The following is a 219,907-nucleotide window of genomic DNA, read 5'->3' as shown; positions in this document are numbered from 1 at the left end:
TTCACCGCACCGGCGAACTCGCCGTCGATGAGGATGATGCGCTTGTCGCCGTGCTTCACCTCGGGGATGAAGCGCTGCACCACCCATTGCTCGCGGAAGGTGGTCGCGAAGAAATCGTAGAGCGAGCCGAAATTGAGGTCGTCGCGGGTCAGGCGGAACACCGCCGCGCCGCCATTGCCGTAGAGCGGCTTGACCACGATGTCGCCGAACTCGTCGCGGAACGCCTTGATCTCCGCGAGGTCGCGGGTGATCAGCGTCGGCGGCATCAGGTCGGGGAACTCGGTGACGAAGATCTTCTCCGGCGCGTTGCGCACATGGGCGGGATCGTTCACCACCAGCGTCTTCGGGTGGATGCGCTCGAGCAGGTGCGTCGCGGTGACGTACTGCATGTCGAAGGGCGGATCCTGCCGCATCAGGATCACGTCGAAGCTGTCGAGCCGCACCCGCCGGGGCTCGGCGAGGGCGAAATGATCGCCCTTCACGTCGCGCACCTCCAGCGGCTGCACCGCCGCGAACAGCTCGCCGTCGCGCAGCGCCATGCGGTCGACCGTGTAATAGGCGAGCGAATGCCCGCGCGCCTGCGCTTCCAGCAACAGGGCGAAGGTCGAATCGCCGGCGATGTTGATGCGGTCGATCGGGTCCATCTGGACGGCGACGGAGAGGGTCATGGCAGGGCACTCGGGAGGATGGGGCGGCGCGGGCAGGGCGACGACTGTAGTGCCGTTCGCGGCGCGGCGGAATCGCCCCGTCGGCGGGAAAACGTCGCGCGCTCGCGCGAAAGGCGCAGGTCTGCCGTGTCGGATGGGCGCAGAGCGGGCGGCACGCGCCCCGTCGCGGCCGCCGCGTCATCCGGCACCCGCGCCGCGCTCCGCCGCGGGCTTCCGCTCCGCGGTCCGTGCTTCTAACCTCCGGGGGATCGAACCGGAGCCCGCCCGCCCATGGCCTTCACCTGCGACATTCCCGCCGTCCCGACGCTTCAGCTCGACGACGAGGTGGTCCGCATCACCCGCTGGGATTTCGCCCCGGGGGCGGTGACCGGCTGGCACAGCCATGGCTGGCCCTATTTCATCATCATGCTGGAGGCCGGCACGCTGCGCGTCGACAATGGCGGCGCGGTCACCGAGGTGCCGCTCGCGCGGGGCGAGGCCTATCGCCGTCCCGCCGGCATCGAGCACGACGTGATGAACGCCTCGCCGCACCCGATCGCCTTCGTCGAGATCGAACTGAAGCGGCCGGAGGCACCGGCGGCGCTCGGGCTGGTCTGAGCCCTAATCGGCCTCGAAGGCGCCCGGCAGGTGCTGAGGCGCCCGCCCCGGTGCGGCCAGCACCACGTCGAAGCGCAGGTCGAGGCCGGCCAGCTCGGGATGGGCGGCGAGCCAGATCTCCGCCGCCCCGGCGATGCGCCGGCGCTGGCGGGCGCCGATCGATTCGGCGGCGTAGTCGATGCGGGCCCGCGCCTTCACCTCGACGAAGACGACCAGCCCCGCACGCCGGGCGATCAGGTCGATTTCGCCGCGCGGCGTACGCACGCGCCGGGCCAGCACGGTGAAGCCCTGCCGTTCCAGCAGCGTGGCGGCGGCGGCCTCCGCCGCGAGCCCGCGCGCGAAGGCGGCGGTGCGGGCGGGGGCGGGCGACTCAGCCATGACCGGCGCGGGCGAGGACCAGCGCGCGGGCATAGATGTCGCGCTTCGGCCGGCCGGTCGCGGCGGCGACGGCGCTCGCCGCATCCTTCACCGAGAGCGTCTCCAGCGCCGCGCGCAGCGCCGTCTCGACATCCTCGTCGCTCGCCGCGCGTTTCAGCGGCGGCCCGATGACGACGACGATCTCTCCCTTCGGCGCGCCGGCTTCGGCGTAATGGGCGACGAGGGCGTCGAGCGGGGCGCGGCGCACTTCCTCGAAAGTCTTGGTGAGTTCGCGGCAGACCGCGGCCGGGCGCGGGCCCAGCACGGCGGCGAGATCGGCGAGGCTGTCCGGCAGGCGGGGCCCGCTTTCATAGATCACCAGCGTCGCCGGGATGGCGGCCAGTTCGCCGAGGCGGGTACGGCGGGCGCCCTGCTTCGGCGGCAGGAAGCCCTCGAAGAAGAAGCGGTCGGTCGGCAGGCCGGCCGCCACCAGCGCGGCGAGGCTCGCGGAGGCGCCCGGCAGCGGCACCACCGGATGCCCGGCGCCGATCGCCGCCTCGACCAGCTTGTAGCCGGGATCGGACACCAGCGGCGTGCCGGCGTCCGAGATCAGCGCCACCGTACCGCCGTCCGCCAGCCGGGCGAGCAGGCGCGGGCGCACCGCCTCGGCATTGTGATCGTGATAGGCGACGAGCGGCGTCTCGATGCCGTAGCGCTCCATCAGCCGACGACTGACGCGGGTGTCCTCGCAGGCGATCAGGTCGGCCCCCGCCAGCGTTTCGAGCGCCCGCAGCGTGATGTCGCCGAGATTGCCGATGGGCGTCGCCACGACATGGAGGCCGGGCGCAAGGCGGGGGGCGGAAATGATCTGGCCGGCGAGCCGGAACTGCCGGGGGCGGTCGGGACTGTGCATGGCGGCATTCTAGAGCATTTCCCGATCCGATGGCTTCATCTGATCGACGAGGAATGGCGCCAGCTGTCTGGATCGAGGGCACGTCCTGATCGTTCGGGATGTTCCATCCGAACGGGAACGGTTCCAGAGCGGTTCCCGCGGCGACGGAATGCCGGGCGGTGCCGGGGCACGGCATCGGGCCTCGATCGAGGATCACCCTCTGCCGCGCACGCTCAAAACGATTTCAATTTTGTCGATTCCTGCTCTAGATGACGGGATGGATCCTGCTGCGGAGAGGCGATGCCCCTGCCACCTGCCCCGCCGACCGCTCGCCACGCGCGGATGCTGAGCCGTCGCGCCCTCCTGCTCGGCGGCGGCTGTGCCTTCCTCTCCGCCTGTGGCGGCACGGCGATCGATCCCGGCCCCGTCGCGGCCCTGCCGCCGCCGGTGGCGCCGGAGATGCCGGCCGCGCCTGCCGACGCCATCGGCACGGGCAGCGTGCGGATCGGGCTGATCCTGCCGCTCGGGGCCAGCGGAAATGCCGCCATCGCGGCGAAATCACTGCGCAATGCGGCCGAGATGGCGCTGACCGACTTCGCCGGCGCCGACATCCAGATCCTGGTGAAGGACGACAAGGGCACCGCCCAGGGCGCGCAGGCCGCCGCGCAGGCGGCGATCGACGAGGGCGCGCGGGCGATCATCGGCCCGCTCTTCGCCCATGCCGTGGCCGCCGCGGGGCAGGTGAGCCGGGCGCGCGGCGTGCCGCTCGTCGGCTTCTCCACCGATACCAACGTCGCGACGCGCGGCGTCTTCCTGCTCAGCTTCCTGCCGCAGAACGATGTCGACCGCGTGGTGCGCTATGCCAGCGCGCGCGGCCGGCGGGGATTCGCGGCGATGCTGCCCGAGAACGCCTACGGCTCCGTCGTCGAGGCGGCGTTTCAGGAGGCGGTGCCGGCGGCGGGCGGGCGCGTCATCGCCATGGAGCGCTTCGCTACCGGCGGCGCCAACATCGCCGAGGTGGCGCGCCGGTTCGCGGGCTCGGCCGGCCAGGCGGACGCGCTGTTCATCCCGGATTCGCCCGGGCAGATCGCCCAGCAGCTCAGCGGAGCGGGCGTCGACGTGAAGCGGCTGCAATTGCTCGGCACCGGCCTGTGGGACGATTCGCGCATCTTCGCCGATGCGGCCCTCGCGGGCGGGCTTTATGCGGCGCCCGATCCCGCCGGCTGGCGGGCCTTCGTCGAGCGCTACCGCGCCCGCTTCGGCGCGGACCCCGTGCGCACCGCGACGCTCGCCCATGACGCGGTGTCGCTGATGGCGGCGATCGTGCGCACGCGCGGGCCGATGGGCATCAACGACAATTCCCTGCTCAGCCCGTCGGGCTTCAACGGCATCGACGGCGTGTTCCGCTTCCGCGCCGACGGCACCAACGAACGCGGCCTCGCGGTGATGCAGGTCGGCCCCGGCGGCGCCCAGATCGTCGACCCGGCGCCGCGGAGCTTCGGCGGCGCGGCGCTGTAGGGGGTTAACCCGCTACATTTAGTGGTCGGCAAGGACCCCACTGCGACATATTGACTCGCGTGCCGCTTAGTTGCACCGTCTTTTCGGAATGTAGGATTCGCTGATCAACGGGGCACACAATGCTGTCCACTATCGTCGAGGCTATTCGTAATAAGGAAATCTTGGACATTGGATATGAGCCTGGAGCACGGTTGATCGAGCCGCATTGCTTGGGCCATAGCGCTGATGGCAATATATTATTGCGAGCATACCAGATCAGCGGCGCCTCAGCTTCAGGCGAACCATCTGAATGGAAACTTTTTCGGCTCGATCGGATGTTTCGCGCTACTTCATTCGGGCAAAAATTTCGAGGTCCGAGAACTGGTTACAATCCAAACGATCCTGCAATGAAGCGACGGATTATTGCTCGCCTTTGAGGCACAAGTATCGAATCAAGTGGACGATACACTGACGATCTAGTTTCCCGATCCCCGCCTACGCCGCCAGATCCGCCACGATCGCGTCCAGCACCGGGAAGCCCTGCGGGGTGACGCGGATGCGGCCGTCGGGGAGTTCCTCGACCATGCCCTCGGCGATCAGCACGGTGAGCCGGGCCGGCTCGAAATCGCGGCCGGAAAGACGCGCGAAGCGGTGGCGGTCGATGCCTTCCTTGAGGCGCAGCCCCATCAGCAGGTACTCGTCAGCCTGCTCCATGCGCGAGAGGGCTTCCTCGTCCACCGTGCCGTGTCCCTCGGCCTCGACCCGTTCCAGCCAGGCTTCCGGGCCACGCTCGATGGCGGTGGCGACGCGGCCCTCGGGCGTGTCGAGGCGGCCATGCGCGCCCGGCCCGATGCCGGCATATTCGCCATAGCGCCAATAGACCAGATTATGCCGGCTCTCGGCGCCGGGACGGGCGTGGTTAGAGATTTCATAAGCCGGCAAACCAGCCGCGGCCGTGGTCTCCTGCGTCGCGTCCCACAGCGCGCGGGCGAGCTCGCCCTCGGGCAGCACCAGCTTGCCCGCGCGATGCAGCGCGGCGAAGGGGGTGCCGTCCTCGATGGTGAGCTGGTAGAGCGAGAGGTGCTCGCAGCCCTCGCGAATCGCGCGGGCGAGCTCGGCGGCCCATTGTTCCGGGGTCTGGCCGGGGCGGGCATAGATCAGGTCGAAGGAGACGCGCTCGAACGCCCGGCGCGCCACCTCCACCGCCGCCAGCGCCTCCGAGGCGCTGTGCATGCGTCCCAGCCCCTTCAGCGCGGTGTCGTCCAGCGCCTGCACGCCCAGCGAGACACGGTTGACGCCGGCCGCCCGATAGCCGGCAAAGCGTCCGGCTTCCACGCTGGTCGGGTTGGCTTCCAGCGTCACCTCGGCGCGCGCGTCCAGCGGCCAGGCCGCGTCGATGGCCTCGAGGATGGCGCCCACCGTGGCGGGCTCCATCAGCGAGGGCGTGCCGCCGCCGAAGAAGACGCTCTGGGTGCGGCGCTGGCCGTTGCGGGCGCGGAAATGGGCGATCTCGGCGCGGAACGCCTTGACGAAGCGCTCCTGGTCGGGCGGGGCATGCCGCACATGGCTGTTGAAGTCGCAATAGGGGCACTTCGCCAGGCAGAACGGCCAATGGACATAGACGCCGAAGCCGGGATCGGCCGGGATCGGGGGGGCGATGTCGGTGCGCTCCAGCGTCATGAGCCCCATGCCGGCCTCAGTCGAACTTCGCGCCGAGGCAGGCTTCCGCCAGCGCGATGAAGGCGCGCGCGCGGTGCGACAGGCCGCGGCCCGCCGGCGGCAGCCCGTGCTTCTCGACGCCCGACATCTCGCCGAAGGTGCGGCTGTGACCGTCCGGCAGGAACATCGGGTCGTAGCCGAAGCCGGCCGGTCCGCGCGGCGGCCAGACCAGCGTGCCCTCGACCACGCCCTCGAAATCCTCGGTGTGCCCGTCCGGCCAGGCGATGCAGAGCGCCGAGACGAAGCTCGCCTTGCGCTGCGCCGGCTCGGTGGCGTCGGCCTCGCGCAGGCCCTCCTCCACCTTGGCCATGGCCATGGCGAAGTCCTTCTCCGGCCCCGCCCAGCGGGCGGTGAGCAGCCCTGGCGCGCCACCGAGCGCCTCGACGCAGAGCCCCGAATCGTCGGCGAAGGCCGGCAGGCCGGTCAGCTCGGCGGCCGAGCGCGCCTTGATGCGGGCGTTCTCGGCGAAGGTGAGGCCGGTCTCGTCCGGCTCGGGCAGGCCGAGCTCGCCGGCGGAGGTCGCCTCGACGCCATAGGGCTGCAGCAGGAAGGCCATCTCCTCCAGCTTGCCGGCATTGTGGGTGGCGATGACCACCCTGCCGTCGAGCCGGCGGTGCGGGCGGAGATCGGACTCCATCACGCCACCGCCAGCTTCTGCAGGTCGACGAGGCGGGTGATGCCCTTGCGGGCGAGATCCATCAGCGCCGCGAACTCGTCCTCGGAGAACGGCGTCTTCTCCGCAGTGCCCTGCACCTCGACGAGGCCGCCGGTGCCGGTCATGACGAAATTGACGTCCGCGTCCGCGTCCGAATCCTCGGCATAGTCGAGATCGAGCCGGGGCTCGCCCTTGACGATGCCGCAGGAGACCGCCGCCACGTGGTCGCGCAGCGGCATTGCCGAGAACATGCCGCGCGCCTTCATCCAGGCGAGGCAATCGTGCAGCGCGATCCAGGCGCCGGTGACGGAGGCGGTGCGGGTGCCGCCGTCCGCCTGGATGACGTCGCAGTCGACGGTGATCTGGCGCTCCCCCATCTTCTCGAGGTCGACCACCGCGCGCAGCGAGCGGCCGATCAGGCGCTGGATCTCCTGGGTGCGGCCGGAGGGCTTGCCGGCGGTGACCTCGCGGCGGGTGCGCTCATGGGTGGCGCGCGGCAGCATGCCGTATTCGGCGGTCACCCAGCCGCGGCCCTGCCCCTTCAGCCAGGGCGGCAGGCGCTCCTCCAGCGTGGCGGTGACAAGCACATGGGTATCGCCGAACTTGACGAGGCAGGACCCCTCGGCATGACGCAGCACGCCGCGCTCGAAGCTGACGGCGCGCATCTCGTCGACGGCGCGGCGGGACGGGCGCATGGTGATTTCCTTTCTCGATCCGGCAGCCCTTTTACGTGCGTCGCGCCCCGGCCGGCAAGGGGCGCTCCGGCGGGGCTCCCCCGCGCCGCGCGCGGAAAGCGTGATGGCGACTTGAACCGGCCGTGCCGCTCATCAGTATAATAGAGGCCGCGCCCCGCCGGGACGCGCCGCCAAACGCCATCGGAACCGACGCCGACATGCCGCTCGACCCGCTGCTCGCCTCCCGCGCTCCCGAACTCGCCCGGCTCGACGAGCGTTCCCGCGAGATCTTCCGGCAGATCGTCGAGACCTATCTCGCCACGGGCGAGCCGGCCGGCTCGCGGAACATCTCGCGGCTCATCCCGATGACGCTGTCGCCCGCCTCGGTGCGCAACGTGATGGCGGATCTGGAAGCCGCCGGCCTCATCTTCGCGCCGCACACCAGCGCCGGGCGGCTGCCGACCGACCGGGGGCTGCGCTTCTTCGTCGACGCGCTGCTGGAGATCGGCGACGTCGCCGAGGAGGAGCGCAACGCCATCGAGACACAGGTGCGCGCCGCCGCCCGCGGGCGCACGCTCGACGGCGTACTGGCGGAGGCCTCGACGCTGCTTTCCGGCCTCTCGCACGGCGCCGGCATCGTCACCGCCACCAAGAACGACGCGCGGCTGAAGCACATCGAGTTCGTGGCGCTGGAGCCGAGCCGGGCGCTGCTCATCCTCGTCGCCGAGGACGGCGAGGTGGAGAACCGGCTGGTGACGCTGCCGCCGGGCCTGCCCGCCTCGGCCCTGGTCGAGGCCACCAATTTCCTCAATGCCCGCGCCCGCGGGCGCACCATCGGCGAATTGCGTGCCGAGGTGCAGAAGGCGCTGCAGGCGCGCCAGGCCGAGCTCGACGAAATCACCGCGCGGGTGGTGGCCGACGGCCTCGCCAGCTGGTCGGGCGGGGAGAAGAACGAGCGCCGGCTGATCGTGCGCGGCCAGGCCCGGCTGCTGCAGGACCTCAAGGCGATCGAGGACCTCGAGCGGGTGCGGCTGCTGTTCGACGATCTCGAGGCGAAGCAGGAAGTGGTCGACCTGCTGGGCCGCGCGGAGGAGGCGCAGGGGCTGCGCATCTTCATCGGCGCCGAGAACAAGCTGTTCTCGATGTCCGGCTCCTCCACCATCGTCGCCCCCTATCGCGACGGGCAGGGGCGGGTGGTCGGCGTGCTGGGCGTGATCGGGCCGACCCGGCTGAACTATGCCCGCATCGTGCCGATGGTCGACTTCACCGCCCGCGTGGTCAGCCGCATACTGGGCGGGCCGGGGGCGGATGCGGCTTGATTTTTCGGCCCCGCGACCCGATATGGCGGGCGATTGGCGGGCTCGCGTGACAGGGCCCGGAAGAGGATTGCATGACTGCTGACAACCACAACCCGGCGGATGCGCCCGACGCAGCGGCGTCCGGCGCCGCCGACGCGACCGGCACCCCGGGCGCGGAAGCCACCATCGCCGCCCTCGTCGCCGAGAAAGAACGCCTCGACGCCGAGGTGGCGGGCCTCAAGGACAAGTTCCTGCGCGCCTTCGCCGAGGCCGACAATATCCGCCGGCGGGCCGAGCGCGAGGTCGCCGACGCCAAGACCTACGGCATCGCCTCCTTCGCGCGCGACATGCTCACCGTGGCGGATGATTTCGGCCGTGCGCTGGGCGCCATCGACGCCGAGGCGCGGGCCAAGGCCGAGGGCACGCTGAAGACGCTGCTCGACGGTATCGAACTCACCGAGCGGGCGCTGGCGCAGACGCTGACCAAGCACGGCGTCGCGCGGATCGAGGCGGAAGGGGCGAAGTTCGACCCCAATCTGCATCAGGCGATGTTCGAGGTGCCGAACCCCGCCGTGCCCTCGGGCACGGTGGTTCAGGTGATCCAGCCCGGCTACACGATCGGCGGGCGGGTGCTGCGCCCGGCCATGGTCGGCGTCGCCCGCGGCGGCCCCAAGCCCGCCGCGCAGCCCGATGCCCCGGCCTCCGAAGGGCCTCAGACCGGCGCCTGATCCCACCGGACGGGATGTTCGCACGACGGCCGGGCTCAGCCCGGCCGCTTTCGTTCAGCGCAGCGTGACGCCGTCGCGCAGGCCGCGCATCTCGGTGAAGGCGGTGTCGAAGCCGTCGGCGCGCGCCACCCCGACCATGCGGATATAGGCGCTCTTCCCGAAGCGGAGCCACTGCGCCACCTTCACCGGCGCGCCGGTCTTGGCATCCTCCGCGCTGGCGACGATCTCGAAGCCGGGCTGGCCGCCGATGCGCAGCGGGCCACCGCGCTCGGGCTTGATGTTCTTGACGCCCGGCACGGAAGCGATGGCGCGCCGGGAGAAGCTGTCGCGGTCCTCCTCGCGGATGTCGCCCTGCGCCGCGGCGACGATGAAGACCGGCTGCTGGAAGCCCTCGATCTGGTCGGCCGGCCCCTTGGCCATCATCACCGCCGCATTGCCGAGCACCTTGAGCGGGCGGTAGCCGTCGATCGCCGGCACGGCGAAGGGCAGGCGGGCGACCAGTTCGTCCGTGGTCGGCGGCGCGCGGAACACGACGCTGCGCAGCGCCGCCTCGATCGCCGTGTCGGGATAGGTGGCGGCGGCGGCATCGGGATATTGCGCGGTGACGAGGGCGGTCGTGCTCTTGCCCCCGCCCAGCAGCACCCATTTGCGCAGGCTGAGCCCGCCGACCTGCTGGCGGCCGCGCAGCAGCAAGGCCTTGCTGCCATCGCCGAGCGTGAGGTCCTCGCGATGCTCGACCACGACCCCCTTGGTGGCGAGCGCATCGGTGTCGAAGCCGGAGAGGATTTCGCCGAAGGCGCTGGGCGGCATCTCGACGATCAGGATCGAGGCCTTCGCCGCCCGGTCCTCGAAACCGTGGACGCCCGACGCCGGCACCATGCCGGCCGGCGGCACCAGGCCGACCGTGCCCTCGCCGGCGAAGACGGCGTCGGCCGCCGCGAGCGGCCCGGCCGAGGCGGCGAGCATGAAACCGGCGACGATCCCGGCGAAAAGCCTGCGCATATGTGCGATCCCGATGGTCATGGCGCGGGTGTGGCGACCCATCGCGGCAGGAAAGTGACGGAGCGTATGCCCCGGCTTCAACCGCGCGTGACGCGGCGCAGGGTCAGATTGAGCCGTCCGGGCGTGCCGAGCAAGGTCGACGTGCCCGGCAGGATGCGATCGATGCCGTGGAAGGCCAGCCGGCTCGCCCCGGCCAGCAGCAGCGCATCGCCCGAGGCGAGCCGGATCGAGCGGGTCGGATCGCGCCGCGCGGTGCCACCGATGCGGAAGACCGCGCTGTCGCCGAGCGACAGCGAGAGCACCGGCGTGTCGAGGTCGTCCTCGTCGCGGTCCTGATGCAGGCCCATACGGGCGCCCTCGCCATACCAGTTGATCAGGCAGGCCTCCGGCGCCGGCGCGCCGCCCGCGAGCGCGGCCCACGCCGCGACCAGCGCCGGCGGCATGTCCGGCCACGGCCGGCCGGTGGCCGGGTGCAGCGGCTGGTAGCGATAGCCCTCGACATCCGACACCCAGCCGAGCGGGCCGCAATTCGACATGCGCACGGAGAAGGGCTTGCCGGTGCGCGGCATCGCGGGCGTGAACAGCGGCGCCTCGACGAGCACGGCGCGGATCGCGTCGCGCAGCGCCTCCTGCGCCGGCCGGTCGAGGAACCCCGGCCACCAGCGACAGCCCGGCGCGATGTCGAGGGGGGCGGGGGTATTCATGGCCGCTCAGAGCTTCCGGAGCGCCACCGCCTCGACCTCGTGGTCGCCGCCCTTGCGCAGGATCAGGTCGGCGCGTTCGCGGGTCGGCAGGATGTTCTCGCGCAGGTTGAGCAGGTTGATCGAGCGCCAGATCGAGCGGGCGATGGTGTCGGCCTCGCCGTCGGTGGTGTGGGCGTAGCGGTGGAAATAGGCGCCGGGATCGCGGAAGGCGGTCTCGCGCAGGCGCATGAAGCGTTCGATGTACCAGCGCTCGAGGATCGCCTCGTCGGCGTCGATATAGACCTTGAAGTCGAAGAAGTCGGAGACGAAGGGGATGCCCTTGCCGTCCTTGGGCGGGCGCGAGGTCTGCAGCACGTTCAGGCCCTCGACGATGAGGATGTCGGGGCGGTCGACCTCCACCGTCTCGTTGGGCAGCACGTCGTAGCTGAAATGACTGTAGATCGGCGCGCGCACCGGACGGCGTCCCGCCTTCACGTCGGTGAGGAAGCGGCGCAGCGCCGGCAGGTCGTAGCTCTCGGGGAAGCCCTTGCGGCCCATCAGCCCTTCGCGCTCCAGCACGGCGTTGGGCAGCAGGAAGCCGTCCGTCGTGATGAGGGCGACCTTCGGCGTGTTCGGCCAGCGGGTCAGCAGCGCCTGGAGGACGCGCGAGGTGGTCGACTTGCCCACCGCCACCGATCCGGCGACGCCGATGATGTACGGCATCTTGCCGCCTTCCTCGGGACCGACGAACTTCTGGATCTGGCGGTAGAGCTTCTGAGTGGCGCCGACATAGATCGAGAGCAGCCGCGACAGCGGCAGATAGATCTCCTCGATCTCGGCCATGTGCAGCCGGTCGTTGAGGCCCTGCAGGCGGGTGATCTCGTCGGGCTTGAGCGGCTGCGGCATGTCGGCGCGCAGCGCGGCCCATTCGGGGCGCGTGAAGTGCCGGTAGGGCGACAGATGCGCCGCGTCGATCCGATGTTCCATGCCCCGCTCCCGAGCCGCCGGCATTATCCTGCCGGTCGTCGTTCCGTCATACAGCATAAGGCCGCGCTTGCGCAGCCGGCGCGGTCAGTCCCGCGGCCGGGAGGCCTTCTCCTCCAGGCCCGAGCGCACGGTGCGACGCGCCAGCTCGGCATAGACGTCGTCGAGCGGGATGCCGCGCGCGGCGAGCAGCACGAGCAGATGGTAGAGGAGATCGGCGGTCTCGGCGACGACGGCTTTGGTATCACCGGCCACCGCCGCCAGCGCCGTCTCCACCGCTTCCTCGCCGAGCTTCTGGGCGCATTTGGCGACGCCCTTGGCGATCAGCGTGCGGGTATAGGAGGGGGCGTCCTCGCCGGCCGCCGCGCGGGCCGCGACGATGTCGGCGAGGTCGTCGAGGGTCAGGCGTCCGTCCTGTGCGCTCATCGCACCTCCTCCCCGCCGGCGGCGGCGCGCACCGGCAGGCCGGCGGCCGCGAGCCGCTGCTTGGCTTCGCCGACGGTGAACGTGCCGAAATGGAAGATCGAGGCGGCCAGCACCGCCGAGGCGCCGCCCTCCCGGATGCCCGCCACCAGGTGATCGAGCGTGCCGACCCCGCCCGAGGCGATCACCGGCACGCCGACGGCGTTTGAAATCGCGCGGGTGAGGGCGAGGTCGAAGCCCTCGCCGGTGCCGTCGCGGTCCATGGAGGTGAGCAGGATCTCGCCCGCCCCGCGCGCGGCCACCTCGCGGGCATAGTCGATCGCGTCGATGCCGGTGCGCTTGCGCCCGCCATGGGTGAAGATCTCCCAGCGCGGCGGCTCGCAATCCGTCGTCACCTTCTTGGCGTCGATGGCGACGACGATGCACTGCTCGCCGAACTTGTCGGCGGCGCGGCGCACGAAGTCGCGGTCGAACACGGCGGCGGTGTTGATCGAGACCTTGTCGGCACCGGCGTTGAGCAGCGCGCGGATGTCCTCCACCGCGCGCACGCCCCCGCCCACGGTGAGCGGCATGAAGCACTGTTCGGCGGTTCGGCTGACCACGTCGATCAGCGTGCCGCGGGCCTCGACGCTGGCGGTGATGTCGAGGAAGCAGAGCTCGTCGGCGCCGGCGGCGTCATAGGCGCGCGCCGCTTCGACCGGATCGCCGGCATCGCGCAGGTCGACGAACTTCACGCCCTTGACGACCCGCCCGTCCTTCACGTCGAGGCAGGGGATGACGCGGACCTTCAGTCCCGAGGGCTGCGGCCCCGGGGCCGCGGCGGCGCGGCTCTCGGCGGGCGCGCTCACAGCGGCAGCCCGGCGAGCAGCGAGAGCGCCTGGCGCGGGTCGAGCCGCCCGTCATAGAGCGCGCGGCCGGTGATGGCGCCTTCCAGCACGGCGGCGCGGGGCTCCATCAGCGCCCGCACGTCGTCGAGCGAGGCGAGCCCGCCGGAAGCGATGACCGGGATCGAGATGCCCTCGGCCAGCGCGATGGTGGCCTCGAGGTTGAGGCCCTTCAGCAGGCCGTCGCGCGCGATGTCGGTATAGATGATCGCCGCGACGCCGGCGTCCTCGAAGCGGCGGGCGATGTCGAGGGCGTCGAGCTGTGAGGTCTCGGCCCAGCCCTCCACCGCCACACGGCCGTCGCGCGCATCGAGGCCGACGGCGACGCGGCCGGGAAAGCGGCGGGCGGCTTCCTTGACCAGCGCCGGATCGCGCACCGCCGCGGTGCCGAGGATGACGCGCGTCACCCCCTTGGCCAGCCAGCTCTCGACGGTCGCGACATCGCGGATACCGCCGCCGAGCTGCACCGGCATGGCGACCGTCTCGAGGATGCGCTCCACCGCCGGGGCGTTCACCGGCTTGCCGGCGAAGGCGCCGTCGAGGTCGACGACGTGGAGGTAGCGGAAGCCCTGCGCCTCGAACTGCGCGGCCTGCTGGGCCGGGTCGTGGTTGAACACGGTGGCCCGGGCCATGTCGCCCTGCTGCAGGCGCACGCACAGGCCACCCTTGAGGTCGATGGCGGGAAAGAGGATCACGGCGCCCATTTCAGGAAGTTGGCGAGAAGGGCGAGGCCGAGGCGCTGGCTCTTCTCGGGGTGGAACTGCGTGCCGGCGACATTGTCGCGGGCGACCATGGCGGTGACGGCCTGGCCATAGGGCGTGGTCGCCACCACGTCGTCCGGCGCCGCGGCCTCGAGGTGGTAGGAATGCACGAAATAGGCGTCGAGCCCGCCGGCGCCGGTCGGGATGCCCTCCAGCAGCGGGTGCGGGCGCACCATGTCGAGCCCGTTCCAGCCCATATGGGGGATCTTCAGCCGCGCATCGTCCGGGACGAGCTTGACGACGTCGCCGGGGATCCAGCCGAGCCCTTGCGTGACGCCGTGTTCCAGCCCGCGGCTCGCCATCAGCTGGAGACCGACGCAGATGCCGAGGAAGGGGCGGCCGCGCTCGCGCACCGCCTCGGTGAGCGCCTCGACCAGCCCGGGCACGCCGTCGAGCCCGGCCCGGCAGTCGGCATAGGCGCCGACGCCCGGCAGCACGATGCGCCCGGCCCGGCGCACCACGTCCGGATCCGACGTCACCACCACCGGGGCGCCCGCGCCTGTTTCACGTGAAGCACGCTCCAGCGCCTTGCCGGCGGAGTGGAGATTGCCGGAGCCGTAGTCGATCAGCACCGTTTCGGCGGCGGAGGCGTTCATCGCCGCGGCACCTGCGGGAACAGGCCGAGCACCGGGCTGGCCGGCGAGGTCGCCGGCCAGCCGTCGCGCTCGTCGGCGCGCAGCGCGGCGCGGGAGGGCGGCAGCCAGCCGTCGAAGAAGCGCCGCTCGGCGTCCTCCTCGGTCGGCGCCACGACGGTGCCGACCTCGTCGTAGAAATTCCGGGTGAGCTTCATCCGCCGCAGCAGCGGCAGCTCGAAGGCGAGGATCAGGTTCGGGATCAGATGGGCGAGCCCGGCTTCCTCGGTGATATCGTACCAGGCGAGCACGCCGCCGATCAGGCTCTGCGCCAGCAGATAGACGAACAGCGCCAGCCACAGCCGGTGCCAGATCAGCACCAGCGGCGCGAACAGCAGCGCGCTCCAGGAGAACTTCTCGCGCACGAAGACGATGCCGTCGACCTGGCTGCGCAGGGACTGCGAGGGCGCGGCGCCGGGGCGCTCGTCGTCCGGTTCGAACACGGTCCAGATGCCCATGGCTGCCGTCCTCCGCGCGCCTTCAGCCCCCGAGGGTGCCCTTGGTGGAGGGAATCTCGCCCGCCGCCGCCGGATCGATCGCCACGGCCGCGCGAAGGGCCCGCGCGAGGCCCTTGAAGCAGCTCTCGGCGATGTGGTGGGCGTTCAGCCCGTACAGCGTCTCGACATGCAGCGTCACCCCGGCATTGATGGCGAAGCCCTGGAAGAACTCGCGCACCAGCTCGGTGTCGAAGTCGCCGACCTTCGCCGCCGGGAACTCGGTGCGGAAGACCAGGAACGGCCGGCCGGAAATGTCGAGGGCGACGCGGGTCAGCGTCTCGTCCATCGGCATAGTGAGGCTGGCATAGCGGGTGATGCCGCGCATGTCGCCGAGCGCGGTCTTCACCGCCTGTCCGAGCGCGATGCCGACATCCTCGACCGTGTGGTGGAAATCGATATGGGTATCGCCGGTCGCCTCGACGGTGAGGTCGATGCGCGCATGGCGCGCCAGCAAATCGAGCATATGGTCGAAGAAACCGACGCCGGTCGCGATCTTTGCCTTGCCGGTGCCGTCGAGGTCGACGGACAGGCGGATCTGCGTTTCCTTGGTGGCGCGGGTGATGTCGGCCGTGCGCATGCGGGGCTCCCGGGAGAGCGCGCGTCTTAGCAGCTAAGTTCCGCTGATGCCAGTTGCGGTTCGCCGCGCCCCGGGCGCTGGCGCGGCGCCCCGCGAGACGCGATGATGGCGGCCCCCGCCGCTCCCGGTTTCCGGATTCCGCCGATGGACCTCGCCACGCTGCGCGCCCGCGCCCCGCTGTTCCTGGCGGTGTTCATCGACATCTTCTCGTTCGGGCTGATGTACCCGCTCATCGTCGCGCTGTTCGAGAGCGGATGGGTGGCCGCCGCCTATCCGGAGGCGACCCGCAACACGCTGCTCTCGCTCGCCTTCTCGCTGTTTCCGATCGGCATGTTCTTCGGCTCCTCGCTGCTCGGCGACCTCTCCGACGCGCTCGGGCGGCGGCGCACGCTGATGATCTGCATGGCCGGGCTGGCGGCGAGCTACGCGCTGATGTGGGCGGCGCTCGAACTCCAGCAGCTGTGGCTGTTCTTCCTCGGCCGCCTCGCCTCGGGGCTGATGGCCGGCACCGCGCCGATCGCGCAGGCCTCCGTGGTCGACGCCGCGCCGGAAGACCAGCGCAGCGCCGCCATGGCGCAGGTGGTCTTCGTCAATACGCTGGGCATGGTGGCAGGGCCGGCCATCGGCGGCGTGCTCGGCGGCTGGGAATTGCGGCTGCCGCTCGCGGTGGCGCTGGCGCTGTGCCTCGTCACGCTGGCGAGCCTCTCGAGCGCGCATTTCGCCCGCGACGAGGCCCACCGGGCGCTGAACCTCGACTGGAAGCAGCCCTTCCGGCTGCTGGCGCGGATCGGCGCACGGCCGGCGATCATCGTGCCGGCCGCGGCCTTCTTCCTGTTCCAGCTGGGTTTCCTGATCTACTACACCTTCATCCTGATCGAGATGCAGCGCTCCTACGGCTTCACCACCGGCGAGCTCGGCTTCTTCTCGATGGTGATGGGGCTCGGCTGCGCCTTCTCCTCGGCCATCGGCTTCCGCATCGCGCGCGCGGAACTCGGCTCCGACAAGCGCACGACGCTGGCCGGGCTCGGTCTGTGCGGGCTGTTCCTGATCGCCAGCGCCCTGCCGCTGCCCTCGATCGGCCAGATCGCCCTGGCCTTCCTCGCCACCGCCAGCAACATCCTCGCCTTCATCACCCTGCTCGCCGCCATCTCCTCGGCGGTGGACGAGACCGAGCGCGGCTGGGCGCTGGGCATCGCCAATGCCGGCGTGGCGCTTTCCGTTCTGGCGGCGGGGCTGCTGACCAGCCTGCTCACCCTCGCCGCGCCCGACCTGTTCCTCGCCGCCGGCGGCGTCATCGTTCTGCTGGCGCTGGTGCCGGCGTTGCGGCTCAACGAGACGGCGGCGGCCCCCGCCGCGGCAGGGCGGTAACGGCACGAGTTGCGCGGGCGCGCCGAGGGCTTAAGTAAAGGCTCACCACCGGAGCCCGTCATGTCCTATCCGACCACCCACGCCCCCGACACCATCTACGGCACCACCATCGTCTCCGTGCGCGCCGGGGGACGCGTCGCGGTCGGCGGCGACGGGCAGGTCACGCTCGGCAACACGGTGATGAAGTCGAACGCCCGCAAGGTGCGCCGGCTCGGGCGCGGCGACGTCATCGGCGGCTTCGCCGGCGCCACCGCCGACGCCTTCACTTTGTTCGAGCGGCTGGAAGCGAAGCTCGAGCAGTATCCCGGCCAGCTCCAGCGCGCCGCGGTCGAGCTCGCCAAGGACTGGCGCACCGACCGTTATCTGCGCCGGCTGGAGGCGATGATGATCGTCGCCGACGCCGCGACAACGCTGGTGCTCACCGGCACCGGCGACGTACTGGAGCCGGAGAACGGCATCGCCGCGATCGGCTCGGGCGGCGGGTTCGCGCTCGCCGCGGCGCGGGCGCTGGCCGATTCGGGGCAGGACCCGGAGGCGATCGTGCGCAAGAGCCTCTCGATCGCCGCCGACATCTGCATCTACACCAACCAGAACGTGGTGGTGGAGACGATCGGGTGAGGAGCACCGAGGAGACGCTGGCGACGGCCCTCGCGCGCGGCCTCATCACGCCCGAGCAGCGCGACGGCCTCCGCGCCATCGCCGCCGAGCCGGCGGCGGCCCTCGACGCCGTGGCCTTCCCGCCGCCGCCGCAGGACGACGAGAAGCTGCGCTTCATCACCGGCTTCGGCGACATCTTCGTCACCATCGGGCTCGGACTGTTCCTGAGTTCGCTGGCCTATTTCGCCAGCGGGCTCGAACTCGTGGGCATGACGGCGGTGCTGGCGCTGGCTTCCTGGCTGCTGGCGGAGTTCTTCACCCGCCGCCAGCGCATGGCGCTGCCGAGCATCGTGCTGCTGGTCGTCTACGCGCTCACGGTGTTCCTGGGGCTGTCGGCGGCGGTCGCGCAGACCAACGACTTCTTCCTGCTGCGGGAGGGCGACCATCCGCTCGCCATGGCGCTCGCCGGCCTGCTGACTTTTGCCGCCGTCGGGCTGCACTACTGGCGTTTCCGCGTGCCGATCACCCTGGCGGCCGGCGCGGCGGCGCTGGTGGCGAGCGTGCTCGCGCTCGCCACGGCCCTGTCGCCCGATACGCTCGCCCTCGCCCTCGACCCGCTTCTGGTCGGCTGCGGGCTCGCGGTCTTCGCCCTCGCCATGTGGTTCGACCTGTCCGATCCGCTGCGGCAGACGCGCCGCACCGACATCGCCTTCTGGCTGCACCTGCTGGCCGCGCCGCTGATCGTGCATCCCCTGCTCGGCCGCTTCGTCGCCGAGGCGCGGATCGAGGGCGGCGAGATCGCGGCATGGCCGATCCTCGCCGTCTTCGCCGCCCTCGGGGTGGTCGCGGTGCTGGTCGACCGCCGGGCGCTGCTGGTCTCCGGTCTCGTCTATGCCGGCATCGCCTTCGGCTCGCTGATGAGCGGTGCCGGCGTCGCCGGCTCGGTGCCGCTCACCGTGCTGGCGCTCGGCGCCTTCGTGCTGCTGCTCAGCGCCGCCTGGCACCCGCTGCGCCGGGCCATCCTCTCCCTGCTGCCGCGCGCGCTCGCCGCGCGGCTGCCCAACCCGAGCATTGCCGCCCCCTCATGACCAGCTTCTCCCCCCGCGAAATCGTCTCCGAGCTCGACCGCTACATCGTCGGCCAGCACAAGGCCAAGCGCGCGGTCGCCATCGCCCTGCGCAACCGCTGGCGCCGCCAGCAGCTTACCGGGCAATTGCGCGAGGAGGTGCTGCCGAAGAACATCCTGATGATCGGCCCCACCGGCGTCGGCAAGACCGAGATCTCGCGCCGCCTCGCGCGGCTCGCGGGGGCGCCCTTCCTCAAGGTCGAGGCGACCAAGTTCACCGAGGTCGGCTATGTCGGGCGCGACGTCGAGCAGATCGTGCGCGACCTCGTCGAGATCGGCATCGGGCTGGTCCGCGAGGGCAAGCGCAAGGACGTCGAGGCCAAGGCGCATCTCGCGGCGGAGGAGCGCGTGCTCGACGCCCTCGTCGGACCGGGCGCCTCGCCCGGCACCCGCGAAAGCTTCCGCCGCAAGCTGCGCGACGGCATCCTCGACGACAAGGAGGTCGAGATCGAGGTCGCCGCGCCGGCGCAGGGCATGCCGATGTTCGAGATCCCCGGCATGCCGGGCGCGCAGATGGGCGCGATCAACCTCGGCGACATGTTCGGCAAGGCGTTCGGCGGGCGCTCCAAGCCGCGCCGCGTCACCGTCAAGGACGCCCATCCGATGCTGCTGTCGGAAGAGGCCGACAAGCTGATCGACCAGGACGCCATCGTGCAGGAGGCGATCAAGGCGGTGGAGGAGAACGGCATCGTCTTCCTCGACGAGATCGACAAGATCGCCGGCTCCGAGCGGCGCGGCGGCGCCGATGTCTCCCGCGAGGGCGTGCAGCGCGACCTGCTGCCGCTCATCGAGGGCACCACCGTCTCGACCAAGCACGGGCCGGTGAAGACCGACCACGTGCTGTTCATCGCCTCGGGCGCCTTCCATGTCTCGAAGCCCTCGGACCTTTTGCCCGAGCTGCAGGGCCGGCTGCCGATCCGGGTCGAGCTGGAGCCGCTCACCCGCGAGGATTTCAAGCGCATCCTCACCGAGACCGAGGCGAGCCTGGTCAAGCAGCAGGTGGCGCTGATGGACACCGAGGGCGTGGCGCTCACCTTCACCGAGGATGCGGTGGAGGCGATCGCCGACATCGCGGTGGAGGTGAACGCCAGCGTCGAGAACATCGGCGCCCGCCGGCTGCAGACGGTGATCGAGCGGGTGCTGGACGAGCTCTCCTTCTCCGCCCCCGACCGCTCCGGCGAACAGGTGACGGTGGACGGCGCCTATGTGCGCGAGAAGGTGGCCGACCTCGCAAGGAACACGGATCTGAGCCGGTTCATTCTGTGAGGCGACCGCCGGGCGGCGGCCGCGGATATCACCCCGGCCGGCGCAGGATCTTCAGGCGGCCGAGCAGCTCGGCGACGGCGTCGGGCGGCAGGGTGGCGATCTCGCGGGCGAGCAGGTTGGCGAGTTCGGTCGCCTCCGGCGAGAGACCGGCGGTGTCGACGACGACGCGCGGGTCGGACATCTCGGCCAGCAGCCGCAGTTCCTCGGCCTCGTCCCAGATCACGTTGAAATAGGCGATGATGCGCTGGAGCATCATGAAGGTCGGCTGGCCGCGCTTGCCGTGCTCCAGCGCGGACAGATAGGCGGCGGAAACGCCCACCGCCTCGGCCATCTGCTGCAGCGTCGCCCCGCGCGCGGCGCGCAGTTCCCTTATGCGGCGGCCGAACGGGGTCACGGCTACACGCCCCGCCGGCGGCGGATGCGCACATAGAGCGCGCCCTCGCCGCCATGGCCGCGCGCGGCGGTCTCGAAGCCGATCACCAGCGCGCGCAGTTCCGGCGCGGCCAGCCATTGCGGCACCAGCCGGCGCAGCACGCCGCGCCCGCCCTCGCCGGCGAGCATCCGCGTCTCCGGGTCACCTTTACCGGTGATCACCAGCACCAGCGAATGGCCGGACCCCTGGGCGCCGTGCAGGAAGGCGCGCAGCCGGTGATGCGCCACCGCCTGGGTGAGGCCGTGCAGGTCGAGCCGGGCGTCGACCGCCTCGCCCCGCGCGAGGCGCCGGCGCGCCTTCGGTTCCAGCGGCGCCAGCGGGGGCGGGCGGGGCGGCGACGGCGGTTTCGCCGGGACGGCCGAGCGCACCGGCACCGCTTTCGCCGGCACCGCCGGCGCGGGTTCCGGTTCGACCGCAGCCGCCGGGAGCTGAACGACGGGCTCCGGCCGCAGGCGCCGCACCGAGCGTGTCACATGCTGCCACAGCGCGCGTTCCTCGCCGTCGAGGCTGCGACGGCGCCGGCCGGGCCGTACGGCGCGCTCGTCGTCCCCGGTCATGGTGCGGGCGCCGGGGTCGGGGTCGGGGTCGGGACACGAGCAGGAACCGGGGCCGGCGGGGTGTCCGCCGCCGGCGCCTGCGGGGCGATCTCGGCCGGCGCATCGGCGGCGACCGGCACCGCCTTGGGCGCGTCCGCGGGGCGGGCGACCGGGCGGGGGGCATGACGGCGGGCCGGATCGAGCGCGCGCGGCAGCAGCAGGGTGAAGCGGCCGGGCTGGCGGATGCGCCCCGCCACCGAGCCCGCCGCCGCGCCGGCCCCGAAGAAGAGGTCCGCCCGCGCCGGGCCGATGATGGCCGAGCCGGTATCCTGCGCGATCATCAGCCGGCGGAAGTGCTCGCTGACGGCATTGGCGCCGGTCGGCAGGTCGGCCTCGATGTAGAACGGCGTGCCATAGACATGCAGGCCCCGGTCGACGGCGATGGAGCGACCCGCCGTCAGCGGCAGGCCCTGCGCCCCCACCGCGCCGTCGCCCGGCTTCAGGCCGTCGACGCGGCGGAAGAAGACATAGGATCTGTTCTGCCGCATCAGCTCGCGCCCCTTTTCCGCATCGGCGGAGATATAGGCGCGGATCGCATCCATCGAGACTTTTTCGCGCGGCAGGATGCCCTGCTCCACCAGCACCCGGCCGACCGGCGTGTAGGGCTGGCCGTTATGGCCGTCATAATTGAGCCGGAGCACGCCGCCATCGGGCAGCTTCACCCGCACCGAGCCCTGGATATGGGCGAAGAAGGCGTCGGCGGGATCCTTGATCCAGGCGATCTCCAGGCCCTTGCCGGCGAGCGCCCCGTCCATGATGGCGCCGCGGTCGTAATAAGGCACCTTCTCGCCGTTTTCCAGGCGGAAGGCCTGGCCGCGATTGGCGGGCGGCGAGCCCTTGGGCGGCGGCTCGGCGATGAGATCGGGCGGGCGGCGGTAGAGCGGCACGGCGTAGTCGGCGGACGGCTCGCGCGCCCCGGCCACCTCCGGCTCGTAATAGCCGGTGAGGAAGCCGAGCTCGCTGTCGAGCGGGGCGATGCGCAGGGCCACGAATTCATGCTCGAAGAAGGCGCGGGCGCGGGCCTCGCCCACCGGGCGGTGCAGCGCCTCGGCGCGGGCGCAGATCGGGCGCAGCGCGAGGAAGACAGGGCGCGGCCCGCCCGCCGCCGCGGCGCCGGGGTCTCCCCTGGAGCGGATGGCGGCGCAGCTTTTCAGGAAGGTCGCGAAGGCGCTGGCGTGATCGTCCCCCGCCCAGCCGTCGAGATCGGCGAAGGCGACCGGCTCCAGCATGGCGGGCGCGAGCGAGAAAGGCTCGGCAGCGGGAGGGGCGGGACGGTGATGATGGCTCGCCGCGGCAGCCGGTCCGGCCGGAGCGAGCCCCGCGAGCAGGGTCGCGATCGATGCGGCGACGAGGGCGCGCCCCGCGCCGGCGCGGCGGCGGCCGGCGGTCGGGTGAGCGCGCGCCGCCGGCATGGACGGCTCAGGAAGCGGCTTCGGTGGCGACCAGCTTCCAGTTCGGATCGCGCGCGCCGAGGTCGCGGGCGAAGGTCCAGACATCGGTGACGTCCGCCACCGTCTCGGGATCGCCGTCGGTCACCTCGCCGGCGGCGTTGCGGGTCACCGAGACGAGCTGGGAGACGAAGCGGATGGTGATCTGGCCGGTCTTGCCCTTCACCTGCGCGTCGATCACGTCGGCCTTGCTGATGGCGACGAAGCGGGTCTCCATGGTCTCGCCATGGGCCTCGCGCTCGGAGATGGCGGCGGAGAAGCCGTCATAGACGTCCTTGGCGAGCAGGTCCTTCAGCGCCCGGCGGTCGCCATTGGCGAAGGCGGTCACGATCATCTCATAGGCCGAGCGGGCGCCGGCGAGGAAGTGCTGGATATCGAAGCCGCGTTCCTGCGCGGCGATGGCGTCGAGCCCGTTGGCCACCGCCGAGCCGATCTCGGCGACGCCGGCCCAGCGCGGCGCGCCCGGCTCCACCTCGGTCGGGGCGGGTTCGGCCGGGGCGTTGGGTTCCGCCGCACCGGGGAAGCTCACCACCTTGCCCTCGGCGCCGTTGCGCGCCTTGGCCGTGTCGGGACGCGAATAGGGATCGTAGGGCGGCCGTTCGCGGCCGGTGCGCTGGCCCAGCACGCTGCGCAGCCGCATGAAGATGAACACGGCGAGCGCCAGGAAGATGATCGTATAAATATCGAACACGTCGTTCATCGCCGTGGTTCGCCCCCGGCAGCGCGCCGGAGGACAGTGGTGAGGACGATGGCCCGCGCCCGGCACATCGGCCGTACACGTCCCATCCGGGTCTATGTACGCACTTCCGGCGATTTCGCCAGCCCGCACTCTGCCGCAACGTCACGAAGCTGGACGAGGAGAATGGCGCGGGCATGGCCGGTGCCGGAAAATCCGCCCCGGCGCCGGAACCGCCGCAGTGGATCGGGCGAGAGTAGAACAACGCGCCCGTGCCTGCCAATGGCGCCGGCCCGGCAACCTTGTTCGCGTCACGCAGTCATGTTAGCGACACCCGCCCTCGGGGATAGCGCGATGCCGGGGCGGCGCGCCCGCCGGCGGACCACGGAGAACGAAATGACCAATACCGACACCGATGCGCCGATGCCGACGCTCCATGTGGTCGCGCAGTACACGAAGGACCTCTCCTTCGAGAATCCGGGCGCGCCGGGCTCGCTCGCTCCCAAGGCGCAGCCGCAGATCCAGATCCAGATCGGCGTGAACGCCAAGCCGGTCGGCGGCCCCGATTTCGAGGTCGAGCTGAAGATCGAGGCGAAGGCCGAGTCCGAGGGCAAGCTGCTGTTCGCGGTGGAGCTGGTCTATGGCGGCGTGTTCAAGATCCAGAACATCGCCCAGGAGACGGTGCGCCCCTTCGTGATGATCGAATGCCCGCGCATGCTGTTCCCGTTCGCGCGGCAGATCATCTCCGACACGGTGCGCAATGGCGGTTTCCCGCCGCTGATGATCGACCCGGTCGATTTCGTCAGCCTCTACCGCCAGCAGCTGGCGGCCTCTCAGCCGGGCGGCGTGCTCGCCTCCTGAGCGGGGTCGGGCGGCAGGTAGTCCGCCCAGATCAGCGGCTGCGTCAGCGTCGCGATGAAGGCGGCGTGGCCGGCGATCTCCTCCGGCGTGAGGCGCGGGGGCAGCGGCACCGGCCGCGCCCGCGCCGTGCGCGAGCGCCCGCCGCGGGCCGAGGACAGCGAGCCGAAGGCGATGGCCGTCTGCCGGCCGCCGGCCAGTTCGGCATAGACCTCCGCCAGCAGCTCCGAATCCAGCAGCGCGCCGTGCTTGGTGCGGCGCGAGGCGTCGATGCCGTAGCGCGCCATCAGGTCGTCGAGCCGGTTGGAGCCGCCCGGATGGCGCCGCCGCGCCAGCGCGAGCGTATCCACCACCCGTTCGAAGCCGAGCGCCGGCCGGCCGATCCGCGCCAGTTCCGCGTTCAGGAAGCCCATGTCGAACTGGGCGTTGTGGATCACCAGCGGATCCTCGCGGATGAAGCCCAGGAACTCGTCGACCACCGCCGCGAAGAGCGGCTTGTCCGAGAGGAACTCGGCCGAGAGCCCGTGCACGTTGAACGCCTCGACCGGCATGTCGCGCTCGGGATTGATGTAGACGTGGTAGCTCTGCCCGGTCGGGATGCGGTTCAGCAGCTCGACGCAGCCGATCTCGACCAGCCGGTCGCCGCGCGCGGGATCGAGCCCCGTGGTTTCCGTGTCGAGCACGATCTCGCGCATGCCGTCCTTATTCCCCCTGATCCGCCAGCCGGGCGAGCAGCGCCCGCACCGCTTCCCGTGCCGCCTCGATGCCCTGGCCGGTGTCGATGACGTGGTCAGCGCGCCGGCGCTTCTCGGCATCGGGCATCTGGCGGGCGAGAATCGCCTCGAACTTCTCCCGCGTCATCCCCGGACGGGCAAGAACCCGCTGCTCCTGCACAGATTTCGGCGCGGACACGACGAGGACCGCGTCGACGCGCCCTTCCGCCCCGGTCTCGAAGAGCAGGGGGATGTCGAGCACGGCGATGCGCGCGCCGGCGCGGGCGGCGGCGTCGAGGAAGGCGGCTTCCCGCGCACGCACCAGCGGGTGGACGATGGCCTCGAGCCGCTTCATCGCGGCGTCGTCACCCAGCACCCTGGCGCCGAGCCGGGCGCGGTCGATGCGGCCCTCGACCGCCACGCCCGGAAAGGCGGCCTCGACCGGGGCGACGCCCTCCTGCGCATAGATCGCATGCACCGCCGCATCGGCGTCGTGCACCGGCACGCCGGCGTCGCGGAACAGCGCCGCGGTGGTGGACTTGCCCATGCCGATCGAGCCGGTGAGGCCGAGCCGGAAAGGGCGGGCGGGCGCCGCCATCAGGTCAGCTGGCCCTTGGCGGCGAGATCGGCGACGGCGAGGTCGCGCAGCTCGGTCGTGACCTCGGGCCGGATGCCGAACCAGCGCTCGAAGCCGGGCACCGCCTGGTGCAGCAGCATGCCGAGGCCGTCGACGGTGGCGAGCCCCCGCGCCCGCGCCGCCCGGATCAGCGGCGTCTCCAGCGGCACGTAGACGGCATCCGACACCACCGCATCGGCGGGCAGCGGCGAGAGGTCGATGTCGAGCGGCGGCTGACCCTTCATGCCGAGCGAGGTGGTGTTGACCAGCAGGCCCGCCCCGGCAAGGAGCTGCGGCAGATCATCCCACCCGGCCGGCTCCACGCCCGAACCGAAGCGCGCGCGCAGCGCCTGCGCCCGTTCCGGCGTGCGGTTGACCACCGCGACCCGCGCGATCCCCCGGGCCAGCAGGCCATGCACGATGGCCCGGGCGGCGCCACCCGCGCCCAGCACCACGGCGGCCGTCGCGCGCGTGTCCCAGCCCGGCGCGCCGGCGTCGAGATTGGCGAGGAAGCCGTGCTGGTCGGTATTGGCGCCGACCAGCCGGCCATTTTCCAGCCACAGCGTGTTCACCGCGCCGAGCGCCTGCGCCACGTCATCGGCCGCGGCCACCGCCGCGAAGGCGGCCTCCTTGTGCGGCACGGTGACATTGGCGCCGACATAACCCGACGCCGCGAAGCCGGTCAGGAAGTCGCCGATCCGCTCGGGCGGCACATCCTCGCGTCCATACGATCCATCGATGCCGTAATGACGCAGCCAGTAGCCGTGCAGCAGCGGCGAGCGGGAATGGGCGACGGGATGGCCGATGATGCAGACGCGCCGGGTCACGACGAACTCCCTTACGACTCCGCCGCCTTATAGCAGATCGCCCTGCGCGCGCAGGAAAGCCAGCAGCGGCAGCAGCGGCAGGCCGAGAATGGTGGAATGATCGCCCTCCACCGCCTCGAACAGGTGGATGCCGAGCCCTTCGAGCTGGTAGCCGCCGACGCTGCCGAGCACCGCGGCACCGGCCGCGTCGAGATAGGCCTCGATGGCGGCCGCGTCGAGCGGGCGCATGGCGAGCCGGGCGGAGGCCACCGTCTCGAACAGCACCTGCCCGTCGCGCGCCACCGCGATGGCGGCGTGCAGCATGTGCGTGCGCCCGGCGAGGCGCGCGATCTGGTTGAAGGCGGCGGCGCGGTCGGCCGGCTTGTGCAGCGCCTCCTCGCCCAGCGCCAGGGTCTGGTCGGCGCCGATGACGAGGCGACCGGGATGATCGGCGGCGACCGCCAGCGCCTTGGCGGCGGCGAGGCGGCGGGCGACCTCGACCGGCCCGCCACCGGCCGCGCGCGTCTCGTCCTCGAGGGCACGCTCGTCGACATCGGCCACCGCGCTGTCGAAGGGGAGGGCGGCGGCGGCGAGAAGCGCCCGGCGCGCGGTGCTTTTCGACGCCAGCACCAGGGGCATGGCGCCCCGCCACAGCGGGTTGTCGACCGCGCTCACGACTGATGCGCCTCGGCCCGCTTGCGGCGGTGCTCGCCGAGAAGCGCGATGATCGCGGCGGCGGTCTCCTCGATCGACCGGCGGGTGACGTCGATCACCGGCCATCCCGCCTGCGCGCACAGCCGGCGCGAGGCGGCGATCTCCTCGGCCACCGCCTCGCGGTCGATGTAGGAATCGGCGTTGTAGGTCGCCGCGTTCAGGCCGAGCAGGCGGTTGCGGCGGATCTCGACCACCCGCTCGGGGCTCGCCACCAGCCCGACCACCAGCGGACGCTTCAGCGCCCGCACCTGCGGCGGCACCGGAATATGCGGCACCAGCGGGATATTGGCGGTCTTGATGCCGCGATTGGCGAGATAGATGCTGGTCGGCGTCTTGGACGAGCGGGATATGCCGAGCAGCACCACGTCGGCCGCCTCCAGCCCGTCCACATGCTGGCCGTCATCGTGCATGACGGTGAAGTTCATCGCGTCGATGCGGCGGAAATACTCGCCGTCGAGCTGGTGCTGGCCGCCGACGCGCGGGGTCGGCGCGTTGCCGAGATAGGCCTGCAGCAGCCGCACCACGGGGGCGAGCACGGAGAGCACCGGCACGCTGTTCTGCTCGCAATAGGTCTTCAGCCGCGCGCGCAGTTCGAGCTCGGTGAGGGTGTAGAGCACGATGCCGGGGTGCTCCTCGATCTCGCCGATCACCTTGTCGAGCTGCTTGTGGCTGCGCACCAGCGGGTAGATGTGCTCGATCGGGCGGACGTGGGAATATTGCGCGGCGGCCGCACGACCGACGCTGATCAGCGTCTCGCCGGTGGAGTCGGAAACGAGGTGCAGGTGGAAATAGCTCTCGGTGGTCACGCCCGCTCCGATCCGTCCACAGGCCTGTGCATATCCTTGGAAAAAGGCACGGGTCGGCGGGGCTGGCAAGGGCGGCCTGGGGATGACGTCCGGATTCCTCCACAGGCGTCCTCCTGTGGGTACGATAGAGCGGCCTGCTGTGGATTGCGCGGATCGATCGAAAAAGCGAATCGCAAGTCCCGGGGAGGACAGCGAGATTCCCCTACGCTAACCGGGCCCGGAAGTCCCGCCGTAACGGGGACAGGTTGTCGACGGCGGCGAACCCGTCTAATCCCCTGCCTAAACAACTACGAAGATTCATCCATAAGGATTTAAGGAAGTATGAAGGGGACGGTGGACGCGTGGAAAACCTCCTCCCGCATGCTGGCGGTGCTGGACGGGCATGTCCCGGACCGGCCGCCGGTCTGGATGATGCGGCAGGCCGGGCGCTACCTTCCCGAATATCGGGCCCTGCGGGAGAAGGCCGGCAGTTTCCTCGATCTCTGCTACACGCCGGAATTCGCCGTCGAGGTAACGCTCCAGCCTATTCGCCGGTTCGGCTTCGATGCGGCGATTTTGTTCTCCGACATTCTCGTCATTCCCCACGCGCTGGGGCGCACCCTCACCTTCGAGGCCGGCGAGGGGCCGCGGCTCGATCCGGTGACCGATGCGGCGGGGCTCGCGAGCCTGCGGGAGGAACTCGATCCGGCCAAGGTCGATCGCGTCTATGAGGCGGTGGCGGGCATCCGCGCCGCGCTGCCGACTGACATCGCGCTGCTCGGCTTCTGCGGCGCGCCCTGGACGGTGGCGACCTACATGATCGCCGGCCAGGGCACCGACGACCAGGCCCCTGCCCGGCTCGCCGGCCTTGCCGATCCCGCCTTCCTCGACGCGTTGATCGACCGGCTCGTCACCGCTTCGATCACCTATCTGGTGGGGCAATTGCGGGCCGGCGCCGATGCGGTGCAGATCTTTGACACCTGGTCGGGCGTGCTGGGGCCGGACGAATATGAGCGCTGGTGCGCCGCCCCGCTCGCCCGCATCGTCGCCGGCGTGCGGGCCGAGGTGCCGGGCGCGCGGATCATCGCCTTCCCCAAGGGCGCGACACTGACGGCGCTGAAGGCGACGGTGGCGGCGAGCTTGGTCAACGCCGTCGGTCTCGACTGGACGGTCGACCGCCGCGCCGTACGCGAGGCGCTGGCCGGGCGTTGCGCGCTGCAGGGCAATCTCGATCCGCTGCGGCTCATCGCCGGCGGGCGGGCGCTGGACGAAGGGATCGAGGCGATCCTCGCCGACTTCCATGGCGCGCCGCACATCTTCAACCTCGGCCACGGCATCCGCCCGCAGACGCCGATCGCCCATGTCGAGCGGATGCTGAAACGGGTGCGGGGCTTCTGACACCCGCGGCGCCACGAGGCTTTGCGCGATGCTCTACGACTGGATCAAGGCGCTGCACATCCTCGCCGTCATCTCGTGGATGGCGGGCATGCTCTATCTGCCGCGGCTAATGGTCTATCACTGCGATGCGGAACCCGGATCGAAACAGTCCGAGACCTTCAAGGTGATGGAACGGCGCCTCTTGCGCGCCATCATCAACCCGGCGATGGCCGTCACCTGGCTGGCCGGGCTGTGGCTGGCGTGGGAGGGCGGCTGGTACCGGGCGCCGTGGTTCCATGCCAAGTTCGCGCTGGTGCTGGCGATGAGTGCCGTGCACGGCGTGCTCGCCCGGCGCATGCGCGAGTTCGCGCAGGACCGCAACACCCGCCCGGCCCGCTATTACCGCATCCTCAACGAGGTGCCGACGCTGCTGATGATCGGCATCGTGATCCTCGTCGTGGTCAAGCCGTTCTGAATCGCGTTGCGCTGCACTTGCGTGGAATCGCGGCTTTGCCTATGGTGCGCACGCTTTCCGCAAGCTGACTGATGCCCCAGTGATTCCGATGTCGCCTTCCTGACGTTGGACGGGGTGTCGGGTTTCGGTCCGGCCTGTGTCCGGTCCGTTCCGCAGATCAGCGTCCTCCCTCCTTCGAAGCGTCCGGGCCGCCTTTCCCAAGGCTCCATTCGCCCCCGCTCACCCAACGACCAAAGGCCTTTTCCCATGCGGGAAATGAAGCTCCAGGACCTCAAGTCCAAGACCCCCGCCGAACTCCTCGTCTTCGCCGAGGAATGCGAGGTCGAGAACGCCAGCACGCTGCGCAAGCAGGAGCTGATGTTCGCCATCCTCAAGCAGCTCGCCGCCCGCGAGACCGAGATCATCGGCGAGGGCGTGGTCGAGATCCTCTCCGACGGTTTCGGCTTCCTGCGCTCGCCGGACGCCAATTATCTCCCCGGCCCCGACGACATCTACGTCTCGCCCTCGCAGATCCGCCGCTTCGGCCTCAGGACCGGCGACACGGTCGAGGGCCAGATCCGCAGCCCGAAGGACGGCGAACGCTACTTCGCGCTGCTGAAGGTCAACACCATCAATTTCGAGGACCCGGACAAGATCCGGCACAAGATCAACTTCGACAACCTCACCCCGCTCTACCCGGACGAACGGCTGAAGCTGGAGATCGAGGATCCCACCCGCAAGGATTTCTCGGCCCGGATCATCGATATCGTCGCCCCGATCGGCAAGGGCCAGCGCGGTCTCATCGTGGCGCCGCCGCGCACCGGCAAGACGGTGCTGCTGCAGAACATCGCGCAGTCCATCACCACCAACCACCCCGAGTGCTATCTCATCGTGCTGCTCATCGACGAGCGCCCCGAGGAAGTCACCGACATGCAGCGCTCGGTGAAGGGCGAGGTGGTCTCCTCCACTTTCGACGAGCCGGCGCAGCGCCACGTGCAGGTCGCCGAAATGGTGATCGAGAAGGCCAAGCGCCTTGTCGAGCACAAGCGCGACGTCGTCATCCTGCTCGATTCGATCACCCGCCTCGGGCGCGCCTACAACACGGTGGTGCCGTCCTCCGGCAAGGTGCTGACCGGCGGCGTCGACGCCAACGCGCTGCAGCGGCCCAAGCGCTTCTTCGGCGCGGCGCGCAACATCGAGGAAGGCGGCTCGCTGACCATCATCGCCACGGCGCTGATCGAGACCGGCTCGCGCATGGACGAGGTGATCTTCGAGGAGTTCAAGGGCACGGGTAACTCCGAAGTCATCCTCGACCGCAAGGTGTCGGACAAGCGCGTCTTCCCGGCCATCGATATCACCCGCTCGGGCACGCGCAAGGAAGAGCTGCTGGTGCCGAACGACGTGCTCAAGAAGATGTACGTCCTGCGCCGCATCCTCAACCCGATGGGCACGGTCGACGCCATCGAGTTCCTGCTCGACAAGCTGCGCCAGACCAAGACCAATGGCGACTTCTTCGATTCGATGAACACGTGAGGCGAGCGGCGCGAGGGGGCTGAATGTCCGAAACCGCCTCGCGTCTTTCCCGAACCATCTACGAGGAGACGAAGGCTCTATACGAGCGCGTTGCCGAGGATATGGGATGCCATGCCCTCGGGTATCGCATTCTCTATGGCCCTCCGATCGAGGGCGCCAAGATTTTGTTCCTCGGCCATCAGCCCGGCGGCGCGTCGCAGACGGCGGGAGCCTTCTGCCCGGGTGGCGAGCATCTCGTCTGGCCCGAGACGAGTGACTATGCCTGCGCTTCGTGGAGATTGGCGAAGTGCTTGCAGTCTATATGGCCGAAGGAGCTTCTCGCCGAGTGCACGGGCACGAACATCAACTTCTTTCGAGCACCGTCGATAGCCAGATGGCGAAGCCTGAAGAGCGACGTCCGCCGTGAGCTGGAGAGTTTCAGTCGTTCCCGCTGCGAGGCGCTTGTCCGCGCCCTCGGGCCAGAACGAATCATCGTCATCGGGATGGCTACGTTCGACAGCATCGCCGATGGGTCGCCATGTCTCGTCGGAGATAAGAACCGAGTTCTGGCCAGGGCAGGCCAATTATGGGATGTGCCTGCCATTGGCGTGGTGCATCTGAGCGGCGCGCGGATCAGTCGGGTCGACAGGATGCGACTGACCGCTTTCCTGAATCCTGCCCGTTCTTGCTGAAAGATGATGTGCGGCGCCGAGGGTCGGGCGGCCTCTACGGCTCGCGCGTTCCGGCACGACAGGATCGTGCTGCGCTGCATCACATGCGCGTGTTTGAGCCGCGATGCTTCTGTGGCACATTATGCGCGTGAGCGGCACACATCGATGCCGCCGCCAATCGATTCGGCTCCGATGCGACGCTTTCTCCTCTCCGCATTCCTCCTGGCCGGCGTCGTGACGCCGGCTTTCGCCTCGGCGGCCGATCACGAGCCCGCCCGCGGCGCGCTGCTGCTCGGGCTGATCTTCGTGGCGGCGCTGAGCTGGGTGCTCGCCTGTCGCCGCTGGTGGCTGCCGCTGGTGGCCTGGACGCCGCTGGCGCTGGGTGCGGCGGTCTATGTCGCCCATCTCATCGATCCGGCGGTGAGCGCCGCCATCCGCGAGGAGATCGGCGCCGACTACCTGCTGGAAGCCGACCTGTTCGCCGCGCTTGCCATTGTCGCGCCGCTGATGATCGTGCAGTCGCGCCTCAACCGCTTCGGCGAGTGACGGGTCGCGCGCGCTCGCGGCGGCTGTCCGGGCCCTGCGGCCCGTGGCCGGCGAGGGCGTCATAGGTCGTGTCGGTCGACAGCCCGGCGACCGGCGCCGGCAGCGGGGCGGGCAGAGCCTTGCTCGCATGTCTTCGCGTGTGACGGGCCAGCTCTCAGGTGATGGCCGAGCTTCCGACACGATCCCCGAACCCGGTCGGCTCCCGGCGGTAGACCTCGCCGGTCCCACCAGCGTCTCTCTTCTCGGTTTCGTCCGCTGGTCGGTGGCCCTCGTGCTCCTGCCGCTGTCGTCTCGTGTCGGGAGAAGCTGATCACGGAACGTGCGATGTCCGACATCGCCTCGGCGATCCGGGCCGAAGCGGGGGTGGCCTATCTTTGGCAGGTATGGGCTGCCGCCGGTCTGGAGATCGCCCTGTCGGTCCTCGCCGCGCGCTGGCAGGCCCGCCGGCGCGCGAACATGAGCGGACGGGCGCCGTCTGCAACCCGCACGAGTCATTTCGATTGATACACCTGCGAAATGATCATCCCCACAATTGACTCAGGACGGCAGTTTCAGCGACCGGACGATGTTTCGTACCCGGAAGTGTCCTTGCCTGTCCTGGGGCCGTTTGCGGCCTATAGAGCGCCGGTGCGGTTCTCAGGCCGATTTTTCCCCAGGCTTGTCCACAAGCAGGGCACCCAACCGAGCCGGATCCGTGACGGGCAGAGAGCACGTGGCGCCGGCGCAGACGAAGGCGGTGGGGACGCTCGCCTCGGCGGCTTTGGCGCGGGCGGGATGGTCGGCCGGCAGCGCGGCGCCGTCGCCGACACGAAGGATGGTCGCGTCCACACGCGGCGCGCGGCCCGCCACCGCGGCCAGCGCGTCGGCCTCGGCGCCATCCCGGCCGACGATGACGATTTCGGGCGCGCGCAGCCGCGTGTCGAGAGCGTTGAGCAGGCCGGCATGGCCGAAGAGGGCAGGGGCGATCCGCGGCAGCAGGCCGTCAAAGTGGCGATCGAGTCGGCTGCGGTATGACCCATCGCCCGTCACCACGGCGAGCCGGGCGAGATTGCGCGCGGCGATGGCGTTGGGATTGGTGACCGCCTCGTCGGTGGTGGCGTCGGGGCGCAGAATCAGGCCCTCGGCATCATCGGCGGTGAGGTACCAGCCGCCGTCCTCATGGGCGTGATGGCGGTCCAGCGCCGTCATCCACGCGACCGCCCGCTCGCGATAGGCCGGATCGCCCGTGGCCTGGAACAAGGCGAGCGCCGCCCGCGCCATCGCCGCGTAGTCCGACGACAGCCCCGGCGCCACCAGACGACCCGCCCGCCAGCTATGGCCGAGCCGATCGCCGATGGTCATCGATTCGGCTATGAAACGGAAGGCGTGCGCGGCGGCGGCGATCCATTCCGGATGGTCGAAGCGCTGGCCGGCATCCGTGAGCGCGGCGATCATCAGGCCGTTCCAGTCGGCCAGCACCTTGTCGTCGCGGCCGGGGCGGACGCGCTTCTCGCGGATTGTCAGCAGCTTCGCGCGCAGCGCGGCGAGACGCGGCTCATCATACCGATCGGCCTGATCGTCCGCCTGACCGGCCTGATCATCCACCCCGCGCGCGAGCCGATTGGGGATCGAAACGCCTTCCCAGTTGCCGTGCGGGGAAATGTCATAGGCGCGCGCGAAGACCTCGGCGTCGGCCGGTCCGAGGGCCTCGAGCAGCTGCTTCAGGGTCCACACATAGAAGCGCCCCTCATGCCCTTCCGAATCGGCGTCGAGGCTGGCGGCGAAGGCGCCTTCGTCGGTCACCATCTCGCGCAGCAGCCAGCCGACCGTCTCTCCCGCCCGCTCCCGGAACAGGGTGTCGCCGGTGGCGCTATAGGCGAGGCCGAGCAGCTCCAGAATCTGCGCGTTGTCGTAGAGCATCTTCTCGAAATGCGGCACCAGCCAGCGGTCGTCGACCGAGTAGCGGGCATAGCCGCCGCCGATATGGTCGTAGATGCCGCCCTCGCTCATGCGCTCGAGCGCATGCAGGAAGGCCTTGAGGAAGCGTTCCTTTCCGGTCCGCTCCCAGGCCCGCCAGACGAGTTCGAGATAGGGCGTGTTGGGGAATTTCGGCGCGCCCTTCAGCCCGCCATTCACGGGATCCATGATGGTGAGGATGCGGCCGGCGACATCGTCGAGCTCGGCAAGCCCGATGGTGACCTGCCCCGCCGGCCGGGCGCGATGGGCGAGGCGCTGCAGGATCGCCTCGCGGTTATTGGCGACGCGGGCCGTGTCGGTGTGGTAGGCGCGGGCCATGGTGGCGAGCACGTCGCGGAAGGCGGGCTGGCCGTAGCGTGCCTCCTTCGGGAAATAGGTGCCGCCCCAGAACGGGTTGCCCTCGGTGTCGAGGAACATGGTCAGCGGCCAGCCGCCCTGCACGCCGAGATGCTGGAGCGCGGCCATGTAGATCTGGTCGACCTCGGGGCGCTCCTCGCGATCCACCTTGATGTTCACGAAAAGCTCGTTCATCAGCTCCGCCGTGGCGGCATCCTCGAAGCTTTCATGAGCCATCACGTGGCACCAGTGGCAGGCGGCGTAGCCGATCGAGAGCAGCACCGGGCGGTTGCCGGCGCGGGCTTCGGCGAAGGCCTCGGGACCCCATTCCCACCAGGCGACCGGGTTGTCCTTGTGCTGGAGCAGATAGGGGCTGGCAGCGTCGGCAAGGCGGTTCCGGGCGGTCCGGTTCGGGGGCGGGTCATGGTCCGGCACGGGAATCTCCTGAAGGCGTCGGGGCGGCGATGATAGGGATTAAGCGGGCGGGCGGCAGGAGGAAAATGCAGTGAGCACGGATACGATCGCCGCGGTCTCCAGCGGTTCGGGCCGCGCGGCGGTGGCGGTCATCCGGCTGTCCGGGCCGCAGGCAGGCGCCGCCATGGAAGCGCTCGCGGGGGGCCTGCCGCCGCCGCGCCGGGCGAGCCTGAGGTCGTTGGTGGATCCGGCCGATGGCGATGTGCTCGACCGGGCGCTGGTGCTCTGGCTGCCCGGGCCGGGCAGCGCCACCGGCGAGGACATGGCCGAATTCCAGGTGCATGGCGGGCGGGCCGTGGTGGCGGCGGTGCTGGAGGCGCTGCGGCGGGTGCCGGGCCTACGGCTCGCCGAGGCCGGCGAATTCACCCGCCGGGCCTTCCGCAACGGGCGCATGGACCTGACCGAGGTCGAAGGTCTCGCTGATCTCCTGGCTGCCGATACCGAGGGGCAGCGGCGGCTGGCGCTGGCGCATGCCTTCGGCCATCTCGGCCAGAGGGTGGAGCGCTGGCGGGGGCGCCTGGTCCGGGCCATGGCGCTGCTGGAGGCCGGGATCGATTTTGCCGACGAGGACGACGTGCCGGCGGAAACGCGCGCCGCCGCGCGGCCGGAGATCGCGGCGTTGCGGGCCGAGCTCGGCGCCGCGCTGGACGATCCACGGGGCGCCGCGGTGCGCGCCGGATTCACGGTGGCGCTGGCCGGCCTGCCCAATGCGGGCAAGTCCTCGCTCATCAACGCGCTGACGGCCCGCGATGTGGCGATCGTCTCGGAGGAGCCGGGCACGACCCGCGATGCGCTGGAAGTCGCGCTCGATCTCGGCGGCCAGAAGGTCACGCTGGTCGACACGGCGGGCCTGCGGGAGGCCGAGAGCCGGATCGAGGCGGAAGGCATCCGCCGCGCCCGGGCGCGGATCGGTGCGGCCGATCTGGTTCTGTGGGTCCATGACAGCGGGGAGGGCGCGCCGCCCCGCGAAGCGCCGGCAAACGGGGGGAGCGCGGAGGCGCCGTTCTGGCTGCTGTCGAACAAGAGCGATGTGACCGAGCCGCTGACGGGGCCGAACCCGGCCTGGGCGGCGGCAGCGTTTCGCGTTTCCGCGGCGCGGGGAGACGGGATCGACGCCCTGCTCGCGGCGCTGTCGGCCTGGGCTGCGGACCGGGGCGGACGGGGCGAGCATCCGGCGCTGGTGCGCGCCCGCCACCGCGAGGCCGTCGCGGCCGTCGCGGCGGGGCTCGACGGGGTGCTCGCGCAGTGGGACGACCTGCCCGACGAGCTGCTGGCCGAGGAGCTTCGCGCTGCCGCTGCCGGGCTCGGCCGGGTCACCGGGCGCATCGGCGTGGAAGATCTGCTCGATGTGGTGTTCCGCGAGTTCTGCATCGGCAAGTGACGGCCGGGCGGCGATCGCCCTCGCGGCGTTTCACGTGAAACCGAGCGACTAGCGGCGTTCCCCGCCGGCGATGTTTCACGTGAATCATGCCCGCGCTTGACGCGGCGGGCGCAGGCTGTAGCAACGGGCCGCGGGATGGCGCGTAAGGAAGTCCACCATGACGAACAGCGATACCGGCTACGACGTCATCGTCGTCGGTGGCGGCCATGCCGGAACTGAGGCGGCGGCGGCCGCCGCTCGCTATGGCGCGCGCACGGCGCTGGTCACCCATAGCGCCGGCACCATCGGCACCATGTCCTGCAACCCGGCCATCGGGGGGCTCGGCAAGGGGCATCTCGTCCGCGAGGTCGACGCGCTCGACGGCCTGATGGGGCGTGTCGCCGATCGTGGCGGCATCCAGTTCCGCGTGCTGAACCGGCGCAAGGGGCCGGCGGTGCGCGGTCCCCGCGCCCAGGCGGACCGCCGGCTGTACGCCGAGGCGATGCAGGCGGCGATCGGCGCGCAGGACAATCTCGCCGTCGTCGAGGGCGAGGTCGAAGACCTGATCGTGATCGATGGCGCGGCGCGCGGCGTGCGCCTGGCGGATGGCCGCGACTTGAAGGCCGGCGCGGTGGTGCTGACGACGGGCACGTTCCTCAACGGGCTGATCCATATCGGCGAGCGGCAGATGCCGGCGGGGCGGATGGGAGAGAAGCCGGCGCTCGGCCTGTCGCCGCGGCTCGCCGCGCTGGGGCTGCGGCTGGGTCGTCTCAAGACCGGGACGCCGCCCCGGCTCGACGGGCGCACCATCGACTGGGCGAGCCTCGAGATGCAGGCGGGCGATGAGCCGCCCGAGCCGTTCTCGACGCTGACGAGGGCCATCACCACGCCGCAGGTGGCGTGCGGCATCACCCGGACGACGCCGGCGACCCATGCGGTGATCCGCGCCAACATCGGCCGCTCGGCGATGTATTCGGGGAATATCAGCAGCATCGGCCCGCGCTACTGCCCGTCGATCGAGGACAAGATCGTGCGGTTCGGCGAGCGCGACGGCCATCAGATCTTCCTGGAGCCGGAGGGGCTCGACGATCCGACGGTGTATCCCAACGGCATCTCGACCTCGCTGCCGGAAGAGGTGCAGGTCGCGCTGCTGGCCACCATTCCCGGTCTCGCGCGCGTGCGGATGACCCGGCCGGGCTACGCCATCGAGTATGACCACGTCGATCCGCGCGATCTCGATCCGACCCTGGAGGTCCAGCGCGTGCCGGGGCTGTTCCTCGCCGGCCAGATCACCGGCACGACGGGCTATGAGGAAGCGGCCGCGCAGGGCCTCGTCGCCGGGCTCAACGCCGCGCGCCGCGCGGGTGGCGCCGATGCCGCGACCATCGATCGGGCCGAGGCCTATATCGGGGTGATGATCGACGATCTCGTGACCCGCGGCGTCAGCGAGCCCTACCGCATGTTCACCTCGCGGGCGGAGTACCGCCTGTCGCTGCGCGCCGACAATGCCGACCAGCGGCTGACGGAGAGGGGCCTTGGGCTCGGCTGCGTGGGTACGGCACGGGCGGCGGCCTTTGCCGGCAAGCAGGCGGCGATCGCGGCGGTGCGGGACTGGGCCCGGTCGGTGGCCATCACGCCGAGCCAGGGCGCTCGATTCGGCCTCGTTCTGAACCAGGACGGGCAGCGCCGTACCGCCTTCGACCTGCTGGCCTATCCCAGCATCGGCTGGACCGAACTGCGGCGGATCTGGCCGGAGGCCGCCGATTTCGACGATGCCATCGCGGCCCAGGTGGAGATCGACGCGAAGTACGCCGTCTACCTTCACCGGCAGACGGCGGACATCCAGTCCTATCGGCGCGAGGAAGAACTCGAACTGCCGGCGGGCATCGATTTCGCCGCCCTGCCGGGCCTGTCGCGGGAACTTGGGGGGAAGCTCGATTCGATTCGGCCCCGTACCGTTGGCCAGGCCGGTCGCATCGACGGGATGACACCTGCCGCACTGGCGCTTCTGGCGGTGCACGCACGGCGGGCTCGGCGGTAGCGATAAGGGGATTCGCGAGCCTGCACGCGGGCGCTATAAGGGCGCCATGGCTGACGGGATTGATTCGGACCGGCGGGACGCGCTGGCGCTGACCCCTGTTTCACGTGAAACAGAGGATCGGCTGGCGACGATCGTGGCGCTGCTGCGAAAATGGCAGGCGACCATCAACCTCGTCGCCCCTTCGACCCTTCCGCAGGTCTGGCGGCGGCATGTGGCGGATTCTCTGCAGCTGGTGCCGCTGGCCGGAGCCGCCCGCCGCTGGGTCGACCTCGGCTCGGGGGCCGGCTTCCCCGGGCTGGTGGTGGCGGCGGCGCTCGCCGACGATCCGGCGGCCGATATCACGCTCGTCGAAAGCGACACCCGCAAGGCGGCTTTCCTGCGCGAGGCGGCGCGGATCGCCGAATTGCCGGTAACGGTCCTGCCCAATCGGATCGAGCAAGTTGCCGCGGCGATCGCGCCGGGGGTCGAGATCGTCTCGGCGCGGGCGCTGGCGCCGTTGCCCCGCCTGCTCGATCTGGCCGCGCCGCTGCTGGCGCAGGGGGCGACGGGTCTGTTTCTCAAGGGCCAAGATGTTGATAACGAATTGACCGAATCCTCTAAATCTTGGATTCTGGATGTCGATATCGAACACAGCCGCACCGACCCGCACGGGCGCGTTGTGATCATCCGCGGGGCCGAGCGGCGGCCGGCGACACCGTGATCCGCGAAACGCAGGGGCACACACGCATGACCGAGCGTCCCGAACTTCGGCCTGAAGCTCCGCGCGTGCTCGCCCTCGCCAACCAGAAGGGCGGGGTGGGCAAGACGACGACCGCCATCAACCTGGGCACGGCCCTGGCCGCTATCGGCGAGCGGGTGCTGATCATCGATCTCGATCCGCAGGGCAACGCCTCCACCGGCCTCGGCATCGATCAGCGCAGCCGGGCGGTGTCGTCCTACGACGTGCTGATCGGGGAGGCGAGCCTGCGCGCTGCGGTACGCGAGACGGTGGTGCCCCGCCTCGATATCGTGCCCTCGACGATGGATCTGTCGGGTCTCGAGCTTGAGATCGCCAGCGCGCGGGATCGGCCGTTCAGGCTGCGGAACGCCATTGCGGAGCTGAATGGCCCGCAGTCGGGCGCGCGCTACGGCTATGTGCTGATCGACTGCCCGCCCTCGCTCAATCTCATCACCATCAACGCCATGGCGGCCGCCAATGCCATCCTGGTGCCGCTGCAATGCGAGTTCTTCGCGCTCGAGGGTTTGTCGCAGCTGCTGAAGACGGTGGAGCAGGTGCGCTCGACGCTGAATCCGGCCCTGACCATCCACGGCATCGTGCTGACCATGTATGACGCCCGCAACAATCTTTCGAGCCAAGTCGTGGCCGATGTGCGCCAGTTCATGGGTGACAAGGTGTATGAGACCATTATCCCGCGCAATGTCCGCGTGTCCGAGGCGCCGTCCTATGGCAAGCCGGTGCTGCTCTACGATCTGAAGTGCGTGGGATCGCAGGCGTATATTCGACTCGCATCCGAAATAATCCAGCGCGAACGCGATTTGCGCGCGGCGTGAGGCAGGAGGCTCAGTCATGGCTTTGACCGATGAGGGTGGGCGTTCACGGCTCGGGCGGGGTCTGGCCGCGCTGATCGGCGATGTACGGGACCAGCCTGTGGCCGTGGAGACGCCGCGTCCGGGTCAGCGGCGGGTGCCGGTTGCCTTTCTGCGCGCAAATCCCCGCAATCCGCGCCGCAGCTTCGGCGAGGAGGAACTCGGCGAACTGGCGGACTCCATCCGCGAGCGAGGCCTGATCCAGCCCATCGTGGTACGGGCCGTGCCGGCAACCAGCGACGCTTTCGAGATCGTCGCCGGCGAGCGCCGCTGGCGGGCGGCGCAGCGGGCGGGTCTCCATGACGTTCCGATCGTCGTGGTGGAGGTCGGCGACCGCGAGGCGCTGGAGATCGCCATCATCGAGAACGTACAGCGCCAGGATCTCAATCCGCTGGAGGAGGCGGGGGGCTATCAGGCGCTGGCGGACGAGTTCGGCTATTCGCAGCAGGAAGTTGCGCGGGTGGTCGGCAAGAGCCGCAGCCACGTCGCCAACACGATGCGGCTGCTGAAGCTGCCCGATCCGGTGAAGGCGTATCTCGCCGACGGGCGGCTGTCGGCCGGCCATGCGCGGGCGCTGCTTACGCAGGAGAATCCGGAGGCGATTGCCCAGGCGATCGTCGAGCGGGGACTGAATGTCCGGGCCGTCGAAGCGTTGGCGCAGGAACTTTCCGCCGCGCGTGAAGCGGGTGCGGGCAAGTCGGCGCGGCGGCCGCGGGAGGTCGACGCCGATACGCGGGCGCTGGAACGACGCCTGTCCGACGCGCTGGGCCTCGAGGTGGCGTTGCGGCATGATGGCGACCATGGCGAGCTGCGCATCCGCTACGGCTCGCTCGAGCAGCTCGACGAGGTGTGCCGGCGGCTGGTGTCCGGCTGAGGCGGGTGTTCCGACGCTGACGAGCGGGATGCCCGGATTAATTTTTCATTCCGGACCCGTTTCGTATTGTTAAGCTCTCCCTTTCCCGGTTTGGGAAGCGAGTTTCGGCTGTCTGACTCCCCGTCGCGGCCGCGGGCGAGTCCGTCCCGCTGTAGCGTTGGAACCGGAGCTGCTTCGCGCCGGCGACGAGGGGTAGGTCGATCCGCCGCGCGGCAGAGGTGCGGGCCGCTAGCCGCGCCGCGCGGCCATGGCCAGCTGGATGAGCGCACGCTCGCCGATCGCCGGCGCGAGGGCGGCATTGCGGCGGGCCGCCAGCAGGGAATCGTCGAGCGCGATCAACGCCGTCGCCAGGCGCGACCCCGTCCAGGCGCGCAGGGCGCGCTCGACCAGGGGCTTGCGCCGGAAGTGGATGGCGGGGCGGGCGCTCTCGATCGCCCGCTCGACGGTTCCTCCGGTCTCGACTGCCGTTCGCATCGCATGCAGGGGGAACCCCGCCCGTGCGACGGCGCCGAGCACCACGTCGGCGCGCATACCTTCGCCCATCGCCTTGCCGTACGCCGCGATCGATTCGTCGACGATGCCGGCGAGGGCGTTGTCGGAAATCGCGTCGAGCGCCAGGGCGGAAGCATCGCCGACGATGGCCCGCACATGGGCGGCGGTCACCCGCCGCTCGCCGGCCGCGTAGAGCAGCAGCTTGGCGATCTCGCCGCGCGTCGCCAGACGATCGCCGCCGAGCAGCGGAATCAGTTCGTCGCGCGCCTCGCGATCGATGGATAGGCCGGCCTCCGCGACCATCGCCTCGACCAGTCGCACGATGTCGCGTTCGCCATCGGCATAGCAGGCGACGGCCAGCGCGCGCGGCGACGATTCGCAGGCGGAACGAAGCGGCGCGTTGCGCTTCAGGTCGCCGGCTTCGATGACGATGGCGGCTTCCGGCGGCGGCCCGGCGAGGAGAGTCTCGACCGCCGGGGCGATGTTGCGCGGGCCGGCCCTCACCCAGACGACGCGCCGGCCGCCGAACAGGGCGATGCTGCCGGCTTCGTCGACGAGCCGGGCGGGATCGCCCGCGATCTCGTCGCCGTCCAGCCGGACGAGACCGAACGGATCATCGCTGCCTTTGCGCGCGCGGGCGACGAAGGTCGCGGCCCGTTCCCGGACGAGGCCGGCATCCGGCCCGAACAGCAGGACGAGCGGCCGCAGCGGGTCGATGCGGGAGAGCACCGTGTCGGCGTCGGCCGCCTTGACTGCGACCATCGCGCGGTCAGCTCTTGGGCGCGCGCGTCAGCAGATAGGACGCGAGTTGCCCGCGGATCTGGTCGGCGACCACGGTGGCGGCCCGGTTCTGCGCGTCGCGTATGGCGCGGGCGCGGGCGAAGCGCTGGAAGCCGCTGTCGAGCGACGCCTTGCCGAAGGCGGTCCCCTGCGTGATCGGCTTCTTGCCGTCCACCGGCATGACGCGCTGGCCGCGCGGCACGGCGGGCAGGTCCTCGGCGTTGAAGAGCTGCCAGCTGGCATCGACGGTGACGAGCTCGACCTCCGGCAGGCCGGAAACGGGATCGATGATGGCCGACGCCGTATTGTCGCTGACCCGCAGCAGCAGCTTGTAGGGCACGCCGGTGGGATTTCCGTCGCCGCCGGTGAGCTGGAAGATCAGGTCGTTGCGGACCTCGTTGGCGATGCGCCCCTCGATGAAGACGATCTCGATATCGGCCATGCGCTCGCGCAGGCCGGGACCGCCGCCGGGCGTGCTCTCGGCATACATGGGCTGAAAGCAGCCCGCGGTCGACGCGGCGAGGAGGCCCGCGGCGGCGAGCCCGATGAAGCGGCGGCGGCTGGGCGTCCGGTCAGGCGACGACATTCACGATCCTCTTGGGAACCACGATGATACGCTTCGGAGGGCGTCCGTCGAGTGCCTTCGCGACCGCATCGAGCGCGAGCACCGCCGCTTCCACCTCGGCAGGGGAGGCGGCGAGGGGCACAGTGATGTCGGCGCGCCGCTTGCCGTTGATTTGAATCGGCAGCGTAACGGTGTCCTCGACCAGTAGCGCCGGCTCGACGAGCGGCCAGCGCGCCTCGCTGACCAGGCCCTCGCCGCCGATCGCGGTCCAGCATTCCTCGGCGAGATGGGGCACCATCGGGGCGATGACCTGCGCGAGGAAACCCGCCGCCTCGCGCAGGGCGTAGGCGACGTCGGGCTCGCCCGCCCGGTCCTTCAGCGCGACGAGCGCATCGCCGAAGCTATTGGCGAAGCTGTGCACGCGCGAGACCGCCACATTGAAGTGGAGATTGTCGATCTCCTCCTCGACCTGCGCGGCGAGCTTATGCGTCGCCCGGCGCAGGGCCGTCGATTCGGCACCGAAAGCATCCGGCCGGGCGGGAGCGGGACCGGGAACCAGCGCCATCGCGTCATTGACCAGGCGCCAGATGCGCTGCTGGAAGCGCCAGGCGCCGGCGATGCCCTCGCTGGTCCACTCCCGATCGCGTTCGGGCGGGGTGTCGGAGAGCATGAACCAGCGGGCGCAGTCGACGCCATAGGTATCGGCGACCACTTCCGGCGGCACCACGTTCTTCTTCGACTTCGACATCTTCTCGGGCGGGCCGACCGTGACCGGCTCGTTCGTGCCGACCCGGACCGCGGTGCCGTCGGGACGCTTGTCGACCTCCTCGGGGAACAGCCACTTGCCGCTCGCGTCCTTGTAGGTCTCGTGGACGATCATGCCTTGCGTGAACAGGCCGGCGAAGGGCTCCTCGACCGAGACGCGGCCGATCTTCTTCAGCGTGCGGGTGAAGAAGCGCGAGTAAAGCAGGTGCAGGATCGCGTGCTCGATGCCGCCGATATACTGGTCGACCGGCAGCCAGTGATCGGCGGCGGCGCTCGACAGCGGCGCGGTGCCGGGCTCGGCCGCGAAGCGGGCGAAATACCAGGACGAATCGACGAAGGTGTCCATCGTGTCCGTCTCGCGCGTCGCCGGCTCGTTGCAGTGCGGGCAGGCGACGTGCTTCCAGGTCGGATGGCGGTCGAGCGGGTTGCCGGGCGCGTCGAAGGTGACGTCCTCGGGCAGGCGCACGGGGAGCTGCTCCTCCGGCACCGGCACCGGGCCGCAGCTCGGGCAGTGGATCACCGGGATCGGGCAGCCCCAGTAGCGCTGGCGCGAGATGCCCCAGTCGCGCAGGCGGAAATTCACCGCGCGTTCGCCCACCGGCTCGCCGGCGAGGCGCTCGCGTTCCAGTCGGGCCGCGACCTGTTCCTTGGCGTCCGGCACGGCGAGGCCATCGAGGAAGCGGGAATTGAACAGCGTGCCGTCGCCGTCATAGGCGGCGCCGTCGAGCGTGAAGGTCGAGGGCTCGGCGCCGTCGGGCAGCACGACCGGCACGATGGGCAGCCCGTATTTCGAGGCGAAGTCGTAGTCGCGCTGGTCGTGCGCGGGGCAGCCGAAGATGGCGCCGGTGCCGTAGTCCATCAGCACGAAATTGGCGACGTAGACCGGCACGGGATCGCCGCCGAGCGGGTGGCGCACGGTGAGGCCGGTGTCGAAGCCCATCTTCTCCTGGGTCTCGATCTCGGCGGTGGAGGTGCCGCCGCGCCGGCATTCCTCGACGAAGGCGGCGAGTTCGGGCCGCCGCGCCGCCAGCGCCTCGGTGAGCGGGTGCCCGGGCGACAGCGCGATGAAGGAGGCGCCGAACAGCGTGTCGGGGCGGGTGGTGTAGACCTTGATCTCGGCGGGGAGGTGCTCCGGCGGGTTCTCGATGCCGAAGCGGACATAGAGGCCCTCGGAGCGGCCGATCCAGTTGCGCTGCATCAGGCGCACCTTGTCCGGCCAGCGCTCCAGCGTGTCGAGGCCGTCCAGCAGCTCCTGCGCGGCGGCGGAGATGCGGAAGAACCACTGCGCCAGCTTGCGCCGCTCGACCAGCGCCCCCGAGCGCCAGCCGCGCCCGTCGATCACCTGCTCGTTGGCGAGCACGGTGTTGTCGACCGGGTCCCAGTTGACCTCGCTCTCCTTGCGATAGACAAAGCCGCCCTTCAGGAACTCGAGGAAGATGCGCTGCTGCTCGCCGTAATATTCCGGGTCGCAGGTGGCGATCTCGCGCGACCAGTCGAGCGACAGGCCGAGCAGCTTGAGCTGCTCCCGCATGGTGGCGATGTTCTCGTAGGTCCACACGCCGGGATGGGTGTTGCGTTCGATGGCGGCGTTCTCGGCCGGCAGGCCGAAGGCGTCCCAGCCCATCGGGTGAAGGACGTTGAAGCCCTTCATGCGCTTGAAGCGCGCCACCACGTCGCCCATTACATAGTTGCGGCCATGGCCGATGTGGATGCGCCCCGACGGATAGGGGAACATCTCCAGGACGTAGTATTTCGGGCGCGGATCATCGTTGCGCGTGCGGAAGATGCCGCGCTCGTTCCAGATGGTCTGCCAGCGGGGCTCGGCCTCGCGGGCATTGTAGCGTTCGGTACTCATGCTGTTCGTGACGCGCCATGTCTCATGCGGCGCCCGTGCGGCCGGACGCCAAGGTCGGCGGGACTAGGCCATGAAGACAGGGGCGGGGTCAACCGGCTCGTCCGCCGGAACCGCCCGCGGTCCGGCGCAGCAGCAGCGAATCCGCGCGCAGGGCGCCGGCGCGGCAGGTGTTGCGCCCCGCACGCTTGGCCTCGTAGAGCGCGCCGTCGGCGGCGGCGAGCAGGTCGGAGGGCTCGCTGCTGCGACCCGACTGGCAGGCGGCATAGCCGACGGAGACCGTCACCCGCCCGCCCGGCGTGCCGGCGTGACGGATGTCGAGGCTCTCGACCATGGTGCGCAGGCGGTTGGCGACATCGCTGGCGGTCGCCAGGTCGCTGTCCGGCATGAGCAGGGCGAATTCCTCGCCGCCCAGCCGGGCGATGAGATCGCTGCCGCGCACCGAGGCGCCGAGCGCGGCGGCGATGCGGCGCAGGCAGGCGTCGCCCTCGCCGTGGCCGTACATGTCGTTATACGCCTTGAACTGATCGACATCGATCATCAGCATCGCCACGGTCCGGCTGGGGCCCTGCCAGAGCGCCGCCATCGCCCGGTCGAAGGCGCGGCGGTTGGCGAGGCCGGTCAGCGGATCGAGGCTGGCCAGCGACAGGAGCTGCTGGTTGGCCTGACGCAGCGCGTTCTCACGCTGGGTCAGCTGCCGGGCCATGGCGCCGAAGGCGGTGATCAGCGGTTCCAGCTCGGCGATGCGACCGGTGTCCGGCGGCGCGAGCGCATCCTCGCCGCGCCCGAAGCTCGCCAGCCGGGCGGCGAGGAGCTGAACCGGCTGCACGACCAGCTTTTCCCCCGCCAGCCACAAGCCGGCAAAGACGAGGAGGCAGGCGGTGGCGAAAATGGCGACGGCGCGGAAGGCCGCGGCCTCGATCGGGGCCATGACGCTGGCCGCGCTGAGCCCGATGGCGAGGCGCATATTGGTGCCGGGAAGCCGCTCGAAGCCGTAGACCCGCGCGATGCCGTCGGGCCCGCTCGAGGTGATGGTGCCGTGGGACCGGGGCAGGATGGCGGTGACGAGTTCGGTGTTCTTCAGGTTCTGGCCGAGCCATCGCGTGGCGTCCGGATAGGCGCTGATGACGATTCCCTCGGGATCGATCAGCAGGGCGACGGCGCTGACGTCGAGATCGGCGATGATCGAGATCGGAATGAGGTCGTCCAGCGCGAACTGGCCGACCAGAACCGCGATGATGTCGCCGCTATCGCCGATAACGGGCTGGGAGGCGACCACCAGCGGCCGGCGGGAGACATAGTTCTGGCCGACGCTGCTCACGTTGAAGGTGCCGGTCATGGCGACCCGGAAATAATCGCGGCGGGACACGTCGATGCCGGCGACGCCCGGCGCGGTCGAACAGGTGGCGATCCCCTGCGCGTCGATGATCGACATGGACTGCATGCCGTGCGTGGCGTCGACCACCCGCGGGAGGCTGTCACAGAAGCCCGGCGTGGTAACCTCCTGCTGGAGGTCGAGCGCCAGCGCCTGCAGGGCGCCGCGGCTCATGGCAACCGTCTCGCGAAACACGGAGACGCCCCGATCGGTGAGGTCGAGAACCTGCCGGTTGACGGCGTCGAGGCGCTCGGATCGCTCGGACAGGATGCTGAAGATGCGCTCGCCCATCAGCAGAGCGAGGATCAGTGCGGTAAGGGCTCCCAGCCGCCGGCGGATACTCGGTACATGACGGCGGGACGAGGGCCCGCCGCCCTGTGCCGTCCCCGCCCGGTTCAGCTCGGCCATGACCCCCGACTATGACTCCCGCTCGCCGCCCGGCACCCATCTGCGCTCAGTATCACCCGATCATACTAAACGCATGCTAGCGCGGGTGGTGCGCGAAGGCCGTTACAGGCCGCATCGGCCTCTCACTTCGCAGCACGGTTAACCACTCATGAAGATGCCGGCGCCGCGGAGGCGACGGCATCGTAGCCGCGTGCCGTGAACTCGATCAGGCAGAAGCCGTGGCCGAAGGGATCGGCGCAGACCGCGATCGAGCCCCAGGCCTCGTCGCGGCGCGGGGATTCGAGGATGGCGCCGGCGGACAGCGCGCGGTCGAGCGCCTGGTCGAGGTCCGCCACCACCACGTCGAGATGAACCGGGGTCCAGTGGCGGGCATAGTCGCGGGCGAGGGCCGTGCCGCGCACCGCGGTCGACCCCGGCGGGTGGGCGAGGAGATAGATCGGCGCCGTCGCCCCGACCATCTCCACCCCGCCGGCGCCGAAGCGGCGGGCTGCGACGAGGCCGAACGCCGCGGCGTAGAAGGCCTCGGCCGCCCCGAGATCGGGCACGTCGATATTGACAAGCAGCTGCATGGCTTTCACTCCCTCGACGCTTACCCCTTGAAGCCGGGATCGACCGATGACCGCGACCGCTGCCGACCGTCTCGCCGAGGTGCGCGCCCGCATCCTCGCCGCCTGCCGCGATGCCGGTCGCGATCCGGCCGGGGTCGGGCTCGTCGCCGTCTCCAAGACCTTCGGCGCGGAGGATATCATCCCTGCGCTCGACGCCGGGCAGCGTGTCTTCGGCGAGAACCGCGTGCAGGAGGCGGCCGGCAAGTGGCCCGGGCTGCGCGCGCGTTACCCCGACGTCGAGCTGCACCTGATCGGGCCGCTGCAGACCAACAAGGTGCGGGACGCGCTCGCCCTGTTCGACGTCATCCATACGCTCGACCGGCCCTCGCTCGCCGTGGCGCTCGCCAAAGAGCTGGCGCGCCCGGGGGCGCCCGCGACGCCCCGCCTGCTGGTGCAGGTCAATACCGGCGAGGAGCCGCAGAAGGCCGGCGTCGCGCCGCTGGAGGCGGATGCGTTCATCGCCGAGTGCCGCGATGTCCATGGCCTCGCCATCGAGGGGCTGATGTGCATTCCGCCCGCGGACGAGGCGCCGGCGCCGCATTTCGCGCTGCTCGCCAGCATCGCCCGCCGCAACGGGCTGGCGACGCTGTCCATGGGCATGAGCGCGGATTATCCGGTGGCGATCGGGCTGGGCGCGACGCTGGTGCGGGTGGGCAGCGCCATTTTCGGCCATCGCTGAAACGATCAACCGATCCGCAGGCGCGTGCCGGGCCGCAAATGCGGCAGCAGCCGGCGCAGGTCGGCCGGGCGGAAGGCGACGCAGCCGGCGGTGGGGCCGCCGTCCGGCCGTTCCAGATGCAGGAACACCGCCGAGCCGCCGCGCGCCTTGCGCGGGCGCTGGTTGTGGTCGAGCACGATGACGAGGTCGTAGAGGCGGTCCGCGCGCCACATCTCCTCATGCGAGGCCCGCAGCGGCAGGCGGACCGGCCGGTTGTAGCGGCGATCGGCGGGATCGTCGCACCAGCCATCGTCGCGCCGGATCGGCCGGATCGGCAGACGGGTGACGGGACGGGCGCCCCGGTCCGCCCGCCAGCGCAGTTCGACCAGCCGCCAGATGCCGGCGGGCGTGGCGCCGTCGCCCTCCTTCTTGGCGTGGCGGATGCCCGCGCGGCCGAGCGCCACGGGGATACGGCTGCCGCGCCAGAGCAGGACGCCGCGCTGCTTGTGCCCCGGCTGCGTCACGACGCGCAACGCCGGCGCCACCGGTCCCTGAGCCGATCCCGATCTGCGACGATCCACGCCCGTTCCACCTTCACGATCACGTCAGCTCGGCCCGTAAAGCCGGCTTTGCCCGATCCGGCAACCGCTGTTGCGCTTGCCGGCTCCCCATCCGTCAGCCTACTTCCGCAGCGCGCGGCGCCGGTGCATCCTATACGAGATCGGCGGGAGCGATTCACGCGGCGTGAACACAGCGGCGCCTGTCCTCATGAGTGGGACGGGCGGGTCACGGGAAAAATCAGATGGCGAATGCCCAGCGAATTCTGGTGGTCGACGACGACATCGAGCTTCGCGATGCGCTGGTGGAACAGCTCGGCCTGCTCGACGAGTTCGAGACCGTCACGGCCGGAACAGCGCAGGAGGCGATGGCGGAAGTCGAGGCGAGCCGCATCGATCTCGTGCTGATGGATGTGGGCCTGCCGGACATGGACGGGCGTGATGCCGTGCGCGCCATGCGCCGCAAGGGGTTCAAGGCCCCGGTCATCATGCTGACCGGCCACGACACCGAGAGCGACACCATCATGGGGCTCGAGGCGGGCGCCAACGACTATGTCGTCAAGCCGTTCCGCTTCGCCGTGCTGCTGGCCCGCATCCGGGCGCAGGTGCGCTCGCACGAGGCGAGCGAGGACGCCGTCTTCACCATCGGCCCCTATACGTTCCGGCCCGGCGCGAAGCTGCTCGTCACCGAGCGGAACTCGAAGATCCGCCTGACCGAGAAGGAGACGGCGATCCTGCGCTACCTCTACCGCGCCGGAAAGAAGCCGGTGGCGCGCGAGATCCTGCTGCAGGAAGTGTGGGGCTACAATTCCGGCGTGACCACGCACACGCTGGAAACCCACATCTACCGCCTGCGCCAGAAGATCGAGAAGGATCCCTCCCACCCGAACCTGCTGGCGACCGAGGCGGGCGGCTACAAGCTGCTGCCCTGACCGGAACGCGCCGCCGGCCGACCACGCGTCCGGTGTTCCCGCGCCGAGCGCCGGGCGATGCGCCCGCGGGTCGGCCGCGGCGCGGGGCGATTTGTCCTAGGCTCTGCCGGGAAAGTGTGATTCGCTCGGCAGAACCGCGTCGCGACGCGACCGGCGCCCGCCGAATCCGCTTGCCCTTGCCCTCCTGCCCCTGGCCGCCTGCCGCATGTCCATCGACGACGATATTGCGCTGCTCGACCGGATACCGACCTTCCAGATGCTCGGGCGGGACGCGCTGCGAATCATCGCCATCGGTGCCGAGAGCCGGATCGTGCGGGGCGGCGACATCCTGTTCCGCGAGGGGCAGTCGGGTGATTCGGGCTATGTCGTCGTCAGCGGCACCTTCGCCCTGACGCAGGAGCGGCGCAGCCGGCGCCGGGACGGGCCGCAGACCGTCGGCCCGGGCACGCTGATGGGCGAACTCGCCCTGCTCACCGACTGCAAGCGCCCGGCGACCGCGACCGCCACCGAGCTGTCCACGGTGCTGCGCATCCCCCGCAGCATCTTCCTGCGCACGCTCGAGAGCTATCCCGACGCGGCCGCCCGCGTCGCCCGCATGATCCGCGACCGCATCGCCGGCACGCTGACCGATCTCGATGCCGTCCGCCAGCGCCTCGAGGCGATCGAGCCGCCCCCGCGTGCGCCCGGCCGTCCGCTCGGGCGCTGAGCGGGGCAGCCGCCATGATCCCGGTTACCGCGACCATCGCCCTCGACGAGGCGGAGATCGAGGAGAGCTTCGTGCGCGCCTCGGGACCGGGCGGGCAGAACGTCAACAAGCTCTCCACCGCCGTGCAGCTGCGCTTCGACGCGCGCGGCTCGCCCAGCCTGCCGGAGGGCGTCAAGGAACGGCTCACGACCCTGGCCGGGCGGCGCATGACCCGCGAGGGGGTGATCGTGATCATCGCCCAGCGCTTCCGCACCCAGGAGCGCAACCGCGAGGACGCGCTGGAACGGCTGCTGGAGCTCATCCGCGCGGCGAGCGTGGTGCCGGTCAAGCGCCGCCCGACACGGCCGACGCTCGGCTCGAAGGTGCGGCGGCTCGACAGCAAGGCGAAGCGCGGCGAGGTGAAGTCGCTGCGCCAGTCGCGACCCAAGCACGAGGACTGACGCCGGCGGCGGAACCTTGCCGCCCCGCTCAGAAATCGGAGGCGATGCCCTTCACTTCCCAGTCGCCGTAGCGCACCGGCTCGGGGCCGTCGCGGCCGTTGATCTCGGCCGGGGCGGGCTGGGCGTCGGCGTCGCGGGCCGCGCGCCGGGCCGCGGCCTCCTCCAGCGCGCGGCGCGCGGCCGGGGTGAGGGGGCGTCCGGGCGCGGCGGCGGCCGGCAGGGGGGGCGGCGTTTCGGGTTCGCTCATGGCGCGCTAGCATCAATCTCCCGGGGGCGGCGTCAAGGGTCGGCGCCCGCTCTGCCCTTGCGGAAGCGAGCCGCCGTTCCCATCCTAGTTCAGCCGTTTTCCGCATCCTTGATGAGGCGGGCGGCGGTGGAGGAGGACCATGAACTATCTGCGCACGGCGATCCTGCTCGCGGGCATGACGGCCCTGTTCATGGCCGTCGGCTTCCTGCTGGGCGGGCGCGGCGGCATGATGATCGCGTTCGTCGTCGCCGCGGGCATGAACATCTTCAGCTACTGGAACTCGGACAAGATGGTGCTGTCGATGTACGGCGCCCGCCGGGTCGACCGCTCGAGCGCGCCGGAATATGTCGGCATGGTCGAGGAGCTGGCGCGGCGGGCGAACCTGCCGATGCCGGCGGTCTACATCATGGACAACCCCCAGCCGAATGCCTTCGCGACCGGGCGCAACCCGCAGAACGCCGCGGTGGCGGCGACCACGGGGCTGCTCAACTCGCTGTCGCGCGAGGAAGTCGCCGGCGTGATGGCGCACGAACTCGCGCACATCAAGAATCACGACACGCTGACCATGACGATCACCGCCACGCTGGCGGGCGCCATCTCGATGCTGGCGAATTTCGGCATGTTCTTCGGCGGCGACCGCGACCGGCCGTTCGGCGCCATCGGCACGATACTGATGATGATCCTCGCCCCGATGGCGGCGATGGTGGTGCAGATGGCGATCTCCCGCTCGCGCGAATACGAGGCCGACAAGCTCGGCGCTGAAATGTGCGGCCAGCCGATGTGGCTCGCCTCGGCGCTGGCGCGCATCTCCAATGCCGCGCACCAGGTGCCGAACATGGAGGCCGAGCACAACCCGGCGACCGCGCACATGTTCATCATCAATCCGCTGTCGGGCGCGCGTATGGACAATCTGTTCTCCACCCACCCGGCGACCGAAAACCGCATCGCGGCGCTGCGGGCGCTGGCCGAGCGCATGGGTGGCGGCGGGTCGGGCTTTGCGTCGGCGACGCCCCGGGGCGGGTCCGTGGCGACGGGCTCCTCCGGCGCCTGGGGGCGCGGTGCGGCGCCCGACACCCCCCGGCGGGGGCCGTGGGGCTGACCCTCCCGGCGCGGCGTCCGCCGCCGTCCCCTCGGCACGATGACCCACGCTTGAAATGACGCGCCGTCGAGGTTACAGAGAGCGCCGTTGCCGCTTTAGCTCAGCTGGTAGAGCATCGCATTCGTAATGCGGGGGTCACAGGTTCGAATCCTGTAAGCGGCACCACTTCCCCGCCCGTCGGCGCCGTCCAACTAACCGGGCGACTTCCCATCATCCTGCCCTCTGCCGGAATTCGTGCACGCACCCTTTCGGTGCGGGCGCGTCGATTCCCCCGATCTCGCCCGGCCGCTTCCGCGCGGTCTCGACGGCGGACCGACGGGTGCGCCTCGGCAAGGTGCGGCCCGGCGCCGATCGTCGCGGCGCGTGGCGCAACCATAGCTCCGCCGCAATCCGCGACTGAGCTTGACGCCGTTGTCGCGGTTCACCGAAAGGTCGGGCGATGGATGCGGCGATCCGGACGTTGGGCGAAAAGCTCCTGATGCATGGCGCGAGCTCTCTGTCGGAGCGCGACCGGCGGCTGCTTCACCGACTGGCCCGGCGGATCGAGACCAGCCAGCACCGGCTCGCGACGGTGCCCTTCCACGAACGGCTCGCCGAAAAGCTCTCGATGTGGGCGGGGTCCTGGGTCTTCATCGGCTGTTTCCTGGGGCTGCTGGTGTTCTGGCTGGAAATGAACTCGCACCGGCACGTACCGTTCGACCCGTTTCCCTACCCGGCCCTCAACCTGTTTCTGTCCATCCTGGCGCCGACGCAGGCGCTGCTCATCCTGATGGCGCAGAACCGGCAGACCCGCCGCAGCCGGGCCCACGCCGCAAAGGAATATGCCATCACCCTGCGCATGGCGGTGGAGGTCGCCACTCTGCGCGACATCGCCGCCGCACGCCCGTCCGGCGCCGAGGGTCGCCTGCGCGCGGTCGAGGAGGCGCTCGGACGGATCGAGCAGCGCCTCGCGCAACCGACCTTCGTGCCCGAGGGTAACGGCGCGCACCCCTCCGCCGTCCATCCGCTGGCACCGATGGGCGGCCTGCATCCGGCCGGCGGCACGGGGCGCGACGTGCGGCTGCGCGACTGAAGGGCCCGGCGCGCCCAGCAAGGCGTGCTGAAATATGCGGCAGACGGCGGTATCGCGCTGCAACAGCAACCGGGAAATGGGTGGGGTGATTCTGAACCCCGCGGAGGCCAACCGGGGCCGGATCCGACGTGTTCCGCTCGTGCGTCCTGTGCGCGGCGTCGCTGTCAGCCGGGGCGCTGCGGCAGGTAACGGAGATTACTCGATCGGCACGCGGACGGCGCGAGCGGTGGAGCGGATGCGGGGGCCGTCGCCGCCGACGAAAAAGGGCCGACGCGGTGACGTCGGCCCTTTCAGATCACGTAATCGACTGAATCAAAACCAGTTTCGGGCATGGCGCCGGGTCAGCGCTTGGTGTTCTGGGTCGATTCCTTGACCGCTTCGTCATGATACCAGCTGCCGCTGTAGTCGAACTTGGGCAGCCAGCGCGGGTCGATCTCGTCGCGGCGGGGCTCGGCGTCGCGCTGGCCATGAAGGCCGGCACGACCTCCCTTCGGGAAGGCGTATATCTTGGCGCCGAGGCCAGGACTGGAACGTTGCATTGTCTTGTCTCCAGATTTTGCAGCGCGATGCAGCGCCGCTCGGGAAAACCTTATAGCACATCTTGGCCAGATGTTGCGCAGAATGCCTGTTATGAAATCACCGAATGGCTAAAAAATCAGCACGCGCCAATCGTGCTTGCGCCTCCGGCAACGCGCCCGGGCCCGCACCGGTTCCGTGCCGCCGCGGCGTCAGGTTCCGCCCCGCCCGTATGCCCATGGCGCCACAGGGGTGGCGGGCGATGGCCGGTTAGTGCTGTGGAATCAACCCGCTCCGTCCGCGATCCGGGCCGCCGCGCTGATCGGTCCCCACCCGCGCGATCGTGCGCCCGGCGCGGTGGGCACCACCGCCGGCCGCAATTGGCACGGGAAATGCTTCGAATTTAGCAGCCGCTGGCTGGGCCACCCGGATCCGCCGGGGCGTGCCTCGTCATTCCACGAGAGACCCGACATGACAAAGTACAAGCTCGAGTACATCTGGCTCGACGGCTACAAGCCGACCCCGAACCTGCGCGGCAAGACCCAGATCAAGGAATTCGATCACTTCCCGACGCTGGACGATCTCCCGCTCTGGGGCTTCGACGGTTCCTCGACGCAGCAGGCCGAAGGCCACAGCTCGGACTGCATCCTGAAGCCCGTCGCGGTCTATCCGGACCCGGCCCGCAAGAACGGCGTGCTCGTCATGTCCGAAGTGCTGCTGCCCGACGGCACGCCGCACCCGACCAATGCCCGCGCCACCATCCTGGACGATGAGGGCGCCTGGTTCGGCTTCGAGCAGGAATACTTCTTTTACAAGGACGGCCGTCCGCTCGGCTTCCCCGAGCACGGCTACCCCGCCCCGCAGGGCCCGTACTACACCGGCGTCGGCTTCAAGAATGTCGGCGACGTCGCGCGCCAGATCGTCGAGGAGCATCTCGAGCTCTGCCTCGAGGCCGGCATCAACCACGAAGGCATCAACGCGGAAGTCGCGAAGGGCCAGTGGGAATTCCAGATCTTCGGCAAGGGCTCCAAGAAGGCCGCCGACGAGGTGTGGATCGCCCGCTACCTGCTGCTCCGTCTCACCGAGAAGTACGGCGTGGACATCGAGTTCCACTGCAAGCCGCTCGGCGACACCGACTGGAACGGCTCGGGCATGCACTGCAACTTCTCGACCGAGTATATGCGCACCATCGGCGGCAAGGAGTATTTCGAAGCCCTGATGGCCGCCTTCGGCAAGAACTGGAAGGAGCACATCGAGGTCTACGGCCCGGACAACGACAAGCGTCTGACCGGCAAGCACGAGACGGCGCCCTGGAACAAGTTCTCCTACGGCGTGGCCGATCGCGGCGCCTCGATCCGCGTGCCGCACTCCTTCGTGAAGAACGACTACAAGGGCTATCTCGAGGATCGCCGCCCGAACTCCCAGGGCGACCCCTATGCGATCGCCTCGCGCGTGCTGTCGACCATTGCCGAGGTTCCGACCAAGGTGTCGGCCGCGGCCTGATCGCCAGCTCCGGCGCCGCGCGCACCGGTCCGATCGAACCAACCGCGCCGGGGGCTCCCTCCCGGCGCGGTTTGCGTTTTCGGTGAATGCCGCCGCAGCGGGCGGAACGCGTGCCGATGCGGTGCGGTCGGGCGCCGTCTTCGGCCGCGGTGGCGTCCGGGACACTGCGTATAGCGCCGGGACGGGTGGCGCGCCCGCACTGTATTTTCGTCGTGAATATTTACCGATTCCGGGGAATGAAACTGTTTCCGGTGCATCTTCGTTGTCAGGACCGAGGGGAAATCCTAGCTTGCAGCGGGGCGATTTTTCCTCCCTCAACAAAAGGATAACTGGAGGCGCCGATGTCCGAACCCCCGCACAGCCGCCGAACCCCCTACAAGTCACCCTTCTGGGCCGGCAGTCTCTCCCGCATTGCGATCGCCGCCGTGTTCGGCTGGACGACGACCGTCTACCCGGTCCTCGCGCAGACGCCGCCCGTTCCCGCCGAGCCGCCCGCCTCCGCGCAGCCGACGCCGCCCGAGGCGCCGCCCCCGGCGGCGGCCGCCCAGCCCGAGGTGCCCGCGCCGGCGGCCACGCCCGCGCCGCCGCCCGGCCTGCCGCAGGCGCCCAACGCCGCCGCTCCGGCGGCACCGGCCTATACGGTCGCGGACCTGCAATATCTGCTCGGTCCGATCGCGCTCTACCCGGATCCGCTGCTGGCGCTCATCCTGCCGGCGAGCATGTTCCCGCAGCAGGTGATCGACGCCGACGCCTGGCTCACCGCCAACGAAGCGGCGGCGACGCGCGGCGATTTCGCGGCCGCCGAGGCGAAGGGCTGGGATGCGTCGGTGCAGGCGCTGCTGCGCTTTCCCGACGTGATCGAGATGCTGGCCGAACATCCCGACTGGATGGAATCGCTGGGCATCGCCTTCGCCACCCAGCCGGGCGACGTCTCGACCGTGGTGCAGATGCTGCGCGCCCAGGCGGCCAGCAAGGGCAATCTCAAGAGCACGCCGCAGCAGAACGTCGTCACCCGCCAGGAAGGCGGCCAGCAGGTCATCTACATCCAGCCGGCCAATCCCGAGCGCATCTATGTGCCGACCTACGATTCCTCGGCGGTCTTCAACACCGCGGTGACCGGCGCCCTGCTGTTCGGCACGGGCGTGCTGGTGGGTTCGGCGTGGAACAATAACTGGGGCTGGAACAACCGGCGCTGGAACACGGTGTGGGTGCATCCCCCCGGCTGGCACCGCCCGCCGCACTGGAACCGTCCGCCCGGCTGGCGTCCGCCGCCGCCCGGTCGTCCCGGCCGTCCACCCGGGCAGTGGCGTCCCGACCGTCCCGGCAGTGCCTGGCCGGATCGCCCGGGCCGTCCCGACCGGCCGATCGTTCGGCCCGATGGTCCCGGCGTGCGTCCCGACCGGCCGGTCCGCCCGGAACGTCCCGGCGTCCGCCCGGAGCGGCCCGACCGTCCCGGTGCGCGTCCTGATCGTCCCGGCGCCCGCCCCGACCGTCCCGGTGCGCGTCCTGATCGTCCCGGCGCCCGTCCCGAGCGTCCGGGTGCGCGACCCGAACGTCCGGGTGCCCGTCCCGAGCGTCCGAACGCGCGACCGGGTGAGAATGCGCGTCCGCGTCCGCCGCAGAACGCCCGTCCGGGCCAGAATGCGCGCCCGCGCCCGCCGCAGAACGCCCGACCCGGCCAGAATGCGCGCCCGCGCCCGCCGCAGAACGCCCGTCCCGGCCAGAATGCGCGTCCGCGTCCGCCGCAGAACGCCCGGCCGCGGCCGCAGCAGCGCCCGTCCAATGCCCGGCCGGCCCCGCGCCGTCCGCCGCAGGGACCGGGACGCAACTGACGCCGGCATTCCAGGCCGTCCTCGAGGGGCCGGAGGCGACACCGTCTCCGGCCTCCTGCGGCACCGGCGCCACCGGTGCGGTGCGGCCACACGAATGACATATCGCCGGTTTCCTCTCCCCGGCGATGGCGTCACATCTTCTCACACGATCGATTCCGCCCGTCCTGGCGGCCCTCGCTCTGGCGGGGCTTGCGGCCATGCCCGCCGCCCAGGCGAAGACACGACCGCGCACGGGCACGAGCAAGACCAGCCGCGCCACCCGTGCCGCCACGCCCGCCGGCACCGCCGAGACGGCGCTCAGCGACAAGACGTTGATGTCGCTCGATCCGGCGGCGCGCATCGAGCAGCGCTGCAATGCCCGCGGCATGGGCGAGGTCGGCCGGCAGCGCAGCGACCTCCATCCCGACGAACTGGTCGCCTATGCGTTTGCCGACACGCAGGCCGGGCCGGACAGCCTGAAGGCGCCGGGCGCGGCGGTGCGCAGCGGCAATGTCTGGTACCACATGTCCTATTCCTGCCAGACCAGCGCCGAGGGTACCGACATCCGCGCCTTCAGCTTCAAGCTCGGCGACGCGATTCCCGAATCGGAGTGGGCGCAGCATTATCTGGTGCCGCCATAGGCCGTCGACGAGCGTCGACCGGTACCCGGCCCTTGTCGCGGCGGCGCGAATCGTGGCACCCATAAAGACGTCCCGAATCAACGGGTTGGTCCGTGTTCGACGGGAGCAGACGCCAGCTGCGCGCCAGCCGGCGTCGGATCGGCCGGCGTCTCCCGCTTTCAAAACCCTGTCTTCCGGAACCCCTGATGAAGTCCGATAGAACCGATCCGCGCAGCCGTGCCGAAGCGCTGTTCGCCGCCACCCAGAAGGCCCCGGCCGCCGCTCCCGCGACGGGGCTGACGCCGCAGCAGGCCGAGGAGCTGGCCCTGCGCGAGAAGACGTTGCGTCTCAAGGCCTTGCGCGAAGAGCGGGAAAAGGCGGCGGCCGATCTGCGCGGCGCCGTCCGGCACGCCGCCCGCCTCGCCCGGGCCAAGCGCTGAGCCGCCCGGCTCGCGGCCGGTCGACCCGCGCGAGCGCGACCGCTCCGCAACTTGCCCGATAGGCGGGCCCGCCAAACGCCGCTAGCGTCCCGCGGATGACACCCCCGCGCGATACCGGTGCCGATACCGTCTTTGCCGCCGCCCGCATGCCGGCGACGCTGCCGGGATTCGTGCTGCGCTTCGGCTTTGCCCATCAGGTCGCACTCTCGGTGCTGTCGGTGGCGGTGTTCCTTCTGGAGATGGTGCCGCTCGAGATCCAGCGGCGGATCGTCAACGACGCCTTCAAGGGCGGCGAATACCGTACCATCCTGGTGCTGGCGCTGATCTATGCCGGCGTCGCGTTCGGGCAGGGCCTGATCAAGCTCGCCATGAACATCTATCGCAACTGGCTCGGCGAGAAGGCCGTGCGCAGCCTGCGGCTCACCGTGGAGACGCTCGCCCGCCGGGCGCCGGCGGATGGCAGCGGGGCGCGGGCGGTCGGCATCGAGACCTCGCTGATGCTGGCCGAGGCCGAGCCGATCGGCGGCTTCGTCGGCTCCTTCCTGTCGGAGCCGCTGGTGCAGGGCGGCATCCTCGTCAGCATCTTCGGCTACATGGTCTATCTGCAGCCGGCCATGGCGCTGGTGGCGCTGCTCGTCTTCATCCCGCAGATCGTGTTCGTGCCGATCATGCAGGCGGCGATCAACCGGCGGGTCGCCAGCCGCATCGCCACGCTGCGCGAGGTGAGCGGGGGCATGGTGGCGGAGGTGGCCGACACCGAGGGCACGCCGGGCCGGCTGCAGCGGCGACGCATCGACACCGTCTTCGCGCTCGACATGGGCATCTTCAAGCTGAAGTTCTCGATGAACTTCCTGATGAACCTTCTCAACCACATCGCCGTCGCCGGTGTCCTCGCGGTGGGCGGCTGGTTCGTGGTGAACGGGCAGACCGAGGTCGGCACCGTGGTCGCCTTCCTCTCCGGCCTGTCGCGGGTGAACGATCCGTGGGGCGGGCTGGTCGACTGGTTCCGCGACCTCGCGGTGACGCTGACCAAATACCGGCTGGTGGCGAGCGCGGTACGGGACATCGATGCCGAGTTGCGCACGCAGGCGGGTCGGGCGTTCAGCCCGCCGGGTTCGGTGCCGGCGCCGTCGCCGTCGCGATGAACAGGGCGCGGGCTTCCTGGGCCCGTGCGGCGATGAAGCGCTCCACCTCGCGGATCCGCCGCAATTCGTGCACATCCGCGTGGGTCACCAGCCAGTAGGTACGGCGGAAGGCGAGATCGGGCAGCAGCGGCACCAGTTCGGGATGCGCCCGCGCCGCGTAGTCGTGCAGGATGCCGACACCGCCGCCCGCCCGCACCGCCTCCATCTGGCCGACCACGCTGGCGCAGGCGAGCCGGCGGGCCTCGATGTCGCGGAACGCCTCGAAATAATCGAGCGCCGGGCTGTAGAGCAGGTCCGGCACATAGGTGACGAGCGTGCGCCCGGCGAGATCGGCAAGGCTCGCGATCGGGCCGGTGCGCGCGAGATAGGCGCGCGCGGCGTAGACGCCGAGCGTGTAGTCGGTGAGCTTGCGCGCGACGAGCCGCCCCTCCTCCGGGCGCTGCAGCGTGACGGCGATGTCGACCTCGCGCCGGGGCAGCGAGAAGCTGCGCGGCAGCGGCACCAGCTGGAGTTCGAGGCGCGGATGGGTTTCCGCCAGCGCGCCGAGGCGGGGGGCGAGGAAATAGCTGCCGAACCCGTCGGGCGCGCCGATCCGCACCGGACCGGAGACGGCGAGATCGAAATCGCCGAGCGCGGACTGCGCCTTCAGCGTCTCGGTCTCGATGCGCTCGGCATGGACGAGCAGCCGCTCGCCCGCCGGGGTCAACTCGCAGCCCGAGGTGCGCCGCTCGACCAGCCGCGCGCCGAGGCGCGTCTCCAGCGCGCCGAGCCGGCGCCCGACCGTGGCGTGATCGAGGCCGAGCTGGCGCGCCGCCGCCAGCATCTGGCCGGCGCGGGCGACGGCGAGGAAGACGCGCAGGTGATCCCAATCCATGCTCTGCCCATTTCCGCACAATGGATGCGGAATCATATGCGTTGAAGTGCCAAGCATCGGCAAGCATCAAGGGCCATGCCTCTCTGCGCGCGCCGCGCGGACGGCATCTGTCGCAACAAGGGAGACGGGCATGGCGATCGTCGGGCATTTCATCAACGGCAAGACGGTCACGCCCGCCGGCGGTCGGCTGGCACCGGTGTTCGATCCCTCGACCGGCGCGACCGCGACCGAGGTGGCACTGGCCAGCGCCGCGACGGTGGGCGAGGCGGTGGCCGCCGCGGCGAAGGCGCTGCCGGCCTGGGCCGAGACGCCGCCGCTGACCCGCGCCCGCATCATGTTCAAGTTCAAGGCGCTGCTCGACCGCGACATCGACGCGCTCGCGAGCGCCATCACCCGCGAGCACGGCAAGACCTTCGAGGACGCCAAGGGCGAGGTGACCCGCGGCATCGAGGTGGTGGAATTCGCCTGCGGCATCCCGCATCTGCTGCGCGGCGACTTCACCGAGCAGGTGGCGCGCGGCGTCGACGTGTTCTCGGCCCGCCATCCGGTCGGGGTGTGCGCCGGCATCACCCCGTTCAACTTCCCGGCGATGGTGCCGATGTGGATGTTCCCGGTGGCGATCGCCTGCGGCAACACCTTCGTGCTGAAGCCCTCCGAGAAGGATCCGACCCCCTCGCTGATGCTGGCCGAGCTGCTCGCCGAGGCCGGGCTGCCGGCCGGCGTGTTCAACGTCGTGCAGGGCGACAAGGAGGCGGTGGACACCCTGCTGACGCATCCCGACGTCGCCGCCGTGAGCTTCGTCGGCTCCACCGCCATCGGCGAGTATGTCTACCGCACCGCCTGCGCGCACGGGAAGCGGGCGCAGGCGCTGTGCGGGGCCAAGAACCACCTCGTGGTGATGCCCGACGCCGACCTCGACAAGACCGTCGACGCGCTGATGGGCGCGGGCTACGGCTCGGCCGGCGAGCGCTGCATGGCGGTGTCGGTCGCGGTGGCGGTCGGGGGCGTGGGCGACGCGCTGCTCGACAGGCTGGTGCCGAAGGTGCGGGCGCTCAAGGTCGGCCCCGGCATGGACCCGGACAGCGAGATGGGCCCGCTGGTGACGAAGGAGCACCTCGCCAAGGTGCGCGGCTATATCGACGACGGCGTCGCGGCCGGCGCCAAGCTCGTCGTCGACGGGCGCGGGCTGAAGCTGCAGGGCTATGAGAACGGCTATTTCCTCGGCGGCACGCTGTTCGACGACGTGACGCCGGACATGAAGATCTACAAGGAGGAGATCTTCGGGCCGGTGCTCTCGGTGGTCCGCGTCGACCGCTACGACGAGGCGCTCAAGCTGGTGAACGACCACGAATACGGCAACGGCGCCGCCATCTTCACCCGCGACGGCGATGCCGCCCGCGCCTTCGACCGCGACGCGAAGGCCGGCATGATCGGCATCAACGTGCCGATACCCGTGCCGGTGGCGTTCCACTCCTTCGGCGGCTGGAAGCGCTCGATCTTCGGCGATCGCAACGTCTACGGCATGGAAGGCGTCGGTTTCTACACCAAGATGAAGACCACCACCGCCCGCTGGCCCACCGGCATCCGCGAAGGCGCCCAGTTCGTCATGCCGACGACGGGGTGAGGGCTTTCGAAGGGTTCCTGTCTACCGACGGTTGCGGTAAGGATGGTGCAGTCACCCTCTGCAACCGTCGGAAGCCGATGAAACGTACGCTCGTCGTGTTATCGCTTGTCGCGGGATGCATGATGGGCGGCATCAACCCGATACTTGCCGCCTGGAAATGCGGCAGCGCCTCGTTTCGCAGTGAAGTGACGTCGCTCTCCGCTCAATTGCGGGAGCTCGGCTATTCTTCCGAGGAAGGGCGCTATCTTCTGGGTGTCGCGGCCCGGCGGGCCTCGTCCTGGGGGCTCGGGGATTTGAACGATGCTGGGCGTGCCTGCGGCACGGCTGGTGTCGGCGCCATGATGATTGGATGCACCAAGGCGACGCTGGCGAAGACGCTCCGATCCACGGCCGGTGATGCCGCTGAACAAGTTGCTGCTCCGATTAGCCTTGCCGGCATCGGTTGGGAGCGCAAGCGATACTCACGCCGGGAGCTGGCGTTTATCGGGACGTTTCAGGGCTGCTACGTGGCCGCGGGCGGGGTTTTTCTTCGCTGAAGGGTCTCGGGGCCCGTCCACATTGGTCCGCAAAATCGTTGCCCTTGAACAGGCGCTGCGCTGCGCCTTCGGCTCCGCTGGTCCGGGGCACGCACCGAAGACGTGACCGTCGTCACGCCGCCTCCACATCCGTCCCGGCAAACCTCCCGCCCGCCGACAGCACCGGCACGCGGTAGGCCTTGGCGCAGGCGTAGGTCAGGCACCCGGCGAGGCTGAGGCCTTTGGGGCGCTCGGGCGACCGGCCGTAAGAGGCAAAGGCCGCGACCGCGCGCTTCGTCACGGCGGCGTTGATCGGCACCAGCGCGATGCCGGCGGTGTCGAGCAGCGCCTGCACCGCCGCTTCCACCTTCACCGGGTCGATGTCGAGCCGCACCGACAGAAGGGCGGCGGCCTCCAGCACCGCCGGCCCGGAGGTGAAGCGCGCCGTCGCGCCGGCGATCCTTTCCGCCAGCGCGGTAGCCTCCGGCGCGCCGGCGAGCAGGGCGACGATGACCGAGGCGTCGATGAACATCAGCGGCGCGCCGGCACGAGAGCGGGAGCCATCTCAACGGCCCCACAGGGCGTCGATGTCGTCCGGGCCCGGTGCCCGCCGGTTCGGCCCGGCCTGCGTCGCGAGCAGCTGCGCGATCCGCGCGATGCGCTCGGCAAGCGGCTGCTTCTCGGCCTCGCGGCGCAGCTCGGCCTCCAGCGACTGGATGACGGCCTCGGTCATGGTGATCCTGCGCGCTTTCGCCAGCTTCGAGGCGAGCTTGCGGGCGCGGTCGTCCCGTATCTGAAGGGTCATCGCAGACAAATCCGGCATGGAGAGCGTATGGACGACCTACCATCGCGTCCATACGCTGTCATGTCACGCAGAGGCTAGCGCGACGTCGTTCGGACGATGCTTCACGCCACTGCGAAGATGGTCGCGCCCTCGTCCGCGGTGCCGACCGCCGCGCGGAAGGGGGCGAAGAGTTCGCGCCCGACGCCGCTGTGGAAATGCGACAGGTCGGCGCTCACCGCCTCGCGCGCGGCCCATTCGGCGGGGTCGACCTTCACCGTGATGGTGCCGGCCACCGCATCGACGCGCACGATATCGCCTTCGCGGATCCTGGCGATCGGCCCGCCATCGGCGGCCTCGGGTGTCACGTGGATGGCGGCGGGCACCTTGCCGGAGGCGCCGGAGAGGCGCCCGTCCGTCACCAGCGCCACCTTCTGCCCGCGATCCTGCAGCACGCCGAGCGGCGGCATCAGCTTGTGCAACTCGGGCATGCCGTTGGCCTTCGGCCCCTGGAAGCGCACCACGGCGACGAAATCGCCCTTCAGCGCGCCGGCCTTGAACGCCGCCTGCAATTCCTCCTGCGCGTGGAAGATGCGGGCGGGGCCCTCGATGATGTGGCGCTCGGGCGCGACGGCGGAGGTCTTGATCACCGCGCGGCCGATGTCGCCGGCGAGCAGCTTGAGCCCGCCGGTGGCCTGGAACGGCGCGTTCGCGCCGCGCAGCACCGCCTCGTCGCCGCTCGCGGTGGCGCCGTCGCGCCAGCCGAGCGCGCCGTCGGCGGTCAGCACCGGCTCGACCGTGTAGGCGTCGAGCCCGCCGCCCCACACCGTCTCGACGTCACGGTGCAGCAGACCCTCGCCGAGCAGCGAGCGGATGACGAAGCCCATGCCGCCGGCGGCGTGGAAATGGTTCACGTCGGCCTTGCCGTTCGGGTAGACGCGGCAGAGCAGGGGCACGACGTCGGCGAGGTCGGAGAAATCGTCCCAGGAGAGCTTGATGCCCGCCGCCGCCGCCATGGCGACGATGTGCAGCGTGTGGTTGGTCGAGCCGCCGGTGGCGTGCAGGCCGACCACGCCGTTGACGAAGGCCTTCTCGTCCAGCATCCGCCCGATCGGCACATAGTCGTTGCCCAGCGCCGTCATCGCCATGGCGCGCTCGGCGGCGGCGGTGGTCAGCGCGTCGCGCAGCGGCGTGTTGGGGTTGACGAAGGAGGCGCCGGGCAGATGCAGGCCCATGATCTCCATCATCATCTGGTTGGTGTTGGCGGTGCCGTAGAAGGTGCAGGTGCCCGGCCCGTGATAGGAGAGCGACTCCGCCTCCAGCAGCGCGTCGCGGCCGACCTTGCCCTCGGCGAAGAGCTGGCGGATCTTGGCCTTCTCGTCGTTCGGCAGCCCCGACGTCATCGGTCCCGCCGGGATGAACACCGCCGGCAGGTGGCCGAAGGCGAGCGCGCCGATGACGAGGCCGGGCACGATCTTGTCGCAGATGCCGAGGAACACGGCGGCGTCGAAGGTCTGGTGCGACAGCGCCACCGCGGTGGCGAGCGCGATCACCTCGCGCGAAAACAGCGAGAGCTCCATGCCCGCCTCGCCCTGGGTCACACCATCGCACATGGCCGGCACGCCGCCCGCCACCTGCGCGACGCCGCCGGCCGCGCGGGCCGCCGCGCGGATCAGGTCGGGATAGCGCTCATAGGGCTGGTGGGCCGAGAGCATGTCGTTATAGGCGGTGACGATGGCGAGGTTGGCGCCGGTGCCCGAGCGCAGCATCGCCTTGTCGCCCGGCGAGCAGGCGGCGAACCCGTGCGCCTGGTTGGCGCAGCCGAGGCCCTGACGGCGCGGCTCCTTGGCCGCCGCCGCGGCGATCTTGTCCAGATAGCGCGCCCGGCTGTCGCGCGAGCGCGCGGCGATGCGCTCGGTCACCTCACCGATACGGGCGTTCACGGACGAGGCGGGGCTTGCTTGGACGGCCATGCGGACCTCCTGGCTGAGGGGTGGCGGGCGCCGGAGACGAAAGCCTCACGGGCACCAGAAAATCGCGGGCGGGTTCGGGGCGCGCAGCACCGCGCGTACGGGCATCTCGGCGACCGGGCCCTCGCCGAGCGCGGCGTCGAGCACCGGACGCTTGGCGTCCCCTTCGATATGGAGGGCGAGGCGATCGGCCGCCAGCAGTACCGGCAGGGTGAGGGTGAGGCGCGGCTCGCCCGCGCCCGGCGCGCGCATCGGCATCAGGCCGACCATGCCGTCGGGGTCGAGCGCCTCATCGAGCCGGTCGCCGCCGGGGAAGAAGGAGGCGGTGTGCCCGTCCTCGCCCATGCCGAGCACGGCGCAGGCGAGGGGAAAGGTAAGAAGCTCCAGCGCCTCGTCGACGGCGAAGAGCCCCTCCTCCGGGGTCGGCGCGTCATTGGCGAGCGGCACGAAACGCGCGGCGGCGGCGCGCCCGGCCAGCAGGTGCGCGCGCACCAGCCGGGCGTTGGAGCGCTCCGAGGTCTCGCGCACCCAGCGCTCGTCGACGAGGGTGATGCCGACCCGCGCCCAGTCGAGGTCGCGCGCGGCCAGCGCCTCGAAGAAGCGCACCGGCGTGCGGCCGCCCGAGACGGCGAGGCTCGCCGAGCCCTGGCGGGCGATGCGGGCGGAAAGCGCCTCCGCGACGAAATCGGCCAGCGCCTCCGCCAGCGCGGCCCCGTCGGGGAAGGCGTGGAACGGCGGGCGCGCGCGGTCCGGTCCGCTCATGCGCCGTCCTCCGGCCACGGGCGCCACGTCATGCGCCGTCCTCGAGCCAGGTGCGGCCGTCGCGCTCGATCAGGGCGATGGCGGCGGAGGGGCCCCAGGTGCCGGCGGTGTAGGGCCGCGGCGGCTCCTTCACGTTGCGCCAGGCCTGCAGGATCGGATCGACCCAGCGCCAGGCCGCCTCGACCTCGTCGCGGCGCATGAACAGGGTCTGGTTGCCGCGCACCACGTCGAGGATCAGCCGCTCATAGGCGTCGGGGTTCCGCACCTTGAACGCCTCGGCGAAGCTCATGTCGAGCGGCACGTGGGAGAGACGGATGCCGCCCGGGCCGGGATCCTTGATCATCAGCCACAGCTTCACGCCCTCGTCGGGCTGCAGGCGGATGACCAGCCGGTTCGGGCTGATCGGCCCGACCGCCTCGCCGAATACCGAATGGGGCACCGGGCGGAAGCCGATGACGATCTCCGAGACGCGCGAGGCGAGGCGCTTGCCGGTGCGCAGGTAGAAGGGCACGCCGGCCCAGCGCCAGTTCTCGACCTCCGCCTTCACGGCGACGAAGGTCTCGGTCTGGCTGCGGTTGGAACCGAGCTCCTCGAGATAGCCGGGCACGGCCCCGCCCGAGGAGGCGCCGGCGCGGTACTGGCCGCGCACGGTGACCGCCGCCACATTGTGCTCGTCGACCGGCTTCAGCGCGCGCAGCACCTTGAGCTTCTCGTCGCGCACCGAATCGGCGTCGAGCGAGGAGGGCGGCTCCATGGCGACGAGGCAGAGCAGCTGCAGGATGTGGTTCTGCACCATGTCGCGCAGGGCGCCGGCGGTGTCGTAATAGCCGGCGCGCTCGGCGACGCCGAGGCTCTCGGCGACGGTGATCTGCACGTGGTCGATATGGGCGTTGTTCCAGAGCGGCTCGAACAGGGCGTTGGCGAAGCGCAGCGCCATCAGGTTCTGCACCGTTTCCTTTCCGAGATAGTGGTCGATCCGGTAGACGCGGTCCTCGGGGAAGATGCGGCCGATCTCGGCATTGAGCGCCAGCGCCGATTCGAGGTCCTTGCCGATCGGCTTCTCGATGACGACGCGCGCGTCGTTCTCGGCGAGGCCGTATTTGCCCAGCTTCTCGCAGATCGGGCCGAACAGCTGCGGCGCGGTGGCGAGGTAATAGACCCGGATGCGTTCCGGCTCGCGGGCGATGTGGTCGGCCAGATCCGGCCAGCCGCCCTCCCCTTCGGCATCGACGGTGACATAGCGCAGGCGGGCGAGGAAGCGTCCGACCTCCGGTCCCTCGAGCTCGGCCGCGGGGACGTGATCGGCCAGCGCCTGATGGGCGAAGCCGCGGAAGGCGTCGTCGTCCATCTCCCGCCGGGACGCCCCGATGATGGTGGCGGCATCGGGAAGCTGGCCGGCGAGATCGCGGTGGAACAGTGCCGGGATCAGCTTGCGCCGGGCGAGGTCGCCGGTGGCGCCGAACACGGTCAGGACGAAGGGTGCGACCGGGATCACGCGGCTGGTCATGCGGTAGGGTCTCCTGTGGGCGCGCTGTCCGGAAGCGCCTGCCGGTGTTCTAGCAGGAAGGGGTGGCTTGGGCACGGGGTCTCTCGGGTCTCCCGCCCGGCCAAGCAAGAACGATTCCGGGCCTTGCGGCTGCGGGCTCGAGGCGCTTTCGGACGAGCGGGCGCACCGACTTCGAAAATAATTTAATGCTGCATTGCACGAAATTCGCGCGCAACGGCATCTCCCCGCCGCGCCCGCGGGCGCATCCGCGGGCCGCCGCCCCCGTATCTTCCGTTACGGTAATCAAGGGCCTGCCGCCTGCGGCCGGCTGACGCATCGGCTATCGGCGGCGGAGCCCCCGGATGGCGATCCCGCCTGTCGTCGGGGAAAGGCACGGCCCGGCAAGGGTTTGCTGCATAACTCATAAGGTATCATCCATCAATTATTATGTATTCGATATTTGGTATTCCAGATGCCAAATTCATAATAATTGGGCATGTTTGCTTACCTTGCGGCGCACCATGCTACTTTAGAATTACCCCTTGGCAGCGCGATCGTCTTGGTACACCTTATTCTGCATAACAGCCGATGGGGCACGCCGAGGCGGCCCCGAGGCTCGGAAGGTCGCCCGGTACCGCCCGACGACCTGCCAAAAGCCGACGAGACAGATCGGCACGACGGCCAGAACCCTTGGGAAGGAAACGCCATATGAAACATTGCCTCCACGCTTTCGGAGTCGGCGCTGTCGCGGCGCTCGGCTTCACGTTCGCCGCCGCTCTCCCGGCCTCGGCGGCCTGGCAGCCGACCAAGCCGGTCGAGTTCGTCGTGCCGGCGGGTACCGGCGGCGGCGCCGACCAGATGGCCCGCACGCTGCAGGGCATCATCGCCAAGCACAACCTGATGCCGACCCAGCTCATCGTCATCAACAAGTCGGGCGGCGCCGGCGGCGAAGGCTTCCTCGACGTCAAGAATTCGAAGGGCAACCCGCACAAGATCGTCATCTCGCTCTCGAACCTGTTCACCACCCCGCTCGCCACCGGCATTCCCTTCAACTGGAAGGACCTGACCCCGGTCGGGATGCTGGCGCTCGACGAGTTCATCCTGTGGGTGAATTCCGAGAAGCCCTACAAGACCGCGCAGGACTACGAGGCGGCGATCAAGGCGGCGCCGGACGGCACCTTCAAGATGGGCGGCACCGGCTCCAAGCAGGAAGACCAGATCATCACGGTCGCGCTCGAGAAGGCGATCGGCAAGAAGCTGACCTACATCCCGTACAAGGGCGGCGGCGAGGTCGCGGTGCAGCTGGTCGGCGGTCACGTCGATTCCACCGTGAACAACCCGATCGAGGCGGTGTCCCAGTGGCGCGGCGACAAGGTCCGCCCGCTCTGCGTCTTCGACGACGAGAAGATGCCCTACAACGACAAGATCGTGAACAACATGTCCTGGTCGGACGTGCCCACCTGCAAGTCGGCCGGCATCGACCTCGAATATCTGATGCTGCGCGGCATCTTCATGCCCCCGGGCGTCACCGACGAGCAGGTCGCCTACTATGTCGACCTCTTCAAGAAGGTGCGCGAGACCCCTGAGTGGCAGCAGCTCATGAAGGACGGCGCGTTCAACCAGACCAACATGTCGGGCCCCGAATTCGTGACCTGGCTGACCGAAGCCGAGAAGAACCACAAGACGCTGATGCAGGAAGCCGGCTTCATCGCCGCGGGCAACTGATCCGCCGCATCCGGACCTGACTGCGGGCGGCGCGTTCCGCCCGCTGCCTTCGCCGGTCCCGCGCCCCTCGTCGGCGCGGGGTTCGCGGCGCGGGGCACCGCCGGCCCTCGCGCCCGCAGCCCCCTCATTCGAACGAGCCTCAAAACGTAAGCGTGAACGGCCTGCCTCCCGGCGGGACGGGTCGGTTTTGCGCGGCCTTGCGGAGATGTAACATGGCAGACGCTCACCACGCGGGCGCCGAATCCGGCCCCTCCCAACGCGGCGTCGAGATCGGCACCGCCATCGCCACCCTGCTATTCGGCGCCATCGTCGTCTATGGCAGCGCCCAGGTCGGCTACGGCTGGTCGTCCGACGGCCCGGCGGCGGGATTCTTCCCCTTCTATGTCGGCCTGATCATCATCGGCTGCAGCCTGATCAACCTCTACAACGGCACCCGCGAGGATCCGAGCCGCCTGTTCGCGGAATGGGGCCAGATGGGGCAGGTGCTGAAGGTGCTGGTGCCGACCACGGTCTACTGCCTCCTGGTCGAGCCGCTCGGCATCTACATCACCTCCTTCGCGCTGATCGCCGTGTTCATGAAGTGGCTCGGCAAGTATGGCTGGCCGCTCACCCTCGCCATCGCCGCCGGCGTGCCGGCTGCCTTCTACGTCGTCTTCGAGAAGTGGTTCCTCATTCCGCTTCCGAAGGGTCCGGTCGAAGCCCTGCTCGGGCTGTGACGTCACCATAAGTCCGGGACAGGACGCGGCCAGCGTCCGAGGGGGAATCGCCCATGATCGACAATTTCATCAATCTCTGGCACGGCTTCTACATAGCCGGCGACCCGTTCAACATCCTGCTGATGGTCGTGGGCATCCTGCTCGGCGTCATCATCGGCGTGCTGCCGGGCCTCGGCGGCGCCAACGGCGTCGCGATCCTGCTGCCGCTCACCTTCTCCATGTCGCCGACCTCGGCGATCATCCTGCTGTCGTGCATCTACTGGGGCGCGCTGTTCGGCGGCGCCATCACCTCGGTGCTGTTCAACATCCCGGGCGAACCCTGGTCGGTGGCCACCACCTTTGACGGCCATCCGATGGCCCGTCAGGGCAAGGCCGGCGAGGCGCTCACGGCGGCGTTCACCTCCTCCTTCGTCGGCGCCTTCGTCGCGATCATCATGATCACGCTGATCGCCCCGCTGGTCGCCGCCTTCGCGCTGCGCTTCGGCCCGGCCGAGAAGTTCGCGGTGTACTTCCTCGCCTTCGCGTCCTTCGTCGGCATGAGCAAGGAGCCGCCGGCCAAGACCATCGTGTCGATGATGATCGGCTTCGCGCTCGCCTGCGTCGGCCTCGACATGGTCACCGGCCAGCTGCGCCTGACCTTCGGCATCGGCGAACTGCTCAACGGCTTCGACTTCCTCATCGCGGTCATCGGCCTGTTCGGCATCGGCGAAATCCTGCTGACCATGGAAGAGGGGCTCGAGTTCCGCGGCAAGGCGGCCAAGATCGATCCCAAGATCGTGCTGAAGACCTGGGCCAGCCTGCCGAAGTACTGGGCGACCTCGCTGCGCTCCTGCGTCATCGGCTGCTGGATGGGCATCACCCCGGCGGGCGCCACCCCGGCCTCGTTCATGGCCTACGGCATCGCCAAGCGCGTGTCGAAGAACGGCAAGAACTTCGGCAATGGCGAGATCGAGGGCGTCATCGCTCCCGAGACCGCCGCGCACGCCGCCGGCACCTCCGCCCTGCTGCCGATGCTGGCGCTGGGCGTGCCCGGCTCGCCGACCGCCGCGGTTCTGCTCGGCGGCCTGCTGATCTGGGGCCTGCAGCCCGGCCCGATGCTCTTCGTCGAGCAGAAGGAGTTCGTGTGGGGCCTCATCGCCTCCATGTATCTCGGCAACATCGTCGGCCTGATCGTGGTGCTCACCACCGTGCCGATGTTCGCCGCGATCCTGCGCATCCCCTTCTCGATCATCGCCCCGGTGATCCTGGTGATCTGCGCGATCGGTGCCTACACGGTGAACAACAACGTCTTCGACGTGGTGATGATGCTGGTGTTCGGCATCCTCGGCTACGTGCTCAAGAAGACCAACTACCCGCTGGCGCCGCTGGTGCTCGCCATCGTGCTCGGCCGCAGCGCCGAGGAAGCCTTCCGGCAGTCGCTGCTGGGTTCGGGCGGCTCGATCTCGGTGTTCTGGTCCAACGCGCTGGTCTCGACGATCATGGGCCTGGGTCTCATCGCCGGCTTCTGGACGCTGATCTCCTCGATCATCGCCAAGTTCCGCGGCGGCGCCCACCAGCCGGCGTGATCGCAGCGATCGCCATCAACCGCCCGCCGCGCCGCAATGGTGCGGCGGGCACTGCGCTCCGAAGGGAACGAAGGGTCCCGGGAGCGATGCCCGGACCCGGGCGAGACGTCCCGGGCCGGAGAGGAAACGCCAATGCCGACGACTGACCGCCGCGCTTCCGCCGACCGGCCCGCGCGCCGCACCGACGAGGGGGTTCGCCATGAGCTTTGAACCCGGTCCCGGCGTAAGGCGGGGGCCCCCGGTCGCCGCCCGCCTCTCGGTGGCGCCGCTCGAGGATACCTCGACCTTCAAGAACCGCGCCTACGCCGCCCTCAAGGAAGTCATCGTCTCGCTCAATATCTACGACCAGGCGCACGAGGTCCGGCTCGACGAGCGCCAGCTCGCCCAGTCGCTCGGCGTCAGCCGCACGCCGGTGCGCGAGGCGATGGCCCAGCTCGAGCGCGAGGGCTTCGTCCATTCCGTGCCGCGGCGGGGCATCTATGTGGTGCGCAAGACCCGGCGCGAGGTGATCGAGATGATCCAGGTCTGGGCGGCGCTGGAGAGCCTGTCCGCCCGGCTGATCACCCAGCGGGCCGAGGATGCCGAGATCGCCTCGCTGCGCTCCATGTTCGCCACCTTCGAGGACGGTACGCCGCACGCCAAGCTCGACGAATATTCCGAGGTGAACATCCAGTTCCACCAGTCCATCATCGCCATGGGCGGCAACCAGATCCTGATCGGGCTGGCGGAGAACCTGTTCACCCACATGCGGATGATCCGGCGCAAGACGATCGGCGAGGACGACCGCGCCGACCGCTCCATCCAGGATCATCTCGCCATCATCCAGGCGCTCGAGGCGCGGGATGCCGAGCGGGTCGAGGTTCTGGTGCGCAACCATGCGCTGGGCCTCGCCGATCACATCGCCAAGCACGCCAACTATCTCGACTGAGGGCCGCGCGGCCATTGGCGCATCGGCGCAACGGTGCGCCCAAAAAAGCCGGCGGGGCCTTGCGCGCGCAGCCTGTTTCGTCTCCGATCCGGTAGGTAGATTTCCAGACAGGATCGGACTTCATGCTGCGCGCCCTGACCGACTTCATCGCCGAGATCGCCGGCGGGCAGCGCGACGCGGCATTCGCCGAGAACGACTACCGCCTCGCGGCGGCGGCGCTGCTGGTGCATGTCGTCACCATCGACGGCGTGCTCGGCGAGGCCGAGAGCGAGCACCTGCGCCGCATCCTCGCCTTCCGCTTCGACCTCACCGCCGACGAGGCGGACGAGCTGGTGGCGACCGCGGTCACCCGGGATGCGGAGGCGGTCGACCTCTATGCCTTCACCAGCGTGCTCAACCGGGCGCTGGACGAGGAAGGCCGCAAGCGCATCGTCGAGATGATGTTCGAGGTGGGCTATGCCGATGGCGGGCTCACCGAGTTCGAGGACAATCTGGTCTGGCGGGCGGCGGAACTGCTCAACATCTCCTCCCGCGACCGGGTGCAGATCCGCAAGGATGTGCGCGACGCGCAGGAGCGCGAATCCTGACGCGTCGGGCCGCCGCGCGGCCGCACTTGTAACCACGCACCATCCGTGTAGTTTGAATGGTGCGTTGCGGTAAGTCGTGATTCCCTGCCGAGCGGGCCGGAGATGGCGTCGTCTGTTTTGATCGTGCTCCATCAGGAGCGTTCCTCGCCGGGGCGGATCGGTCACCATCTGGTGCGGCGCGGCTTCCATCTCGACATCAGGCGGCCCTGCCTCGGCGATCCCCTGCCCGCGAGCCTGCGCGACCATGCCGGGGCCATCATCTTCGGCGGCCCGCAGAGCGCCAATGACGATCATGACTATGTGCGGGCGGAGATCGACTGGATCGGCGTGCCGCTGGCGGAGGGCAAGCCCTATCTCGGCATCTGCCTCGGGGCGCAGATGCTCGCCCGTCATCTCGGCGCCCGGGTCGAGCGGCACCCGGAGGGCCTGGTCGAGATCGGCTACTACCCGCTGTGGCCGACCGATGCGGGCGCGCGGCTGTTCGGCGCCGGCGGCGGTCCCGAGGAACTCTGGCCCGACCACGTCTATCACTGGCACAAGGAAGGCTTCGAGCTGCCTTCCGGCGCGGACCTGCTGGCCGAAGGCGAGGCCTTCCCGAACCAGGCCTTCAGCTTTGGCGGGCGGGCCTTCGGCATCCAGTTCCATCCCGAAGTGACGCATCACATGATGTGCCGCTGGACGGTGCGCGGGGCGGAGCGCTTCGCGTTGCCGGGCGCCCGGCCGGGGCAGGATCATTTCCACGACCGGCTGCGCCACGACCCCAAGGTGCGGCGCTGGCTCGATGTCTTCATCGACCACTGGCTGGCGCCGGCCGCGCCGCCGGTGCTGGCCTAGACCCGGCGATCCACGGCATTTTCATTGAATTGACGGCGCTGCGGTGGCGGTTCGTCAACACCGTTTCGCAACCTCAATGAAACCGATTGCGCCTAGCGTTGCCGGCGTGGCGCGGGCTGGTCCGCCGCCGCGACGGGACGGGTGCGATGCAGGTGCGGGCGCAGGCGATCAGGGCGGAGGCGGCGGTGGCGACGGCCGCGTCGACGGGCAGTCCGCTGTTCGACACCGCGGCGATCATCCAGGCGCTCGCCACCAACGCCATCGAACCCTACTACCAGCCGACCATCGACCTTGCGAGCGGTCGCATCGACGGCTTCGAGGCGCTGGCGCGCTGGCACCATCCCGAGCGCGGCCTGGTCGAGCCGCGCGCCTTCGCCGCCGCCTTCGAATCCCCCGACCTCGCCATCCTGATCGGCCGGCACATGCTCGGCCGGGCGGGGCGCGATTTCCTCGCCTGGAGCCGGGCGGGGCTCGCCATCGCCCGCATCGCCGTCAATGTCGCCGACAGCGAGCTGCGGCAGGGCGATTATGCCGCCTCGCTGCAGGCGCAGGCCCGCAGCACCGGCCTGCCGCTCGACCGGCTGACTTTGGAGCTGACCGGCAACGTCAATCTCACCGGCGCCGCCGACCAGCTCGGCGCGCAGCTGCGCAGCCTGCACAAGCTCGGCGTCACCATCGCGCTCGATGATTTCGGCGCCGGGCTCGCCTCGCTGCGGCACCTGACCCGGCTGCCGATCGACCGCATCAAGATCGACCGCAGCTTCGTCGCCCGCATCGAGGAGGACCCGGACGAGGCGGCGATCGTCGCCGCGCTGATCGGGCTCGCCCGCCGGCTCGGCATCCGCACGGTGGCGGCCGGCGTCGAGACGCCGGCGCAGCTCGCCTTCCTGCGCGCGGAAGGCTGCGACCTCGCCCAGGGCTACATGCTGGGCCGGCCGATGCCGGCGGCGGCGGTGCCGCATTTCATGGCCGGCGTCGGCGGCTGAGCCCCCGTCTCAGGGGCGCGCGGGGATGTCGAGCCCGCGCTGCACGGCGGGGCGGGCGAGGCCGCGCTCCAGCCAGGCGGGCACGTGCTTCAGCGTGTCGAAGGCGACGAGATCGCGCGCGCCGTAGAAGCCTATCAGGTTCCGCACCCAGCCCAGATGCGCGATGTCGGCGATGGTGTACTCCTCGCCCATGATCCAGTCGCGCCCCGCCAGCCGCGCGTCGAGCACGCCGAGCAGGCGCTGCGATTCGGCGCGGTAGCGCTCCAGCGGGCGCTTGTCCTCGATCTCGCGGCCGGCGAATTTGTGGAAGAAGCCGAGCTGGCCGAAGATCGGGCCGACATTGCCCATCTGGAACATCACCCACTGCACGGTCTCCCAACGCCGCGCGGGGTCGGCCGGGATCAGCTTTCCGGTCTTCTCGGCGAGGTAGAGCAGGATCGCGCCCGATTCGAACAGGGCGAGCGGCCGGCCGCCCGGCCCGTCCGGGTCGAGAATGGCGGGGATCTTGCCGTTCGGGTTCAGCGACAGGAATTCCGGCGTCCAGCTCTCGTTGGCGCCGATGTTCACGGCATGCGCCTCATAGGGCAGGCCCAGTTCCTCGAGCGCGATCGAGACCTTCACCCCGTTGGGCGTCGGGAAGGAATAGAGCTGCAGCCGGTCGGGATGGGTGGCGGGCCAGCGGGCGGTGATGGGGAAGGCGGTGAGGTCGGCCATGCGCGGACTCCGGAAGGACGGGAACAACCGCCCCTAGATGGGGACGGGCGGGCGCGAGGGAACGCCGGCGGCCCGGTTTTTCCGCCGCGCTCTAGCCCGGCCCGCGGTGGCGTTCGGCGAAATAGGCCTGGGCGTGGTCGGCGAACCGGCGCAGCAGCGGGCCGTGATGGGCGCCCTCGCGCGCGGCGAGCACGAGGCGCAGCGGCCGCACGTCGTCGCGGATCGGCAGCGTCTTCACCCGACGCCCGTCATAGCTCACCGGCGAGGGCGGGCGCATCACCAGCAGCGTGAAGCCGAAGCCCGCCGCCACGGCGCTGCGCACCGTCTCCAGCGAGGTGGAGACATAGGCGATGCGCGGGCGCATGCCGAGCTCGGCGAGCAGGCCCTCGAAATAGGCGCGGCTGCCCGGGCCGTCGAGCATGACATAGGGTTCGCCCGCGAGATCGGCGAGATCGAGGGCGCGGCGGCCGGCGAGCGGGTGGTCGGCGGCGAGAACCACCATCGGGCGCAGCGCGGCGAGTTCGACGAAGGAAAGGCCCTCGGGATCGCCGCCGCGGTCATAGGTCAAGGCGAGGTCGATCCGCCCCTCGCGCAGGCCGTCGGCGAGATCGGCCAGCGACATCTCCTGCTGCTGCACGCTGACGCCGGGCGCGAGCTGCTCGAAGCCGCGGATGAGGCCGGGGGCATAGAAGGGCGACAGTGTCCAGAACACGCCGAGCCGGATCTCGCCCGCCGCCTCCGCCGCCAGCGCCGCCGCCTCGCGCTCCACCTGCTGCGCCTGCTGCTCCAGCCCGCTGGCGTGTCGGAGGAAGATGCGACCCTGCAGGGTCAGCGTGAGGCCGCGGGCGTGGTGCCGCTCGAAAAGGGTCAGCCCGGTCACGTCCTCCAGCTTGTCGAGGGCCTGGGCGATGGAGGGCTGGGAGATGTTCAGCGCGCGCGCGGCCGGCGCGATGCCGCCCTGCTCGGCGACGGCGCGGAAATAGGTGAGCTGGCGCAGCGTGTAGCGAACCATACTTTGCCTAGTTCAAAGCTCGGATATTCGAGTTTTCACTTATTTTAGGATTGATACAACCTGTCCATCACGCGGGCCCCTCGCCGCCCTTCCGGGCCGGCCGCCGCGTCCCGCGCCCTTGCAGACAGGATCACCGCCATGACCGTCGCACAGCCCCTTCCCGTCGCACCGCCCGAGGCCGAGCTTCTCGCCGCCGCCGGCCGCCCCTTCCCGGATGCGCGGGCGATGCCGCCGAGCGTCTATACCAGCCCGGATTTCCTCGCCCGGGAGCTGGAGGGCATCTTCGCGCGCGAATGGATCTGCGTCGGGCGCACCAGCACCCTGCCCAATCCCGGCGACTACCTGACCTATGATCTGGCGGGGCAGCCGGTGATCGTGCTGCGCGACCGCGAAGGCCAGCTGCGGGCCTTCTCCAATGTCTGCCTGCACCGCATGTCGACGCTGCTGGAAGGCTGCGGCAACCGGCGCACCATCGTGTGCCCCTACCACGCCTGGACCTACGGCCTCGACGGCAAGCTGCGCGGGGCGCCGTTCATGACCGAGACCACCGGCTTCTGCAAGGACGACTACGCGCTGCCGGCCATACGCTGCGAGGAGTGGCTCGGCTGGGTCTACATCACCCTCGACAATGAGCGCCCGAGCGTGCGCGAGGGGCTGCGCGAGCTGGAGGGCATGATCGCGCCCTACCAGATGGAGAACTATGTCGAGTGCTTCCGCGAGACCCATGTCTGGGACACCAACTGGAAGGTGCTCGCCGAGAACTTCATGGAGAGCTACCACCTGCCGGTGTGCCATGCCGACACGGTCGGGGGGCACTCGAAGCTCGAGGAGATGGATTGCCCGCCGGGCCTGCCGACCTTCAACTACCACTGGATCACCAAGGAAGCCTCGCTGGCGATCGGCAACGCGCACCCCTCCAATACCCGCCTCGAAGGCCATTGGCGGCGGACCACGGCGCTGCTCTCGATCTATCCGAGCCACCTCATCACGCTGACGCCCGGTTATTTCTGGTACCTCTCGCTGCACCCCAAGGGCACCGACCAGGTCTCGCTGCAGTTCGGTGGCGGGCTGTCGCCGGAATTCATGGCCGATCCCCGCGCGGACGAATATGTCGCGACCCTCAAGGGCCTGCTCGACGAGGTGAACGAGGAGGACCGCGGCTGCACCGAGAAGGTGTTCCGCGGCATGAAGGCCGCCCGCGCCCGCGCCGGCCACCTCTCCTATCTGGAGCGCCCGATCTACGACTTCATGGGCTACATCGCCGAGCGCACCGCCGGCTTCGAACGTTCCTTCGCCCTGGCGGCGGAGTGAGGCGATGCCGAACCCCGCCGATATCGCCGCCATGAACGAGACGTTGCGGGCGGTGGCCGCGCTGCCCGAGCATGCGGCTCAATGCCTGCCCGGCCGGTTCTACACCGATCCCGACTATTTCCGGTTCGAGGTCGAGACCTTCCTGTCGAAGGAGTGGCACTGCCTCGGCCGGGCCGACGAGATCCCGAAGCCGGGCGATTATTTCGTCACCCGGCTGTTCGACGAGCCGCTTCTCGTCGTGCGGGGCGATGACGGCGCGGTGCGCGTGCTGTCCAATCTGTGCCGCCATCGCGGCATGCCGCTCGCCGAGAATTCCGGCTCGACGCGGCGCTTCGTCTGCTCGTACCACGCCTGGAGCTACGGCCGCGCGGGCGAGCTGATCAACGCGCCGCGCATGCGCGACAAGGGCGTCACGGAAGAGAATTGCAGCCTCCCCGTCTTCCGCAGCGAGATCTGGAACGGCTTCATCTACGCCAATCTCGACGCCGACGCGGCCCCGCTCGCCCCCCGGCTCGGCCAGCTCGGCCAGTTGCTCGCCAATTACGAGACGGCGGGCATGCGGATCGTGCGCACCTTCGAGGAGGAGTGGCAGACCAACTGGAAGTGCCTCGTCGAGAACTTCATGGAGGCCTATCACCTCTCGGTGGTGCACCCCGAGACGCTGCACCCCTACACCCCGACCGGCCTCAGCCGGAAATCGATGTCCGACGACGCCTTCACCTCCTACTGCGCCAATTATCCCGATACCGCGGCCTCGCGCGGCATGGGCGCGCCGGGGCTGAGCGAGGAGGAGCGCCGGCGCTCCACGCTGTTCTGCCTGTTCCCGACCCAGATCGCCAGCCAGGCGGCGACGCTGCTGGTGTCGCTGTCGATCCAGCCGCTGGCGGTCGACCGCATCCGGGTGCGCTGGACCCTGTCGACCCATGGCGACGAGCTGACCCAGGACGAGCTGGAGACCCGCATCGCGCTCTGGCACGAGGTCAATCGCGAGGACCGCGAGAAGCTGGAGAAGATGCAGCGCGCGCTCGCCTCGCGCTTCGCGCCCTCCGGCCCCCTCGCCCCGCGCGACTATGAGGGCACGATCTGGGACTTCTACCGCTATCTCGGGCGGCAGCTCCCGGTGGACGCCCCGCAGCGCGAGCGCCCGCCGCTTAGAGCACGCGCCGATCAGCTTGCGTAGCAAGCCGATCGGATCACGCGTTCTCTATCAATATGTTAGAGGGCGATCTGCCGATCAGATTGATTCAATCTGATCGGATCGCGCTCTAGCCTCGCCAGCGGCTGACGACCGCGGCGGATTCCCCGTCGATCCACCCGTCCTCCTCCATCTCACGCGTCGGCCGACGCTGGCGCGGATGCGCCGTCGCGTCCCGCGCCCCGGCTGCAGGGAGCCTCATCATGCCGCTCATCATCTGGCGCGACTGCGCGGGCGCGCAGACCAGCGCCGACGTCCCCCTCGGCACCAGCCTGATGGAGGCGGCACTGGCCGCCGGGGTGCGCGGCATCCACGGCGATTGCGGCGGAGCGCTGGCCTGCGCCACCTGCCATGTCGTGCCGGAGGCGCCGTGGGCGGAGCGGCTCGGCCCGCCCGGCGCGCTCGAAGCCGACATGCTCGACCTCGTCGAGGGCGAGCGCCACCCGACCAGCCGGCTGAGCTGCCAGATCCGCATGCGGGAGACGCTCGCCGGGCTGGTGTTGCGGGTGCCGCAGCCATGATGGCGGGCCGTCTGGTCATCATCGGCGCCGGCGAGGCGGCGCTGTCGGCGCTCGCGAGCCTGCGCGCGGCCGATGCGCCCTGTGCCGTGACGCTGGTCGGCGACGAGCCGCACCTGCCCTATCGGCGCCCGCCCCTCTCCAAGGCCTGCCTCGCCGGGGACGTCCCGGCGGACGCGCTGGCGCTGCGCCCGCGCGACTGGTTCGCGGGCGTCGAGCTGCGGCTCGGGCGCCGCGCTGCGGCGATCGATCGTAGCCGGCGGGAGGTGCGGCTCGACGACGGCGCGGCCCTCCCCTATGACGCGCTGCTGCTGTGCACCGGCACCCGCGCGCGGGCGCTGCCCGCCGCGCTCTGCGGCGATCGCCTCGGCATCCACACGCTGCGGAGCCTCGACGACGCGGCGCGGCTGAAGCGCGAGCTGGAGCCGGGGCGCCGCCTGCTCGTCGTCGGCGGCGGCTATGTCGGGCTCGAGGTCGCCGCCGCGGCGCGGATGGCCGGGCTCGCGGTGACGCTGGTCGAGACGGGGCCGCGGATCCTCGGCCGCGTCGCCTGTGCCGCCACCGCCGATCACCTGCGGGCGCTGCACCGGGCGCGCGGCGTCGACATCCGCGAGGGCGTCGGCCTTGCCGCGCTGTCCGGCCGCGGCCGGGTGGAGGCTGCGCGGCTCACCGACGGCACGGAGCTGCCGGTCGATCTCGTCGTCGCCGGCATCGGCGCCATCCCCAACCAGGAGCTGGCGGAAGCCGCAGGGCTCGCGGTCGCCAACGGCATCGCCGTCGACGCCTTCTGCCGTACCAGCGACCCGGCCATCCTCGCGGCCGGCGACTGCGCCAGCTTCCCTCACGAGGGCGCACGGCGCCGGCTCGAATCGGTGCAGAACGCCACCGACCAGGGCGCGGCGGCGGCGGCGACGCTGCTCGGCGCGGAAAAGCCCTACCGGCCGCTGCCGTGGTTCTGGTCGGACCAGTACGACACCAAGCTGCAGATCGCCGGCCTCGGCGAGGGCCATGACCGCATCATCGTCCGCGAGGGGCGGCGGCCGCAGGCGCGTTCCTTCTGGTATCTCGCTGGCGGGCGGCTGCTGGCGGTCGACGCCATCGACGATCCCGCCGCCTACATGACCGCGCGGCGCCTGCTGGCGGCGGGCATCAGCCCCGATCCGGCGCTGATCGCCGATGGCGGCGCGGCGCTGGGCGAGCTGGTGCGGGAGCGGGCGTGAGCGCTCGCCTCATCCGACCGGGAAGGGGTGCTCGGGCACCCTGCCGGCACGGCGATTGGACGGCGCGCGGAAAAAGGCAGAATGTCGGATTCATAGCCCAAGCGGGCGCCCGCGTAATTTCGGTTTTTCTGAAGCGAAGCTGCGGAAAAATCATCTTCTCACCATCGCTCGCGCGCGACACAGTTCGATGATGTGCCGTTTGCCGCGGGGCGCCGCCTGCCCCTCGGGATCCGTTCGAACCTCGCGCGAGCGACCAGATAGGCCAGCACGATGACCGCGACCGGCGAGCCATTGGTCGTCTTCTCGGACGTCCACAAGACCTATGACGGGCGCGTCTTCGTCGCCAGCGATCTCAATTTCGAGATCCGCGACGGCGAGTTCCTGTCGCTGCTCGGCCCCTCCGGCTCGGGCAAGACGACGACGCTGATGATGCTGGCCGGCTTCGAGGCGCCGAGCCGCGGCACCATCATGCTCGGCACCAAGCGCCTCGACGACCTGCCGCCGCACCGGCGCGACATCGGCATGGTGTTCCAGAACTACGCGCTGTTCCCGCATATGAGCGTCGCCGAGAACATCGCCTTCCCGCTGTCCGTGCGCGGCATGTCGCGCGCCGAGCAGGCCGAGCGGGTCGCCCGCTCGCTCGCCATGATCGAGCTCTCCCACGCCGGCGACCGCAAGCCGGCGCAGCTCTCCGGCGGCCAGCAGCAGCGCGTCGCGCTCGCCCGCGCGCTGGTGTTCGAGCCGCGCATCGTGCTGATGGACGAGCCGCTGGGCGCGCTGGACAAGAACCTGCGCGAGACCATGCAGTACGAGATCAAGCGGCTGCACGACCGGCTCGGCATCACCATCGTCTACGTCACCCACGACCAGTCCGAGGCGCTGACCATGTCGGACCGGGTGGCGGTGTTCCACCAGGGCCATATCCAGCAGATCGCGCCGCCCAAGGAGCTGTACGAGGATCCCAGCAACGGCTTCGTGGCCAATTTCATCGGCGAGAACAACGGCCTCGCCGGCCGCGTCACCAGCATCGCCAACGGCTACGCGACGCTGGCGGTGGCCTCGGGCGTCGAGGTGTGCGGGCGGGTCGGGCCCGGGGTTACGCCCGGCGACACCGCGGTGCTGGCGCTGCGGCCGGAGAACGTCACCTTCGACGAGGTGCCCGGCGCCGCGGGCCGCAACCACCTCGCCGGCACCATCGACGAGGTCATCTATTGCGGCGACCACTGGCGCCTGCACCTCGCCGTGGCCGGCTGCGAGGGGTTCATCATGCGCGTGCCGAACCGCACCGCGCTGCCCGCGCCCGAGGCGCGGCAGAAGGTGGCGATCTCCTGGAGCTTCGATGATTGCAAGATCATCGCCAATGACGGTGGCTGAACGACCGCCGACGTAACGCAATAACAAACAGAGGGTACTGCGATGACGATGAAGGTTCGGAAGGCCGGCCAGGCTTTGCTGGTGGCGGCAGGTGTGCTGGGGCTCGCCGCCCCGTCCCATGCGGCGGATTCGCTGACGATCGTCACCTTCGGCGGGGCGTTCGAGAATGCCGTGAACAAGGCGTTCTTCGAACCCTTCACCGCCAAGACCGGCATTGCGATCGTCAAGGAGCAGTATGATGGCGGTCTCGCCAAGCTGCGCGGCATGGTCGAGGCGAAGAATACGACCTGGGACGTGATCGACCTCGAGTCGAACGACGCCATCGCCGGCTGCGACGAGGGCCTGCTGCAGAAGCTCGATCCCAAGCTGCTCGGCGACGTCAACGACTTCATCCCCGGCGCGGTGCTGCCCTGCGCCGTCGCCTCGATGGTGTGGTCGACGGTCTATGCCTACGACACCACCCGCATGCCGACCGCGCCGACCACCATGGCGGACTTCTTCGACCTGCAGAAGTTCCCGGGCAAGCGCGGCCTGCGCAAGAGCCCGAAGGGCGCGCTGGAATGGTCGCTGATCGCCGACGGCGTGCCGGTGGCCGAGGTCTACAAGACGCTGGGGACGCCGGAAGGGGTCGAGCGCGCCTTCAAGAAGCTCTCCACCATCAAGAAGGACATCGTCTGGTGGGAGGCCGGCGCGCAGCCGCCGCAGCTGCTCGCCGACGGCGCGGTGGCGATGACCATGGCCTATAACGGCCGCATCCGCGTCGCCCAGCTCGAGGCCAAGCGTCCCTTCGCGATCGTGTGGGACGGGCAGGTCTATGACTATGAGTGGTGGGGCATCCCCACGGGCGCCAAGAACGTGAAGGCCTCGCAGGACTTCGTCTCCTACGCCTCGCAGGCCGACAACATCTGGAAGCTGTCCAACTACATTCCCTATGCGCCGCCCCGCAAGTCGGCGGTTGCCAAGGTCGACCCGCAGGTGCTGCCGCATCTGCCGACCGCGCCGGACAACTTCAAGAACGCGCTGCAGATCAACGCCGAGTTCTGGGCGGACAATTTCGACAGCCTGAACAGCCGCTTCCTGACCTGGCTGAGCCAGTAGGCAGCCTCGTGCCCGGAGTACCCCGCCCGCGTTCCGCGCGGGTGGGCCGCCGGCGGCCGCGTTGGTGCGCGATCGCCGGCAATCGCTCTTGGAAAATGAGGATCGGCGCGTGACTATGGCGCACATGGAGAGCATCGCCCTGACGCGGGATCGCAGCCGGGACGCCGACACGCAGGCGGGCTACCGGGCCGCGCGGCGGCGCGAGTCGCTGCGCGCCTTCCTGCTGGCCGTGCCGCTGCTGGTGTTTCTCGCCGCGACCTTCATCTACCCGATCGTGCAGCTCCTCCTGATGAGCGTGCGCAGCGACGAGGTGGCCGCCGTCATGCCCGCCACGGCGGAAGTGCTGGCGGAATGGCCGGGCCCGCCCGGCCTGCCGCCGGCCGCGGCGTTCGACCGGCTGGCCGGCGAACTGCGCGCCGCCTCCGACCAGGGCACGCTCGCCACCGCCGGGCGCCGGCTCAACACCTATGAGCCCGGCTTCCGCAGCCTCTTGCTGAAGACCGCGCGCCAGCTTCCCGCCGCGAACCCGGAGCGTCCCTACAGCGACGTGCTGGTCGGGATCGACCCGCGCTGGGGCGAGCCGGAGATCTGGCGGCTGCTGAAGCGCGCCTCGAGCGCCGTCACGCCCGACTTCCTGCTCACCGCGCTGGACCGGAAGGTCGGCAGCGACGGCTCGGTGGTCGGCGTCGAGCCCTCGCAGGCGATCTATGTCACGGCGTTCCTGCGTACCTTCGCCATCAGCGCCTCGGTGACGCTGATCTGCCTCGTGCTCGGCTACCCGGTCGCCTACCTGCTCGCCATGCTGCCGGCGCGGCAGAGCAACCTGCTGATGCTGCTGGTGATCGTGCCGTTCTGGACCTCGCTGCTGGTGCGCACCACGGCCTGGTACGTGCTGCTGCAGCCGAACGGGGTGGTCAACGGGCTGCTCATGCGCAGCGGCCTGATCGAGGGGCCGCTGGCGCTGATGTTCAACCGGACGGGCGTGCTGATCGGCATGACCCATATCCTGCTGCCGTTCATGATCCTCGCCAATTACGCCGTGATGCGCGGCATCTCCCCGGTCTACCAGCGCGCGGCGATCTCGCTCGGGGCGCACCCGGCGGTGGCCTTCCTGCGGGTCTATGTGCCGCAGACCCTGCCCGGCATCGGCACCGGCACCTTCCTCGTCTTCGTGCTGTCGCTCGGCTACTACATCACCCCGGCGCTGCTGGGCGGGGCGGGCGACGAGATGATCAGCCAGCTGGTGGCGCTGCAGATGGACCGCCAGCTCAACTGGGGGCTCGCCGCCGCGCTCTCGGTCTACCTCGTCTTCTTCACGCTGGCGGTCTACTTCGTGTTCAACAAGCTGGTCGGCATCGACCGGCTGCGGCTCGGCTGAGCGGGGAGGGTGGCGATGAGCGCCGATGCGACCACCGTGCTCTCCCAGCGCATCGCCCGGCGCGCGCTCTGGCTGTTCGCCGCGCTGGTGCTGGCCTTCCTGATCGCGCCGGTGCTGATCGTCATCCCGCTGTCCTTCAACGACAGCACCTATTTCTCCTACCCGATGAGCGGCTTCACCTGGCGCTGGTACGAGGACATCTTCACCTCGCCCGACTGGCGCGCGACCATCATGAACAGCTTCGTCATCGGCCTCGCCTCCACCGCCATCGCCACCGTGCTGGGCACGCTGGCGGCGATGGGCATCAGCCGGCCGGCCTTCCCGTTCCGCGGCATCATCGTGCCGCTGATGATCTCGCCGATGATCATCCCGATCGTGGTGGTGGCGGTCAGCCTCTACCTCGTCTTCGCCCCGTTCGGGCTCATCAACACGCATCTGGGCGTGATCCTCGCCCATGCCGCGCTCGGCACGCCCTTCGTGGTGATCACGGTGACGGCGCGGCTGATGGCCTATGACCAGAGCCTGTCGCGGGCGGCGGCGAGCCTCGGCGCCTCGCCCCTCACCGCGTTCCGGCGGGTGATGCTGCCGCAGATCCTGCCGGGCGTCGCCACGGGCGGCATCTTCGCCTTCGCCACCTCCTTCGACGAGGTGGTGGTGATCCTGTTCATCGGCGGCACCGAGCAGCGCACCATTCCGCGCCAGATGTGGGCGGGCATCCGCGACCAGATCAACCCCACCATCCTCGCCATGGCCGGGCTGCTCACCGTCTTCGCGGTGGTGCTGATGCTGACGATGAACTGGCTGCAGGGGCGCAGCGTCGCCCGCGGCTGAGGGGAACCTTTAGGTCCAGCTTAATCACGGCCACGCCAAATCATAATTTTCCCGGGCCCCGCGCTCCCGCACTCTCCCGCCATGATCGCCGCCACGGGCGGGCCAGAAAGGGAAGCGGGACATGGTGGAGACGGTGGATACGCTCGTCATCGGCGCCGGCCAGGCGGGCGTGGCGATGAGCGAGCATCTGGGCAAGGCGGGCCTCTCCCATCTCGTGCTCGAGCGCAGCCGCATCGCCGAGCGCTGGCGCTCCGAGCGCTGGGATTCGCTGGTCGCCAACGGCCCCGCCTGGCACGACCGCTTCCCGGGCCTCGAATTCCCCGACACCGATCCCGACGCCTTCGTCGCCAAGGAGAAGGTGGCCGACTATTTCGTCGCCTATGCCAAGATGATCGACGCGCCGATCCGCTGCGGCGTCGAGGTGACGCGCGTCGCCCGGCTCGATGGGCGGCCGGGCTTCCGGGTCGAGACCTCGGCGGGCGTCGTCGAGGCGCAGAACGTCGTCGCCGCCACCGGGCCGTTCCAGACGCCGATCATTCCCGCCCTGGTGCCGCGCGAGGCGGGGCCCCTCCAGATCCATTCGAGCGCCTACCGCAATCCCGCCCAGCTGCCCGACGGCGCGGTGCTGGTGATCGGCGCGGGCTCGTCGGGCGTGCAGATCGCCGACGAATTGCTGCGCGCCGGGCGGCGCGTCTATCTCTCCGTCGGCCCGCACGACCGCCCGCCCCGCGCCTATCGCGGCCGCGATTTCTGCTGGTGGCTCGGCGTGCTCGGCAAGTGGGACGCGGCGACGCCGGCGGCCGGGGCGGAGCACGTCACCATCGCGGTGAGCGGCGCCTATGGCGGGCGCACCATCGATTTCCGCCAGCTCGCCGCGCGCGGCATGACCCTGGTCGGCCGCACCGACGGTTACGAGGCGGGCACGCTGGTCTTCGCGCCGGACCTCGCCGACAACCTCGCCCGCGGCGACGCCAGCCTCAAGGCGCTGCTGGACGAGGCCGACGCCTATGTCGCGCGCAACGGCCTCGACCTGCCCGAGGAGCCCGAGGCGCGCAAGGTGGAGCCGACGCCGCACTGCGTCAGCCACCCGCTGCGCACGCTGAACCTCGCGGAAGCCGGCATCGGCACGATCATCTGGGCGACCGGCTTTGCCGCCGACTACAGCTGGATCGAGGCCGACATCTTCGAACCGAACGGCAAGCCGCGCCACCAGCGGGGCGTCTCCAGCGAGCCGGGCCTCTATTTCCTCGGCCTGCCCTGGCAGTCGCGGCGCGGCTCCAGCTTCATCTGGGGCGTGTGGCACGACGCCAAGTACCTCGCCGACCACATCGCCACCCGCAACACCTACCGCGCCTATACCCCGCCGGAGCGGCGCGGCGCCGAGGTCGCCTGAGCCGGCGCGGACCTTTCGCCGCCCGCCCGCGGCACGTACATTGCCTGCGATCGGCCCGCACCACGCACCGGTGCGGTCCGCGAACCGGCAAGGGAACGATGCCTCTCCGCTTCACCCTGAGACAGCTCGAATATTTCGTCGCGGTGGGCGAGGCGGGCAGCATCACCAAGGCGGCCGAGCGGGTGAACGTCTCGCCGCCCTCGATTTCCGCCTCCATCGTGCAGCTGGAGGCCGAGTTCGGCATCAGCCTGTTCGTGCGCAAGCACTCGCACCGGCTGGCGCTCACCGCCGCCGGGCGCATCTTCCTGAAGGAGGCGACCCGCCTCCTCAACGATGCCGACGCGCTGCACGACATCGCCGTCGATCTCTCCAAGAAGGTGCGCGGACCGCTCGCGGTCGGCTGCCTGCTCACCTTCGCCCAGATCGTGCTGCCCTCGCTGCGGCGCAGCTTCGAGGTGGCGCACCCCGACGTGCGGTTCCGCCAGTTCGAGGGCAATCAGGGCCAATTGCTCGACATGCTGCAGCGGGCCGAGATCGACATGGCCATCACCTATGACCTCGAGATCTCGCAGGACATCGCCTTCGAGCCGCTGATGTCGCTGCCGGCCTATGTGATGCTGCCCGCCCACCACCCGCTGACGGCGAAGGCCTCCGTGACGCCGGAGGATCTGGCGGACGAGCCGATGGTGCTGCTCGACCTGCCCTACAGCCGCAACTATTTCCTCTCCGCCTTCCAGCAGAAGGGGATCCGGCCGAACATCGCCGAGCGCACCTGCGACATCGCCATGATGCGCTCCATGGTCGCCAACGGCTTCGGCTACGGCATCGCCAATATGCGCCCGCTGAACACCATCTCGCCGGACGGCAAGCCGCTGGCCTTCGTGGTGCTGGACGGCGACATCCGGCCGCTGACCATGGGCATCGCCCTGCCCAATGCCGAGCATCGCAGCCACACCATCCAGGCCTTCATCGACCATTGCCGCGCCTTCGTCGGCGAGCAGGGGGTGTTCAGCCTGGGGCAGGCACCGGAGCGCGAGGGCGCCGCGTGAAAGACTGGTCGGCTCGGGGCCCCGTCCTCCCGGCCGGAGCCGCAGGCGAAGAGCCGGGATCGCGCATCTGGACGGCAACGCGATCGCGGAAACGGCCTCCGACCGTTCCGGGATGACCCGTGTGGCGGACGCTCCAGGCGGATGGCGAGCCCCGTCTAGGGGGTCGGCGCGCCGCCGGCGAGATGGGCGAGCAGGGCGTCGAGCATCTTCTCGCAACGCTGGATCTGGTCGCGGCTGACATATTCGTCGGGCTTGTGGCCCTGCGCCATCGAGCCGGGACCGCAGATGACGGTCGGCACGGCGAGCGCCTCGTCGAACAGGCCGCCCTCGGTGCCGAACGCCACCTTGATGGTGCCGTTCGCCCCGGTCAGCGCCTTCACGAAGGCGACCGCCTGCGAGGTGGCCGGCGTGTCGAGCCCGGGATAGGCATTCACCACCTCGATGGCGATGGACGCTTCCGGGGCGATGGCCGCGGCCCTTTCGACGATCGCCGCGGCGGCGGCCTCGATCCGGGCGAGGATGGCGGCGGGATCGTCGGCGGCGATGTTGCGGATCTCGAAATCGAGCGTGCAGAGGTTCGGCACGATGTTCAGCGCGACGCCGCCGTTCAGCAGGCCGACATGGACGGTGGAATAGGGGATGTCGTAGTCGCCGTCGCGCGCGCCTTCGGTGGCGAGTCGCTCCTGCTCGGCGCGCAGCGCGCCCACAAAGTCGCAGCCCAGATGCAGCGCGTTGAGCGCGAGCGGCGCCAGCGCCGAATGGCCGGCCCGGCCGGTGCAGGTGACATGGGCGGCGAGCTTGCCCTTGTGCCCGGTCGCAACCGCCATGCCGGTGGGTTCGCCGACGATGCACAGGGCCGGGCGCACCGGCGCGGCGCGCATCATCTCGATCAGGCTGCGCACGCCGAGGCACCCCACCTCCTCGTCATAGGAGAGCGCGAGGTGGAGGGGCGTCGCGAGGTCCCTATGCGCGGCGCGGCGCATCGCCGCCACCGCGCAGGCGACGAAGCCCTTCATGTCGGCGGTGCCGCGGCCATAGAGCCGGCCGTCGCGCTCGGTCAGGGCGAAGGGCGGCACGGTCCAGTCCTGCCCGTCGACCGGCACCACGTCGGTATGGCCGGACAGCAGCACGCCCGGCCGGTCCGCCGGGCCGGTGGTGGCGAAGAGGTTGGCCTTGCCGTGATGGGCGTCGTGGATGAGCCGGACGGCAATGCCCTCGCCCTCCAGCAGGGCCGCGACATGGCCGATCAGGTCGAGATTGCCGTCGCGGCTGACCGTCGGAAAGGCGATCAGGTCATGCAGAATGCCGATGCTGTCCATGTCCGATCGACCTTTCGCCGCCCTCGCGCCCACCGGCGCTCCCTCTAGCATCGTCGCGCGTGGTGCCCGAATCGGATTTGCGTCATCGCCGCTTCGGGTGCGGCTAAGCCACCGCGCCGCTCGAGGAGCACGTCTTGTCGCCCGCCAGCAAAACGGCGCCTTGCCGCCGGCGGCGACTGTGCACCATCTTTTGAAGATGTAACGAAACCTTCTCGAATCTATTGTCTGTTGACCGTTCGCCGTCATTCGGGGAATCGATTCGGGCGGGACGGAACCGGCGCGGGGTGGGCGCCGCGCGGACTGGGGAGAGAACAATGACGGGGATATCCCGTCGCGGGCTTCTGCGCGCGGGCGCGGCGGCCTTGGCGACACCGGCGGTGCTGCGGGCCCATGATGCGCTCGCATCCTCCGGCACGGTCAATGTCTATGCCTGGGAAGACTACTTCGCGAACAACACGCTGCTGGCGGATTTCAACAACGCCACCGGCATCGACGTGAAGCTCGCCACCTACGGCTCGAACGCCGAGGCGGAGGCGCGGCTGCGCTCGGCCGGCGGCAAGGGCATCGACGTGTTCTTCCCGTCCGTCGACACCGGCCCCAACTATTACCGCGACGGGCTGCTGCAGCCGATCGACGAGCGCCGCTTCGATGCCTCGCGCGTCGTCACCCCGATCTACCGCAGTTCGCAGGCGCTCGGCGCCCTCGACAAGGGCCGGCGCTATCTCGTGCCGTTCGACTGGGGCACCGAGGGGCTGACCTGGGATTCGACCAAGATCGACAAGGTCGCCGGCCAGATCTCCTATGGCGACATGTGGAAGGCGGGGCTGACCAAGCAGGTGGTGGTCCGCCCGGTCTCGGTCTTCAACGGCGTCGCTCTCTACCTCGACGCCACCGGCGTGCTGCCCTCCAACCGCGGTCTCGATCTCTACAAGTCGGAGGCCGATTCCCGGCGGGTGTTCGAGGGGTGCCTCGCCTTCATCAATGCGCATCGGAGCAATATCGGCGCGTTCTGGACCGATGCCACCGAGGCGCGGGCGGCCTTCGTCAGCGGCGGCTGCACCATCGGCCAGACCTGGGATTCGACCGGCATCCTGCTCGGCCGCTCCTCCGGGCCGAACTGGAAATACGGCATGCCGAAGGAAGGCGGCCTCGGCTGGACCGACACCTTCGCTATCCCGGCGGGGGCGGCGAATGCGGCGCAGGCCTATGAGCTGATGAACTTCCTCTACCAGCCCGAGAACGGGGCGCTGTTCACCAACACCACCGGCTACAACAGCTGCGTTTCCGGATCGGAGAATTACCTCTCCGCCGGCGCCCACGCCGCCTTCCGCGCGGCCTATCCGCCGGGCAGCTTCGACAAGATGTTCTGGTGGCCGATCCAGACGGATTTCTACGCGCGGCTGCGCGCCGAATATGCCGCCAAGCTGACCCAAGGCTGAGCGGGGCGCGCGCCGGCACCGAATCGGGGTGCCGTGGCGGGAGTGAGCCGTCGCGTTCAGCCGTCGCACAGCCGGAAATGAGGTGACGCCTCATTTTGCACCTCATTGCACCGGGGCGCTGGACGCACTGCACCAGAACGGGCGATCTGTCGCCGGTCTCACTGCACTGATCGTACCGGAATCGGTGCCGAGGTATGGAAAATGCCGGTCGCACCGCACTGATCATCCACCGCATCGAACCGGATTTATGCGCGTGCAGCGCAGCGTCAATTTCTGAGTTGCGTACCTCAATATGTGCTTGTGCCGACGCCCATTCACAGGCAGCATCATCGGGGGGCAATGACCCCTGCCGGGAGGGCCCGGCACGGCGCACCGGCGGCAAGACCGGGCGGAAAATGTCAGGGAGGTATGCGTGGCGAGCACCGTCAAGGGGCCGGCGATCTTTCTCGCCCAGTTTGCGGGTGATGCCGCGCCGTTCAACTCATGGGATGCGATCTGCGCCTGGGCGGCCGGTCTCGGCTACACCGGCGTGCAGGTGCCGTCCTGGGATGCCCGCCTGTTCGATCTGGCCAAGGCGGCGACGTCCAAGACCTATTGCGACGAGTTTGCCGGCGTCGCCGCCGGGCACGGGCTCACCATCACCGAGCTGTCGACCCATCTGCAGGGCCAGCTGGTGGCGGTCCATCCCGCCTTCAACGAAGCCTTCGACGCCTTCGCCCCCGCCGACGTGCACGGCAATCCGGTCGCGCGCCAGCACTGGGCGGTGGGGCAGATGAAGGCGGCGGCGAAGGCCTCGCGCCATCTCGGGCTGTCCGGCCATGTGTCGTTCACCGGTGCGCTGGCCTGGCCCTTCGTCTACCCCTGGCCGCAGCGCCCGCCCGGGCTGATCGAGACCGCATTCGCCGAACTCGGCCGGCGCTGGCGCCCGATCCTCGACTGCTTCGAGGAGGCGGGCGTCGATGTCGGCTTCGAAATCCATCCCGGCGAGGACGTGTTCGACGGCGCGACCTTCGAGATGTTCCTCGACGCGGTCGGCAACCACCCGCGCTGCGGCATCAATTACGACCCCTCGCATTTCGTGCTGCAACAGCTCGATTATCTCTATTTCATCGATATTTACCACGAGCGGATCACCGCCTTCCACGTGAAGGACGCCGAGTTCAACCCGACGGGCCGGCAGGGCGTCTATTCGGGCTATGCGCCGTGGGTGGAGCGGGCCGGGCGGTTCCGCTCGCTCGGCGACGGGCAGGTCGATTTCGGCGCGATCTTCTCCAAGATGGCGCAGTACGGCTATGATCGCTGGGCCGTGCTCGAATGGGAATGCGCGCTGAAGCATCCCGAGGACGGCGCGCGCGAAGGCGCGGAATTCATCCGCTCGCATCTCATCCGGGTGACCGAGAAGGCCTTCGACGACTTCGCCGGCGGCGCGGTCGACGAAGCCAAGGTGAAGCGCATGCTGGGGCTGGGGTGACGGGTCGCGCATGATGGGGCGCGGCGTCGGCCGGCGGCCGGCAGCATCGTCGTCCCGGGTAGCTTCTACAGCCGCTGTCATCCCGGACGGCCTTAGGCTGATCCGGGACCGACTTCCGCATTAAGTGACTGAATTTGCAAGAGATACCGGCTCTGCGCCTTCGGCTCCGGCCGGGATGACATCGACGGCGACGGACATAAGGGAGTTGTTCCATGCCCATCGAGGGACGCGGCGACGGGGTCGGCGAGCGCATCCGGCTCGGCATGGTCGGCGGCGGCGAGGGCGCCTTCATCGGCGCGGTGCACCGCATCGCCGCCCGGCTCGACGACCAGTATGCGCTCATCGCCGGCGCGCTCTCGGCGAGCCCGGAGAAGGCGCGGCGCTCGGGGGCGGCGCTGGGGCTCGACCCGTCCCGCGTCTATGACGACTTCCGCGCCATGGCCAAGGCGGAGGCCGCGCGCGCCGACGGCATCGAGGCGGTCGCCATCGTGACCCCCAATCACATGCACGCGCCGGTCGCCACCGCCTTCCTCGAGGCCGGCATCCACGTCATCTGCGACAAGCCGCTGAGCGTCGACCGGGATTCGGCGCTGGCGCTCAAGTCGTTGACCGAAAAGAGTAAACGTATCTTCGCGGTGACCCACAACTACACCGGCTACCCGATGGTGCGCCAGGCCCGCGCCATGGTGGCGGCGGGGGAGCTGGGCGCCATCCGGGTGGTGCAGGTGCAGTATGCGCAGGACTGGCTGACCACGCGGCTCGAGGATAGCGGCCACAAGCAGGCGGGGTGGCGGGTCGATCCGGCGCAGGCGGGCGCGGGCGGCTGCATCGGCGATATCGGCACCCACGCCTACAACCTCGCCGACTTCATCACCGGCATCCCGGTCACCGAGCTCTGCGCCGAGCTCACCACTTTCGTGGAGGGGCGCCGGCTGGACGACAATGTCCAGATCCTGCTGCGCTATGCCAATGGCGCCAAAGGGTTTTTATGGGCGAGCCAGGTGGCGCCGGGCAATGAGAACAACCTCGCCATCAAGGTCTATGGCGACAAGGGCGGGCTGGAATGGCGGCAGGAGGAGCCGAACCGGCTGCAGTTCGCCCCGTTCGGCGAGCCGGTGCGCACCATCACCCGCGCCGGCGCCGGGGCGGGCGCGGAGGCCGGCCGGGTGACGCGGACCCCGGCGGGGCACCCGGAGGGCTATCTGGAAGGTTTCGCAACGCTCTACACCGAGGTCGCCGCGGCGATCCGGGCGGCGCGCGCGGGCGCTCCGCTCGATCCGGCGGTGAACTTCCCGACCGTCGAGGACGGGGTGAAGGGCGTCGCCTTCATCGCTGCGGCGGTCGCGTCTTCCGCCCGCGGGGCGGTGTGGGTACCCCTCGGCACGGACTGACCGGTCGGTGCGGTGAGGTGGACGATGGGTGCGAAAAATGACCGGTCCGTGCAGTCCGTGCGAACCGTCCGGCGGGTGGCGAAAGGGATCCGCGGCGGGAGCTGACGTTAGGTGATATTGTGAGGTCCGCACCTCACGCCATCGCGAAAAGTTTAGCTTGCGATGTTTAGTAAAGTGAGTTCTACTAAACTTCATCCGCAGCCGTAAAATAATACCAACGGCGCGGGAGGAAACGCCAAACCCGTCCCTGTCCGTCCTCCGCATCCATCCTTCTGGCGATGCGGAATCCGAGCCTCCGATCGACCGCCGGCCCTGCCTGCGCGGACCCTTTCGGTTGTCTCCGGCGGCCTGCGGGACAACCGGAGGAGAATGACCCATGAGGAAGCTTCTGGCGGCCGCTGCGGCGTTCGCCGCTCTCAGTGTCGCCGCGTCCGCGCCCGCCCATGCTCAGGGCAAGCCGCTCACCTTGTGCTGGGCGGCCTGGGACCCGGCCAACGCGCTGGTGGAGCTGTCGAAGGACTTCACCACGAAGTCCGGCATACCGATGAAATTCGAGTTCGTGCCGTGGACCAGCTTCGCCGACCGCTTCCTCAACGAGCTGAACTCGAAGGGCAAGCTGTGCGACCTCTTGATCGGCGACAGCCAGTGGCTCGGCGGCTCGGCCGAGAACGGCCATTACGTCAAGCTGAACGACTTCTTCGCCAAGGAAGGCATCCAGATGGCCTCCTTCCTGCCGGCGGCGGTGGAAGGCTATTCGACCTGGCCGAAGGGCTCCGACAATTACTGGGCGCTGCCGGCGATGGGCGACGCGCTCGGCTGGACCTACCGCAAGGACTGGTTCGCCCGCCCCGAGCTGCAGGCCGAGTTCAAGAAGAAGCACGGCCGCGACCTCGCCGCGCCGAAGACCTGGGATGAGCTGAAGCAGGTCGCCGAGTTCTTCCAGGGCCGCGAGATCGACGGCAAGAAGGTCTATGGCGCCGCCATCTTCACCGAGCGCGGCTCGGAAGGCATCACCATGGGCTCGACGGCGGCCCTCTACCCCTACGGCTTCGAATACCAGAACCCGAAGAAGCCCTACGACATGGAGGGCTACGTCAATTCACCGGATTCGGTGAAGGGTCTCGAAGCCTATAAGGCGCTGTTCAAGTGCTGCACGCCGCCCGGCTATACCGACGCCTACATGCAGGAGGGCCTCGACGCCTTCAAGTCCGGGCAGGTCGCGATGATGATGAACTGGTTCGCCTTCTTCCCCGGCCTCTACAAGGACGAGAAGGTGGGGGGCGATCGCATCGGCTTCTTCGTCAACCCGAAGGAGAAGGTGGCGGCGTCCCCGCTCGGCGGGCAGGGCATCTCGGTGGTGTCCTATTCGGACAACAAGGATGCCGCGCTCCAGTACATCAAGTGGTTCGCCCAGCCGGACGTGCAGGCGAAGTGGTGGTCGCTGGGCGGCTATTCGGTCGCGAAATCCGTGCTCGAAGCCCCGAACTTCGCCCAGTCCGCGCCGTTCGCGGCCGACTTCCTGGTCGCGATGGGCCAGGTGAAGGACTTCTGGCAGGAGCCGACCTATGCCGAGCTGATGCAGGCGATGCAGAAGCGCGTGCATGACTATGTCGTCGCCGACAAGGGCACGGCCAAGGAAGCGCTCGATCTGCTGATCAAGGATTGGCAGAAGACCTTCAAGGAAGACGGGCGGATGTGATCCGCCCGGCACGGGAGGACGGGCCGCGCCAAGCCGCCCGTCTGCCCGGCGCGCCGTCCGGGCCGATGCCGGGGTGCTGCCGCACCCGGCCGGGTCCCCGACACCCGATGCGCACGAGCCGAATGCCTCGACGATCCCGGACCGGCCGCCACGGCCGCCCGGGATGACGGGAAAGCCACGCCCGCCGCGACGCCCTCGCGGTCCGGCCGGACCTCAGAGCCCGCCAGTCTGGAGCCGCCATGACCGAAACCTCGACGGTGAGCCATCTCGCCCGCAACGCCGCCAAGGCGACGCCGGAACCGCTGGCGCGGCGGGTGCGCGGGCTCTCGGACCGGGCCATCGCCTGGCTGTTCATCGCCCCGACCATCCTCCTCCTGCTGGCGATCAACATCTTCCCGCTGATCTGGACGATCCAGCTCTCCTTCACCAACTACCGCGCCAACCGGCCGAACGCGGCGGTGACCAGCGTCGGCGTCGAGCACTATTCCAACATCCTGTCCGATCCGGATGTGTGGCACTCGATGCAGGTGACGGCGCATTTCGTGCTCTGGACGATCCTCATCCAGACCGTGCTCGGCTTCGCGCTCGCCTATCTGATCGACCGCAAGTTCCGCGGCCACGGCTTCTGGACCACGGTGATCCTGATCCCGATGATGCTGTCGCCGGCGGTGGTGGGGAATTTCTGGAAGTTCCTGTACCAGCCGCAGATCGGGCTGTTCAACTACATCGTCGGCTTCTTCACCGGCATGGAGCCGTCCTCGTTCCAGATGATCGGCGACGTGCGGCTGGCGCCGTGGTCGATCATCATCGTCGATACCTGGATGTGGACGCCCTATGTGATGCTGATCTGCCTCGCCGGGCTGCGTTCCATTCCCGATTACATCTACGAGGCGGCGGAAGTCGACCGTGCCTCCGCCTTCCGGCAGTTCTGGTCGATCACCCTGCCGATGGCGATGCCGTTCATCATGCTGGCGGTGCTGTTCCGCGGCATCGAGAACTTCAAGATGTTCGACATGGTTAACCTGCTCACCTCCGGCGGGCCGGGCTCCACCACCGAGGTCGCCTCGATCACGCTGAAGCGCGAGGCGTTCGAGAAATGGCGCACGGGATATTCCTCCGCCTTCGCCATCATCCTGTTCGTCACCGTGTTCGGCCTCGCCAACATCTATGTGAAGGCGCTCAACCGGGTGAAGAGCCGATGAGCCTCGTTTCCTTGCATCACGTCATCCTGAGGTGCCGGCCGCAGGCCGGCCTCGAAGGATGCTTCAGGCGGCTCGATGAACATCCTTCGAGGCTCGCTGCGCTCGCGCCTCAGGATGACGTCGCGGCTGCGGCGACGAAGGGAGCCCGCTGATGCCCGGCCTGTCCACCGCCCACTCCGTCGTCGAGCCCTCGAGCCTGTCGAAGCGCATCGCGATGGGCGTCGTCATCCTCTACGCGCTGATCGCCATGATCCCGCTGGTGTGGATCCTGCTCACCGGCTTCAAGACGCCGCCCGATTCGATTTCCTACCCGCCGAAGCTGGTGTTCCAGCCCTCGCTGGAGGGCTACTGCAACCTGTTCACCACCCGCTCGCGGCAGACCCCGGACTACATCGCCTCGCTGCCGCCTGCGGAGGGGATGTGCGACCAGATCGCGCGCAACCGCAACATGGTGGTGGCGGGCCCGTCCAAATTCGCGCCGCGCTTCCTCAACTCGCTGATCATCGCCTTTTCCTCGACGCTGCTGGCGGTCACGCTCGGCACGCTGGCCGCCTACGGCTTCTCCCGCTTCAAGGTGCCGCTGGCGGACGACCTGCTGTTCTTCATCCTGTCGACCCGCATGATGCCGCCGATCGCGGTCGCCATCCCGATCTACCTGATGTACCGCGAGCTCGGCCTGTCCGACACCAAGCTCGGCATGATCCTGCTCTACACGGCGGTGAACGTGTCGCTGGCGGTGTGGCTGCTGAAGGGGTTCATCGACGAGATCCCGCGCGAATACGAGGAAGCCGCGATGATCGACGGCTATACGCGCCTCCAGGCCTTCGTGAAGGTGGTGCTGCCGCAGGCGACCACGGGCATCGCGGCGACCGCGATCTTCTGCCTGATCTTCGCCTGGAACGAATACGCCTTCGCCGTGCTGCTCACCTCGGGCGAAGCGCAGACGACGCCGCCCTTCATCCCCTTCATCATCGGCGAGGGTGGTCAGGACTGGCCGGCGGTGGCCGCCGCCACCACGCTGTTCGTGATCCCCATCTTCGTCTTCACCATCCTGCTCAGGAAGAACCTCCTGCGCGGCATCACCTTCGGAGCGGTGCGGAAATGAGCGCCATGGACCCGCACGCCCCGCCGCCCGCCAGGCCCTTCCGGCTGTTCCGCCGCAAGCCATGGGAGCGGTTCGCCATTGGCCTCATCGCCTGCGGCGTGGTGATGCTGATGCAGCCCTTCTCGATCACGCTCTATGGCTGGTCGTTCGCCACCACGCTCGCGGGCACGGCGATGTTCATCGTCGTGTCGAAGTTCCCGGAGTAGCGCCATGGCCACCATCCGGGTCGAGAACCTCAACAAGACCTTCGCCGAGTTCGTCGCGGTGCGGGATTCCACCTTCACGGTCGAGGATGGCGAGTTCTTCTGCCTGCTGGGACCCTCCGGCTGCGGCAAGACCACGACGCTGCGCATGATCGCCGGATTGGAGTTGCCCACCTCCGGCACCATCACGCTGGGCGGGCAGGACGTGACCACCAAGCGCGCCGGCGAGCGCGACATCGCCATGGTGTTCCAGCTCTTCGCGCTCTACCCGCACATGAATGTGCGCCAGAACATCGGCTTCCCGCTGAAATGCATGGGGCTGCCGCGCGCGGAGATCACGCGCAAGGTGGAGGAGGCGGCGCGGATATTGCGCATCTCGCATCTGCTCGATTCCCGCGTCTCCGGGCTCTCGGGCGGCGACCGCCAGCGCATCGCGCTGGGCCGGGCGATCGTGCGCGAGCCGGCCGCCTTCATGATGGACGAGCCGCTGGGCGCGCTCGACGCCGAGTTCCGCCACCTCATGTGCGGCGAGCTGCGGGCGCTGCACGACCGGCTGAAGGCGACCACGGTCTATGTGACCCACGACCAGATGGAAGCCATGGCGATGGCCGACAAGATCGCGGTGATGAATCGCGGCGTGATCGAGCAGTTCGCCGGGCCGCAGGAGATTTATGACCGGCCGGCGAGCCTGTTCGTCGCCGACTTCATCGGCTCGCCCGCCATGAACCTGATCGGCTTTGCCGGCTCGCTGGCGCTGGGCGCGCGCTTCGTCACCATCGAGGGCGCGCCGGTGGAGGTGCCGGTGGTGCGCGAGGCGGTGGCCGAGCAGGCGCTGGTGCTGGGCGTGCGGCCCGAGCATGTGCGCTTTTCCGACGCCTCGGCGCTGCGCGGCGAGGTCTACGGCACCGAATATCTCGGCACCACGCAGATCGTCACCGTCACCACCGCCTCCGGGCCGGTGCGGGCGCGCCTGCCCTCGACCGTGAAGGTGTCGACCGGCGAGCAGGTGGGGCTGGCGCTGCGCGCCGATCGCCTCTCGCTGTTCGAAAAAGCGGGCGGGCGGGCGATCCGCACCGCCTGGCAGGACGGCGAGCGGGTCGAGGGCGAGGCGGCACCCGCCTCGGCGGCCCGCGCCCGCCGCGAGAATGCGGGGCAGCCGCGCGCCGGACAGGAGCACGCGGGACAGGAGCAGGTTCATGGCTGACGTTTCGATCAACGCCGTGACCAAGCGCTTCGGCGACGTCACCGCCATCGCCGACCTCTCGCTGGCCATTGCCGACGGCGAATTCGTCGTGCTGCTCGGCCCCACGGGCGCCGGCAAGACCACGACGCTGCGGCTGGTGGCCGGGCTGGAGACGCCGGACCAGGGCAGCGTCTTCATCGGCGGCCATGACGTGACCCGGACCAATCCGGCGGCGCGCGACGTCGCCTTCGTGTTCCAGCAGTATTCGCTCTATCCGCATCTGTCGGTCTATGACAACCTCGCCTTCCCCCTGCGCTCGCCGACGCGGCGGGTGCCGCCGGCCGAGATCCGTCGCAAGGTGGAGGCGATCGCCGGCCTGCTGCGCATCGAGGACAAGCTCGCCAACAAGGCGACGCAGCTTTCGGGCGGGCAGATGCAGCGCGTCGCCATCGGCCGGGCGCTGGTGCGCGACCCATCCATCTACCTGATGGACGAGCCGCTCTCCTCGCTCGACGCCAAGCTGCGCGGCGAGCTGCGCCTCGAGCTGAAGCGCATCCAGCAGGAGCTCGGCGCCACCATTCTCTATGTCACCCACGACCAGATCGAGGCGATGACGATGGCGAGCCGGATCGGGGTGATCGACAATGGCCGCCTCGCCCAGCTCGGCACGCCGCGCGAGATCTACGAGAACCCGGTGAACCTGCATGTCGCCCAGCGGCTCGGCCAGCCGGGCATCAACCTGATGCCGCGGGCGCTGTTCCCCGATCTCGCCGCCCCGCCGGCGGCGCAGACCATCGGCGCGCGCACCGAGCATCTCCACCTCGCCCGGCTCGACGGCAGGGCCAGCGGCGGGCCGGCCGGCGAGGTGCGCTGGATCGAACGGCTCGGCGACCAGAACCACCTGCATGTGCGCTTCGCCGACCGCGAGCTCGTCACCCTCGGCGATCCCGATTCCGATCTCGATATCGGCGACAAGGTGGCGGTGGAACTGGTGCGGCCGCTCTATTTCGATGCGGCGGGACAGAGGATTGCGTCATGACCGACGTGAGCGAAGGCGTACGCCTCGATGCGGCGCGCAAGGCGCGGCTGATCGCGGCGATGGCGGATGTGGTGATCGCCCATGCCGACGAACTGACCGATCTCGACCAGGCGATCGGCGACGGCGACCACGGGCTCAACATGAAGCGCGGCTTCGAGGCGGTGCGCGCGGATGCGGCGGCGCTTGCCGACAAGCCGCTGCCGGACGCGCTGAAGGCGATCGGCACGGCGCTGGTGATGAAGGTGGGCGGCGCCTCCGGGCCGATCTACGGCACCTTCCTGATGACGCTCGGCAAGGCGCTGCCGGCGGAACCCTCGGCGGCCGACCTCGCCAGCGCCTTCGGCCAGGCGCTTGAGGCGACCAAGGCGCGCGGCAAGTCCGAGCCCGGGCAGAAGACCCTGCTCGACGTGCTGGCGCCGGTGCTGGAGGAGCTTCAGGCAGGCGGCCCCGGTCTCGCCGCGCGGGTGCGCGAACGGGCGGGCGCCGCGGCTGAGGCGACGGTGCCGATGCGGGCGGTGCGCGGTCGTGCCTCCTTCCTCGGCGACCGCTCGATCGGCCATATGGATCCGGGCGCGCGCTCCGCCTCGCTCATCATCGCCGCGGTCTGCGACGCGCTGGAAGGCTGAACATGTCCAATGTGGGAATCGTGATCGTGTCGCATTCCGCCAAGGTCGCCGAGGGCGCGGCCGAGATGGTGCGGCAGATGGTGGGGGATGCGGTGCCGGTCGCCTTCGCCGGGGGCAACCCCGAGGGCGGGCTCGGCACCGATGTCGGCGCCATCATGGGCGCGATCGAGGCGGCGTGGTCGGAGGCCGGCGTCGCCGTGCTGGTCGATCTCGGCGGCGCCGAGACCAACAGCGAGATGGCCATCGAGATGCTCGACGAGGAACGTCGCGACCGCGTCGTGGTCTGCAACGCGCCGATCGTCGAGGGGGCGGTGATCGCCGCCGCCGAAGCCTCGGGCGGCTCGCCGCTCGATCTCGTCAAACGCACCGCCGAAGAGCTGTCGCCGAACTGAGGCCGGAACCCATGTCGAACGAAACCGCCACGTCCGAGCCCGTCACCGGCAAGGCCACGCTCACCAATGCCGTCGGCCTCCACGCGCGCCCCTCGGTGAAGCTCACCCAGCTCGCCAAGTCCTTTCCCGGCACGGTCGAGGTGGCGCTCGCGCCCGAGGGGCCGTGGGTGGACGCCAAGAGCCCTGTGAAGATCATGCGGGTGAAGGCGGCGACCGGCGCCGTGCTGCACTTCCGGGCGCTGGGCGCCGAGGCGGCGGCCGCCATCGCGGCGCTGGTCGATCTGGTCGAGCGGCGCTTCGACGAGGAGCAGTCCGGCGAGAGCCTCGACGAGACCATTGCGCGCGGGGCGGGCCATGGCTGAGCTCCGGCTGCGCGGGCGCCCGGCCTCGCCGGGCTTTGCGGCCGGCCCCGTCGTCGTGCTGGCGGCGGCGGCGACGAGCGCGCGCCGTATCGCCGGCGACCCGGCGCGGGAGGCGAGCGCGCTGCGGGCGGCGCTCGGTGCCGCCGCGGCGGAGCTCGCCGCGCTGGCGCAGACGGCGCAGGCCGAGGCCGCCGACATGCTCGGCTTCCAGATCGCACTGATCGAGGACGATGCCCTCACCGAGGGCGCCTTCGCGGCGATCGAGGCCGGCACGGCGGCGGACAGCGCCTGGGAAGAGGCGCTCGACACCGAGATCCGCGGCTATGAGGCGGTCGAGGACGATTATTTCCGCGCCCGCGCCACCGATCTCGCCGACCTGCGCGACCGGGTGCTGCTGCATCTGGCGGGTGGTGGCGGGCCGGGCACCGTGCTGCCGCGGGGCCCGATCCTCGCCGCGCACGACCTGCCGCCCTCGCGCTTCCTCGGCATCGACTGGTCGGCCGGCGGGGCGATCCTGCTGACCGCGGGCAGTCCCTCAAGCCATGTGGCGATGCTCGCGCGCTCGCGCGGCGTGCCGATGATCGTCGGCCTCGGGTCCGAGCCCGGCGCGCTGGCCGGCGATGCGCTGGTCGACGCTGTGAGCGGGGAGGTGGTGATCGACCCCGCCCCCGAGACCCGGCCCGGCTTCGAGGCGCGGCGCGCCGCCGCCGCGCAGGCGGGCGCCGCGGCGCAGGGCCGGCTGGCCGAGCCGGCGGTGACGCTCGACGGCACCCGCATCCGCGTCCACATCAACATCGCCGGACCGGACGAACTCGGCGCGCTCGATCCCGCCATCTGCGACGGCATCGGACTGGTGCGCACCGAGTTCCTGTTCGACGCCGCCGGCCGGCTGCCCGACGAGGAAACGCAATACGCCGCCTATCGCCGCATGCTGGAATGGGCCGGCGAGCGCCCCGTGACCATCCGCACGCTCGATGCCGGCGGCGACAAACCGATCCGCGGCCTCACCCTCGACGGCGAGAGCAACCCGTTCCTCGGCGTCCGCGGCATCCGCCTCAGCCTGCGGCGGCCGGAGGTGTTCCGCGTGCAGGTGCGGGCGCTGCTGCGGGCGGCCGTGCACGGTGCGCTCAAGGTGATGCTGCCGATGGTGACCGTGCCGGCCGAGGTCGAGGCGGCGCGCCTCCTGATGCAGGAGGAACTGGCCGCGCTCGATGCGGCCGGGGTGGCGGCGCGCTGGCCCGCGCTCGGCATCATGGTCGAGGTGCCGGCCGTGGCGCTGGCTCTGGATCGGTTCGCGGTCGACTTCGTCTCGATCGGCTCCAACGACCTCACCCAATACGCCACGGCGGCCGGCCGCGACATCGGCGATGTCGCCGATCTCGCCGATCCGCTGCATCCCGGCGTGCTCGCCCTGATCGCCGAGGTCGCCCGTGCCGGCGCGGCGGGCGGCTATGAGGTGAGCCTTTGCGGGGATGCCGGAGCCGATCCCGCGGCGATCCCGGCGCTGCTCGCGGCCGGGCTGCGCAGCGTCTCGGTGGCGCCGGCGCAGCTCGCGGGCGCGAAGGCGGCGATCGCCGCGCTCGATCTCGGAGCGCGGTGATGGATGACGATACGGCGATCCGCGAACTCGCCCGTGCCGAGGGAGTGGCGGCCTACAAGCTGCTGCTGAAGCGCGTGCTCGACAACCGCCCCTCCGGCACGCGCCAGCGCCTCGCCCAGGCGCTCGGCAAGAACCGCTCCTTCGTCTCGCAGATCGCCAATCCGGCGCTGGCCGTGCCGATTCCCGCCCAGCACATCGAGGCGATCTTCGAGGTCTGCCATTTCGCGGTGGAGGAACGGCGCGCCTTTCTCGACGCCTATCGCCGCGCCCATCCCAGCCGGCGCCAGCACGGCACCGAGCTGCCGCGGCACCGCACCCTCACCGTCACCGTCCCCGACCTCGTCGACCCGCGCAAGAACAAGGCGGTCGACGACATGGTCGCCGATTTCGCCCGCCGCATCGCCCGCCTGACGGAGGACCTCTCGTAGCGCACCGGCGGAACGCCTTTCGCGGCGTGCGCCGACGCGCCGACGCCCAGCAACGATGCGCCGCCGGGAAGCACGGCCGGCGCAGGGGAGAACGCCATGAAGAAGCTGATCAATTCGCCCGACACCGTGCTCGCCGAAAGCCTCCGCGGCTTCGCGCGCGCCCATGCCGACCTCGTCACCCTCGACCCCGATCTGCGCTTCGTCGCGCGGCGCGCGCCGGTGCCGGGCAAGGTGGCGCTGGTGTCGGGCGGCGGCTCGGGGCACGAGCCGCTGCATGCCGGCTTCGTCGGCCACGGCATGCTCGATGCCGCTTGCCCGGGGCAGGTGTTCACCTCGCCGACGCCGGACCAGATCGTGGCGGCGGCCGAGGCGGTCGACACCGGCGCCGGCGTGCTGTTCATCGTCAAGAACTACGAAGGCGACGTGATGAACTTCGAGATGGCCGCGGAGATCGCCGAGCGGACCATCCTCACCGTCGTCACCGACGACGATGTCGCGGTCGAGCGCTCGACCTGGTCGACCGGGCGGCGCGGCGTCGCCGGCACGATGGTAGTGGAGAAGATCGTCGGCGCCGCCGCCGAGCGGGGTGCCACGCTGATGGACCTCGAAATGCTCGGCAAGCGGGTCAATGCGCGCACCCGCTCGATGGGCGTCGCGCTCTCGCCCTGCACCGTGCCGGCGGCCGGCAAGCCCACCTTCACCCTCACGGACGACGAGATGGAAATGGGCGTCGGCATCCATGGCGAGCCGGGCCGGCGGCGGGTGAGGCTGGCGCGCGCCGATGAAATCGCCGAGGAGATGCTCGCCGCCATCGTCGACGACCTCGCCCCGCCGGCGGGGGCGGAATGCCTGCTGCTGGTCAACGGCTTCGGCGCGACGCCGCTGATGGAGCTCTATTTGATGGTCGAGGCCGCGCATAAGGTGCTGGACGGGCGCGGCATCAAGGTCGTGCGCCATCTCACCGGCTCCTACGTCACCTCGCTCGACATGGCCGGCTGCTCGCTCACGCTCACCCATCTCGACGACCAACTGGCGGGCCTGTGGGACGCGTCGGTGCACACGCCGGCGCTGCGCTGGGGCATGTGAGGGCGCGGGGGAATGTGAGGCGGGGCCGGCGGTGGCGGCCGGCCGGCGCGCGCGCCGGCGTCAGCTGTCCTCCGCCTCGGGCGGCACCTCGGCCGGCGGCTTCCGGCCGGCACCCTTGCGGGGCTTGCGCGCGGCGGACTTCGCCTTGCCCTTCTTCTTGGCGGGAGCGAGGGTGGGCGGCCCGGCGTCGTGCTCTGCCTCGAGCGCCTCGCTCTTGGCGGGTCGCTTCTTCGCCCGGGACTTGCGGGTTCGTCGTTTCGTCTCGCCGGGTGCCTCGGGAGCGCCCGGCACGGCCGCGGTGATGGAGACGGGCTCGTCCGTCGGCCCCGCCGTGCCGCCAGGGGCGGTCTCGGCCTCGGCCGCATCCCGCCGGGCAGTCTTGGCCTTGGCGGCTTTCGCCTTGGTTGTCTTGGTCTTGGTTGTTTTGGTCTTGGCTATCTTGGGCTTCGCCGCCGCGGATGTGGAAGCGGCGGCCGGCGTTGCCGTCTTCTTCGCCGCTTTTCCCTTCGGCGTTTTCGGACGAACCGCTTCCGGCACGTCGGCGTCGCCGGGCGGCACGCTGCCGGGCACGGCCTCGTCGGCGTCCGGGGCCATGTCGGGCGGCGGGCGCTCCGGATCGGGGAAGCCGGCGGCGAAGAGGCGGATGAGCTCGCCGAGATCCGGTTCGTCCACCAGCAGCGCGGCGTCGGCCGGCGGCAGCCAGCGCTGGGCGCGCTCGTGCCGCTCCGGCCATTCGGCGAGCTGGCGCTTGACCCGCATCGGATAGACCGCCACCTCGACGAGGGCGAAGAATCCGTCCATGCGCTTCCAATAGCGATACTGGCCGATGCGCCGGCGGGCGATCTCGCCGAGGACGCCGGCCTCCTGCCGCGCCTCGATCTGCGCGCTCTTCCAGGCCTTGCGCCCCTTCATGGGCCAGCCCTTGGGAATGACGAAGCGCCGCGTCTCGCGCGAACTCATCATCAGGAATTCGATGCCGCCATCGGCCGCGATCCGATAGGCGAGCGCGGCGATCTGCCGAAGCGCACGGCCGTTCGAGGCGGTCTTCAGCCGTTTGCGGCCCTTGGCGGTGCCCGTCTTCTTCGCCCTTGAAACGATGGCGTCGCGCTCCCACTGGTGCTGCCACCGTCTGCGCGGGGTCTGTCGGTACAATACAGCGGCACCGGCGCGGTGCAATTGCCAGCCGCCGGCCGGATGTCAGGAATTCATCATGAAAATCGCAATATTGAGCGCCGAGGCATAGCTGACCCAGCCGAGATAGGGCACGAGCAGCCACGCCGCCGGCCGGTCGACCCGGGCGGCGGCCCAGATGGCGGCGGCGATGGCGAGCCAGAGCGCCAGGATGATCGCCACGCCCCAGCCGATCGCCTCGAGCCCGAAGAACACCGGCGTCCAGATGAAGTTCAGCGCGAGCTGCAGGGCGAAGAGGCGGATGGCGGTGGCGCGCGCCGGGCCCGGCGGATGGCGGTCCCACAGCCGCCAGAGCGCCACCGCCATCATGACGTAGAGCAGCGTCCAGACGACGGGAAAGACGAAATCCGGCGGCGTCCAGCCCGGCTTGGCGAGGCCGGCATACCAGGTCGGGATCTGCGGCGCGGTGGCGAGCGAGCCGATCGCCCCGACGGCCAGGCAGAGGCCGAGGGCGAGGACGAGGCGGAACAGCGACAGGGTCTTCATCGAACCTCCTTCCGGGGCGCCGGCCGGTACGGCCTGCCGGGGCAGGCGAGACCTGCGGACCCTTCTTCATAGAATACGGACGGGCCGGCGCGCCAGTTCAGGGCACCGGGGCCGGGCGGTGGCCGGCGGCGGCGTTAACGCCTGCTTAACCACCGGGCGGGGGTTTTCTCGACGCGCCGGGGTCCCGCACCTACCCTTGCGGCGACAAGCGGACCCTGCCGCCCCTGGCGCGGCACGCTGTCGCCACCCCGGTTCCACCAACGCGAAGGCTGCCCGTGTCCAATACTACGCCGCAGGAACAGCTGATGCTGGAGCTCATCAACCGGGGCCGCATGGACCCGGCCGGTGAGGCCGCCCGCTTCGGGATCGCGCTCAACCAGGGCATCACCGGCACGCAGATCACCAGCACGCCCAAGCAGGTGCTGGCCGGCAGCGACCTGCTGAACCTTGCCGCCGACCGCCACAGCACGTGGATGCTGAACTACGACGTGTTCTCGCACCAGGAAGCGTCGCGCCAGCCGAACAGCTATTACGGCGTCAACCCGATCGACCGCATGCGCGCGGCGGGTTACGCGTTCTCGGGCAGCTATGCCGCCGGCGAGAACATCTCGATGCTGTCCTCGACCGGTACGGTCGATCTCACCAAGGCCGTCGCCGCCCAGTATGAGAGCCTGTTCCGCAGCCCCGGCCACCGGCAGAACATGCTCAACGGCGACTTCCGCGAGGTCGGCATCGGCCAGATCAGCGGCGTCTATACGACGTCCGGCGTCAACTACAACACCTCGATGATCACCCAGAACTTCGCCAAGTCCGGCACCGGGGTGTTCATCACCGGCGTGGTCTACAACGACACCAAGGTGAATGACGATTTCTTCAGCGTTGGCGAGCAGGTGACCAATGTCGCGGTCTCCTCGACCGGGGCGACCACCGATCCGACCGGCGCCGGCGGCGGCTATGAGCTGATGTTCAGCGGCACCGGCGCCAAGACCGTCAGCTTCGCGCTGTCGACCGGCACGGTGAGCGTGCAGACGACGCTCGGCAGCAGCAACATCAAGATCGACCTCGTCAACGGCAACGAGATCTGGGCCAATGCCTCGGTCACCGCGGTGACCACCAACATCAAGGAACTGCACGCCCTCGGCATCGAGGCGATTTCCCTGACCGGGAGCAGCGCCGCCGAATCGCTCTATGGCAACAAGGCCGGCAACGTGCTGAACGGCATGGGCGGCAACGACACGCTGATCGGCAATGGCGGTAATGACACGCTGATCGGCGGCGCCGGCAAGGACACCATGACCGGCGGCGCGGGTGACGACCGCTTCGTCTTCAACCTGATGAGCGATTCGGCGGTGGGCACCAACCGCGACGTCATCGTCGACTTCCAGGACAGCGGCGCCGACCTCATCGATCTCACCAGCCTCTACAGCGGCACGCTCGGCTACAGCGGCACCGCGACGCCCGGCGCCTATTCGGTCGGCGTCAAGGCGTCGGGAACGGACGTGATCGTGATGGTCAACCTCGATGCGGATGCCGCCATCGAGATGGAAATCCTGCTCAAGGGCACCAAGACCAGCGAGATGAGCAAGGCCGACTTCCTGCTCTGAGGCGGTCCGACCGGGACCGGCCGGCGCCGTGCGGGACGGTCAGGGCGCCTCGCCCTCCAGCACCAGAAGATCCTCGCGGGCGAACAGGATGGTCGCGGTCTCGCCCTTCTTCGGCGGGCTGACGCTCGACGAGTTGAAGGTGTCGAGCGAGATGGCGTTCTCGCCGAGCCGCACCTTGATGCGCACCACCGAGCCGAGGAAGCCGACCTCCTCGATGGTGCCCTTCAGCGCGTTCTTCACCCCGTCCGGCTCGCCGAGCGCCACCGCTTCCGGGCGCAGCGCCACCGAGCGGTGGCTGCCCGCCGCGCTGCCCTCGAGCGCGCGGGTGGTGATCACTTCCTGGCCGTCGATCGCGAGCCGTCCGGTGGCGGCATCGAGCACCTGCGCCTTCAGGATGTTCAGCGTGCCGACGAAGCCCGCCACGAAGCGCGTCGAGGGGTAGTTGTAGATCTCGTAGGGGTTGCCGACCTGCTCCATCCGCCCCTCGCTCATCACGACGATGCGGTCGGACATGGAGAGAGCTTCCTCCTGGTCGTGCGTCACGAAGATGGTGGTGATGCCGAGCGCCTTCTGCAGCGCGCGGATCTCCTCGCGCAGCGAGACGCGGATCTTGGCGTCGAGGGCGGAGAGCGGCTCGTCGAGCAGCAGCACCTGCGGCTTGTTGGCGATGGCGCGGGCGAGCGCGACGCGCTGCTGCTGGCCGCCCGAGAGCTGGTAGGGGTAGCGCTCGGCGAGATGGGGCAGCTTGATCAGCTCCAGCATCTCCTTCACCCGCGGGCCGATCTCATGGGCGGGCTTCTTCGCCACCTTGAGGCCGAAGCCGATATTCTCGGCCACGGTCATGTTCGGGAACAGCGCATAGGCCTGGAACACCATGCCGATGCTGCGCTTGTTGGGCGGCAGGTGGGTGACGTCGCGGCCGTCGATCCGGATGGTGCCCACCGTCGGCTGCTCGAAGCCCGCCACCATGCGCAGCGTCGTCGTCTTGCCGCAGCCGGACGGGCCGAGGAAGGAGACGAATTCGCCGCGCTGGATGCCGAGATTGAACTCGCGCACCACGGCATTCTGCCCGTAGACCTTGCGGACACCTGAAATGTCGAGAAACGCCATTACCTGCCTCTCCGGCGCGTTGCCTGCCGCGCGATCATCGGTTGCCGGCGTTCGAGCCGCGCGCGCCGCGGCCAAACAGTTGGATGAGACCCATGCACGCCCAGGTGACGGCGAAGGCGATCACCGCCAGCGCCGAGGGCTCGTAGGCGCTGTTGGCGCCGACATTCTGCAGATAGGGGCCGAAGGCGGGCCGGTTCAGCAGGCTCGCCATGGTGAATTCGCCGATCACGATGGCGAAGGTCAGGAACGCCCCCGACAGCACCGCCACCCGCACATTGGGCAGGATGACGCTGATCAGGATGGTCCACCAGCTCGCGCCGAGGCTCTCGGCGGCCTCGGTGAGCGTGTTGACGTCGATCGCCCGGAGCCCGGTGTCGACCGCCCGGTACATATAGGGCATCGCCAGCACGACATAGGCGAACACCAGCAGCAGGTCGGTGGAGCGGGTGGTGGCGGTCATCGGCAGGAAGGAGGAGGAATTGTACAGCCGCAGATAGCCGAACACGATGACGATGGCCGGGATCACCAGCGGCAGCAGCGTGATGAACTCGACAATCGGCCGCAGCCGCGGCATGCGCAGGCGGATGACATAGGCGGTCGGCACCACCAGGATCACGCCGACGACGATGGTGATCAGCGCGATCAGCGTCGAATAGCCGAAGCTCTCGATGAAGCGCGTATCGGCGAACACCGCGCGATAGGCGTCGAACGAATACTCGCCGCGGCGCTTGCGCAGCGAGAACTCGAAGGTGGCGATCAGCGGCACGACGAAATAGAGCGTGCCGAGAACCATCGCCAGCCAGGGGCCGAAGCGTCCACTCTTCATCGCAGCCACCGGTCGGCGCGCGCGCGCAGCCAGATATAGGTGATGTTGGATACGGCGGTGATGAGGATCATCCCCAGCGCCAGCGCGTAGCCGAGGTTCGGGTCGTGCAGCACGTCGCCGCGGATCTGCGCGTAGAGCAGGATCGGCACGATGTTGAGCGACGAGCCGGTCAGCGCATAGGCGGTGGCGATGGCGCCGAAGGCGTTGGCGAACAGCAGCATGGTGGCGCCGAGCAGGCTCGGCCACAGCACCGGGAAGGCGACGTGCCGCCAGAACTGGAACCGCGTCGCCCCGAGGATCGCGGCCGCCTCGCCCCATTCCTTCTTCAGCCCGTCCAGCGCCGGCATCAGGATCAGCACCATCAGCGGGATCTGGAAATAGAGATAGGTGATGGTGAGGCCCCAGAAGCTCAGCAGGTTGAAGCCGCTGCGGTAGAGGCTGAAGCCGAAATAGGTCTGCAGCAGCGTCGTCACCAGCCCCGCGCGCCCGAGCGTGGCGATGAAGGCGAAGGCCAGCGGCACGCCGGCGAAGTTCGAGGCGACGCCGGAGAAGGTGGTGAGCGTGGGACGGAACCAGTCGGGCAGGCGCCCCATCACCGCGGCATGGGCGAGGAAGAAGCCGAACAGCGCGCCGAGCGCGGCGGAGGCGAACGAGACCTGGATCGAGATCCAGTAGGCCGACAGGATGCTCGGCTGGTTGAGATTGGCGATGTTCTGGAAGGTGAACGAGCCGTCCGGCGTCTGGAACGCGCCGACCATCAGGTCGACGGTGGGCAGGATCAGGAACAGCAGCGCGAAGACGAAGAACGGTGTGACGCCGAGCCATGAGAGCGACATCCGCTTGCGCGGCGCCGGAGCAGCGGCACCGCCGGCGGCGGTGGTGGTGGCGATATCGACCATCGTGACCCGATCGGCGTCAGGAGGATTGCGCGGCGGAGAAATGCACGGCACCGGCCCGCGCCTCCCGCTCCGTTAGAACCGGCGGGACGCTCAGGCATCAGAAGGCAGGATATTGGGAAGGACGCCACCGTCCAGAGGGCAGCCGGCGGCATCAACCGAATATGCGTCGTGACGACAGGCATCGCGTCTGTCGGCGAAGGCCGCCGCCGGCACGGGCGGCCGGCGGCGCGGGTCTCAGACCCCGTCGCGGCGGGGAGGCGGAGCGCGGCGGATGCCGCGGCTCACTTCACGTTGGTGCCGACGACCTTGTCCCACTGGCCGGCGATCGCACCCTTGGCCGCAGCCTGTTCGGCGAGCGTCGGGAACACGGCCTTGGCGTAGGCTTCGGCCGGCGGCAGCTTGTCGAGCAGATCCTTCGGGATCTTGCCCTTGGCGGCGAGATCGTTGAAGCGGATCGGGTGGCAGTAGCCCTTCAGCCAGGCGATCTGGCCCTCGTCGGAATAGAGGTGCTCCATCCACAGCTTGGCCGCGTTCGGGTGGGGCGCGTAGGCGCTGATCGCCTGCACGTAGACGCCGGCGACGACGCCGGTCTTGGGCACCACGACCTCGAGCGGCGGGTTGCCGGCGAGCTTGTCGCGGTCGGCCAGCGCGTTGTAGTCCCAGCGGATCACGATCGGGGTCGAGCCCTGCGCCACCGAGGCCGCCTTGCCGATGACCGGCACGAAGTTGCCCGCGGCGTTCAGCTTCTTGAAGAAGTCGAGACCGGCGAGACCGGCGGCCTCACCCGGCGCGGCGCCGGTGGAGAGGCCGGCGGCATAGACGCCCTGGATGGCCTGGTTGGCGGTGCGCGGGTCGCCGGCGAGCGCGACCGAATTGGCGTATTCCGGCTTCAGCAGGTCGGCCCAGTCGGCCGGCGCGTTCTTGACGAGGTCCTTGTTCACCTCGAAGGCGAGCACGCCGTAATAGTCGCCGTACCAGTAGCCGTCCTTGTCCTTGGCGGCGTCGGGGATGCTGTCCCAGGTCGAGACCTTGTAGGGCTGGATCAGGCCGTCATTCTTGGCGGTCGGTCCGAAGGACAGGCCGACGTCGATCACGTCGGGGGCCTGCGGGCCCTTGTTGCCCTTGTTGGCCTTGATCGCCTCGATCTCGTCGCCGGAGCCCGCATCAGGGTTCAGCTCGTTGATCTTGATGCCGTATTTCTTGGTGAAGGTTTCGAGAAGCTCGCCGTAGTTGCACCAGTCGTGCGGCAGCGCGATGGTGGTGAGCTGGCCCTCGGCCTTGGCATCGGCGATCAGCTTGTCCAGCGACTGGCCGAAGGCGACGCCGGTGGATGCGCAGATGGCCAGAACGGAGACTGAAATCGCCCGTCCCAATGTGTTCGTCATGTTGCTCGCCTCTCCAGAATGTCCAAGCCTTAGCGGCGGAAGGAGCCGTGCGCCTGAGCCACGCGCTGTCCACCGTCCCGCTTATCGTGCGGTGGTAGAAAGCATGCCCTCATGACGGCTCCGTGTCACTTTCCTTGTCATAATGAAGTCGACAATCTGGCAGAACCGATGCGACTTCAAGGCGCTAGTCGCGCCGGCGGGGTTGCCGGGGCGGGAAATCGGCGCATAGCGTGCCGCTCACGGAGATACGACCCGCATCGGCCGGTCGCGACCTCCCCTGTCACCCGCGTTCCCCGCGATGCCGGGCGGCCGCCGCCCGTCCCCGGGCGTCCCCGGCCGTGCCGCTCCGGCGCGGAACCCGGCGGAAAGGGTGCCGCATGAGCTTTCCCGTCAGTCTGGTCGATCTCGCCGGCTACATCGCCCTGCTGCTGTGGGGCACGCACATGGTGCAGACCGGCGTGCAGCGCGCCTTCGGCTCCGGCCTGAAGGCGACGCTGGACAGCGCCCTGCGCAACCGGTTCCGCGCCTTCCTCGCCGGCATGGGCGTCACCGCCCTGCTGCAGAGCAGCACGGCGACCGGGCTGATGGTGACGGGATTCGCCGCGGGCGGGCTGGTGGGCCTGGTGCCGGCGCTGGCCGTCATGCTGGGCGCCAATGTCGGCACGACGCTGATCGTGCAGCTGCTGTCCTTCGACGTCGCGGTGGTGGCGCCGGCGCTGATCCTGGTCGGCGTCGTCCTGTTCCGGCGCGAGTCGGCCACGCGCGGGCACGATCTCGGGCGCGTGCTGATCGGGCTCGGCCTGATGCTGCTCGCGCTGCACCAGCTGCTCGAGGTGCTGCGGGACTACGAGGACGCGCCGAGCCTGCGGCTGCTGCTCGGGGCGATCTCGACCATGCCGGTGCTCGACGTGCTGCTGGCGGCGGGGATCACCTGGGCGGCGCATTCGAGCGTCGCGGTAGTGCTGCTGGTGATGTCGCTGGCGGCGAACGGGGTGGTGCCGCCCAACGCCGCCTTCGCGCTGGTGCTGGGCGCCAATCTCGGCACCGCCATCAATCCGCTGGTCGAGGGGCCGCCGGGCGATGATCCCGCTGCGCGCCGGCTGCCGGTGGGCAACCTCGTCACCCGTGTGGTCGGCGTCGTCATCGCGCTCGCCCTGCTGCAGCCGATCGGCCGGCTGATGGTGACGCTGCAGCCCGACAATGCCCGCGCCGTGGCGGATTTCCACACGCTGTTCAACATCGCGGTGGCGCTGCTGTTCTTCCCGCTGCTGACGCCGTTCGCCGGCCTGCTGCGCCGGCTGCTGCCCGAGCGGGTCGATCCGGCGGATCCCTCGCGCCCGCTCTATCTCGACCCGGCGGCGCGGGAGACGCCGATCGTCGCGCTGGGCGGGGCGGCGCGGGAGACGCTGCGTCTCGCCGACGTGCTCGAATCCATGCTGGCGGACGCCCGCGATGCGCTCGCCGGCGGCGACCGGCGGCTGATCGCGCAGACCCGGCGGCGCGACGATGTGCTCGACCGCCTCAACACCGCGATCAAGGCCTATCTGACCTCGATCGATCCGGACGAGCTCGGCCCGCAGGACCACCGCCGGCTCAACGAGATCCTGCTGTTCGCGATGAATCTCGAGCAGGCCGGCGACGTCATCGACCGCAACCTGCTGCCGCACGCCTCCAAGGGGCTGAAGCGCGGCCTCGCCTTCTCGCCGGCCGGGCGGAAGGAACTGAGCGACCTGATGAACCGGCTCGTCGCCAATCTGCGCACCGCGGCCTCGCTGTTCATGACCGAGGATCCGCGCGCGGCGCGCCTGCTCGCCGACGAGAAGGTGGCGTTCCGCGACGCGGAGGCGCAGGCGACCACCGCCCATTTCGACCGGCTGCGCGACGGCCAGCTCGCCAGCGCGCAGGCCAGCGCGCTGCATCTCGACCTCCTGCGCGACATGAAGCTGATCAACAGCCACATCGTCGCGGCGGCGGCCTATCCGGTGCTGGAGCGGACCGGCGAATTGCTGCCGAGCCGGCGGGCGGGCGGGGCCTGAGACCCGGGCGCGGGCGCCCGGGCGGCAGGGCGGGCCGGCGAAGCGGCTGGTGCCGAGCGGCCGGGTCTGGTTTGCTGGGGCGATTCCCTTCACGCGAATGGAGACCGCGCCCATGACCGAGCGCCCGCCGCTGCCCGCCCTCGACGCCAAGACCTTCTGGCGCACGCTCGGCGAGCGCGCCACCGGGATGACGGTGGTGACCGCGCAGAGCGACGAGGGGCCGGTCGGCTTCCTCGGCCTGTCGGCGAGCCACGTCACCGCCGATCCCGCGACCCTGCTGGTCTCGATCGGCCGCTCCACCGGGGCGCTGGCCGGCGTGCTGTCGCGGCGGCATTTCGCGGTGAATTTCCTGCCCGCCGACGCCGCTTCCGTCGCCGACGCGTTCGCCGGCAAGGCCGGGCTGTCGGGCGCGGCCCGTTTCGCGGCGGGCGAGTGGGGCGAACTGGCGACCGGCGCGCCGGTGCTGAACCGGGCGCTCGGCGCGTTCGACTGCCGGCTCGACGAGGTGATCGAGCGGGGCGATGTGGTTATCGCCATCGGCACGGTGGTGGCGGCGCGGGCGAGCGGGGCGGGCGAGCCGCTGATCTTCTTCCGCGGCAGGACGATCGCCGGGCTGGCGCCCGCCTGAGCGGACGCCGGCCGCGCGGCGTGGGCGTCACTCGGCGGGCAGGGCCGCCGCGATGTCGGAGACGTCTTCCGGCAGCCGGCCGGCCAGCGCCGCCTTGAGCTGCGCCTCGTCGAGTTCGCCTTCCCAGCGGGCGACGACGATGGTGGCGACGGCATTGCCGATGAAATTGGTCACCGCCCGGCATTCCGACATGAAGCGGTCGATGCCGAGGATCAGCGCCATGCCGGCGACGGGAACGGCGGGCACGACGGAGAGCGTCGCCGCCAGGGTGATGAAGCCGGCGCCGGTGATGCCGGCCGCGCCCTTCGAGCTCAGCATGGCAACGAGCAGCAGCAGCACCTGGTCGGCCAGCGACAGCTGGATGTCCATCGCCTGGGCGATGAACAGGGCGGCCAGCGTCATGTAGATGTTGGTGCCGTCGAGGTTGAAGGAATAGCCGGTGGGCACCACCAGCCCGACCACCGAGCGCTTGCAGCCGGCGGCCTCCAGCTTCTCCATCAGGCTCGGCAGCGCCGCTTCCGAGGAGGAGGTGCCGACGACGAGGAGGATCTCCTCCTTGATGTAGCGGATCAGCGAGAGGATCGAGAAGCCGTTGTAGCGGCACACCGCGCCGAGCACGAGCAGGATGAACACGCCCGCGGTCAGGTAGAAGGTGGCGATCAGGAAGGCGAGGTTGGCGACCGAGCCGATGCCGTATTTGCCGATGGTGAAGGCCATCGCGCCGAAGGCGCCGATCGGGGCCGCCTTCATCAGCACGGCGACCAGCTTGAACACCGGGCTGGACAGGGCCTGCAGGAAGTCGAGCACCGGCTTGCCGCGCTCGCCCACCATCGACAGCGACAGCCCGAACAGCACCGAGAAGAACAGCACCTGCAGGATGTCGCCGGAGGCGAAGGCGCCGACCACGGTGTCCGGGATGATGTTCTGCAGGAAGCCGACCACGGTCGTATCGTGCGCCTTGGTGGCGTAGTTGGCGACCGACTTGGCGTCGAGGCTAGCGGGATCGATGTGGAGCCCCGTGCCCGGCTGCACCAAATTGCCGATGATCAGCCCGACGATGAGGGCCAGCGTCGAGAAGGTGAGGAAATAGAGCATCGCCTTGCCGGCGACCCGCCCGACCTTCTGCATGTCGCTCATGCCGGCGATGCCGGTGGCGACGGTGAGGAAGATGACGGGGGCGATGATCATCTTCACCAGCTTGATGAAGGCATCGCCCAGCGGCTTCAGCGAGGCGCCGAAATCGGGCCAGAAATGGCCGATGGTGATGCCGAGCGCGATGGCGATCAGCACCTGGACGTAAAGCTGCTGGTAGAAGCGGCGGGGCCGCGCCGGCGCGGCGGCGACGGGAGCGCGATCGAGGGCAAGGGCCATGGTTTCCTCCGTGGGGTGACGTTCTTGTTGTTTTTGGCAGGGTTGCAGCCTCTGTTTCGCAAGCCGTGTGCCAGCCTCCCGACCTGGAAATAACTCTAATCATATCAATGCATTGATGTGATCCTCGTGAATCTCTCGCCGAGCTGTCGTGCGACGATCCGCACAGAAGCCTCTTGCCCCGTGCGAAAATCCGCACATGATGGCGCATGGCTGATGCCGCACCTTCCGCCTCGCCGGACGCTGCCGCGGGACTGTCGTCGCGACGGCAATGGATCGTCTTTGCCGCCGGCCTCGCGCTGATCGTCGCCGCGGTCTTCCTCGCCGTCGCCGGCGTTGCGCGCGGGCGCGCGATCGAGGCGGCACAGGCGCGGGCGCGCGACGCGTCGACGCTCGCCATCGCCATCCTGCGCGCCGAACTCGAGAAGCAGCGGGCACTGCCCCTCATCCTCGCCCGCGATCCCGATGTCGCCGCCGCGCTGGCGGGGGGCGACGTGCACGCGCTCGACGTCAAGCTCGCCGATATCGCCCGCGAGACCCGCAGCGCGGTGATCTACCTGCTGGACGCGCGCGGCACCGCCATCGCCGCCAGCAACTGGAACGAGAGCACCAGCTTCGTCGGCAGCGACTATGCCTTCCGCGACTATTTCATCGCGGCCGTCGCCGACGGTGCCGCCGAACAGTTCGCGCTCGGCACGGTGAGCCACCGGCCGGGGCTCTACATCACCCGCCGCGTGGAGGTGCCGGGGGCGCGGCCGGGCGTGATCGTGGTCAAGGTCGAGTTCGATCGGGTGGAGGCGGACTGGCGCGCGCTCGGCGGGCAGACCTATGTCGCGGACGCGCGCGGCGTGGTGCTGCTGGCGACCGAGCCGTCCTGGCGCTTCGCGGTGGAGGCGGCGCTGCCGCCGGAGGCGGTCGCCGATATCCGCCGCTCGCTGCAGTTCGGCGACGCCCCGCTCACGCCGCTGCCGCTGGAGGCGGACGGCGACCTGCTGCAGGGACGGCCGCCCTTCGGGGGTACCCATGTGAGCTTGCGCACGCCGGTGCCGACGACGGCCTGGCATCTCGACGTGCTGTTGCCGGTCGGCCGGGCGATCGGGCTCGCTCAGGCGCAGATGCAGGGCTATGCGGCGCTGCTGCTGATGCCCGGCGGCGCCCTCGCCGCGCTGGTGCTGTGGCGCCGGCAGCGGGCGGTCGCGCGCCGCCGCGGCGAGGAACGGATCAAGGCGGAGCTGGAACAGCGCGTCGCCGAGCGCACCGCGGCGCTGGCCGACAGCAATGCCCGCCTCGTTGCCGAGATCACGGAGCGCGCCCGCACGCAGGAACGCCTCTCCGATGTGCGGGAGGAACTCGCCAAGGCGAACCGCCTCGCCACGCTCGGCCAGGTGACGGCCGGCGTCGCCCACGAGATCAACCAGCCGCTCGCGGCGATCCGCACCTATGCCGAGAACGCCCGCGCCTTCCTCACCCGCCGCGAGGCCGGCGGGGCGGAGGGCGCGCTCGACAAGGTGGTGGCGCTGACCGGGCGGATCGGCGCCATTACCGAGACCCTGCGCGGCTTTGCCCGGCGCGGCAACGCCCCGCCCGAGCCGGTGGCGCTGGCCGAGGCCATCGAGGGCGCGCTGATGATCCTCGACGCGCCCCTGCGCCAGTCGGCGATCGTGCCGGTGGTGGACCGGGTGCCGCCGGAGCTGCGCGTGCTGGCGCGGCCGGTCGAGCTGGAACAGGTGCTGGTCAATCTGCTGCGCAATGCCATCGAGGCGATCGGCCCGGATCCGCGCGAAGGCGATGATCCCCCGCTCGCGATCGGGCTTGCCGTTGCACCCGAGAGCGTCGCCCTGACCGTGCGCGATCGCGGGCCGGGGCTCGACGCGGACGAGCTGGCGGCGCTGTTCACGCCGTTCCGCAGCACCAAGCCGCGCGGGCTCGGGCTCGGCCTCGTCATCTCGCACGACCTCGTCGCCGGCTTCGGCGGCACGCTCAAGGCCGACGGCCACCCCGGCGAGGGCTGCCGCTTCACCGTCACGCTGCGGAGGGCGGCATGAGCGCTTCCGCCGGCGCGCCGGGCGCGATCGACATTGCGTTCGTCGACGATGACGACGACCTGCGCGATGCCAATGTCCAGGCGTTGCAGCTCGCGGGGTTGCGCGCCCTGCCCTTCGCCTCGGCCCCGGCCGCGCTGGCGGCGATCGGTGCGGACTTCGCCGGCGCCGTCGTCACCGATGTGCGCATGCCCGGCATGGACGGTATCGAGCTGTTCCGGCGCCTCAAGGCGCTCGATGCCGATATCCCGGTCGTGCTCATCTCCGGCCATGCCGACATCGCCATGGCGGTGGAAGCGATGCAGGAGGGCGCCTACGACTTCATCGCCAAGCCCTATGCCGGCGCCCGCCTGGTCGAGACGCTGCGCCGGGCGCTCGAAAAGCGCACGCTGGTGCTCGAGAACCGGCGGCTGCGGGCGCTCGGTGCCGGCGCGGCGGAGGAGGGCGTGCTGATCGGCGAGACGCCGGCCATGGTGCGGCTGCGCCAGACCTTGCGCGATCTCGCCGATGTCGATGTCGACGTTCTCGTGCTCGGCGAGACCGGCACGGGCAAGGAGGTGGTGGCGAGCCTGCTGCACCGGTTGGGCCGCCGCCGCGCCCGGCCGTTCGTCGCACTGAATTGCGGCGCGCTGCCCGATACGGTGATCGAGAGCGAATTGTTCGGCTACGAGCCCGGCGCCTTCACCGGCGCGCAGAAGAAGCGCATCGGCCGTATCGAGCATGCGAGCGGGGGCACGCTGTTCCTCGACGAGCTGGAGAGCATGCCGCTCGATGCGCAGGTGAAGCTGCTGCGCGTGCTGGAGACGCGCGAGATCGCCCCGCTCGGCTCCAACGAGCTGCGCCGGGTCGACCTGCGCGTGGTGGCGGCGACCAAGGTGGATCTGGCCGAGGCGGCGCGGGGACGCCGCTTCCGCGAGGACCTGTTCTACCGGCTGAACGTGGTGACGCTGCGCATCCCGCCGCTGCGCGAGCGCCGGCGCGACGTGCCCCTGCTGTTTGCCCAGTTCCTCGCCCGTGCGGCGCGCAAGCACGGGCGCGAGCCGCCGCGGCTTCCCCGGGCGGTGGAGCGGCATCTGGTGGAGAACGACTGGCCGGGCAATGTGCGCGAATTGCTGCACTTCGCCGAACGGGTGGCGCTGGGCCTCGCCGACGATCTCCCCGCCATGCCCGCCAGCCCCGGCCGCCCCGCCGCCAGCCTGCCGGAGCGGCTGGGAGCGATCGAGGCGAACCTCATTCGCGAGACGCTGGAGGCGAATAACGGCGACGTTCGCGCCACGCTGCTGGCGCTCGGCATTCCGCGCAAGACCTTCTACGACAAGCTGGCCCGCTACGGCATCGAGCGGGCGGCCTATGAGCCGGAGAAATAGCGGGCCGAAGGGCGGCCTGGGGGGAGCGGCCGGTGCGCCGAGCGGGGCGGGGGCGACCCCCGCACAAGAGGCCGGCGGGTGGCATCGCGCAAGCAAACATGGTGCGGGCGGTCGGACTCGAACCGACATATCCGTGAGGACGGCGGATTTTGAGTCCGCTGCGTCTACCAGTTCCGCCACGCCCGCAGCGCCTCCGCTTATATCGCCTCCGCGAGGGCGCGCAACCGGCGTCAACGGTCCCGACAGGCACGAATGTTGCAGCGATCCCCCGTCCGTGGGGGGCTCTTCGGTTCGGGAGGGTGCAATGGCGTCACGCGAGCTTCGCAAAAGGCAGTTCGTAGACACGACGTTCCAGCTGCTGTCCGGAACGCTGGAGGCCTCGCGTCTGGTCTATTATTCGGTGGACCCCGACCAGAATCTCTACGACTTCATCTGCGCGCGGGTCCCGGCCGATCTCATCCGCACCTATGTCCGCGAGATGCACGCGGTCGATCCGCTGCATGTGCGGCGCATCCATTCGCCGGAGGAGCGCGTCGTGCGGATGGACGAGGCGAGCCGGCGTGAGCCACCGCATGAGGTGATGGAATATACCAGCTTCCTCAAGCGCTTCGACGTGGTCGACCAGATCGACCTGATCTTCCGCCACGACAATGAGATCCGCGCCGGGCTCACGGTGATGTGGACCGGCCGCGACCGCCGGCCGACCGCGCCGCTGTTCCGGCTGGCGGAGGAACTGCACCGCTACATCGAATTCAACCTCGCCGACCATATCGCGCCGCGCCGGGACGACCAGGCCGGGCGCTCCATGCGCCTGTTCCACTTCACCAAGCGCGAGGCGGAGGTGGCTCGGCTGCTGTGCTGCGGGCGCACCAATGCCGACATCGCCGCCTGCCTCGGCATCGGGCTGGCGACCGTGAAGACCCATCTCATCCATATCTTCGAGAAGACCGGGGTCGAGAACCGCTCCGGCCTCGTCGCGCGGCTCGCCGCGCCGCACTGAGGCGGCGCCGGCCGGGCGGCCGCTCCACCGAACGGTGGATTGTTCGCGCCCGGCCCCCGGCCGAAGCTCGGAACGGGGGGCATGTCGGCCGCCCCGGCATCTTCCGACGCGGAGGCGAGGGATGGGCGAGCGCTGCGCGGATCGCGTGCCTGCTCATGCGGCGATCATGCCCAATATTGAGGCCGCTGTGCCCGGTTCGGGATGGCTCCCCGGGATCGGGGGCCGGGCGCTGGTGCTGCTGCCGCCGCTCGCCGTGGTCGGATTCGGCTGGGCAGTGATCGCCCGCGGCCACCCCTCGCCCACGGCCGAATTCCTCGCTGCCTACGGCGCCGGTGGATTTATGACAGAGGCCGATCCGCTGCTGCGGGCGCTGGCGCTGTCGCTGTGCCGGTCGGAGGCGGGCTCCTTCGGGCAGGCCTTCGCGGCGGCGCTCGGCATGTGGCTGGCCATGGTGGCGGCGATGATGCTGCCCTGCGCCCTGCCGGCATGGCGCAGCCTGCTCGATCGCCGTGACTGGCGGGCGGGATACGGTTTCCTGCTCGGCTATGGCGCGAGCTGGCTGCCGCTGGGCGCCGGCGCGGCGATGCTCGAGCTCGCCCTCGGCCGGCTGTGGCCGCTCGGCCTCGACGCACCGGCGGCGGCCCTGCTGCTCGGGCTGGCGGGGCTCGGCCGGATGCTGGCCGCGCCTCTCGCGCCGGGGGAGGTGGAGGGCCGGCCGGTGCCCGGCGTCCGCGCGTCGCTGCGCGGCGGATTCGGGCACGGCCGGCGCTCCCTGCTGCGCGACGGCCTGCCCATGCTGGCGATGACCGCCAGCGGCGCGATGGCGCTGCCGGCGATGGGGCTGCTGGCGGCGGCGATGCTGGCCGCGCGCCTCGCTCCCGCCCGCCCTTTCTCCAGCCGCCCCGTCTGCGGCCGGGCGGTGGACCCGGTGGCGCTGGCGCTTCTCGCGCTCGGCCTGCTGGCGCTCGCGGCCGGCTGAGGGCCGGCCCGGAGAGCGGCGCATCCACCGTTCGGTTGATTGCTGCCCTGCAGCAAAGCCGGATGATGTCCTTGATTTAGATCAACCAGCGGAGCGGAAGCGGCATCCCTCGCACCGGAGGAAGCCGGCTGCCCCCGCGTACCGGACCGAGGAGTTCCAACACGCCATGCTGAGCATCGTCGAGACCGGCGTTCAGGCCGAGCAGACCGGATTCGAGCATCCGCTCGACCCGATGAGCGTGGAGGAGATCATCAAGGCGGCGGACGTGCTGCGCGCGCATTTCCCCTTCGGCGAGGATCTGCGCATCGAGACGCTGGAGCTTGACGAGCCGGCAAAGGACGTCGTGCGCAGCTTCGAGCCGGGCATGCCGATCGCGCGCGGCGCGCGGTTCAACGTCTACCGGCGCGGCGAGACCGGCGTCTACACCGGCAAGATCGACATCCTCGCCGGGGTGGTGACGGCCGAGACCTTCCTGCCGGACGTCAAGCCGATGATATCGCCGGAGGAATTCCTGCTGATCGAGGCCGCGGCGAAGGCCGACCCCCGCTTCAAGGCGGCCATCGAGCGGCGCGGCATCGAGCGCTACGACCTCGTCTGCGTCGATCCCTGGACGGCCGGCCCGTTCGAGGGGCCCGGTGAAGCGGGCCGTCGTATCGCCCACACCTTCGTGTGGATGCGCATGTTCGACCTCGACAATTACTATGCCCACCCGGTCGAGGGCATCAATGTCGTGGTCGATGTCGACACCATGGAGGTGATCCGCGTCGACGATCATTTCGAGGCGAGCGGCGACTATGTGCCGGTGCCGGAGGCGCCGCTGAACTACGACGCGGCGCTGCTGACCGAGTTCCGCAAGCCGTCCTCCGCGCTCGACGTGATCCAGCCGAACGGGCCGAGCTTCGTCGTCGAGGGCAACAAGATCACCTGGGAGAACTGGGACCTGCGCGTCGGCTTCAACGGCCGCGAGGGGCTCACGCTCAACACCGTCGGCTATACGGTGGGCGGCACGCGGCGTCCGATCCTGTATCGCGGCTCGCTCGCCGAGATGGTGGTGCCCTATGGCACGCCGGAAGGCTCGCACTACCGCAAGAACGTGTTCGACAGCGGCGAATACGGCTTCGGCAAGCTGGCCAATTCGCTGTCGCTCGGCTGCGACTGCCTCGGCCACATCCATTATTTCGATGTCGTGCTGCCGGACCTGTTCGGCAATCCGCGCACCATCGAGAACTGCATCTGCCTGCACGAGGAGGATGCGGGCCTCGCCTGGAAGCATTTCGACTTCCGCAGCGAGCGCACCGAGGTGCGGCGGCTGCGCCGGCTGGTTGTGTCCTCGATCACCACGGTGGGGAACTACGAATACGCCTCCTACTGGTATCTCTACCAGAACGGCACGATCGAATTCGAGATGAAGGCCTCCGGCATCATCAATACCGCCGCCTGCAAGCCCGGCACGCCGCAGAAATACGGCACCGAGGTCGCCCCCGGCGTGGTCGGCCACATCCACCAGCACGTTTTCTCCGCCCGCCTCGACATGGAGGTCGACGGGCCGGGCAACACGGTGGTCGAGTGCGACACCGTCGCCCCGCCGATGGGGCCGGAGAACCCGCTGGGCAATGCCTTCTTCGTTGAGGAGCGGGCGCTGAAGACCGAGCTCGAGGCGCAGCGCTGCGTCGATTTCGGCAAGATGCGCTACTGGAAGATCATCAACCCCAACGTCACCAACTGGGTCGGCAAGCCGACCGCCTACAAGCTGGAGACCGGCTCGGCGGTGCAGTTCTACACCCAGCCGGACAGCGTCTCCGGCAACCGCGCGGGCTTCGCCTACAAGCACCTGTGGGTGACGCCCTTCGCGCCCGACGAGCGCTTCCCCGCCGGTGATTTCGTGAACCTCGCCAAGGGCGGCGACGGCCTGCCGGCCTGGACCGCGCAGGACCGCCCGGTGGAGAACACCGACCTCGTGATCTGGCACAGCTTCGGCCTGCATCACCTGCCGCGCCCCGAGGACCACCCGGTGCAGCCCTGCGTGCTGTGCGGCTTCAAGCTGATGCCGGTCGGCTTCTTCGACCAGAATCCGATCATCGACCTGCCGGCTGGCAAGAATCATGCAAGCAAATCCACGGCGGGCGGCGGCGGCAGCTGCTGCCACAGCTGAGGCGAGGCCGCCGACGTCCGGCGCGACGCAGACTTGACGGCGCGGGCCCACCCCGCGCCGCCGCGAAAGGCACCATCCGCGCGGGCCCGCAACACCCGCGCCCATAAAACCAGAGGGACGAGCTTATGAAGCGGAAGAATCTGCTGCAGTCGTTCAGCCAGTCGCGTCGCGAGTTCCTGCAGCAGTCGGCGGCGATCGCCGCGAGCATCGCTGCGGCCTCGACCATGTCGAGCAAGGCCTGGGCGGCGCGCGAGAACGAGATGAACATCTACTGCTGGGAGGGCTACAACTCCGACAAGGTGCTGGATCCCTTCCGCAAGGAATTCAAGACCAACGTCAAGGCGCAGGGCCTGATCTCCGATCCCGACGCGGTGAACCAGCTGCGCGCCGGCGAGACCAAGATCTGGGACCTGATCAACCTCAACAATTCGTGGGGCCGCCGCCAGCTCTACCCCGAGAAACTCATCGTTCCGCTGGAGGAGGCCCGCTTCAAGCCGCTCTGGGACATGGTGCTGCCGGAGTTCAAGTGGCCCTATTACTGGTCGATGGACGATTCCGGCACCAAGCTGCTCGGCATGGTGCAGCGCTTCGGACCGTCCGGCATCAACGTCAATACCGACAAGATCTCCAAGGCGACGGTCGAGGACGGCGGCTACGACATCTTCCTCGCCGACGACTTCAAGGGCAAATACGCCGTCCTGATGTATGACGACTGGGCCATCATGCACACCGCCATGGCGGCCGGCATGAACCCCTTCAAGAACCTCTCCGACGACCAGATCGCCACCTTCGAGAAGGTGATGCGCAAGATCATCAACAACGCCGCCTTCCTCAGCGACGACATGAACGCGATCGCGCTGGGCATGATCAACGGTTCGATCATCGGTTCCTTCCCGGGCAGCGTGTACACGGTCTCGGCGGCCCGCTTCGACGGCAACCCGAACCTGCGCTGCGTGATCCCGAAGAAGGGCGGCGGCGACGTCGGCATGAAGCCCGGCGTGTGCTGGATGGAGCTGACCTCCACGGTCAACAACCCGCAGCTCTCGCCGCGCGCGGCCGACTTCCTCGAATATTGCTACCGGCCCGAGACCTGCAAGAACGTGTCCTTCGCCGAGGGCACCTACAACCCGGTGACGCAGATGGGCGACAAGCGGGTGATGGCGCTCTACTCGAAGGAAGAGCTCGACGCGATCCAGTTCGACACGCTGGAGGAGGACATGTCGCGCTGCGCGGACTTCGACGTGATTCCGAACTACCCGAAGCTGCACGAGATCTTCGCCAACGCGGTGCGCGAGCGAAAGGCGTGACGCGTGACTGAGCGGCGCGGCGTGGCGGTGCTGCCGCGCCGCCTTCCCCTCCACCGGAGAGCCCCATCGACATGGCAGTGACCGCCGAACCCTCCGAACCGCCCGAACCGGGGCCCCAGCCGATCCTGCAACTGCGCGGCGTCGACCGCATCTTCGACGACTTCGCCGCGGTCGACCGCATCACGCTCGACATCTACGAGCGCGAGTTCTTCACCATCGTCGGGCCCTCCGGCAGCGGCAAGACGACGATGGTGCGCATGCTGGTCGGCATGGACAAGCCGACCAATGGCGACATCCTGCTGCGCGGCCGGCGCATCAACGATGTGCCGGCTAACAAGCGCCCCACCTGCATGGTGTTCCAGTCGCTGGCGCTCTTCCCCCACCGCACCGTCGGGCAGAACATCGAGTTCCCGCTCAAGATGCGCGGCGTCGAGGCGGATGTGCGCAGGAAGCGTGCGCTGGAGCTGCTCGACCAGCTCCGCCTGCCGCAGAACTACTATTCCAAGATGATCACCCAGTGCTCGGGCGGCGAGCGCCAGCGCGTGGCGCTGGCGCGGGCGCTGGCGTTCGATCCGGAGATCCTGTTCTTCGACGAGCCGCTCTCGGCGCTCGACTACCGGCTGCGCAAACTGCTGGAGAAGGAGCTCAAGGACATCCACCGCGAGACCGGAAAGACCTTCGTCTACATCACCCATTCGCTGGAGGAGGCGATGGTGATGTCCGACCGCATCGGGGTGATGAACAAGGGTCGCTTCGTGCAGGTCGGCACGCCGCGCGAGATCTATGGCAGCCCGCGCACCCGCTTCGTCTCCGAGTTCATGGGCGAGGTGAACGTGGTCGAGGTGAAGCCCGGCGCCGACGGGGCGATCGTCGACGCGGCGAGCGGCCAGGCCTACCGCACGCCGGTCGTCGCCGGCGGCTTCGAGGGCGGCAGCTTGGTCGTGCGGCCCGAGGATATCCGCTTCGTCGGCCCCGGCGAGAGCGCCGACAACCGGGTCGAGGGCACCATCTACAACGAATATCTGCTCGGCTCGCGGGTGCAGTACCAGGTGCGCGTCGGCGAGCAGATCTTCCTGGTCGAGAAGCTGCGCGACCAGACGCCGGAAGGCGGGCCGGACGGCGCGGTGACGATCGGCTGGGACGCCCGGGACACGATGGTGTTTCCGGCGGGGCGGATGTAACGACCCGGGCCGGCGCGGACATCCCGGATGCAGGAACAACGACGGGGACGGCGATGAGCTCTGCAGGCGAGACACTGGTCGAGGCGCGCGCGACGACGGGCGCCGCACGGGCGCCGGCGTGGCTGCGCCGGCTCGGGCGCTGGCTGGCGCAGCCCGGCGTGCTGGCGGCGGCGCCGATCAGCCTGCTGCTGCTCGCCGGCTTCCTCGCCCCGCTCGGGCTGGTGGCGATCTTCTCGGTGATGCCGGGGCAGACCTTCTCGCTGATGCAGTGGCCGACGCTGACCAACTATGTCGAGATCGTGCAGGAGACCTATTACCTCTCCTTCCTCGCCTCGCTCTACCTCGCCGCGCTGACGGTCGTGATCCTGCTGGTGATCTGCTACCCGATCGCCTTCGCCATGGTGCGGGTGTTCGGCAAGCAGGGCAGCATCCTGACGCTGCTGATCTCGGCGCCGCTCTTCGTCGCCGACAATCTGCGGCTGATGGGCTGGATGCTGTTCCTGGTGAAGGGCGGCGTCGTGTCCGGCTCGCTGCAGACATGGTTCGGCATCGAGGTCGATTCGATGCTCTACACCACCGGCGCCACGCTGTTCGGCCTCGTCTACATCTACCTGCCCTTCATGCTGTTCCCGATGATCCTCGGCATCTCCATGGTGCCGCTGCAGATGCGCGAGGCGGCGTTCGATCTCGGCGCCTCGCGCTGGCAGGTGCTGCGCGAGGTGGACGTGCCGCTCGCCATGCCGGGCATCCTGATCGGCGCGCTGATGTGCTTCATCCTCACCGCCGGCGCGCTGACCGAGGCGAAGATCATGGGCGGGCAGGCGGTGGTCACCATCGCCATGGACATCCAGAAGGAATTCGGCTTCGCGCAGAACTGGCCGAAGGGCTCGGCGCTCTGCATGTTGATGATCCTGCTCGCCGGGGCGCTGGCCATCGGCCTGCTCAAGCGCATCGACCTCGACACCATCTTCGGACGGAAGTGAGCCCATGAACGAGTATGGACGGGGCGTGCGCTTTCTCTACGGCAGCCTGATCGCGGCGCTGATACTGCTGATGTACCTGCCGATGATCACCATCGCGCTGGCCTCCTTCTCCAAGTCCAAGTATTTCCGCTTCCCGATCCCCGCCTGGTCGACCAACTGGTATGCGGAAGTGTTCGAATCGCTGTCGATCCGCAGCTTCTTCTGGACCTCGCTGGCGCTGGCGCTGCTGGTGGGGCTGCTGTCGACCTTCTTCGCCTTCTTCGGGGCGCTGGCCTTCGCGCGCTACCGCTGGACCGGGCGCAAGCTGTTCCAGAAGATCATCATCCTGCCGATCCTGTTCCCGCAGGCGGTGCTCGGGCTCGCCCTGCTGCTGTGGTTCACGGCGGTCGGCATCACGCCGTCCTGGCAGGCGGCGATCTTCGCCCATCTCGTCTGGATCGCGCCGATCGCGACGCTGGTCATCGCCATCCAGGTCTATGCTTTCGACCCGGCGGTGGAGGAGGCGGCGTTCGATCTCGGTGCCTCGCGCTGGCAGGTGATGCGCGAGATCACGCTGCCGATCCTGGCCCCGGGCATCTTCTCCGGCTTCATCTTCTCCTTCCTGCTGTCCTGGGCCAATTTCCCGCTGTCGATGTTCTCGACGGGGGCCGACCAGACCATCCCCGAATGGATCAGCGCCAAGGTGCAGTCCGGCTACACGCCGCAGGTGCCGGCGGTGGGTACGCTGACCATGCTCGCCGCGGCGGTGGTTCTCGCGCTCGGCTACGCGCTGATGGTCTGGCAGCAGAAGCGCCGCGACCGGGCACAGGCGGCGTGAGGTCGCCGCGCTATCCCGCGCCGGCGATCGCGGATGGCGCGGATCGGTTCTGCTTGAGCCGGGTCGCGGCAGCGGCATAGCCGCCATCGGCGCCGTCGACGAAGTGGACATGGTCGCGGCCGACGACTGAGGGCATGAAGCAGGTGACCTGCGCGGTCTCCTGCCGGTGCAGGCCGTAATCGGCGACGCCTTCCCGCCGGGCGCCTTCGAGCCGTGCCTCGAGGCGCGCGACGAGGCGAGGTGTGGCATCCAGCGTCATTCGCAGGCCGTCGTCATATTTGCGGAAATCGGCGTTCTCGGCGATCTCGCGGCGGTAGCGGGCGCCGTCGAAGCCGCCGATGCGCAGGCCGAGGCCGATGGTCAGGGCGCCCGCCGTCCAGCGTGCGGCCGTGGCCAGCCAGTGGAGAGGGCGCGGCGTGCGCCCGGCCGGCACGAGGCGCGCTTCGATGTCGATGCCCTCGCGTGCCCAGCGAAGGCCGGGACCTTCGTCGGGGATCGGGCGGGCGGCCTCGGCGCGGTCGGCGGCCAGGGCGAGGATGTCGGTGATCAGCGCGCGATAGGCGCCCTCGCGCTCGTCGCGCAGCGGAACCACGATGAGCGAGACGATGTGGCCGCGCCGCGCGGTGATCTGCTCCCACCGGCAGGACAACCCGGACAGATCCGGCCGATTGCCCGGTTCGGCGGCGGGCACCGCATACTCGCCGCGCTTCAGCGCGGCTTCGGCCAGCGCGATACCCCCGCCGGCGAACATCGCATATTCGGCATGCGGCGAGGTGGCGAAGCGGGCGATGCGCACGTCGCGTCCCGTGTCCCGCAGGGCGGCGACGGGGATCAGCGCGGCACGCAGCGGCAGGTCGAAATCGTCGCGCGAAAAGGCGGCGGTCGCGGCGAGAACGGAGCGGGCCAGGGACTCGTCGGCGGGCGCAATCGCGAAACTCGCGCCGTCGCCGCCGAAGGTGAAGGGAAACGGCTGGTTGCCGAGCGCATTGGCCATGGCGGCGATGATCGAGGCGCCGACCGTGTTGACGATCTTGTAGCGTCCCTCGGCGATAGCCGCGCTGGAGGCGACGACATCGGTCATGCCGATCCACCAGCCGTCCGGCAGCGGCACGTAATGGGCGGGGTCGAGCAGGCTGTCGAATCGGTTGAACACCGGAACGCGCGCATAGAAGTCGGCCGTGTCGGTCATCTCGCCCTGCGCCGGTGGTTTCCGGTGGGCAGTCTATACAGGAGTCGTGCCGGCGCGCCGGGCAAAAAGCGGGCAGCGGGCGCGGTTCAGCGCTGCCGCGCCGCGGCGGCGACCGGAAGATGCTTGTAGACGGTGGTGCGGGAGATGCCGAGCTGGCGTGCCGCCGCCTGGATGTTGCCGTCGCACCGCGCATAGGCCTCGCGGATCTCGCGGCACTTGCTGCGGGTGAGGCGGGTGCCGGCGCAATGCGCGCAGACCTCCTGATCCGGCAAACCCTCGCCCGGTTCGCCGGCCTGCATCTCCAACGCCTCGTCCTCGCCGATGATGGCGAGACGCCAGAGCGCCGCGGCGAGTTCGCGGATATTGCCGTGCCAGCTGCGGCGGCTCAGCCGCGCGATGGTGGCCTCGGAGAGCGCGGGGGCGCCCGGCTGCCGGGCCAGCAGGTGGCGGACGATGTCGGCGAAATCGGCACGCTCGCGCAGGGGCGGGAGTTCGATCGGGAAGCTGTTCAGGCGGAACAGCAGGTCGGCCCGGAACTGGCCATTGGCGACCGCCTTGGCAAGATTGCGGTTGGTGGCCGAGACGATCTGGACATCGACCTTGACCGCCCGGGCACCGCCGACGGCGCGCACCTCCATCGAATCGAGGAAGCGCAGCAGCGCGGTCTGGGCGGGCAGCGGGATATCGGCGACCTCGTCGAGGAACAGCGTGCCCCCGTCCGCCTGCCGCACGAGGCCCGCCGCCCCCTCGTTGCGGGCGCTGGTATAGGCGCCGCGCTCGTGGCCGAACAGTTCGGCGATGAACAGGGATTCCGGCAGCGCGCCGCAATTCACCGCGACGAAGGCGCCGGAGCGCCCGCTCAACGCATGGACGTGCCGGGCCATCAACTCCTTGCCGGTGCCGGTCTCGCCATGGATGTGCACGGCGAGACGGTTGCGGGCGGCGACATCGAGCCCTTTCATGCGCCGCCCAAGGACCGGGTCCGAACAGATGAAGTCCGCGCTCGTTTCCGGCAGACGCGCCGCGACGGGCGGCGTGACGGCCGGCACCGGGGTTTTGTCGACGGCGGGCCGTAACGGCCGGGCGGCGAGGCGGCGGCACATCAGATAGACCATGCTGCCGGCGCGATCGCGGATCCGGGCGATGCCGCTCGCCGCGAGTTCATCCATGACCGCGCCGAAGGAAGCCTCGAACAGCGCGCCGAAAGCCCGGCCCGGCGCGGTGTCGAGCCCGGCCAGCAGGGCGCGGGCGGGGCGGTTGAGCGCCACCACGGCGCCGTCGGCGTCGAGTGCCGCGAGACCGGCCGAGAGCGTGTCGAGATACTCCGCGCGCGGGTGCAGGGCGAGCAGCAGCAGATCGGGCCGATCCTGCGTCATCAGCCCGTTCTCGATCGCCGCCGCCGCCATGCGCACCAGCGCGAGCGTGTGCTGCTGGCGCGTCTCGTTCGGGCTCGAGGCATCGAGCAGGCCGGCCAGTCGGTCGGACGGATCGAACACCGGCACCGCCATGCAGCTGAGATGGCCGTGGCAGCAGAAGAAATGCTCGCGGCCATAGATGGCGACCGGCGCCTGTTCGACCAGGGCCAGGCCGAGCGCATTCGTGCCGCGTCCCTCCTCGCGCCAGACGCTGCCGGGCAGGATGGTGCGGCCCGCCTCGCTCTCGCTGAAGCGGTGATCGCACCGCGTGTCCAGCACGACGCCCTCGGCATCGGCGAAGGCGACCATGAAATCCGAGCCGGCGATCTGTTCGTGCAGGAGTTGCATCTGCGCGAGAGCGAGACGCCGCAGCAGGGCGGCCTGCTCGCGCCGCGCCTTCACGTCGGAAAACGCCACGACGACGTTGCGGGGCCGATCGCCGGGATCGAGCCCGGCCGCCAGGCAGCGTTCCCAGCTCCGCGCGACCTCGGGTGCGAGGCTGCTGGCGGGGACGGCTCCGCCCGCCTCCAGCATGGCGCGCGCATGCTCCAGTCCCGCTGGCGTCGGCATTGGCCTGCCTCCCGTTCCGTTTCCCGGCAGGGTCCGGCCAAAGGCGCCGGATGGCAATATACAGAAACTGGACACTCATCGTGTTCACTGTCCAGCGGGTCGACGGCGAAAAACCTGCTGCGTTGCGGCAAGTATCTGTAGCGAAATACGAACCGCCGTCGGCACGGATACTGCCTCAGGACGTCCAACCGCGGCGACGTTTGCCGACAAAAGGGAGGACGCCATGAAGGCGCAGGTACTGAGGACCTATGACGAGCGTCTCGTCGCCGATCGATGGGTGAGCGAGGAGAATGTCCCGGACCCCACGATCACGAAATCGACCGACGTCATCGTGCGCATCGGCGGCGCCGGCGTCTGCCGCACCGATCTCCACATCATCGAGGGCGTGTGGAAGCCGCACATGGACCCGAACGGCGACGCCCTGCTGCCGCTGATCATGGGCCATGAGAACGCCGGCTGGGTCGAGGAGGTCGGCAAGGAGGTCGAGGGTCTCAAGAAGGGCGATCCGGTGATCGTCCATCCGAAGATCACCGGCGGCACCTGCCTCGCCTGCCGGCGCGGCTTCGACATGCACGGGCCCGGCAAGTTCCCGGGCCTCGATTGCGACGGCGGCTATGCCGAGTTCATCTGCACCTCCGAGCGCAACATCGTGCCGCTGCCGAAGACGCTGGCGCCCAAGGAGGTCGCTCCCTATGCCGATGCCGGCCTGACCGCCTATCGCGCGGTGAAGAAGGCGACACGGCATCTCCTGCCCGGGGAAAGCTGCGTGGTGATCGGCGCCGGCGGGCTCGGCCATATCGGCATCCAGTGCCTGAAGGCCATGTGCGCGGCCGATGTCATCGTCGTCGACAAGTCCGATGCCTCGCTGGCGCTGGCGGCCAAGAGCGGCGCCGACAAGACGGTGAAGGCCGACGGCAACGAGGTGGAGGCGGTTCTGGCGCTGACCGGCGGGGTCGGAGCGGAGGCGGTGATCGATTTCGTCGGCGAGAAGGGCACCACGGCCAAGGGCCTGGCCATGACCCGGCCGATGGGCAGCTACTACATCGTCGGCTATGGCGAGGACATCCGCATCCCTGCGGTGGACCTGATCATCTCGGAACGCAACATCATCGGCAATCTGGTGGGGACCTGGGCCGAGCTCACCGAGCTGATGGCGCTCGCCGACCGCGGGCTCGTTCATCTCGCCACCGCCGAATACAAGCTCGCGGATGCCAACCAGGCCCTGCACGACCTCAATGCCGGCAAGATTCATGGCCGCGCGGTGCTGATTCCGTGACCATCGCCGCGTGCTGCCGGTAGTGCGCGACGGTGATGCAGCATTGCCGTCGAAAAGTAAGTAAACATTCCCTAATCATTCTGCACCGCAGCATATTCGCAGAATGAAACAGCCGAGACTCATCGAGTCGCAAAACGCTTCAATGAAGTCACAGGGGAATACTACACGAACTGGGAAGTCGTTCAAATACCTACTGCGACCAAATGGCACGACCTTTGCCTTACTCACATTAGAACAATGATGACTGGTCCCACGGGACGAGCCACGACAAGAACGAAGGGAAGAAGCCCAGGGGTGCTGCCGAGCCGGCCCTGGCCGGCCGGTGGCGGCGGTTGAGAGCCTTGACCGACTGCGCCGGCCACGCGCGGCAGCCATTCCTGGACGTCAGAGACCTTTGCCACGGGGCAGACCGCACGTCGTATGCGACGGGCGCGGGACTGCTCATGCCTGAAACCCGATCCGGCGATCGCGCCCGTGATGTGGCGCCGCCGGCGGGGAGGAAACCGACCGTGGACGCTGATTCCATCAGGAGGATGGCAGTAATGACAAGCACACTGACCCTTAACAAGATCACGGCGCAGCGCGGCATTCCCGTCGGGGAGGCCGCCAAGAAGATCGCCGATCTCGGCTGGAATCCCTCCTATGTCCAGGAGGCGATGACGTTCCCGACTGACTACAAGATCACCAAGGCGCCGAAGGACCCGATGAAGCAGGTCCTGCGTTCCTACTTCCCGATGCAGGAAGAGAAGGACAACCGCGTCTATGGCGCGCTCGATGCGGCGCTGCGCGGCGACATGTTCCGCAATGTCGAGCCGCGCTGGGTGGAATGGATGAAGCTGTTCCTGGCGATCATCCCCTTCCCGGAGATCTCGGCCGCCCGCTCCATGGCCATGGTCGGGCGTCTCGCGCCGGGCGAGGACCTGCGCACCGGCTTCACCATGCAGATGGTCGACGAGTTCCGCCATTCCACCATTCAGATGAACCTGAAGAAGTGGTACATGGAGAACTACATCGACCCCGCCGGCTTCGACATCACCGAGGAAGCCTTCGGCAAGTGCTACGCGACGACCATCGGCCGCCAGTTCGGTGAGGGCTTCATCACCGGCGATGCCATCACCTCCGCCAACATCTACCTGACCGTCGTGGCCGAGACCGCGTTCACCAACACGCTGTTCGTCGCCATGCCCTCCGAAGCCGCCCGCAACGGCGACTACGCGCTGCCGACCGTGTTCCTGTCGGTGCAGTCCGACGAGAGCCGCCACATCGGCAATGGCCATTCGATGCTGATGTCGATGCTCAAGGAGCCGGAGAACCACCTGCTGCTCGAGCGCGACATGCGCTACGCCTTCTGGCAGAACCACGCCATCGTCGATGCGGCGATCGGCACCTTCATCGAGTACGGCACCACCAACCGCGACAAGAACAAGGAATCCTACGCGGAGATGTGGCACCGCTGGATCTTCGAGGATTACTACCGCACCTACATGCTGCCCCTCGAGAAGTACGGCATCAAGATCCACCACGACGACGTACAGACCGCCTGGAAGCGCATCACCGAGAAGAGCTACGTCCACAAGATCGCGCAGTTCTTCTCGGTCGGCTGGCCGGTGAACTTCTGGCGCATCGAGGCGCAGACGGACAAGGATTTCGAGTGGTTCGAGGCCAAGTACCCGGGCTGGTACGCCCAGTTCGGCGAGTACTGGAAGTGGTACGCCAAGCTCTCGCACCGCGGCCAGACCAACATGCTGTTCAACACCGACACGGGCTATGTCTACCCGCACCGGTGCTGGAGCTCGATGGTGCCCTGCGTGATCCGCGAGGACATCGTCACTGACACCATCGACGGCAAGCTGCACACCTTCGCGCATGAACTCGACCGCTGGACCGCGGTGGAAGCCTTCGCGAGCGAGTACCAGGGCCGTCCGACCCCGGCGATGGGCCGCTTCAGCGGCCGGCGCGAGTGGGAGAGCTGCTACCACGACTGGGACCTGGCCGACGCCATCCAGGACCTTGGCTTCGTCCGCACCGACGGCAAGACCCTGATCCCGCAGCCGCATCTGCGCTTCGAGGAGAAGGAGATGTGGACGCTCGACGACGTGCGCGGCAACATCATCAAGAGCCCGCTCATCACCCTGCGCGAAATGGACCCGGCCCAGCGCGAGAAGCATCTCGCCGAGTACCGCGCCGGCTTCACCATCCATCCCTGCAACTGAGGCCCGGCGGGGTCGGCGCGCGCCGGCCCCGCTCCCTGCGCCCGGCCGCCGGCGCGTGCCGCCGGCGTTCCGCATCCCTTACTGGAGGAGTCGCGCGATGGGCGACGTCTATACCGTCCGCTTGAACCCGGTCGGCGTCGAATTCGAGGTCGAGGAAGGCGAAACCGTTCTCGATGCCGCCTTCCGGCAGGGCATCGCCTTGCCGCATGGCTGCAAGGAAGGGCGCTGCGCGGCGTGCAAATGCGTCCTCAACGAGGGCGAGGTCGAGCTGAAGCCCTATTCCACCTTCGCGCTCAACGAGATGGAGAGGGACCAGAACCACATCCTGCTCTGCCGTAGCCTCGTCTACACGGACATCGACGTGGATCTCCTCAACTATGACGAGGAACTCTTGTCCAAGTCGATCCCCGTGCGGAGCCTCGAGGCCGAGGTCACCCGGGTCGTCGCGCTCACGCCCGACATCCGGCGCCTCGAAATCACGCTCGACCAGCCTCTCAAATTCTGGGCGGGCCAATATGTCGACATCACGCTCCCCGGGCCAGAGGCGGTTACGCGCTCGTTTTCCATGGCAAATACGCCGCTCGAAGGCAAAGAACTCGCGTTCATCATCAAGAAATACCCCAACGGACGCTTCTCCTCCCGCCTCGACGGCGACCTCGCCCCCGGAACCCGGATCGCCGTCCGGGGCCCCTTCGGCACATGCTTCCGGCGTGAAAACCGGGGAGGAGCCCTGATCCTGGTCGGGGGTGGCTCCGGCATGTCGCCGCTGTGGTCGATCCTCAACGACCATCTGGAAAGCGGCGAGCAGCGCGACGTCTATTTCTTCTACGGCGCGCGGACCCGGGGCGACCTGTTCTATCTCGACGAGTTCGCCGCGATCGCCGCCCGCGACCCGCGGGTGCGCTTCATCCCCGCGCTCTCCCACGCCGATGACGACGGCGACTGGCAGGGCGAACGCGGCTTCGTGCACGAGGTGCTGAACGCGCATCTGCGCGCGCTCGATCTCGGCGAGGACGCCGACGTCTATGCCTGCGGACCCGAGCCGATGATCGAGGCGCTGGTTCCCGTCCTGCAGATGAACTCGATCGCCTCGGAACGGATCTACTTCGACAAGTTCACGCCGGCGTCCAGCGCCGCCGACCATCTCGTGCATGCCTGAGCCGGCTCAATAGCCGGACGACAACATCTGGAGAAACGCCCATGACCGCAACCCAGCCGGCCCCGGTGAAGTCGGGTGCCGCCGGATCCGCCATCTTCGCGGACTCCGACAGCCGCAAGTACCGCTACTTCGAGCCGCGCGGCAAGCGCGCGACCCATTACGAGGACGTCACCGTCGACGTCCAGCCCGACCCCGAGCGCTACCTGCTGCAGGACTGGATCATCTCCTTCCCGGACGGGCGCGGCGCCTATTCCAAGGACAACACCGCGGCGCTGTCGTCGAATTGGCACCTGTTCCGCGCGCCCGACCAGGAATGGGAGCGCACCCACTACCAGCGCCAGTCGAAGATCGAGGCGATGGTGCAGGCGGTCATCGCCAATGGCCGCAAGTCCGGCGCGCCCAAGGCCTTCGACAAGGCCTGGCTGAAGGTGCTGCAGGCCCATCTCGGCGCCTGGAAGCACGCGGAGTTCGGCCTCGGCACGTCGCTGATGCACGCGCAGCGCTACGGCTACACGCAGATGATCAACAACGCGACGCTGACCAACTCGTCGTACAAGCTGCGTCTTTCCCAGGACATCACGCTCTATCTCGCCGAGATCGCGATGGATGTGCCCGGCTTCGACGACGAGGCCGGCAAGCGCGCCTGGCTGGACGACAGCATCTGGCAGGGCACGCGCCACGCGGTCGAGGCCATCATGGGCGCGACCGATTATCTCGAGCAGTACTTCGCCATCAACATCGTGTTCGAGCCGCTGGTGGGCGAATTGTTCCGCTCGGGCTTCCTGATGCAGGTGGCCTCGCCGAACGGCGACTTCATCACCCCGCCGGTGATTTCCGCCGCCGAAGCCGACTACGAGCGCAACCTCGCCAACGCCATCGACCTGTTCCACCTGCTGGCGCATGACGAGCAGCACGGCGCGCATAATAAGCGTCTGTTCCAGAGCTGGCTGGTGAAGCATGTCGGCCTGGCCAACGCGGCCTCCGCCGGGCTGCAGCCGATCTGGTCGCAGCCCCATTCCAAGCCCGTCCAGTATGCCGATGCGCGCGCGCAGTCGGTCGAGCGCGTCCAGAAGATCCTGGGTGAGCTCGGTCTCGAACTTCCCAAGGAGTGAGAACCATGTCGACTGTCTCGCGAGCCGCCACCCACCAGAACATCTTCCGCAAGATGGACGACATCGTCTTCGAGCAGACGATCTCGCACCAGTGCGGCGTGACCATGAACGACAGCGTCGAGGCCCGTGCCATCGCCGAGTTCATGAGCCAGAAGCCCAATGTCACCGTGACCTATCAGCCGGCGCTGATCCGCATCGACGGTGAAGGCAAGCTGGTCTTCAAGATGGACGAGATCGGCGAAATTCTCGGCAAGGAGATGAACGCCGAGATCTTCGAGGTCAACACGTCCACGCATTACGGCCGCATGATTCGCGTCGACGACAACACGGTGACGCTGTTCGGCGACATGGACGCCATCCGCGAATACATCGAGTAGCCAGACGCGCGCGGGGCGGAGGGACGCGCGTCCTTCCGCCGCCGCGCGGGTCAACGCGGCCATCACACGCGACATCCAGGGAGAGGGACGATGTTCAGGACACCGGACGGGGAAGAGGTCTTCGTCATCGACGGCCACACGCATTTCTGGGACGGCAGCCCGGAGAACCAGGCCAATATCCACGGCAAGCAGTTCATCGACTGCTTCTATGCCTATCACAACGCGCTGAGCCCCAAGGAGCAGCTCTGGGCGAAGGACAAGTTCGAGAAATACAGCGCCGAGCAGATGTACAACGACCTGTTCGTCGACGGTCCCGACGACATGGCCATCGTCCAGTCGACCTATCTCAACGAGTTCTACAAGAACGGCTTCAACACCATCGAGCGCAATATCGAGATGGCGAAGGCGTATAAGGACCGCTTCATCGTCAACGGTGCCTTCGACCCGCGCGACGGCGAGCGGGCGCTCGACTATATCCATTACATGAAGGAAACCTTCGGCATAAAGGGCGTGAAGCTCTACACCGCCGAATGGAAGGGCGAGTCGCGCGGCTGGAAGCTGACCGACCCCAACGCCTACCGGTGCCTCGAGCTGTGCCAGAAGCTCGGCATCACCAATATCCACATCCACAAGGGCCCGACCATCATCCCGCTCGACAAGGATGCCTTCGACGTCCACGACGTCGATCATGTCGCGACCGATTTCCAGGGGCTCAACTTCATCATCGAGCATTGCGGCCTGCCGCGCCTCGACGATTTCTGCTGGATCGCGGTGCAAGAGACCAATGTCTATGGCGGCCTCGCCGTCGCGCTGCCGTTCATCCATTCACGGCCGCGCTACTTCGCCGAGGTGATCAGCGAATTGCTGTTCTGGGTCGGCGAGGACAAGCTGCTGTTCGGCTCCGACTACGCGATCTGGACGCCGCGCTGGCTGGTCGAGAAGTTCTGGAACTTCGAGATCCCCGAGGACATCAAGCAGGAGCACGGGGTCGACCTGACCCGCGAGGCCAAGCGCAAGATCCTCGGCCTCAACGCGGCCCGTCTCTACGGCGTCGATGTCGAGACGCAGAAGCTGAAGCTGCGGGACGCGTCCCTGGCGGTCGCGGCGGAGTAGGCGCCATGAGCCGCCCCCACGCTTCGCATCGTTCCGGTCGCCGCATCGACGAGGTCTGGGAGCGGCTGGCCGAGGTGATGGACCCGGAGCTCGACGAATCGATCGTCGATCTGGGCTTCGTCGAGGATGTCGCCATCGATCCCGAGGGCGGGGTCGATGTCGGCTTCCGGCTGCCGACCTACTGGTGCTCGCCGAACTTCGCCTTCCTGATGGCCGACGATATCGGACGGGAATTGCGGGCTCTGCCCTGGGTCCGGGCGGCGCGGCCACGGCTCGAGGATCATCTGTGCGCCGCGGAGGTCAATCGCGGCGCGCAGCTCGGCCTCGGTTTCGCCGAGGCGTTCCGCGACTACGAGGTCGACGGCTCGCTGGAGGAGCTGCGCGAGACCTTCCAGCGCAAGGCGTTCCAGCGCCGGCAGGAGGCCGTGCTGCTGGCGCTGCGGCGGGCCGGGTGGAGCGACGAGCGGCTGGTGGCGATGGACCTCGCCACCTTCGACCGCCTCGTGATCGCCGAGCCGGAGGGGGCGCGGCAGAAGCCGCGCTACCGCGCGCTGCTGCTCGAGCGCTGGCTGGCGGCCAAGCCGGACGACCGCGCCTTCGTGACGCTCGACGGCGAGCCGATCGCGGCCGAGGCGCTGCCCGCGCATCTGCGCACGCTCAGGGCGGTGCGGATCAACATGGAGGCGAGCGGCGCGCTGTGCCGCGATCTCGCCGGCGCGCGCTACCGGGAAACGCCGGGCGAGCGGTCCGGCGCCTGCGGCGGCGGGGGCGCCGGTTGCGGGGGCTGTTCGCTCGGCGCCCCGGGCGCTGCTCCGCTTCGGACAACGGCGGCGCCGGCCTGACACCGGCCGCGCGCTACCGACGACAGACAAAAACGAGAACTGGAGGAAGACGCCATGGCCAAACATATCCTGCATGACGGCGACGCCCGCCGCGCCCTCTCGCGCGGCATCGGCAAGCTCGCCGCTGCCGTCGAATCGACGCTCGGCCCCAAGGGCATGAACGCCATGGTCGACCGGCCGCTCGGCACGCCGATCGTCTCGCGCGACGGCGTCACCATCGCCTCCGAGATCGAACTGCCCGACCGCTTCGAGAACATGGGCGCGCAGGTGGTGCGCGAGGTCTCCATGCAGACCAACGAGGTGGCGGGCGATGGCACCACCACCGCCATGGTGCTCGCCAACGGGCTGATCCAGAACGGCGTCGCGGCGCTGGAGCGAGGCGCCAAGCCGGTCGACCTGTGCCGCGGCATCGACAAGGCGGTCGATCTCGTCGTCGAGACCCTGAAGGGCCGGGCGCGGCCGATCAAGGGCGACCGGCGCATGCTGGAGGCGGTCGCGACCATCGCCGCGACCGATCCGCATCTGGGCAGCCTCGTCGCCGAGGCGCTCGACCAGGTCGGGCTCGACGGCATCGTCTCCTCGGATTACGGCCTCACCATCGAGACCACGCTCGATGTCTCCGAGGGCATGTCGTTCGACCGCGGCTACATCTCCCACCACATGGTCACCGACGTGGAGAAGATGGAGGTGGTGCTCAACGAGCCCTACATCCTCTTGACCGACCTGAAGATCCGCGCTCCCGAGGAAATCGCCGGCATCCGCGCCGCCGTCTCGGCCGCCGGCCGCTCGCTGGTTATCGTCGCGGAGGAAATCTCGCCCGACGTCGTGGTCACGCTGCTCGGCGACGGCAATCGCGGGCGCGTGCTGGTGGTGAACCCGCCCGACTATGGCCACTGGCGCAAGGCGATGATGGACGATCTCGCCATTCTCACCGGCGGCAAAGTCATCGCGCGCGACCTCGGCGGGCGGCTGGACGAGGTGGGGATCGAGGACCTTGGCTCCGCCCGCCAGGTGCGCGCCAGCGCCCGCGAGACGGTGATCGTGCGGGGCGGCGGCGACCCGCAGGCCATCGCCGCCCGGCGGGCCCAGGTCGCCCGCCAGCACGACCTCGCCCCGCCCAATATCGAGCAGGACAAGCTCAAGGAGCGCCTCGCCAAGCTCTCCGGCGGTACCGCGGTGATCTATGCCGGCGGTGTCACGCCGGTCGAGCAGAAGCGCACCATCCAGCTCATCGACGATGCGCTCAGCGCGGCGCGGGCGGCGGCGGAGGAAGGCATCGTCGCGGGCGGGGGCACCGCACTGCTGCAATGCGCGCCGGTGGTGGCGGCCAAGCTCGGCAATCTCAACGGCGATGTCGGCGAGGGTATCCGGCTGGTGCGCGAGACGCTGGCGCGGCCGGCCGCCTTCATCGCCCGCAACGCGGGCTATGACCCCGACGGCATCGTCGGCAAGCTGATGGCCGCTCCCGATGGCGTCGGTTTCGACGCGGCATCGGGCGAGATGACCGACATGATCTCGGCCGGCATCGTCGATCCGGTTCGCGTTACCTACACGGCGCTGCGCAACGCGGCCTCGGTGGCGACGCTGGTGCTGACCACCAACACGCTGGTCGCCGACATTCCCGACCATGTCGATCCGACAGCCGGGCCGGCGCTGGGCGGCGGTGCTGAAAAGCTGGGACGCGCCTGATCCTCGCGTGCCGCCGGCCGGACCCGCCGGCGGCACACACCCCATCCACGCCGGCGCGGTGCGCCGGTGCGCTTGCCCATGATCGGCGACCCGTCAGTCCCGGTATCAGGAGTTCACGTCATGCGAAAATACGTCGCCGAATTCATCGGAACCTTCACCCTCGTCTTCTTCGGCTGCGCGGCGGTCATCTTCATGCGCGAGGAAGTCGGCCTGCTCGGCGTCGCCTTCGCCTTCGGCCTCTCGGTCGTCGCCATGGCCTATGCGATCGGCCCGATCTCGGGCGCGCATCTCAACCCGGCGGTCAGCCTCGGCGCCGTCGTCGCCGGGCGGCTGCCGGCCTCGGATCTCCCCGGCTACGTCATCGCGCAGTTCCTGGGCGGCATGGCCGCCGCCGGCGTGCTCTACGTCATCGCCTCCGGCCGAGTCGGAGGCTTCGACGCGGCGGCGAACGGCTTCGCGCAGAACGGCTGGGACAAATACGGCATGGTCTCCGCCTTCATCTTCGAGGCGACGGCGACCTTCCTGTTCCTCACCGTCATCCTCGGCGCGACGCAGCAGGGCGCCGCGGCGATCTATGCCGGCCTCGTCATCGGCCTCACCCTTGTCGCCATTCATCTCGCCGGCATCGCGGTCTCCGGGGCGTCGGTCAACCCGGCGCGCTCCTTCGGGCCCGCCCTGTTCGCCGGTGGCACAGCGTTGTCGCAGGTCTGGCTCTACTTCCTCGCGCCCTGCCTCGGGGCCGTGCTGGCGGGTCTCGTCTTCCGGGCCGGGATCACGCGGCAGGCGGTGCCGGCGTAAGGTGCGCCGCCGCTCCGGATGACGCTGCCACGTCTACGTGTTAGCCTGAATAGACAAATAAATCCGACCGCGTGAACGCCGACAGCCAAGCTCACAAGGCTGAATTCACGCGGGCGGCATAAAAATAACGGAGGAAACGGTGGTTTACATCATCACCAAGGACGACGGGCCTCGAAAAGAGGACGTCGCCGCCCGAAGACTGATCGAGGGCAATCGACAGACCATCCACCAGCTCGCCAACCACCTCACCGGCGGGCGCTGGCAGGAGATCCGCCATGCCCGGGCGGCGCAGGCCGCCCTCCCGGAGCCCGAGCGACGCACGGTCGCCGGCTACGCCCGACCGTCCGACAGTAGCGCGAAGCAGCCCTATGTGCGCATCAGCCCCAATGACCGGGTGGTCGTGGTGGATGCCGAGACCAGCCGTCAGCTGCTGTTTCTCGGGGAGTTGCGGCGCGAGGGGCAGGGCTATCGCTTCCGTCTGGCGACGCGCGGAAACGGCTTCTTCGATCCACTGACCGGCGAGGCGCTCGACCTGCTGAGCGACCTCGACGGAATCGCCCTGCACGGGGACGAGGCGCTCGATCCGTTCCGCCACGAACTCGGCCGCCGGCTCGGCATCGCAGCGGCCTGACCGCCGCGCGCGCCGGCAAGCTCTGATCTGCGACCGCAAGACGGGATTGTTCGCATGCAGGTGGAAGCGCCCATGGTGAAGCGGCCCTCCCCGTTCGATGCCGGCGCCCCGCCCCCGGATGGGCAGGACGAGGGCGCGGACGCCGCCGCCCCCGTGGCCTATGACGCCAGCGCCACGATGCGGGCGTGGGAGCGCTTCGTGGGGGCCCATCGGGAGCCGGCGGCCGGCGGGCTGGTGCGAGGCCTCATCGAGCGATCCTGGCAGCGCAGCGCGCGGTTGGGGGTCGATGCGCGGGGGCGCGGCAGCGCCGTGGTGGCGGGTGCCGACGAAATCAGTGGTCTGCGCCGCCGGCACCGGGAGATGGTGTCGGCAGCGGGCAAGACCTTCGAGCGCATCGCGGCGGTGCTTCAGGATACCGCCACCATGGTGGTCATCACCGACGAGCGTGGTGTGATCATCGAAACGGGAGGCGACCCGCGCACCATCGATTCCGGCCACGACATCCGGCTCGAACTGGGCGCCAACTGGGGCGAGAACGTCACCGGCACCAACGGCATCGGCACGGCGCTGGTGACGGGGCAGCCGGTCTATGTGCGCGCCGCCGAGCACTTCTGCGAGGGGGTGAAGGCCTGGACCTGCATCGGCACGCCGATCCGCAGCCCGCTCACCGGCGCCATCATCGGCGTCATCGATTTCTCCGGACCGCAGGACATCTTCCACCGTCACAATGTCGCGCTCGGCCTGATGGCGGCGAGCCATATCGAACTGGCGCTGGCGGAGGAGATGCGGATCGAGCACGCGCGCCTGCTCGACCTGTGCCTCGCCCGGCTGCGGGGCGGGGAGCGCGGCGACGGCTTCGTCGTGCTCGACCGCTTCGGCCGGCTGATCCACCGCAGCCCCGGCGCGGCCGATCGCCTGCGCCTGCCGAACGGGGAGGGCGAACTGCGCATCGGCGAGCAGATCGTGGATTTCCGTTCCGATCCCGGCGCCGATGACCCCCTCAATGACGGCTGGCGGGGCCGGCTCGTCGACGAGGCGATCGAGGGCCTCGCGCCGGAGCGGATCGAACCTCTGGTCATCGACGGGGATTTCGCCGGCGCGATGCTGATGCTGGGGGCCCCGCCGCGCCGTACCGGTGCGGCCGGCCGGCCGACCGGCCGCGAGGCGCAGCGCGCGCTCGACGCCGCCCGGGCGGCCATCATCGGCGACAGCGAGGTGCTGCGCGAGGCGGTGGACCGCGCCGAGCGGGCCGCGCGGGGGCGCACCTCCATCCTGCTCGAGGGCGAGACCGGGGTCGGCAAGGAGCTCTTCGCGCAGCTCATCCACGCGGCGGGGATGACCAGCGGCAAGGAGCCCTTCGTCGCCTTCAACTGCGGCGCTGTCTCGCGCGAGCTGCTGGGCAGCGAGTTGTTCGGCCACGCGCCGGGCGCCTTCACCGGGGCGACGCGGGAAGGGCGGGCGGGTCGGTTCGAGGTCGCCCATGGCGGCGTGCTCAGCCTCGACGAGATCGGCGAGATGCCGCTCGACCTGCAGCCCTATCTTCTTCGCGTGCTTGAGGAAAAAGCCGTCTACCGGATCGGCGACAGCAAGGCGCGGCCGATCGACGTGCGCCTCGTCGCCTCGACCAACCGCAACCTCAAGCAGGAGGCCGCGGAGGGCCGGTTCCGCAAGGATCTCTACTTCCGGCTCGGTGCGGTCCGCATCACCATCCCGGCGCTGCGCCAGCGGCCGGGCGACATCGGCCTGCTGATCGACCACTTCAACCACGCCTATGCGAGCAGCTATGGCGTCGACGCCCTGCGGTTCCGGCCGGAGGCCATCGAGGTGCTGGAACGCTATTCGTGGCCGGGCAATGTGCGCGAGCTGCGCAATCTCGTCGACAGCCTCAGCCTCATGTCGACCGGCCGGCTCATCGGCGTCCGTGACCTTCCGGAAGACGTCTTGGACGAGGCGGCAGCGCTGGAGGCGGGCATCGTCGCGCAGGTCGCCGAGGCGGACGAGGAGCCTATCACCCGCATCGACGCGACCGAGCGGCGGCTGATCGAGAAGGCGCTCGCCGCGTGCAACGGCAATACCTCGCTTGCCGCCGCCCAGCTGGGAATCTCGCGCAGCACGCTCTACCGCAAGCTGCAGCACTACCGCGATGCCGACGGGCAGGCGCAGGGCGGCGACGGGTCGGACGGAGGCAAGCCATGACGATTCCCGGCTTTTCCGGCGAGGGGGCGAGTCCCGGCAGTCTGGTCGCCACCGCCATTCTCGCCAATGCCGACCGCGATATCGCCTTCATCCTCCGCCTCACCGGCGCCAGCCTCGAGGTGCTGACGCGGCATTTCCAATCGTTCATCGAGGCGGAGTTGCAGCGCTGCGGCGTGGTCTATGGCGACCATCCGCTGCTGCGGCTGTTCGTCGAGACACATGCGCGGGAGTTGAGCGACTTCGTCGTCAGCGGTATCGGGCTGACGCACCAGTTCGGGCTGCAGGCCTTCGAGCGGCTGGGCGGCGACCGCCTGCGGCTGCTCCGCGCGGATCTGTGGGACACGCTGCGCAGCCACATCGAATCGGCCGAGCGGCACTTCGTCTCGGGCCTCGGCGGCTTGCGCGACATCCTCGCCGAGGTCGAGGCGCTGCGGCGCGGGGCGGCGGCGCCCGGGGGCGGCGATGGACGATAACGTGCTGAGAGATCTACTGATTCAGCGCCTTGCGCTGGTCGGCGACATGGCCCGGCTGAACGCCGCGCAATTGCAGATCCGCCAGCTCCTGGGCGGTCGCGAACTCGCGCTCGCCCTGGCGGAACGGGACGGCGGCGAGGGCGCGGACGCCGCGCTCGCGCTCGCCCGCGACGCGGTGGCGGAGGTGGCGGCGCGGCTGGCGGCAGGGGAGGCGGAACTGGACGGGCTGGGCGCGCGGCTCGACGCCATCGACGCCCGGATCGCCGTTCTCAACGCCCCGTCGGGCGGTGACCGATCAGTGCAGTCAGGCGGACGATGAGTGCGATCGGGTGACCGATCCGTGCAGTGAGGGTGAACGATGAGTGCAATGGAAGCAACCGCCTCGGCCGTGTTCGCGCTGCTGGCGCGCCACTGGCCGCTGGCCGCCCCGGCGACCGCCTGCGGCTTCGACGCCGCGGGCGCGAGCGCCGCCTTCGCCCTCGCCGACGGCACGGTGGCGATCGCGCCCATGGCCGATGCGGAATCCGCCGCCCGGCGCTGGCATGTCTCGATCGAGGACGGGCGGGCGACGCTGTCGCCGCGCAGCCGGCCGGTCGCGCCGCTGATCCGCGTGCCGGTCGACACCGGGCCGCTGCATCTCGCCCGCTTCGGCGCGGCGGGCTTCCTGGCCGGCGGGGCGAGCGGGCGGCTCGCCGAGATCGCGGCGGACGGGCAGGCGCTGGCGCTGGTCGACGTGGACAGCGCCCCGGTCGAGGCCATCCGCCCGGCCCTGGACGTCTCCGGCGGCGCGCTGGTCGCGGCCGGCGGCGTGGTGACGCTCTATCCCGGCGATGGGAGCACCGCGCGGGCGGTGGCCCGTTATGACGGCCGCCTCTGCGCGCTGGCGCCGTTGCCCGGCGGGCGTCTCGCCCTCGCGCACGCCGATGCGGTGCTTATCGTGGAGGGAGCGGGGGAAACCCGCCGCTTCGACCTTTCACCCGGCGCCGCGCTCGCATGGTCGCCGGACGGGCGGCGCCTCGCCGTCAGCCTCGCCTCGGGCGGGATCGCGGTGATCGAGCCCGCCTCGGGCCGCGTGCTCACGCTTGCCGACTACCCGGCGCCGGTGCGGGCGCTCGCCTGGAGCGCGGACGGGGCGCAGCTCGCCACCGCCGGCGCCTTCCGGCCGATCGTCTGGGATCTCGGCGGGCCGGAGGACGAGCTTCCCGCGACACGCCCGTCGACCATCGACACCGGCCGCGCCGGCTTCGTCGCCGTCGAGACGCTCGCCCGTCATCCGCGCCGGCCGCTGCTGGCGCTCGGCTTCGCCAGCGGCGCCATCGCGGTGGCGCCGGTCGGCAGCCGGGAAACCCTCATGCTGCGCGAGCCGGCCGGCGGCGCGCTCACCCACCTCGCCTGGAGCGGGGATGGCGAGCATCTCGCCTTCGCCGATGCCGAGGGCAGCCTCGGCGTCGTCGATCTGCCGCCGCAGCTCTTCAAGTGACACCCCCCGGAGGATACGCCATGCCCACCGCCGCCACCGCCCCGCAGCCGAGCGAAGCCGAGAGCAAGGACGGCTTCTTCGCCGAGCTTTCCGATATCGCCGAGCGCATGAGCGCCGCCCATGGCCGGGAGTTCGCCATGGGCGCGTTCATCCTCGCCGCGCGCTTCCTCGCCGAGAACAAGGCGGGCGCGATCCGCAACGAACCGGGCGCGACCAACTGACACCGCCCGCGGCGCCGACGGGGCGATTTGGAGCCCGTCCGGACCGGAGCGTCGCCGCATCCCGGGGAGCCCGACCGGGAGTGGCCGGGCGAATGACCGCGCTCCCTCTCCCCGGCGGGGAGAGGGAATTCCAGTTCAGGCTCTCAGGATGATGGCGTTCTTTGCCAGAGAGCATCCGAGAGGCTGTCGGCAACTCCCCCGGAGCGCCGTCATCCCGGCCGGAGCCATGGGCGAAGAGCCGGGATCGCTCGCCAAGGATAGCCACGCGATCCCGGATACGGCCTTCGGCCGCTCCGGGATGACGGTTATGGCGGACGATCCGGGCGGGCTCCAAAAGGCTGTCGTCAACTCCCCCGGGCGCACCGTCATCCCGGCCGGAGGTGTGGGCGGAGAGCCGGGATCGCTCGCCGGGACAGCCACGCGATCCCGGATACGGCCTCGGCCGTTCCGGAATGACGGTTGTGGCAGACGATCCAGACCGGCTCTCACCCCGTCCTGCCGCGCAGCAGGCGCAGGGCGTTGGCGGTTACCAGCACGGTGGCGCCGGTGTCGGCGAGGATGGCCGGCCAGAGCCCGGTGATGCCGGCGATGGTGGTGACGAGGAACACCGCCTTCAGCCCGAGCGCGATGGTGATGTTCTGGCGGATATTGGCCATGGTGCGCGTCGACAGCGCGATCATGGCGCCGACATCGCCGATGCGCCCGTGCAGGATGGCGGCGTCGGCGGTCTCCAGCGCGACGTCGGTGCCCCCGCCCATGGCGATGCCGATATCGGCGGCGGCGAGCGCCGGCGCATCGTTGATGCCGTCGCCGACCTTGGCGACCTTCGCACCGGATGCCTGCAACTCGCGCACGATCGCCTGCTTGTCGGCGGGCATCAGCTCCGCGCGGACCTCGATGCCGAGGCGCTCGCCGATCGCCTGCGCGGCGCGGACATTGTCGCCGGTGAGCATGACGAGGCGCAGCCCGGCGGCCTTGAGCCGGGCGAGGCTGTCCTGCGCATCCGTGCGCGGCTCGTCGCGCAGGGCGAGCGCGCCGGCGGCGATGCCGTCGACCACCAGCACCGCGACGCTCTTGCCTGCGCCGGCGAGGGAGGCGAGGCGTTCCGCCTGCGCCTCGTCAAGAGGCGCGCGGGCGGCGGCGGCCCGGGCGGAGCCGAGGAACGCCGGGGCGCCGTCGATCGTCCCGCTGACGCCCTCGCCGCCGATCGCCTTCGCGTCCGATACCGCCGGCAGCGCGATGCCCTGCGCTGCCGCGCGGGCGAGGATGGCGAGGGCGAGCGGATGGCTGGATCCGGTCTCCAGCGCGGCGGCCAACCTCAGCACGTCGCCTTCCGGCCGGGCGAAGGCGAGGATGTCGGTTACCTTCGGCTTGCCTTCGGTCAGCGTGCCGGTCTTGTCGAAGGCGACGGTGTCGATGCCGCGCAGGTTCTCCAGCACGGCGCCGCCCTTGATCAGCAGGCCGCGCCGGGCGCCGGCGGAAAGCGAGGCGGCGACCGCCGCCGGCACCGAGATGACCAGCGCGCAGGGGCAGCCGATCAGCAGCAGGGCGAGACCCTTGTAGATCCATTCGTCCCAGGAAGCGCCGAACAGCAGCGGCGGCAGCACCGCGACGAGGGCGGCGACCACGACGACGGCCGGCGTGTACCAGCGCGCGAAGCGGTCGATGAAGCGCTCGGTCGGCGCCTTGCTCTCCTGCGCCTCCTCCACCAGCGCGATGACGCGGGCGATGGTGTTGTCCTGCGCCCCGGCGGTGACGCGCACGCGCAGGGCGCCGTCGGCGTTCACCGTGCCGGCGAACACGGTATCGCCGGCGGCCTTGGCGACCGGCACGCTCTCGCCGGTCACCGGCGCCTCGTCGATGGCGCTGGCGCCGTCGAGGATCACGCCGTCGGCGGGGATGCGGTCACCCGGGCGCACGAGGATGGTCTGGCCGGGGGCGAGTGTCTGCGCCGGAACCTCGCGCGTGCCCGCGCCCTCCACCAGCAGCGCCGTTTTCGGCACGAGGTCGCCGAGCGCGCGGATGCTGGCCCGCGCGCGGCCGGCGGCGACGCCTTCCAGCAATTCGCCGACGAGGAAGAGGAACACGACGACGGCGCCTTCCTCGCCGGCGCCGATGATCACCGCGCCGACCGCGGCGATGGTCATCAGCATCTCGATCGAGAAGGGGGTGCCGACGCGGGCGGCCATGACGGCGCGGCGGGCGATCGGCACCAGCCCGACCAGCATGGCGGCGGTGAACACCCAGAGGTCGAGGCCCGGCCAGATGCGGCCGATCGCATAGGCGACGACGAGCGCCGCGCCGCAGGCGAGGGTCAGCCGCCCCTTGGGCGAGCGCCACCAGGGGCCGTCGGTGGGGCCATGGTCGTGGCCGTGCAGGCCGGGGACCGCGGCGGCCGGGGCGGCCGCGGGGCGGGCGTCATGCGCGTGTCCGGCGTGGTCGTGGCCGGAACCCGTGCCGACAGGGCCGTGGTCCGCATGGCCGTGATCGTCGTGGTCATGGTGGTCGTGCCCGCAGCCGGCAGCGGGAGCCGCCGGCGCCGGCTCGCGGTTCAGCGGCAGCGCCTTGTAGCCGAGGCCGTTGACGCGGCTCTCGATGGCGGCGGGGTCGGCGCCGTCATGGTGGACGGTCATCGTGCCGGCCGTCGCCGACACCGCGACGTCGGTGATGTGCGGCAGGCGGCGCACGGCGACGTCGATCTTGGCGGCGCAGGAGGCGCAGTCCATGCCCTCGACGCGGTAGCGCAGGAGGCGGGTGGCCGAGGTGGCGGCGTGGGCGGTCATGGCGAGACCTCTTGTCATTGTTCGCGGGCACGCTACATCCTCCAGCGACTAGAGGAGCAAGGGACTCGTGATGCCGAAATCGCATGTGATGCCGCGCCCGGTCGCCGGGCTGCCCATCGGCCGGGCGGCGCAGGCGAGCGGGGTGAAGGTACCGACCATCCGCTATTACGAGGAGATCGGGCTGCTGCCGGCGCCGGTGCGGAGCGAGGGCAACCGCCGGCTCTACGGCGCGAGCGAGATGCGCCGGCTCGCCTTCATCCGCCACGCCCGCCAGCTCGGCTTCGAGATCGACGCCATCCGCATGCTGCTGAAACTGCAGGACGAGCCGGATCAGTCCTGCGCCGCTGCCGACGCCATCGCCCGCGACCGGCTGGTTGAGGTCGAGCGGCGTATCGCCAGCCTCACCGCGCTGAAGGCGGAGCTGACCCGCATGGTCGAGGGCTGCTCGCATGGCCATGTCGGCGAGTGCCGGGTGATCGAGGTGCTGGCGGACCACGGCGAGTGCCGTCACCACGACTGAGCGGGGCGCAGACGAAAGGGGCGCCGAAGCGTTTCCGCCCGGCGCCCCCCTGCAGGCCGACCCGCCCCCCGGTGACGGCCTGAACTGGTATCTCTATGCCTTTATCCGCGCCATGGCGGGGTCGTAGGGCGGTTGAAGGAACGCGGTGGCCGCGACGCGGGTTCCCGCGACCTCGAGCTCGTAGCGACCCTCGAGGACATGGGCGGCATCGACGCCGGCGGGGTCGCGGACATAGCCGTAGCCGATATTCGCGCGGAGCGTGTAGCCCCAGCCCCCGCTCGCCAGCCAGCCGGCGCGGCGGCCGTCGCGGTAGATGGTCTCGCGGCCGAGCAGGACGATGGCGGGATCCTCCACCCGGAAGCCGGCGAGCAGCCGCGGCAGCGGCTTTTCCTTCTGCGCGACCAGCGCATCCCGGCCGAGGAAGGGCATGCCGGATTTCAGCTTCACCGCCCAGCCGAGGCCCGCGACCAGCGGGGAATGATCCGGCCCGATCTCGGCGCCCCAGGCGCGGTAGCCCTTCTCCAGCCGCAGCGTCTCGATGGCGCGGTAGCCGGCCGGGGCGAGGCCGTGCGGGCGGCCGGCCTCCATCAACGCGTCATGCACGGTGGCGGCGAACTCGACGGGGACATGCAGCTCCCAGCCGAGCTCGCCGACATAGGTGACGCGCAGCGCCAGCACGGGCGCGCCGGCGACCGAGAGGGTGCGGGCGGTGGCGAAGGGGAAGGCGGTGTTCGAGATATCGTCGCCGCACACCGCCGCCAGGATGTCCCGCGCGCGCGGCCCGAACAGCGAGAGCACCGCGCGCGAGGAGGTGACGTCGATCAGCCGCGCCTCCATCCCCTCGGGGATGTTCCGCGCGATCCAGTGCGCGTCATGGGTGGCGAAACCGGTGCCGGTGACGATGTAGTAACGGTCCGGCGCAAGGCGGGCGACGGTGACGTCCGCCTCGATGCCGCCGCGCGCGTTGAGCATCTGGGTGTAGACGAGGCTGCCGGGCTTCTTCGCCACGTCGTTCGCGCAGAGCCACGACAGCGCCGCCTCGGCGTCGCGGCCGACCAGCTCGAACTTGGCGAAGGAGGTCTGGTCGAACAGCGCGGCGCGCTCCCGGCAGGCCGTATGCTCGCGCCCGACCGCGGCGAACCAGTTCGGCCGACCGAAGGAATAGATGTCGCGCGGCTCATCCTCGTCACCCGCGAACCAGTTCGGCCGCTCCCAGCCGAGCTTCTCGCCGAACACCGCGCCCGCCGCCTTCAGCCGGTCGTAGAGCGGCGAGCGGCGCAGCGGGCGCCCGCTCGCATGCTCCTCGGAGGGCCAGGCCATGGTGTAGTGCTTGGCATAGGCTTCCAGCGTGCGGGTGCGCACCCATGAGGTGTCGCGGTGGTTGGCGCCGAAGCGGCGGATGTCGACCGGCCAGAGGTCATAGGGCGGTGCGCCCGTCGCCACCCATTCGGCCAGCGCCATGCCGGCGCCGCCGCCCGAGGCGATGCCGAAGGCGTTGAAGCCGGCGCCGACGAACACATTCTTCACCTCCGGCGCCTCGCCGAGGATGAAATTGCCGTCCGGGGTGAAGCTTTCGGGGCCGTTGATCAGCTGCTTGATGCCGGCCGTCTCCAGCGCCGGCACGCGGCCGAGCATGAGCTGCATGATCGGCTCGAAATGGTCCCAGTTCTCGTCGAGCAGGGCGAAATGGAAGTCCTCGGGAATGCCGTCGACGGCCCACGGAATGGGATTGGGCTCGTAGCCGCCGGCGACCAGGCCGCCGACCTCCTCCTTGTAGTAGGTCAGGCGGTCGGGATCACGCAGGGTCGGCAGGTTGCGCGGCACGCCTTCGATCGCCTCGGTGACGATGTACTGGTGCTGCACCGGCACCAGCGGGATGTTCACCCCGGCCAGCGCGCCGATCTGGCGCGACCACAGGCCGGCGCAGATCACCAGCTTCTCGCAGGCGATGCGGCCGCGATCGGTGACGACCGCGACGACCTTGCCGTTCGCGACCTCGATGGCGGCGACGCCGACATGTTCGGCGATGGTGACGCCGGCCTGCCGCGCACCCTTGGCCAGCGCCTGGGTGATGTCGGAGGGGTTGGCCTGGCCGTCGGTCGGCAGGAAGGCGGCGCCGACCACGTCGCCGATCTCCATCAGCGGCCAGAGCTGCTGCGCCTCCTTCGGGGTGAGCAGCTGCATGTCGAGGCCGAAGCTCTTGGCGGTGGTGGCCTGCCGCTTCACCTCGGTCCAGCGGTCCTGATTGCAGGCGAGGCGCAGGCCCCCGTTCATCTTCCAGCCGGTGGCGAGGCCGGTCTCCGCCTCCAGCCGCTTGTAGAGCGCGACGGAATCGCCGAGCAGCTGGGTGATGGAGGCGCTGGAGCGCAGCTGCCCGACCAGCCCCGCCGCATGCCAGGTCGAGCCGGAGGAGAGCTGGTTGCGCTCCAGCAGGATCACGTCGGTCCAGCCCATCCGGCCGAGATGATAGGCGACCGAGCAGCCGACGATGCCGCCGCCGATGATCACGACGCGGGCGGAAGCGGGCAGGTCCGGCTTCGAGACGTCCGGCTTCGAAACGTCCGGCATCAGTGTTCCATCTCGTTGAACCGGGCCAGCGCCGCCTCGAACCGCGCGAGGTTCTCGGCGGTATAGGCGCGGTAGTCGAAATCGAGGGTGGAGTGCAGCTCCGACACCATGCTCCACAGCGCCTCGCGCAGCAGCGAGGCGGTGAGCATCGCCTGGAAGCGCCGGCGCAGGCCGTCATCGGCCGGCCGGCCGAAATAGGCGGCGAGCAGCGCTTCGCTCAGCGCGGTATCGAAGCCGTTATTGGAGGCGAGGCCGCCGAGATCGAACAGCGGCGAGTTGAAGCCGGCATAATCCCAGTCGATCAGCCAGAGACGGTGGCCGTCGTCGAGGAAATTGGCGGGGAGCAGGTCGTTATGGCCGAACACCATCTCCACCGGCCCGACCGCCGCCTCCAGCCGACCGGCGGCCGCCAGCAGGCGCGGCAGCTCGGCGACGAGGCGGTGGTCTCCTTCCCGCAGCGTGTGGGCGTAGTCGCGGATGACGTGGAACACCCAGAAGGCCAGGACCGGCCCGCGCAGGTGCCGCGGGACGTCGCGATGGGTGCTGCGGACGAGGGCGACGATACGGTCGAGGTCGGCGCGCACGTCGGCGTCGGAATAGGTGCGGCCCTCGATGTAGTCGAGCACGACGATGCCCGGCTCGGCGTGCAGCACTTCCGGCGAGATGCCGGCGGCATGGGCGGCGCGGCTGGCGGCGAGCTCGTTGAAGCGCATCACGCCGTGCACGGGGATATCGGCGCCGACCCGCACCACCCGCCGCCGGCCGGCATCCTTGACGAGGAAATTGGTGTTGGTGATGCCGCCCTTCAGCGGCACCGGCTCCACCGGCCCGCTCCAGATGGGCAGCGCGCGCACGCGCGCCGCGGCATCGGCGGCGCTCATCGGGCGGCGCCCGGGCGCTGGGGGAGGGGGGCGAGGGCAGCGATGGACGGCATGCGTGCTCCGTGACCTCCCGAGGATCGCCGCATTTCCACGCAATGCAACAGAAATCCTCATTTATGTTGATTTGTCCCGCCGCGACTCCACAATACCCGCCATCATGACCACCGGCTCCCCGACCCTTCCCGTTCACCCGACGCGGTGGCAGGCCGCCATCATCGCGCTCGTGCGCGACGCGGGGGTGGCCCGCATCGCCGATCTCGCGGCGCGGCTCGGCATTTCCGACGAGACGGTGCGCCGGCATATCCGGGCGCTGGTCGAGGCCGGGGTTCTCACGCGCGAGCATGGCGGTGTCGGCTGGGCGGGCGAGGCCGGGGCGCCGGCCGGCGAGGAGGCGCCTTTCCACCGGCGGATGCGGGTGAATGCCGCGGCGAAGCGGGCGATCGGCGAGGCGGTGGCGGGGCTGGTCGCGGACGGGCAGGTGCTGCTGATCGACACCGGCTCGACCACCGCCTATGTGGCGCAGGCGCTGCGCCGGCGGCGCGACCTCACCGTCGTCACCAATTCGCTGGAGATCGCCCGCCATCTGGTCGGGCGCAACGGCAACCGGGTCTACATGGCGGGGGGTGAATTGCGGGCCGACCTCGCGGCGGCGGTGGGGCCGGAGGCGCTGGCCTTCATCCGCCAGTTCCGCGCCGATCTCGCCATACTCTCGGTGGCGGCGATCGACGATGCTGGCCAGTTCATGGATTTCGACCTCGACGAGGCGCGCATCGCTCGCGCCATGATCGAGGGGGCGGCGCGCTGCCTGGTGGCTGCGGACGCGTCGAAGTTCGGCCATCGCGCGGCCGTGGCGATCGGCGCCGTCGGCACGCTGGTCACCGATGCCGCGCCCGCCCCCCCGATGCGCGCGGCGCTCGAGGGTGCCGGCACGCGGGTGATCGTCGCCGGCTGAGCCTGTTCCGCAAAAGTTGAACGACTTTTGCGATCAGAACAGGCTCCAATATCCCGCTCAGGCGACGGTGAAGCCGTGGGCGAAGGGGTCGCGGTCGTCGATGAAGATCGTGTTATAGCCGGTCATGCGCGCCCAGCCGCCGATGGAGGGGATGATGGCCGGCTTGCCCGCCACCTCGACGGCCTCTTCCACGCGGCCCTTGAACAGCGAGCCGATGATGCTCTCGTGCACGAAATCATCCCCCGGCTTCAGCCTGCCGAGCGCCGCCCATTGCGCCATGCGCGCCGAGGTGCCGGTGCCGCAGGGCGAGCGGTCGATCGCCTTCTCGCCGTAGAACACCGCGTTGCGGGCATGGGCCTCCGGGTCGCGCGGGGCACCGGCCCAGAGGATGTGGCGCAGGCCGCGGATCTCCGGGTGCTCGGGATGCACGAACTCGTAGCGGGCGTTGATGGATTCGCGAAGGCCCCGGCTCATCGCCACGAGGTCGCCGGCCGAATGATCGGCGATGTCGCGGAAGGCCGGCTGCGGGTCGACGATAGCGTAGAAATTGCCGCCATAGGCGACGTCGAAGCCGATCTCGCCGAGGCCGGGCGCTTCCGCCGTCAGCCCCTGCGCGTGGAGAAAAGCCGGCACGTTGGTGATCCGCACCTCCTCCACATACTGCCCCTCCTGCCGGTAGGTGGCGACGACGAGGCCGGCGGGCGTGTCCAGCCGCAGCACGCCCGGCGTCTTCGGCGTCACGAGGCCGTGCTCGATCGCCATGGTCACCGTGCCGATGGTGCCGTGGCCGCACATGGGCAGGCAGCCGGAGGTCTCGATGAAGAGGATGGCGACGTCGCAATCGGGCCGGGTCGGCGGGTAGAGGATCGAGCCGGACATGATGTCGTGGCCGCGCGGCTCGAACATCAGCCCGGTGCGGATCCAGTCATACTCCGCGATGAAATGGGCGCGCTTCTCGATCATGGTGGCGCCGGTAAGGTTCGGCCCGCCGCCGGCGACGAGGCGCACCGGATTGCCGCAGGTATGCCCGTCGATGCAGAAGAAGCTGTGGCGCGCCATGGGAGGATCCCTCAGGGGTCAGAAGCGGTCGGGTCGGAACGGATCGAGCGGGATCGCCGGCGCGCGGCCGGCGAGGAGATCGGCCACCAGCGCGCCGGTGGCGGCGGACTGGGTGAGGCCCAGATGGCCATGGCCGAAGGCATGGACGATACGCGGCGAGGCGGACGAGGCGCCGATCACCGGCAGGCTGTCCGGCAGGGAGGGGCGGAAGCCCATCCATTGCCGTCCGCCCGCGGTGTTCAGCCCCGGCAGGAAGGTCGCCGCCTTGGCCAGCATCGCCTCCGAACGCCGGAAGTTCGGCGGCGCCTTCAGCCCGCCGAGTTCCACCGCGCCGCCAACGCGGATGCCGGTGGCGAGCGGCGTCACCACGAAGCCGTGGCCGCCGAAGGTGAGCTGCCGGCGCAGGTCGAAGGCGCCGGGCGACAGCGTGGTGTTGTAGCCGCGCTCGGTCTCGAGCGGCACCCGGTCGCCCAAGGCCGCCGCCAGCGGGCGCGACCAGGCGCCCGCCGCGAGCACGGCGCCCGCGCCGTGCAGCACCTCGCCGCCGGCGAGATCGATCCTCACGCCCTCGCCCTCGGGGATGAGGCGCGTCACCTCGCCATGGCTGATCGCCGCACCGCCTGCCATGACATGATCGAACAGCGCCATGGCGAAGCGGTAGGGGTCGGCGACGGTCTTCCAGTCCGGGGTGAAGGTGCCGGCGACGAAGCGCTGGGCAAGACCCGGCTGGAGTTCGGTGAGCCGGGCGCCGCGCACATGCTCGAAGGCGATGCCTTCCCGCTCGCGCGCCGCCCAGCCGGGCCGGGACGCGGCGAGTTCCGCCTCGCTCTCATAGAGCTGGAGATTGCCGTCGGCCCGGACGTGGCTTTCCAGCCCGGCGCGGGCGACCATCGCCATCATGCTGCGGGCGGCGTGGCGCATCAGGCTCGCCTGCGCCCGCGTGCTGGCCTCCAGCCGGTCCGGCAGGCTGGCGCGCCAGAAGCGGACGAGCCACGGCGCGATGCGCGGCAGGTAGGCGGGCGGAATGGCGAGCGGGCCGAGCGGGTCGAGCAGCCATCCCGGCGCCTTGCGCAGGATGCCGGGCGAGGCCAGCGGCAATATGTCGGTGAAGGCGAAGGCGCCGGCATTGCCGAAGCTCGCCCTTTCCGCCACGCCGCCGCGCTCGACGAGCCGCACCCGCCGGCCCTCCGCCTGCAGGTGGAAGGCGCAGGCGAGGCCGACGATGCCGGCGCCGACGATGAGGATCTCGTTCGACTGGGACGCTGGTGTCGGCAATCTGCTAACCGCCGTTCTGTATCGGAACTCCCCTTCCCGCAGGCGGGTGGGGTGAATGCTGTGCCGGCGCTCGGCGCGGTGCGCCGGCATGGAGATCCTTGCCCTCATGGCCGGGCTTGACCCGGCCACCCAGATGCCGGGGCAGGGAGTACCCGGTGCCATGGGTCCCCGGGTCAAGCCCGGGGATGAGGGTTGCTCCGTGGATAGCCGCTCACGCCGCCTTGGGCAGGCTCGGCAGCGCCGGGCGGACGGCGAGCGCCTCGCGCACGATGGTCTCGACCGCGGCACGGCGCTCGCCTTCCAGCGGCAGGCGCGGGGCGCGCACGGTCTCGGTGGTGCCGGTGACCAGCGCCTCGACCAGCTTCAGGTTCTGGACCAGGTAGGTCGACACGTCGAGATCGAGCAGCGGGCGGAACCAGCGGTAGATGGCGAGCGCCTCGTCGTAGCGGCCGGCCTTCATCAGCCGGTAGATCGCGACGGTCTCGTGCGGGAAGGCGATGACGAGGCCCGCCACCCAGCCGACCGCACCCACCGCCAGCGCCTCGAAGGCGAGGTTGTCGACGCCGGTGAAGACGTCGTAGCGGTCGCCGAGCGCGTTGAAGATCTCGGTGGTGCGGCGGATGTCGTCGGAGGATTCCTTGATGGCGACGAAGCGCTTGTCGCTCGCCAGCTCGGCCATCACCTCGACGGTGACGTCGACCCGGTAGGCGACGCGGTTGGAATAGATCATCACCGGCAGGTCGGCGGCCTCAGCGATGGTGCGCAGCGTCGCCACCGTCTCCTTCGGGTTGGTGTGGTAGACGAGGCTCGGCACCACCATCAGCCCGTCCGCGCCGGCCTGCGCGGCGCGCCGGGCCAGCGAGGCGCAGTCGCGGGTGGCGGCATCGGCGATGGTCATCAGCACCGGCTTGCGGCCCGCCACGGACTTCGCGGTCTTCAGCACGGCGAGCCGCTCGTCATGGGAGAGCATCGGGCCCTCGCCGAGCGAGCCGTTGACGATGAGGCCGTCGACGCCCGCCTCGATCTGGAAGGCGAAGCTCTTCTCCATCTCCCGGTGATCGAGCTCGTCGCCCGGCGTGAACTTGGCGGTGACGGCGGGGAGAATGCCCTTCCACATGGCGCGGCTCCTTGAGATGGCGCCAGGGGCGCCGGCGCGGCTGCCGGTGGCCGCGGGAAGATGGCTCGCCTGTCCGGCCAGGCGCTTCAGGATCGTGTGCGGCATGTATCTATCTTTTGGATCCAATTTGCAATATACAATTATCGACGGAACAGCAGAATCGGGAGGGCGACCCGCGTGAAGCTTCAGGCGACCGATATCGGCCGGATGGCCTCGGCTTCGGAGGTGATCTTCGAATCGCTGCGCGACGCCATCACCCGCGGCGACCTCGCGGAGGGAGAGGCGCTGCGGCAGGACCATATCGCCCGCCTGTTCAACGTCAGCCGCATCCCGGTGCGCGAGGCGCTGACCCGGCTGGAGGAGCAGGGCTTCGTCGCCACCCAGCGCTACAAGGGCGCGGTGGTTTCCTCGCTCTCCATCGCCGAGATCGAGGAGATCTTCGACTTCCGCGCGCTGCTGGAGACCGAGGTGATCCGGCTGTCGGTGGCGCGCATCACCGAGGGCGCGCTCGCGCGGGCGGCCGAGGCCTGCCGGGCCTTCGCACGGGAGGGCGATCCCGCGCAGTGGGGCGAGCTGAACCGGCGCTTCCACTACGCGCTCTACGAGGATGCCGGCCGGCCCTATTATCTCCAGACCATCGGCGCGGCGCTCGACAAGGTGGAGCGCTATCTGCGCGCCCAGCTCATCCTCACCGACGGCATGGCCACCGCGCGCGCCGAGCACGAGGCGATCCTCGACGCCTGCCTCGCCCGCGATGCGGGACGGGCCGCCGATCTCACCCGCGCCCATATCCGCGATGCCGGCCGATCGCTGATCGGCTTCCTGGAGCGGACGCGGCCGGCGGCGGGGGACGGCGTCCCCGGTTGAACGCATCGCGCGATGCGCCCATGCTGCCGGCGCAGCAGGGAGCCGCCGCCATGCCGGTCTACCGAGCGCCGGGCGTCTATGTCGAGGAGATCGCGTCGGAGCACTGGACCATCGAGCCGGTGCCGACCTCGATCGCCGCCTTCCTCGGCGCGACGGCGGAGGGGCCGACCGACACGCCGGTGAGCCTCTACAACAGCGGCGATTTCGAGCGGGCGTTCGGCCGCCTCGATCCCGCCCTGCCGCTGCCCGTCGCGGTGGCGCGGTTCTTCGAGCAGGGCGGCGGGCAGGCGGTGGTGGTGCGCGTCGGCGGCCTCGACGGCGCGCCCGATGCCGCCGCGCTGATCGGCGATGCGGCGGCCGGCACCGGTCTCCACGCGTTTGAGCGCGTCGACACGATCAACCTGCTGCTGACGCCGGGCATCAGCGACCCGGCCGTGCAGGCGGCGGCGCTCGATTATGCCGAGCGGCGGCGGGCGCTGTTGCTGATCGACCTGCCGGAGAATGTCGAGACGCCGGCGGCGGCGCTGGAATGGCGCGCGGCGAATCCCGGCCTGCTGCGGCCCGAGGCGGCGGCGTGGTTTCCTCGCCTCGCGGTTTTCGATCCCCGGACCGGGCAGGTGGGGCCGATCCTCGGCAATACCGGCGCGATCGCCGGCATCATCGCCCGCACCGACGTCCAGCGCGGCATCTGGAAGGCGCCGGCGGGGACGGGAGCGGATCTCAGCGCGTCTCTCGTGCCGGCGCTGGCGGTGGACGACGACGGCAACCGAAAGCTCAATCCCGCCGGCATCAACGCCATCCGCCGCTTTCCGGCCAGGGGTACGCTGGTCTGGGGCGGGCGGACGCTGTCGACCGATCCCGAATGGAAATACATCCCGGTGCGGCGGCTGCATCTCCACATCCTCGAGAGCCTCGCGCGCGGGCTCCGGCGGGCGGCGCTGGAGCCGGACGGGGAGCGCCTGCGCGCCAGGGCGCGGGAGGCGGCGGATGGCTTCCTCGACGGGCTGTTCCGCGCCGGCGCCTTCGCCGGCCGGACCCCGCGCGAGGCGTGGTTCGTGCAGACCGTGGACCTGCCCGGCAGCGCGGGCGGCGGCTTCGACCTGCTGGTCGGCCACGCGCCGGTGCGGCCGGGCGAATTCCTCATCGCCAAGCTGCGGGTCGCGACCGCGCCGGCGTGAGGCGCCTCACTCCTCCAGCAGGCGCCGGGCGATGACCTGCGCCTGGATTTCCGCCGCGCCCTCGAAGATGGAGAGGATGCGCGAATCGCAGAGCACGCGGGAGATCGGGTATTCCAGCGCGAAACCGTTGCCGCCGTGGATCTGCAGCGCGTTGTCCGCCGCCGCCCAGGCGACGCGGGCGGCGAGCAGCTTGGCCATGCCGGCCTCGAGGTCGGTGCGCCGCCCCTCGTCCTTGGCCCGCGCGGCGAAATAGGTGATCTGCCGGGCGATCATCACCTCCGCCGCGATCAGCGCGATCTTGTCGGCGACGCGCGGGAAGGCGATCAGCGGCTTGCCGAACTGGATGCGCTCCTCGCCATAGCGCAGGCCGAGCTCCAGCGCGTTCTGGGCGACGCCGACAGCGCGGGCGGCGGTCTGGATGCGGGCGCTCTCGAAGGTGGTCATGAGCTGCTTGAAGCCCTGCCCCTCGACGCCGCCGAGCAGGTTCTCGGCCTTCACCTCGAAACCGTCGAAGCCGATCTCGAATTCCTTCATGCCGCGATAGCCGAGCACCTCGATCTCGCCGCCGCTCATGCCGGGCGCCGGGAAGGGGTCGTCCTCGGTGCCACGCGGCTTCTCGGCGAGCAGGATGGAGAGGCCGCGATAGCCGGGCTCGTCCGGGTTGGTGCGCACGAGGAGCGTCATCAGGTCGGCGCGGACCGGATGGGTGATCCAGGTCTTGTTGCCGCTCACCTTGTAGACATCCCCGTCCTTCACCGCCCGGGTGCGCAGCGAGGCGAGGTCGGAGCCGGTGTTCGGCTCGGTGAAGACGGCGGTGGTGAGCATTTCGCCCGAGGCGATGAGCGGCAGGAAATGCTGCTTCTGCGCTTCTGTGCCGCCGCCGAGGATGAGCTCGGCCGCGATCTCCGAGCGGGTGCCGAGCGAGCCGACCCCGATCCAGCCGCGCGAGAGCTCCTCGGTGACGACGCACATCGTCTCCTTGGGCAGGCCGAGCCCGCCATATTCCTCGGGAATGGTGAGGCCGAACACGCCGAGCTCGGCGAGCTTGGCGAACAGTTCGAGCGGGATGTAGTCGTTCGCGAGGTGCCATTCATGGGCATGCGGGGCGACCTCCTCCTCGACGAAGCGGCGGATTTCCGTGCGCATCGCCTCGAAGGTGTCGTCGAGCCCGGCATCGGCAACGGTCGGCGCCCCTTCATTGGCGCGGATGCGGGCGACGAGCGCGGCGCGGGCCTCGGCGGTGTTGCCCTCGGCGATGAGGGTGGCCACCGCCGGATCGCCGGTGAAGGCGGCGAGCGCGGCGGCGGAAAGGCCGAGGTCGGCGGGGCGCACGAACTCGATCTGGCTCATGGGAATGCCGCCGGCGATCTGGGCGAGATATTCGCCCGCGGCGATCCGCACGATCAGCGCCTCGCTGGCGCCGAAGCGATCCTGCTCCTTCAGGCGCGCGGCATAGGCCGCCATCTCCCGCACCGCGAACACATAGGTGCCGAGCCAGGCGAGGCCGTGCGCGGCGTGCTGCTCGCGCTCCAGCAGCGCCGGGGCGATCCGGCCGCCCTCGCTGACGCGTGCCCGCACCGCCTCGGTCGCTGCCGCCAGCAGCAGGTCGGCGGCCGTCGCGGCGCGCCCGGCCAGCTCGATGAGACCGGCGGCGTCGGCGAGGCCGGACACGGTGGGCGTGGTCAGGCTGGACATCGGCGAGGGCTCCCTGAACGTCATCTGGTTGTTGTGCGTTGCGACAGGATCGGAGGTTACGACGGGATTTTCGCGGTGCAACACGCAATAAGGCGAAGGCGGGAGGCTGAGGGCGTCCGGCGCGCGCCGCGTGGCTGGCCGGCACCGCGGCCTTTTCCGGCCGCTGCCGTCCCCCGTATCGGCCGCCGCGATCATCGGGCGGACTTGCCATTTGCGCCGCGACGTCCGATGTGAGGCGCGGGAAGCCGAGCGGAGAGCGTTTCTTGCTGCGCGCCTATGACATCGCCTGGGACGCCTTCTGGCGCTTCGTCGAGGATGACGGCTGGGCGATCGCCAGCCATATCGCGCTCTCCGCGCTGATGTCGCTGTTCCCGTTCCTCATCTTCGTCACGGCGCTGGCCGCCTTCTTCGACTTCAAGAACCTCGCCGACGAGACTGTGCAGCTGCTGCTGGAGGCGTGGCCGGCGCAGGTGGCGGGGCCGATCGGCGGCGAGATCCGCAACGTTCTGACGCAGGTGCGCACGGATGTGCTGACCTTCGGCGTGATCCTCGCCATCTACTTTTCCTCCAACGGCATCGAGAGCCTGCGCATCGGGCTGAACCGCGCCTATGGCGTGCGCGAGCAGCGGGCGTGGTACTGGCTGCGGCTGGAATCGATCGGCTATGTGCTGGTGGGCGCGGCGGGACTTCTGGCGCTCTCCTTCCTCGTGGTGCTGGGGCCGGTGCTGTGGTTCGCCGCCGTGCGGATCGCGCCGGGGCTGGCGCCGTTCGGCTGGGTGATCGCCTTCCTGCGCTATGCGGCGACCTCCGCCATCCTGGTGGTGGCGCTGGTGGTGGCGCATATGTGGCTGCCGGCGGGGCGGCGCACGCTGACCGAGGTGGCGCCGGGCATCATGGTGACGCTGGCGCTGTGGCTGGCGGCGGGCGCGGCGTTCGGGCGCTATCTGGCGGAATTCGCCGGCAATTACGTCACCACCTATGCCGGTCTCGCCTCGGTGATGATCGCGCTGGTGTTCCTCTACACCACCGCCTCGATCTTCGTGTATGGCGGCGAACTCAACGCCGCGATACGGCGCCACCGGATGGGGCGGTAGGGGCGAACGGCTCGGCCGGGGTTGATCCCGGTCAACGCGATGCGCCGACCCTCCTGCTCTGCTGCCATCGCCCGCTTACGGGCACGCAGAGGAGGCGCGCATGGTCACGCAGGACAGGCTCCGCATCGAGGCCGGCACATGGGTCGTCATATGCGACGGGCGCAAGGCGCTGGTGCTGGCCAACAGGGGTGACGCCATGTTTCCGAACCTGCGCACCGTCGAGGTGCACGAGCAGGACAATCCGCGCAGCTCCGAGCAGGGCAGCGACGCGCCGGGCCGGGTGCACGCCTCGGTCGGCGCCGCCCGCAGCGCCGTCGAGACGACGGACTGGCACGCCGAGGCGGAGCGCGCCTTCCTGCGCGGCGTCGCGCTGCGGCTGGAGGCCGCGCTGGCCGCCGGCGAGACGCGGCACCTGATCGTGGTGGCCCCGCCCCACGCCCTCGGCCAGCTCCGCACGCTCTATCCGCGCGCGGTGCAGGCGGCGCTCGCCGCCGAGATCGACCGCGACCTCGTGCGGCTGCCCATCCACGAGATCGAGCGGCATCTGGTGGGCTGAGGCGGCAGGCCCGCGGCCGCGTCAGCGACGGAAAGCCCTCCACAGGCGCAATCCCGGAACGGCCGGAGGTCGTATCCGGGATTGCGCGGCTATCCTGGTGAGCGATCCCGGCTCGCAGGCTTCGCCCGCGTCCGGGATGACGGTGCTCCGAGGGGTCTTCCCGACAGTCCCTCAGAAGTCCCGCAGCAGGCGTTCGAGGTAGTCGAGTTCGAGGCGCGGGCGCTCGGGTTCGCCGATGCGGCGACGCAGTTCCTCGAGCACGCGACGGGCGCGCTGCATCTCGATGTCGTCGGGCACCTTCACGGTGACGTCGTCGCCATAGTCGCGCGAGCGCATCGGCCGGCCCATCGGGTCGTTCCGCTCGGCGGTCTCGCCGGAGGGGCCACTGCCGGGCTCGTTGCCCTCGCCGGGCTGCATGGCCTGCTGCATCGACTGGGCGCCCTTGCGCAGCGCCTGCAGGGCGCGGCCCTGCGCGTCGACGGCGCCCTGGCCGTCGCCCTCGCCCAGCGCCCCTTCGGCGTCGCGCATGGCCTGCTCGGCGTCGCCGAGCTGCTGGCCGCCGGGGCCCTGCCCCTGCCCCTGGCCTTCGCCGGGCTGCTGGCCGGGTTGACCCTGCTGCCCCTGTTCGCCCTGGCCCTGCTGACCCTGCTGGCGCATCGCCTGCTGCATCTTGTCGAGGAGCTGGCGCAGCTGCTGGCGGAGCTGCTCCTGGTTCTTCTGCAGGTCGCCGAAGGCCTGCTGGTCGCCCTCGCCCGGCTGCTGCTGTCCCGGCTGCTGGCGCTGGCCGCGCTGGCCCTGCTGGCCGCGCTGACCCGGCTGGTTGCCCTGCTGCTCGCGATAGGTGCGGTCGCGCAGGCGCTGCTGCTGCTGGATCATGTTGCCGAGCTGGTCGAGCGCGTCGGACATCTCGTTCTGGCCGCCGCGGCGCTGCTGCGGGCGCGCGTTCTGCAGGCCGTTGAGCATGTTCTGGAGTTCGCTCAGCATCTGGCGGGCGGCGTCGCGGGCGCCGTTGCGCGCCATCTGCTCGATGCGGTCGAGCATGCGGCTGAGATCCTCGGGGCGCACCAGGCGGGTGTTCGGGTCCATCGGACCGGTGGCCTGCTCGGGATTGCGCTGGGCCTGCTCGGCCAGCGCCTGCATGAACTTGTCCATCGCCGCGCGCAGATCCTGCGTGAGGCGCTGGATCTCCTCGTCGCTGGCGCCGTTCTCCAGCGCCTGCTGCAGCGCCTCCTGCGCGGCGCGCAGCTGCTTCTCGACGTCGGAGAGGTCGCCATCCTCGATATGGACGGCGATGTCCCAGAGATAATCGACCACGCCGCGCAGATCGTCGTCGCTGCGGGCATTCCGCAGACGGGTGTGGGCGGTGGTCAGCCCCATATAGTGGCTGAAATCGGGAGTGAACTTGTCGGGCTCGATGGCCAGCGCGGCGAGCGCGCGCTCCACCCGCGGCCGCGAATCGATGTCGAGTGCCAGCGTGCGCCGCTGCTCGATCAGCGCGCGGGCGAGCGGGTTCGAGAAGCTGCGCGCCGGCAGGACGAAGCTGCGCGGCTCGCTGCTGCCGACATTGCCGGCCTCGTCGCGGGCGGTGAGCGTCAGCGTCACCCGCGCGCCGGCCCAGGGGTTCTCGGTGAAATCGCGGCTGGTCTGGCCGACGCCCGAACGCGCGCGCGATCCCGGCAGCGGCAGGGGGAAGTCGGGTGCGGCGACGAGGGCGCGCGGCGGCTTCGGCGCCGGTGCGTTCTTCAGCGCGTAGAGCGGGCGGGGCGGCGGCGCGAGGGCGAATTTCGCCTCGGCGCTGGCCACGCCGTAATCGTCCTCGACGCGGTAGCTCAGCGCGATGCCGGTGCGGCCCTGCGCCTGCGGCTCCTTGGCGAAGCTGATGGTGGGCGCGCGGTCGGCGACGGTGGAAAAGCGCCAGGAAACATGGCCGCCATCGGGGCCGGAAAGGCTGGCGCCGCCATCGCCGGCGATGACGAAGCGCTGCTCCTGCCCGGCCTTGCGGGCGGCCTCGCGGCTCGGCGCCGGCGCGGCGGGAGCGGCAGCCGCTTCGGCGGTCTTCGCCTCGGCCTCCTGCGGGGCGACGCCGCCATCGGTGGCGACCGGGGTGGCGTCGAGGCCGGTGACGCGAACCACCAGCACGCTGCCGGCGGGGACGGTGAGCGCGGCGGCGTTGACGCCGCCCGGGGCGGCGGCCGAACCGGAATCCGGCCCCTCCGCCGAGCGCAGGCCCGGCAGCACCACCGGCGGGCGTCCGGTATAGGCCGGCGGGGTCACCCAGGCATCGATGCGGTAGGGGGTGGGGGGCACCGCCTGCGACCAGTCGAAGGCGGCGAGGATGCGCCGGGCATGATCGCCGGAGGCCATGAAGAAGGTCGCGACCACGCCGAGCGCGACGAGGGCACGGAAGGCGCGCGGGTCGACCGCGGCGAGGCCCGGCGAGGGAAGGCCCGCGCGCAGCCGGCTGATCTGGTCGCTCATCCGGGTGATGTGCGCGCGCCAGAGCGCCACGGCGACGGGATCGTCGGGGCGGCTGGCGAGCTGGTCGGCGAGCGCGGTGGCCGGCCGGTGCGGCAGGCGGCTCTCGCGGTCGAGCCGGCCGAGCGCCTCGCTGCGATCGGGCGGGCGCACGCGCATGGCCGGGATCAGCGCGACGGCGAGCAGCACGAAGGCGAGGACGACGCCGGCGATGCGGGCGAGCGGCGGCAGCACCAGCCAGAGCCCGGCCCAGGACGCGATGAGGAACAGGCCGATCGCCAGCAGCACCGCCACGACGGCCGGCCAGACGCGCTCCCACAGGATGGCGTCATGGGCGCGCTTCAGCGCGCGCTCCAGCCGATGTTCGACCACCGCCGCCGCCTGCATCGCCTCCGGCGTGCCGCGGCCGTCCGGTCCCGTCGCCTCATTCGTCTCGGGTGTCGTCGTCACGCGTCCTCAAGCCTCCGACACGCCAGCCCACGCGCAGCCTATCACGCTGGGTCAGCGACACCAGCCCTGCCCTCGTAATGTGCGCGCCCAGTCCTTCGGCAGAGGCTGGCGGGCAATGGCGGGCGAATTGTGGCGCGGGGTGGCGCTCAGGCGAGCCAGTCCGGGAGGCGGTCGAGGGCGATGATGGCATCGGCATCGAGGCGCGGGCGGACCAGCGCCGCCGTGTCGCCGCGCACCAGAATCTCGGCAATCAAAGGGCGCGTGTTGTAGGTCGAGGCCTGCACCGCGCCATAGGCGCCGGCGGTCATCACCGCGAGGAGGTCGCCGGCACGCAGCGCCGGCAGCGGCCGCGCCAGCGCCAGGAAGTCGCCCGATTCGCAGACCGGGCCGACGACATCGGCCACCAGCCGCGTACCCCCGGGGGCCGGTTCGGCGATGGGCACAATTTCGTGATGGGCGTCGTAGAGGGTCGGGCGGATCAGGTCGTTCATCGCCGCGTCGACGATGACGAAGGTCTTGCCCTCGCCCTCCTTCACATAGATCACCCGCGTCACCAGCACGCCGGCATTGGCGACTATTAGGCGGCCGACCTCGAAGACGAGGCCGAGGCCGAGATTGTGGGTGTGGCGCTTGATCAGTGCGGCATAGTCGGTGGGCAGCGGCGGATCGGGCTCGCCCGCGACATAGGGCACGCCGAGGCCGCCGCCGAGATCGAGATGGGTCAGGGGGTGCCCGTCCGCCATCAGGTCGCGGGCCAGCTCGGCGAGCAGGGCGGTGGCGTTGTCGAACGGCGTCAGGTCGATGATCTGGCTGCCGATATGCATGTCGACGCCGGTGATGGCGAGGCCGGGCAGCCGCGCCGCCAGCGCATAGACCTCCCGCGCCCGCGACACCGGGATGCCGAACTTGTTCTCGGACTTGCCTGTCGAGATCTTGTGGTGGGTCTTGGCGTCGACGTCCGGGTTCACCCGGATCGAGATCGGCGCGACCTGCCCGCGCGCGGCCGCGACCTCCGATAGGGCATGGAGCTCCGGCTCGCTCTCGACGTTGAAGCACATTATGCCGGCGTCGAGCGCCGCGGCCATCTCGGCGCGGGTCTTGCCGACGCCGGAGAACACGATCTTCGCGGCCGGCACGCCGGCGGCCAGCGCACGCTTCAGCTCGCCTCCCGAGACGATATCGGCGCCGGCGCCGAGGCGCGCGAGGGTGGCGATCACCGCCTGGTTGGAATTGGCCTTGAGCGCGTAGCAGAGCGTCGACTTCACATCCGCGAAGGCGGCGGTGAAGACCTGGTAGTGCCGCTCCAGCGTCGCGGTCGAATAGGCGTAAAACGGCGTGCCCACCTCATCGGCGAGCGCGTCGAGGCTCACATCCTCGGCGTGGAGGACACCGTCGTGATAGGCGAAGTGATGCATCGGGAAGGGTCCACCCGCTCCTCAGAGCAGGCCGTCGAGAATGAAGGGCTGGTTCGGCCGCACCGGGCCGGTGTCGCGGGGGCGCTCGGTCTTCGCGCCCGGCACGGCGGAGGCGGCGTGATGGCCGCTCTCGGGCGCGCTCGCCTGCGCCTCCGGGGGCGGCTGCAGCGGGCCGCGCACGCCGCAGCCGCCGAGCAGCAGGGCGATGCCGGCAAGGACGGGCAACGCCGCGCGGGCGCGGCGGGCGGGGCGGACGGAACGCGGCACGGACGGAATCCTCATCGAGTTCGGCTCACTATAGCGAAGGCTGGCGGAAAGGCGAGACGCGCCATGACGCAGCGCACGCGGTCCGGTCGCACTCAGCCCAGCTTCTTGAGCCAGCGTTTGGCCTGCGCCCGCACGTTCTTCGGCGCGGTGCCGCCATAGCTCACGCGGCTCGCCACCGATTTCGACACGGAGAGTACGCCGAACACTTCCGCCGTGATGCGCGGCTCGACGCCCTGCATCTCCTCCAGCGTGAGCTTGTGCAGCGGCGCGCCCTTGCCGGAGGCCAGCGCGACGATGCGGCCGGTGACGTGGTGCGCCTCGCGGAACGGCAGGCCGAGCACGCGCACGAGCCAGTCGGCGAGGTCGGTGGCGGTGGAATAGCCCGAGCCGGCGGCGGCCTTCATCCGCGCCTCGTCCGGCGCCATGTCGCGGACCATCCCCGCGGTGGCGGCGATCATCAGCGAGAGCGTGGAGAGCGCGTCGAAGGCCCCTTCCTTGTCCTCCTGCATATCCTTGGCATAGGCGAGCGCCAGGCCCTTCATCACCATGAGCAGCCCCGAGAAGGCGCCGGCGATGCGGCCGATCTTGGCGCGCACCAGCTCGGCGGCATCCGGGTTGCGCTTCTGCGGCATGATCGAGGAGCCGGTGGTGAAGCGGTCGGAGAGCTTGAGCAGGCCGGTGAGCGGCGAGGTCCAGATCACGATCTCCTCGGCGAAGCGGGAGAGGTGCATCGCCGCGATCGAGGCGGCCGCCAGCGTCTCGAGCACGAAATCGCGGTCGGAGACCGAATCGAGCGAGTTCGCGGTGGGACGATCGAAGCCGAGCGCCTTGGCGGTGGCGAAGCGGTCGATCGGGAACGAGGTGCCGGCCAGCGCGGCGGCGCCGAGCGGGCATTCGTTGAGGCGCGCGCGGGCATCGGCGAGGCGCCCCCGGTCGCGGGAGAGCATCTCGACATAGGCGAGCAGATGGTGGCCGAAGGTCACCGGCTGCGCGGTCTGCAGATGGGTGAAGCCGGGCATGACGGTGGCCGCATGCGCCAGCGCCCTCGTTGCCAGCGCCTTCTGCAGGTCCTGGAGCTGGGCGTCCAGCGTGTCGATGGTGTCGCGCACATAGAGGCGGAAGTCGGTGGCCACCTGGTCGTTGCGCGAGCGGGCGGTGTGCAGCCGTCCGGCCGAGGGGCCGAGCAGCGTGGCGAGGCGGGATTCCACGTTCATGTGGATGTCCTCCAGCGCCCGCTGGAAGGTGAAGTCGCCGCGCTCGATCTCTGACAGGATCGTGTCTAGACCTTGGACGATCTTTTCGGCATCACTCGCGTCGATGATGCCCTGTGCTGCCAGCATCGCCGCATGCGCCTTCGAGCCGGCGATGTCCTGCGCGGCGAGGCGCTGGTCGAAACCGATGGAGGCGTTGATCTCCTCCATGATGGCATCCGGGCCGGTCTCGAACCGGCCGCCCCACATCTTGTTGCTCATGCGTGTTGTTCCCTGCGAGGCCGGCCATGACCGAACGACCTGACGAGACCGCCACCGCGGCTCCCGCCGGGCGCGGGTCGCGGCTGCGCGCCATCGCGATCGTGGCGTGCGCCCTGGTGGCGGGCGCCGCCGTGGGGCTCGCAGCCCTATACGGGATGGAGGGCGCGCCGCGCAACGCCGACAATGGCGCGGCCGTCGGGAAAGCGGCGACCGCGGATGCGGTGAAGGGCTGCGCGGCAGCGGTGGCGACGGCGCAGCGCCTGGTGCCGCTGGCGAAGGGCGAACTCGCCGCCTTCGCCCCGACGCTGGAGCCCAAGCGCCTGCCGGAGATCGCCTTTCAGGACGGCGAGGGCCGCCCGCTCACCCTGACCGGCGTCGGGCCGGGGCTCAGCCTCGTCAATCTCTGGGCGACCTGGTGCGCGCCCTGCCGCAAGGAGATGCCGGCGCTCGACCAGTTGCAGGCGGCGCTCGGATCGGACCGCTTCCGCGTGGTGGCGATCAACGTGGATACGCGCGATGCCGACAAGCCGCGCAAATTCCTCAACGACATCGGCGTCGCCAGCCTCGCCTATTATGCCGATCCCAAGGCGGCGAGCTTCCAGACGCTGCGTGCCGCCGGCCGCGGCTTCGGGCTGCCGACCACGCTGCTGGTCGACGCCGAGGGTTGCGAGATCGGCCACATCGCGGGCCCGGCCGAATGGGCCGGCCCGGATGCGCAGGCGCTCATCCGCGCGGCGCTGGAAGGCCGTCAGGCGGCGCGCTGAGGGCCGCCCTCACGGGCAGTAGTCGATATAGCCGAGCAGTCCGGGCATGCGGATCTTGCGCGTGGTGCGGCGGAACACGCCATAGCCCTCGCGCGAGCCGCCATTGTTGGTGTTGCCCTCGATCGTGGTGAGGGTGCCCTTGCTGCGGTTCACCGCTTCGACGATGCCGGCGTGGCCCTTGCCGCCGCCGGTGTCCAGCAGGAACACCATGCCGGGCTTCACGGTCTGGGCGCTGGCCTTGTTGGCCGGCACGACCGTGATCGATCCGGTCTGGCGCTTGCTCCAGAGCGCGTGCACGCCGGCGGTGCGGAACAGCGGCGAGGCGCCCGCGAAGGCCTGCGCGAACACCCATTGCACGAAGGAGACGCACCAGGGGAAGTTGCCGGCGGCCGGGTTGATGCCGGCGGCGCGGTGATAGAGGTCGACCTGCGGGCCGCGATTGGAGCCCACCGGCTCCTCCCGCACGCCGATCTGGCCGCGGGCGATGGTCAGCACCGCCTCGCGCGGGCCGCTGCCCGCGGCCGGTGCCGACGGCGGCGCCAGCGCCTCGGCCCCGAACAGGGCGGCCCAGGTTTCCGGCCCGACGCGGCCGTCGACGTCGATCTCGCCGCCATTGGGATCGGTATAGCGGGCCTGGAACAGGCGGACGGCGTTTTCCGTCGCCTCGCCGAAATCGCCATCTTCCAGCAGCCCGCTGCCGAGCAGCTGGTTGAGGCGGGCCTGAACGCGCTGGACATCGAGGGAATCGAACGTGCCCGGCTTCAGCAGATGGCCGGGATAGAGCGGTGCGGTTTCCACCGGATCAGGCATGGCGTCCTCCCCCCTCGGATGGTCGCAACCCGGGGCTGGCCGGACGGCAGCACTCCCGTTGCAACCCGATGCCTGTCTATACACGCAATGGGATCGTTATGCGCGTTAAAAGTGTATTTCGCTGATCTTCGCCATACCGTGCCGCGGGTGGGCGCTTTCGGGTGGCAGGGCCGCCCGCAAGGGCCTATGTGAGCGGCGGGTTCGCGGCTGCCGGCTGCGACGGTTCCCGGGAGTGCCCCTTGTCCGAATCATCGCGTTCCGCCACGGCGCCCGCTCCGGGTCCCGTCGGCGCGAGCCTTGCCATGGGGCCGGGGGACTGGGCTACGCTGCTGCTGCTGTCGGTGATCTGGGGCGGCTCGTTCTTCTTCGCCAAGATCGCCATCGCCGAGATTCCCCCGCTCACCCTGGTGCTGGGGCGCTGCGCGATCGGCGCGGCGGCGCTCTATGTCATCGCCCGGGCCGGCGGCATCCGTCTGCCCCGGCAGCCGGGTCTCGTGCGGCAGTTCCTAACGATGGCGGTGATCGCTAACGTCATCCCGTTCGGGCTGATCGCCTGGTCGCAGCAGCACCTGACGAGCGGCCTCTCATCGATCCTGAATGCGGCGACGCCGCTGTTCACGGTGCTGGTGGCGCAGTTCTTCACCCGCGACGAGCGGCTGACGCCGGTGCGGCTGGGCGGCGTCGCGCTGGGTTTCGCCGGCGTCGCGGTGATGATGGGGCCGGCGCTGCTCGGCCAGCTCGGCGGCCAGCAGCTGCCGGCGCAGCTCGCCGCCATCGCGGCGACGGTTTCCTATGGATTCGCCGCCGTCTACGGCAAGCGCTTCCGCGGCCTGCCCCCGCTCGGCGTGGCGCTGGCCCAGCTCAGCGCGGCCACCCTCTGGCTGGTGCCGCTGGTGGCGCTGGTCGATCAGCCCTGGCGGCTGCCGGTGCCCTCGCTGCATGTCGTGGCGGCGCTGACGGGGCTCGGCGTGCTCTCGACCGGCATCGCCTACATCCTGTTCTTCCGCATCCTGGCGCGGAACGGGGCGACCAACATCTCGCTGGTCACCTTCCTGGTGCCGGTCAGCGCCATCCTGCTCGGCGTCGCCTTCCTCGGCGAGGCGCTGGAGGCGCACGAGATCGCCGGCTTCGCGCTGATCGCGCTCGGCCTCGCCGCCATCGACGGGCGGCCGATCCGCTACCTCGCTCAGCGGGTGGGGACGGGCTTCTCGCCGCGGTAGTCGTAGAAGCCGCGCTGGGTCTTGCGGCCCAGCCAGCCGGCCTCGACATATTTCACCAGCAGCGGGCAGGGCCGGTACTTCGAATCGGCGAGGCCCTCGTGCAGCACCTGCATGATCGACAGGCAGGTGTCGAGGCCGATGAAGTCGGCGAGCTGGAGCGGTCCCATCGGGTGATTCGCGCCGAGCCGCATGGCGGTGTCGATGGCGTCGACCGAGCCGACACCCTCATAGAGCGTGTAGATGGCCTCGTTGATCATCGGCAGCAGGATGCGGTTGACCATGAAGGCCGGGAAATCCTCGGAGACCGCGTAGGTCTTGCCGATCCGCGTCACGAATTCCTTCGACAGCTCGAAGGTTTCGTCCTCGGTGGCGATGCCGCGCACCAGCTCGACGAGCTGCATGATCGGCACCGGGTTCATGAAGTGGATGCCGATGAAGCGCTCCGGCCGGTCGGTGGAGGCGGCGAGCCGGGTGATCGAGATGGACGAGGTGTTGGTGGCGAGGATCGCCTCGGGCTTCAGGTGCGGGCAGACCTCGGCGAAGATCTTGCGCTTGATCTCCTCCTTCTCCACCGCCGCCTCGATGATGAGGTCGGCGTCCGCCAGCGACGAGGTGGCGTCCGAGCCGTCGATGCGCGCGAGCGCGGCCTGCCGCTCGGCCTCGCTGTAGAGGCCCTTGGCCACCTGCCGGACCATGTTGCCGTTGATGGTGGCGAGGCCGGAGCGGATGCGGTCCGCCGACACGTCGTTCAGCACCACGTCATAGCCGGCGAGCGAACACACATGGGCGATGCCGTTGCCCATCTGGCCCGCGCCGATGATACCGATCTGCTTGATCTCGAAAGCCATGATGCGCGCGCCCGATACGTCCGTCACCGGTCCTTATTATACTATCCGCCAGCTTATACTACGCGTCAGCCCTTGGCCTTGGCGATCTCGCGCGTCAGCTCCGGCACGATCTGGAACAGGTCGCCGACCAGGCCGTAGTCGGCGACCTGGAAGATCGGCGCCTCCTCGTCCTTGTTGATGGCGACGATGACCTTGGAATCCTTCATGCCGGCGAGGTGCTGGATGGCGCCGGAGATGCCGACGGCGACATAGAGCTCGGGCGCCACCACCTTGCCGGTCTGGCCGACCTGCCAGTCGTTCGGCGCGTAGCCGGCATCGACCGCCGCGCGCGAGGCACCGACCGCCGCGCCGAGCGCATCGGCGAGCGGCTCGATCACCTCGTGGAACTTCTCCGACGAGCCGAGCGCCCGCCCGCCCGACACCACCAGCCGGGCGGCGGTGAGCTCGGGCCGGTCGCTCTTCGAGAGTTCCTCGCCGACAAAATTCGACACGGCCGGGTCGGCCGCCGCGCCGACCGGCTCGACCGGCGCCGAACCGCGTTCGGGCGCCGCCGCGAAGGCGGCGGTGCGGATGGTGAGGACCTTCGTCGGATCGGTCGACTTCACGGTCTGGATGGCGTTGCCGGCATAGATCGGGCGCTCGAACGTGTCCGGGGCGACGACCTTGACGACGTCCGACACCTGCATGACGTCGAGCAGCGCGGCGATGCGGGGCAGCGCGTTCTTCCAGACGGCGGTCGACGGCGCGACGATGGCGTCGTAGCCCGACGCCAGCGACAGCACGAGCGCGGCGACCGGCTCGGCGAGGCGATGGGCGTAGAGCGGGGCGTCGGCGACAAGCACCTTCTCGACGCCGGCGAGCTTCGCGGCGGCCGCGGCGGCGGGGCCGCAGCCGGCGCCGGCCACCAGCACGTGCACCGGCGCGCCCAGCGCCAGCGCGGCGGTGAGCGCCTTGGCGGTGGCGCCGTTCAGCGTCGAATCCTCGTGTTCAGCCAGCAGCAGCGTCGCCATGTCAGAGAACTCCCGCCTCATCCTTGAGCTTGCCGACCAGATCGGCGACGGAGGCGACCTTGACGCCGCCCTTGCGACCGGACGGCTCGGTGGTCGACAGCACCGTCAGCCGCGGCGCCAGGTCGACGCCGAGCGCGGCGGCGTCCTTCTCCTCGATCGGCTTCTTCTTCGCCTTCATGATGTTGGGCAGCGAGGCGTAGCGCGGCTCGTTGAGGCGCAGGTCCGCGGTCAGCACCGCCGGCAGCGTCAGCGACAGCGTCTGCAGGCCGCCATCGACCTCGCGGGTGACGGACAGCGTGCCATCGGTGATGACGACCTTCGAGGCGAAGGTGCCCTGCGGCCAGCCGAGCAGCGCGGCCAGCATCTGGCCGGTCTGGTTGCAGTCGTCGTCGATCGCCTGCTTGCCGAGGATGACGAGGCCGGGGGCCTCCGCGTCGACGACCGCCTTGAGGATCTTGGCCACCGCGAGCGGCTCGATGCCGGCCTCGGGCGTCTTCACCCAGATGCCGCGGTCGGCGCCCATGGCGAGCGCGGTGCGGATGGTCTCGTCGGTCTTGGCCGGCCCGACCGAGACGGCGATCACTTCGCTCGCCTTGCCCGCTTCCCGGAGCCGCAGCGCCTCCTCGACGGCGATCTCGTCGAACGGGTTCATCGACATCTTGACGTTGGCCAGCTCGACGCCCGAGCCGTCCGGCCTGACGCGGATCTTGACGTTGTAGTCGACCACCCGCTTCACGGGCACAACGATCTTCATGCCGGTCTCTCCCGCCCGCCCGGGGCTGGCGCAAGTGAGGGACGCGCCCGCCTCAGGGCCGCGCAAGCTGGCTGCGCGGGAGCCTCCGGCCGGAGCGTCGGGGGAAAACGCGCGGCACCGTATGGATCGCCCCCGCCCCTGTCAACGAGATCGGGCCGCGGCGGAGGGCCACTTTGGAAGGGGTCCGCCCGCCTTTTGCCGACGTCAGGGATGGTCGCCATTAGGGGTGAGAACCCAGAGCGGGACGCCCGGGCGGCGCATGAACACGATCAGCACCGCGCCCGCCGCGAGCCCGCCGAGATGCGCCCACCAGGCGTTGCCGTCCTCGGTGACGGTGAGCATGCTCCAGACCTGGAAACCGATCCACGCCCCCAGCGGCAGGATCGCCGGGATCCTCAGCGGGATGCCCATGAACAGCAGCACCCACAGCCGCACGCGCGGGTGCAGCATCAGATAGGCGGCGACGATGCCCGATATCGCGCCCGAGGCGCCGACCAGCGGGATCTCGGAGCCCGGGGCGGCCAGCGTATGGGCGATGCCGCCGGCGATGCCGCACAGCACGTAGAAGATGAAGTATCTGGCGTGGCCGAGCGCGTCCTCGACATTGTCGCCGAACACCCACAGGAAGGCCATGTTGCCGATCAGATGCATCCAGCCGCCGTGCAGGAACATGTAGCTGACCAGCGTCAGCTGCGGCGGCAGCAGGGCGTATTCGTCGGGCAGAACGGCGGCGTGGCTGACCACCGCCGGGATGGTGCCGTAGCTGAAGGCCGAGGCGATATCGATCTCGCCGGCATAGCCGCGCTGCAGCAGGATGAAGACGCCGACATTGAGGGCGATCAGCGCCCAGGTGACATAGGCGTGGGTGATGCCTTCCAGCGGGTTGTCATCGCTCAGCGGCAGGACCATCGCCGTTTCCTCACGAGCGGCCGGCCGCCGGCACCCACAGCACGTCGCCACCGGCCCCGGCATTGGCCAGGCGGCTCAGCACGAACAGCAGGTCCGAGAGACGGTTGAGATAGCGTATGGCGGGCGCGCTGACGCGCTCGCCGGGTTGCGCCGCGAGTTCGACGGCGAGGCGCTCGGCGCGCCGGCACACGGTGCGGGCGACGTGGAGGTGGGCCGCCGCCGGGGTTCCGGCCGGCAGCACGAAGGAGCGCAGCGGCTTCAGGCCGGCGTTGAAGCGATCGATGTCGCGCTCGAGCCGCTCCACCTGCCCTTCGACGATGCGCAGCGGCTCATAGCCGCGATCGACGCCGTCGTCGGGGGTGGTGAGGTCGGCGCCGAGGTCGAACAGGTCGTTCTGGATGCGCTCCAGCACCGCGTCGACCTCGGGCAGGGCGGCGAGGTGCAGCCGCGCGACGCCGATGGTCGCGTTGGTCTCGTCGACCGTGCCATAGGCGGTGACGCGCAGGTCGTATTTCGGCCGCCGCTCGCCGGTGCCGAGCGCCGTGGTGCCGTCGTCGCCGGTGCGGGTGTAGATGCGGTTGAGGACGACCATCGGCGCGCCAGCCAGCCTCAGGAGTGCTGCATGATCAGGATGGTGCCGAGCACCAGGCACAGAGCGAGGAACTGCAGCCCGACGCGCCAGCGCATCAGCATCTGCGAGCGCTGCGGCGAGCCTCCCTTCACCAGATTGGTGAGCCCGAGCAGCAGCACCACCGCCACCGCGCCGAGCGCCACCGGCAGCACGAAGAACTTGGCGATGTAGAGAACGTCCATGGGTGCGATCCTTGCCCGATACCGGGGGCGCGGCATGCTAGCCGATTCTCGATCTTTATATGGTGTGGCGCGTGCGGAACACACGCCTTATCCCGGCGTGCCGGCCGGCTGCTGCTGGGTGATGCAGTGGATGTTGCCGCCGCCCAGCACGATCTCGCGGGACTCGATGCCGATCACCTCCCGGTCCGGGAAAAGCCCGGCGAGAATGCCCCTCGCCTCGTCATCCGTGCGGGGATCGAGCCTCGGCATCAGCAGGAAGCCGTTGCCGAGGTAGAAATTGGCGTAGGAGGCGCCGAGCCGCTCGCCGGCCCCGCGGCTCATCGCCTCGGGCCCCGCGCCGGCGATCGGGGCGAGGCCGGCGGCTTCGGCGTCGGTGCGGTGGAGCGGGCCCGGCAGCGGCAGCTTGACCACCTCGATCGCGCGGCCGCGGGCGTCGCGGGCCTTCTCCAGCCGGGCGAAGGCGTCGCGCGAGATGGCGTATTGCGGATCGGCCGGATCCTCGCACCAGGTCAGCGCCACGACGCCCGGCCGCACGAAGCAGGCGAGGTTGTCGATATGGCCGTTGGTCTCGTCGTCGACGAGGCCGGCGCCGAGCCAGATCACGGTGGAGACGCCGAGATAGTCGCGAAGATGCTGCTCGATCTCGCCGCGCGAGAGGTGGGGGTTGCGGTTGGGGTTGAGCAGGCACTCCTCGGTGGTCAGCACCGTGCCCTCGCCGTCGACATGGATGGAGCCGCCCTCGAGGACCAGCGGCGCCCGGTAGCGGGGCGCGCCGACGCTGGCGAGAATGGTGCCGGCGACCGCCTCGTCCTGGTCGAACGGCTCGTAGAGGTGGCCCCAGGCGTTGAAGCCCCAGTCAACGCCGCGCACGCGCCCGCCTGCGTCGGTGACGAAGCTCGGCCCGCTGTCGCGGCACCAGGAATCGTCGGAGGGGGCTTCGAGGAGGCGCGCGGCGGGCGGCAGCAGCGCGCGCGCCCTCGCGATCTCGCCGGGCGGCACCAGCATGGTGAGGGGCTCGAAGCGGGCGATGGCGCCCGCCACCGCCGCGAAGGCGGCCTGTGCCGGGGCGGCGTTCTCGCGCCAGTTGTCCGGCCGGCGCGGCCAGATCATGAAGGTGCCGGCGTGCGGCTCCCATTCCGCCGGCATGCGGAAACCGTCGGCGGCGGGGGTGGAGGCGATGGGCGAAGAGGCGAGCGGGGCGGTCATGATCGTCACCTCCGCGCGCCGGTGGCGCCGTCGAGCGTCAGCAGGGGACCGTACAGGTCCGGCCGGCGGTCACGGAAGACGCCCCAGCTGCGGCGCTGGCGGGCGAGCGCGTCGAGATCGACCGTGGCGGTGGTGACGCCCGCGGTGGCGCGGTCCGTGTCGGCGAGGATCTCGCCGGTCGGGCCGGCGATGAAGGAGGTGCCGTAGAAGGTGATGGCGGTGCCATTGCGGCCGGGCTCGGTGCCGATGCGGTTCGACGCGATGAGCGGCATGAGATTGGCGCCGGCATGGCCCTGCATCACCCGGCGCCAGTGGGCGGCCGAGTCGAGCGCGGAATCCTGCGGCTCGGAGCCGATGGCGGTGGGGTAGAGCAGGATCTCGGCACCCATCAGCGCCATGGCGCGGGCGCATTCGGGGAACCACTGGTCCCAGCAGATGCCGACACCGATCCGCCCGACCGCCGTGTCCCACACCCGGAAGCCGGTATCGCCGGGCGAGAAGTAGAACTTCTCGGTGTAGCCCGGCCCGTCCGGGATATGGCTCTTGCGGTAGAGGCCCAGCACGCGGCCGTCGGCGTCGATGATGGCGATGGAGTTGAAGAAGGACTGTCCGGCCCGCTCGAAGAAGCTGACCGGCAGCACGACGCCGAGTTCCCCCGCGAGGCGGGCGAAACGGGCGATCAGCGGGTTGCCCTCGAACGGGGCGGCGAAGTCGAAGAAGTCAGCCGCCTGATCCTGGCAGAAGTATCGCGTCTCGAAGAGTTCCTGCAGCAGGATCAGCCGGGCGCCCTGCGCGGCGGCGGTCCGGACCAGATGTTCGGCACGGGCGACATTGGCGGCGGGATCGCCGTCGCACGGCATCTGGGTGGCGGCAAGGGTGAGGTTGCGCATGCGGCGGCTCCGGTGATCGGCCGCCATGGCGTTCCACAAGGCACCGGTGGGCGCAAGCACCCGCCGTGCGAAAAAGCGCGGGATCGCGCCGCACGAATGAAGGCGGGTTCAGCTGCGCGGCGCGAGGACGAGTGCGCGCAGCAGCGCGAGCGCGCCTGCCGCTATGGCCGGCAGGCCGAAGGGCAGCAGCGCGCCCTCGGCAAGCCCGAGCAGGCCGGCGCCGAGCACCAAGAGAACCGCCGGCAGGGCGAACCATGCCGCTTCGCGCTTCAGGCGCTCGATCGCTGTGGGGCGGCGCGCGGCGCGCCGGATCGGATGCACCCAGTCCATGACAACCTCGTCAGCCCGTGCGGTGGGGGTTCGGCATTGACTTTATAATCCATCATTTTTATAGAATATCAACTCCCATTGCGAGGCAGCATCATGACGCAGCATCTCAGCCTGGTTCCCCCGCACGATGCGTCGGCGGCAGACGCAGAGGCGTTCCGGCTGGCGATGCGCCAGCTCGCCGGCGGCGTGGCGGTGATCACCGCCGGCCAGGCGGGGGAGCGCACCGGCCTCACCGCGACGGCGGTGACCTCGTTCTCGGCGGAGCCGCCGACCATCATCGCCTGCGTCAACCGGGCGGCCTCGGCGGCGGCCGTCATCCTGCGCGAAGGCGCCTTCGGGGTGAATCTGCTCTCGACGCGGCACGTGTCGCTGGCCAAGCGCTTCGCCGGTGCCGGCGGCATCAAGGGCACGGCGCGCTACGAGGAAGGCGACTGGACACAGCTGGAAACCGGCGTGCCCATCCTCGCCGACGCCCTCGCGGCGCTCGACTGCGAGCTGGAGGACGCGGTGGAGCGGCATTCGCACATGCTGCTGTTCGGCCGCGTGCGGGCCGTGCGCTCGACGGTCGGGGAGGACCCGCTGCTGTACTGGCAGAGCCGCTACCGGTGCCTTGCCGGCAATGGCGACGACTGGACGCCGCTGGTCGAGCGGCGCGCGCTCGGCGCATGAGCGCGGCCCCGGCGAAGCGGCGGCGGCTCAGACGTCGAAGCTGACGACCACCGGCACGTGGTCGGAGGGGCGTTCCCAGCTGCGGGCCTGCCGCAGCACGGTCATGGCGCGGGCGGACGGGGCGAGGTCCGGGCTCGCCCAGACATGGTCGAGCCGGCGGCCGCGGTCGGAGGCCGCCCAGTCGGCCGCCCGATAGCTCCACCAGGTGTAGAGCTTCTCGCTCGGCGGCACGAAGCCGCGCATCACGTCCACCCAATTGCCCGCCGCCTGCAGCCGGCCGAGCTTCTCGACCTCGATCGGGGTGTGGCTGACGACGTCGAGGAGCTGCTTGTGGCTCCACACGTCGGTCTCGAGCGGGGCGATGTTGAGGTCGCCCACCATCACGGAGCGGGTGCCGAGCTCGCGCCGGTGCAGCGCCTCCCAGGCGGTCGCCTCGTCGAGGAAATCGAGCTTGTGCTTGAACTTCGCATTGAGCGCCGGATCGGGAATGTCGCCGCCGGCGGGGATGTAGAAATTGTGCAGGGTGAGGGGTGCCGACAGCCCGGCGCCGGCGCCGAGGGTGACCGCGATATGGCGGGCATCGCCCATGTCGCAGAAGCCCTGCCGCGTCACGGCCTCGAAGGGGCGCTTCGAGAGGATGGCGACGCCGTGATAGCCCTTCTGGCCGTGGATGGCGGCGTGCGGATAGCCGAACCGCGCCGCGTCCTTCAGCGGGAAGCGGTCGTCCGGCGTCTTGGTCTCCTGCAGGCAGATGACGTCGGGCTGGTGTTCCGCGGCGAGCTTGCCGACCAGCTCGATGCGCAGGCGGACCGAATTGATGTTCCAGGTGGCGATGGTGAGCACGGCGCGCGCCTTGCGATGAGGGTCCGCGCGGCTTAGTGGCTCGCGCGCGCGCCGTCAAACGCCGTCCGGAATCAGCGGTTGATCACGAACATCATCTTGTCGGGCGGATTGGTGGTGTCGAGATTGCTGACCGCGACGGTGGTGTCGTAGCCCTGCGGGTCGGTCACCGTCCACTGCTTCAGCTGCATGGTCTTGGCGTCGAACATGATCATGAGCCGGTAGGTGCCGACCATGGGCTGCTTCTCCTCCAGCACCACGGTGGCGAACATGTCGTCCTGGTAGACGCCGACGACGTTGCCGTTGCGGGCGAGGTTGATGTTGTCGGCGAGCAGGAAGCGCAGCGGCGTCTGCGACAGCGGGGTGATGTCCTGCGTCTTCAGGCGCTTGTCGCGCACCGAGACCGAGCGTCCGTCGGCGACCAGGATGATCTGGCTCGGCGGATCATATTCGAAGATGACGCGGCCCGGCTTCAGGATCGCGAAGGTGCCCTGCTTGCGGGTGCCGTCCGGGTCGACCTGCACGAAAGTGCCGGTCATGGTCTTGAAGCTGTTGAAATAGGCGTTGATGCGATCGATCGTGGCGGCCCCCGCCTTCGCGCCGGCGGCGGCCGGCGAGGCGGCGAGCTGGGCGCCGTCGATCGAGGCATCCGGCTGCTGGGCGTGGGCCGGCGCCAGCATCACCAGGGCGGCGAGCGCGGCGGACGAGAGCGTGATGAGGCGCATCGGCGGTTTCTCGGCTTGGGACGGGGCGGCACACGCCCGGGAGCATGACGAGGCGGTAGCGGCCGGCTGTGGCGATCCTGTGGCCCGGCACGCCGTGGCGCCGGGCGCGTCGATCAATAATGTGTCGATCAGTAATTCTCGGCGACGTCGGCCCGTTCCGTCAAAATCTCGCGCTTGCCGGCGTGGTTGGCGGCGCCGACGAGCCCCTCGCGCTCCATCCGCTCCACCAGCGAGGCGGCGCGGTTGTAGCCGATCTGCAGGCGGCGCTGGATGTAGGAGGTCGAGCACTTCTTGTCGCGCAGCACGACCGCGACCGCCTGGTCGTAGAGGTCGCCGCCCTCCTCGCCGAACGAGCCCTTGTCGAACACCGCGCCGTCCTCGCCCTCGGCGCCCTCCTCCATCTCGCTCAGCACCGCGTCGAGGTAATTGGGCGCGCCCTGCGACTTCAGGTGATCGACCACGCGCTCGACCTCCTGATCCGAGACGAACGGCCCGTGGACGCGGGTGATGCGGCCGCCGCCGGCCATGTAGAGCATATCGCCCTGGCCGAGCAGCTGCTCGGCGCCCATCTCGCCGAGGATGGTGCGGCTGTCGATCTTGCTCGTCACCTGGAAGGAGATGCGGGTGGGGAAATTGGCCTTGATGGTGCCCGTGATGACGTCGACGCTCGGGCGCTGCGTCGCCATGATCAGGTGGATGCCGGCGGCGCGGGCCATCTGGGCGAGGCGCTGGATGGCGCCTTCGATCTCCTTGCCCGCCACCATCATCAGGTCGGCCATCTCGTCCACCACGACGACGATGTAGGGCAGCGGGGCGAGATCCATCTCCTCGCGCTCGTAGACCGCCTCGCCGGTTTCGCGGTCGAAGCCGGTCTGGACGGTGCGCACGATCTGCTCGCCCTTGGCCATCGCCTCGGCGATGCGGGCGTTGAAGCCGTCGATGTTGCGCACGCCGACCTTCGACATCTTCTTGTAGCGGTCTTCCATCTCGCGCACCGCCCACTTCAGCGCGATCACCGCTTTCTTCGGGTCGGTGACGACCGGCGTGAGAAGGTGCGGGATGCCGTCATAGACGGAGAGTTCCAGCATCTTCGGGTCGACCATGATGAGGCGGCACTGCTCCGGCGTCATCCGGTAGAGCAGCGAGAGGATCATGGTGTTGATGGCGACCGACTTGCCCGAACCGGTGGTGCCGGCGACGAGGAGGTGCGGCATGCGGGCGAGGTCGACGATCACCGGCTCGCCGCCGATGGTCTTGCCCAGCCCGATGGCGAGGCGGTGCGCGGTCTCGCCGAAATCCTTGGCGGCGAGCAGTTCGCGCAGCAGGACCTTCTCGCGCTTGGGGTTGGGGAGCTCGATGCCGATGGCGTTCTTGCCAGGGATGACGGCGACGCGGGCGGAGACCGCGCTCATCGAGCGGGCGATGTCGTCGGCCAGCCCGATCACGCGGCTCGACTTGATGCCGGGCGCCGGCTCGAGCTCGTAAAGCGTCACCACCGGGCCGGGGCGGGTGTTGACGATGGCGCCGCGCACGCCGAAATCCTCGAGCACGCCCTCGAGGTCGCGGGCGTTCTCGTGCAGGGCTTCCGGCGAGAGGGCGGGCGTGCGCGCCTGCGGCGCCGGGGCGAGCAGTTCGAGCGCGGGCCGCTTGTAGCGCCGGCGGGCCTCCTCGGCCTCGGCGCGGCCGCCGCGGATGGAGCGCAGCGGCGGGCGCCGGCCGGAACGGCTCGCGGTCGATCCGCCGGCCGCGGGCTCCTCGATGTCGGGGATCTCGGCGGGCGCGAAATCGGCCGCGTCATAGGCGAGCGCCGGCTCTTCCTTGCGCGGCGCAGCACCCGCGCCGAAGCGCGGTTCCACGCGGTCGCCCGCCGGTGCCGGGGCCGGCGCTTCGTCCTCGTCGAGCCCGAGCGCCTCGCGGAATGTCGCGGTTAGGCCGCCGCGATTGCTGCCGCCCCGCCCGCGCGCGGTCCACAGCCGCGCCTTGAGTGCCAGCACGCCGTGGGCCAGCGCCCCGAGCGACAGGCCGCGGGCGGGCTGCTGGTCCTCCTCGAACACAGCGGCGTCCTCGTCGATCTCCGCCGCGTCTTCCGGCATCGCGTTGAAGCCGGCGCCGAGCGCGATGGCGAGGCCGATCACGGCTGCGGTTCCGCACAGCGCGCCGGTCACGATATAGTCGAGCCCGCCAAGCCACCCCCCGCGCAGCCAGGACGGCGCGTAGAGCAGGCTCTCGCCGAGCACGCCGCCGAGCCCGAAGGGCAGCGGCCAGGTGCCGAGATGCGGCAGGCTGGCGCCGAGCCCGGCGGCCGCCACGAGGCCGCCGATCCAGGCGAATAGGCGCAGCTTGAGCCGGCGCGGGCGGCGGTGGGTGAGGATGAGCCAGCCCCACACCAGCACCGGCACGACGACCGCCAGCGCGGCGAGGCCGAACAGCTGCATCAGCAGGTCGGCCACCACCGCCCCCGGCAGGCCGAGCAGATTGGCGGGATCGGCCGCGCTCGACCGGCTGAGACTCGGATCGGCGGCGGACCAGGTGGCGAGCGCGACCATCAGCAGCGCACCGACGGCAAGCAGCACGAGGCCGACGCCTTCGGCGATCCGCCGCCGCAGCGCGCCCTTCATCTCGTCCGGCAGAAAGCCGCCCGGCGCCCGACGCCGCGCGCGCGCCCGCACCGGCGCGGGACGGGCCCGTGATGGCGTTGCCGGAGCCCGGCCCTGCGTCTGCGCATGCGCTGCCATGCCGCTTCTCCGCCTTTCGATCAGCTCAGGCCGGCGAGGAGGCGCCCGAGCGCCGCCTGCGTCGTTGCAAGGTCCTGCACCAGCGCGACCCTGAGATAATTCGCGCCGGGATTGCGGCCATCCGCCTCCGAGCGGCACAGATAGCCGCCCGGCACGGTGCGCAGCCCCTCCTGCCGCCAGAGCCGGCGCGCGGCTTCCTCGCCGCCGCCGGCCGCGCTCACGTCGAGCCACAGGAAGAAGCCGCCATCGGGCCGCTCATGGCCGAAGCGGCCGGCCAGCATGCGGTCGGCGAGGTCGAACTTGGCGCGGTAGAGGTCGCGGCTGGCGATCACATGCGCTTCGTCGGCCAGCGCGGCGATGCCGACCGCCTGCACCGGCTCGGGCACCTGCGGCGCGGCGACGTTGCGGAACTCGGCGAAGGCCGCCATGAACTCGGCGTCGCCGGCGCAGAAGCCGCAGCGCAGCCCGGGCAGGCTGGAGCGCTTCGACAGCGAGTTGAAGGCGACGACGCCGGCGAAGTTGCCGCCGGCCGCCTCGAGGATGCCCGGCGGCGGCGAATCGCCCAGCCAGATCTCGGAGTAGCACTCGTCGGCGAAGATCATCACGCCGTGGGCACGGGCGATCGCCACCAGCCGGGCGAGATAGTCGGCCGAGGCGATGGTGCCCTGCGGGTTGGCCGGAGAGGCGAGATAGATCGCCACCGTCCGGTCCAGCAGCTCCGGGGTGAGCGCGTCGAGGTCGGGCAGCCAGCCGCCGCCGGGCGGCAGGGGCAGCGGCACGCTCTCGCAGCCCGCGGCCTCGGCGCCGGCGCCATAGGCGGCGTAGAAGGGATTGGGCAGCAGGATCGCGGGGCGCGCCTGCTTGGCCGGCCCGGCGCGGCGGCGCGCCACCAGCGCGGCGGCGAAAAGCCCCTCGCGCGAGCCGTTCAGCACCAGCACCTCGCGCTCGGGATCGAGCGGGCGGGCGAGGGCGTAGCGGCGGCCGAACCAGTCGGCGGCCGCCTGGCGAAAGGCGGGGGTGCCCTTGCCGGCGGGATAGCGGCCGAAGCCGTCGAGATGGGCGGCGAGCACGGGGCCGACGAAGTCGGGCATGGCGTGCTGGGGCTCGCCAACGGCCAGGCTCAGCGGCGGCTTGCCGGGCGGGATGTCGGCCAGGAGCTCGGCGAGGCGGATGAACGGCGAACGCGCCGCCGGTCCCGCGTCGGCGGGCGACGGGGCGGCGGCGGCGGGAACGGCGGGGGTAGACTCGCGGGACATTGCGGCAGCCTAGCCGGTGCCGGGTAAAGACACGCTTAACCATGACGGGCGGCGAGGCCCGCGCGCGCGGGTGGCGGCACGCGGGTGCCGGATCCGGTCGCGTGGACGCGGCGTGCCGCCGCGCAGCCATGAAAAAAGGCCGCACCGCTGCCGGTGCGACCTTCTTTCGTTCCGACCCCCGCGTGGGGTGCGCCACGCGGAGGCGAGGATGGCCGGCGCGGCGCGCTGCCGCGCCGTTCCGATCAGCTGTGGTAGGCGCGCTCGCCGTGCTCGGTGATGTCGAGACCCTCGCGCTCCTTCTCCACCGACGGGCGCAGGCCGACGATGAGGTTGACGACATAGTAGAGGATCGCCGAGCCGACGCCGCACCACACGAAGGTGAGCAGGACGGCCTGGATCTGGATCCACACCTGCTTGCCCATCTCGTAATCGGCGATGCCCGGGCCGCCGAGGGCCGGGGAGACGACGATGCCGGTGCCGATGGCGCCGATGATGCCGCCGACGCCATGGACGCCGAACACGTCGAGGCTGTCGTCATAGCCGAGCGCGTTCTTGATGGTGGTGCAGAAGAAGAAGCAGACGATCGCGGCGACGAAGCCCAGCACGATCGCGCCGATCGGGCCGGAAAGGCCGGCGGCCGGGGTGATCGCGACGAGGCCGGCGACGAGGCCGGAGATGGCGCCGAGCATGCTCGGCTTGCCCTTGACGACCCACTCGATCAGCGTCCAGCCGACGATGGCGCCGGCGGTGGCGACGAAGGTGTTGATGACGGCGAGCGTGGTGCCGGCATTGGCCTCGAGGTTGGAGCCGGCGTTGAAGCCGAACCAGCCCACCCACAGGATGCCGGCGCCGACCACGGCGAAGGGCAGCGAGTGGGGCGGCATCAGTTCCTTGCCGTAGCCGGTGCGCTTGCCGACGATGATGGCGCCGATCAGGCCGGCGAGACCGGCATTGATGTGCACCACGGTGCCGCCGGCGAAGTCGAGCGCGCCGTGCATGAACAGCAGGCCCTCGGAGAACCACACCATGTGCGCCATGGGGTAGTACACGAAGGTCACCCACAGGATGCAGAACAGCAGGATCGCCGAGAACTTCATGCGCTCCGCGAAGGCGCCGACGATCAGCGCCGGGGTGATGGCCGAGAAGGTCATCTGGAAGACGATGAAGATGTATTCGGGAATCTTGACGTTCGCCGAGAAGGTGTCGGCGAGGCTCTCGGTGGACACGCCGGCCAGGAACGCCTTCTCGAAGCCGCCGATATAGGCGTTACCCGAGGTGAAGGCGAGCGAGTAGCCGTAGAACACCCAGAGCAGCATCATCACCGCGGCGATGACGGTGACCTGCATCAGGACGGAGAGGAAGTTCTTGGCGCGGACCAGGCCGCCATAGAACAGGGCGAGGCCGGGAATGGTCATGAACAGGACGAGCACGCTGGAGATCATCATCCAGGTGATATCGCCCTTGTCGACCGTCGCGACCGCGGCGGCCGCCTCGGCCGTCGCCTCGGCGCCGGTCTGGGGGGCGTCCTGCGCGAACGCGGCAGCGGCCACCAGCGCTGTCGTTGCGAGCACGGGGAGCCCCGCGCGTATCCACTTCTTCATCGTCATGGGTTTAATGCTCCGTCGCAATCGATATGTCTGGCTGATGGATCAAAGCGCGTCGGTGTCGGTCTCGCCGGTGCGGATGCGCACCGCCTGGTCGATCGCGTAGACGAAAATCTTGCCGTCGCCGATCTGGCCGGTCTTGGCCGAGACGGTGATGGCTTCGATGACCTTGGCGACCTGGTCGGTGGCGACGGCGACCTCGATCTTCAGCTTCGGCAGGAAGCTCACGGCATATTCCGCGCCGCGGTAGATCTCGGTATGGCCCTTCTGACGGCCGTAGCCCTTGACCTCCGTGACGGTCAGGCCGTGCACTCCTATGCCGGTGAGCGCATCCCGGACTTCCTCAAGCTTGAACGGCTTGATGATAGCCATGACGATCTTCATGGGTTCCTGTCCCCGCTTGCCGAGCCGCGGCTGAGAAGCCGGTATCGGGCGTTTCATGTCGGACACGGCCGATTGGGAGCTTTTCCCCCACTCCCCGTGGCATGCCGAGCCAAGGGGGAATCAAAAGCCGTGCCAACCGGGGTCGGGCGGCATGCTGCGGCGCAAAAAGCAGGCGGTGCCAGCACCCTCGCGGGGTGCCCGCCGCCGCCGGGGCGCTGAGTCAGGTGCTCAAAAATGCGGCGCGCGTCTGTGGCGAAAATCGGACGCGATTAAATAATGCGCAAATATGTCTATAAACTAGGCACGGGACGGATAAGGCCTTCCTGCGCCACGGAGGCCACCAGCCGGCCGGCGCGATCATGGATCAGTCCGCGGGCAAGGCCGCGCGCGCCATGGGCGGAGGGGCTGTCCTGCGAATAGAGCAGCCAGTCATCCGCGCGGAAGGGGCGGTGCAGCCACAGGGCGTGGTCGAGGCTGGCGGCCTGGATCGAATCGGACAGGACGCTCACGCCCTCGGCGGCGAGCGTCGTTTCCAGCAGGGTCATGTCCGAGGCATAGGCGAGAACCGCCTGATGCAGGGCCGGTGCGTCCGGCATCGCGCCCGCCGCGCGGAACCAGACGTGCTGGCGCGCCTCGGCGGGCGGGTGGCCGAAATAGCGATCGAGATCGACCGGGCGCAGCTCGATCGGGCGCGGCCGCAGCCAGTATTGCCGCACGCGCTCGGGCAACAGCGGCAGCGCATCGGCGGCGAGCGTCCTCAGATCGGGCAGGTCCTCCGGCGCGGGTACGCCGGCCGGCAGCGGGAAATGATGGTCGTAGCCCGGCTCGTCGCGGTGGAACGAGGCCGACATGATGAAGATGGGCCGGCCATGCTGGATCGCGACGACGCGGCGGGTCGCGAAGGAGCGGCCGTCGCGCACGCGCTCGACCTCGTAGACGATCGGCGCGGCCGGGTCGCCGGGCAGGATGAAATAGGCGTGGAGCGAATGGGCGGCGATGTCCTCGATGGTCCGTGCGGCGGCGACCAGCGCCTGCGCCAGCACCTGCCCCCCGAACACGCGGTGGAACCGGGTCGGCCATGCGGCGGAGGGGTTCCGTCCCCGGAACAAATTGACCTCCAGCGGTTCCAGATCCAGCAGCTCGAGCAGTTCAACGACGGTCGGCATCGGCACTCCGGTCGGTCCTCTCGGGGCGCGGCGGTCGCGCGCATTGCCCGGCGGGGCTAGCTAAGGCATATGCTGACGGCACGACAATAGCGCGGAGGCGCCCACGCCATGGATGCGGCAAGCTCATCGCCGGCGGATGCCGGCTCCGGCCGCGCGGACATCGCGCGCGCCGACGTCGTGATCGCCGGGGCCGGCATGGGCGGCCTGGCGCTGGCGTTGGCGCTGCGCGGCGGGCTCGGTCCCGACGCTGCCATTCGCGTGGCCGATCCGGCTCTCGGGCGGCAAGCGGAGGATGACGGGCGCGCCTCGGCCATCGCGGCCGGTCCGCGCCGGCTGCTGGAGGCGATCGGCGCCTGGGAGCGCGTCGCCGACAGCGCCCAGCCGATGGCGACCATGGTGATCACCGACAGCCGCACCGGCGATGCGATCCGGCCGACCTATCTGTCGTTCGACGCCGAGGTCGAGCCGGGCGAGCCCTTTGCCCACATGGTCGCCAACGCCGCGCTGATCGATGCGTTGACGGCTGTCGCCCGCGACCAGGGCATCGGCTTGCAGAACACCGGCGTTGCCGGGTTCGAGGCGGATGCGGGGGCGACGACCGTCCGGTTCGGCGACGGCGGCAAGATCCGCGCCGCGCTGCTGTGCGCGTGCGACGGCGCGCGCTCGCGCCTGCGGGGCCTTGCGGGTATCGGCGTCACCGGCTGGCGCTACGGCCAGTCGGCGATCGTGCTCACCGTCGCCCATGAGCGCGACCACGAAGGCAAGGCGATCGAGCATTTCCTGCCAGCGGGGCCGTTTGCCATCCTGCCGCTGACCGGCCGTCGCTGCTCGATCGTGTGGACGGAGACGACCGAGGCGGCGGAACGCCTGCTGGCGCTGCCCGCGCCGCTGTTCCATGACGAGCTGGAGAGCCGCTTCGGGCTCGAACTCGGGGCGATCGAGGTGGTGGGGCGTCCGCGCGCCTATCCGCTCGGCTACCAGGTGGCCCGCAACTTCATCGGCGACCGGCTGGCGCTGGTGGGGGACGCCGCCCACCTCATCCACCCCATCGCCGGGCAGGGGCTCAACATGGGGCTGCGCGACGTCGCGGCGCTGGCCGAGGCGGTGACGGACGCGGCTCGGCTCGGCCTCGACATCGGCGGCCCCGACGTGCTGGAGCGCTACCAGCGCTGGCGGCGCTTCGATACGCTGACGATGGGCGTTGCCACCGACGGGCTGAACCGGTTGTTCTCGAACCGCTCCGACGCGCTGAGGCTGGTGCGCGACATCGGGCTCGGCCTTGTCGACCGGCTGCCGCGGCTGAAGCAGCACTTCATCCGCGACGCCGCCGGTCTCACCGGCAACGTGCCGAAGCTGATGCGGGGCGAGGCGCTTTAGCTCAGCCCGGTGAAAACTCGTCGTCCCGCAGGGGCCGCGCCTCGTCGGCCAGCATGATCGGAATGCCGTCGCGGATCGGGTAGGCAAGGCGCGCCCGCCGGGAGACCAGCTCGTGCGCGGCGCGATCATATTCCAGCGGCCCCTTGGTCAGCGGGCAGACCAGGATCTCCAGCAGCTTCGGGTCGATCTCGTGGCCGGCGCGGGCGGGCGGCGGCGATGTCGGCGCAGTCACGGGCAGGTCCTCGTCTGGCAGGGCGCTCCGCCGCGGGGGCGGATGAGGCGCATTTTGACTATGGCGCGCGTTCCTGTCATTCGGACGACGGGTCCGGCAGGCGCGGCCGCAGTTGACGATCATAGCGGGTCGTGGCGGCCGTGCGGCGGTTTTTTCAGCTTCGGGAGGGTGGCGCAGTCCGATGAAGGCGCCCGACATGATCGATCTCGGGCCGGAGACCGAGCCGCGCCTTGCCGGCGAGACGGTGCAGCAATGGGTGTTCCGCCGCCTGCGCCGGGCGGTGATGACCGGCCGCTTCCCGCCGGGACAGGCGGTGACGCTGCGCGGGCTCGCGCTGGCGCTCGGCGTTTCTGCCATGCCGGTGCGCGAGGCGCTGCGCCGTCTCGTGGCCGAGCGGGCGCTGGTGCTGCTCGACAATCGCCGGGTGCGGGTGCCGGAGATGACCGGGGCGCGCTTCGAGGAACTGGTCGCCGTGCGGGTCATGCTGGAAACCGAGGCGGCGGCGCGGGCCCTGCCGCGGCTGGACGGGCCGGCGCAGGCCCGGCTCGCCGCCCTGAACGCGGCCTCCGACGCGGCGGTGGCGGAGGGCGACACGGAACGCACCATCGAGACCAATCTCGCCTTCCATGCCGCGCTGTACGGGGCGCGGCCCGACAACGTGCTGCTGCCGCTCATCGAATCGGTGTGGCTGCAGATCGGGCCGTTCATGCGCAACGCGCTGGCCGATCTGGAGACGCATTACCCGGTCGATCGCCATGCCGAGGCGCTGGCGGCCATCGCGGCGGGTGACGTGGCGGGGCTGCGGCGCTCGATCGAGGCCGATATCCGCGACGGCATCGGCCATCTGTTCGAGCGGGCCGACGGCTGAGGCGCTACTCGGCCGCGCGCAGCCTCGCGCCGGCCCGCCGCTCGGCATAGGCTCGCGCGGCGACGCCGAAGGCGGTGAACAGGGCGCCGGACAGCCGGTCCTCCCAGAACCGCCATTCGGGGTGCCATTGCACGGCGAGCGCGAAGCCCGGCGCATTGGCGACCCGGAAACCCTCGACCAGTCCGTCGGGCGCGCGGGCCTCGACCAGCAGGCCCGGCGCCAGCCGGTCGATGCCCTGGCCGTGCAGCGAGTTCACCTTCCAGCGATCGCCCCCGGCGAGTTCGGCCAGCACGCCGCCGGGCGTCAGCGCGACCTCGTGCACCGGGGCGTACTGCTCGGCGAGAGACCCGGTCGAATCCTCGCGATGGTCGAAATGGCCCGGCTGCTCGTGCACCTTCTGGTGCAGTGTGCCGCCCAGCGCGACGTTCATCTCCTGGAAGCCGCGGCAGACGCCGAGGATGGGCACGCCGCGCGCGATCGCTTCGCGGATCAGCGGCAGCGACAGCGCGTCGCGATGGGGATCGGACGGCAGCGGGGGATCGTGCGGCTGCGAGCCGTAGATCTGCGGGGCGACATTGGACGGGCTGCCCGGCAGGAAGATGCCGTCGACGCTCGCCAGCACCTCGTCGACCAGCATCTCCTCGGGCGACATGGCGTCGTCGATCGCCGAGATGCGCCCCGGCAGCAGCACCGGCAGGGTCAGCGACCCGCGCGCGACGGCGTAGAGGTATTTTTCGGTGACGCCGTGGGCCATCTGGCCGCGGACTTCCTTGACGTCGCTGACGACGCCGATGACGGGACGCATGGTCGGCCTCTGCTCGCTTTCCCAGCTCGCCCCGATGTGCGACTGCGCCGGGCCGCTGTCAACCGCCCGGCGTCGCACGGGAACAACGCGGATGTCGCGAAACGCGAGCGCGCCCGCCTTGCCTCGCCACCGCGGCCGGCGCTAGAAGCGCGGCATGAGCGACACCGCCGATCTTCCCGACGATTTCATCCCGCCGACCTCGCCCGAGGCGCTGTTCGCGCGGCTGGCCGATCTCGGCATCGAAACGCGCACGGTCGAGCATCCGCCGCTGTTCACGGTGGAGGATTCGCAGCGCCTGCGCGGCACCATTCAGGGCGGGCACACCAAGAACCTGTTCCTGAAGGACAAGAAGGGCAATGTCTTCCTCGTCGTGGTCGAGGAGGATGCGCGGGTCGATCTCAAGACCCTGCACACGGTGCTGGGCGCGGCGAGCCGGCTCTCCTTCGGCAGCGCCGATCTCCTGAAGGAACTGCTCGGAGTGACGCCCGGCGCGGTGACGGCGTTCGGGCCGGTGAACGATGCCGGCGGACGCGTCGCGGTGGTGCTGGATGCGGCGCTGATGCGGCACGGCGAGATCAACTGCCACCCGCTGGTGAACACCGCAACCACAACGATCGGCCGCGACGACCTCGTCGCCTTCCTGCGCGCCACCGGCCACGAACCGCGCATCCTCGACGTGCCCAAGGTGGCGGAGGCGGGGGACGCCTGACACGGCATCCCCCGACGACCGGGATCAGCGCTTCTGGTTGTAGACGTCGAGGCAGACGGCGCCGAGCAGCACGAGGCCCTTGATCACCTGCTGGTAGTCGATGCCGATGCCGAGGATCGACATGCCGTTGTTCATCACGCCCATGATCAGCGCGCCGATCACCGCGCCGCCGACCCGGCCGACGCCGCCATAGGCCGAGGCGCCGCCGATGAAGCAGGCGGCGATGACGTCGAGCTCGAAGCCGAGGCCGGCCTTGGGGGTCGCGGTGTTGAGCCGGGCTGCGAAGACGAGGCCGGCGAGTGCGGCCAGCACGCCCATGTTGACGAAGGTGAGGAAGGTCAGCCGCTCGGTCTTGATGCCCGAGAGCTTCGCCGCCTTCTCGTTGCCGCCCACCGCGTAGATCTGCCGGCCGATGGTGGTCCGCGTCGTCACGAAGGCATAGAGCGCCACCAGCAGCGTCATGATCACCAGCACGTTGGGCAGGCCGCGGTGCGAGGCGATCAGATAGGCGAAGTAGACGATGACGCTGAAGAACACGACGTTCTTCACCACGAAGAAGCCGTAGGGCTCGGTCTCGATGCCGTGCTCTTCCTGCCGGGCGCGGCTGCGGAAGTTCTGCCAGACCAGCAGCATGGCGAGCGCGGCGCCGATGGCGAGCGAGGTCGGGTAGAGCGCGCCGGCATCGGGCACGAGCTCAGGGATGAAGCCGGAGGAGAGCTTCTGGAATTCGGGCGGGAAGGGGCCGACCGACTGGCCCGCCAGCAGCGCCAGCGCCAGACCCTTGAACACCAGCATGCCCGCGAGGGTGACGATGAAGGAGGGTATCTTGAAATACGCCACCCAGTAGCCCTGCGCCGCGCCGATCAGCCCGCCGACGGCGAGGCAGATAAGGGTCGCGAGCACGAAGTTCATGCCGTAGCGCACCATCAGCACCGCGGCGACGGCGCCGACGAAGCCGGCCACCGAGCCGACCGAGAGGTCGATGTGGCCGGTGACGATGACCAGCAGCATGCCCAGGGCCATGATGACGATGTAGCTGTTCTGCAGGACGAGGTTGGTGAGGTTGAGCGGGCGCAGCAGCGTGCCGTCGGTCACCACCTGGAAGAACGCCATGATCGCGAACAGCGACAGCAGCATGCCGTATTCGCGCAGGTTGTTCTTCAGGAAGCCGGCATGGTGTGCCTTGTCCTTCAGCGCGGCGTCGCTCATGCCACAGCCTCCCGGGGGCGCATCTCCCCCTTGCGCATGATGGCGCGCATGATCTTCTCCTGTGTGGCCTCGTGGCCGGCGAATTCGCCGACGAAGGCGCCCTCGTTCATGACGCAGATGCGGTCGCAGATGCCCAGCAGTTCCGGCATCTCCGAGGATATCACCACCACGCCTTTTCCGGCATCCGCGAGCTCGTTGATGATGCAGTAGATCTCATATTTGGCGCCGACATCGATGCCGCGCGTCGGTTCGTCGAGGATCAGCACCTTGGGGTCGGTGAACAGCCATTTCGACAGCACCACCTTCTGCTGGTTGCCGCCGGAGAGCTTGCCGGTCTCCTGGAACACCGAATGGCTGCGGATGCGCATGCGGCCGCGATAGTCCGAGGAGACACGCAGCTCGGCGACGTCGTCGATGACATGGCCCGGCGCGACGGCCGGCAGGTTGGCCAGCGTCACGTTCTTGCGGATGTCCTCGGCGAGCAGCAGGCCGAGCTGCTTGCGGTCCTCGGTGACATAGGCGAGGCCGGCATCGATGGCGCGGCGCACGGTGGAGAGGTCGACCGGGCGCCCCTCCATCTCGGCGCGCCCCTCGATCTTACGGCCGTAGCTCCGGCCGAACACGCTCATGGCGAATTCGGTGCGCCCCGCGCCCATCAGGCCGGCAATGCCGACGATCTCGCCGCGCCGCACCTCGAAATCCACGCCGCGGATCACCTGACGCTCGGCATGCAGCGGGTGATACACCGACCAGCCGGAGACCTTGAAGATGGTGTCGCCGATCTTGGGTTCGCGCTTGGGGTAGCGGTGCTCGAGATCGCGATCGACCATCTTCGAGATGATGCGGTCTTCCTCGACCGCGCCCGCCGCGCAATCCATCGTGTCGACGGTGCGCCCGTCGCGCAGCACGGTGATGCGGTCGGCGACCTTGGAGACCTCGTTCAGCTTGTGCGAGATGAGGATCGAGGCGATACCCTGCGCCTTGAACTCCAGCAGCAGGTCGAGCAGGGCGGCGCTGTCCTTCTCGGACAGGCTCGCGGTCGGCTCGTCGAGGATGAGCAGGCGCACCTTCTTCGACAGCGCCTTGGCGATCTCGACCAGCTGCTGCTTGCCCACCCCGATATTGGTGACGAGCGTGTCGGGCGCCTCGTCGAGGCCGACCTTGGCGAGGAGCTCGCGGGTGCGCCGGTGCACGGCGTCGCGATCGATGATGCCGAAGCGGGAGGGCGGGTTGGCGAGGAAGATGTTCTCGGCGATCGACATCAAGGGGATCAGGGCGAGTTCCTGATGGATGATGATGATGCCGAGCGCCTCGGAATCGTTGATGTCGCGGAAGTGCCGCTCCTCGCCGTCGAACACGATGGAGCCCTCGTAGGAGCCCGCCGGGTAGACCCCGCTCAGCACCTTCATCAGCGTCGACTTGCCGGCGCCGTTCTCGCCGACGAGGGCATGGATCTCGCCGGGCTCGATGGCGAGGCTGACATCGCTCAGGGCCTTCACGCCGGTGAAGTTCTTCGAGATGCCGCGCATTTCGAGGATCGCGTTCATCGCTTCCGTCCCACGGGAAAGAGTAGCGGCTCCCCCAGGCGGGGAGCCGCCGCGCGTCAGTTGATCTGGCCGGGCTTGTAGTAGCCCGAGCCGATCAGCACCTGCTCCCAGTTGCCCTTGTCGACGACGACGGGCTTGAGCAGGTAGGAGGGCACGACCTTCTGGCCGTTATTGTAGGTCTTGGTGTCGTTGACGGTCGGCTGCTTGCCCGACAGCGTGGCGTCGACCATGTCGGCGGTCACCTTGGCGAGGTCGCGGGTGTCCTTGAAGATGGTCGAGTACTGCTCGCCGGCGAGGATGGACTTCATCGAGGGCACCTCGGCGTCCTGGCCGGTGACGACCGGCATCTTCATGTTGCCGGAGCCGTAGCCGACGCCCTTGAGCGAGGACAGGATGCCGATCGAGAGCCCGTCATAGGGCGAGAGCACGCCGTCGAGCTTCTTGTCGGTGTAGTAGGCGCTCAGCAGGTTGTCCATGCGGGCCTGGGCGGTGGCACCGTCCCAGCGCAGCGTCGACACCTTGTCCATGCCGGTCTGGCCGGAGGCGATCTTGATCGTGCCGTTGTCGATCAGCGGCTTCAGCACCGACATGGCGCCGTCGTAGAAGAAATAGGCGTTGTTGTCGTCCGGCGAGCCGCCGAACAGCTCGACATTGAAGGGGCCCTTGTTGGCGGGGTAGCCGAGGCCCTTCAGCAGCGATTCGGCCTGCAGCACGCCGACCTGGAAATTGTCGAAGGTCGCGTAATAGTCGACATTCGGCGTGTCGCGGATCAGGCGGTCATAGGCGATCACCTTGATGCCCTTGGCATTGGCCTGCTTGAGCACGTCGGACAGGGTGGTGCCGTCGATCGAGGCGATCACCAGCACCTTGGCGCCCTTGGTCACCATGTTCTCGATCTGCGAGAGCTGGTTGGGGATGTCGTCCTCGGCATATTGCAGGTCGGTGGTGTAGCCGCGCTCCTTCAGCACCTTCACCATGTTGTCGCCGTCGGCGATCCAGCGGGCGGAGGACTTGGTCGGCATGGCGATGCCCACGGTGCCCTTGTCCTGGGCGCTGGCGGGGGCGGCGAAGGCGAGCGCGCCAAGGGCGAGCGCCGACAGGGTCAGTGTGAGGCTCTTCATGTTTCACTCCCGGTGAGTTCGAACGGAACGGCCGCGTTTCGCGTGCCCGTGTTGTTGTTGGCGCCGGCGGGGCCGGGCATGGTGTCCGGCGCGCGTCACCCGACGCGCGACAGTGTCTCGACGGTTCCGAAGGCGGCGTCATAGGCGGCGATCGTGGCCCGTGCCCGGGTGCGGACCTCGGCGGCCGAGAGGCCGGGCCGGTAGAGGCTCGAGCCGAGGCCGAAGGTCCGCACGCCCGCCGCCGCGTAGGCGGGGAAGTCGCCATCCGCGACGCCGCCCACCGCGCCCACCACTGTGTCGCGCGGCAGGATCGCGCGGATCGCCTGGATGCCGGCGGGACCGACCAGGCTGGCAGGAAAGAACTTCAGCGCCGAGGCGCCGGCCTTCACCGCCATGATCGCCTCGCTCGGCGTCAGCACGCCGGGCATCGTCACCATGCCGTGGCCGCTGGCCCGCGCGACGACGGCCGGATCGATGTTCGGGCTGACCATCAGCCGGCCGCCGATGTCGTGGAGCCGGTCGACCTCCGCCGTCTCCAGCACGGTGCCGGCGCCGATCAGCACGCCTGCCGGCGCGATCCGGACGGCGCTCGCGATCGAGCGGAACGGATCGGGCGAGTTCAGCGGCACCTCGATCGCCTCGATGCCCTCCTCGATCAGGGCGCCGATCACCGCCTCGGCCTCGTCCGGGCGGATGCCGCGCAGGATGGCGACAAGCGCCCGGCGCAGGCTCGGCCACGGGACACGTGTGGCGATGGTCATGGCGTCGCTCCGTCGAGCTGGGGAAAGAGGGTCAGCGCCGCCGCGTGCAGGCCCTCGCGGACGCAGGTTTCGGCGTCGAACACGGCGATCCCGATGGAGCCGGCGATGGCGAGCGCTCGGGTATAGAGCGCGGCGGCCGGTCCCGAGACGACGAGGGCCGTGCCGTCGAGGGAGCCGAAACGCTGCCGCGCGCCGGCGAGCTCGGTGCCGATCAGCAGGCCGGACAGGCGCGCCAGCGTGGCGCCGGGCGGCGTTCCTTCCACCAGCCAGCCGGCGCGAAGGCCGAACAGGCGGTTCGTCATGCTGGCGGGCGCCGCCAGCGCATCAGCGACGCCCGCGGCGAAGGCCGGCTCGTCCGGATCCACCGGCGGTGCGGCCTCGACGGCCGGGGCGATCACCGAGCCCGTGCGCAGAAGCTGGAACAGCTCGCCGGTCATGAAGGTGGCGAAGCCGTTCACCGCGCCGGCGCGGATCCGCACCCATTTCGAGTGGGTGCCGGGCAGGCAGGCGAGAATGTCCTGCGAGCGGTCGAGATTGGCGGCAAGGCCGAGAAGCTGCGTTTCCTCGCCGCGCATCACGTCGGGCTCGCCCCGCTCGCGCCGGGCAATGCCCGGCAGAATGCGCACCGGACGGCGGGCATCACGGACGGGGATGGCGCCGGCGATCAGGCGGTCGAGCGGCACCGGCACGTCGAGATAGGCGGCTTCCTGCCAGCCATGGCGCGATCCCACCATGCCGCAGGCGATCACCGGCACATGAGAGCCGAGACCGAGCGCGGCGATGTGCGATTCCAGCACGGCCTCGAAGCCGGCCGTGCTGGAATGCGCGAGCCCTTCGGCGCTGCGCCGTTCGCCCCGCACGCGCCCGGCGGCATCGAGCGCCCAGAGCCGGAAGCTCGACGTGCCCCAGTCGACGGCGATGTGGGAGACGGTGTCGCGATCCATCACGCCGCTCCGAGATCGAGGCGCGGCTCGGGACGGCCGATGGCGCCGACATCGAGGACGAAGGTGAGCCCATGATGGGGATCCGCCGCCCGCGCGGCCTGGTCCATGCCCTGCCAGGCACTGGTGACGAGCAGCCGGTCGAGCCGGGCGCCGACAAAGGCCGGGCAGCTGGACTGCCGGGCCGGCACCGTGACCGTGCGCACGCGCCGGCCCTCGGGCGTGTAGGCGTCGACGCGGCCGGCGCCCCAGCGGGCGTTCCAGATCAGCCCCTCGGCATCCACCACCGCCCCGTCGAGCCCGCCGATGCCGCCCCGATGATCGTAGAGCGGCACCGGGTCGCCGACCGGCAGCCCGGTCGCCGGGTCGAGGGCGACACGCTGGAGAATCGCGGTCGGCGTATCGGTGAAATAGCCGGTGCGGCCGTCGGATGCGAAGCAGATAGCGTTGGGGACGGTGATGCCGGCATAGAGCCGGCGCAGCTCGCCGCGGAAGAAATGATAGATCGCGCCCGCGCCCGGCTCGGCATGCCGGCCCATCGTGCCGATCCAGAGCGCGCCGCACGGGTGCACGCGACCGTCATTGGATCGCGTCGACCGATTGTCGGCCTCGAGCGGCGTGTGCAGGCTCAGCCGGCCGCTCGCACCATCGCGCAGGTAGAGCCCGTCGTCGCCGGCGACGAGCTGGCGCGCCGCGTCGACCCGCGCCAGCACGCTGCCCATGAAGGGAAGCTCATGGACCTGCACCGTCCCGGCGGCGAGGTCGGCCGCGACGAGGCGCTTCCCGACGATGTCGAACCACCAGGCGATGCCGGTGGCGGGGTCATAGGTCGGCCCCTCGCCGAGCTGGCAGCGCGGCGCGTCGAGCCGCGTGGTGGCCACGCTCTCGGCTTCGGGTTCCCCCGGGATGATGGCCTGTGGCGACACGGGCGCCTCCCGCCTCAGTGGTTGTCGCGCGGCACGCCCATGGTCTGGGCGATCCGCTGGTAACGTACGGCCGGCTCCAGCACTGCGCCCGTTTCCAGCTGGCCGACGACCGCGCGCTGGATGTCCTGCCAGGGCGTCTGGCTGGCGGGATAGGGGTAGCCGCCCTGCGCGGCGAGTTCGGCGCGGCGGCGCTCCAGCTCGTCCTCCGGCACCAGCATGTCGGCCGAGCCGCGCTTGAGATCGATGCGTACGCGATCGCCGGTGCGCAGGATGGCGAGGCCGCCGCCGGTCGCCGCTTCGGGCGAGGCGTTGAGGATGGAGGGCGAGCCCGACGTGCCGGACTGGCGCCCGTCGCCGATGCAGGGCAGCGAGGTGACGCCGGCACGGATCAGGTAGTTGGGTGCGCGCATGTTCACCACTTCCGCCGCGCCGGGATAGCCGATCGGCCCCGCCCCGCGCATGAACAGGACGGTGTGTGCGTCGATGGCGAGCGCGGGGTCGTCGATCCGGTGGTGGTAGTCCTCCGGGCCGTCGAAGACGACGGCACGCCCCTCGAACGCCTCGGGATCGTCCGGGTTCGACAGGTAGCGGTCGCGGAATTCCGGCGAGATCACGCTGGTCTTCATGATGGCCGAGGAGAACAGGTTGCCGCGCAGCACGCGGAAGCCGGCCTTCTCCTTCAGCGGCTGATCGTAGGGCCGGATCACCGCCTCGTTCTCGATCCGCGCGTCGCGGCAGTTGTCGCCGAGGCTGCGGCCGTTCACCGTGAGTGCACTCTCGGCGATGAGGCCCTGCTGCATCAGCTGGTTGACCACCGCCGGCACGCCGCCGGCATGGTAATAATCCTCGCCGAGATATTCGCCAGCCGGCTGCAGGTTGACCAGCAGGGGGATGTCCTCGCCATAGGTCTGCCAGTCGTCTACCGAGAGCTCGACGCCGATGTGGCGGGCGAGCGCGTTCAGGTGGATCGGCGCGTTGGTCGAGCCGCCGATTGCCGAATTGACGCGGATGGCGTTGATGAAGGCGTCGCGCGTCAGGATGTCGGAGGGCTTGAGGTCCTCGCGCACCATGTCGACGATGCGAAGCCCGGTGCGGTAGGCGACCTCCTGGCGGTCGCGATAGGGGGCGGGGATCGCCGCCGAGCCGGGCAACTGCATGCCCAGCGCCTCGGCGAGCGAGTTCATCGTCGTCGCCGTGCCCATGGTGTTGCAGTAGCCGGTCGAGGGGGCGGACGAGGCCACCAGCTTGACGAAGCCGGCATAGTCGATCTCGCCCTTCGCCATCAGCTCGCGGGCTTTCCAGACGATGGTGCCCGAGCCGGTACGCTCGCCGCGGAACCAGCCGTTCAGCATCGGCCCGACCGACAGCGCGATCGCCGGGATATTTACCGTCGCGGCGGCCATGAGGCAGGCGGGGGTGGTCTTGTCGCAGCCGATGGTGAGCACCACGCCGTCGAGCGGGTAGCCGTAGAGCACCTCCACCAGCCCGAGATAGGCGAGGTTGCGATCGAGCCCCGCGGTCGGGCGCTTCCCGGTCTCCTGGATCGGGTGCACCGGGAACTCGATGGCGATGCCACCCGCCTCGCGGATGCCCTCGCGCACCCGCTTGGCGAGCTCCACGTGATGGCGGTTGCAGGGGGAGAGATCCGAGCCGGTCTGGGCGATGCCGATGATCGGCCGGCCGCTCTGCAGCTCCTCCTGGCTGAGGCCGAAATTCATGTAGCGCTCGAGATAGAGCGCGGTCATGTCGGCGTTGGCCGGGTTGTCGAACCAGGCGCGGGAGCGCAGCTTGCCGGGGGTTGTACTCGGGCCATGCATGGTGGTTGCTCCTGCGGTTCAGGCGACGTCGAAACGGTAGATCGAGCTGTGCCGGTAGGTTGCACCGGGGTCGAGCCGGGCGGACGGGAAGTCGGGACGGTTGGGCGCGTCGGGCCAGACCTGCGGCTCGAGGCAGATGGCGTCGGACTGGCGGTGCAGCCGGCCGTATTTGCCGGGCACCGAGCCGTCGAGATAGTTGCCGGCGTAGAACTGAACGCCGGGCTGGTCGGTGTGGAGCTCCATCACCCGCCCCGAGGCGGGATCGGCGAGCCGCGCGGCGAGGCGTGGCGCGTCGGCGCGGCGCTCGCCGAGGCAGTAATTGTGATCATAGCCGTGGCGTACGGCAAGCTGTTCATGAACCTCGCGAATCCGGGCGCCGATGGCGCGCGGGGTGCGGAAGTCGAACGGCGTGCCGGCGACCTCCTCCGGTCCGCCGATGGCGACGGTGGCGGCATTCACCGGGATATAGCGGTCCGCCGGGATGGTCAGCACATGGTCGAGCGCGCTGCCGCCCTGCGCGACGCCGGCGAGGTTGAAGAAGCTGTGATTGGTGAGGTTCACCACGGTCGGCCGGTCGGTCGTCGCGGTGAAATCGATGGTCAGCGTGGTGCCCTCGACCGTGTAGGTCACCTCGGTGGCGAGCGTGCCGGGATAGCCCTCCTCGCCGTCGGGCGAGGTATAGGCGAGGGTGAGCCGGGGCGCGGGAGTATCGACCAACTCCTTGATGGTCCAGATCTTCCGGTCGAATCCGGCCAGTCCGCCATGGATCGCGTTGGTGCCGTTATTGGCCGCCAGCGGAAAGGTTGCCCCGTCGAGATCGAAGGTTGCCCCGGCGATGCGGTTGGCGAAGCGCCCGACGGTGGCGCCGAAATAGCGGCGGTTGGCGACATAGCCGGCGAGATCGTCCTGGCCGGTGATGACGTCGGCCAGCCGCCCCGTGCGATCGGGCACGAACAGGGACTGGATCGCCGCGCCATAGGTCATGATGCGGGCCTCGAAGCCGCGCGCACCGATCAGGCGGACGAGGTCGACGGGAGCGCCATCCGGCAGCGTGCCGAAGGGCTGGCGGATGACCCGGTCTCCCGCGCCGGTGGGCTCGCCGCTCATGGCTGGTCCTCGATGAAGGGCGGTGCGCTGCGGCGCCGGCCCAGCATGAAGGCGTCGGCCACCAGCACCAGCGGCGCGAGGTCGACATCGCGCGCGCCGCGGCGCACCAGATCGACGAAGTGCCGGTAGATGCCGCGATATTCGGCTTCCTTCTCGTCGACGAGCGTCCGTCCCTCGTGGAACAGCTTCGCCCCGCCAAGGCTCAGCGTGAGGCGCCCGGCATCGGTGTCGACATGGATGTCCCAGGTCTGCGGGCCGGTCTGCAGGAAGTCGAGCTCGGCGCGGATCGGGGTTCCGGCGTCGTCCGAAAAGTCGATCTCGCCGGCGATCGGCGCGGCCCGGTTTTCCGGAAAGGCGAGATCGGCGGCGGTGACGAAGACCGGGCGCGGCAGGATGCGGGTGAGGATCGAGAAGGCGTTGATGGCGGGGTCGAAAACGCCCAGCCCGCCGGGCTCGAAGATCCAGTCCTGTCCCGGGTGCCAGACGCGCACGTCCTCCTTCCAGACGATGGAGACGGAACGGATCTGCCGTTCCGCCAGGAAGGCCCGCGCGGGCTCGACGGCGGGGGCGAAACGGGAGTGCCAGGTGGCGAAGAGGGTCTTCCCCGTGCCTTCCGCCGCGGCCACCAGCGGACCGAGCTCGGCCACGGTTGCACCCGGCGGCTTTTCCAGGAGCACATGCTTGCCGGCCGCGAGGGCGGCCGCGGCCTGGCCGCGGCGCACCTGCGGCGGGGTGCAGAGTGCAACCGCCTCGATATCAGGTGCTTTGGCGAGCAGCTGGTCGAGCGTTTCGTAATGCGCCACGCCCTCCAGCGCGGCGTTGCGGCTGGCGATGGCGACGAGCTCGATGCCCTCGGTGGCGGCGATGGCGGGCACATGCTGGTCGCGGGCGATCTTGCCGAGACCGACGATGGCGAGGCGGATCGGGCTCATCAGCGGCGCTCCTTCGGACTGACCGATCGGTGCAGTGAGGTGGACGATGAGTCCGGCGAAATGGACGATGGGTGCGGTCGGACCGATCGGGGCGACGTGCCGGAAGCCGCCATCGGCTTCGCCCTCACCTGCCCCATGTGAGCACCATGGGGTCGAGCCGGCGGGCGAGTTCGAGGAGGCCGGCGCGGGTGGCGGGGTGCACCGGCGGCAGGGGCGCGCGCAGCGCGTCGCTGGCGATGACGCCGCCGGCCTGCATCAGGATCTTGGCGGTGGCGAAGCCCGCCTGCCGGTTCTCGTAATTGATCAGCGGCAGCCAGCGCTCATAGGCGTCGAGCGCGGCCTCGCGGTCGCCGGCGACATAGGGGTCGATGATCTGGCGGATGCCGTCGGGAAAGCCGCCGCCGGTCATGGCGCCGGTCGCCCCGGCGTCGAGATCGGCCATCAGCGTGATCGCCTCCTCGCCGTCCCACGGCCCCTCGATGGCGGCGCCGCCGGCCGCGATCAGCGCCCGCAGCTTGTTCGCCGCCTGCGGCACCTCGATCTTGAAATAGGCGAGGTTCTCGATCTCGGCCGCCATCTTCGCCAGGAACGGCACGGAGAGCGGCGTGCCGGCGACGGGGGCGTCCTGCACCATGATCGGGATCGAAATGGCGTCGGAGACGCCGCGATAGAACGCGTAGATCTGCGCCTCCGGCACCCGGAAAGTGGCGCCGTGATAGGGCGGCATGATCATCACCATGGCCGCGCCGAGTTCCTGCGCGCGCTTCGAGCGCGCGGCGCAGATGGCGGTCGAGAAATGCGTCGTCGTCACGATCACCGGCACCCGCCCGGCGACATGCTCCAGCACAATGCGGGCGATGGTGTCGCGCTCGTCATCCGCCAGCACGAACTGCTCGGAGAAATTGGCGAGGATGCAGATGCCGTGCGAGCCGGCGTCGATCATGAAGTCGATCGCCCGCTTCTGGCCATCGAGGTCCAGCGTGCCGTCGGCATGGAACACCGTCGGCGCCACGGGGAAGACGCCGGAATAGCGGGGGGTAGGGGACGGGGAAACAGGCATGAGGGAATCCGGCAGGCTCACTCGGTGGCGCCGTGGCGGCGCAGGCCATTGAAGATGACGTTCATCATCGCTGTGTTCGCGGCCTCGGCATCGCCCTTCTCGATGGCGTCGACGATACGCTCATGGGCGAGGACGGCAATGTCCCGCTCCGGCTCGGCGACGGGCGCGCTGAGCAGGAAGGAGGCGCGCAGGGCCGCCTCGATCACCGCGCCGACCGAGCGCATGAAGGGATTGCCCGAGGCATTGGCGATGGCGACGTGAAGGGCGAGGTCGCCATCGGCGAAGCCGGGCGAATCGAACGGCTCGCGGCGCATGGTGGCGATGGCGGCGCGCATCGTGGCGACGTCGGCGGGGCTGCGCCGCTCGGCGGCGAGCGCGGCGGCGCGGGGCTCGACGGCGAGGCGGATCTCGGCGAGATCGCGCAGGAAGCGGCGGTCGATGCCGGCATCGAGGTGCCAGGCCAGCACGTCGGAATCGAACATGTTCCAGGCGGCGCGCTCGCGCACCACGGTGCCGACCCGCGCCTTGGTCGAGAGCAGCCCCTTGGCGACCAGCGTCTTGACGCTCTCGCGCAGCACCGGGCGGGAGACGCCGAACAGCAGCGTGAGCTCGGCGTCGCCCGGCAGCTTGGCGCCCTCGGCGTAGCGGCCGGCGATGATGTCGATGCCCACCGTGCGGGCGACCTCGGCATGGTTGGAATGGGCGCGGCGGGCGGGTATCACGACGATGCGGGCGGTCACGTCGGCGTCTCCCCGGCTCGGGCCGGCACGCCCGCCGCCCCCGCGCGGCGCCCAGGGGCGCACGCCCGACCGGCACGCGCAGGCGAACGGACGAAGGGCATGGCGGCGTCTCTCCCTGCCGGTCGGCCGGGTGCTTCTTCGGGCACCGTGGTTCCGGCGAGGGAAGTCATGCCACAGCTTCGGGCGGCTGAAAAGTCATATTATATGATCGTTGCGGAAGGCCGCGCGGCGGCGGGCGCGGGCGCGCTGGATCGGATGCGGGGCGCATGATAGGGCGTGCGCGCGCCGCTGTCCCCTGTCCCGACTGCCCGCAAGGCTCCCGATGACGCGCCTTTCGCCGCGACCCGTGATCTATCTGGCCGGTCCCGACATCTTCCGGCGCGACGGCGTCGCCGAGGGCGAGCGGCTGAAGGCGATCTGCGCGCGGCTGGGGCTCGAGGGGCTCTACCCGCTCGACGGGCCGGCGCTCGCCGATGCCGGCGCGATCCGCGCCAACTGCCTCGCGCTGATCGACCGGGCCGACGCGGTGCTGGCCAATATCGCGCCGTTCCGCGGGCCGCATATGGATCCGGGCACGGCCTATGAGATCGGCTATGCGGTGGCGCGCGGGCGGCCGGTCTATCTGTGGTCCGCCGAGCCGCGCACGTTGCGCGCGCGCATTCCCGACAACGGCCGTGGCGAGGTGCCCGCCCGCGACGGCGAGGGGCTGCTGATCGAGGATTTCGGCCTGCCCGAGAACCTGATGATCGCCCCGCCCGGCGCCGTGGTCTCGCCGGGCCCGGAGGCGGCGCTGGAGCGGGCGGCGGCGGAACTCTCGCGCAACGTCACCGCGCGGCGCGTGCAGGCCATGGGCCGGCGCATGGTGCTGGCGAGCTTCCTCGCCAGCCTCGCGGCGGCGCTCGCGGCGGGCTATGTGGCGAACCGCCTGCTGTGGCCGTGAGGCCGCGGGCGCCCGGCCGGTCGGACAGCACCGGCCGGGTGAGCGGAATGACTACTTGAACAGCACCAGCAGCAGGCTCTGGCCGGCCTTCGAATCGAGCTCGGCGGCGGTCAGCTTGCCGTCCTTCTTCTTGTCGGCGGACTTGAAGCGGGCGCGGACGATGTTCAGCCACTCGTCCATTTCCAGCGTCTGGTCGCCGTCATGGTTGACCTTGGCCCAATCCTTCTTGGTCAGGCGGCCTTCCGTCTCGTCGGGCTCCAGCGTGGTGTCGCCGTCCGGATTGATCTGCGCGAACAGCTTGGTGCCGAGGTCGATCGCCTCGACCACGGTCAGCGTGCCGTCGGGCGCCTTGCCGAGCTTCGAGAGCGCTTCCGCGCCGGTGAGGGCGGAGGCGGTGCCGATCAGGCCGAGGGAGAGAAAGCCGGCAACCCCGGCGACGGCGCCGAGTCGGGTGAGAGAGTGGCGCATGGGCGTATCCTTTTTCGCCGAGAGCTGAGGAGCGAGGGCATTCCCGTTCCAATCGCTGCCGCACGGCGAGGTTCCGATGCTGCGCACACCGGCGCGTCGGCTGGCCGCGACCGCTACAGCGTGGCGAGGCGATCGGGGCGAAGTCATGGCGGTAATATCGCGCGGGCGGTCCGTGTGACGGCGGACCCCCGACAGGTCGCCTCGGCCCGGTCGCCCCGGCCGGGGCGGGATCGCGATCAGACCGCATCCCATGCCGCCCGCTATGCCGCGTCCCACGCCGGGGCGAGGCCGGCGGGGCTGACGATGCGCCCGTCCGGCCGGGCCAGCGCGTGGATCGCCGCCATCTCCGCCTCCGACAGGGCGAAGTCGAACACGGCGAGGTTTTCCGCCGCGCGCGCCTCGCTCACCGTCTTCGACAGGGCGACGACGCCCTGCTGCTGCACCAGCCAGCGCAGCACCACCTGCGCCACCGAGCGCCCGTGCCGGGCGGCGATCTCCTTCAGCGCGGCGTCCTTCAGCACGGCGCCGTCGGCCATGGCGAAATAGGCGGTGATGGAGAGCCCCGCCGTGCGGGCGGCGGCGAGGAGGCGGCGCTGGTCGATATAGGGGTGGTACTCGACCTGGTTGGTGACCAGCGGCGCCGCGCTCAGCCGCTCCGCCTCGGCCATCAGCGCCAGGTTGAAGTTGCTCACGCCGATATGGCGGACCTTGCCGGCGGCCCGCGCCTCGTTCAGCGCGGCGATCGGCTCGGCGAGCGGCACCGACGGGTTCGGCCAGTGCAGCAGCAGGAGGTCGACATAGTCGGTGCGCAGCTTCTTCAGGCTCTCCTCGACCGAGGCGATGAGGGCGTCGTGGCGGTATTTGTCGACCCACACCTTGGTGGTGAGAAAGATGTCGGCGCGCGGCACGCCCGAGCCGGCGATGGCCGCGCCGACCTCGGCCTCGTTGCCGTAGATCTGGGCGGTGTCGACGTGGCGGTAGCCGAGCCTCAACGCGGCCGGCACCATGCGCAGCACATCGGTGCCGGAGACGCGGAAGGTGCCGAAGCCGAGCGCGGGGATGGCGGCGCCATTGGCGGTGACGTTGTGCATGTCGGTCTCCTTGTCGGGCCTTTGCAAGAGTTAGGCAGCCTGGCCGGCCGGCGCCAGCCGGCGGTCGAGCGCGCCGCTCCACAGCGTCAGGCCGAGCGCGCCGGTCACCAGCAGCGCGCCGACCCAGGGCGTCGCGCCGAGGCCGAGCGGGGAATCGACCACGCGGCCGCCGATCCACGCGCCGACGGCGATGCCGAGATTGAAGGCGGCGATGTTCAGGGCCGAGGCGACGTCCACCGCGCCCGGACGGTAGCGGCGGGCGAGCTCGACCACATAGAGCTGGAGGCCCGGCACATTGGCGAAGGACAGGAAGCCGAGCGCGGCCAGCGTCACCAGTGTCGCCAGCGGCGAGACGGCGGTGAAAGTGAAGGCGACTAGCGTCGCCGCCTGCAGCGCGAACAGCACGGCCAGCGCCCGCACCGGGTCGCGGTCGGCGATGCGCCCGCCGACGAGGTTGCCGGCGGCGATGGCGAGGCCGTAGAGCACCAGGATCAGGCTGACCTGATGGCTGGCGAAGCCGGTGATCTGCTCGAGGATGGAGGCGAGGAAGGTGAAGGCGACGAAAGTGCCGCCATAGCCGAGCGCGGTCATGCCGAAGGCGATCAGCAGCCGGCCGGAGCCGAGCACGCGGACCTGATCCAGCAGCGGGGTGGGCGGGGCCTTGGCGAGGTTCGACGGCAGCAGCAGCAGGATGCCGGCGAGCGCTACCGCGCCGAGCCCGGCCACCGCCCAGAAGGTGGCGCGCCAGCCGAACGTCTGGCCGATGAAGGTGCCGAGCGGCACGCCGGTGACGATGGCCACCGTCAGCCCGGTGAACATCAGCGCGATGGCCGAGGCGCGCCGGTCGGCGGGCACGAGGCCGGCGGCGATGGTGGCGCCGACCGAGAAGAACACGCCATGGGCCAGGGCGGAGACGATGCGCGCGACCAGCAGCATCTCGTAGGAGGGGCTGAGCGCGGCGGCGGTATTGCCGGCGATGAACAGGCCCATCAGCCCGGCGAGCAGGGTCTTGCGGCCCACCCGGCCGGTGAGCGCGGTGAGCACCGGCGCGCCGAAGGTGACGCCGAGCGCGTAGACGCTGACGATCAGCCCGGCGAGCGGCAGGGTGATGTGGAGATCGGCCGCCACGGTCGGCAGCAGGCCGACGATGACGAATTCGGTGGTGCCGATGGCATAGGCGGCGATGGTCAGCGCGAACAGCGCGACCGGCAGGGTGCGGATGGACATGACGGCTCCGTTCCGTGCCGGCACGCCGGCCCGGTTCGAGGATGGATGCGGGTTGATGTCGATATGCGCCCGCCGGGCTTGCGCGATAAGCCGGGGCGGGGGAGCATCACCCTTGAACTCAATTCAACAGTGAGCGCCGGGATGGATAATCGCGCCGGGGAAATGGAGGTGTTCCTGACCGTGGCCGAGCGCGGCAGCTTCTCGGCGGCCGGGCGGCGGCTGGGGCTTTCCACCTCGGCGGTGAGCAAACTCGTCTCCCGCATCGAGGCCCGGCTCGGGGCGCGGCTGCTGGTGCGCACCACCCGGGCGCTGACGCTGACGCCGGAGGGCGAGATCTATGGCGAGCGCGCCCGGCGCATCCTCGCCGAGATCGACGCGGCCGAGCGGCTGATCGCCGCCGGGGCCGCCGCCACCCCGCGCGGCAAGCTGCGGGTGAGCGCCTCGATCGGCTTCGGCGAGCGCTGCCTGACGCCGCTGGTGCCGGAATTCCTCGCCCGCTACCCGCAGGTGCAGCTCGACCTGTCGCTGACCGACGCGGTGATCGACCTGATGGCGGAGCGCGCCGATATCGCGCTGCGCTCCGGGCCGCTGCACGATTCCGGGCTGAAGGCGCGCAAGGTGATGGAGAGCCCGCGGGTGATCGTGGCCTCGCCCGCCTATCTGGCGCGGCACGGCACGCCGCAGCGGCCGGAGGACCTCGCCGGGCACAACTGCCTGCGCTTCAATTTCCGCCGCAGCACCGACGACTGGCCGTTCCGCGATCCCGCCTCGGGTCGCGCCTATGCGCTGCCGGTGGCGGGCAATCTCGAGGGCAACAGCGGCGCCATGCTGCGCCACCTCGCGCTGGACGGGCTGGGCCTCGCCCGCATGGGCCGCTTCCACGCCGGGCCGGACATCGCGGCGGGCCGGCTGGTGCCGGTGCTGGAAGCCTTCAACGGCGGCGATGTCGAGCACATCCACGCGCTGTTCGTGGGGCACGAGCACCTCGCCACCCGCATCCGCGCCTTCGTCGACTTTCTGGTCGAGCGGATCGGCGAGGCCGGCGCGCCGCGCGGGTGAGGTTATTGCCGGACGGCGGGCGCCGGGCCACCCCGTCGGGTGCCCGGCGCCGTTGGTCGCGCGGGGGGCGCCGCCGGTCAGCCCGGCCCCATTCTCTTCGCGCAGGCGTTCTCGTGGCGGATCATCGAGATGACGGTGACGATGCAGGCGGCCGCGGCGAGGGCGGCGATCAGCATCAGCAGGCTCGGCGCGTCGGCGAAGGTGAAATAGGCCTTCGCCCCTTCCCAGGTGGTGATGGGGGCGGAATTCATGCGCGTGCTCCGTGGATGGTGGACGGGAGAGTGAGGCGCAGCCGGGCGCGCCGCCCGGCCGCCGTGGTTCATTCGGCCGGGCTCACCGCGTCGAGGCTGTCGAAGGCCGGGATGCGCGCTTCCGGATAGGCCTTCACCGGCACCTCGGCGAGGTCGAGGCCGGCGATCTCCGAGGCGCGGTCGACCCGCAGCAGGCCGGCGAGCTTCAGCACATAGGACAGGCCGTAGCCGGGCAGGAAGCCGAGCAGGGCGAAGACGATCATGCTCTTGAACTGGCCGAGGAAAGACACCGCGGGGCCGTCGACGTTCGGATAGCCGGCGGCGAATATGCCGGCCGCCAGCAGGCCCCAGACGCCGCCGAAGCCGTGCACCGCCACCGCGCCCACGGCGTCGTCGATCTTGAAGCGCATCACCAGGAAGTCGTTGATCTTGGGGATGGCGCAGCCGCCGATGAAGCTGATCAGGAAGGCCAGCGGGGGATAGTAGACGTCGAGCCCGGAGGCCGAGGAGATGACGCCGACCAGCGCGCCGGACATCATCCAGAACGGATCGCGGGTAACGAGGTAGCAGCCGATCATGCCGCCGGCGACGCCCATCAGCGTGTTGAAGGCGAAGGCGGAGAGCGTGGTCGGCGTGTTGTAGATGCTCATCCACGTGCCGCCATTGTAGATGATGCAGCCGCCGAGGAAGCCGAAGAAGCCCATCACGATCAGCATCAGGCCGATCAGCGACATCGGCATGTTGTGGCCCATGATGTGGTTGATGCTGCCATCGGCGTTGAAGCGGCCGATGCGGGGCCCGAGATTGATCAGCACGCCGAGGGTGAAGAAGCCGGCGACCATGTGGACGCAGCCGGCGGCGCCGATGTCGTGCAGGCCCCATTGCGTGGTCAGCCAGCCTTCCGGATGCCAGCCCCAGGAGGCGCCGAGAATCCAGACAACGCCGCCCAGCACCATGGCGAGAATGGTGAAGCCGGACATGCGGATGCGCTCGATCACCGAACCCGACATGATCGAGGCGGTGGTGGCAGCGAACAAGGTGAAGGCGGCCCAGAAGATGCCGGAGGCGTTGTCGCCGAGGTTCGGCCCCATGGACTGGCTCCAGGGGATGCCGGCCGAGGCGGCCTCGGACACGGTGAAGCCGGTGGGGAAGGCGAGATAGACCCACCAGCCGACGAAATAGAAGGTCGGCACCAGGAAGGCGAAGGCGAGCAGGTTCTTGAGCCCCGAGGCCAGCGCGTTCTTGGCGCGCGAGGCGCCCATCTCATATGCGAGGAAGCCGGCGTGGATGGCGATCATCAGCGCCGTGCACCACCAGTAGAACACCTCCGCATTGACCGTGTTGGTCAAGGCCACCGCCTTTTCCAGCGCCTCGATCTTGGCCATCAGATCAGCGTTTTCCATCGTCCAACCCCTGTCGCATGGTGCGCCGTGCCCCGTTTCCGATGAATGACGTAGAGGCGACAGGCGAAGCACGAGCCATGCCAAGGTCGATCGCGCCACGCTGACGTAGCGTATGCCGCTGGAACGACGCAGGGATTCAGCGCGATGACGGGGCGGCGACCGGATACTCCCGATATTCCTCGGCGCCGTTACTGCCGCAATGCCGGGCATTGCGCGATAACGCTGCGGAAGCGTGCACCGTTGCGGTGCAGCGATCCGGCCGGTCTCGGGAGGGCCACCTTGGCGGGGGGGCTCCCCGCGCGGGGGACGAATACTTGCCGTTGGGGAATTATTACGCAGCGTCAGACGGCGACGACTCCGGCGGCGTCGGCGCGCTGGCCAGGGTGGCGAAGCGGCCGGGACGCAGCCGCGCGGTAGCGAAATCCGCCGCGCAGTCCGGCGAGGCGAGATAGGCGAGCTCGCGCTCGCGCGGCTCGAGCAGGGGGTCGAGCGCCCTCAGCTCGGCGTCGACGCGGCCGGGGTGGCAGTGCACCAGGATGCGGTTTCCCCCGCCCGCCAGCGCCCGGCGGAACACCTGCCGGAACGGCACGCGGTCGGAGAAGTCGTAGAGGCCGCGAAAGCTGTCATTGGTCGGTATGCCGGCCGCGGCGGCCTCGCGGTCGAGCCAGCGCGAGAGCGCGCCGATCACCGCCACCTTGGCGAGGTGGCCGCGCCGCAGCGCACCCGGCAGGGGCTCGGTGCAATGGCGCAGCCACACGCTTCCCGCGGGGTAGCGGCGGGCGAGAGCGTCGATCAGCGCGGCCCGCACGCCGGGCAGTACATGGGCGTGCTGGTGGCCGTCGACGAAATCGGGCGGGCCGCCCCAGACCTCCTCGAAGGCGTCGAGCTGGGCCTCGATCTCGTCGCGCAGCGCCCCCGCCGGCAGGCGCCCCGCATAGGCCTGGCGAATCAGCGTGCCGATCCGCGGCAGGCGCCCGTCGACGGCGATGCCGGGCGCGCCGGTGAGCGGGCGCTGCTCGGTGAGGGTGAGATGCAGGCCGACATCGGCGGGGGCGGTCGCGACAAGCCGCCGCAGCCCCGGGCCGTGCCGCCGCCAGGCCGGCAGGCCGGTCATCGCGCCGGTCGCGGAGAGGCGGCCCAGCGCCACGAGTTCTTCGATGCCCGCGCAAACGCCGGCGCTCAGACCGTAATCGTCGGCGCACACCACAATCGTTTTCAAATCGCCCGCCATTGAATGCGCAGTCTCATAAAAATCACAATCCGTGAGCACTTAGGAAGAACTTTCACACCTCTCGGAGCGCGCGGCCGGGGCTTCCCACCCGCCCACATCTGACAGCCATCCGCAACCCTTTCCCGAGTGCCTCCCATGCTCGCTCCCGCCGCGAGAAGAGCCCGTTCGATCTCGATCGTCGTTCCGGTCTTCAATGAAGCGGGGTCGCTGGCCCTGCTGCACCAGCGCCTTTCCGCCGTCCTCGACACGCTTCCCGACATGCAGCGCGAACTCGTCTTCGTCGACGACGGCAGCCGCGACGACAGCTTCAGCGCGCTGGTCGGGCTCAGCCTGACCGATCCCGCCGTGCGCGCCATCCGTTTCGCCCGCAATTTCGGCAAGGAAGCGGCGATGGCCGCAGGGCTCCAGGCCGCGACCGGCGACATCGTCGTGCTGATGGATTCCGACCTGCAGCACCCGCCCGAGCTGATCCCGGAGATGATCGAGCGCTGGCGCGCCGGCGCGCAGATGGTCATCGCCGTGCGGCGCTCGCGCGACACCGACCCGGCGGCGCGGCGGCTGTGGAGCCGGGCCTTCTACCGCTTCTTCCAGTTCATGAGCGAGGTCCACATCCCCGAGGGCGCCGGCGATTTCCGTCTGTTCGACCGGGCGGTGGTGGACGCGATCAATTCGCTGCCCGAACGCAACCGCTTCATGAAGGGCATCACCTCCTGGGTCGGCTTCCGGCAGGAGGAGATCGAGTTCGACGTCGCCGAGCGGGCGGCGGGCACCTCGTCCTTCTCCTTCATCCGGCTACTGCGCTATGCGATGGACGGGCTGTCGTCCTTCTCCATGGTGCCGCTCCGGGTCTGGTCGCTGATCGGGGTGGCGCTCGCGGCCCTGTCCGGCGTCTATGGTCTCTATCTGATCGGCGAGGTGATCTTCCTCGGGGTGCGCACGCCGGGCTTCGCCTCGATCATGGTCTCCACCCTGTTCCTGTCGGGCGTGCAGCTGATCAGCCTCGGCGTGATCGGCGAATATATCGGCCGGATCTTCACCGAGGTGAAGCAGCGCCCGCTCTATCTGGTGGCCGACCGCATCGGCTTCGGTGCGCCCGCCGCCCCCGCCCTGACCCGTTCCCCGGTCCTTGACGAGATCGCCCTGTGAGTTCGCGTAGCCTTGCCGTCTCTCCCGCCGCGCCGTCGCGCCTGCTGCCCGAGGCCGTGGCCCGCGCCTGGCGCTCGACCTCGCTGACGCGCCTCGTCTCGCTCGCCCTGTTCGCGGGCCTCGCGCTGTGGATCGTGCTGGTCTACCGCGACTACGGCGTCAGCAATGACGAGCCGGTGCAGCATACCTACGGACAGTTGCTGTGGGCTTGGTACCGCAGCGGCTTCGCCGACGACAGCGCCTTCCACTACAAGAACCTCTATCTCTATGGCGGCCTGTTCGACCTGATCGCCGCCGGGCTCGCCGAGCGGCTGCCGATGCCGGTCTATGAATTGCGGCATCTGCTGTCGGCGAGCTTCGGGCTGCTCGGCCTCGTCGCGGTCTGGCGGCTCGCCCGGCTGCTGGCCGGGGAGAAGGCCGGCATCCTCGCCGTGCTGCTGCTCGCCGTCACCGGCATGTATGGCGGGGCGATGTTCACCCACACCAAGGACGTGCCGTTCGCGGCGATGATGGCGTGGGCCCTCTATTATATCACCGTGATCGCGCGCGACCTGCCGGCGGCGCCCGCCACCGGCACGGCGGTGAAGCTCGGCGTCGCGGTGGGCTGCGCGCTGGGGCTTCGCGTCGGCGGCATCTTCGCGGTGTTCTATCTGGGGGTGACGCTGCTCGCCGCCACCGTGCTCTACCGCGATCCGCGGATGCTCGGCCGGGCCATCCTGAGCTTGCTGCCGGCGGTGCCGGTGACGCTGGCGATCATGGCGGCGACCTGGCCGTGGTCGGTGCTCAACACCACCAACTTCCTCGAGGCGGCCACCGCCTTCAGCCATTTCGACTTCGACCTCGAGACGCTGTTCGCCGGCAAGGAACTCCCCATCGGCCAGATCCCGGCGGACTACATGGTGACCTATCTCGCCATCAAGCTGCCGGAGGCGATGCTGTTCGGCATCGCGGCGGGGCTGGTGCTGGCGATCGCCGGGCTCTGGCGCGGGCGGATCGACCGGCGCCGGGCGATGGTGGCGCTGCTGCCGCTGGCGCTGGCGATCCTGTTTCCGATCGCGTTCACGCTCATCACCCGCCCACCGCTCTATAACGGCATCCGGCATTTCCTGTTCGTGATCCCGGCGGCGAGCGTCGCGGCCGCGCTCGGTTTCGCGGCGCTGTGGCGCTGGTCGCGGACGCGGCCGGCGGCGGTGCGGCTCGCCGTCGCCTCGCTGGCGGGGGCGGTGTTCGCCTTCAACGCGGTGACGTTCCTGCGCCTCCACCCGTTCGAGTATGTCGGCTACAACCAGCTGGTCGGCGGGCTGGCCGGGGCGGACGGGCGCTATGAGGGCGACTACTGGTCGACCAGCCTGCGCCAGGCGGCGCTGCGGCTGCGCAAGGGCGTCGTGCTGGAAGGCCGGGCGCTGGCGCATCCCTACAAGGTCGCCGTCTGCGCCGAGCCGGACCAGATCGCCCCCTATCTCGGCCCCGACTTCACCATCACCCAGGACTGGGACGAGGCCGACTTCTTCCTCACCGCCAACAATGTCGGCTGCGACGATGTGATGAAGGGCTTCGGCTACCGCACCGTGAACCGGCTGGGCGTGGCGCTGGCGACGGTCAAGGATCTGCGCGACGAGCACGGCCTGCACACGCCGCTGCCCTGGGGCGACGACGACACCGCCCCGCCCGAGGCGCCCGCGGTGTCCTCGCTGCAGGGCGCGCCCTCGGTCGCCAGCGCCCGCGCCAAGCCGTGACGGAGGGAGCCGTGAGCGCGCTGCGGCTGCCGCACTTCCTGCTCTTCGCCGCGCTCGGGCTCGGCGGCACGGCGGTCCATTACGCCGTGCTGGCGGGGCTGGTGCAGGTCGCGGGGGCGGGGGTGGTGAGCGCGACGACGCTCGGCTTCATCTGCGGCGGCCTCGTCAATTACACGCTCAGCCGGCAGCTCGTGTTCCGCTCGCGCCGGCCCCATGGCGAGGCGATAACGCGGTTCTTCACGGTGGCGCTGTCGGGGCTGCTGCTCAACGCCGCGCTGATGGCGCTGCTGGTCGACCGTCTCGCGCTGCCCTGGCTGCCGGCGCAGATGGCGGTCACGGGCCTGCTGGTGGTCTGGCACTATGCCGGCAACGCGCTGTGGACCTTTGCCGAGCGCCGCGCAGCGTGAGCGCCCGCCCGCCGCTCAGGTCTCCGGGGCGAGGGGCAGCGCGAGCGTGACCCGCCCGCCGCCCTCCGGGCCGGCGGGGTGGATGCGGATCTCGCCCTCATGGGCGGTGATGATGGAGCGGCACATGGCGAGGCCGAGGCCCATGCCGTTCGGCTTGGTGGTGTAGAAGGGCTCGAACGCCTTCTCCGCCGCCTCCGCGCTGAAGCCCGGCCCGCTGTCGGCGACATCGATGACGATCCGCCCCTCCGCGCGCCGGGCGCGCACCGAGAGCCGGCGCTCGTCGGCCGGCAGCGCCTGCATCGCCTGCATGGCGTTGATGGCGAGGTTCATGAGCACCTGCTGGATCAGCACGCGGTCGCCGTCGATGCGCGCGCCGGCGGCCTCGATGGCCGGCGCGAGCGCCACCTGCGCCGCCGCGATGTCGGGGGCGAGCAGGTGCAGCGCCTCCTCGACCAGCGCGCCGATCTCGACCAGGCTGCGCTCGGGCTCGACCTTGCCCATCATCCGGCGCACCCGGCGCACCACCTCGGAGGCGCGGCGGGCGGCGGCGGCGGCCTCGTCGAGCGCGAGCCGGACCTCGCCGAGATCGGGCGGGTCGCGGTCGAGCCAGCGGCGGCCGGCGGCGGCGTTGGCGGCGATGGCGGCGAGCGGCTGGTTGATCTCGTGGGCGATGGTGGCGGAGACCTCGCCGAGCGTCGCCGCCCGCAGCGCGTGCTCGAGCTGGCCGCGGGCGCGCTCCAGCGCCTCCTGCGCCTTCACCCGCTCGGTGATGTTGACGACGCTCGCCTGCACCCGGTCGAGGTTGCCGTCGGGCGGGAAGTTGAAGGCGACGAGCACGCGCAGCAACTCGCCCGAGCGGGTGCGCACGGTGGTCTCGGCCTCGTAGCTCGGCTGGCCGGTGGAAAGGGCGACGAGGAAATTGCCGAAGTTCTGCGCGTTGTCGGGCAGGAACTCGTCGAGCCGGGTGAAGAACTCGCCCTTGCTGGCGACCCCCATCAGCCGCAGCGCGGTGCCGTTGACGTCGGTCACCGGGGTCAGCGCGCGCAGGCGGCGCCCGATCTCGGGATGCTCGGCGAGATGGCGTTCCAGATCGGTGACGCCGGAGGCGACGATGGCGTCGAGCTCGGCCTTCAGCGGGCGCAGGTCATGCTCCCAGATGGCGACCGCCAGCGTCTCGAAGATGGTGCGGTAGCGCTGCTCGCTGCGGCGCAGCGCGGCGTCGGCGGCGATGCGCTCGGAAATGTCGGTGTTCGACTGGAGGATCGCGCCCGGCCGGCCACCCGCGCCGGTGCGGCGCCAGCGGCTGGCGAGGTGGAGCGTCGCGCCCGCCCGCGTGGTCTGGACGATCTCGCCCTCCCAGGTGCCGCTCGCGGCCAGCGCGGCCTCGATCGCGGCACGGGGCGCCGGAAAGCGGGTGGCGAGGAAGTCGTGCGGGTCGCGACCCCAGGCGGCGTCGAAGGACCAGCCATAGAGCCGCTCGGCGCCCTTGTTCCAGTAGAGCACCCGCCCCTTCGCGTCGGTGAGGTAGATGGCGTCGCTGGTGACGTCGAGCAGTTCCGCCTGCGATTCGAGGGTGAGCTTGTCGGCATGCCGCCGCAGCAGGATCAGCGCCGTGGCGATGATGGCCGCCAGGCTGAACAGCAGGCGCAGCACCACCTCGAGCGAGGCGTCCTCGCCATGCACGATGGCGAAGCTGACGAGGGTGAGCGCGATGCAGCCGGCGGTCGCGAGCGCGAGGACGCGGTGCGCGCCGGCGTCGGCGACGATGATCAGCACCACGACATACATGACCGCGACGGCGCTGCCGAGCGTGGTCGCTGTGTCGATGGCGAAGATGGCGGCGGCGAGCAGGCCGGCACCGGCGCAGCGGCCGGCGAGCGCAAGCGGACCCGGCGCGGGACGTCGTTTCATCGGCTGTTCCCGTACGGTATCCTTGAAAGCGGGCCGCACGTTAGTCGCATCGCCGGTTGCATGTCAGTATCCGGACGCAGCGGCCATCATGTACTATGGTCTATGTGACGCTACGTCAGGATCGCGGCCGGCTCAATGGCGCAGGCCCGGCGCCTCGCGGCCGGTGCTCGCCACATATTCGGTATAGCCGCCGCCATACTGGCGTACGCCGTCCGGGCTCACCTCCAGCACCCGGTTCGACAGCGCGGCGAGGAAATGCCGGTCGTGGCTGACGAACAGCATGGTGCCCTCATATTCCGCCAGCGCCGCGATGAGCATTTCCTTGGTGGCGATGTCGAGATGGTTGGTGGGCTCGTCGAGCACGAGGAAGTTCGGCGGGTCGTAGAGCATGCGGGCCATGGCGAGGCGGGCCTTCTCGCCGCCCGAGAGCACGCGGCAGCGCTTCTCGACGTCGTCGCCGGAAAAGCCGAAGCAGCCGGCGAGGTTGCGCAGCGAGCCCTGGCCGGCCTGCGGGAACGCGTCCTCCAGCGTCTCGAACACGGTGCGCTCGCCCTCCAGCACGTCCATGGCGTGCTGGGCGAAATAGCCCATCTTCACGCTGCCGCCGCGCTGGACCGAGCCGGCGTCCGGGTCGGTGGTGCCGGTGACGAGCTTGAGCAGGGTCGACTTGCCGGCGCCGTTGACGCCCATGACGCACCAGCGCTCGCGCCGGCGGACGTGGAAATCGAGCCCCTCATAGATGCGCCGCGCGCCATAGGCCTTGGCGACGCCCTTGAGGCTGACCACGTCCTCCCCCGAGCGCGGCGCCGGGGGAAAGTCGAACGCCACCGACTGGCGCCGGCGCGGGGGCTCGACGCGGTCGATCTTCTCCAGCTTCTTCACCCGGCTCTGCACCTGCGCGGCATGGGAGGCGCGCGCCTTGAAGCGCTCGATGAAGGCGATCTCCTTGGCCAGCATCGCCTGCTGGCGCTCGAACTGCGCCTGCTGCTGCTTCTCGGCCAGCGCGCGCTGCTGGGCGTAGAACTCGTAGTCGCCGGAATAGGTGGTGAGGCTGCCGGCGTCGATCTCGACGACCTTGCCGACGATGCGGTTCATGAAGGCGCGGTCGTGCGAGGTCATCATCAGCGCGCCCTCGAAGCCGCGCAGGAAATCCTCCAGCCAGATCAGGCTCTCGATGTCGAGATGGTTGGAGGGCTCGTCGAGCAGCATCACGTCGGGCTTCATCAGGATGATGCGGGCGAGCGCGACGCGCATCTTCCAGCCGCCGGAGAGCTTGCCGACATCGCCCGCCATCATCTCCGGCGAGAAGCCGAGCCCGTCCAGCACCTCGCTGGCGCGGCCCTCCAGCGCGTAGCCGCCCAGCTCCTCGAAGCGGGCCTGCACCTCGCCGTAACGCTCGACGATGGTGTCCATCTCGTCGAGGCGCTCGGGATCGGCCATGGCCGATTCGAGCTCGGCGAGCTCGGCGGCGACCGAGCTCACCGGCCCCGCGCCGTCCATCACTTCCGCGAGCGCGCTGCGCCCCGCCATCTCGCCGACATCCTGGCTGAAATAGCCGATGGTGATGCCGCGATCGACCGCGACCTGGCCCTCGTCGGGCGCCTCCTCGCCGGTGATCAGCCGGAACAGCGTGGTCTTGCCGGCGCCGTTGGGGCCGACCAGGCCGATCTTCTCGCCCTTCAGCAGCGTCGCCGACGCCTCGATGAAGACGATCTGCCTGCCGTTCTGCTTGCTGATGGAATCGAGCCGGATCATGCGCGCGGGATGCCCTTCTGGTGCGGTGCGCGCGGATTAGGCCATAAGACCGGCCGGGGGAAGGCCCGCCGGCGCATGCCTGCCGCGTGGGGCCGGGCCGTGAGGGGTGGCGGGGCGCCGTGCGTTCCGGCGTGCGTGGCGGGCCGGAACGCTCCAGTCTCGCGGGGAGTGCGGAGGGTGTGGAGATGATGAAGGCGGCGCTGTCCCTGCTGCTTGCCGTGCTGCGGATCCCTTTCGAGGCGGCGATCGCGGTGATCGTCATCCTCGACGAGGCGATGCGCCCGCTCTACCGGCCGCTGCTGCGGGCGATCGCCCGGCTCAAGCTGATGGCGCTGTTCGAGGCGTGGGTGGCGGCGCGGCCGCGGGCGGTGATCCTGGTGCTGCTGGGCGCACCCTTCATCATCATCGAGCCGATGAAGATCCTCGGCCTCGTACTGATCGGGCAGGGCGCCTTCCGCACCGGCGCCCTGGTGTTCGGCCTCGCCCATCTCGCCAGCTTCGTGCTGGTCGAGCGCATCTACCGCGCCGGCGAGGCCAAGCTGATGAGCTATCGCTGGTTCGCGACGGTGATGGGCTTCGTGGCGAAGGTGCGTGACGCGGTGCTCGACCGGGTGCGGGCGAGTGCGGCGTGGCGCTGGATCGGGACGGCGCGGGCCCGTGTGCGGGCCTATCTCGACCGTCTCCGGCGTCGCCCGCGCGGATGAGGGGCGGCGGGCGGGGCGCCGCCGGCCCGAAAACCGATCGGTGCATTTTGCTGAAAAAGGGGTGTTGACAGGGCGAGGGGGGTGCCCCTATAAACCGCCCATCGACGGGGCGCCGCCGCACGGCGGGCTTTCGCTCCTCCAAATCTCCTCATGACCTAGGTCGCGAGTTGACCGGCAGCCGCCGGGCAAAGAGGTTTGGTTCGGTCCTGAGGGGAAGCCCTTAGGGTGGGGAATGTGAATTCTCCCTCGGCTCTCGGGTCGAAAAAAACTGCCGGACGGGGCCTTGCAATGAGGTTCGTGGTTCGGTTAAGAGAGCGCCCCGCCGGCAACGGCGAGCCTCTCGAAAGAGACGGAAGACTTTGAAGTGCCTCGCACTTCGGCTGTTTGACAGGTTTGGAAGAAGGAAGAGAGACGTAGGCGGCGGGGTCCTTGCGGGCGCTGTTATCTCCGGGAG

At 70.0% G+C, this 219,907-nt stretch carries 211 protein-coding genes and 2 tRNA genes (1 of these 213 cut by a window edge); 112 read left to right on the top strand and 101 right to left on the bottom strand.

Translation table 11 applies throughout. The features are described from left to right. Positions 1-668 carry the 5' portion of a glutathione synthase gene (gshB, locus tag ACEUEL_RS21575; protein ID WP_405710154.1) on the bottom strand. The gene continues 274 nt to the left of window position 1, outside the view, so 668 of the gene's 942 nt are visible here — the first part of the coding sequence; the start codon lies at positions 666-668; its stop codon lies beyond the left edge, outside the window. A gap of 270 nt (positions 669-938) precedes the next feature. On the opposite strand from gshB, the gene ACEUEL_RS21570 reads away from it, so the two are divergent. After that, positions 939-1,265 carry a cupin domain-containing protein gene (locus tag ACEUEL_RS21570; protein ID WP_405710151.1) on the top strand — a complete coding sequence of 109 codons (327 nt, stop codon included), beginning with the start codon at positions 939-941 and terminating at the stop codon, positions 1,263-1,265. A gap of 3 nt (positions 1,266-1,268) precedes the next feature. Here ACEUEL_RS21570 and ACEUEL_RS21565 read toward each other — a convergent pair whose 3' ends face one another. Then, positions 1,269-1,643 (bottom strand): YraN family protein, encoded by a 375-nt coding sequence (locus tag ACEUEL_RS21565; RefSeq protein ID WP_405710148.1) that lies wholly within the window; start codon positions 1,641-1,643, stop codon positions 1,269-1,271. Then, the gene (rsmI, locus tag ACEUEL_RS21560) at positions 1,636-2,535 is read right to left on the bottom strand and encodes a 16S rRNA (cytidine(1402)-2'-O)-methyltransferase (RefSeq protein ID WP_405710145.1); all 900 of its coding nucleotides are present in this window, start codon (positions 2,533-2,535) and stop codon (positions 1,636-1,638) included. The genes ACEUEL_RS21565 and rsmI overlap by 8 nt, the downstream gene beginning before the upstream one ends. 279 nt (positions 2,536-2,814) lie before the next feature. On the opposite strand from rsmI, the gene ACEUEL_RS21555 reads away from it, so the two are divergent. Beyond that, complete coding sequence (locus ACEUEL_RS21555) at positions 2,815-4,032, top strand: penicillin-binding protein activator (RefSeq protein ID WP_405710142.1); 1,218 nt, start codon at positions 2,815-2,817, stop codon at positions 4,030-4,032. A 119-nt stretch (positions 4,033-4,151) separates the two neighbouring features. Then, positions 4,152-4,448, top strand: coding sequence for a WYL domain-containing protein (locus tag ACEUEL_RS21550; protein WP_405710139.1), 297 nt, complete (start codon positions 4,152-4,154; stop codon positions 4,446-4,448). A gap of 58 nt (positions 4,449-4,506) precedes the next feature. Here ACEUEL_RS21550 and hemW read toward each other — a convergent pair whose 3' ends face one another. The 3 genes from hemW to rph are packed head-to-tail and all read right to left on the bottom strand — an operon-like array spanning position 4,507 to position 7,080. Beyond that, a complete protein-coding gene (hemW, locus tag ACEUEL_RS21545; protein WP_405710136.1) occupies positions 4,507-5,700 on the bottom strand; it encodes a radical SAM family heme chaperone HemW in 1,194 nt (397 codons plus the stop codon). 7 nt (positions 5,701-5,707) lie between these two features. After that, entirely contained in the window at positions 5,708-6,367 is a 660-nt protein-coding gene (rdgB, locus tag ACEUEL_RS21540; protein WP_405710133.1) for an RdgB/HAM1 family non-canonical purine NTP pyrophosphatase, read from the bottom strand. Beyond that, positions 6,367-7,080, bottom strand: coding sequence for a ribonuclease PH (gene rph / locus ACEUEL_RS21535; protein WP_405710130.1), 714 nt, complete (start codon positions 7,078-7,080; stop codon positions 6,367-6,369). The genes rdgB and rph overlap by 1 nt, the downstream gene beginning before the upstream one ends. 197 nt (positions 7,081-7,277) lie before the next feature. Between rph and hrcA the strand changes: the two genes are divergently transcribed. Beyond that, positions 7,278-8,378: a heat-inducible transcriptional repressor HrcA gene (gene hrcA, locus ACEUEL_RS21530; RefSeq protein ID WP_405710127.1), complete on the top strand. Its 1,101-nt coding sequence runs from the start codon at positions 7,278-7,280 to the stop codon at positions 8,376-8,378. Positions 8,379-8,449: 71 nt separating this feature from the next. Further along, positions 8,450-9,085 carry a nucleotide exchange factor GrpE gene (gene grpE, locus ACEUEL_RS21525; protein WP_405710124.1) on the top strand — a complete coding sequence of 212 codons (636 nt, stop codon included), beginning with the start codon at positions 8,450-8,452 and terminating at the stop codon, positions 9,083-9,085. A gap of 54 nt (positions 9,086-9,139) precedes the next feature. Here grpE and ACEUEL_RS21520 read toward each other — a convergent pair whose 3' ends face one another. From ACEUEL_RS21520 to hisB, 9 genes are all read right to left on the bottom strand, one after another. Further along, positions 9,140-10,087, bottom strand: a complete 948-nt coding sequence (locus tag ACEUEL_RS21520; RefSeq protein ID WP_405710121.1) for a hypothetical protein — start codon at positions 10,085-10,087, stop codon at positions 9,140-9,142. A gap of 77 nt (positions 10,088-10,164) precedes the next feature. Next, on the bottom strand, positions 10,165-10,791 hold the full coding sequence (locus tag ACEUEL_RS21515; protein ID WP_405710118.1) for an alpha-ketoglutarate-dependent dioxygenase AlkB family protein: 627 nt from the start codon (positions 10,789-10,791) through the stop codon (positions 10,165-10,167). A 6-nt stretch (positions 10,792-10,797) separates the two neighbouring features. After that, positions 10,798-11,757 carry a type I pantothenate kinase gene (coaA, locus tag ACEUEL_RS21510; RefSeq protein ID WP_405710115.1) on the bottom strand — a complete coding sequence of 320 codons (960 nt, stop codon included), beginning with the start codon at positions 11,755-11,757 and terminating at the stop codon, positions 10,798-10,800. An 84-nt stretch (positions 11,758-11,841) separates the two neighbouring features. Beyond that, the gene (locus ACEUEL_RS21505) at positions 11,842-12,180 is read right to left on the bottom strand and encodes a phosphoribosyl-ATP diphosphatase (RefSeq protein WP_405710112.1); all 339 of its coding nucleotides are present in this window, start codon (positions 12,178-12,180) and stop codon (positions 11,842-11,844) included. Next, the gene (gene hisF / locus ACEUEL_RS21500) at positions 12,177-13,025 is read right to left on the bottom strand and encodes an imidazole glycerol phosphate synthase subunit HisF (RefSeq protein ID WP_405710109.1); all 849 of its coding nucleotides are present in this window, start codon (positions 13,023-13,025) and stop codon (positions 12,177-12,179) included. The genes ACEUEL_RS21505 and hisF overlap by 4 nt, the downstream gene beginning before the upstream one ends. Beyond that, positions 13,022-13,756 carry a 1-(5-phosphoribosyl)-5-[(5-phosphoribosylamino)methylideneamino]imidazole-4-carboxamide isomerase gene (gene hisA, locus ACEUEL_RS21495; RefSeq protein ID WP_405710106.1) on the bottom strand — a complete coding sequence of 245 codons (735 nt, stop codon included), beginning with the start codon at positions 13,754-13,756 and terminating at the stop codon, positions 13,022-13,024. Before hisA ends, hisF begins: the two co-directional genes overlap by 4 nt. Beyond that, complete coding sequence (gene hisH, locus ACEUEL_RS21490) at positions 13,753-14,418, bottom strand: imidazole glycerol phosphate synthase subunit HisH (protein WP_405710103.1); 666 nt, start codon at positions 14,416-14,418, stop codon at positions 13,753-13,755. Before hisH ends, hisA begins: the two co-directional genes overlap by 4 nt. Further along, positions 14,415-14,912, bottom strand: coding sequence for a DUF2628 domain-containing protein (locus tag ACEUEL_RS21485; RefSeq protein WP_405710100.1), 498 nt, complete (start codon positions 14,910-14,912; stop codon positions 14,415-14,417). The genes hisH and ACEUEL_RS21485 overlap by 4 nt, the downstream gene beginning before the upstream one ends. 22 nt (positions 14,913-14,934) lie before the next feature. Continuing rightward, positions 14,935-15,528 (bottom strand): imidazoleglycerol-phosphate dehydratase HisB, encoded by a 594-nt coding sequence (gene hisB, locus ACEUEL_RS21480; RefSeq protein WP_405710097.1) that lies wholly within the window; start codon positions 15,526-15,528, stop codon positions 14,935-14,937. Positions 15,529-15,672: 144 nt separating this feature from the next. Here hisB and ACEUEL_RS21475 point away from each other — a divergent pair, with 144 nt between their 5' ends. The 4 genes from ACEUEL_RS21475 to hslU are packed head-to-tail and all read left to right on the top strand — an operon-like array spanning position 15,673 to position 19,885. After that, positions 15,673-16,896: an MFS transporter gene (locus ACEUEL_RS21475; RefSeq protein ID WP_405710094.1), complete on the top strand. Its 1,224-nt coding sequence runs from the start codon at positions 15,673-15,675 to the stop codon at positions 16,894-16,896. 60 nt (positions 16,897-16,956) lie between these two features. Further along, complete coding sequence (gene hslV, locus ACEUEL_RS21470) at positions 16,957-17,514, top strand: ATP-dependent protease subunit HslV (RefSeq protein ID WP_405710091.1); 558 nt, start codon at positions 16,957-16,959, stop codon at positions 17,512-17,514. Then, positions 17,511-18,581: a hypothetical protein gene (locus ACEUEL_RS21465; RefSeq protein WP_405710088.1), complete on the top strand. Its 1,071-nt coding sequence runs from the start codon at positions 17,511-17,513 to the stop codon at positions 18,579-18,581. The genes hslV and ACEUEL_RS21465 overlap by 4 nt, the downstream gene beginning before the upstream one ends. Continuing rightward, the gene (gene hslU, locus ACEUEL_RS21460; RefSeq protein ID WP_405710085.1) at positions 18,578-19,885 is read left to right on the top strand and encodes an ATP-dependent protease ATPase subunit HslU; all 1,308 of its coding nucleotides are present in this window, start codon (positions 18,578-18,580) and stop codon (positions 19,883-19,885) included. Before ACEUEL_RS21465 ends, hslU begins: the two co-directional genes overlap by 4 nt. 28 nt (positions 19,886-19,913) lie before the next feature. Here hslU and ACEUEL_RS21455 read toward each other — a convergent pair whose 3' ends face one another. From ACEUEL_RS21455 to ACEUEL_RS21440, 4 genes are read right to left on the bottom strand one after another with little or no spacing between them, the layout of a single operon-like run. Beyond that, entirely contained in the window at positions 19,914-20,279 is a 366-nt protein-coding gene (locus ACEUEL_RS21455) for a helix-turn-helix domain-containing protein (protein WP_405710082.1), read from the bottom strand. Between the two features lie 2 nt (positions 20,280-20,281). Continuing rightward, entirely contained in the window at positions 20,282-20,875 is a 594-nt protein-coding gene (locus tag ACEUEL_RS21450) for a Smr/MutS family protein (RefSeq protein WP_405710079.1), read from the bottom strand. After that, positions 20,872-22,326: a murein transglycosylase A gene (gene mltA, locus ACEUEL_RS21445; RefSeq protein WP_405710076.1), complete on the bottom strand. Its 1,455-nt coding sequence runs from the start codon at positions 22,324-22,326 to the stop codon at positions 20,872-20,874. The genes ACEUEL_RS21450 and mltA overlap by 4 nt, the downstream gene beginning before the upstream one ends. A gap of 7 nt (positions 22,327-22,333) precedes the next feature. Then, positions 22,334-23,062, bottom strand: coding sequence for a Tim44/TimA family putative adaptor protein (locus ACEUEL_RS21440; RefSeq protein WP_405710073.1), 729 nt, complete (start codon positions 23,060-23,062; stop codon positions 22,334-22,336). Positions 23,063-23,434: 372 nt separating this feature from the next. On the opposite strand from ACEUEL_RS21440, the gene secB reads away from it, so the two are divergent. Beyond that, positions 23,435-23,899 (top strand): protein-export chaperone SecB, encoded by a 465-nt coding sequence (gene secB, locus ACEUEL_RS21435; RefSeq protein ID WP_405710070.1) that lies wholly within the window; start codon positions 23,435-23,437, stop codon positions 23,897-23,899. Here the strand turns inward: secB and dnaQ are convergent. The 5 genes from dnaQ to ACEUEL_RS21410 are packed head-to-tail and all read right to left on the bottom strand — an operon-like array spanning position 23,872 to position 27,551. Further along, positions 23,872-24,591, bottom strand: coding sequence for a DNA polymerase III subunit epsilon (gene dnaQ / locus ACEUEL_RS21430; protein WP_405710067.1), 720 nt, complete (start codon positions 24,589-24,591; stop codon positions 23,872-23,874). The two genes, secB and dnaQ, sit on opposite strands and share 28 nt — an antisense overlap. 7 nt (positions 24,592-24,598) lie before the next feature. Continuing rightward, positions 24,599-25,207, bottom strand: a complete 609-nt coding sequence (gene coaE, locus ACEUEL_RS21425) for a dephospho-CoA kinase (protein ID WP_405710064.1) — start codon at positions 25,205-25,207, stop codon at positions 24,599-24,601. After that, positions 25,207-26,052, bottom strand: a complete 846-nt coding sequence (locus ACEUEL_RS21420; protein WP_405710061.1) for a shikimate dehydrogenase — start codon at positions 26,050-26,052, stop codon at positions 25,207-25,209. The genes coaE and ACEUEL_RS21420 overlap by 1 nt, the downstream gene beginning before the upstream one ends. A gap of 27 nt (positions 26,053-26,079) precedes the next feature. Beyond that, positions 26,080-26,670: a Maf family protein gene (locus ACEUEL_RS21415; RefSeq protein WP_405710240.1), complete on the bottom strand. Its 591-nt coding sequence runs from the start codon at positions 26,668-26,670 to the stop codon at positions 26,080-26,082. 32 nt (positions 26,671-26,702) lie between these two features. Next, positions 26,703-27,551, bottom strand: a complete 849-nt coding sequence (locus ACEUEL_RS21410; RefSeq protein ID WP_405710058.1) for a pyruvate, water dikinase regulatory protein — start codon at positions 27,549-27,551, stop codon at positions 26,703-26,705. Between the two features lie 321 nt (positions 27,552-27,872). Between ACEUEL_RS21410 and hemE the strand changes: the two genes are divergently transcribed. From hemE to ACEUEL_RS21380, 6 genes are all read left to right on the top strand, one after another. Further along, complete coding sequence (hemE, locus tag ACEUEL_RS21405; protein WP_405710055.1) at positions 27,873-28,928, top strand: uroporphyrinogen decarboxylase; 1,056 nt, start codon at positions 27,873-27,875, stop codon at positions 28,926-28,928. 28 nt (positions 28,929-28,956) lie between these two features. Then, on the top strand, positions 28,957-29,382 hold the full coding sequence (gene hemJ, locus ACEUEL_RS21400) for a protoporphyrinogen oxidase HemJ (protein WP_405710052.1): 426 nt from the start codon (positions 28,957-28,959) through the stop codon (positions 29,380-29,382). A 246-nt stretch (positions 29,383-29,628) separates the two neighbouring features. Continuing rightward, positions 29,629-30,894 (top strand): transcription termination factor Rho, encoded by a 1,266-nt coding sequence (rho, locus tag ACEUEL_RS21395; protein WP_405710049.1) that lies wholly within the window; start codon positions 29,629-29,631, stop codon positions 30,892-30,894. 23 nt (positions 30,895-30,917) lie between these two features. After that, positions 30,918-31,565: a hypothetical protein gene (locus ACEUEL_RS21390; protein WP_405710046.1), complete on the top strand. Its 648-nt coding sequence runs from the start codon at positions 30,918-30,920 to the stop codon at positions 31,563-31,565. Between the two features lie 171 nt (positions 31,566-31,736). Continuing rightward, positions 31,737-32,090, top strand: coding sequence for a hypothetical protein (locus ACEUEL_RS21385; protein ID WP_405710043.1), 354 nt, complete (start codon positions 31,737-31,739; stop codon positions 32,088-32,090). A gap of 324 nt (positions 32,091-32,414) precedes the next feature. Next, positions 32,415-32,594: a hypothetical protein gene (locus tag ACEUEL_RS21380; RefSeq protein ID WP_405710040.1), complete on the top strand. Its 180-nt coding sequence runs from the start codon at positions 32,415-32,417 to the stop codon at positions 32,592-32,594. A gap of 132 nt (positions 32,595-32,726) precedes the next feature. Here ACEUEL_RS21380 and ACEUEL_RS21375 read toward each other — a convergent pair whose 3' ends face one another. Continuing rightward, positions 32,727-34,817 (bottom strand): thioredoxin domain-containing protein, encoded by a 2,091-nt coding sequence (locus ACEUEL_RS21375; RefSeq protein ID WP_405710038.1) that lies wholly within the window; start codon positions 34,815-34,817, stop codon positions 32,727-32,729. 70 nt (positions 34,818-34,887) lie between these two features. On the opposite strand from ACEUEL_RS21375, the gene mnmE reads away from it, so the two are divergent. The 5 genes from mnmE (at position 34,888) to ACEUEL_RS21350 (ending at position 40,718) form a co-directional block, all read left to right on the top strand. Continuing rightward, positions 34,888-36,237 (top strand): tRNA uridine-5-carboxymethylaminomethyl(34) synthesis GTPase MnmE, encoded by a 1,350-nt coding sequence (gene mnmE / locus ACEUEL_RS21370; protein ID WP_405710035.1) that lies wholly within the window; start codon positions 34,888-34,890, stop codon positions 36,235-36,237. A 157-nt stretch (positions 36,238-36,394) separates the two neighbouring features. Beyond that, positions 36,395-38,257: a tRNA uridine-5-carboxymethylaminomethyl(34) synthesis enzyme MnmG gene (gene mnmG, locus ACEUEL_RS21365; protein WP_405710032.1), complete on the top strand. Its 1,863-nt coding sequence runs from the start codon at positions 36,395-36,397 to the stop codon at positions 38,255-38,257. 46 nt (positions 38,258-38,303) lie between these two features. Beyond that, positions 38,304-38,957, top strand: coding sequence for a 16S rRNA (guanine(527)-N(7))-methyltransferase RsmG (gene rsmG / locus ACEUEL_RS21360; RefSeq protein ID WP_405710029.1), 654 nt, complete (start codon positions 38,304-38,306; stop codon positions 38,955-38,957). Positions 38,958-38,983: 26 nt separating this feature from the next. Then, the gene (locus ACEUEL_RS21355; protein WP_405710238.1) at positions 38,984-39,808 is read left to right on the top strand and encodes a ParA family protein; all 825 of its coding nucleotides are present in this window, start codon (positions 38,984-38,986) and stop codon (positions 39,806-39,808) included. A 16-nt stretch (positions 39,809-39,824) separates the two neighbouring features. Further along, on the top strand, positions 39,825-40,718 hold the full coding sequence (locus ACEUEL_RS21350; RefSeq protein WP_405710026.1) for a ParB/RepB/Spo0J family partition protein: 894 nt from the start codon (positions 39,825-39,827) through the stop codon (positions 40,716-40,718). A 228-nt stretch (positions 40,719-40,946) separates the two neighbouring features. Here ACEUEL_RS21350 and holA read toward each other — a convergent pair whose 3' ends face one another. The 5 genes from holA to ACEUEL_RS21325 all read right to left on the bottom strand — a co-directional run bounded on the left by holA (position 40,947) and on the right by ACEUEL_RS21325 (position 47,524). After that, on the bottom strand, positions 40,947-41,972 hold the full coding sequence (gene holA, locus ACEUEL_RS21345; protein ID WP_405710023.1) for a DNA polymerase III subunit delta: 1,026 nt from the start codon (positions 41,970-41,972) through the stop codon (positions 40,947-40,949). A gap of 7 nt (positions 41,973-41,979) precedes the next feature. Further along, on the bottom strand, positions 41,980-42,576 hold the full coding sequence (locus ACEUEL_RS21340) for a hypothetical protein (protein WP_405710020.1): 597 nt from the start codon (positions 42,574-42,576) through the stop codon (positions 41,980-41,982). Then, a complete protein-coding gene (gene leuS, locus ACEUEL_RS21335; RefSeq protein WP_405710017.1) occupies positions 42,563-45,175 on the bottom strand; it encodes a leucine--tRNA ligase in 2,613 nt (870 codons plus the stop codon). Before leuS ends, ACEUEL_RS21340 begins: the two co-directional genes overlap by 14 nt. 88 nt (positions 45,176-45,263) lie before the next feature. After that, positions 45,264-46,955, bottom strand: coding sequence for a sensor domain-containing diguanylate cyclase (locus ACEUEL_RS21330; protein WP_405710014.1), 1,692 nt, complete (start codon positions 46,953-46,955; stop codon positions 45,264-45,266). A gap of 146 nt (positions 46,956-47,101) precedes the next feature. Next, positions 47,102-47,524, bottom strand: coding sequence for a VOC family protein (locus tag ACEUEL_RS21325; protein WP_405710011.1), 423 nt, complete (start codon positions 47,522-47,524; stop codon positions 47,102-47,104). A 46-nt stretch (positions 47,525-47,570) separates the two neighbouring features. Between ACEUEL_RS21325 and ACEUEL_RS21320 the strand changes: the two genes are divergently transcribed. Continuing rightward, positions 47,571-48,242, top strand: coding sequence for a YggS family pyridoxal phosphate-dependent enzyme (locus tag ACEUEL_RS21320; protein ID WP_405710008.1), 672 nt, complete (start codon positions 47,571-47,573; stop codon positions 48,240-48,242). A 5-nt stretch (positions 48,243-48,247) separates the two neighbouring features. Here the strand turns inward: ACEUEL_RS21320 and ACEUEL_RS21315 are convergent, their stop codons facing one another. Then, the gene (locus ACEUEL_RS21315) at positions 48,248-48,802 is read right to left on the bottom strand and encodes a L,D-transpeptidase family protein (protein ID WP_405710005.1); all 555 of its coding nucleotides are present in this window, start codon (positions 48,800-48,802) and stop codon (positions 48,248-48,250) included. A gap of 221 nt (positions 48,803-49,023) precedes the next feature. Here ACEUEL_RS21315 and ACEUEL_RS21310 point away from each other — a divergent pair, with 221 nt between their 5' ends. The 3 genes from ACEUEL_RS21310 (at position 49,024) to arfB (ending at position 50,856) form a co-directional block, all read left to right on the top strand. Beyond that, positions 49,024-49,710, top strand: coding sequence for a response regulator transcription factor (locus ACEUEL_RS21310; RefSeq protein ID WP_405710002.1), 687 nt, complete (start codon positions 49,024-49,026; stop codon positions 49,708-49,710). 205 nt (positions 49,711-49,915) lie between these two features. Beyond that, complete coding sequence (locus tag ACEUEL_RS21305) at positions 49,916-50,416, top strand: cyclic nucleotide-binding domain-containing protein (protein WP_405709999.1); 501 nt, start codon at positions 49,916-49,918, stop codon at positions 50,414-50,416. A gap of 14 nt (positions 50,417-50,430) precedes the next feature. Then, on the top strand, positions 50,431-50,856 hold the full coding sequence (arfB, locus tag ACEUEL_RS21300; RefSeq protein WP_405709996.1) for an alternative ribosome rescue aminoacyl-tRNA hydrolase ArfB: 426 nt from the start codon (positions 50,431-50,433) through the stop codon (positions 50,854-50,856). Between the two features lie 28 nt (positions 50,857-50,884). On the opposite strand, the gene ACEUEL_RS21295 is transcribed toward arfB, so the two are convergent. Continuing rightward, positions 50,885-51,103 carry a DUF1674 domain-containing protein gene (locus tag ACEUEL_RS21295; protein ID WP_405709994.1) on the bottom strand — a complete coding sequence of 73 codons (219 nt, stop codon included), beginning with the start codon at positions 51,101-51,103 and terminating at the stop codon, positions 50,885-50,887. A 139-nt stretch (positions 51,104-51,242) separates the two neighbouring features. On the opposite strand from ACEUEL_RS21295, the gene htpX reads away from it, so the two are divergent. The 3 genes from htpX to ACEUEL_RS21280 all read left to right on the top strand — a co-directional run bounded on the left by htpX (position 51,243) and on the right by ACEUEL_RS21280 (position 53,274). Further along, positions 51,243-52,202: a zinc metalloprotease HtpX gene (gene htpX / locus ACEUEL_RS21290; RefSeq protein ID WP_405709991.1), complete on the top strand. Its 960-nt coding sequence runs from the start codon at positions 51,243-51,245 to the stop codon at positions 52,200-52,202. 89 nt (positions 52,203-52,291) lie between these two features. Further along, positions 52,292-52,367: transfer RNA gene (locus ACEUEL_RS21285), tRNA-Thr, on the top strand. A 274-nt stretch (positions 52,368-52,641) separates the two neighbouring features. Next, positions 52,642-53,274 (top strand): DUF1003 domain-containing protein, encoded by a 633-nt coding sequence (locus tag ACEUEL_RS21280; RefSeq protein WP_405709988.1) that lies wholly within the window; start codon positions 52,642-52,644, stop codon positions 53,272-53,274. Positions 53,275-53,615: 341 nt separating this feature from the next. On the opposite strand, the gene ACEUEL_RS21275 is transcribed toward ACEUEL_RS21280, so the two are convergent. Continuing rightward, complete coding sequence (locus tag ACEUEL_RS21275) at positions 53,616-53,813, bottom strand: DUF2735 domain-containing protein (protein WP_405709986.1); 198 nt, start codon at positions 53,811-53,813, stop codon at positions 53,616-53,618. A 448-nt stretch (positions 53,814-54,261) separates the two neighbouring features. On the opposite strand from ACEUEL_RS21275, the gene ACEUEL_RS21270 reads away from it, so the two are divergent. From ACEUEL_RS21270 to ACEUEL_RS21250, 5 genes are all read left to right on the top strand, one after another. After that, positions 54,262-55,293, top strand: coding sequence for a glutamine synthetase beta-grasp domain-containing protein (locus ACEUEL_RS21270; protein ID WP_405709983.1), 1,032 nt, complete (start codon positions 54,262-54,264; stop codon positions 55,291-55,293). A gap of 341 nt (positions 55,294-55,634) precedes the next feature. After that, a complete protein-coding gene (locus ACEUEL_RS21265) occupies positions 55,635-57,125 on the top strand; it encodes a DUF3300 domain-containing protein (RefSeq protein WP_405709980.1) in 1,491 nt (496 codons plus the stop codon). Positions 57,126-57,322: 197 nt separating this feature from the next. Further along, positions 57,323-57,745: a DUF930 domain-containing protein gene (locus ACEUEL_RS21260; RefSeq protein WP_405709977.1), complete on the top strand. Its 423-nt coding sequence runs from the start codon at positions 57,323-57,325 to the stop codon at positions 57,743-57,745. 185 nt (positions 57,746-57,930) lie between these two features. After that, positions 57,931-58,164, top strand: coding sequence for a hypothetical protein (locus ACEUEL_RS21255; RefSeq protein WP_405709975.1), 234 nt, complete (start codon positions 57,931-57,933; stop codon positions 58,162-58,164). 95 nt (positions 58,165-58,259) lie between these two features. Further along, positions 58,260-59,309: an ABC transporter transmembrane domain-containing protein gene (locus ACEUEL_RS21250; protein ID WP_405709972.1), complete on the top strand. Its 1,050-nt coding sequence runs from the start codon at positions 58,260-58,262 to the stop codon at positions 59,307-59,309. On the opposite strand, the gene ACEUEL_RS21245 is transcribed toward ACEUEL_RS21250, so the two are convergent. Further along, on the bottom strand, positions 59,266-60,183 hold the full coding sequence (locus ACEUEL_RS21245; protein WP_405709969.1) for a LysR family transcriptional regulator: 918 nt from the start codon (positions 60,181-60,183) through the stop codon (positions 59,266-59,268). The genes ACEUEL_RS21250 and ACEUEL_RS21245 overlap by 44 nt on opposite strands. Positions 60,184-60,313: 130 nt before the next feature. On the opposite strand from ACEUEL_RS21245, the gene ACEUEL_RS21240 reads away from it, so the two are divergent. Both ACEUEL_RS21240 and ACEUEL_RS21235 read left to right on the top strand, forming a co-directional pair. Beyond that, entirely contained in the window at positions 60,314-61,807 is a 1,494-nt protein-coding gene (locus tag ACEUEL_RS21240) for a CoA-acylating methylmalonate-semialdehyde dehydrogenase (protein WP_405709966.1), read from the top strand. Between the two features lie 77 nt (positions 61,808-61,884). After that, on the top strand, positions 61,885-62,343 hold the full coding sequence (locus ACEUEL_RS21235; protein ID WP_405709963.1) for a hypothetical protein: 459 nt from the start codon (positions 61,885-61,887) through the stop codon (positions 62,341-62,343). A 112-nt stretch (positions 62,344-62,455) separates the two neighbouring features. Here ACEUEL_RS21235 and ACEUEL_RS21230 read toward each other — a convergent pair whose 3' ends face one another. The 5 genes from ACEUEL_RS21230 to zwf all read right to left on the bottom strand — a co-directional run bounded on the left by ACEUEL_RS21230 (position 62,456) and on the right by zwf (position 67,342). After that, positions 62,456-62,854: a PIN domain-containing protein gene (locus ACEUEL_RS21230; protein WP_405709960.1), complete on the bottom strand. Its 399-nt coding sequence runs from the start codon at positions 62,852-62,854 to the stop codon at positions 62,456-62,458. 33 nt (positions 62,855-62,887) lie between these two features. Continuing rightward, complete coding sequence (locus ACEUEL_RS21225) at positions 62,888-63,127, bottom strand: type II toxin-antitoxin system VapB family antitoxin (RefSeq protein ID WP_405709957.1); 240 nt, start codon at positions 63,125-63,127, stop codon at positions 62,888-62,890. A gap of 101 nt (positions 63,128-63,228) precedes the next feature. Further along, positions 63,229-65,076, bottom strand: a complete 1,848-nt coding sequence (gene edd / locus ACEUEL_RS21220; RefSeq protein ID WP_405709955.1) for a phosphogluconate dehydratase — start codon at positions 65,074-65,076, stop codon at positions 63,229-63,231. A 45-nt stretch (positions 65,077-65,121) separates the two neighbouring features. Next, positions 65,122-65,835, bottom strand: a complete 714-nt coding sequence (pgl, locus tag ACEUEL_RS21215; RefSeq protein WP_405709952.1) for a 6-phosphogluconolactonase — start codon at positions 65,833-65,835, stop codon at positions 65,122-65,124. 28 nt (positions 65,836-65,863) lie between these two features. After that, positions 65,864-67,342, bottom strand: a complete 1,479-nt coding sequence (zwf, locus tag ACEUEL_RS21210) for a glucose-6-phosphate dehydrogenase (protein WP_405709949.1) — start codon at positions 67,340-67,342, stop codon at positions 65,864-65,866. Positions 67,343-68,029: 687 nt separating this feature from the next. Between zwf and ACEUEL_RS21205 the strand changes: the two genes are divergently transcribed. The 7 genes from ACEUEL_RS21205 to ACEUEL_RS21175 all read left to right on the top strand — a co-directional run bounded on the left by ACEUEL_RS21205 (position 68,030) and on the right by ACEUEL_RS21175 (position 74,662). Next, positions 68,030-69,046, top strand: a complete 1,017-nt coding sequence (locus tag ACEUEL_RS21205; RefSeq protein ID WP_405709947.1) for a Bug family tripartite tricarboxylate transporter substrate binding protein — start codon at positions 68,030-68,032, stop codon at positions 69,044-69,046. A gap of 212 nt (positions 69,047-69,258) precedes the next feature. Continuing rightward, positions 69,259-69,762, top strand: a complete 504-nt coding sequence (locus ACEUEL_RS21200; RefSeq protein ID WP_405709945.1) for a tripartite tricarboxylate transporter TctB family protein — start codon at positions 69,259-69,261, stop codon at positions 69,760-69,762. A gap of 53 nt (positions 69,763-69,815) precedes the next feature. Then, complete coding sequence (locus ACEUEL_RS21195) at positions 69,816-71,327, top strand: tripartite tricarboxylate transporter permease (protein ID WP_405709942.1); 1,512 nt, start codon at positions 69,816-69,818, stop codon at positions 71,325-71,327. A gap of 199 nt (positions 71,328-71,526) precedes the next feature. After that, positions 71,527-72,255, top strand: a complete 729-nt coding sequence (locus ACEUEL_RS21190; RefSeq protein WP_405709939.1) for a GntR family transcriptional regulator — start codon at positions 71,527-71,529, stop codon at positions 72,253-72,255. Between the two features lie 122 nt (positions 72,256-72,377). After that, positions 72,378-72,842, top strand: coding sequence for a tellurite resistance TerB family protein (locus ACEUEL_RS21185; protein ID WP_405709936.1), 465 nt, complete (start codon positions 72,378-72,380; stop codon positions 72,840-72,842). Between the two features lie 102 nt (positions 72,843-72,944). After that, the gene (locus tag ACEUEL_RS21180) at positions 72,945-73,676 is read left to right on the top strand and encodes a glutamine amidotransferase (protein WP_405709933.1); all 732 of its coding nucleotides are present in this window, start codon (positions 72,945-72,947) and stop codon (positions 73,674-73,676) included. A gap of 86 nt (positions 73,677-73,762) precedes the next feature. Continuing rightward, on the top strand, positions 73,763-74,662 hold the full coding sequence (locus ACEUEL_RS21175) for an EAL domain-containing protein (protein ID WP_405709930.1): 900 nt from the start codon (positions 73,763-73,765) through the stop codon (positions 74,660-74,662). A 9-nt stretch (positions 74,663-74,671) separates the two neighbouring features. On the opposite strand, the gene ACEUEL_RS21170 is transcribed toward ACEUEL_RS21175, so the two are convergent. Together ACEUEL_RS21170 and ACEUEL_RS21165 are read right to left on the bottom strand one after the other, a co-directional pair. Then, complete coding sequence (locus ACEUEL_RS21170) at positions 74,672-75,376, bottom strand: glutathione S-transferase N-terminal domain-containing protein (RefSeq protein WP_405709927.1); 705 nt, start codon at positions 75,374-75,376, stop codon at positions 74,672-74,674. A gap of 91 nt (positions 75,377-75,467) precedes the next feature. Continuing rightward, complete coding sequence (locus tag ACEUEL_RS21165; protein ID WP_405709924.1) at positions 75,468-76,388, bottom strand: LysR family transcriptional regulator; 921 nt, start codon at positions 76,386-76,388, stop codon at positions 75,468-75,470. A 138-nt stretch (positions 76,389-76,526) separates the two neighbouring features. Between ACEUEL_RS21165 and ACEUEL_RS21160 the strand changes: the two genes are divergently transcribed. The 10 genes from ACEUEL_RS21160 to ACEUEL_RS21115 all read left to right on the top strand — a co-directional run bounded on the left by ACEUEL_RS21160 (position 76,527) and on the right by ACEUEL_RS21115 (position 87,755). Then, a complete protein-coding gene (locus ACEUEL_RS21160; protein ID WP_405709922.1) occupies positions 76,527-77,699 on the top strand; it encodes an aromatic ring-hydroxylating oxygenase subunit alpha in 1,173 nt (390 codons plus the stop codon). Positions 77,700-77,703: 4 nt separating this feature from the next. After that, on the top strand, positions 77,704-78,879 hold the full coding sequence (locus ACEUEL_RS21155) for an aromatic ring-hydroxylating oxygenase subunit alpha (protein ID WP_405709919.1): 1,176 nt from the start codon (positions 77,704-77,706) through the stop codon (positions 78,877-78,879). 218 nt (positions 78,880-79,097) lie between these two features. Further along, on the top strand, positions 79,098-79,415 hold the full coding sequence (locus ACEUEL_RS21150; RefSeq protein WP_405709916.1) for a 2Fe-2S iron-sulfur cluster-binding protein: 318 nt from the start codon (positions 79,098-79,100) through the stop codon (positions 79,413-79,415). Further along, complete coding sequence (locus tag ACEUEL_RS21145; RefSeq protein ID WP_405710235.1) at positions 79,415-80,632, top strand: NAD(P)/FAD-dependent oxidoreductase; 1,218 nt, start codon at positions 79,415-79,417, stop codon at positions 80,630-80,632. The genes ACEUEL_RS21150 and ACEUEL_RS21145 overlap by 1 nt, the downstream gene beginning before the upstream one ends. A 270-nt stretch (positions 80,633-80,902) precedes the next feature. Then, entirely contained in the window at positions 80,903-82,006 is a 1,104-nt protein-coding gene (locus ACEUEL_RS21140; RefSeq protein WP_405709914.1) for an ABC transporter ATP-binding protein, read from the top strand. A gap of 42 nt (positions 82,007-82,048) precedes the next feature. Next, positions 82,049-83,104 carry an ABC transporter substrate-binding protein gene (locus ACEUEL_RS21135; protein WP_405709911.1) on the top strand — a complete coding sequence of 352 codons (1,056 nt, stop codon included), beginning with the start codon at positions 82,049-82,051 and terminating at the stop codon, positions 83,102-83,104. Positions 83,105-83,219: 115 nt separating this feature from the next. Then, entirely contained in the window at positions 83,220-84,482 is a 1,263-nt protein-coding gene (locus tag ACEUEL_RS21130) for an ABC transporter permease (protein ID WP_405710232.1), read from the top strand. 15 nt (positions 84,483-84,497) lie between these two features. Next, positions 84,498-85,313: an ABC transporter permease gene (locus tag ACEUEL_RS21125; protein ID WP_405709908.1), complete on the top strand. Its 816-nt coding sequence runs from the start codon at positions 84,498-84,500 to the stop codon at positions 85,311-85,313. A gap of 121 nt (positions 85,314-85,434) precedes the next feature. Continuing rightward, positions 85,435-86,706: a flavin-containing monooxygenase gene (locus ACEUEL_RS21120; RefSeq protein WP_405709905.1), complete on the top strand. Its 1,272-nt coding sequence runs from the start codon at positions 85,435-85,437 to the stop codon at positions 86,704-86,706. A gap of 98 nt (positions 86,707-86,804) precedes the next feature. Further along, positions 86,805-87,755, top strand: a complete 951-nt coding sequence (locus ACEUEL_RS21115; protein ID WP_405709902.1) for a LysR family transcriptional regulator — start codon at positions 86,805-86,807, stop codon at positions 87,753-87,755. Positions 87,756-87,910: 155 nt separating this feature from the next. Here the strand turns inward: ACEUEL_RS21115 and argE are convergent, their stop codons facing one another. Then, positions 87,911-89,074 carry an acetylornithine deacetylase gene (gene argE / locus ACEUEL_RS21110; RefSeq protein WP_405709899.1) on the bottom strand — a complete coding sequence of 388 codons (1,164 nt, stop codon included), beginning with the start codon at positions 89,072-89,074 and terminating at the stop codon, positions 87,911-87,913. Positions 89,075-89,388: 314 nt separating this feature from the next. Here argE and ACEUEL_RS21105 point away from each other — a divergent pair, with 314 nt between their 5' ends. The 15 genes from ACEUEL_RS21105 (at position 89,389) to dhaK (ending at position 104,300) form a co-directional block, all read left to right on the top strand. Then, entirely contained in the window at positions 89,389-90,513 is a 1,125-nt protein-coding gene (locus tag ACEUEL_RS21105; RefSeq protein ID WP_405709896.1) for an extracellular solute-binding protein, read from the top strand. Positions 90,514-90,925: 412 nt separating this feature from the next. Continuing rightward, a complete protein-coding gene (locus tag ACEUEL_RS21100; protein ID WP_405709893.1) occupies positions 90,926-91,984 on the top strand; it encodes a sugar phosphate isomerase/epimerase family protein in 1,059 nt (352 codons plus the stop codon). A 212-nt stretch (positions 91,985-92,196) separates the two neighbouring features. Further along, positions 92,197-93,375: a Gfo/Idh/MocA family protein gene (locus ACEUEL_RS21095; protein WP_405709890.1), complete on the top strand. Its 1,179-nt coding sequence runs from the start codon at positions 92,197-92,199 to the stop codon at positions 93,373-93,375. Positions 93,376-93,751: 376 nt separating this feature from the next. Beyond that, entirely contained in the window at positions 93,752-95,074 is a 1,323-nt protein-coding gene (locus ACEUEL_RS21090; protein WP_405709887.1) for an ABC transporter substrate-binding protein, read from the top strand. A gap of 239 nt (positions 95,075-95,313) precedes the next feature. After that, positions 95,314-96,276 (top strand): carbohydrate ABC transporter permease, encoded by a 963-nt coding sequence (locus tag ACEUEL_RS21085; RefSeq protein WP_405709884.1) that lies wholly within the window; start codon positions 95,314-95,316, stop codon positions 96,274-96,276. Between the two features lie 151 nt (positions 96,277-96,427). Then, positions 96,428-97,381: a carbohydrate ABC transporter permease gene (locus ACEUEL_RS21080; RefSeq protein ID WP_405709882.1), complete on the top strand. Its 954-nt coding sequence runs from the start codon at positions 96,428-96,430 to the stop codon at positions 97,379-97,381. 5 nt (positions 97,382-97,386) lie between these two features. Next, the gene (locus ACEUEL_RS21075; protein ID WP_405709879.1) at positions 97,387-97,587 is read left to right on the top strand and encodes a hypothetical protein; all 201 of its coding nucleotides are present in this window, start codon (positions 97,387-97,389) and stop codon (positions 97,585-97,587) included. A 4-nt stretch (positions 97,588-97,591) separates the two neighbouring features. Beyond that, on the top strand, positions 97,592-98,788 hold the full coding sequence (locus tag ACEUEL_RS21070) for an ABC transporter ATP-binding protein (RefSeq protein ID WP_405709876.1): 1,197 nt from the start codon (positions 97,592-97,594) through the stop codon (positions 98,786-98,788). Next, positions 98,781-99,806, top strand: coding sequence for an ABC transporter ATP-binding protein (locus ACEUEL_RS21065; protein ID WP_405709873.1), 1,026 nt, complete (start codon positions 98,781-98,783; stop codon positions 99,804-99,806). The genes ACEUEL_RS21070 and ACEUEL_RS21065 overlap by 8 nt, the downstream gene beginning before the upstream one ends. Next, entirely contained in the window at positions 99,803-100,432 is a 630-nt protein-coding gene (gene dhaL, locus ACEUEL_RS21060; RefSeq protein ID WP_405709871.1) for a dihydroxyacetone kinase subunit DhaL, read from the top strand. Before ACEUEL_RS21065 ends, dhaL begins: the two co-directional genes overlap by 4 nt. A 2-nt stretch (positions 100,433-100,434) precedes the next feature. After that, positions 100,435-100,824 carry a dihydroxyacetone kinase phosphoryl donor subunit DhaM gene (gene dhaM / locus ACEUEL_RS21055; RefSeq protein ID WP_405709868.1) on the top strand — a complete coding sequence of 130 codons (390 nt, stop codon included), beginning with the start codon at positions 100,435-100,437 and terminating at the stop codon, positions 100,822-100,824. 11 nt (positions 100,825-100,835) lie between these two features. Then, a complete protein-coding gene (locus ACEUEL_RS21050; RefSeq protein WP_405709865.1) occupies positions 100,836-101,186 on the top strand; it encodes an HPr family phosphocarrier protein in 351 nt (116 codons plus the stop codon). Further along, entirely contained in the window at positions 101,179-102,786 is a 1,608-nt protein-coding gene (gene ptsP / locus ACEUEL_RS21045; RefSeq protein WP_405709862.1) for a phosphoenolpyruvate--protein phosphotransferase, read from the top strand. Before ACEUEL_RS21050 ends, ptsP begins: the two co-directional genes overlap by 8 nt. Further along, positions 102,786-103,214, top strand: a complete 429-nt coding sequence (locus tag ACEUEL_RS21040; protein WP_405709859.1) for a hypothetical protein — start codon at positions 102,786-102,788, stop codon at positions 103,212-103,214. Before ptsP ends, ACEUEL_RS21040 begins: the two co-directional genes overlap by 1 nt. Before the next feature lie 96 nt (positions 103,215-103,310). Beyond that, complete coding sequence (gene dhaK / locus ACEUEL_RS21035; RefSeq protein WP_405709856.1) at positions 103,311-104,300, top strand: dihydroxyacetone kinase subunit DhaK; 990 nt, start codon at positions 103,311-103,313, stop codon at positions 104,298-104,300. A 60-nt stretch (positions 104,301-104,360) separates the two neighbouring features. On the opposite strand, the gene ACEUEL_RS21030 is transcribed toward dhaK, so the two are convergent. Further along, complete coding sequence (locus ACEUEL_RS21030) at positions 104,361-105,452, bottom strand: NUDIX hydrolase (protein WP_405709853.1); 1,092 nt, start codon at positions 105,450-105,452, stop codon at positions 104,361-104,363. A 45-nt stretch (positions 105,453-105,497) separates the two neighbouring features. Then, positions 105,498-105,977: a TspO/MBR family protein gene (locus tag ACEUEL_RS21025; protein WP_405709850.1), complete on the bottom strand. Its 480-nt coding sequence runs from the start codon at positions 105,975-105,977 to the stop codon at positions 105,498-105,500. A 275-nt stretch (positions 105,978-106,252) separates the two neighbouring features. On the opposite strand from ACEUEL_RS21025, the gene ACEUEL_RS21020 reads away from it, so the two are divergent. Continuing rightward, positions 106,253-107,581 (top strand): CAP domain-containing protein, encoded by a 1,329-nt coding sequence (locus ACEUEL_RS21020; RefSeq protein WP_405709847.1) that lies wholly within the window; start codon positions 106,253-106,255, stop codon positions 107,579-107,581. A 39-nt stretch (positions 107,582-107,620) separates the two neighbouring features. On the opposite strand, the gene ACEUEL_RS21015 is transcribed toward ACEUEL_RS21020, so the two are convergent. The 4 genes from ACEUEL_RS21015 to ACEUEL_RS21000 form a co-directional block, all read right to left on the bottom strand. Then, on the bottom strand, positions 107,621-108,691 hold the full coding sequence (locus ACEUEL_RS21015; RefSeq protein WP_405709845.1) for an ABC transporter ATP-binding protein: 1,071 nt from the start codon (positions 108,689-108,691) through the stop codon (positions 107,621-107,623). A gap of 34 nt (positions 108,692-108,725) precedes the next feature. After that, on the bottom strand, positions 108,726-109,517 hold the full coding sequence (locus ACEUEL_RS21010; RefSeq protein ID WP_405709842.1) for an ABC transporter permease: 792 nt from the start codon (positions 109,515-109,517) through the stop codon (positions 108,726-108,728). Beyond that, complete coding sequence (locus ACEUEL_RS21005) at positions 109,514-110,416, bottom strand: ABC transporter permease (protein WP_405709839.1); 903 nt, start codon at positions 110,414-110,416, stop codon at positions 109,514-109,516. The genes ACEUEL_RS21010 and ACEUEL_RS21005 overlap by 4 nt, the downstream gene beginning before the upstream one ends. A gap of 281 nt (positions 110,417-110,697) precedes the next feature. After that, positions 110,698-111,801, bottom strand: coding sequence for an ABC transporter substrate-binding protein (locus ACEUEL_RS21000; RefSeq protein WP_405709836.1), 1,104 nt, complete (start codon positions 111,799-111,801; stop codon positions 110,698-110,700). 377 nt (positions 111,802-112,178) lie between these two features. On the opposite strand from ACEUEL_RS21000, the gene ACEUEL_RS20995 reads away from it, so the two are divergent. Next, on the top strand, positions 112,179-113,837 hold the full coding sequence (locus tag ACEUEL_RS20995; protein ID WP_405709833.1) for a Na/Pi cotransporter family protein: 1,659 nt from the start codon (positions 112,179-112,181) through the stop codon (positions 113,835-113,837). Between the two features lie 112 nt (positions 113,838-113,949). After that, a complete protein-coding gene (locus ACEUEL_RS20990; protein WP_405709830.1) occupies positions 113,950-114,465 on the top strand; it encodes a flavin reductase family protein in 516 nt (171 codons plus the stop codon). Between the two features lie 27 nt (positions 114,466-114,492). Here the strand turns inward: ACEUEL_RS20990 and ACEUEL_RS20985 are convergent, their stop codons facing one another. Then, entirely contained in the window at positions 114,493-115,836 is a 1,344-nt protein-coding gene (locus tag ACEUEL_RS20985) for a dicarboxylate/amino acid:cation symporter (RefSeq protein WP_405709828.1), read from the bottom strand. 206 nt (positions 115,837-116,042) lie between these two features. Here ACEUEL_RS20985 and ACEUEL_RS20980 point away from each other — a divergent pair, with 206 nt between their 5' ends. Further along, positions 116,043-117,878 (top strand): sensor histidine kinase, encoded by a 1,836-nt coding sequence (locus ACEUEL_RS20980; RefSeq protein WP_405709825.1) that lies wholly within the window; start codon positions 116,043-116,045, stop codon positions 117,876-117,878. Beyond that, positions 117,875-119,242 (top strand): sigma-54-dependent transcriptional regulator, encoded by a 1,368-nt coding sequence (locus ACEUEL_RS20975; protein ID WP_405709823.1) that lies wholly within the window; start codon positions 117,875-117,877, stop codon positions 119,240-119,242. Before ACEUEL_RS20980 ends, ACEUEL_RS20975 begins: the two co-directional genes overlap by 4 nt. Positions 119,243-119,341: 99 nt before the next feature. Here the strand turns inward: ACEUEL_RS20975 and ACEUEL_RS20970 are convergent. Further along, positions 119,342-119,428 (bottom strand) — tRNA-Leu (locus ACEUEL_RS20970). A gap of 118 nt (positions 119,429-119,546) precedes the next feature. On the opposite strand from ACEUEL_RS20970, the gene ACEUEL_RS20965 reads away from it, so the two are divergent. From ACEUEL_RS20965 to ACEUEL_RS20935, 7 genes are all read left to right on the top strand, one after another. Continuing rightward, a complete protein-coding gene (locus ACEUEL_RS20965; RefSeq protein WP_405709820.1) occupies positions 119,547-120,242 on the top strand; it encodes a helix-turn-helix transcriptional regulator in 696 nt (231 codons plus the stop codon). Positions 120,243-120,408: 166 nt separating this feature from the next. After that, complete coding sequence (locus ACEUEL_RS20960; RefSeq protein ID WP_405709818.1) at positions 120,409-121,221, top strand: copper chaperone; 813 nt, start codon at positions 120,409-120,411, stop codon at positions 121,219-121,221. Between the two features lie 166 nt (positions 121,222-121,387). Continuing rightward, complete coding sequence (locus ACEUEL_RS20955; protein ID WP_405709815.1) at positions 121,388-123,373, top strand: primary-amine oxidase; 1,986 nt, start codon at positions 121,388-121,390, stop codon at positions 123,371-123,373. 125 nt (positions 123,374-123,498) lie between these two features. Continuing rightward, positions 123,499-124,680, top strand: a complete 1,182-nt coding sequence (locus ACEUEL_RS20950; protein ID WP_405709812.1) for an ABC transporter substrate-binding protein — start codon at positions 123,499-123,501, stop codon at positions 124,678-124,680. A gap of 71 nt (positions 124,681-124,751) precedes the next feature. After that, entirely contained in the window at positions 124,752-125,861 is a 1,110-nt protein-coding gene (locus ACEUEL_RS20945; protein WP_405709809.1) for an ABC transporter ATP-binding protein, read from the top strand. Between the two features lie 53 nt (positions 125,862-125,914). Continuing rightward, on the top strand, positions 125,915-126,844 hold the full coding sequence (locus ACEUEL_RS20940; RefSeq protein WP_405709806.1) for an ABC transporter permease: 930 nt from the start codon (positions 125,915-125,917) through the stop codon (positions 126,842-126,844). Between the two features lie 4 nt (positions 126,845-126,848). Then, the gene (locus ACEUEL_RS20935; RefSeq protein WP_405709803.1) at positions 126,849-127,661 is read left to right on the top strand and encodes an ABC transporter permease; all 813 of its coding nucleotides are present in this window, start codon (positions 126,849-126,851) and stop codon (positions 127,659-127,661) included. A gap of 10 nt (positions 127,662-127,671) precedes the next feature. Here the strand turns inward: ACEUEL_RS20935 and ACEUEL_RS20930 are convergent, their stop codons facing one another. Both ACEUEL_RS20930 and ACEUEL_RS20925 read right to left on the bottom strand, forming a co-directional pair. After that, positions 127,672-128,850, bottom strand: coding sequence for a DUF3095 domain-containing protein (locus ACEUEL_RS20930; protein WP_405709800.1), 1,179 nt, complete (start codon positions 128,848-128,850; stop codon positions 127,672-127,674). Between the two features lie 86 nt (positions 128,851-128,936). Continuing rightward, positions 128,937-130,835, bottom strand: a complete 1,899-nt coding sequence (locus ACEUEL_RS20925) for a sigma-54-dependent Fis family transcriptional regulator (protein ID WP_405709797.1) — start codon at positions 130,833-130,835, stop codon at positions 128,937-128,939. A gap of 223 nt (positions 130,836-131,058) precedes the next feature. Between ACEUEL_RS20925 and ACEUEL_RS20920 the strand changes: the two genes are divergently transcribed. From ACEUEL_RS20920 to ACEUEL_RS20850, 15 genes are all read left to right on the top strand, one after another. Then, the gene (locus ACEUEL_RS20920; RefSeq protein WP_405709795.1) at positions 131,059-132,111 is read left to right on the top strand and encodes an NAD(P)-dependent alcohol dehydrogenase; all 1,053 of its coding nucleotides are present in this window, start codon (positions 131,059-131,061) and stop codon (positions 132,109-132,111) included. Positions 132,112-132,653: 542 nt separating this feature from the next. Next, on the top strand, positions 132,654-134,324 hold the full coding sequence (locus ACEUEL_RS20915; protein ID WP_405709793.1) for an aromatic/alkene/methane monooxygenase hydroxylase/oxygenase subunit alpha: 1,671 nt from the start codon (positions 132,654-132,656) through the stop codon (positions 134,322-134,324). A 97-nt stretch (positions 134,325-134,421) separates the two neighbouring features. After that, entirely contained in the window at positions 134,422-135,483 is a 1,062-nt protein-coding gene (locus ACEUEL_RS20910) for a 2Fe-2S iron-sulfur cluster-binding protein (RefSeq protein ID WP_405709790.1), read from the top strand. 41 nt (positions 135,484-135,524) lie between these two features. Beyond that, positions 135,525-136,595 carry an aromatic/alkene monooxygenase hydroxylase subunit beta gene (locus ACEUEL_RS20905; protein ID WP_405709787.1) on the top strand — a complete coding sequence of 357 codons (1,071 nt, stop codon included), beginning with the start codon at positions 135,525-135,527 and terminating at the stop codon, positions 136,593-136,595. 5 nt (positions 136,596-136,600) lie between these two features. Continuing rightward, positions 136,601-136,972, top strand: a complete 372-nt coding sequence (locus tag ACEUEL_RS20900) for an MmoB/DmpM family protein (protein ID WP_405709784.1) — start codon at positions 136,601-136,603, stop codon at positions 136,970-136,972. 90 nt (positions 136,973-137,062) lie between these two features. Continuing rightward, entirely contained in the window at positions 137,063-138,085 is a 1,023-nt protein-coding gene (locus ACEUEL_RS20895) for an amidohydrolase family protein (RefSeq protein WP_405709781.1), read from the top strand. A gap of 5 nt (positions 138,086-138,090) precedes the next feature. Further along, a complete protein-coding gene (locus tag ACEUEL_RS20890) occupies positions 138,091-138,927 on the top strand; it encodes a metal-sulfur cluster assembly factor (RefSeq protein WP_405709779.1) in 837 nt (278 codons plus the stop codon). A gap of 54 nt (positions 138,928-138,981) precedes the next feature. After that, positions 138,982-140,616 (top strand): molecular chaperone GroEL, encoded by a 1,635-nt coding sequence (groEL, locus tag ACEUEL_RS20885; RefSeq protein ID WP_405709776.1) that lies wholly within the window; start codon positions 138,982-138,984, stop codon positions 140,614-140,616. Positions 140,617-140,736: 120 nt separating this feature from the next. Then, entirely contained in the window at positions 140,737-141,414 is a 678-nt protein-coding gene (locus ACEUEL_RS20880) for an MIP family channel protein (protein WP_405709773.1), read from the top strand. 139 nt (positions 141,415-141,553) lie between these two features. Further along, on the top strand, positions 141,554-142,045 hold the full coding sequence (locus ACEUEL_RS20875) for a hypothetical protein (protein WP_405709770.1): 492 nt from the start codon (positions 141,554-141,556) through the stop codon (positions 142,043-142,045). A gap of 54 nt (positions 142,046-142,099) precedes the next feature. After that, positions 142,100-144,241, top strand: a complete 2,142-nt coding sequence (locus tag ACEUEL_RS20870; RefSeq protein WP_405709767.1) for a sigma-54-dependent Fis family transcriptional regulator — start codon at positions 142,100-142,102, stop codon at positions 144,239-144,241. Further along, positions 144,238-144,714, top strand: coding sequence for a hypothetical protein (locus ACEUEL_RS20865; protein ID WP_405709764.1), 477 nt, complete (start codon positions 144,238-144,240; stop codon positions 144,712-144,714). The genes ACEUEL_RS20870 and ACEUEL_RS20865 overlap by 4 nt, the downstream gene beginning before the upstream one ends. Next, positions 144,704-145,033 carry a hypothetical protein gene (locus ACEUEL_RS20860; RefSeq protein WP_405709761.1) on the top strand — a complete coding sequence of 110 codons (330 nt, stop codon included), beginning with the start codon at positions 144,704-144,706 and terminating at the stop codon, positions 145,031-145,033. The genes ACEUEL_RS20865 and ACEUEL_RS20860 overlap by 11 nt, the downstream gene beginning before the upstream one ends. A gap of 48 nt (positions 145,034-145,081) precedes the next feature. Further along, positions 145,082-146,194, top strand: coding sequence for a WD40 repeat domain-containing protein (locus ACEUEL_RS20855; RefSeq protein WP_405709758.1), 1,113 nt, complete (start codon positions 145,082-145,084; stop codon positions 146,192-146,194). 20 nt (positions 146,195-146,214) lie between these two features. Further along, entirely contained in the window at positions 146,215-146,415 is a 201-nt protein-coding gene (locus ACEUEL_RS20850; protein ID WP_405709755.1) for a hypothetical protein, read from the top strand. 485 nt (positions 146,416-146,900) lie between these two features. Here ACEUEL_RS20850 and ACEUEL_RS20845 read toward each other — a convergent pair whose 3' ends face one another. Further along, entirely contained in the window at positions 146,901-149,198 is a 2,298-nt protein-coding gene (locus tag ACEUEL_RS20845; protein WP_405709752.1) for a heavy metal translocating P-type ATPase, read from the bottom strand. 70 nt (positions 149,199-149,268) lie between these two features. Between ACEUEL_RS20845 and ACEUEL_RS20840 the strand changes: the two genes are divergently transcribed. After that, positions 149,269-149,718 (top strand): MerR family transcriptional regulator, encoded by a 450-nt coding sequence (locus ACEUEL_RS20840; RefSeq protein WP_405709750.1) that lies wholly within the window; start codon positions 149,269-149,271, stop codon positions 149,716-149,718. A 93-nt stretch (positions 149,719-149,811) separates the two neighbouring features. Here the strand turns inward: ACEUEL_RS20840 and ACEUEL_RS20835 are convergent, their stop codons facing one another. Together ACEUEL_RS20835 and ACEUEL_RS20830 are read right to left on the bottom strand one after the other, a co-directional pair. Next, positions 149,812-152,286 (bottom strand): GcvT family protein, encoded by a 2,475-nt coding sequence (locus tag ACEUEL_RS20835; protein WP_405709747.1) that lies wholly within the window; start codon positions 152,284-152,286, stop codon positions 149,812-149,814. Further along, positions 152,286-153,167, bottom strand: a complete 882-nt coding sequence (locus ACEUEL_RS20830; RefSeq protein WP_405709745.1) for a phosphotransferase — start codon at positions 153,165-153,167, stop codon at positions 152,286-152,288. The genes ACEUEL_RS20835 and ACEUEL_RS20830 overlap by 1 nt, the downstream gene beginning before the upstream one ends. 157 nt (positions 153,168-153,324) lie before the next feature. On the opposite strand from ACEUEL_RS20830, the gene ACEUEL_RS20825 reads away from it, so the two are divergent. Then, entirely contained in the window at positions 153,325-154,119 is a 795-nt protein-coding gene (locus tag ACEUEL_RS20825; protein WP_405709742.1) for a DeoR/GlpR family DNA-binding transcription regulator, read from the top strand. Positions 154,120-154,176: 57 nt separating this feature from the next. Here the strand turns inward: ACEUEL_RS20825 and ACEUEL_RS20820 are convergent, their stop codons facing one another. The 3 genes from ACEUEL_RS20820 to ACEUEL_RS20810 all read right to left on the bottom strand — a co-directional run bounded on the left by ACEUEL_RS20820 (position 154,177) and on the right by ACEUEL_RS20810 (position 157,570). Next, positions 154,177-155,178, bottom strand: a complete 1,002-nt coding sequence (locus ACEUEL_RS20820) for a 4-hydroxyproline epimerase (protein WP_405709739.1) — start codon at positions 155,176-155,178, stop codon at positions 154,177-154,179. Between the two features lie 18 nt (positions 155,179-155,196). After that, on the bottom strand, positions 155,197-156,453 hold the full coding sequence (locus tag ACEUEL_RS20815) for an NAD(P)/FAD-dependent oxidoreductase (protein WP_405709736.1): 1,257 nt from the start codon (positions 156,451-156,453) through the stop codon (positions 155,197-155,199). A 211-nt stretch (positions 156,454-156,664) separates the two neighbouring features. Next, a complete protein-coding gene (locus ACEUEL_RS20810; protein WP_405710230.1) occupies positions 156,665-157,570 on the bottom strand; it encodes a dihydrodipicolinate synthase family protein in 906 nt (301 codons plus the stop codon). A gap of 177 nt (positions 157,571-157,747) precedes the next feature. Between ACEUEL_RS20810 and ACEUEL_RS20805 the strand changes: the two genes are divergently transcribed. Together ACEUEL_RS20805 and ACEUEL_RS20800 are read left to right on the top strand one after the other, a co-directional pair. Further along, positions 157,748-158,437 (top strand): GntR family transcriptional regulator, encoded by a 690-nt coding sequence (locus ACEUEL_RS20805; RefSeq protein WP_405709733.1) that lies wholly within the window; start codon positions 157,748-157,750, stop codon positions 158,435-158,437. Between the two features lie 50 nt (positions 158,438-158,487). Further along, the gene (locus tag ACEUEL_RS20800; protein ID WP_405709730.1) at positions 158,488-159,615 is read left to right on the top strand and encodes a phage tail sheath family protein; all 1,128 of its coding nucleotides are present in this window, start codon (positions 158,488-158,490) and stop codon (positions 159,613-159,615) included. Positions 159,616-159,621: 6 nt separating this feature from the next. On the opposite strand, the gene ACEUEL_RS20795 is transcribed toward ACEUEL_RS20800, so the two are convergent. After that, a complete protein-coding gene (locus tag ACEUEL_RS20795) occupies positions 159,622-161,310 on the bottom strand; it encodes an acyl-CoA dehydrogenase family protein (RefSeq protein WP_405709728.1) in 1,689 nt (562 codons plus the stop codon). 263 nt (positions 161,311-161,573) lie between these two features. On the opposite strand from ACEUEL_RS20795, the gene ACEUEL_RS20790 reads away from it, so the two are divergent. Together ACEUEL_RS20790 and ACEUEL_RS20785 are read left to right on the top strand one after the other, a co-directional pair. Further along, positions 161,574-162,404, top strand: a complete 831-nt coding sequence (locus ACEUEL_RS20790; protein WP_405709726.1) for a YihY/virulence factor BrkB family protein — start codon at positions 161,574-161,576, stop codon at positions 162,402-162,404. A gap of 100 nt (positions 162,405-162,504) precedes the next feature. Then, a complete protein-coding gene (locus ACEUEL_RS20785) occupies positions 162,505-162,960 on the top strand; it encodes a baeRF12 domain-containing protein (protein ID WP_405709723.1) in 456 nt (151 codons plus the stop codon). A 171-nt stretch (positions 162,961-163,131) separates the two neighbouring features. On the opposite strand, the gene ACEUEL_RS20780 is transcribed toward ACEUEL_RS20785, so the two are convergent. The 4 genes from ACEUEL_RS20780 to argH all read right to left on the bottom strand — a co-directional run bounded on the left by ACEUEL_RS20780 (position 163,132) and on the right by argH (position 169,039). Further along, positions 163,132-165,885 (bottom strand): TIGR02302 family protein, encoded by a 2,754-nt coding sequence (locus ACEUEL_RS20780; RefSeq protein ID WP_405709720.1) that lies wholly within the window; start codon positions 165,883-165,885, stop codon positions 163,132-163,134. Positions 165,886-166,031: 146 nt separating this feature from the next. After that, complete coding sequence (gene lysA / locus ACEUEL_RS20775) at positions 166,032-167,300, bottom strand: diaminopimelate decarboxylase (protein ID WP_405709717.1); 1,269 nt, start codon at positions 167,298-167,300, stop codon at positions 166,032-166,034. A gap of 21 nt (positions 167,301-167,321) precedes the next feature. Beyond that, complete coding sequence (gene lptM, locus ACEUEL_RS20770; RefSeq protein ID WP_405709714.1) at positions 167,322-167,567, bottom strand: LPS translocon maturation chaperone LptM; 246 nt, start codon at positions 167,565-167,567, stop codon at positions 167,322-167,324. A gap of 92 nt (positions 167,568-167,659) precedes the next feature. Then, the gene (gene argH / locus ACEUEL_RS20765; protein WP_405709712.1) at positions 167,660-169,039 is read right to left on the bottom strand and encodes an argininosuccinate lyase; all 1,380 of its coding nucleotides are present in this window, start codon (positions 169,037-169,039) and stop codon (positions 167,660-167,662) included. Positions 169,040-169,065: 26 nt separating this feature from the next. Between argH and tlpA the strand changes: the two genes are divergently transcribed. After that, entirely contained in the window at positions 169,066-169,803 is a 738-nt protein-coding gene (gene tlpA / locus ACEUEL_RS20760; RefSeq protein WP_405709709.1) for a thiol:disulfide interchange protein TlpA, read from the top strand. A 9-nt stretch (positions 169,804-169,812) separates the two neighbouring features. On the opposite strand, the gene ACEUEL_RS20755 is transcribed toward tlpA, so the two are convergent. Then, on the bottom strand, positions 169,813-170,613 hold the full coding sequence (locus ACEUEL_RS20755; protein WP_405709706.1) for a CHAP domain-containing protein: 801 nt from the start codon (positions 170,611-170,613) through the stop codon (positions 169,813-169,815). Between the two features lie 239 nt (positions 170,614-170,852). Here ACEUEL_RS20755 and ACEUEL_RS20750 point away from each other — a divergent pair, with 239 nt between their 5' ends. Then, positions 170,853-171,833, top strand: coding sequence for a DMT family transporter (locus tag ACEUEL_RS20750; protein WP_405709703.1), 981 nt, complete (start codon positions 170,853-170,855; stop codon positions 171,831-171,833). On the opposite strand, the gene ACEUEL_RS20745 is transcribed toward ACEUEL_RS20750, so the two are convergent. The 9 genes from ACEUEL_RS20745 to ACEUEL_RS20705 all read right to left on the bottom strand — a co-directional run bounded on the left by ACEUEL_RS20745 (position 171,800) and on the right by ACEUEL_RS20705 (position 178,593). After that, positions 171,800-172,681, bottom strand: a complete 882-nt coding sequence (locus ACEUEL_RS20745) for a 3-hydroxybutyryl-CoA dehydrogenase (protein ID WP_405709701.1) — start codon at positions 172,679-172,681, stop codon at positions 171,800-171,802. The two genes, ACEUEL_RS20750 and ACEUEL_RS20745, sit on opposite strands and share 34 nt — an antisense overlap. A gap of 65 nt (positions 172,682-172,746) precedes the next feature. Continuing rightward, positions 172,747-173,691 carry an electron transfer flavoprotein subunit alpha/FixB family protein gene (locus tag ACEUEL_RS20740; RefSeq protein ID WP_405709698.1) on the bottom strand — a complete coding sequence of 315 codons (945 nt, stop codon included), beginning with the start codon at positions 173,689-173,691 and terminating at the stop codon, positions 172,747-172,749. Between the two features lies 1 nt (position 173,692). Then, positions 173,693-174,445: an electron transfer flavoprotein subunit beta/FixA family protein gene (locus ACEUEL_RS20735; protein WP_405709696.1), complete on the bottom strand. Its 753-nt coding sequence runs from the start codon at positions 174,443-174,445 to the stop codon at positions 173,693-173,695. A 204-nt stretch (positions 174,446-174,649) separates the two neighbouring features. Beyond that, on the bottom strand, positions 174,650-175,354 hold the full coding sequence (locus ACEUEL_RS20730) for a rhomboid family intramembrane serine protease (RefSeq protein ID WP_405709693.1): 705 nt from the start codon (positions 175,352-175,354) through the stop codon (positions 174,650-174,652). 10 nt (positions 175,355-175,364) lie between these two features. Next, positions 175,365-175,946 carry a cob(I)yrinic acid a,c-diamide adenosyltransferase gene (locus ACEUEL_RS20725; protein WP_405709690.1) on the bottom strand — a complete coding sequence of 194 codons (582 nt, stop codon included), beginning with the start codon at positions 175,944-175,946 and terminating at the stop codon, positions 175,365-175,367. Between the two features lie 17 nt (positions 175,947-175,963). Further along, positions 175,964-176,167, bottom strand: coding sequence for a twin transmembrane helix small protein (locus tag ACEUEL_RS20720; protein WP_405709687.1), 204 nt, complete (start codon positions 176,165-176,167; stop codon positions 175,964-175,966). Between the two features lie 87 nt (positions 176,168-176,254). Further along, positions 176,255-177,373: an agmatine deiminase gene (gene aguA, locus ACEUEL_RS20715; RefSeq protein ID WP_405709684.1), complete on the bottom strand. Its 1,119-nt coding sequence runs from the start codon at positions 177,371-177,373 to the stop codon at positions 176,255-176,257. A 5-nt stretch (positions 177,374-177,378) separates the two neighbouring features. Further along, positions 177,379-178,263 (bottom strand): N-carbamoylputrescine amidase, encoded by an 885-nt coding sequence (gene aguB / locus ACEUEL_RS20710; RefSeq protein ID WP_405709682.1) that lies wholly within the window; start codon positions 178,261-178,263, stop codon positions 177,379-177,381. Between the two features lie 108 nt (positions 178,264-178,371). Next, positions 178,372-178,593, bottom strand: coding sequence for a hypothetical protein (locus ACEUEL_RS20705; RefSeq protein WP_405709679.1), 222 nt, complete (start codon positions 178,591-178,593; stop codon positions 178,372-178,374). A gap of 93 nt (positions 178,594-178,686) precedes the next feature. Between ACEUEL_RS20705 and ACEUEL_RS20700 the strand changes: the two genes are divergently transcribed. After that, positions 178,687-179,262 (top strand): flavin reductase family protein, encoded by a 576-nt coding sequence (locus ACEUEL_RS20700; RefSeq protein WP_405709676.1) that lies wholly within the window; start codon positions 178,687-178,689, stop codon positions 179,260-179,262. Positions 179,263-179,289: 27 nt separating this feature from the next. Here ACEUEL_RS20700 and ACEUEL_RS20695 read toward each other — a convergent pair whose 3' ends face one another. The 7 genes from ACEUEL_RS20695 to ACEUEL_RS20665 form a co-directional block, all read right to left on the bottom strand. After that, entirely contained in the window at positions 179,290-180,105 is an 816-nt protein-coding gene (locus ACEUEL_RS20695; RefSeq protein WP_405709674.1) for an exodeoxyribonuclease III, read from the bottom strand. Positions 180,106-180,176: 71 nt separating this feature from the next. Then, on the bottom strand, positions 180,177-180,827 hold the full coding sequence (locus ACEUEL_RS20690; protein WP_405709671.1) for an outer-membrane lipoprotein carrier protein LolA: 651 nt from the start codon (positions 180,825-180,827) through the stop codon (positions 180,177-180,179). 128 nt (positions 180,828-180,955) lie between these two features. Further along, complete coding sequence (locus ACEUEL_RS20685; RefSeq protein WP_405709669.1) at positions 180,956-183,562, bottom strand: FtsK/SpoIIIE family DNA translocase; 2,607 nt, start codon at positions 183,560-183,562, stop codon at positions 180,956-180,958. A 20-nt stretch (positions 183,563-183,582) separates the two neighbouring features. Beyond that, positions 183,583-184,818 carry an aminotransferase class I/II-fold pyridoxal phosphate-dependent enzyme gene (locus tag ACEUEL_RS20680; RefSeq protein ID WP_405709666.1) on the bottom strand — a complete coding sequence of 412 codons (1,236 nt, stop codon included), beginning with the start codon at positions 184,816-184,818 and terminating at the stop codon, positions 183,583-183,585. A 242-nt stretch (positions 184,819-185,060) separates the two neighbouring features. Next, positions 185,061-186,425: an ammonium transporter gene (locus ACEUEL_RS20675; RefSeq protein ID WP_405709663.1), complete on the bottom strand. Its 1,365-nt coding sequence runs from the start codon at positions 186,423-186,425 to the stop codon at positions 185,061-185,063. Between the two features lie 42 nt (positions 186,426-186,467). Next, positions 186,468-186,806 (bottom strand): P-II family nitrogen regulator, encoded by a 339-nt coding sequence (locus ACEUEL_RS20670; protein WP_405709660.1) that lies wholly within the window; start codon positions 186,804-186,806, stop codon positions 186,468-186,470. Positions 186,807-187,096: 290 nt separating this feature from the next. Next, positions 187,097-187,972, bottom strand: a complete 876-nt coding sequence (locus ACEUEL_RS20665) for an acyl-CoA thioesterase (protein ID WP_405709657.1) — start codon at positions 187,970-187,972, stop codon at positions 187,097-187,099. Between the two features lie 108 nt (positions 187,973-188,080). On the opposite strand from ACEUEL_RS20665, the gene ACEUEL_RS20660 reads away from it, so the two are divergent. Continuing rightward, complete coding sequence (locus tag ACEUEL_RS20660; protein WP_405709654.1) at positions 188,081-189,349, top strand: ubiquinone biosynthesis hydroxylase; 1,269 nt, start codon at positions 188,081-188,083, stop codon at positions 189,347-189,349. Between the two features lies 1 nt (position 189,350). Here the strand turns inward: ACEUEL_RS20660 and ACEUEL_RS20655 are convergent, their stop codons facing one another. Further along, on the bottom strand, positions 189,351-189,581 hold the full coding sequence (locus tag ACEUEL_RS20655) for a Trm112 family protein (protein WP_405709651.1): 231 nt from the start codon (positions 189,579-189,581) through the stop codon (positions 189,351-189,353). A gap of 181 nt (positions 189,582-189,762) precedes the next feature. Between ACEUEL_RS20655 and ACEUEL_RS20650 the strand changes: the two genes are divergently transcribed. Beyond that, the gene (locus tag ACEUEL_RS20650; RefSeq protein ID WP_405709648.1) at positions 189,763-190,449 is read left to right on the top strand and encodes a GntR family transcriptional regulator; all 687 of its coding nucleotides are present in this window, start codon (positions 189,763-189,765) and stop codon (positions 190,447-190,449) included. A gap of 4 nt (positions 190,450-190,453) precedes the next feature. Here the strand turns inward: ACEUEL_RS20650 and ACEUEL_RS20645 are convergent, their stop codons facing one another. After that, positions 190,454-191,254 (bottom strand): gamma-glutamyl-gamma-aminobutyrate hydrolase family protein, encoded by an 801-nt coding sequence (locus ACEUEL_RS20645; RefSeq protein WP_405709646.1) that lies wholly within the window; start codon positions 191,252-191,254, stop codon positions 190,454-190,456. Between the two features lie 154 nt (positions 191,255-191,408). Here ACEUEL_RS20645 and ACEUEL_RS20640 point away from each other — a divergent pair, with 154 nt between their 5' ends. Continuing rightward, positions 191,409-191,963, top strand: a complete 555-nt coding sequence (locus ACEUEL_RS20640; RefSeq protein ID WP_405709643.1) for a prolyl-tRNA synthetase associated domain-containing protein — start codon at positions 191,409-191,411, stop codon at positions 191,961-191,963. 24 nt (positions 191,964-191,987) lie between these two features. On the opposite strand, the gene mmsB is transcribed toward ACEUEL_RS20640, so the two are convergent. The 11 genes from mmsB to ACEUEL_RS20585 all read right to left on the bottom strand — a co-directional run bounded on the left by mmsB (position 191,988) and on the right by ACEUEL_RS20585 (position 204,124). After that, complete coding sequence (gene mmsB, locus ACEUEL_RS20635; RefSeq protein WP_405709640.1) at positions 191,988-193,172, bottom strand: multiple monosaccharide ABC transporter permease; 1,185 nt, start codon at positions 193,170-193,172, stop codon at positions 191,988-191,990. Next, on the bottom strand, positions 193,169-194,719 hold the full coding sequence (gene mmsA, locus ACEUEL_RS20630; RefSeq protein ID WP_405709637.1) for a multiple monosaccharide ABC transporter ATP-binding protein: 1,551 nt from the start codon (positions 194,717-194,719) through the stop codon (positions 193,169-193,171). The genes mmsB and mmsA overlap by 4 nt, the downstream gene beginning before the upstream one ends. A gap of 56 nt (positions 194,720-194,775) precedes the next feature. After that, positions 194,776-195,840 (bottom strand): multiple monosaccharide ABC transporter substrate-binding protein, encoded by a 1,065-nt coding sequence (gene chvE, locus ACEUEL_RS20625; RefSeq protein WP_405709634.1) that lies wholly within the window; start codon positions 195,838-195,840, stop codon positions 194,776-194,778. Positions 195,841-195,935: 95 nt separating this feature from the next. Continuing rightward, positions 195,936-196,601, bottom strand: a complete 666-nt coding sequence (locus ACEUEL_RS20620; RefSeq protein ID WP_405709631.1) for a 2-dehydro-3-deoxy-6-phosphogalactonate aldolase — start codon at positions 196,599-196,601, stop codon at positions 195,936-195,938. Then, positions 196,598-197,545 carry a 2-dehydro-3-deoxygalactonokinase gene (locus tag ACEUEL_RS20615; RefSeq protein WP_405709628.1) on the bottom strand — a complete coding sequence of 316 codons (948 nt, stop codon included), beginning with the start codon at positions 197,543-197,545 and terminating at the stop codon, positions 196,598-196,600. The genes ACEUEL_RS20620 and ACEUEL_RS20615 overlap by 4 nt, the downstream gene beginning before the upstream one ends. After that, positions 197,545-198,468 (bottom strand): SMP-30/gluconolactonase/LRE family protein, encoded by a 924-nt coding sequence (locus ACEUEL_RS20610; protein WP_405709625.1) that lies wholly within the window; start codon positions 198,466-198,468, stop codon positions 197,545-197,547. Before ACEUEL_RS20610 ends, ACEUEL_RS20615 begins: the two co-directional genes overlap by 1 nt. Positions 198,469-198,482: 14 nt before the next feature. Then, on the bottom strand, positions 198,483-200,285 hold the full coding sequence (locus ACEUEL_RS20605) for an IlvD/Edd family dehydratase (RefSeq protein ID WP_405709622.1): 1,803 nt from the start codon (positions 200,283-200,285) through the stop codon (positions 198,483-198,485). Positions 200,286-200,303: 18 nt separating this feature from the next. Then, positions 200,304-201,392: an aldose epimerase family protein gene (locus ACEUEL_RS20600; protein WP_405709620.1), complete on the bottom strand. Its 1,089-nt coding sequence runs from the start codon at positions 201,390-201,392 to the stop codon at positions 200,304-200,306. Continuing rightward, positions 201,389-202,324 (bottom strand): Gfo/Idh/MocA family protein, encoded by a 936-nt coding sequence (locus ACEUEL_RS20595; protein ID WP_405709617.1) that lies wholly within the window; start codon positions 202,322-202,324, stop codon positions 201,389-201,391. Before ACEUEL_RS20595 ends, ACEUEL_RS20600 begins: the two co-directional genes overlap by 4 nt. Before the next feature lie 124 nt (positions 202,325-202,448). Next, entirely contained in the window at positions 202,449-203,384 is a 936-nt protein-coding gene (locus tag ACEUEL_RS20590; RefSeq protein ID WP_405709614.1) for a dihydrodipicolinate synthase family protein, read from the bottom strand. 17 nt (positions 203,385-203,401) lie between these two features. After that, positions 203,402-204,124, bottom strand: a complete 723-nt coding sequence (locus ACEUEL_RS20585; protein ID WP_405709612.1) for a FadR/GntR family transcriptional regulator — start codon at positions 204,122-204,124, stop codon at positions 203,402-203,404. A gap of 322 nt (positions 204,125-204,446) precedes the next feature. Here ACEUEL_RS20585 and ACEUEL_RS20580 point away from each other — a divergent pair, with 322 nt between their 5' ends. Next, positions 204,447-205,064, top strand: a complete 618-nt coding sequence (locus ACEUEL_RS20580; RefSeq protein WP_405709609.1) for a nucleoside 2-deoxyribosyltransferase — start codon at positions 204,447-204,449, stop codon at positions 205,062-205,064. Positions 205,065-205,115: 51 nt separating this feature from the next. Here the strand turns inward: ACEUEL_RS20580 and ACEUEL_RS20575 are convergent, their stop codons facing one another. From ACEUEL_RS20575 to ACEUEL_RS20565, 3 genes are all read right to left on the bottom strand, one after another. Further along, the gene (locus tag ACEUEL_RS20575; RefSeq protein ID WP_405709606.1) at positions 205,116-205,532 is read right to left on the bottom strand and encodes an EF-hand domain-containing protein; all 417 of its coding nucleotides are present in this window, start codon (positions 205,530-205,532) and stop codon (positions 205,116-205,118) included. 260 nt (positions 205,533-205,792) lie between these two features. Further along, positions 205,793-206,623, bottom strand: coding sequence for an aldo/keto reductase (locus tag ACEUEL_RS20570; protein WP_405709604.1), 831 nt, complete (start codon positions 206,621-206,623; stop codon positions 205,793-205,795). Between the two features lie 30 nt (positions 206,624-206,653). Beyond that, positions 206,654-207,835 carry an MFS transporter gene (locus tag ACEUEL_RS20565; RefSeq protein ID WP_405710227.1) on the bottom strand — a complete coding sequence of 394 codons (1,182 nt, stop codon included), beginning with the start codon at positions 207,833-207,835 and terminating at the stop codon, positions 206,654-206,656. Between the two features lie 156 nt (positions 207,836-207,991). Here ACEUEL_RS20565 and ACEUEL_RS20560 point away from each other — a divergent pair, with 156 nt between their 5' ends. Next, positions 207,992-208,909: a LysR family transcriptional regulator gene (locus ACEUEL_RS20560; protein WP_405709601.1), complete on the top strand. Its 918-nt coding sequence runs from the start codon at positions 207,992-207,994 to the stop codon at positions 208,907-208,909. A gap of 77 nt (positions 208,910-208,986) precedes the next feature. On the opposite strand, the gene ACEUEL_RS20555 is transcribed toward ACEUEL_RS20560, so the two are convergent. From ACEUEL_RS20555 to ACEUEL_RS20545, 3 genes are all read right to left on the bottom strand, one after another. Further along, complete coding sequence (locus ACEUEL_RS20555) at positions 208,987-209,160, bottom strand: hypothetical protein (RefSeq protein WP_405709598.1); 174 nt, start codon at positions 209,158-209,160, stop codon at positions 208,987-208,989. Between the two features lie 68 nt (positions 209,161-209,228). Then, on the bottom strand, positions 209,229-210,563 hold the full coding sequence (locus ACEUEL_RS20550; RefSeq protein WP_405709595.1) for an ammonium transporter: 1,335 nt from the start codon (positions 210,561-210,563) through the stop codon (positions 209,229-209,231). Positions 210,564-210,894: 331 nt separating this feature from the next. Continuing rightward, entirely contained in the window at positions 210,895-211,794 is a 900-nt protein-coding gene (locus tag ACEUEL_RS20545) for a ChbG/HpnK family deacetylase (RefSeq protein ID WP_405709592.1), read from the bottom strand. A gap of 135 nt (positions 211,795-211,929) precedes the next feature. Between ACEUEL_RS20545 and ACEUEL_RS20540 the strand changes: the two genes are divergently transcribed. The 3 genes from ACEUEL_RS20540 to ACEUEL_RS20530 are packed head-to-tail and all read left to right on the top strand — an operon-like array spanning position 211,930 to position 215,083. Next, the gene (locus ACEUEL_RS20540) at positions 211,930-212,940 is read left to right on the top strand and encodes a glycosyltransferase family 2 protein (protein WP_405709589.1); all 1,011 of its coding nucleotides are present in this window, start codon (positions 211,930-211,932) and stop codon (positions 212,938-212,940) included. Further along, complete coding sequence (locus ACEUEL_RS20535; protein ID WP_405709586.1) at positions 212,937-214,676, top strand: ArnT family glycosyltransferase; 1,740 nt, start codon at positions 212,937-212,939, stop codon at positions 214,674-214,676. The genes ACEUEL_RS20540 and ACEUEL_RS20535 overlap by 4 nt, the downstream gene beginning before the upstream one ends. An 11-nt stretch (positions 214,677-214,687) precedes the next feature. After that, positions 214,688-215,083 carry a GtrA family protein gene (locus ACEUEL_RS20530; protein ID WP_405709583.1) on the top strand — a complete coding sequence of 132 codons (396 nt, stop codon included), beginning with the start codon at positions 214,688-214,690 and terminating at the stop codon, positions 215,081-215,083. Between the two features lie 15 nt (positions 215,084-215,098). On the opposite strand, the gene ACEUEL_RS20525 is transcribed toward ACEUEL_RS20530, so the two are convergent. After that, the gene (locus ACEUEL_RS20525) at positions 215,099-216,994 is read right to left on the bottom strand and encodes a sensor histidine kinase (protein WP_405709580.1); all 1,896 of its coding nucleotides are present in this window, start codon (positions 216,992-216,994) and stop codon (positions 215,099-215,101) included. 132 nt (positions 216,995-217,126) lie between these two features. After that, complete coding sequence (locus ACEUEL_RS20520; RefSeq protein ID WP_405709577.1) at positions 217,127-218,749, bottom strand: ABC-F family ATP-binding cassette domain-containing protein; 1,623 nt, start codon at positions 218,747-218,749, stop codon at positions 217,127-217,129. Positions 218,750-218,934: 185 nt separating this feature from the next. Between ACEUEL_RS20520 and ACEUEL_RS20515 the strand changes: the two genes are divergently transcribed. Next, positions 218,935-219,453 carry a hypothetical protein gene (locus ACEUEL_RS20515; protein ID WP_405709574.1) on the top strand — a complete coding sequence of 173 codons (519 nt, stop codon included), beginning with the start codon at positions 218,935-218,937 and terminating at the stop codon, positions 219,451-219,453. Positions 219,454-219,907: the final 454 nt, after the last annotated feature.

The sequence above is a fragment of the Ancylobacter terrae genome (genome assembly GCF_045108345.1).
Lineage (GTDB): Bacteria > Pseudomonadota > Alphaproteobacteria > Rhizobiales > Xanthobacteraceae > Ancylobacter.
The sequence above is the reverse complement of the archived record's forward strand: the minus strand, read 5'-3'. Positions and strand labels throughout refer to the sequence as shown.

What these genes read in the sequence shown, in the direction of transcription:
- ACEUEL_RS21570 (WP_405710151.1), top strand. Translation starts at nt 939, where the DNA reads ATGGCCTTCACCTGCGACATTCCCGCCGTCCCGACGCTTCAGCTCGAC.
- ACEUEL_RS21565 (WP_405710148.1), bottom strand. Translation starts at nt 1,643, where the DNA reads ATGGCTGAGTCGCCCGCCCCCGCCCGCACCGCCGCCTTCGCGCGCGGG.
- rsmI (WP_405710145.1), bottom strand. Translation starts at nt 2,535, where the DNA reads ATGCACAGTCCCGACCGCCCCCGGCAGTTCCGGCTCGCCGGCCAGATC.
- ACEUEL_RS21555 (WP_405710142.1), top strand. Translation starts at nt 2,815, where the DNA reads ATGCCCCTGCCACCTGCCCCGCCGACCGCTCGCCACGCGCGGATGCTG.
- ACEUEL_RS21550 (WP_405710139.1), top strand. Translation starts at nt 4,152, where the DNA reads ATGCTGTCCACTATCGTCGAGGCTATTCGTAATAAGGAAATCTTGGAC.
- hemW (WP_405710136.1), bottom strand. Translation starts at nt 5,700, where the DNA reads ATGGGGCTCATGACGCTGGAGCGCACCGACATCGCCCCCCCGATCCCG.
- rdgB (WP_405710133.1), bottom strand. Translation starts at nt 6,367, where the DNA reads ATGGAGTCCGATCTCCGCCCGCACCGCCGGCTCGACGGCAGGGTGGTC.
- rph (WP_405710130.1), bottom strand. Translation starts at nt 7,080, where the DNA reads ATGCGCCCGTCCCGCCGCGCCGTCGACGAGATGCGCGCCGTCAGCTTC.
- hrcA (WP_405710127.1), top strand. Translation starts at nt 7,278, where the DNA reads ATGCCGCTCGACCCGCTGCTCGCCTCCCGCGCTCCCGAACTCGCCCGG.
- grpE (WP_405710124.1), top strand. Translation starts at nt 8,450, where the DNA reads ATGACTGCTGACAACCACAACCCGGCGGATGCGCCCGACGCAGCGGCG.
- ACEUEL_RS21520 (WP_405710121.1), bottom strand. Translation starts at nt 10,087, where the DNA reads ATGCGCAGGCTTTTCGCCGGGATCGTCGCCGGTTTCATGCTCGCCGCC.
- ACEUEL_RS21515 (WP_405710118.1), bottom strand. Translation starts at nt 10,791, where the DNA reads ATGAATACCCCCGCCCCCCTCGACATCGCGCCGGGCTGTCGCTGGTGG.
- coaA (WP_405710115.1), bottom strand. Translation starts at nt 11,757, where the DNA reads ATGGAACATCGGATCGACGCGGCGCATCTGTCGCCCTACCGGCACTTC.
- ACEUEL_RS21505 (WP_405710112.1), bottom strand. Translation starts at nt 12,180, where the DNA reads ATGAGCGCACAGGACGGACGCCTGACCCTCGACGACCTCGCCGACATC.
- hisH (WP_405710103.1), bottom strand. Translation starts at nt 14,418, where the DNA reads ATGAACGCCTCCGCCGCCGAAACGGTGCTGATCGACTACGGCTCCGGC.
- ACEUEL_RS21485 (WP_405710100.1), bottom strand. Translation starts at nt 14,912, where the DNA reads ATGGGCATCTGGACCGTGTTCGAACCGGACGACGAGCGCCCCGGCGCC.
- hisB (WP_405710097.1), bottom strand. Translation starts at nt 15,528, where the DNA reads ATGCGCACGGCCGACATCACCCGCGCCACCAAGGAAACGCAGATCCGC.
- ACEUEL_RS21475 (WP_405710094.1), top strand. Translation starts at nt 15,673, where the DNA reads ATGGACCTCGCCACGCTGCGCGCCCGCGCCCCGCTGTTCCTGGCGGTG.
- hslV (WP_405710091.1), top strand. Translation starts at nt 16,957, where the DNA reads ATGTCCTATCCGACCACCCACGCCCCCGACACCATCTACGGCACCACC.
- hslU (WP_405710085.1), top strand. Translation starts at nt 18,578, where the DNA reads ATGACCAGCTTCTCCCCCCGCGAAATCGTCTCCGAGCTCGACCGCTAC.
- ACEUEL_RS21450 (WP_405710079.1), bottom strand. Translation starts at nt 20,875, where the DNA reads ATGACCGGGGACGACGAGCGCGCCGTACGGCCCGGCCGGCGCCGTCGC.
- mltA (WP_405710076.1), bottom strand. Translation starts at nt 22,326, where the DNA reads ATGCCGGCGGCGCGCGCTCACCCGACCGCCGGCCGCCGCCGCGCCGGC.
- ACEUEL_RS21440 (WP_405710073.1), bottom strand. Translation starts at nt 23,062, where the DNA reads ATGAACGACGTGTTCGATATTTATACGATCATCTTCCTGGCGCTCGCC.
- secB (WP_405710070.1), top strand. Translation starts at nt 23,435, where the DNA reads ATGACCAATACCGACACCGATGCGCCGATGCCGACGCTCCATGTGGTC.
- dnaQ (WP_405710067.1), bottom strand. Translation starts at nt 24,591, where the DNA reads ATGCGCGAGATCGTGCTCGACACGGAAACCACGGGGCTCGATCCCGCG.
- coaE (WP_405710064.1), bottom strand. Translation starts at nt 25,207, where the DNA reads ATGGCGGCGCCCGCCCGCCCTTTCCGGCTCGGCCTCACCGGCTCGATC.
- ACEUEL_RS21415 (WP_405710240.1), bottom strand. Translation starts at nt 26,670, where the DNA reads ATGCCCCTGGTGCTGGCGTCGAAAAGCACCGCGCGCCGGGCGCTTCTC.
- hemE (WP_405710055.1), top strand. Translation starts at nt 27,873, where the DNA reads ATGAAGGGGACGGTGGACGCGTGGAAAACCTCCTCCCGCATGCTGGCG.
- hemJ (WP_405710052.1), top strand. Translation starts at nt 28,957, where the DNA reads ATGCTCTACGACTGGATCAAGGCGCTGCACATCCTCGCCGTCATCTCG.
- rho (WP_405710049.1), top strand. Translation starts at nt 29,629, where the DNA reads ATGCGGGAAATGAAGCTCCAGGACCTCAAGTCCAAGACCCCCGCCGAA.
- ACEUEL_RS21390 (WP_405710046.1), top strand. Translation starts at nt 30,918, where the DNA reads ATGTCCGAAACCGCCTCGCGTCTTTCCCGAACCATCTACGAGGAGACG.
- ACEUEL_RS21385 (WP_405710043.1), top strand. Translation starts at nt 31,737, where the DNA reads ATGCGACGCTTTCTCCTCTCCGCATTCCTCCTGGCCGGCGTCGTGACG.
- ACEUEL_RS21380 (WP_405710040.1), top strand. Translation starts at nt 32,415, where the DNA reads ATGTCCGACATCGCCTCGGCGATCCGGGCCGAAGCGGGGGTGGCCTAT.
- mnmG (WP_405710032.1), top strand. Translation starts at nt 36,395, where the DNA reads ATGACGAACAGCGATACCGGCTACGACGTCATCGTCGTCGGTGGCGGC.
- rsmG (WP_405710029.1), top strand. Translation starts at nt 38,304, where the DNA reads ATGGCTGACGGGATTGATTCGGACCGGCGGGACGCGCTGGCGCTGACC.
- ACEUEL_RS21355 (WP_405710238.1), top strand. Translation starts at nt 38,984, where the DNA reads ATGACCGAGCGTCCCGAACTTCGGCCTGAAGCTCCGCGCGTGCTCGCC.
- ACEUEL_RS21350 (WP_405710026.1), top strand. Translation starts at nt 39,825, where the DNA reads ATGGCTTTGACCGATGAGGGTGGGCGTTCACGGCTCGGGCGGGGTCTG.
- holA (WP_405710023.1), bottom strand. Translation starts at nt 41,972, where the DNA reads ATGGTCGCAGTCAAGGCGGCCGACGCCGACACGGTGCTCTCCCGCATC.
- ACEUEL_RS21340 (WP_405710020.1), bottom strand. Translation starts at nt 42,576, where the DNA reads ATGTCGTCGCCTGACCGGACGCCCAGCCGCCGCCGCTTCATCGGGCTC.
- leuS (WP_405710017.1), bottom strand. Translation starts at nt 45,175, where the DNA reads ATGAGTACCGAACGCTACAATGCCCGCGAGGCCGAGCCCCGCTGGCAG.
- ACEUEL_RS21330 (WP_405710014.1), bottom strand. Translation starts at nt 46,955, where the DNA reads ATGGCCGAGCTGAACCGGGCGGGGACGGCACAGGGCGGCGGGCCCTCG.
- ACEUEL_RS21325 (WP_405710011.1), bottom strand. Translation starts at nt 47,524, where the DNA reads ATGCAGCTGCTTGTCAATATCGACGTGCCCGATCTCGGGGCGGCCGAG.
- ACEUEL_RS21320 (WP_405710008.1), top strand. Translation starts at nt 47,571, where the DNA reads ATGACCGCGACCGCTGCCGACCGTCTCGCCGAGGTGCGCGCCCGCATC.
- ACEUEL_RS21310 (WP_405710002.1), top strand. Translation starts at nt 49,024, where the DNA reads ATGGCGAATGCCCAGCGAATTCTGGTGGTCGACGACGACATCGAGCTT.
- ACEUEL_RS21305 (WP_405709999.1), top strand. Translation starts at nt 49,916, where the DNA reads ATGTCCATCGACGACGATATTGCGCTGCTCGACCGGATACCGACCTTC.
- arfB (WP_405709996.1), top strand. Translation starts at nt 50,431, where the DNA reads ATGATCCCGGTTACCGCGACCATCGCCCTCGACGAGGCGGAGATCGAG.
- ACEUEL_RS21295 (WP_405709994.1), bottom strand. Translation starts at nt 51,103, where the DNA reads ATGAGCGAACCCGAAACGCCGCCCCCCCTGCCGGCCGCCGCCGCGCCC.
- htpX (WP_405709991.1), top strand. Translation starts at nt 51,243, where the DNA reads ATGAACTATCTGCGCACGGCGATCCTGCTCGCGGGCATGACGGCCCTG.
- ACEUEL_RS21280 (WP_405709988.1), top strand. Translation starts at nt 52,642, where the DNA reads ATGGATGCGGCGATCCGGACGTTGGGCGAAAAGCTCCTGATGCATGGC.
- ACEUEL_RS21275 (WP_405709986.1), bottom strand. Translation starts at nt 53,813, where the DNA reads ATGCAACGTTCCAGTCCTGGCCTCGGCGCCAAGATATACGCCTTCCCG.
- ACEUEL_RS21270 (WP_405709983.1), top strand. Translation starts at nt 54,262, where the DNA reads ATGACAAAGTACAAGCTCGAGTACATCTGGCTCGACGGCTACAAGCCG.
- ACEUEL_RS21265 (WP_405709980.1), top strand. Translation starts at nt 55,635, where the DNA reads ATGTCCGAACCCCCGCACAGCCGCCGAACCCCCTACAAGTCACCCTTC.
- ACEUEL_RS21260 (WP_405709977.1), top strand. Translation starts at nt 57,323, where the DNA reads ATGCCCGCCGCCCAGGCGAAGACACGACCGCGCACGGGCACGAGCAAG.
- ACEUEL_RS21255 (WP_405709975.1), top strand. Translation starts at nt 57,931, where the DNA reads ATGAAGTCCGATAGAACCGATCCGCGCAGCCGTGCCGAAGCGCTGTTC.
- ACEUEL_RS21250 (WP_405709972.1), top strand. Translation starts at nt 58,260, where the DNA reads ATGACACCCCCGCGCGATACCGGTGCCGATACCGTCTTTGCCGCCGCC.
- ACEUEL_RS21245 (WP_405709969.1), bottom strand. Translation starts at nt 60,183, where the DNA reads ATGGATTGGGATCACCTGCGCGTCTTCCTCGCCGTCGCCCGCGCCGGC.
- ACEUEL_RS21240 (WP_405709966.1), top strand. Translation starts at nt 60,314, where the DNA reads ATGGCGATCGTCGGGCATTTCATCAACGGCAAGACGGTCACGCCCGCC.
- ACEUEL_RS21235 (WP_405709963.1), top strand. Translation starts at nt 61,885, where the DNA reads ATGAAACGTACGCTCGTCGTGTTATCGCTTGTCGCGGGATGCATGATG.
- ACEUEL_RS21230 (WP_405709960.1), bottom strand. Translation starts at nt 62,854, where the DNA reads ATGTTCATCGACGCCTCGGTCATCGTCGCCCTGCTCGCCGGCGCGCCG.
- ACEUEL_RS21225 (WP_405709957.1), bottom strand. Translation starts at nt 63,127, where the DNA reads ATGACCCTTCAGATACGGGACGACCGCGCCCGCAAGCTCGCCTCGAAG.
- edd (WP_405709955.1), bottom strand. Translation starts at nt 65,076, where the DNA reads ATGGCCGTCCAAGCAAGCCCCGCCTCGTCCGTGAACGCCCGTATCGGT.
- pgl (WP_405709952.1), bottom strand. Translation starts at nt 65,835, where the DNA reads ATGAGCGGACCGGACCGCGCGCGCCCGCCGTTCCACGCCTTCCCCGAC.
- zwf (WP_405709949.1), bottom strand. Translation starts at nt 67,342, where the DNA reads ATGACCAGCCGCGTGATCCCGGTCGCACCCTTCGTCCTGACCGTGTTC.
- ACEUEL_RS21205 (WP_405709947.1), top strand. Translation starts at nt 68,030, where the DNA reads ATGAAACATTGCCTCCACGCTTTCGGAGTCGGCGCTGTCGCGGCGCTC.
- ACEUEL_RS21200 (WP_405709945.1), top strand. Translation starts at nt 69,259, where the DNA reads ATGGCAGACGCTCACCACGCGGGCGCCGAATCCGGCCCCTCCCAACGC.
- ACEUEL_RS21195 (WP_405709942.1), top strand. Translation starts at nt 69,816, where the DNA reads ATGATCGACAATTTCATCAATCTCTGGCACGGCTTCTACATAGCCGGC.
- ACEUEL_RS21190 (WP_405709939.1), top strand. Translation starts at nt 71,527, where the DNA reads ATGAGCTTTGAACCCGGTCCCGGCGTAAGGCGGGGGCCCCCGGTCGCC.
- ACEUEL_RS21185 (WP_405709936.1), top strand. Translation starts at nt 72,378, where the DNA reads ATGCTGCGCGCCCTGACCGACTTCATCGCCGAGATCGCCGGCGGGCAG.
- ACEUEL_RS21180 (WP_405709933.1), top strand. Translation starts at nt 72,945, where the DNA reads ATGGCGTCGTCTGTTTTGATCGTGCTCCATCAGGAGCGTTCCTCGCCG.
- ACEUEL_RS21170 (WP_405709927.1), bottom strand. Translation starts at nt 75,376, where the DNA reads ATGGCCGACCTCACCGCCTTCCCCATCACCGCCCGCTGGCCCGCCACC.
- ACEUEL_RS21165 (WP_405709924.1), bottom strand. Translation starts at nt 76,388, where the DNA reads ATGGTTCGCTACACGCTGCGCCAGCTCACCTATTTCCGCGCCGTCGCC.
- ACEUEL_RS21160 (WP_405709922.1), top strand. Translation starts at nt 76,527, where the DNA reads ATGACCGTCGCACAGCCCCTTCCCGTCGCACCGCCCGAGGCCGAGCTT.
- ACEUEL_RS21155 (WP_405709919.1), top strand. Translation starts at nt 77,704, where the DNA reads ATGCCGAACCCCGCCGATATCGCCGCCATGAACGAGACGTTGCGGGCG.
- ACEUEL_RS21150 (WP_405709916.1), top strand. Translation starts at nt 79,098, where the DNA reads ATGCCGCTCATCATCTGGCGCGACTGCGCGGGCGCGCAGACCAGCGCC.
- ACEUEL_RS21145 (WP_405710235.1), top strand. Translation starts at nt 79,415, where the DNA reads ATGGCGGGCCGTCTGGTCATCATCGGCGCCGGCGAGGCGGCGCTGTCG.
- ACEUEL_RS21140 (WP_405709914.1), top strand. Translation starts at nt 80,903, where the DNA reads ATGACCGCGACCGGCGAGCCATTGGTCGTCTTCTCGGACGTCCACAAG.
- ACEUEL_RS21135 (WP_405709911.1), top strand. Translation starts at nt 82,049, where the DNA reads ATGACGATGAAGGTTCGGAAGGCCGGCCAGGCTTTGCTGGTGGCGGCA.
- ACEUEL_RS21130 (WP_405710232.1), top strand. Translation starts at nt 83,220, where the DNA reads ATGGCGCACATGGAGAGCATCGCCCTGACGCGGGATCGCAGCCGGGAC.
- ACEUEL_RS21125 (WP_405709908.1), top strand. Translation starts at nt 84,498, where the DNA reads ATGAGCGCCGATGCGACCACCGTGCTCTCCCAGCGCATCGCCCGGCGC.
- ACEUEL_RS21120 (WP_405709905.1), top strand. Translation starts at nt 85,435, where the DNA reads ATGGTGGAGACGGTGGATACGCTCGTCATCGGCGCCGGCCAGGCGGGC.
- ACEUEL_RS21115 (WP_405709902.1), top strand. Translation starts at nt 86,805, where the DNA reads ATGCCTCTCCGCTTCACCCTGAGACAGCTCGAATATTTCGTCGCGGTG.
- argE (WP_405709899.1), bottom strand. Translation starts at nt 89,074, where the DNA reads ATGGACAGCATCGGCATTCTGCATGACCTGATCGCCTTTCCGACGGTC.
- ACEUEL_RS21105 (WP_405709896.1), top strand. Translation starts at nt 89,389, where the DNA reads ATGACGGGGATATCCCGTCGCGGGCTTCTGCGCGCGGGCGCGGCGGCC.
- ACEUEL_RS21095 (WP_405709890.1), top strand. Translation starts at nt 92,197, where the DNA reads ATGCCCATCGAGGGACGCGGCGACGGGGTCGGCGAGCGCATCCGGCTC.
- ACEUEL_RS21090 (WP_405709887.1), top strand. Translation starts at nt 93,752, where the DNA reads ATGAGGAAGCTTCTGGCGGCCGCTGCGGCGTTCGCCGCTCTCAGTGTC.
- ACEUEL_RS21085 (WP_405709884.1), top strand. Translation starts at nt 95,314, where the DNA reads ATGACCGAAACCTCGACGGTGAGCCATCTCGCCCGCAACGCCGCCAAG.
- ACEUEL_RS21080 (WP_405709882.1), top strand. Translation starts at nt 96,428, where the DNA reads ATGCCCGGCCTGTCCACCGCCCACTCCGTCGTCGAGCCCTCGAGCCTG.
- ACEUEL_RS21075 (WP_405709879.1), top strand. Translation starts at nt 97,387, where the DNA reads ATGGACCCGCACGCCCCGCCGCCCGCCAGGCCCTTCCGGCTGTTCCGC.
- ACEUEL_RS21070 (WP_405709876.1), top strand. Translation starts at nt 97,592, where the DNA reads ATGGCCACCATCCGGGTCGAGAACCTCAACAAGACCTTCGCCGAGTTC.
- ACEUEL_RS21065 (WP_405709873.1), top strand. Translation starts at nt 98,781, where the DNA reads ATGGCTGACGTTTCGATCAACGCCGTGACCAAGCGCTTCGGCGACGTC.
- dhaL (WP_405709871.1), top strand. Translation starts at nt 99,803, where the DNA reads ATGACCGACGTGAGCGAAGGCGTACGCCTCGATGCGGCGCGCAAGGCG.
- dhaM (WP_405709868.1), top strand. Translation starts at nt 100,435, where the DNA reads ATGTCCAATGTGGGAATCGTGATCGTGTCGCATTCCGCCAAGGTCGCC.
- ACEUEL_RS21050 (WP_405709865.1), top strand. Translation starts at nt 100,836, where the DNA reads ATGTCGAACGAAACCGCCACGTCCGAGCCCGTCACCGGCAAGGCCACG.
- ptsP (WP_405709862.1), top strand. Translation starts at nt 101,179, where the DNA reads ATGGCTGAGCTCCGGCTGCGCGGGCGCCCGGCCTCGCCGGGCTTTGCG.
- ACEUEL_RS21040 (WP_405709859.1), top strand. Translation starts at nt 102,786, where the DNA reads ATGGATGACGATACGGCGATCCGCGAACTCGCCCGTGCCGAGGGAGTG.
- dhaK (WP_405709856.1), top strand. Translation starts at nt 103,311, where the DNA reads ATGAAGAAGCTGATCAATTCGCCCGACACCGTGCTCGCCGAAAGCCTC.
- ACEUEL_RS21025 (WP_405709850.1), bottom strand. Translation starts at nt 105,977, where the DNA reads ATGAAGACCCTGTCGCTGTTCCGCCTCGTCCTCGCCCTCGGCCTCTGC.
- ACEUEL_RS21015 (WP_405709845.1), bottom strand. Translation starts at nt 108,691, where the DNA reads ATGGCGTTTCTCGACATTTCAGGTGTCCGCAAGGTCTACGGGCAGAAT.
- ACEUEL_RS21010 (WP_405709842.1), bottom strand. Translation starts at nt 109,517, where the DNA reads ATGAAGAGTGGACGCTTCGGCCCCTGGCTGGCGATGGTTCTCGGCACG.
- ACEUEL_RS21005 (WP_405709839.1), bottom strand. Translation starts at nt 110,416, where the DNA reads ATGGTCGATATCGCCACCACCACCGCCGCCGGCGGTGCCGCTGCTCCG.
- ACEUEL_RS21000 (WP_405709836.1), bottom strand. Translation starts at nt 111,801, where the DNA reads ATGACGAACACATTGGGACGGGCGATTTCAGTCTCCGTTCTGGCCATC.
- ACEUEL_RS20995 (WP_405709833.1), top strand. Translation starts at nt 112,179, where the DNA reads ATGAGCTTTCCCGTCAGTCTGGTCGATCTCGCCGGCTACATCGCCCTG.
- ACEUEL_RS20990 (WP_405709830.1), top strand. Translation starts at nt 113,950, where the DNA reads ATGACCGAGCGCCCGCCGCTGCCCGCCCTCGACGCCAAGACCTTCTGG.
- ACEUEL_RS20985 (WP_405709828.1), bottom strand. Translation starts at nt 115,836, where the DNA reads ATGGCCCTTGCCCTCGATCGCGCTCCCGTCGCCGCCGCGCCGGCGCGG.
- ACEUEL_RS20980 (WP_405709825.1), top strand. Translation starts at nt 116,043, where the DNA reads ATGGCTGATGCCGCACCTTCCGCCTCGCCGGACGCTGCCGCGGGACTG.
- ACEUEL_RS20975 (WP_405709823.1), top strand. Translation starts at nt 117,875, where the DNA reads ATGAGCGCTTCCGCCGGCGCGCCGGGCGCGATCGACATTGCGTTCGTC.
- ACEUEL_RS20965 (WP_405709820.1), top strand. Translation starts at nt 119,547, where the DNA reads ATGGCGTCACGCGAGCTTCGCAAAAGGCAGTTCGTAGACACGACGTTC.
- ACEUEL_RS20960 (WP_405709818.1), top strand. Translation starts at nt 120,409, where the DNA reads ATGCCCAATATTGAGGCCGCTGTGCCCGGTTCGGGATGGCTCCCCGGG.
- ACEUEL_RS20955 (WP_405709815.1), top strand. Translation starts at nt 121,388, where the DNA reads ATGCTGAGCATCGTCGAGACCGGCGTTCAGGCCGAGCAGACCGGATTC.
- ACEUEL_RS20950 (WP_405709812.1), top strand. Translation starts at nt 123,499, where the DNA reads ATGAAGCGGAAGAATCTGCTGCAGTCGTTCAGCCAGTCGCGTCGCGAG.
- ACEUEL_RS20945 (WP_405709809.1), top strand. Translation starts at nt 124,752, where the DNA reads ATGGCAGTGACCGCCGAACCCTCCGAACCGCCCGAACCGGGGCCCCAG.
- ACEUEL_RS20940 (WP_405709806.1), top strand. Translation starts at nt 125,915, where the DNA reads ATGAGCTCTGCAGGCGAGACACTGGTCGAGGCGCGCGCGACGACGGGC.
- ACEUEL_RS20935 (WP_405709803.1), top strand. Translation starts at nt 126,849, where the DNA reads ATGAACGAGTATGGACGGGGCGTGCGCTTTCTCTACGGCAGCCTGATC.
- ACEUEL_RS20930 (WP_405709800.1), bottom strand. Translation starts at nt 128,850, where the DNA reads ATGACCGACACGGCCGACTTCTATGCGCGCGTTCCGGTGTTCAACCGA.
- ACEUEL_RS20925 (WP_405709797.1), bottom strand. Translation starts at nt 130,835, where the DNA reads ATGCCGACGCCAGCGGGACTGGAGCATGCGCGCGCCATGCTGGAGGCG.
- ACEUEL_RS20920 (WP_405709795.1), top strand. Translation starts at nt 131,059, where the DNA reads ATGAAGGCGCAGGTACTGAGGACCTATGACGAGCGTCTCGTCGCCGAT.
- ACEUEL_RS20915 (WP_405709793.1), top strand. Translation starts at nt 132,654, where the DNA reads ATGACAAGCACACTGACCCTTAACAAGATCACGGCGCAGCGCGGCATT.
- ACEUEL_RS20910 (WP_405709790.1), top strand. Translation starts at nt 134,422, where the DNA reads ATGGGCGACGTCTATACCGTCCGCTTGAACCCGGTCGGCGTCGAATTC.
- ACEUEL_RS20905 (WP_405709787.1), top strand. Translation starts at nt 135,525, where the DNA reads ATGACCGCAACCCAGCCGGCCCCGGTGAAGTCGGGTGCCGCCGGATCC.
- ACEUEL_RS20900 (WP_405709784.1), top strand. Translation starts at nt 136,601, where the DNA reads ATGTCGACTGTCTCGCGAGCCGCCACCCACCAGAACATCTTCCGCAAG.
- ACEUEL_RS20895 (WP_405709781.1), top strand. Translation starts at nt 137,063, where the DNA reads ATGTTCAGGACACCGGACGGGGAAGAGGTCTTCGTCATCGACGGCCAC.
- ACEUEL_RS20890 (WP_405709779.1), top strand. Translation starts at nt 138,091, where the DNA reads ATGAGCCGCCCCCACGCTTCGCATCGTTCCGGTCGCCGCATCGACGAG.
- groEL (WP_405709776.1), top strand. Translation starts at nt 138,982, where the DNA reads ATGGCCAAACATATCCTGCATGACGGCGACGCCCGCCGCGCCCTCTCG.
- ACEUEL_RS20880 (WP_405709773.1), top strand. Translation starts at nt 140,737, where the DNA reads ATGCGAAAATACGTCGCCGAATTCATCGGAACCTTCACCCTCGTCTTC.
- ACEUEL_RS20870 (WP_405709767.1), top strand. Translation starts at nt 142,100, where the DNA reads ATGCAGGTGGAAGCGCCCATGGTGAAGCGGCCCTCCCCGTTCGATGCC.
- ACEUEL_RS20865 (WP_405709764.1), top strand. Translation starts at nt 144,238, where the DNA reads ATGACGATTCCCGGCTTTTCCGGCGAGGGGGCGAGTCCCGGCAGTCTG.
- ACEUEL_RS20860 (WP_405709761.1), top strand. Translation starts at nt 144,704, where the DNA reads ATGGACGATAACGTGCTGAGAGATCTACTGATTCAGCGCCTTGCGCTG.
- ACEUEL_RS20855 (WP_405709758.1), top strand. Translation starts at nt 145,082, where the DNA reads ATGGAAGCAACCGCCTCGGCCGTGTTCGCGCTGCTGGCGCGCCACTGG.
- ACEUEL_RS20850 (WP_405709755.1), top strand. Translation starts at nt 146,215, where the DNA reads ATGCCCACCGCCGCCACCGCCCCGCAGCCGAGCGAAGCCGAGAGCAAG.
- ACEUEL_RS20845 (WP_405709752.1), bottom strand. Translation starts at nt 149,198, where the DNA reads ATGACCGCCCACGCCGCCACCTCGGCCACCCGCCTCCTGCGCTACCGC.
- ACEUEL_RS20840 (WP_405709750.1), top strand. Translation starts at nt 149,269, where the DNA reads ATGCCGAAATCGCATGTGATGCCGCGCCCGGTCGCCGGGCTGCCCATC.
- ACEUEL_RS20835 (WP_405709747.1), bottom strand. Translation starts at nt 152,286, where the DNA reads ATGCCGGACGTTTCGAAGCCGGACGTCTCGAAGCCGGACCTGCCCGCT.
- ACEUEL_RS20830 (WP_405709745.1), bottom strand. Translation starts at nt 153,167, where the DNA reads ATGAGCGCCGCCGATGCCGCGGCGCGCGTGCGCGCGCTGCCCATCTGG.
- ACEUEL_RS20825 (WP_405709742.1), top strand. Translation starts at nt 153,325, where the DNA reads ATGACCACCGGCTCCCCGACCCTTCCCGTTCACCCGACGCGGTGGCAG.
- ACEUEL_RS20820 (WP_405709739.1), bottom strand. Translation starts at nt 155,178, where the DNA reads ATGGCGCGCCACAGCTTCTTCTGCATCGACGGGCATACCTGCGGCAAT.
- ACEUEL_RS20810 (WP_405710230.1), bottom strand. Translation starts at nt 157,570, where the DNA reads ATGTGGAAGGGCATTCTCCCCGCCGTCACCGCCAAGTTCACGCCGGGC.
- ACEUEL_RS20800 (WP_405709730.1), top strand. Translation starts at nt 158,488, where the DNA reads ATGCCGGTCTACCGAGCGCCGGGCGTCTATGTCGAGGAGATCGCGTCG.
- ACEUEL_RS20795 (WP_405709728.1), bottom strand. Translation starts at nt 161,310, where the DNA reads ATGTCCAGCCTGACCACGCCCACCGTGTCCGGCCTCGCCGACGCCGCC.
- ACEUEL_RS20785 (WP_405709723.1), top strand. Translation starts at nt 162,505, where the DNA reads ATGGTCACGCAGGACAGGCTCCGCATCGAGGCCGGCACATGGGTCGTC.
- lysA (WP_405709717.1), bottom strand. Translation starts at nt 167,300, where the DNA reads ATGCATCACTTCGCCTATCACGACGGTGTCCTCCACGCCGAGGATGTG.
- argH (WP_405709712.1), bottom strand. Translation starts at nt 169,039, where the DNA reads ATGAGCAACAAGATGTGGGGCGGCCGGTTCGAGACCGGCCCGGATGCC.
- tlpA (WP_405709709.1), top strand. Translation starts at nt 169,066, where the DNA reads ATGACCGAACGACCTGACGAGACCGCCACCGCGGCTCCCGCCGGGCGC.
- ACEUEL_RS20755 (WP_405709706.1), bottom strand. Translation starts at nt 170,613, where the DNA reads ATGCCTGATCCGGTGGAAACCGCACCGCTCTATCCCGGCCATCTGCTG.
- ACEUEL_RS20745 (WP_405709701.1), bottom strand. Translation starts at nt 172,681, where the DNA reads ATGGCTTTCGAGATCAAGCAGATCGGTATCATCGGCGCGGGCCAGATG.
- ACEUEL_RS20740 (WP_405709698.1), bottom strand. Translation starts at nt 173,691, where the DNA reads ATGGCGACGCTGCTGCTGGCTGAACACGAGGATTCGACGCTGAACGGC.
- ACEUEL_RS20735 (WP_405709696.1), bottom strand. Translation starts at nt 174,445, where the DNA reads ATGAAGATCGTTGTGCCCGTGAAGCGGGTGGTCGACTACAACGTCAAG.
- ACEUEL_RS20730 (WP_405709693.1), bottom strand. Translation starts at nt 175,354, where the DNA reads ATGGTCCTGCCGCTGAGCGATGACAACCCGCTGGAAGGCATCACCCAC.
- ACEUEL_RS20725 (WP_405709690.1), bottom strand. Translation starts at nt 175,946, where the DNA reads ATGGTCGTCCTCAACCGCATCTACACCCGCACCGGCGACGACGGCACC.
- ACEUEL_RS20720 (WP_405709687.1), bottom strand. Translation starts at nt 176,167, where the DNA reads ATGGACGTTCTCTACATCGCCAAGTTCTTCGTGCTGCCGGTGGCGCTC.
- aguA (WP_405709684.1), bottom strand. Translation starts at nt 177,373, where the DNA reads ATGACCGCCCCGCTCGCCTCTTCGCCCATCGCCTCCACCCCCGCCGCC.
- aguB (WP_405709682.1), bottom strand. Translation starts at nt 178,263, where the DNA reads ATGCGCAACCTCACCCTTGCCGCCACCCAGATGCCGTGCGACGGCGAT.
- ACEUEL_RS20705 (WP_405709679.1), bottom strand. Translation starts at nt 178,593, where the DNA reads ATGGACTGGGTGCATCCGATCCGGCGCGCCGCGCGCCGCCCCACAGCG.
- ACEUEL_RS20700 (WP_405709676.1), top strand. Translation starts at nt 178,687, where the DNA reads ATGACGCAGCATCTCAGCCTGGTTCCCCCGCACGATGCGTCGGCGGCA.
- ACEUEL_RS20690 (WP_405709671.1), bottom strand. Translation starts at nt 180,827, where the DNA reads ATGCGCCTCATCACGCTCTCGTCCGCCGCGCTCGCCGCCCTGGTGATG.
- ACEUEL_RS20685 (WP_405709669.1), bottom strand. Translation starts at nt 183,562, where the DNA reads ATGGCAGCGCATGCGCAGACGCAGGGCCGGGCTCCGGCAACGCCATCA.
- ACEUEL_RS20680 (WP_405709666.1), bottom strand. Translation starts at nt 184,818, where the DNA reads ATGTCCCGCGAGTCTACCCCCGCCGTTCCCGCCGCCGCCGCCCCGTCG.
- ACEUEL_RS20675 (WP_405709663.1), bottom strand. Translation starts at nt 186,425, where the DNA reads ATGACGATGAAGAAGTGGATACGCGCGGGGCTCCCCGTGCTCGCAACG.
- ACEUEL_RS20670 (WP_405709660.1), bottom strand. Translation starts at nt 186,806, where the DNA reads ATGAAGATCGTCATGGCTATCATCAAGCCGTTCAAGCTTGAGGAAGTC.
- ACEUEL_RS20665 (WP_405709657.1), bottom strand. Translation starts at nt 187,972, where the DNA reads ATGCCGACCGTCGTTGAACTGCTCGAGCTGCTGGATCTGGAACCGCTG.
- ACEUEL_RS20660 (WP_405709654.1), top strand. Translation starts at nt 188,081, where the DNA reads ATGGATGCGGCAAGCTCATCGCCGGCGGATGCCGGCTCCGGCCGCGCG.
- ACEUEL_RS20650 (WP_405709648.1), top strand. Translation starts at nt 189,763, where the DNA reads ATGAAGGCGCCCGACATGATCGATCTCGGGCCGGAGACCGAGCCGCGC.
- ACEUEL_RS20645 (WP_405709646.1), bottom strand. Translation starts at nt 191,254, where the DNA reads ATGCGTCCCGTCATCGGCGTCGTCAGCGACGTCAAGGAAGTCCGCGGC.
- ACEUEL_RS20640 (WP_405709643.1), top strand. Translation starts at nt 191,409, where the DNA reads ATGAGCGACACCGCCGATCTTCCCGACGATTTCATCCCGCCGACCTCG.
- mmsB (WP_405709640.1), bottom strand. Translation starts at nt 193,172, where the DNA reads ATGAGCGACGCCGCGCTGAAGGACAAGGCACACCATGCCGGCTTCCTG.
- mmsA (WP_405709637.1), bottom strand. Translation starts at nt 194,719, where the DNA reads ATGAACGCGATCCTCGAAATGCGCGGCATCTCGAAGAACTTCACCGGC.
- chvE (WP_405709634.1), bottom strand. Translation starts at nt 195,840, where the DNA reads ATGAAGAGCCTCACACTGACCCTGTCGGCGCTCGCCCTTGGCGCGCTC.
- ACEUEL_RS20620 (WP_405709631.1), bottom strand. Translation starts at nt 196,601, where the DNA reads ATGACCATCGCCACACGTGTCCCGTGGCCGAGCCTGCGCCGGGCGCTT.
- ACEUEL_RS20615 (WP_405709628.1), bottom strand. Translation starts at nt 197,545, where the DNA reads ATGGATCGCGACACCGTCTCCCACATCGCCGTCGACTGGGGCACGTCG.
- ACEUEL_RS20605 (WP_405709622.1), bottom strand. Translation starts at nt 200,285, where the DNA reads ATGCATGGCCCGAGTACAACCCCCGGCAAGCTGCGCTCCCGCGCCTGG.
- ACEUEL_RS20600 (WP_405709620.1), bottom strand. Translation starts at nt 201,392, where the DNA reads ATGAGCGGCGAGCCCACCGGCGCGGGAGACCGGGTCATCCGCCAGCCC.
- ACEUEL_RS20595 (WP_405709617.1), bottom strand. Translation starts at nt 202,324, where the DNA reads ATGAGCCCGATCCGCCTCGCCATCGTCGGTCTCGGCAAGATCGCCCGC.
- ACEUEL_RS20590 (WP_405709614.1), bottom strand. Translation starts at nt 203,384, where the DNA reads ATGCCTGTTTCCCCGTCCCCTACCCCCCGCTATTCCGGCGTCTTCCCC.
- ACEUEL_RS20580 (WP_405709609.1), top strand. Translation starts at nt 204,447, where the DNA reads ATGACGCGCCTTTCGCCGCGACCCGTGATCTATCTGGCCGGTCCCGAC.
- ACEUEL_RS20575 (WP_405709606.1), bottom strand. Translation starts at nt 205,532, where the DNA reads ATGCGCCACTCTCTCACCCGACTCGGCGCCGTCGCCGGGGTTGCCGGC.
- ACEUEL_RS20570 (WP_405709604.1), bottom strand. Translation starts at nt 206,623, where the DNA reads ATGCACAACGTCACCGCCAATGGCGCCGCCATCCCCGCGCTCGGCTTC.
- ACEUEL_RS20560 (WP_405709601.1), top strand. Translation starts at nt 207,992, where the DNA reads ATGGATAATCGCGCCGGGGAAATGGAGGTGTTCCTGACCGTGGCCGAG.
- ACEUEL_RS20555 (WP_405709598.1), bottom strand. Translation starts at nt 209,160, where the DNA reads ATGAATTCCGCCCCCATCACCACCTGGGAAGGGGCGAAGGCCTATTTC.
- ACEUEL_RS20550 (WP_405709595.1), bottom strand. Translation starts at nt 210,563, where the DNA reads ATGGAAAACGCTGATCTGATGGCCAAGATCGAGGCGCTGGAAAAGGCG.
- ACEUEL_RS20545 (WP_405709592.1), bottom strand. Translation starts at nt 211,794, where the DNA reads ATGGCGGGCGATTTGAAAACGATTGTGGTGTGCGCCGACGATTACGGT.
- ACEUEL_RS20540 (WP_405709589.1), top strand. Translation starts at nt 211,930, where the DNA reads ATGCTCGCTCCCGCCGCGAGAAGAGCCCGTTCGATCTCGATCGTCGTT.
- ACEUEL_RS20525 (WP_405709580.1), bottom strand. Translation starts at nt 216,994, where the DNA reads ATGAAACGACGTCCCGCGCCGGGTCCGCTTGCGCTCGCCGGCCGCTGC.
- ACEUEL_RS20520 (WP_405709577.1), bottom strand. Translation starts at nt 218,749, where the DNA reads ATGATCCGGCTCGATTCCATCAGCAAGCAGAACGGCAGGCAGATCGTC.
- ACEUEL_RS20515 (WP_405709574.1), top strand. Translation starts at nt 218,935, where the DNA reads ATGATGAAGGCGGCGCTGTCCCTGCTGCTTGCCGTGCTGCGGATCCCT.